Origin of the sequence: Proteus penneri (assembly GCF_003144535.1) — a bacterium.
Taxonomy (GTDB): domain Bacteria; phylum Pseudomonadota; class Gammaproteobacteria; order Enterobacterales; family Enterobacteriaceae; genus Proteus; species Proteus penneri.
In genome coordinates, this window is the sequence record NZ_PHFJ01000005.1 from 57,672 (window position 1) to 258,424 (window position 200,753).

Annotated in this window: 161 protein-coding genes, 1 other RNA gene and 4 pseudogenes (1 of these 166 only partly in view); 79 read left to right on the plus strand and 87 right to left on the minus strand. The window is 38.0% G+C overall.

Annotation, left to right across the window (positions count from 1 at the left end):
• From CUB63_RS08150 to CUB63_RS08185, 9 genes and pseudogenes are all read left to right on the plus strand, one after another.
• On the plus strand, nucleotides 1–488 hold the 3' portion of the coding sequence (locus tag CUB63_RS08150) for a response regulator transcription factor (protein ID WP_072063602.1). It extends 145 nt beyond the left edge of the window; the window shows 488 of its 633 coding nt (coding positions 146–633); its start codon lies beyond the left edge, outside the window; the stop codon is at nucleotides 486–488.
• Between the two features lies 1 nt (nucleotide 489).
• Nucleotides 490–2,046: an MASE1 domain-containing sensor histidine kinase gene (locus tag CUB63_RS08155; protein ID WP_109847847.1), complete on the plus strand. Its 1,557-nt coding sequence runs from the start codon at nucleotides 490–492 to the stop codon at nucleotides 2,044–2,046.
• Between the two features lie 82 nt (nucleotides 2,047–2,128).
• Nucleotides 2,129–3,466: pseudogene (gene uhpC, locus CUB63_RS08160) on the plus strand (MFS transporter family glucose-6-phosphate receptor UhpC).
• A 2-nt stretch (nucleotides 3,467–3,468) separates the two neighbouring features.
• Nucleotides 3,469–4,500, plus strand: a complete 1,032-nt coding sequence (locus CUB63_RS08165) for an ABC transporter substrate-binding protein (protein WP_006534965.1) — start codon at nucleotides 3,469–3,471, stop codon at nucleotides 4,498–4,500.
• A 73-nt stretch (nucleotides 4,501–4,573) separates the two neighbouring features.
• Complete coding sequence (locus tag CUB63_RS08170; protein ID WP_109847848.1) at nucleotides 4,574–6,652, plus strand: ABC transporter permease; 2,079 nt, start codon at nucleotides 4,574–4,576, stop codon at nucleotides 6,650–6,652.
• Nucleotides 6,653–6,667: 15 nt separating this feature from the next.
• The gene (gene fbpC, locus CUB63_RS08175) at nucleotides 6,668–7,708 is read left to right on the plus strand and encodes a ferric ABC transporter ATP-binding protein (RefSeq protein ID WP_109847849.1); all 1,041 of its coding nucleotides are present in this window, start codon (nucleotides 6,668–6,670) and stop codon (nucleotides 7,706–7,708) included.
• Between the two features lie 222 nt (nucleotides 7,709–7,930).
• Nucleotides 7,931–8,263 (plus strand): hypothetical protein, encoded by a 333-nt coding sequence (locus CUB63_RS17720; protein ID WP_232240056.1) that lies wholly within the window; start codon nucleotides 7,931–7,933, stop codon nucleotides 8,261–8,263.
• Nucleotides 8,226–10,013: a TonB-dependent receptor domain-containing protein gene (locus tag CUB63_RS08180; protein WP_232240057.1), complete on the plus strand. Its 1,788-nt coding sequence runs from the start codon at nucleotides 8,226–8,228 to the stop codon at nucleotides 10,011–10,013. Before CUB63_RS17720 ends, CUB63_RS08180 begins: the two co-directional genes overlap by 38 nt.
• Before the next feature lie 10 nt (nucleotides 10,014–10,023).
• Nucleotides 10,024–12,393 carry a TonB-dependent receptor domain-containing protein gene (locus tag CUB63_RS08185; RefSeq protein ID WP_109847907.1) on the plus strand — a complete coding sequence of 790 codons (2,370 nt, stop codon included), beginning with the start codon at nucleotides 10,024–10,026 and terminating at the stop codon, nucleotides 12,391–12,393.
• 240 nt (nucleotides 12,394–12,633) lie between these two features.
• On the opposite strand, the gene CUB63_RS08190 is transcribed toward CUB63_RS08185, so the two are convergent.
• Both CUB63_RS08190 and dsdX read right to left on the minus strand, forming a co-directional pair.
• Entirely contained in the window at nucleotides 12,634–13,962 is a 1,329-nt protein-coding gene (locus CUB63_RS08190) for a D-serine ammonia-lyase (RefSeq protein WP_109847850.1), read from the minus strand.
• Nucleotides 13,963–13,974: 12 nt separating this feature from the next.
• On the minus strand, nucleotides 13,975–15,312 hold the full coding sequence (dsdX, locus tag CUB63_RS08195) for a D-serine transporter DsdX (protein WP_072063609.1): 1,338 nt from the start codon (nucleotides 15,310–15,312) through the stop codon (nucleotides 13,975–13,977).
• Between the two features lie 223 nt (nucleotides 15,313–15,535).
• Here dsdX and dsdC point away from each other — a divergent pair, with 223 nt between their 5' ends.
• Nucleotides 15,536–16,480, plus strand: a complete 945-nt coding sequence (gene dsdC / locus CUB63_RS08200; RefSeq protein WP_006534973.1) for a DNA-binding transcriptional regulator DsdC — start codon at nucleotides 15,536–15,538, stop codon at nucleotides 16,478–16,480.
• A 229-nt stretch (nucleotides 16,481–16,709) separates the two neighbouring features.
• On the opposite strand, the gene gss is transcribed toward dsdC, so the two are convergent.
• Nucleotides 16,710–18,587: a bifunctional glutathionylspermidine amidase/synthase gene (gss, locus tag CUB63_RS08205; protein WP_109847851.1), complete on the minus strand. Its 1,878-nt coding sequence runs from the start codon at nucleotides 18,585–18,587 to the stop codon at nucleotides 16,710–16,712.
• 602 nt (nucleotides 18,588–19,189) lie between these two features.
• Here gss and CUB63_RS08210 point away from each other — a divergent pair.
• The 6 genes from CUB63_RS08210 to efeB all read left to right on the plus strand — a co-directional run bounded on the left by CUB63_RS08210 (nucleotide 19,190) and on the right by efeB (nucleotide 23,762).
• Nucleotides 19,190–19,477 carry a helix-turn-helix domain-containing protein gene (locus CUB63_RS08210; RefSeq protein ID WP_072063612.1) on the plus strand — a complete coding sequence of 96 codons (288 nt, stop codon included), beginning with the start codon at nucleotides 19,190–19,192 and terminating at the stop codon, nucleotides 19,475–19,477.
• A 303-nt stretch (nucleotides 19,478–19,780) separates the two neighbouring features.
• Entirely contained in the window at nucleotides 19,781–20,338 is a 558-nt protein-coding gene (locus CUB63_RS08215) for an iron transporter (RefSeq protein WP_006534977.1), read from the plus strand.
• 69 nt (nucleotides 20,339–20,407) lie between these two features.
• Complete coding sequence (locus CUB63_RS08220; protein WP_072063614.1) at nucleotides 20,408–20,755, plus strand: cupredoxin domain-containing protein; 348 nt, start codon at nucleotides 20,408–20,410, stop codon at nucleotides 20,753–20,755.
• A gap of 2 nt (nucleotides 20,756–20,757) precedes the next feature.
• On the plus strand, nucleotides 20,758–21,594 hold the full coding sequence (locus CUB63_RS08225) for an FTR1 family iron permease (protein ID WP_006534979.1): 837 nt from the start codon (nucleotides 20,758–20,760) through the stop codon (nucleotides 21,592–21,594).
• Nucleotides 21,584–22,507: an EfeM/EfeO family lipoprotein gene (locus CUB63_RS08230; RefSeq protein ID WP_109847852.1), complete on the plus strand. Its 924-nt coding sequence runs from the start codon at nucleotides 21,584–21,586 to the stop codon at nucleotides 22,505–22,507. The genes CUB63_RS08225 and CUB63_RS08230 overlap by 11 nt, the downstream gene beginning before the upstream one ends.
• Nucleotides 22,497–23,762 (plus strand): iron uptake transporter deferrochelatase/peroxidase subunit, encoded by a 1,266-nt coding sequence (gene efeB / locus CUB63_RS08235; RefSeq protein WP_170110788.1) that lies wholly within the window; start codon nucleotides 22,497–22,499, stop codon nucleotides 23,760–23,762. Before CUB63_RS08230 ends, efeB begins: the two co-directional genes overlap by 11 nt.
• A 64-nt stretch (nucleotides 23,763–23,826) precedes the next feature.
• Here the strand turns inward: efeB and CUB63_RS08240 are convergent, their stop codons facing one another.
• Nucleotides 23,827–24,516: an IclR family transcriptional regulator gene (locus CUB63_RS08240; RefSeq protein WP_109399257.1), complete on the minus strand. Its 690-nt coding sequence runs from the start codon at nucleotides 24,514–24,516 to the stop codon at nucleotides 23,827–23,829.
• A gap of 231 nt (nucleotides 24,517–24,747) precedes the next feature.
• On the opposite strand from CUB63_RS08240, the gene CUB63_RS08245 reads away from it, so the two are divergent.
• The 5 genes from CUB63_RS08245 to htpX all read left to right on the plus strand — a co-directional run bounded on the left by CUB63_RS08245 (nucleotide 24,748) and on the right by htpX (nucleotide 30,350).
• Nucleotides 24,748–27,084, plus strand: coding sequence for a molybdopterin-containing oxidoreductase family protein (locus CUB63_RS08245; protein WP_109847854.1), 2,337 nt, complete (start codon nucleotides 24,748–24,750; stop codon nucleotides 27,082–27,084).
• Nucleotides 27,085–27,086: 2 nt separating this feature from the next.
• Nucleotides 27,087–27,638, plus strand: coding sequence for a 4Fe-4S dicluster domain-containing protein (locus CUB63_RS08250; protein WP_109847855.1), 552 nt, complete (start codon nucleotides 27,087–27,089; stop codon nucleotides 27,636–27,638).
• Between the two features lie 2 nt (nucleotides 27,639–27,640).
• Complete coding sequence (locus CUB63_RS08255) at nucleotides 27,641–28,459, plus strand: dimethyl sulfoxide reductase anchor subunit family protein (protein ID WP_109847856.1); 819 nt, start codon at nucleotides 27,641–27,643, stop codon at nucleotides 28,457–28,459.
• 288 nt (nucleotides 28,460–28,747) lie between these two features.
• Nucleotides 28,748–29,308 carry a LemA family protein gene (locus CUB63_RS08260; RefSeq protein WP_072063622.1) on the plus strand — a complete coding sequence of 187 codons (561 nt, stop codon included), beginning with the start codon at nucleotides 28,748–28,750 and terminating at the stop codon, nucleotides 29,306–29,308.
• Between the two features lie 76 nt (nucleotides 29,309–29,384).
• Nucleotides 29,385–30,350, plus strand: coding sequence for a zinc metalloprotease HtpX (gene htpX, locus CUB63_RS08265; RefSeq protein ID WP_006534991.1), 966 nt, complete (start codon nucleotides 29,385–29,387; stop codon nucleotides 30,348–30,350).
• A gap of 100 nt (nucleotides 30,351–30,450) precedes the next feature.
• On the opposite strand, the gene CUB63_RS08270 is transcribed toward htpX, so the two are convergent.
• The 4 genes from CUB63_RS08270 to CUB63_RS08285 all read right to left on the minus strand — a co-directional run bounded on the left by CUB63_RS08270 (nucleotide 30,451) and on the right by CUB63_RS08285 (nucleotide 33,841).
• The gene (locus CUB63_RS08270; protein ID WP_006534992.1) at nucleotides 30,451–30,633 is read right to left on the minus strand and encodes a DUF2526 family protein; all 183 of its coding nucleotides are present in this window, start codon (nucleotides 30,631–30,633) and stop codon (nucleotides 30,451–30,453) included.
• 87 nt (nucleotides 30,634–30,720) lie between these two features.
• A complete protein-coding gene (locus CUB63_RS08275; RefSeq protein WP_109847857.1) occupies nucleotides 30,721–31,953 on the minus strand; it encodes an MFS transporter in 1,233 nt (410 codons plus the stop codon).
• Between the two features lie 185 nt (nucleotides 31,954–32,138).
• A complete protein-coding gene (locus tag CUB63_RS08280) occupies nucleotides 32,139–32,909 on the minus strand; it encodes an ABC transporter permease (protein ID WP_006534994.1) in 771 nt (256 codons plus the stop codon).
• Nucleotides 32,906–33,841 (minus strand): ABC transporter ATP-binding protein, encoded by a 936-nt coding sequence (locus CUB63_RS08285; RefSeq protein WP_072063626.1) that lies wholly within the window; start codon nucleotides 33,839–33,841, stop codon nucleotides 32,906–32,908. The genes CUB63_RS08280 and CUB63_RS08285 overlap by 4 nt, the downstream gene beginning before the upstream one ends.
• A 786-nt stretch (nucleotides 33,842–34,627) precedes the next feature.
• Here CUB63_RS08285 and can point away from each other — a divergent pair.
• Nucleotides 34,628–35,281 (plus strand): carbonate dehydratase, encoded by a 654-nt coding sequence (can, locus tag CUB63_RS08290; RefSeq protein WP_006534997.1) that lies wholly within the window; start codon nucleotides 34,628–34,630, stop codon nucleotides 35,279–35,281.
• A 73-nt stretch (nucleotides 35,282–35,354) separates the two neighbouring features.
• Here can and hpt read toward each other — a convergent pair whose 3' ends face one another.
• The gene (gene hpt / locus CUB63_RS08295; RefSeq protein ID WP_036932823.1) at nucleotides 35,355–35,897 is read right to left on the minus strand and encodes a hypoxanthine phosphoribosyltransferase; all 543 of its coding nucleotides are present in this window, start codon (nucleotides 35,895–35,897) and stop codon (nucleotides 35,355–35,357) included.
• Between the two features lie 159 nt (nucleotides 35,898–36,056).
• A complete protein-coding gene (gene cueO, locus CUB63_RS08300; RefSeq protein WP_109847858.1) occupies nucleotides 36,057–37,637 on the minus strand; it encodes a multicopper oxidase CueO in 1,581 nt (526 codons plus the stop codon).
• A 213-nt stretch (nucleotides 37,638–37,850) separates the two neighbouring features.
• On the opposite strand from cueO, the gene CUB63_RS08305 reads away from it, so the two are divergent.
• Nucleotides 37,851–38,201, plus strand: a complete 351-nt coding sequence (locus CUB63_RS08305; RefSeq protein WP_072063629.1) for a YacC family pilotin-like protein — start codon at nucleotides 37,851–37,853, stop codon at nucleotides 38,199–38,201.
• 115 nt (nucleotides 38,202–38,316) lie between these two features.
• On the opposite strand, the gene CUB63_RS08310 is transcribed toward CUB63_RS08305, so the two are convergent.
• Entirely contained in the window at nucleotides 38,317–39,354 is a 1,038-nt protein-coding gene (locus CUB63_RS08310) for an AbrB family transcriptional regulator (protein WP_109847908.1), read from the minus strand.
• Between the two features lie 113 nt (nucleotides 39,355–39,467).
• On the opposite strand from CUB63_RS08310, the gene CUB63_RS08315 reads away from it, so the two are divergent.
• Entirely contained in the window at nucleotides 39,468–39,878 is a 411-nt protein-coding gene (locus CUB63_RS08315; protein WP_109847859.1) for a GNAT family N-acetyltransferase, read from the plus strand.
• A gap of 7 nt (nucleotides 39,879–39,885) precedes the next feature.
• On the opposite strand, the gene CUB63_RS08320 is transcribed toward CUB63_RS08315, so the two are convergent.
• The 5 genes from CUB63_RS08320 to CUB63_RS08340 all read right to left on the minus strand — a co-directional run bounded on the left by CUB63_RS08320 (nucleotide 39,886) and on the right by CUB63_RS08340 (nucleotide 45,838).
• On the minus strand, nucleotides 39,886–40,254 hold the full coding sequence (locus CUB63_RS08320; RefSeq protein ID WP_109847860.1) for a hypothetical protein: 369 nt from the start codon (nucleotides 40,252–40,254) through the stop codon (nucleotides 39,886–39,888).
• Nucleotides 40,251–42,665 carry a ring-infected erythrocyte surface antigen domain-containing protein gene (locus CUB63_RS08325; RefSeq protein ID WP_109847861.1) on the minus strand — a complete coding sequence of 805 codons (2,415 nt, stop codon included), beginning with the start codon at nucleotides 42,663–42,665 and terminating at the stop codon, nucleotides 40,251–40,253. The genes CUB63_RS08320 and CUB63_RS08325 overlap by 4 nt, the downstream gene beginning before the upstream one ends.
• A 74-nt stretch (nucleotides 42,666–42,739) precedes the next feature.
• The gene (locus tag CUB63_RS08330; RefSeq protein WP_109847862.1) at nucleotides 42,740–44,284 is read right to left on the minus strand and encodes a hypothetical protein; all 1,545 of its coding nucleotides are present in this window, start codon (nucleotides 44,282–44,284) and stop codon (nucleotides 42,740–42,742) included.
• A 224-nt stretch (nucleotides 44,285–44,508) separates the two neighbouring features.
• Nucleotides 44,509–45,141, minus strand: coding sequence for a helix-turn-helix transcriptional regulator (locus CUB63_RS08335; protein WP_006535016.1), 633 nt, complete (start codon nucleotides 45,139–45,141; stop codon nucleotides 44,509–44,511).
• A 64-nt stretch (nucleotides 45,142–45,205) separates the two neighbouring features.
• Complete coding sequence (locus CUB63_RS08340; protein WP_072063633.1) at nucleotides 45,206–45,838, minus strand: TetR/AcrR family transcriptional regulator; 633 nt, start codon at nucleotides 45,836–45,838, stop codon at nucleotides 45,206–45,208.
• 232 nt (nucleotides 45,839–46,070) lie between these two features.
• On the opposite strand from CUB63_RS08340, the gene CUB63_RS08345 reads away from it, so the two are divergent.
• Both CUB63_RS08345 and CUB63_RS08350 read left to right on the plus strand, forming a co-directional pair.
• Nucleotides 46,071–47,282 (plus strand): Tm-1-like ATP-binding domain-containing protein, encoded by a 1,212-nt coding sequence (locus CUB63_RS08345; protein ID WP_109847863.1) that lies wholly within the window; start codon nucleotides 46,071–46,073, stop codon nucleotides 47,280–47,282.
• A gap of 16 nt (nucleotides 47,283–47,298) precedes the next feature.
• The gene (locus tag CUB63_RS08350; RefSeq protein ID WP_109847864.1) at nucleotides 47,299–48,126 is read left to right on the plus strand and encodes a phosphoenolpyruvate hydrolase family protein; all 828 of its coding nucleotides are present in this window, start codon (nucleotides 47,299–47,301) and stop codon (nucleotides 48,124–48,126) included.
• Between the two features lie 86 nt (nucleotides 48,127–48,212).
• Here the strand turns inward: CUB63_RS08350 and CUB63_RS08355 are convergent, their stop codons facing one another.
• Complete coding sequence (locus CUB63_RS08355; protein ID WP_072063636.1) at nucleotides 48,213–49,112, minus strand: diaminopimelate dehydrogenase; 900 nt, start codon at nucleotides 49,110–49,112, stop codon at nucleotides 48,213–48,215.
• 201 nt (nucleotides 49,113–49,313) lie between these two features.
• On the opposite strand from CUB63_RS08355, the pseudogene CUB63_RS08360 reads away from it, so the two are divergent.
• Nucleotides 49,314–50,654: pseudogene (locus CUB63_RS08360) on the plus strand (MATE family efflux transporter).
• Nucleotides 50,655–50,815: 161 nt separating this feature from the next.
• Here CUB63_RS08360 and CUB63_RS08365 read toward each other — a convergent pair.
• The gene (locus tag CUB63_RS08365) at nucleotides 50,816–51,427 is read right to left on the minus strand and encodes a hypothetical protein (RefSeq protein WP_109847865.1); all 612 of its coding nucleotides are present in this window, start codon (nucleotides 51,425–51,427) and stop codon (nucleotides 50,816–50,818) included.
• A 454-nt stretch (nucleotides 51,428–51,881) separates the two neighbouring features.
• On the opposite strand from CUB63_RS08365, the gene pepT reads away from it, so the two are divergent.
• The 3 genes from pepT to CUB63_RS08380 all read left to right on the plus strand — a co-directional run bounded on the left by pepT (nucleotide 51,882) and on the right by CUB63_RS08380 (nucleotide 56,499).
• On the plus strand, nucleotides 51,882–53,135 hold the full coding sequence (pepT, locus tag CUB63_RS08370) for a peptidase T (protein WP_109847866.1): 1,254 nt from the start codon (nucleotides 51,882–51,884) through the stop codon (nucleotides 53,133–53,135).
• Nucleotides 53,132–54,499, plus strand: coding sequence for a C4-dicarboxylate transporter DcuC (dcuC, locus tag CUB63_RS08375; RefSeq protein ID WP_072063640.1), 1,368 nt, complete (start codon nucleotides 53,132–53,134; stop codon nucleotides 54,497–54,499). Before pepT ends, dcuC begins: the two co-directional genes overlap by 4 nt.
• Nucleotides 54,500–55,176: 677 nt before the next feature.
• Nucleotides 55,177–56,499, plus strand: a complete 1,323-nt coding sequence (locus CUB63_RS08380) for an L-cysteine desulfidase family protein (RefSeq protein WP_109847867.1) — start codon at nucleotides 55,177–55,179, stop codon at nucleotides 56,497–56,499.
• A gap of 185 nt (nucleotides 56,500–56,684) precedes the next feature.
• Here the strand turns inward: CUB63_RS08380 and yjiA are convergent, their stop codons facing one another.
• The 11 genes from yjiA to apt form a co-directional block, all read right to left on the minus strand.
• Entirely contained in the window at nucleotides 56,685–57,665 is a 981-nt protein-coding gene (yjiA, locus tag CUB63_RS08385; RefSeq protein WP_109399275.1) for a GTPase, read from the minus strand.
• A 22-nt stretch (nucleotides 57,666–57,687) separates the two neighbouring features.
• Nucleotides 57,688–57,894 (minus strand): YbdD/YjiX family protein, encoded by a 207-nt coding sequence (locus CUB63_RS08390; protein ID WP_004245057.1) that lies wholly within the window; start codon nucleotides 57,892–57,894, stop codon nucleotides 57,688–57,690.
• 60 nt (nucleotides 57,895–57,954) lie between these two features.
• Nucleotides 57,955–60,105 carry a carbon starvation CstA family protein gene (locus CUB63_RS08395; RefSeq protein WP_006535035.1) on the minus strand — a complete coding sequence of 717 codons (2,151 nt, stop codon included), beginning with the start codon at nucleotides 60,103–60,105 and terminating at the stop codon, nucleotides 57,955–57,957.
• A gap of 337 nt (nucleotides 60,106–60,442) precedes the next feature.
• Nucleotides 60,443–62,950: a TonB family protein gene (locus CUB63_RS08400; protein WP_109847868.1), complete on the minus strand. Its 2,508-nt coding sequence runs from the start codon at nucleotides 62,948–62,950 to the stop codon at nucleotides 60,443–60,445.
• Nucleotides 62,951–62,965: 15 nt separating this feature from the next.
• Nucleotides 62,966–64,441, minus strand: a complete 1,476-nt coding sequence (locus CUB63_RS08405) for a hypothetical protein (RefSeq protein ID WP_072063644.1) — start codon at nucleotides 64,439–64,441, stop codon at nucleotides 62,966–62,968.
• Complete coding sequence (locus CUB63_RS08410; protein WP_109847869.1) at nucleotides 64,435–65,190, minus strand: PP2C family serine/threonine-protein phosphatase; 756 nt, start codon at nucleotides 65,188–65,190, stop codon at nucleotides 64,435–64,437. The genes CUB63_RS08405 and CUB63_RS08410 overlap by 7 nt, the downstream gene beginning before the upstream one ends.
• Nucleotides 65,190–65,858 carry a vWA domain-containing protein gene (locus CUB63_RS08415; RefSeq protein ID WP_196543904.1) on the minus strand — a complete coding sequence of 223 codons (669 nt, stop codon included), beginning with the start codon at nucleotides 65,856–65,858 and terminating at the stop codon, nucleotides 65,190–65,192. The genes CUB63_RS08410 and CUB63_RS08415 overlap by 1 nt, the downstream gene beginning before the upstream one ends.
• A 243-nt stretch (nucleotides 65,859–66,101) precedes the next feature.
• Nucleotides 66,102–66,707, minus strand: coding sequence for a recombination mediator RecR (gene recR, locus CUB63_RS08420; RefSeq protein ID WP_109847870.1), 606 nt, complete (start codon nucleotides 66,705–66,707; stop codon nucleotides 66,102–66,104).
• Nucleotides 66,707–67,036, minus strand: a complete 330-nt coding sequence (locus CUB63_RS08425; protein WP_109847871.1) for a YbaB/EbfC family nucleoid-associated protein — start codon at nucleotides 67,034–67,036, stop codon at nucleotides 66,707–66,709. The genes recR and CUB63_RS08425 overlap by 1 nt, the downstream gene beginning before the upstream one ends.
• Nucleotides 67,037–67,090: 54 nt before the next feature.
• On the minus strand, nucleotides 67,091–69,064 hold the full coding sequence (dnaX, locus tag CUB63_RS08430) for a DNA polymerase III subunit gamma/tau (protein ID WP_072063647.1): 1,974 nt from the start codon (nucleotides 69,062–69,064) through the stop codon (nucleotides 67,091–67,093).
• Between the two features lie 254 nt (nucleotides 69,065–69,318).
• Entirely contained in the window at nucleotides 69,319–69,870 is a 552-nt protein-coding gene (apt, locus tag CUB63_RS08435; protein ID WP_072063648.1) for an adenine phosphoribosyltransferase, read from the minus strand.
• 137 nt (nucleotides 69,871–70,007) lie between these two features.
• Here apt and priC point away from each other — a divergent pair, with 137 nt between their 5' ends.
• A complete protein-coding gene (priC, locus tag CUB63_RS08440; RefSeq protein WP_072063649.1) occupies nucleotides 70,008–70,550 on the plus strand; it encodes a primosomal replication protein PriC in 543 nt (180 codons plus the stop codon).
• Nucleotides 70,551–70,561: 11 nt separating this feature from the next.
• Nucleotides 70,562–70,726, plus strand: coding sequence for a pleiotropic regulatory protein RsmS (gene rsmS, locus CUB63_RS08445; RefSeq protein WP_072063650.1), 165 nt, complete (start codon nucleotides 70,562–70,564; stop codon nucleotides 70,724–70,726).
• On the opposite strand, the gene mscK is transcribed toward rsmS, so the two are convergent.
• The 3 genes from mscK to acrR form a co-directional block, all read right to left on the minus strand.
• Nucleotides 70,727–74,149 carry a mechanosensitive channel MscK gene (gene mscK / locus CUB63_RS08450; protein ID WP_229096504.1) on the minus strand — a complete coding sequence of 1,141 codons (3,423 nt, stop codon included), beginning with the start codon at nucleotides 74,147–74,149 and terminating at the stop codon, nucleotides 70,727–70,729.
• Nucleotides 74,150–74,275: 126 nt separating this feature from the next.
• On the minus strand, nucleotides 74,276–74,629 hold the full coding sequence (locus CUB63_RS08455) for a DsrE/DsrF/TusD sulfur relay family protein (protein ID WP_006535056.1): 354 nt from the start codon (nucleotides 74,627–74,629) through the stop codon (nucleotides 74,276–74,278).
• A 28-nt stretch (nucleotides 74,630–74,657) separates the two neighbouring features.
• Entirely contained in the window at nucleotides 74,658–75,302 is a 645-nt protein-coding gene (gene acrR / locus CUB63_RS08460) for a multidrug efflux transporter transcriptional repressor AcrR (protein WP_006535057.1), read from the minus strand.
• A gap of 124 nt (nucleotides 75,303–75,426) precedes the next feature.
• Here acrR and CUB63_RS08465 point away from each other — a divergent pair, with 124 nt between their 5' ends.
• The 4 genes from CUB63_RS08465 to CUB63_RS08480 all read left to right on the plus strand — a co-directional run bounded on the left by CUB63_RS08465 (nucleotide 75,427) and on the right by CUB63_RS08480 (nucleotide 81,031).
• Nucleotides 75,427–76,620 carry an efflux RND transporter periplasmic adaptor subunit gene (locus CUB63_RS08465; RefSeq protein WP_072063654.1) on the plus strand — a complete coding sequence of 398 codons (1,194 nt, stop codon included), beginning with the start codon at nucleotides 75,427–75,429 and terminating at the stop codon, nucleotides 76,618–76,620.
• A 14-nt stretch (nucleotides 76,621–76,634) separates the two neighbouring features.
• Entirely contained in the window at nucleotides 76,635–79,784 is a 3,150-nt protein-coding gene (locus CUB63_RS08470) for an efflux RND transporter permease subunit (RefSeq protein ID WP_109847872.1), read from the plus strand.
• 635 nt (nucleotides 79,785–80,419) lie between these two features.
• Entirely contained in the window at nucleotides 80,420–80,782 is a 363-nt protein-coding gene (tomB, locus tag CUB63_RS08475; protein ID WP_072063656.1) for an Hha toxicity modulator TomB, read from the plus strand.
• A 45-nt stretch (nucleotides 80,783–80,827) separates the two neighbouring features.
• The gene (locus CUB63_RS08480; protein ID WP_006535062.1) at nucleotides 80,828–81,031 is read left to right on the plus strand and encodes an HHA domain-containing protein; all 204 of its coding nucleotides are present in this window, start codon (nucleotides 80,828–80,830) and stop codon (nucleotides 81,029–81,031) included.
• Between the two features lie 407 nt (nucleotides 81,032–81,438).
• Here the strand turns inward: CUB63_RS08480 and ffs are convergent.
• Nucleotides 81,439–81,535: signal recognition particle sRNA small type (gene ffs, locus CUB63_RS08485), an RNA gene on the minus strand.
• A gap of 309 nt (nucleotides 81,536–81,844) precedes the next feature.
• On the opposite strand from ffs, the gene tesB reads away from it, so the two are divergent.
• On the plus strand, nucleotides 81,845–82,720 hold the full coding sequence (gene tesB / locus CUB63_RS08490) for an acyl-CoA thioesterase II (RefSeq protein WP_072063657.1): 876 nt from the start codon (nucleotides 81,845–81,847) through the stop codon (nucleotides 82,718–82,720).
• A 42-nt stretch (nucleotides 82,721–82,762) separates the two neighbouring features.
• On the opposite strand, the gene amtB is transcribed toward tesB, so the two are convergent.
• From amtB to CUB63_RS08515, 5 genes are all read right to left on the minus strand, one after another.
• The gene (gene amtB / locus CUB63_RS08495) at nucleotides 82,763–84,055 is read right to left on the minus strand and encodes an ammonium transporter AmtB (RefSeq protein ID WP_109847873.1); all 1,293 of its coding nucleotides are present in this window, start codon (nucleotides 84,053–84,055) and stop codon (nucleotides 82,763–82,765) included.
• 12 nt (nucleotides 84,056–84,067) lie between these two features.
• On the minus strand, nucleotides 84,068–84,406 hold the full coding sequence (glnK, locus tag CUB63_RS08500; protein ID WP_072063659.1) for a P-II family nitrogen regulator: 339 nt from the start codon (nucleotides 84,404–84,406) through the stop codon (nucleotides 84,068–84,070).
• 243 nt (nucleotides 84,407–84,649) lie between these two features.
• The gene (locus CUB63_RS08505) at nucleotides 84,650–86,437 is read right to left on the minus strand and encodes a SmdB family multidrug efflux ABC transporter permease/ATP-binding protein (protein WP_109847874.1); all 1,788 of its coding nucleotides are present in this window, start codon (nucleotides 86,435–86,437) and stop codon (nucleotides 84,650–84,652) included.
• Entirely contained in the window at nucleotides 86,424–88,169 is a 1,746-nt protein-coding gene (locus CUB63_RS08510; RefSeq protein WP_109847875.1) for a SmdA family multidrug ABC transporter permease/ATP-binding protein, read from the minus strand. The genes CUB63_RS08505 and CUB63_RS08510 overlap by 14 nt, the downstream gene beginning before the upstream one ends.
• 57 nt (nucleotides 88,170–88,226) lie before the next feature.
• Nucleotides 88,227–88,688, minus strand: coding sequence for an Lrp/AsnC family transcriptional regulator (locus tag CUB63_RS08515; RefSeq protein WP_109847876.1), 462 nt, complete (start codon nucleotides 88,686–88,688; stop codon nucleotides 88,227–88,229).
• 158 nt (nucleotides 88,689–88,846) lie between these two features.
• Between CUB63_RS08515 and queC the strand changes: the two genes are divergently transcribed.
• Nucleotides 88,847–89,545, plus strand: coding sequence for a 7-cyano-7-deazaguanine synthase QueC (gene queC / locus CUB63_RS08520; protein WP_072063663.1), 699 nt, complete (start codon nucleotides 88,847–88,849; stop codon nucleotides 89,543–89,545).
• Nucleotides 89,546–89,692: 147 nt separating this feature from the next.
• Here the strand turns inward: queC and CUB63_RS08525 are convergent, their stop codons facing one another.
• The 9 genes from CUB63_RS08525 to bolA form a co-directional block, all read right to left on the minus strand.
• On the minus strand, nucleotides 89,693–90,097 hold the full coding sequence (locus tag CUB63_RS08525; RefSeq protein ID WP_072063664.1) for an acyl-CoA thioesterase: 405 nt from the start codon (nucleotides 90,095–90,097) through the stop codon (nucleotides 89,693–89,695).
• Between the two features lie 246 nt (nucleotides 90,098–90,343).
• Nucleotides 90,344–90,718: a ComEA family DNA-binding protein gene (locus tag CUB63_RS08530; RefSeq protein ID WP_170110790.1), complete on the minus strand. Its 375-nt coding sequence runs from the start codon at nucleotides 90,716–90,718 to the stop codon at nucleotides 90,344–90,346.
• 287 nt (nucleotides 90,719–91,005) lie between these two features.
• Entirely contained in the window at nucleotides 91,006–92,883 is a 1,878-nt protein-coding gene (gene ppiD / locus CUB63_RS08535) for a peptidylprolyl isomerase (RefSeq protein WP_072063665.1), read from the minus strand.
• Nucleotides 92,884–93,356: 473 nt separating this feature from the next.
• A complete protein-coding gene (hupB, locus tag CUB63_RS08540; protein ID WP_036911695.1) occupies nucleotides 93,357–93,632 on the minus strand; it encodes a nucleoid-associated protein HU-beta in 276 nt (91 codons plus the stop codon).
• Nucleotides 93,633–93,846: 214 nt separating this feature from the next.
• Entirely contained in the window at nucleotides 93,847–96,207 is a 2,361-nt protein-coding gene (gene lon, locus CUB63_RS08545; RefSeq protein WP_072063666.1) for an endopeptidase La, read from the minus strand.
• Between the two features lie 260 nt (nucleotides 96,208–96,467).
• The gene (gene clpX, locus CUB63_RS08550) at nucleotides 96,468–97,739 is read right to left on the minus strand and encodes an ATP-dependent protease ATP-binding subunit ClpX (protein ID WP_006535087.1); all 1,272 of its coding nucleotides are present in this window, start codon (nucleotides 97,737–97,739) and stop codon (nucleotides 96,468–96,470) included.
• A 140-nt stretch (nucleotides 97,740–97,879) separates the two neighbouring features.
• Nucleotides 97,880–98,503, minus strand: a complete 624-nt coding sequence (gene clpP / locus CUB63_RS08555; protein ID WP_004245088.1) for an ATP-dependent Clp endopeptidase proteolytic subunit ClpP — start codon at nucleotides 98,501–98,503, stop codon at nucleotides 97,880–97,882.
• Nucleotides 98,504–98,759: 256 nt separating this feature from the next.
• On the minus strand, nucleotides 98,760–100,064 hold the full coding sequence (gene tig / locus CUB63_RS08560; RefSeq protein ID WP_006535088.1) for a trigger factor: 1,305 nt from the start codon (nucleotides 100,062–100,064) through the stop codon (nucleotides 98,760–98,762).
• A gap of 321 nt (nucleotides 100,065–100,385) precedes the next feature.
• On the minus strand, nucleotides 100,386–100,700 hold the full coding sequence (gene bolA / locus CUB63_RS08565; RefSeq protein WP_006535089.1) for a transcriptional regulator BolA: 315 nt from the start codon (nucleotides 100,698–100,700) through the stop codon (nucleotides 100,386–100,388).
• 340 nt (nucleotides 100,701–101,040) lie between these two features.
• On the opposite strand from bolA, the gene CUB63_RS08570 reads away from it, so the two are divergent.
• Nucleotides 101,041–101,619 carry a YajG family lipoprotein gene (locus CUB63_RS08570; RefSeq protein ID WP_006535091.1) on the plus strand — a complete coding sequence of 193 codons (579 nt, stop codon included), beginning with the start codon at nucleotides 101,041–101,043 and terminating at the stop codon, nucleotides 101,617–101,619.
• 55 nt (nucleotides 101,620–101,674) lie between these two features.
• Nucleotides 101,675–103,195 carry a muropeptide MFS transporter AmpG gene (gene ampG, locus CUB63_RS08575; RefSeq protein WP_109847877.1) on the plus strand — a complete coding sequence of 507 codons (1,521 nt, stop codon included), beginning with the start codon at nucleotides 101,675–101,677 and terminating at the stop codon, nucleotides 103,193–103,195.
• Nucleotides 103,196–103,279: 84 nt separating this feature from the next.
• Here ampG and dbpA read toward each other — a convergent pair whose 3' ends face one another.
• Nucleotides 103,280–104,653: an ATP-dependent RNA helicase DbpA gene (dbpA, locus tag CUB63_RS08580; protein ID WP_072063670.1), complete on the minus strand. Its 1,374-nt coding sequence runs from the start codon at nucleotides 104,651–104,653 to the stop codon at nucleotides 103,280–103,282.
• 359 nt (nucleotides 104,654–105,012) lie between these two features.
• Between dbpA and CUB63_RS08585 the strand changes: the two are divergent.
• The 7 genes and pseudogenes from CUB63_RS08585 (at nucleotide 105,013) to CUB63_RS08615 (ending at nucleotide 112,593) form a co-directional block, all read left to right on the plus strand.
• Nucleotides 105,013–105,773, plus strand: a pseudogene (locus tag CUB63_RS08585) (nucleoside-specific channel-forming Tsx family protein).
• Nucleotides 105,774–106,269: 496 nt separating this feature from the next.
• Nucleotides 106,270–107,220, plus strand: coding sequence for a cytochrome o ubiquinol oxidase subunit II (cyoA, locus tag CUB63_RS08590; RefSeq protein WP_006535098.1), 951 nt, complete (start codon nucleotides 106,270–106,272; stop codon nucleotides 107,218–107,220).
• Nucleotides 107,221–107,224: 4 nt separating this feature from the next.
• On the plus strand, nucleotides 107,225–109,207 hold the full coding sequence (gene cyoB / locus CUB63_RS08595) for a cytochrome o ubiquinol oxidase subunit I (protein WP_072063672.1): 1,983 nt from the start codon (nucleotides 107,225–107,227) through the stop codon (nucleotides 109,205–109,207).
• Nucleotides 109,207–109,818 carry a cytochrome o ubiquinol oxidase subunit III gene (locus tag CUB63_RS08600; RefSeq protein ID WP_036932890.1) on the plus strand — a complete coding sequence of 204 codons (612 nt, stop codon included), beginning with the start codon at nucleotides 109,207–109,209 and terminating at the stop codon, nucleotides 109,816–109,818. The genes cyoB and CUB63_RS08600 overlap by 1 nt, the downstream gene beginning before the upstream one ends.
• The gene (locus tag CUB63_RS08605) at nucleotides 109,818–110,150 is read left to right on the plus strand and encodes a cytochrome o ubiquinol oxidase subunit IV (RefSeq protein ID WP_006535101.1); all 333 of its coding nucleotides are present in this window, start codon (nucleotides 109,818–109,820) and stop codon (nucleotides 110,148–110,150) included. The genes CUB63_RS08600 and CUB63_RS08605 overlap by 1 nt, the downstream gene beginning before the upstream one ends.
• An 11-nt stretch (nucleotides 110,151–110,161) precedes the next feature.
• Nucleotides 110,162–111,049: a heme o synthase gene (cyoE, locus tag CUB63_RS08610; RefSeq protein ID WP_072063674.1), complete on the plus strand. Its 888-nt coding sequence runs from the start codon at nucleotides 110,162–110,164 to the stop codon at nucleotides 111,047–111,049.
• A 173-nt stretch (nucleotides 111,050–111,222) separates the two neighbouring features.
• On the plus strand, nucleotides 111,223–112,593 hold the full coding sequence (locus tag CUB63_RS08615) for an MFS transporter (protein ID WP_072063675.1): 1,371 nt from the start codon (nucleotides 111,223–111,225) through the stop codon (nucleotides 112,591–112,593).
• Nucleotides 112,594–112,671: 78 nt separating this feature from the next.
• On the opposite strand, the gene CUB63_RS08620 is transcribed toward CUB63_RS08615, so the two are convergent.
• Nucleotides 112,672–113,163: a YajQ family cyclic di-GMP-binding protein gene (locus CUB63_RS08620; protein ID WP_072063676.1), complete on the minus strand. Its 492-nt coding sequence runs from the start codon at nucleotides 113,161–113,163 to the stop codon at nucleotides 112,672–112,674.
• A 225-nt stretch (nucleotides 113,164–113,388) separates the two neighbouring features.
• Between CUB63_RS08620 and panE the strand changes: the two genes are divergently transcribed.
• Both panE and yajL read left to right on the plus strand, forming a co-directional pair.
• The gene (gene panE, locus CUB63_RS08625; RefSeq protein WP_109847878.1) at nucleotides 113,389–114,309 is read left to right on the plus strand and encodes a 2-dehydropantoate 2-reductase; all 921 of its coding nucleotides are present in this window, start codon (nucleotides 113,389–113,391) and stop codon (nucleotides 114,307–114,309) included.
• Nucleotides 114,278–114,895 (plus strand): protein deglycase YajL, encoded by a 618-nt coding sequence (yajL, locus tag CUB63_RS08630; RefSeq protein WP_109847879.1) that lies wholly within the window; start codon nucleotides 114,278–114,280, stop codon nucleotides 114,893–114,895. The genes panE and yajL overlap by 32 nt, the downstream gene beginning before the upstream one ends.
• 91 nt (nucleotides 114,896–114,986) lie before the next feature.
• On the opposite strand, the gene thiI is transcribed toward yajL, so the two are convergent.
• Nucleotides 114,987–116,438 carry a tRNA uracil 4-sulfurtransferase ThiI gene (gene thiI / locus CUB63_RS08635; protein ID WP_109847880.1) on the minus strand — a complete coding sequence of 484 codons (1,452 nt, stop codon included), beginning with the start codon at nucleotides 116,436–116,438 and terminating at the stop codon, nucleotides 114,987–114,989.
• A gap of 201 nt (nucleotides 116,439–116,639) precedes the next feature.
• Between thiI and xseB the strand changes: the two genes are divergently transcribed.
• From xseB to CUB63_RS08685, 10 genes are all read left to right on the plus strand, one after another.
• Nucleotides 116,640–116,903, plus strand: a complete 264-nt coding sequence (xseB, locus tag CUB63_RS08640; protein ID WP_006535109.1) for an exodeoxyribonuclease VII small subunit — start codon at nucleotides 116,640–116,642, stop codon at nucleotides 116,901–116,903.
• The gene (gene ispA, locus CUB63_RS08645; RefSeq protein ID WP_109847881.1) at nucleotides 116,904–117,827 is read left to right on the plus strand and encodes a (2E,6E)-farnesyl diphosphate synthase; all 924 of its coding nucleotides are present in this window, start codon (nucleotides 116,904–116,906) and stop codon (nucleotides 117,825–117,827) included. It begins immediately after the preceding gene.
• Between the two features lie 66 nt (nucleotides 117,828–117,893).
• Nucleotides 117,894–119,759 carry a 1-deoxy-D-xylulose-5-phosphate synthase gene (gene dxs / locus CUB63_RS08650; RefSeq protein ID WP_006535111.1) on the plus strand — a complete coding sequence of 622 codons (1,866 nt, stop codon included), beginning with the start codon at nucleotides 117,894–117,896 and terminating at the stop codon, nucleotides 119,757–119,759.
• Between the two features lie 346 nt (nucleotides 119,760–120,105).
• Nucleotides 120,106–120,525: a D-ribose pyranase gene (gene rbsD, locus CUB63_RS08655; protein ID WP_006535112.1), complete on the plus strand. Its 420-nt coding sequence runs from the start codon at nucleotides 120,106–120,108 to the stop codon at nucleotides 120,523–120,525.
• A gap of 7 nt (nucleotides 120,526–120,532) precedes the next feature.
• Nucleotides 120,533–122,041 carry a ribose ABC transporter ATP-binding protein RbsA gene (gene rbsA, locus CUB63_RS08660; RefSeq protein ID WP_109847882.1) on the plus strand — a complete coding sequence of 503 codons (1,509 nt, stop codon included), beginning with the start codon at nucleotides 120,533–120,535 and terminating at the stop codon, nucleotides 122,039–122,041.
• A 1-nt stretch (nucleotide 122,042) separates the two neighbouring features.
• Nucleotides 122,043–123,008, plus strand: a complete 966-nt coding sequence (gene rbsC / locus CUB63_RS08665) for a ribose ABC transporter permease (RefSeq protein WP_109847883.1) — start codon at nucleotides 122,043–122,045, stop codon at nucleotides 123,006–123,008.
• A 42-nt stretch (nucleotides 123,009–123,050) separates the two neighbouring features.
• Nucleotides 123,051–123,941 carry a ribose ABC transporter substrate-binding protein RbsB gene (gene rbsB / locus CUB63_RS08670; RefSeq protein WP_072063681.1) on the plus strand — a complete coding sequence of 297 codons (891 nt, stop codon included), beginning with the start codon at nucleotides 123,051–123,053 and terminating at the stop codon, nucleotides 123,939–123,941.
• Between the two features lie 78 nt (nucleotides 123,942–124,019).
• A complete protein-coding gene (gene rbsK, locus CUB63_RS08675; RefSeq protein WP_072063682.1) occupies nucleotides 124,020–124,946 on the plus strand; it encodes a ribokinase in 927 nt (308 codons plus the stop codon).
• A gap of 4 nt (nucleotides 124,947–124,950) precedes the next feature.
• On the plus strand, nucleotides 124,951–125,964 hold the full coding sequence (gene rbsR / locus CUB63_RS08680) for a ribose operon transcriptional repressor RbsR (protein WP_174704102.1): 1,014 nt from the start codon (nucleotides 124,951–124,953) through the stop codon (nucleotides 125,962–125,964).
• A gap of 381 nt (nucleotides 125,965–126,345) precedes the next feature.
• Nucleotides 126,346–126,681: a zinc ribbon domain-containing protein YjdM gene (locus tag CUB63_RS08685; RefSeq protein WP_072063684.1), complete on the plus strand. Its 336-nt coding sequence runs from the start codon at nucleotides 126,346–126,348 to the stop codon at nucleotides 126,679–126,681.
• Between the two features lie 95 nt (nucleotides 126,682–126,776).
• Here the strand turns inward: CUB63_RS08685 and thiL are convergent, their stop codons facing one another.
• The 10 genes from thiL to queA all read right to left on the minus strand — a co-directional run bounded on the left by thiL (nucleotide 126,777) and on the right by queA (nucleotide 136,458).
• On the minus strand, nucleotides 126,777–127,760 hold the full coding sequence (thiL, locus tag CUB63_RS08690) for a thiamine-phosphate kinase (protein WP_006535123.1): 984 nt from the start codon (nucleotides 127,758–127,760) through the stop codon (nucleotides 126,777–126,779).
• Between the two features lie 103 nt (nucleotides 127,761–127,863).
• Nucleotides 127,864–128,277 (minus strand): transcription antitermination factor NusB, encoded by a 414-nt coding sequence (gene nusB, locus CUB63_RS08695; protein WP_006535124.1) that lies wholly within the window; start codon nucleotides 128,275–128,277, stop codon nucleotides 127,864–127,866.
• 28 nt (nucleotides 128,278–128,305) lie between these two features.
• Nucleotides 128,306–128,776 carry a 6,7-dimethyl-8-ribityllumazine synthase gene (gene ribH, locus CUB63_RS08700; RefSeq protein WP_023580887.1) on the minus strand — a complete coding sequence of 157 codons (471 nt, stop codon included), beginning with the start codon at nucleotides 128,774–128,776 and terminating at the stop codon, nucleotides 128,306–128,308.
• A 212-nt stretch (nucleotides 128,777–128,988) separates the two neighbouring features.
• Nucleotides 128,989–130,143, minus strand: coding sequence for a bifunctional diaminohydroxyphosphoribosylaminopyrimidine deaminase/5-amino-6-(5-phosphoribosylamino)uracil reductase RibD (gene ribD, locus CUB63_RS08705; protein WP_006535127.1), 1,155 nt, complete (start codon nucleotides 130,141–130,143; stop codon nucleotides 128,989–128,991).
• 70 nt (nucleotides 130,144–130,213) lie between these two features.
• The gene (gene nrdR / locus CUB63_RS08710) at nucleotides 130,214–130,663 is read right to left on the minus strand and encodes a transcriptional regulator NrdR (protein WP_006535128.1); all 450 of its coding nucleotides are present in this window, start codon (nucleotides 130,661–130,663) and stop codon (nucleotides 130,214–130,216) included.
• 115 nt (nucleotides 130,664–130,778) lie between these two features.
• A complete protein-coding gene (gene secF, locus CUB63_RS08715; protein WP_072063687.1) occupies nucleotides 130,779–131,747 on the minus strand; it encodes a protein translocase subunit SecF in 969 nt (322 codons plus the stop codon).
• 10 nt (nucleotides 131,748–131,757) lie between these two features.
• On the minus strand, nucleotides 131,758–133,605 hold the full coding sequence (gene secD / locus CUB63_RS08720; RefSeq protein WP_109399302.1) for a protein translocase subunit SecD: 1,848 nt from the start codon (nucleotides 133,603–133,605) through the stop codon (nucleotides 131,758–131,760).
• A gap of 32 nt (nucleotides 133,606–133,637) precedes the next feature.
• Nucleotides 133,638–133,973 carry a preprotein translocase subunit YajC gene (gene yajC / locus CUB63_RS08725; protein ID WP_006535133.1) on the minus strand — a complete coding sequence of 112 codons (336 nt, stop codon included), beginning with the start codon at nucleotides 133,971–133,973 and terminating at the stop codon, nucleotides 133,638–133,640.
• An 85-nt stretch (nucleotides 133,974–134,058) separates the two neighbouring features.
• The gene (gene tgt, locus CUB63_RS08730) at nucleotides 134,059–135,201 is read right to left on the minus strand and encodes a tRNA guanosine(34) transglycosylase Tgt (protein WP_036911729.1); all 1,143 of its coding nucleotides are present in this window, start codon (nucleotides 135,199–135,201) and stop codon (nucleotides 134,059–134,061) included.
• A 183-nt stretch (nucleotides 135,202–135,384) separates the two neighbouring features.
• Nucleotides 135,385–136,458 (minus strand): tRNA preQ1(34) S-adenosylmethionine ribosyltransferase-isomerase QueA, encoded by a 1,074-nt coding sequence (queA, locus tag CUB63_RS08735; RefSeq protein WP_109847885.1) that lies wholly within the window; start codon nucleotides 136,456–136,458, stop codon nucleotides 135,385–135,387.
• Nucleotides 136,459–136,565: 107 nt separating this feature from the next.
• Here queA and CUB63_RS08740 point away from each other — a divergent pair, with 107 nt between their 5' ends.
• The 11 genes from CUB63_RS08740 to CUB63_RS08790 all read left to right on the plus strand — a co-directional run bounded on the left by CUB63_RS08740 (nucleotide 136,566) and on the right by CUB63_RS08790 (nucleotide 148,836).
• Nucleotides 136,566–137,153, plus strand: a complete 588-nt coding sequence (locus CUB63_RS08740) for an acyl carrier protein phosphodiesterase (RefSeq protein WP_109847911.1) — start codon at nucleotides 136,566–136,568, stop codon at nucleotides 137,151–137,153.
• 663 nt (nucleotides 137,154–137,816) lie between these two features.
• Nucleotides 137,817–138,419, plus strand: coding sequence for a peroxiredoxin C (locus CUB63_RS08745; RefSeq protein ID WP_006535139.1), 603 nt, complete (start codon nucleotides 137,817–137,819; stop codon nucleotides 138,417–138,419).
• A gap of 309 nt (nucleotides 138,420–138,728) precedes the next feature.
• Nucleotides 138,729–140,489: a gamma-glutamyltransferase gene (ggt, locus tag CUB63_RS08750; protein WP_109847886.1), complete on the plus strand. Its 1,761-nt coding sequence runs from the start codon at nucleotides 138,729–138,731 to the stop codon at nucleotides 140,487–140,489.
• A 613-nt stretch (nucleotides 140,490–141,102) separates the two neighbouring features.
• A complete protein-coding gene (locus tag CUB63_RS08755; protein WP_006535141.1) occupies nucleotides 141,103–141,732 on the plus strand; it encodes a ferredoxin-like protein in 630 nt (209 codons plus the stop codon).
• A gap of 52 nt (nucleotides 141,733–141,784) precedes the next feature.
• Nucleotides 141,785–143,887, plus strand: a complete 2,103-nt coding sequence (locus tag CUB63_RS08760; protein ID WP_109847887.1) for an aldehyde ferredoxin oxidoreductase — start codon at nucleotides 141,785–141,787, stop codon at nucleotides 143,885–143,887.
• Between the two features lie 22 nt (nucleotides 143,888–143,909).
• Nucleotides 143,910–144,548 (plus strand): hypothetical protein, encoded by a 639-nt coding sequence (locus CUB63_RS08765; protein WP_232240059.1) that lies wholly within the window; start codon nucleotides 143,910–143,912, stop codon nucleotides 144,546–144,548.
• A 142-nt stretch (nucleotides 144,549–144,690) separates the two neighbouring features.
• Nucleotides 144,691–145,362: a 4Fe-4S dicluster domain-containing protein gene (locus tag CUB63_RS08770; RefSeq protein WP_072063691.1), complete on the plus strand. Its 672-nt coding sequence runs from the start codon at nucleotides 144,691–144,693 to the stop codon at nucleotides 145,360–145,362.
• Nucleotides 145,359–146,156 (plus strand): thiosulfate reductase cytochrome B subunit, encoded by a 798-nt coding sequence (gene phsC, locus CUB63_RS08775; RefSeq protein ID WP_006535146.1) that lies wholly within the window; start codon nucleotides 145,359–145,361, stop codon nucleotides 146,154–146,156. The genes CUB63_RS08770 and phsC overlap by 4 nt, the downstream gene beginning before the upstream one ends.
• A gap of 25 nt (nucleotides 146,157–146,181) precedes the next feature.
• Nucleotides 146,182–147,150 (plus strand): protein YdhT, encoded by a 969-nt coding sequence (gene ydhT, locus CUB63_RS08780; protein WP_109847888.1) that lies wholly within the window; start codon nucleotides 146,182–146,184, stop codon nucleotides 147,148–147,150.
• Between the two features lie 116 nt (nucleotides 147,151–147,266).
• The gene (locus CUB63_RS08785) at nucleotides 147,267–147,560 is read left to right on the plus strand and encodes a helix-turn-helix domain-containing protein (RefSeq protein ID WP_006535148.1); all 294 of its coding nucleotides are present in this window, start codon (nucleotides 147,267–147,269) and stop codon (nucleotides 147,558–147,560) included.
• Nucleotides 147,550–148,836, plus strand: a complete 1,287-nt coding sequence (locus CUB63_RS08790; RefSeq protein ID WP_109399309.1) for a type II toxin-antitoxin system HipA family toxin — start codon at nucleotides 147,550–147,552, stop codon at nucleotides 148,834–148,836. Before CUB63_RS08785 ends, CUB63_RS08790 begins: the two co-directional genes overlap by 11 nt.
• 55 nt (nucleotides 148,837–148,891) lie before the next feature.
• Here the strand turns inward: CUB63_RS08790 and brnQ are convergent, their stop codons facing one another.
• The 3 genes from brnQ to phoB form a co-directional block, all read right to left on the minus strand.
• Complete coding sequence (gene brnQ / locus CUB63_RS08795) at nucleotides 148,892–150,235, minus strand: branched-chain amino acid transport system II carrier protein (RefSeq protein WP_072063698.1); 1,344 nt, start codon at nucleotides 150,233–150,235, stop codon at nucleotides 148,892–148,894.
• 469 nt (nucleotides 150,236–150,704) lie between these two features.
• On the minus strand, nucleotides 150,705–152,003 hold the full coding sequence (gene phoR, locus CUB63_RS08800; protein ID WP_109847889.1) for a phosphate regulon sensor histidine kinase PhoR: 1,299 nt from the start codon (nucleotides 152,001–152,003) through the stop codon (nucleotides 150,705–150,707).
• Nucleotides 152,004–152,026: 23 nt separating this feature from the next.
• A complete protein-coding gene (phoB, locus tag CUB63_RS08805; RefSeq protein WP_006535154.1) occupies nucleotides 152,027–152,716 on the minus strand; it encodes a phosphate regulon transcriptional regulator PhoB in 690 nt (229 codons plus the stop codon).
• 348 nt (nucleotides 152,717–153,064) lie between these two features.
• Between phoB and sbcD the strand changes: the two genes are divergently transcribed.
• The 3 genes from sbcD to CUB63_RS08825 all read left to right on the plus strand — a co-directional run bounded on the left by sbcD (nucleotide 153,065) and on the right by CUB63_RS08825 (nucleotide 158,753).
• Nucleotides 153,065–154,297, plus strand: coding sequence for an exonuclease subunit SbcD (gene sbcD, locus CUB63_RS08815; protein WP_109847891.1), 1,233 nt, complete (start codon nucleotides 153,065–153,067; stop codon nucleotides 154,295–154,297).
• On the plus strand, nucleotides 154,294–157,995 hold the full coding sequence (locus tag CUB63_RS08820; RefSeq protein ID WP_109847892.1) for an AAA family ATPase: 3,702 nt from the start codon (nucleotides 154,294–154,296) through the stop codon (nucleotides 157,993–157,995). Before sbcD ends, CUB63_RS08820 begins: the two co-directional genes overlap by 4 nt.
• 158 nt (nucleotides 157,996–158,153) lie before the next feature.
• Complete coding sequence (locus tag CUB63_RS08825; protein ID WP_006535161.1) at nucleotides 158,154–158,753, plus strand: nitroreductase family protein; 600 nt, start codon at nucleotides 158,154–158,156, stop codon at nucleotides 158,751–158,753.
• A 148-nt stretch (nucleotides 158,754–158,901) separates the two neighbouring features.
• Here CUB63_RS08825 and CUB63_RS08830 read toward each other — a convergent pair whose 3' ends face one another.
• The 6 genes from CUB63_RS08830 to CUB63_RS08855 all read right to left on the minus strand — a co-directional run bounded on the left by CUB63_RS08830 (nucleotide 158,902) and on the right by CUB63_RS08855 (nucleotide 165,492).
• The gene (locus CUB63_RS08830; protein WP_006535162.1) at nucleotides 158,902–159,228 is read right to left on the minus strand and encodes a type II toxin-antitoxin system RelE/ParE family toxin; all 327 of its coding nucleotides are present in this window, start codon (nucleotides 159,226–159,228) and stop codon (nucleotides 158,902–158,904) included.
• Nucleotides 159,203–159,433, minus strand: coding sequence for a ParD-like family protein (locus CUB63_RS08835; RefSeq protein WP_004245167.1), 231 nt, complete (start codon nucleotides 159,431–159,433; stop codon nucleotides 159,203–159,205). Before CUB63_RS08835 ends, CUB63_RS08830 begins: the two co-directional genes overlap by 26 nt.
• Nucleotides 159,434–159,761: 328 nt before the next feature.
• On the minus strand, nucleotides 159,762–161,384 hold the full coding sequence (locus CUB63_RS08840) for a bifunctional metallophosphatase/5'-nucleotidase (protein WP_006535163.1): 1,623 nt from the start codon (nucleotides 161,382–161,384) through the stop codon (nucleotides 159,762–159,764).
• Nucleotides 161,385–161,403: 19 nt separating this feature from the next.
• Nucleotides 161,404–162,180 carry a ribonuclease T2 family protein gene (locus CUB63_RS08845; RefSeq protein ID WP_109847893.1) on the minus strand — a complete coding sequence of 259 codons (777 nt, stop codon included), beginning with the start codon at nucleotides 162,178–162,180 and terminating at the stop codon, nucleotides 161,404–161,406.
• An 85-nt stretch (nucleotides 162,181–162,265) separates the two neighbouring features.
• Complete coding sequence (locus CUB63_RS08850) at nucleotides 162,266–164,221, minus strand: bifunctional 2',3'-cyclic-nucleotide 2'-phosphodiesterase/3'-nucleotidase (protein ID WP_072063705.1); 1,956 nt, start codon at nucleotides 164,219–164,221, stop codon at nucleotides 162,266–162,268.
• An 86-nt stretch (nucleotides 164,222–164,307) separates the two neighbouring features.
• Entirely contained in the window at nucleotides 164,308–165,492 is a 1,185-nt protein-coding gene (locus CUB63_RS08855; protein ID WP_232240060.1) for a porin, read from the minus strand.
• Nucleotides 165,493–166,819: 1,327 nt separating this feature from the next.
• On the opposite strand from CUB63_RS08855, the gene rdgC reads away from it, so the two are divergent.
• Entirely contained in the window at nucleotides 166,820–167,728 is a 909-nt protein-coding gene (gene rdgC / locus CUB63_RS08860) for a recombination-associated protein RdgC (RefSeq protein ID WP_006535171.1), read from the plus strand.
• A gap of 72 nt (nucleotides 167,729–167,800) precedes the next feature.
• On the opposite strand, the gene yedF is transcribed toward rdgC, so the two are convergent.
• The 14 genes and pseudogenes from yedF to exbB all read right to left on the minus strand — a co-directional run bounded on the left by yedF (nucleotide 167,801) and on the right by exbB (nucleotide 182,438).
• The gene (gene yedF, locus CUB63_RS08865) at nucleotides 167,801–168,043 is read right to left on the minus strand and encodes a sulfurtransferase-like selenium metabolism protein YedF (RefSeq protein WP_006535172.1); all 243 of its coding nucleotides are present in this window, start codon (nucleotides 168,041–168,043) and stop codon (nucleotides 167,801–167,803) included.
• Nucleotides 168,040–169,266 (minus strand): annotated as a pseudogene (gene yedE / locus CUB63_RS08870) (selenium metabolism membrane protein YedE/FdhT). The gene yedF and the pseudogene yedE overlap by 4 nt, the downstream one beginning before the upstream one ends.
• A 208-nt stretch (nucleotides 169,267–169,474) precedes the next feature.
• Nucleotides 169,475–170,494 (minus strand): hydrogenase expression/formation protein HypE, encoded by a 1,020-nt coding sequence (hypE, locus tag CUB63_RS08875; RefSeq protein WP_109847895.1) that lies wholly within the window; start codon nucleotides 170,492–170,494, stop codon nucleotides 169,475–169,477.
• A complete protein-coding gene (gene hypD / locus CUB63_RS08880; RefSeq protein WP_072063709.1) occupies nucleotides 170,491–171,627 on the minus strand; it encodes a hydrogenase formation protein HypD in 1,137 nt (378 codons plus the stop codon). Before hypD ends, hypE begins: the two co-directional genes overlap by 4 nt.
• Nucleotides 171,614–171,880 carry a hydrogenase maturation factor HybG gene (gene hybG / locus CUB63_RS08885; protein ID WP_006535180.1) on the minus strand — a complete coding sequence of 89 codons (267 nt, stop codon included), beginning with the start codon at nucleotides 171,878–171,880 and terminating at the stop codon, nucleotides 171,614–171,616. The genes hypD and hybG overlap by 14 nt, the downstream gene beginning before the upstream one ends.
• Nucleotides 171,871–173,058 (minus strand): hydrogenase nickel incorporation protein HypB, encoded by a 1,188-nt coding sequence (hypB, locus tag CUB63_RS08890; protein WP_109847896.1) that lies wholly within the window; start codon nucleotides 173,056–173,058, stop codon nucleotides 171,871–171,873. Before hypB ends, hybG begins: the two co-directional genes overlap by 10 nt.
• A 62-nt stretch (nucleotides 173,059–173,120) precedes the next feature.
• On the minus strand, nucleotides 173,121–173,615 hold the full coding sequence (hybE, locus tag CUB63_RS08895) for a hydrogenase-2 assembly chaperone (protein ID WP_006535183.1): 495 nt from the start codon (nucleotides 173,613–173,615) through the stop codon (nucleotides 173,121–173,123).
• Nucleotides 173,612–174,100: a HyaD/HybD family hydrogenase maturation endopeptidase gene (locus CUB63_RS08900; protein WP_006535184.1), complete on the minus strand. Its 489-nt coding sequence runs from the start codon at nucleotides 174,098–174,100 to the stop codon at nucleotides 173,612–173,614. Before CUB63_RS08900 ends, hybE begins: the two co-directional genes overlap by 4 nt.
• The gene (hybC, locus tag CUB63_RS08905) at nucleotides 174,100–175,803 is read right to left on the minus strand and encodes a hydrogenase 2 large subunit (protein WP_109847897.1); all 1,704 of its coding nucleotides are present in this window, start codon (nucleotides 175,801–175,803) and stop codon (nucleotides 174,100–174,102) included. The genes CUB63_RS08900 and hybC overlap by 1 nt, the downstream gene beginning before the upstream one ends.
• Complete coding sequence (gene hybB, locus CUB63_RS08910) at nucleotides 175,800–176,981, minus strand: Ni/Fe-hydrogenase cytochrome b subunit (RefSeq protein ID WP_006535186.1); 1,182 nt, start codon at nucleotides 176,979–176,981, stop codon at nucleotides 175,800–175,802. Before hybB ends, hybC begins: the two co-directional genes overlap by 4 nt.
• Nucleotides 176,968–177,981 (minus strand): hydrogenase 2 operon protein HybA, encoded by a 1,014-nt coding sequence (gene hybA, locus CUB63_RS08915; RefSeq protein WP_006535187.1) that lies wholly within the window; start codon nucleotides 177,979–177,981, stop codon nucleotides 176,968–176,970. The genes hybB and hybA overlap by 14 nt, the downstream gene beginning before the upstream one ends.
• Nucleotides 177,978–179,102, minus strand: a complete 1,125-nt coding sequence (gene hybO, locus CUB63_RS08920; protein WP_072063712.1) for a hydrogenase 2 small subunit — start codon at nucleotides 179,100–179,102, stop codon at nucleotides 177,978–177,980. Before hybO ends, hybA begins: the two co-directional genes overlap by 4 nt.
• A gap of 1,890 nt (nucleotides 179,103–180,992) precedes the next feature.
• A complete protein-coding gene (exbD, locus tag CUB63_RS08925) occupies nucleotides 180,993–181,421 on the minus strand; it encodes a TonB system transport protein ExbD (RefSeq protein WP_006535192.1) in 429 nt (142 codons plus the stop codon).
• A 6-nt stretch (nucleotides 181,422–181,427) separates the two neighbouring features.
• On the minus strand, nucleotides 181,428–182,438 hold the full coding sequence (exbB, locus tag CUB63_RS08930) for a tonB-system energizer ExbB (RefSeq protein ID WP_109399319.1): 1,011 nt from the start codon (nucleotides 182,436–182,438) through the stop codon (nucleotides 181,428–181,430).
• A gap of 328 nt (nucleotides 182,439–182,766) precedes the next feature.
• Between exbB and metC the strand changes: the two genes are divergently transcribed.
• Both metC and CUB63_RS08940 read left to right on the plus strand, forming a co-directional pair.
• On the plus strand, nucleotides 182,767–183,957 hold the full coding sequence (gene metC, locus CUB63_RS08935) for a cystathionine beta-lyase (RefSeq protein ID WP_109847898.1): 1,191 nt from the start codon (nucleotides 182,767–182,769) through the stop codon (nucleotides 183,955–183,957).
• A gap of 124 nt (nucleotides 183,958–184,081) precedes the next feature.
• Nucleotides 184,082–184,750: a DedA family protein gene (locus tag CUB63_RS08940; protein ID WP_006535197.1), complete on the plus strand. Its 669-nt coding sequence runs from the start codon at nucleotides 184,082–184,084 to the stop codon at nucleotides 184,748–184,750.
• Nucleotides 184,751–184,990: 240 nt separating this feature from the next.
• On the opposite strand, the gene CUB63_RS08945 is transcribed toward CUB63_RS08940, so the two are convergent.
• A complete protein-coding gene (locus CUB63_RS08945; protein ID WP_006535198.1) occupies nucleotides 184,991–185,161 on the minus strand; it encodes a hypothetical protein in 171 nt (56 codons plus the stop codon).
• Nucleotides 185,162–185,347: 186 nt separating this feature from the next.
• On the opposite strand from CUB63_RS08945, the gene CUB63_RS08950 reads away from it, so the two are divergent.
• The 3 genes from CUB63_RS08950 (at nucleotide 185,348) to CUB63_RS08960 (ending at nucleotide 194,651) form a co-directional block, all read left to right on the plus strand.
• Nucleotides 185,348–186,505 carry an iron-containing alcohol dehydrogenase gene (locus CUB63_RS08950; protein WP_109847899.1) on the plus strand — a complete coding sequence of 386 codons (1,158 nt, stop codon included), beginning with the start codon at nucleotides 185,348–185,350 and terminating at the stop codon, nucleotides 186,503–186,505.
• A gap of 27 nt (nucleotides 186,506–186,532) precedes the next feature.
• Nucleotides 186,533–187,363 carry a 2,5-didehydrogluconate reductase DkgA gene (gene dkgA, locus CUB63_RS08955; protein WP_109847900.1) on the plus strand — a complete coding sequence of 277 codons (831 nt, stop codon included), beginning with the start codon at nucleotides 186,533–186,535 and terminating at the stop codon, nucleotides 187,361–187,363.
• A gap of 208 nt (nucleotides 187,364–187,571) precedes the next feature.
• Nucleotides 187,572–194,651: an Ig-like domain-containing protein gene (locus CUB63_RS08960; protein WP_109847901.1), complete on the plus strand. Its 7,080-nt coding sequence runs from the start codon at nucleotides 187,572–187,574 to the stop codon at nucleotides 194,649–194,651.
• 127 nt (nucleotides 194,652–194,778) lie between these two features.
• Here the strand turns inward: CUB63_RS08960 and carB are convergent, their stop codons facing one another.
• The 3 genes from carB to dapB form a co-directional block, all read right to left on the minus strand.
• The gene (gene carB, locus CUB63_RS08965) at nucleotides 194,779–198,006 is read right to left on the minus strand and encodes a carbamoyl-phosphate synthase large subunit (RefSeq protein WP_109847902.1); all 3,228 of its coding nucleotides are present in this window, start codon (nucleotides 198,004–198,006) and stop codon (nucleotides 194,779–194,781) included.
• Between the two features lie 17 nt (nucleotides 198,007–198,023).
• Nucleotides 198,024–199,187, minus strand: coding sequence for a glutamine-hydrolyzing carbamoyl-phosphate synthase small subunit (gene carA, locus CUB63_RS08970; RefSeq protein WP_109847903.1), 1,164 nt, complete (start codon nucleotides 199,185–199,187; stop codon nucleotides 198,024–198,026).
• A 435-nt stretch (nucleotides 199,188–199,622) separates the two neighbouring features.
• Complete coding sequence (gene dapB, locus CUB63_RS08975; RefSeq protein ID WP_109847904.1) at nucleotides 199,623–200,444, minus strand: 4-hydroxy-tetrahydrodipicolinate reductase; 822 nt, start codon at nucleotides 200,442–200,444, stop codon at nucleotides 199,623–199,625.
• Nucleotides 200,445–200,753: the final 309 nt, after the last annotated feature.

Consider the following 200,753-nt stretch of genomic DNA (forward strand, 5'->3'; position numbering starts at 1 on the left):
ATGTTGCCGTTATGGATCTCTCTATGCCCGGTGAAAGCGGTCTACAACTCCAAAACCGCTTAAAACAAAAGCGCCCTGATTTTCGAACTATTATTTTAAGTATCTATGACACCCCTGCTTTTGTTCAAAGTGCACTAGACTCTGGCGCACGAGGTTATTTAACCAAACGTTGTGGCCCTGAAGAGTTAGTACAAGCCGTGCGCGCGGTACATCAAGGTGGCTGTTATCTTTGTTCTGATGCGATGAAAGCATTGCGACATACCCCTGAAAAAGAAGATGCATTACATTCTTTAACTCCTCGTGAAAGAGAAATTTTTAATCTTTTAATTCAAGGTGTTAATGTCAAAACAATTGCAGTACAACTTAATCTTAGCCATAAAACCGTACACGTTCATCGAGCCAATGTACTCGGTAAATTAGGCTGTGAAACAACCATCGATTTAGTTCATTTCGCCCTAAAAAATCAGTTGATCACAGGATCGTTGTAACATGAAAAGGGGACTGCGTTTTCTTCTTCAATCCCTCTTTTTATTACTCACCTATTCTTTACTTTGGCTATCACTTTGGGTGATTGGTTTCTATTTAAGTAAAAATGGGCAACAAGCTGCCCTTTTCTTACCTCAAGGTCTGCGATTAGCCCTAATCATTTTACTTTGGCGTCGCTTTTGGCTACCGATGTTATTTGCAGAATGGGGGCTTTATTACTGGCTAACGCAAGAGCAGTTAATTACCCATGCTATTATTTATCTTTCTCCATTATTAAGCCTAATTATCGCCTTAGAAGTGCAACGTATTTGGTGGCGGTATCCTCTCTACTGGCAACGCTTAACCCTATTAATTGGCGCTGTTGGCTTTAATAGCCTGCTACAAGCCTTTATTCTTGGCTTTTTTATTAATACCACCAGCGGAATTTTTCTGACCTCAGTCACAGGTGGCATATTACTCGCGCCTTTTGTTTTTTTACTTTATGAATATCTTCGTGAATTACAAAGTCGAGCGTTAATCTCTGTTGGAACACCTGATCCGCCATTAAGAACTTCCTTGCTAATGTGGGGATTTCTATTTTGTCTTATCGGATTAAGCGCTCAGGTTTTCTTAACCCCCGAAATAGAGCGCTTATTAGTTATTCTCGTTTTTATTCCTAATGTCTTTATGGCCTACCGTTATGGCTGGCAAGGTGGTGTATTATCGGCATTACTCGGAAGCTTAATTATTACCTTTGCCCGCCAAGTAAACGGCGCATTTAATGACTTGCGTGAATTAGAAATGTTCTTAACCACACAAGCTATTATTGGTATTGGTTTAGGAATAGCGATAAGTCGTCAACAGCAATTAGCCCATAATTTACGTCATTATCGACTACGCCTAGAGCAAGAACTTCAAGCCAGACGTGAATTAATGGAGCAATTGGTTCATACCGAAGAAGATGTGAAAAAAGCCATTGCTCGCGAATTACATGATGAAATTGGACAAAATATTACCGCAATCCAAATTCAATCGATGCTAATTAAAAGAACCGCAGATAACGACAAAACACGCCAAACCGGAGAGCAAATTGAACGGCTCGCGCTACAAATTCATCAATCTACACGTCAACTGCTACGACAATTGCGCCCACCTGTTTTAGACGAAATGTCGCTTGAAAAAGCCCTTCATCATTTAATCAATGAATTTGCCTTCAATGACAATGGCATCACCTGTAATTTTAATTATTCATTAGATAAAGAGCCTGAAAACGAAACCATAATTTTTACCCTCTATCGTTTAGTACAAGAGTTATTAAATAATATTAGTAAACATGCCAACGCAACCTATATTGAAGTTTCGTTAACCCAAAACAAAAACCGTCTACGGCTGATCATTAGCGATAATGGTATTGGTATGCTCCCCACATCATTATCAACACAACAAAGTGGCGGTTTTGGATTACGAGGCATTGAAGAACGCATTCGCGCTTTAGGCGGAGAATGGGAAGTGATAAATCATCACGGCACGAAAATAATTGTTAACTTACCCACAAATTCAAAAGAAAACAGTGAAAACTAAGAATAAGTCTTAGTCATCTACAACCTTATCTCATTCTTTTTCTCGACATTTTTTTTACATTTGCAACATCAAAGAGGATGTTATGTCAGGTAAAAATTCGGCATCAATAAATAAGACCTATAACTTTTGGCGCAAAAACTTAATGCTGTCGATGATTATCGGTTATGCCACTTTCTATCTCACACGTAAAAGCGTCAACTTTGTGATGCCCGTTATGCAAATTGAATTGAGTTTAGATAAAGGAGATATCGGTTGGATAGCCAGCCTTTTTTATCTCACTTACGGTTTATCTAAATTTATTTCCGGTATTTTCCATGATAAATGGGGATATCGCTGGTTTATGGGTGTGGGATTAGTGATGACTGGCGTTATGAATATTATTTTTGCCTATTGTCTCTCTTTTCCAGCACTGCTTTTGGTCTGGGCACTAAATGGTTTCTTTCAAGGCTTTGGCTGGCCTCCTTGTGCAAGGTTGTTAACACACTGGTATTCACGCAATGAACGCGGTTTCTGGTGGGGATTATGGAATATCTCAATCAACCTTGGCGGGATGAGTCTTCCCATTTTAACTGCGTGGCTAGCGACGCATTATAGTTGGCAAGTCGCACTGCTTATTCCCGGTATTATCGGCATCATCATCGGGCTGTAGTTGTGTGTACGATTAAAAGGAACTCCCGCAGAAGAAGGGCTTCCTACTGTGGGTGTGTGGCGGCGAGATGTTTTTGAATTACGTCAAGAGCAAGCCTCTCCCCCTAAACCTATGCTAACTATTTTGAAAGAGAGCATTTTATTTAACCGAATGATTTGGTTACTAGGTTTTTCCTATATTTTGGTTTATCTCATACGTATGGCAATTAACGATTGGGGAAATATCTGGTTATCAGAAACACATGGCGCCAACTTATTGAGTGCTAACGCCATTCTCTCTTTATTTGAAGTGGGTGGCTTACTCGGGGCGTTATGTTCAGGCTGGGGCTCGGATTTATTATTCCGTGGCCAACGAGCACCAATGATATTGCTGTTTTCACTCGGGCTTTTTACCGCAGTAGCAGCGCTTTGGTTAATTCCAATTCATCATTATGCGTTACTCGCAGCCTGTTTTTTTAGTATCGGTTTTTTCGTGTTCGGACCACAGATGTTAATCGGGCTTGCTGCAACAGAATATTGTCATAAAAACGCAGCAGGCACGGTAACTGGCTACTTGGGATTGTATGCCTACTTAGGGGCAGCAATGGCAGGTTGGCCATTAAGTCAGGTCATGGCGCATTATGGTTGGACTGGGATGTTTGCATTATTAACCAGTGCTGCGGCCTTAATGGGACTCTTACTAATGCCATTGTTGATTGCTGATGTTAGCAAACAAGAGCATTTAGTTGGCCCACTTTCATTTTCCGATGACGACACATTTAAAAGGTTCTGAACATGAAATTGAAAACCCTCTCTACACTTGTTGCTGCTGGTCTGGCTCTGTCTGCTGTTAGCTTATCAACAAATGCGGCTGGTCGCTTAGTGGTTTACTGTAGTGCGACAAATGCAATGTGTGAAGCTGAAACAAAAGCCTTTGCCGAAAAGTATGATGTTAAAACCACCTTCGTTCGTAATGGTTCAGGAAGTACTTTAGCCAAAATCGAAGCTGAAAAACGCAATCCACAAGCTGATGTTTGGTATGGTGGTACAATGGATCCCCACTCACAAGCAGGTGAAATGGATCTACTAGAACCTTATGTTTCTCCTAATCTCGATCAAATCATGCCACAATTCCGTGATCCCGCTAAACGTAAAGGTAACTACTCTTCTGCGGTCTATGTCGGTATCTTAGGCTTCGGCGTCAATAAAGATCGCTTAAAAGAAAAAGGAATTGCTATTCCAACTTGTTGGAAAGATTTAATCAAACCTGAATATAAAGGTGAAATTCAAATCGCCGATCCACAAAGTTCAGGAACCGCTTATACCGCACTGGCAACCTTCGACCAGTTATGGGGTACTGAACAAGCCTTTGATTATCTGAAGAAAATCAATACTAATATCTCTCAATACACCAAATCAGGTATTGCCCCAGCGCGAAACGCCGCTCGTGGTGAAGCAGCCATTGGTATTGGTTTCTTACATGATTACTCATTAGAAGTTGAAAATGGTGCACCGCTTGAATTGATTTCACCTTGTGAAGGTACAGGCTATGAAATCGGTGGTGTCAGTATCATTAAAAATGCCCGTAATATGGATAACGCAAAATTATTCGTAGATTGGACACTCTCAAAAGAAGCGCAAGAAATTAGCTGGAAAGAAGGTAAATCTTACCAAATCCTAACAAATACCTCAGCAGAGTCTTCACCAATGGCACTGAAATTATCTGACTTAAAACTCATTAACTACGACATGGATAAATATGGCGATAGTGATGTGCGTAAAGAGTTGATTAATAAGTGGGTAACCGAAGTAAAAATGGGTAAATAGATCATCAACAGAGCGAGATAATCTCTCGCTCTCTTTTCACATAATAATAAATACATTTACTTTCGGGGGATTTATGTCTCACACACTCGCTTTACCTGAAAAAAAGAGGCGGGATCCCATATTTTTATGGATCCTAATTGCATGGATGGCATTTGCTTTATTGCCATCATGGAGCCTTGATTACGGTCTTTTAGATTCAACAGCAGATGAATTACTCACCTCTTACGGTTGGAGTAGCGTCAATATCAGTTGGCTCTGGTTTTTATTACCAAGTTTACTGCTCTTTCGTTCATTTAACGAACCTAAGCGTGAAAATCGTTCTCGCCACTATTTTGATGCAAGTTTTGCCTTACTTTGTGCGGTTATTACGATAGTTAGTGCAACGCTTGAAGGACGAGGTTTAGGTTACTCTGCGATCATCCTCTTTATTGCTCTGGGAATGATCATGAAAACCGCCTTAACACGCTTGGAATGGCTTGGTGGTGATAGCTTTGTTATTGGCTCTTTGATAGCCGTTGTTGCACTGATTGGTGCCTTTATTATCTTTCCTAGCATCGCTATTTTTATTCCGATGTTTAAAGATAGTGCTGGCAATTTTGCCCCTTTTGAGTTTATCGCTATTTTAAGTCAAGCTCATATTGTGCAAGTGATGCTCAATTCTATTGCGCTTTCTATTGCAGTAGGGATAGGTTGTACTTTCTTTGGTTTAATTCTAGCAATTTATACCTCTCGTATTGCGGTGCGCTCAGCCATTATTGGTCGCGTATTTTCTATCTTACCCATTGTAACACCTCCTTTTGTTGTTGGTTTAGGCGTCACACTTATGATGGGGCGCTCTGGTTATGTGACAGAGTTTCTTGCCACTTATGCAGGGCTTGAAAATACCAACTGGTTATATGGCTTTACTGGAATTTGGTTAGCGCAAGTGCTCGCCTTTACGCCTATGTCATTTATGATTTTAGACGGTGCCATTAAAACCATTCACCCTTCATTAGAAGAAGCGTCTTACACCTTAAGAGCTAACCGTTATCAAACTTTCTTTAACGTCTTTATGCCGTTACTTAAGCCGGCGTTAGCCAATGCGTTTTTAATTGTGATTGTGCAATCTCTTGCTGACTTTAGTAACCCATTGGTTTTAGGGGGCAACTTTGACGTTATCGCCACACAAATTTACTTCTATATCACCGGCTCTCAACTGGATTATCAATCTGCCAGTACATTAGGGGCGTCACTGTTAGTTTTCTCACTATTAGTGTTCTGTGTGCAGTATATGTGGATTGGTAAACGCTCTTACGTCACCGTATCAGGGAAATCCTATCGTGGTGATGTTCAACCTTTGCCATCGTCGCTAATTGCATTTGTGACAACAGTTTTAGCTATTTGGGTTGTCTTTAATATCTTGCTCTATGGCAGTATTTTCTATGGTAGCTTCACCGTTAACTGGGGAGTTGATTACACCTTAACGCTGGATAACTTTATCAAGTTATTTGGTCAAGGAATGAGTGATGGTGCATGGCCGTCGTTATTAGATACCTTGTTATATGCAGGTATTGCAGCACCGATTACCGCTATTCTCGGACTATTAATTGCCTATATCGTCGTGCGCCAAGACTTTAAAGGTAAGAAAAGTATTGAGTTCACAACAATGCTCTGTTTTGCTGTCCCGGGAACTGTTGCCGGTGTCTCTTATATTCTTGCGTTTAACGACTCACCGTTCCATTTAACGGGAACAGCGGCAATTGTCATTATCTCAATGACGATGCGTAACGTGCCTGTGGGAATACGTGCGGGTATTGCGGGATTAGGGCAAATTGATAAATCGCTTGATGAAGCTTCTCTAAGCTTAAGAGCAAATTCAATGAGAACGATTTTCTATGTGCTATTACCGTTATTACGCCCTGCTATTTTATCTGCGCTGATTTATAGCTTTGTGCGTGCGATTACCACAGTCAGCGCCATCGTCTTCCTTGTTACGCCTGATACACGTGTTGCAACTGCTTATATTTTAAACCGTGTTGAAGATGGAGAATACGGTGTCGCAATTGCCTATGGCTCGATTTTAATCGTCGTCATGTTGGCAATTATTTTCTTATTTGACTATTTGATTGGCGAAGCCCGTGTTTCACGCTCTAAAGCCAAAAATGCACAGTAATACGGAGTATAAATCATGACACAACGACATTTCGTTGAACTGAAAAATGTCATTAAGCGTTTTGGCACTAACACGGTTATTGAAGATCTCAGTTTATCTATTCCACAAGGCAAAATGGTTTCATTATTAGGCCCTTCAGGTTGCGGTAAAACAACCGTTTTACGTTTAGTTGCTGGGTTAGAAAAACCAACAGAAGGTAAGATCTTTATTGATGGTGAAGATGTCACTGAACGCTCAATTCAACAACGTGATATCTGTATGGTGTTTCAGTCTTATGCCCTTTTCCCTCATATGTCATTAGGGGAAAACATTGGCTATGGCTTAAAAATGCTTGGGCGTCCTAAAGCAGAAATTAAACAACGTGTTTCTGAAGCTTTAGCGCTGGTGGACTTAGCGGGCTTTGAAGATCGTTTTGTTGACCAAATATCAGGGGGACAACAGCAACGGGTTGCCTTAGCACGCGCCTTAATTTTAAAACCTAAAGTACTGCTTTTTGATGAGCCACTCAGTAACCTTGATGCTAATTTACGTCGTAGCATGAGAGAAAAAATTCGTGAATTACAACAACAGTTTAATATCACTTCTCTTTACGTAACCCATGACCAAAGTGAAGCATTTGCGGTTTCTGATATGGTATTGGTGATGAATAAAGGCAAGATAATGCAATTAGGTTCACCGCAAACGCTTTATCGCCAACCAGCTTCTGAATTTATGGCCAGCTTTATGGGAGATGCAAACTTATTCCCAGCCACATTAGGCCCTGATTATGTTGATATTTTCCAATATCGTCTACCAAAGCCAGATACATTTAACACCACTAAAACAGACGTTAGAGTTGGAGTTAGACCAGAAGCTATCACCTTATCTCAACAAGGCGATGCCTGTCAGCAATGCAAAATCGTCCATGTCGCTTATATGGGTCCTCAGTATGAGGTAACCGTGGAATGGCAAAATCAGACTTTGCTATTACAAGTCAATGCCACACAGCTTCAACCAAATGTCGGTGATAGCTATTATCTGCAAATTCATCCTTATGGCATGTTTATTTTAGAATAAATAGTTTTACCCTATTTTCTCATTTATCTTCAAGGCGTCGTTATGACGCCTTTTTCACACCCTCATTTTTCATCTTCTCAATTTATTTTTTATTAAATTACATACAGTTATAGGTTTTTTATTATTTTTAAAAAATCATTACTTGCTAATGATAATTATACTTACTTACAATACTTTTTAAAACGTTACATTATAACATTACTTAAAAGGAGGGTGAACGGTATGAAGAAATCCATTTTTAGTTATACAACGCTTTTTATTTCAATAAGTTACTCTTTGTTTGCAAATGCAAGCTCTGCAATAAAATCAAAAGAAAATCAGACTAATGAGGTATTAAAAGTCTATTCAACACCTTTACATACGCCACAAGAAAAAATGGCAATACCTGTTGCAGTTTTGACACAAGAAGAGCTACGCGCTAATCGTAGTGCCTCAATTGCTGAAACATTGACATCTCTACCCGGTTTTCATGCCAGTTTTTTTTGGTGGCGGTTCGGTACATCCGGTTATTCGGGGAATGTCTGGAAATCGAGTCAAGGTATTACACAGTGGTAGTGATCTTATGGATGTCTCGTCGATTGGTGCAGATCATGCAATCACCAGTGAACCCTTTTTAAGCCAGCGTATTGAAGTATTAAAAGGCCCTGCAACATTACTTTATGGAGGGGGGACAATAGGTGGTGCAATTAACATTATTGATAGCAAGATTCCTATGTCAGTGCCTAAAAAAGGCTACGAAGGCGAATTACAGTATCAATACGATTCCGTTTCTAAGAGAAATACAGGATCAATCGGATTAACATTAGGAGAAGATAATTTAGCTCTGCACCTTGAAGGGACTAAACGTTATCAAAGCGATTACAAACAGCCAGCACCTTTGCATCAAGGAGAACCTAGCCGTTTAGCCGGATCTTATCAAGATAACCAATCGGCAAATATCGGTGCATCTTGGATCTTAGATGATGGCTATATTGGAATTGGCTATGGTGAACAACATCGCCGATATGGATTACCCGGGCATACGCATTTTCATGATCATGAAGAGGAATACCATCATCATACCCCAATTCGCCCTCCGTTAATCGGCCATCATCATCATAATCACAATCATGAATACCCTGATGAACAACATCAACATGGTATTCCTTATATTGTTATGGATAGCAAACGATGGGATCTTCGTGGTGAAAAAAACAATCCATTTACTGGTATTGAATCAATACGTTTCAGTGCGGCCAGAACCGATTATCATCATGATGAAAAAGAAGGAAATGAAGTCAGTACCTCATTTAAAAACAAAGGCGATGAATTAAGACTGACATTTACACATCAACCTATTTGGGGTTGGCATGGTGTTATTGGCGGGCAATTTAATCAGCGTGATTTTAGTGCTCAAGGAGAAGAAGCTTATGTACCGTCAACAAAAACAAAAAATCACTCACTCTTTTTATTAGAAGAATACCAATTAGGTGATTTTCGCTATGAATTAGGATTTCGCCAAGAGTGGCAATCACTGTTAAATAGAGAAACTCAAAAAAATAATAAGCAGAGTGCATCTTCTATTTCTGCTGGATTAGCATGGAATTTTACACAAGACTATTTTTTAAATTTATCACTCTCACACACGAAAAGATTACCTGTTGCAGAAGAGCTTTACGCGAATGGTGTTCATGCTGCAAGTCGAACTATTGAAAAAGGCGATCCTAATTTAACCGCAGAGGCTGCAAATAATATTGATATTGGAATAACTAAAGTAACAGGTGATATTCAATTCAATATAAGTGCCTATTATAACCGTATTAATAATTATATTTACGGTCAGTTTACGGGGACTGAATTAAATAATGGCTATCGTTCATTACAATATGTTCAAAATGATGCACAGTTTAAAGGTATAGAAGGAAATATTGATTATTACTATAACCAAGATAGCTTAATTGGTATTTCTGGTGATTATGTTAGAGCAAATTTACTACACAATAAGGGAAATATACCAAGAATACCGGCTTATCGTTTAAGTACTTATATTAAACATAGTTTTACAGAAAACGTAATTGGACAAATCCGCATTGATCATTTTGGAAAACAGAATAAAACAGCAGACTATGAAACATCCACAGAGGCTTATAACACAGTTAGTTTAGGTAGTGAATATATTGGTTATTTAGATAACACAGATTATACCTTATACGCCAAGATTAATAATATCTTTGATGCAAAAGGGAAAGACAGCACCTCTTATATTAAAGATGAAATGTATTTACCTGGTCGTAATATTATCTTAGGCGCTACTCTTACATTCTAATATGAATATCATGAAAAAAAGTAAACTCTCTATTATTTTACTTATACTTTTGTCGTCTCCTTTATATGGAAAAGAGAATAATCAAGATAAAAGCCAAGAAAAAGAAACATCAAACGATGTTATTACTGTTAAAGCAACATCAATAAAAAACAAAGAGACATTCTCCTCTTTATTACTCAATAATCGAGAAGAGATAAAAGGAAAACAACTTGAACAAATAAAAACAAATACGATTGGTAATACCGTTGCAAAAGTTGCTGGTGTACAAACCGAAGGCTTTGGCCCTAATGCTGCAAGACCTGTTATTCGAAGTTTATCAGGAAATCGTGTAGGCATTTTAGTCAATAATCTACCAATTAATGATGTTTCATTTATTAGTGGAAATATGCCGATCCCCATTGATATGAATAGAATTAATGAAATATCGATTAGCAAAAACTCTGAAGCGCTCTTTTATGGTGGTAGTACAAGCGGTGGCGCTATTCATTTGTGGGATGACCGAATAATGACACAGCTACCTGAAAAAGCGATTTCAGGTGCCGTGACTTTTAATGGAAGTACCAATAACGGTAATGGAGGTTCTGCAAATATTAAGTTCAGCGATGAAGAAAACTGGATTTTTAATATTTCAGGTGCCACTAAACGCGTCTCTCGATATAAAATTCCAACACGCTCTAAAGTGGGGGCTTGTTATAGCTATCAACAACTAAAAGACCATTTTGCATTACGTGATCAATGCCAAGTGGATATGAAAGTGTTTACTAGCCGTAATCCTGAAGCTTATCCTTACATTAGTGAGTTTTGGAAAAAATATCAGGTTGAATATGAGCTAAGTGAAGATGAAAAATATACCTTTAAAGATAAAGACTATTTTTTAGGTATTGGCTATGTTGATAACGAACCCAATTCACAATATAAACCGGGTAGTCCCACATCGATTGAACATGTGACTCCACCTAAACATTATGTTGAAAATAATAATAAAGAGATCCCAAATAGCTTTTTAAAAAGCCAAAGTGGCAATGCATCTCTTTCTTATATTAGAGATGAAGGCTATATAGGTTTATCTGTTACTGATTTTCAGACTTCTTACGGTGTACCGGGTTATGCTTATCTCACCACAAAAACAAGTCGAGAAATGTATAAGCCTGTTTCGGTTTCAAATCATAATCGGCGAATAGATATACAAGGAAAACATTATCACTTAACACCTTTTTTAAGAGACAGCGCTTTTTATTACTCTTATTCTGAATCGAAAGATGAAGAATTAGTGGGACAAATTGCATCATCCGTATTTGAGACCAAAAATCACCAATTAGCATTAGAAACGGCACATGCTCCACTCTTTAATCGGTTAAACGGTGCTATTGGCGTTAACGGTAATTATCGTGATCTGAAAACGTCTGGTTATGATGCTTATTTACCCAGTGTATTAACCAAAGAGTACGGAATATATTGGGTTGAATCGCTAAATTTATCTCCTTTTGAGCTCACTGCTGGATATCGTAAAGGTTACACTCAACATAATCTCAATATTCCAGCGAATTATAATCGTGGTAGAGGGCAAGGTTCTAATTTACAAAGCCGTCATTTTGATACAAGTGCAAATACACTCACCCTATCTTTTACACCAATTGATGAATGGACATTAAAACTACAACAAAATATTTCTTATCGAGCACCAGAAATTAATGAACTTTATACACATGGCCCTCATTATGCTTATTTAATTGAAGAACAAGGAAACAGTAAATTTAATACCGAAAAAAGCAAAAGTATTGAATTATCATCTGTTATTGAGATTGGCAATTTCTCTAATAAGATTAATTTGTATAAAACAGACTACAGTGATTTTAAATTTAGGCGATTAACGGGGATCAGTCGTGGTGGTGTTACCGTTATGGAGTGGGATGAAACTGATCTCGAAACAAAAGGATTAGAATACGAATTTAAGTATTTATATGAAATGCCTCACGATCATAATCTTACATTTACACTATTCGGGGATTTTGTCGAAAATAAAAGTAAAAGAAAGTTATTTATTGCAGGTAATTATTTACCAAACTTACCTAATGAAAAACATGGTATTGGCATTAATTATCAGCATGGCGAATTAACAGCATTTAGTCGCGCAACTTACTATAAAAAACAGAAAGAGAGTGGTGGATTAATGTATGGTGGAGATATTACCTTTCCTTCCTATACTTTAGTCGATGCCGGTATTGGTAAAAAATATCATCTTGATAAGTTAGATGTCTCCGTTGATTTTATGATTAATAATCTCACTAATACTGAAGCAAGGCCTGCATCTTCTCAATTAAAATATTTAGCCCCATTACCGGGTCGAAACTATGGGGTAAATGTTAAAATTGATTTTTAATATATTATGATTTAGCAAGATATAAAGTAACGAGGCACCCAATGGGTGCCTCTTTTTTATAATAATACTACGACATTTTCCCCTGGTGTGACATCCTGGTGTGAATGTTTGATGTAACACTTGGTGTAACACATTGCTACGCTATTATTGTTTTAGATAACAATTCAAAATACTGGCACGACTCCCTTTATTTTTTAATTTAATAAGCGATCAAAAAAACTAACCCCCCCGCTCTACACTCTATTTTCCTTGAGCGAGATATTTTTGCATTTCATCCTCAGGAACCATACCACCACCCGTCGCCCATACTAAATGTGTGGCATTTTGCATTTTTTGGCTATCTAGTGATAAACCTTGCAGATAATCTTTAGCTTGAGTGACATGTACAGCTCCCACCATTCCTGCTAAAGCCGAAGGTTCTAACTTAATTTCTTCTTCTTTATTTAATAAACTAAGTAAGTCATAAAGCTCTTGATTATCAATAGTGTAATAACCATCAATTAAGCGCTCCATTGCTCGACCAACAAAGCCTGATGCGCGGCCAACAGCCAGACCATCAGCGGCAGTGACGTTATCGATACCAATCTCTTGTACAGAGATACCTTCATGTAATTGGGTATAAACGCCCAATAACATACAAGGTGAATGTGTTGGCTCAGCAAATAAACAGTGCACTGCATCACCAAATGCCAGTTTTAACCCAAAAGCAACACCACCAGGACCACCACCAACACCACAAGGTAAATAAACAAACAGAGGATGTTCACTATCAACACGAACACCTTGTTCTTCAAATTGGCGTTTTAAACGTAATCCCGCTACCGCATAACCCAAAAACAATGTTTTTGAGTTTTCATCATCAATAAAGAAACAGTTAGGATCTTTCTCAGCTTCTTTACGACCTTCTTCTACCGCAATGCTGTAATCTTGTTTATATTCAACAACATTAACGCCATGAGAACGTAATTTATCTTTCTTCCACTGACGTGCATCGGCAGACATATGCACACTTACACTAAAGCCTAATTTCGCACTCATGATCCCAATAGACATACCTAAGTTGCCTGTTGAGCCTACCGCGATACTGTATTGGCTAAAGAATTTACGGAATTCATCAGAGAATAATTTTTCATAATTATCATCTGTACTCAGTAATCCCGCGTTGATTGCCAATTTCTCAGCGTGCGTTAATACTTCATAAATCCCACCACGCGCTTTAATTGAACCTGAAATAGGTAGATGGCTATCCTTTTTCAAACGCAATTGACCGCTAATGGATGTGTTATAGCGCTTTTCAAGAGCAACTTTCATCTTAGGAATATCAATCACTTCAGATTCGATAATCCCTTGAGTCACCGCCGTTTCTGGAAATGCTTTAGCTAAATAAGGTGCAAAACGTTGTAACCGTGCTTGTGCGTCAATTACATCATCTTGCGTTAAACCAACATATGGAAGTCCCTGGTCAGTGGTGGTCACGTTTGGGTTAAACCAAACCACTTCTTTTAAGTCCACTAAGTCACGCACTAGTGGAAAATGACTGATTAATTTATTTATATCTATATGGTTCATAGTCGTTCTCTTTTATATGACAAAAGAAAGCATAAATGTACCGCCTAATGCGACAAAGGAGGCAATAAAGGTCGCGACACTGTAAAAACGAAAAGTTTCACTTAAAGTTGCATTACAATACTGTTTCACTAACCAAAACAGTGAGTCTGTGACGATGGTACAACCAATAGCACCTGAACCAATTGCTAATGTAATAATTTCAGGGCTAATGTCTGGGTATAAAGGCATTAATGGCGCAACAATTGCAGTAGCCCCCATCATTGCAACCGTTGCAGAACCTACTGCAGCATGAAGGATAATGGCAACTAACCAAGCCAATAAAATAGGATGCATATCTAAATTAGAAAGAATTAACGCTAAAGATTCACTTAAACCACTTCCTTTTAAAATGCCATTAAAAGCGCCACCCGCACCAATAATTAATAAAATGTTGGCAATAGAGCTAAAGCTATCTTCTGTTTTCTTCAATAAAGTATTCATGCCCATATTACGGCGAATACCTAATACATAATAAGCAACAAAGGCAGCAATAAACATCGCAGTAATTGGATTACCAATAAACTGTAATGCGGTATAAACCGATGTGCCTTTAGTCATATTTAATTCTGCAGCTGTTTTTATCAGCATCAGAAAAATTGGCAATAATACTGTAAAGAGAGTGGCACCGAGCGAAGGCAAATCTTTTTCTTCACGAATTTCCATGTCAGAAAATTCTTCAGGTACAGTTTTAAATGGTAAGCGCTCGCCTAACATTTTTAAGAATAAAGGCCCTCCCACTAAAGATGCGACTAAACCAACAGCAAGACCCGCAACAATAACAGTTCCCATATCTGCCCCTAATTCATTAGTCACGAATAGTGCAGCAGGGTGAGGAGGAACAATACAGTGAACAGCCATTAATGCTGTACATAATGGAATAGCTAATTTTAATAATGAAGTATTTGTTTTTTTCGCAATTGAGAAAGCAAGAGGAATAAGTAATACCACACCCACTTCAACAAAGAGTGTAATACCACAAATAAGACCAACTAATACCATAATAACGTCTGGAGATAGCCAACGACATTTTTGTAATGTAATACCGATGCGTTCTGCTGCACCTGATATTTCCATCATCTTACCAAGAATGGTTCCTAAACCGATAATTGCTGCTAAAAATCCTAACGTACCGCCAATGCCGTTTTCAATCGCATTTACCATTTCTAAAGGATTCATCTTCATTGCCGTACCCACGAAGAAGCTTGCCAATAGTAAGGCTAAAAACGGATGAAACTTAAATTTTATTATAGTAAAAACAATGAGCAAAATACTAATTATAAGGGTACCCAGCACCCATAACGTTGAGTCCATACATCCATCCCAAATATTTTATTTATTGTTATTCATATTGAATATTAATCATTAAGCACTTACAAATGATGAAAAATCACACTAAGATGAACTCAATTAATTCAAATAAGTGATATAAAGCACAAATAATTACATTTTGATAAGTAGTAGCATGATATTTTATCTTAACATTAGCTTGATTATTAACTTACGTTACTATTAATAACAAAACGAGAATAAAAGAATGTTTGAATCTTCTAGCGTGATTTTAAGAAATAAACGATTATCCAGTTATCAATTAGCAAGACTTCACACTTTTGAAGCAACAGGTCGCCACCTTTCATTCGCTTTAGCGGCAGAAGAACTGTCATTAACTCCCAGCGCCATTAGCCACCGTATTAATACATTAGAAGAAGAGCTGGGCATTAAGCTGTTTAACCGCTTTCATCGCCGAATAGAGTTAACAGAAGAAGGTGAACGAATTTATTGGGCACTTAAAAAAACGCTAGAAGATATTAACCAAGAAATTTTAGATATTCATAACCAAGAAGTTTCAGGCGTTCTCACTGTTTATTCTCGACCTTCTATTGCCCAATGTTGGTTAGTTCCTCGTATTTCAGATTTTACTGAGCGTTATCCATCTATTGAATTAAATCTGTTTACAGGAAATGATGATATTAACTTTCGAGGTTATGGTATTGATCTCGCAATCTATTTTGATGATAAGCAACTGCAAAACCTTTATTGTGAAGATTTAATCTCAGAATCTATTATTCCTGTATGTAGTCCTAAATATGCGAAAAAACATGAGCTTATTGGCAATATTCATCATCTTTCTAATTGTACTTTGCTACATGATAGGCAAGCTTGGAGCAATAACTCTGATTTCGATGAATGGCGAGCTTGGGGTGAATATATGGGGATTTCACTTTTTCCTAATCGTAGCAATATCTGTTTTGACCGCTCTGATCTTGCTGTTATTGCTGCGGTTAACCACTCAGGAGTGGCAATGGGAAGAAAGCGTTTAGTGCAAAAACAACTGGCTAATAAAGAATTAATTATCCCTTTTGATAATAGTGAGCTTTTTTGTGCTCAGCGTTATTACCTTGTCACTCGAAATGAAAAGAATAATGCTAAAGTACAGCTTTTCATTCAGTGGCTAAAAAAACAAATCAAGGAAAATATGTAATTTTTTAAGGAAAATCCGATGAAAGAAATGATATTCACAACACAACAACTTATTGCAATTTCCGTATAAATCCACTCATCAAATTCAAACGTTGAAAGCGATGCTAATAACTCACTAACTGTTTGAATTTTTGTGTCATTTTATTTCCCACCAAGAGTACTAGTTATTCTTAAAATAAACCCGCCAATTAGGCGGGCTTATTATTTCTTAATTCTAAACGTCTATGATCTTATTTAGCTAAAAAGTGTTTATCTTCAATCACAATTAAAGGTTCAATATCACTCTCTTTTTTAATCACTAGCGTTGGATCTGAACGTAAACAACAACCGCCATAATGCCCACCCACTGTGAAAGTACAAACTTGGATATAACGATTTGCTACTTTTGGTAAACACCATAATTCTTGGTAAATATTTTCTTGGTGATCAAATTGACCATAAGTTTCATCTAACACATTCTCTTTATGATCGACTAAACCAATGTTACTACCACAACGCCCCGCTATCGGTTTAATAGCATAACCACTTTGTTCAAGACGAGGGGTTACAGTGAAATCAGTGTCTAACAAATAAGGGTTATCAGGGAACAATTGCCATAAGATAGGTAAAATTGCTTTATTACTTGGAATAAGTGTCCAAAGAGGTTCAAAAACGGTAATTTCAGGACGTAAAAGTACATCAACCAAGCGAACTTCACCTTCAGGATGTCCTGTACGAATAGGGATCAGCGCTTGTTGCTCACTCTCTTCTCTTAGTTGCTCTAACGCAGTTTCCCAAGCCCATGTTTTCCATACACATTCAACAATGCGCTTATCTGCATCAATCAATTGACCACGGCTATTCCAATGAAGCTCATCCAATCCACGTAGAATTTTACTGTGATAACCTGCTTGGGTCAGTGATTGTTGCATAAAGAGAGCGTGATAATCTTCTTCACTATCATCATCTTGAAGAATATGCACAAAAGGTTTTGCATCACAGTGTTTCCAAGCATCCGCTAATGCATCAAGTAAGCGTTCTCCAGGGTTAAAGCCCTCTTTAATTCCACCTTTCTGCGCCCATTTCTCAATGATTAAGCCCGCTTCGGTATGACAAGAGGCTGAGTCGGCATTATATTCATAAACTTTGACTCCTCGCTCATCCATACAAAAATCTAATCGTCCCGTGATCATTTGATGGCGCCTGTTTTGCCATGACAAACGAATACGAGGCCACAGCACTTCAGGGATATCGAATAAACGCAGCAACTTATCGTCTTTCAACACTTTTTCAGTTGCATGCAAATACATCAAATGCATTTCATTACTTGCGCGAATAAGCTCCTGTTCTGCACTTTCTGAAATGGTGAAATATTCATAGCTATTTTGATTGATAATATGACCGTGCTGAGCTAGAACATAGGCTTTTTCCAGAGGTGAGCTTTCATCTAGCCACTTCCCATCGAATTGGCCTTTATTATCAAGCTTTGCAGCATGAATATTTAACAGCTCAGGCATGATTTTAGGTTGAGGAAGGCTATAAACATTAGGCTCTGTTTGGATCATCCAACCTAAAAGAGTTGTATTATCAAAGGTATCTTGAATAAAGTAGCCATTATCCGTCACTTTAAGAGGTAATTCCCTAGTCCACTGTTGCCCCATAGGTAATTTAGTGTGGATAACATTTTGTTCCGCAATACGAACTTTATCTTCAAGCACTTCAGTAATAACAGCAACATGCCCTGTTACTTTAAACTCACCACCTTCGTGCCAAATTAGCAAAGCGCCCACAGCTGGAGGTTGTTTGCTACCATTTTCAAAGGCTTGTAATGGTAATATATCATCGTCTATGGTTTTACGTAAAAAACGCAATGAGAAGATCTCATAAGCCATTCCCACATCAGTAAATACAGCACCGTAATGCAGATAAAGAAAACGACGAGCAAACTCAACACACTGCCACTTGTGCCCCATATATTCATTACCAATATAACTACGGAATGAATCATTAGCAGCATAGTCTTCTTTATCAATACTGCTGTAATCTGAAGAGTAAATCGCGACACCACCGGGCGCATAACCTAGTAATGTTCCAAATGGTTCATGACGAATGACATCTTTTACATTCATAATCTCGACCTTGACGATAAATAAATAATTACCCTGCAACACTTATAATCTTGCCTAAGTATTATAGTTAACAATCTTAACGCCGTAGCCTATTAGATGTGAATGTAATTTTATAAAAGTCAATAAAGTGAAGAGAGTCGTTTAAATTTAACACGAGTTTAAGAAAAGAAATCTTACTGATATAAAAAAAAACTCAAAAATAACCCATTATAAAAATACATAAAAGGTATTTTCGAGTATAAACACAGTCAAAGAGGGTTTTGTCTTTTTTGTTATAGCCTCATTATTTACTCTTTATTAATCATAAATGCGAGCACAAATAATAAATAAAATGGTGTTTAGGCAATATATAGCACTGTTTATCAAAATTTTCTCGATTATCCTGCTAGAAAAAGGAAGGATATCAAAATAGTTTAATAAAAATTAATATCATCTTATAGCCTGACGGGTATAAATAATTCATCCCATTAACCGATAACACTATAGAATGGATTTTACTCATTAAAGCCGGAGTGCTTGTTTACTTTGAAGATCCATCCCAGAAACTTGATATTCGAATTATTGAATATTATTGGTGGTTGATAGGAAGAATGAGGTCACTAATGTCAAAGATTTATCCCATTTCTCAAATTATTGGGCATAAAATTCGTAAGCAACGCCAGCAACTTCGCTTATCAGCAAAGGTTGTCGCTGAACGAGTTGGTATTAGCCAACAACAATTTTCACGTTATGAGAATGGGCTATGTAAAATTGATGTTGATATGCTCTTTCATATTGCACAAGAGCTAAAAGTCACGCCTGCATTTTTCCTACCGCCAAATGAAGAGCAAGTTTCTGCTGTGGCACTGACACAGTCCAAACAGTTTTGGAGTGCTCAAAGTCAAATTTAATATTCTTAGTATGGAAATCTTCTGTCTTATCATTTCATTAAGGTAAATAGGATTTCCATATATCATTCTTAATTGAATGATTTTATGGGATATTATCATCTGAAGCGATTAATTCCATTTATATATTTCCTTCAAAACAACAAATTTTTTTCTTTTATAAAAGAAAATGTTATCACTATTTTTACTCACTTTCCGACCAACTTAAGCGATATTTTTCGTATAAATTATCTCCCATTTCTAATACAAATCATGCTAACCTTAACAAGAATAATAACAATTATCATTCAATAATAGAGGTTAAACATGAAATATCGCTATGCACTCTCTCTCACTGCTTTCTCATTTCTTTCTGCGTCCGCTTTAGCTGTTGAATATCCAGTTGGTCATCCTATTATTAAAAATGGTATGGAAATTCAAGGAGTTTATCTCCAACCTATCACCATGGATGTTGAAGAAGGCCATCATGCGATGAATCACTTGGCTGCTGATAAGGCAGATATCCATTTAGAAGCCGATATTCATGCCACAGAAGATAATCCGAATGGATTTGCTGAAGGCGATTGGATCCCGTACCTCACCATTGAATACACCGTAACAAAATCCGATGCACCTGCGAAAAAACAGCAAGGTACATTTATGGCGATGGTTGCCAACGATGGTCCTCACTATGGTGAAAACCTGAAGCTGGATGGAAATGGTCAATATAATGTGACCTATAAGATTTACCCACCTTCATACAACAAAGATATCGTTTTTGGTCGCCATATCGATAAAGAAACGGGTGTTGCACCTTGGTTTGAACCCTTTGAAGTGTCATGGGATTTCACCTATAGCGGTACTGGCCGTAAAGGTAGTTACTAATTAGCTTGATAACGGATAAATCCAACCATTTGGATTTATCCTTTTTCTCTTTTTTTAAGTGAAACGCTGATGATCAAAATTCTCTCTAGATACACATTATTGCTACTGTTAATGGTGACATCCTCTGTTTTGGCAGCAGAGAAATACACCGTTGAATTAGAAATGAAAGATGGTGAACTTATTCCTCAAGTGCTCGAAGTACCCGCTAAAACCCCCATTAGAATAAAAATTCGTAATACAGGCACCAGCCCTGTTGAATTTGAAAGTACACAGTTGCGTAAAGAAAAAGTATTAGCACCGGGCGCAAATTCTGTCGTTGTCATCGCACCGCTAAAACCGGGTCGTTACACCTTCTTTGATGATTTTCACCTTTCTCATCCTCAAGGTGAAATTGTTGCAACTGAAAAGGCAGAGTAAATATGGGACAAGTTCTGTTTGTTGTTTGGCGAGAAAGTTTTGAGGCGCTATTAGTAGTAGGCATTATTTATGCGTGGATAAAACGCTCACCTGCACCACAACAAGGTATGAAATATTTATGGGGTGGCGTGGTATTTGGGTTATTTCTTGCCATTATTCTAGCGCTAAGTATATATGGCGTATTTAGCTCACTTGAAGATATATGGCAATCTCTATTTATGATCGCAATGGAGATCATCGCTTGTGTACTTATTGTACAGATGGTTTATTGGATGAATGGGCAAGGAAAATCATTAAAAGCAAATATAGAAAATGAACTCACCCAAAAAACACAGCAACAAAGTGCATGGGGTATTTTACTGATTATTGCTATTGCAATTGCCAGAGAAGGCAGTGAAGTTGTTGTCTTCCTCTCTAGCCATATTATGGCTCTCAATGCACAAACAGCACTGCCTTTCTTTATCGAAGTCTTTATTGGTTTACTTGTCGCAGCATTCACTCTATGGCTATTTTTACTGACATCAAAAGTTATTTCATGGCGCTATTTCTTTACCGTAACAGGATTTTTACTGCTATTCCTTGCCGTTTCTTTGCTATTAAAAGCCGTAGAAGAAATTGTAAATTTACTCATTGAAATAGATTTCGAATTACCTGATTTCTTTATTTACCCACTTTGGGATATTAGCCATATTCTGGATGATTCCAGTGTCTTTGGTAATTTTTTGGTCTCGTTTTTTGCTTATCGCTCTCAACCCATTGGTTTAAGCGTGGTGACATTTATTGTGTTTTGGGTGGTTGTTGCACTGTTATTTAAGCGAGGTGCTCGCCATGCTAAATAATGCAAAATCGAAAAGTAAAAATATCATAGCTTCTCTATTTATCTTGTTATTTTCTTTTCCCGTTTATGCCGAGAAAATTATTCAAGGTATTATTCAAGATAGCGAGACTATCGTTATTGCCAAAGGGGATATTCCTACCCCTGAAAAATTTAAAACTGATATTTTAAAGTACCGAGAAAAGGCCGTTGAGCAATTAACGCTAGTTGAAAAATCACTCGATAAATTAATCGAATATAGTGAAAAAAATCAGCTTATGAATGCTCAAAATGCTTATCAACAAGCACATTATCACTATGAAGTTATTCGCCCAATTATTGCGCTTTTTGGATCAAGCGAACGTTTATTAAATAACCGAGCTGATTTCTTTCTTGAAAGAGAAAACTCACCTCGTTTTTCAGGGTTTCATTTAGTTGAATATCAACTCTTTAAATTAAAAGATACGCAAAAAGCGACAGAGTCCGCAAAAGTACTATTAAGAGGTATTAGTGATCTAAAAAAACGTTTAGCTATTGAAGATATCCCCATTCCCAAATTAGTCCAATCGGCGGGTGATTGCTTAGAATTGATTTTAATTGACAAACTTGCGGGTATTGAAAATCAATATTCAAACAGCGATCTGGGTGATGCTTATGCCAATTTATCTGGATCACGCTTAATCGTAGCGATCTTATCTAATCATATTCCCCCTACTGAATATCAACGGCTTATCAAACAATATGACGATATTGGTGCTCTGCTTTTAAAATATCAGCGTGATGAAGGTTTATTCCAACCTTTAAGTGCCGTTCCTGAAACAGAAAAAAGCTGGCTTTTCTCTCAAGTAACACAATTAGCAGAGCAAGTGGCAAACTTACGTGCCACCCTCGATATTGATGTTTACTATCACTATAAAGAAGCAAGTGATGAAAAATAAAACTCTCTTTAAACCATTATTAAAAAGTCCTGTGAACCTCGATAAACGTACAACGTTAAAGTGGTTAGGTGGGAGCTTATTACTCGCCAGTATAGGGGTTAATGCACAACAAAAACAATGTGCTTCATCGGTGCCCCGTTATCAACGTACGATTGCTTATTTAGGTAAACACCAAGCAGGAGTTATTACTCCAGAACAAAAACACGCCTCATTTATTGCTCTTAATCTAACAGTCACTACTGTTGATGAAGTGAAAAATATATTCGCAACTCTGACACAACGAATTGCGTTTTTAACACAATCTCGTGAACTAGAGCAGAGAGCAAACCCACATCTTCCTCCTGCTGAATCAGGTATTTTAGGAACACAATTATACCCCGATGAATTAACCGTCACTGTCGCGTTAGGTGATAGTTTTTTTGATAATCGTTTTGGTTTCCAGCCTAAAAAACCCAAACGCTTAGAGCCTATGAAACCCTTTCCTAATGACCGATTAGATCCAAAATGGTGTGGTGGCGATGTTCTACTCCAGTTTTGTGCTAATAGCCAAGAAAGCGTCATTTATGCGTTAAGAGATATTTTAAAATATCTTTCTGGTCAAGTTTATGCGATATGGAAAATTGATGGTTTTCTTCCTGCTCGCGATATTGATAATCACCAAACACCGATTAACCTTTTTGGTTTTAAAGATGGTTCAGGCAACGCGCCTTCATCTGATAATAGCCTGATGAACGCGCTAGTCTGGATCACGGAAGAACAAAAAGAGCCACAATGGTGTTTAGGCGGAAGCTATCAAGCAGTGCGTCTTATTCGGTTTGCATTGGAATTTTGGGATAGAACACCGCTTGAAGATCAAGAGAATAACTTTGGTCGTCATCGATCAACGGGTGCCCCAATAGGTATGAAGCAAGAGATGGACGATCCACAGTTTGAAAAAGATCCCCATGGCGACCGAGTGCTGTTTGATTCTCATATGCGAAGAGCCGAACCAAGAAATCCAGAGCGTTACAGTGCAAAACTACGCCGACGCAGTTACAGCTATTCATTAGGTTTAACACCTTCAGGCCAACTAGATATGGGACTTATTTTTATCTCATTTCAAAATAACCTTAAAAAAGGCTTTATTGATACCCAAAAACGCTTAGACGGTGAACCATTAGAGCGCTATATCAAACCTTTCGGTGGTGGTTATTACTTCGTATTACCCGGTATATCTCAAGAAGGTGACATTCTAGCAAAAGGACTATTCGATTAATCAACACTCGATTTTAGGCACTTGGCATTGAATGCCAAAGTGCCTAAATAAGTTTTTTAGCAAATTAACGGCAGAAATGCGCCATTTTTGCTTTTAATGCATCACCTAACTCCATTTGCCTTTCAGGTTCAATAAATCCCATCGTCAATGCAGCCGCCACCATTTCCCCTTTTTTATTCAGTACAGGACATGAAATAGATTGTGCGCCAGGAATGCCTTCTGCTGGCTCATGACGAATAGCAAAACCTTGTTGGCGAATAGCATTTCGCTGCTTTTGTGATAACTCTGCTTCAATCAGTAAATCACTAAAGGTGGCAAAAACAGCCCCCGCGGCACTGACTTTATGAGGAACCGGCGTATCTGGTAAAAAATCGATATCCACATGTTTAAAACTGCGATTATATCGTGTTAAAAAAAGCTGGTTACCTTGTGCAATCACCAATCCTGTGGACATATTATGTTCATCTCTAAACTCACATAATAATTGATTAATTTCATCTATAATGGATTGCGGTTTTGGTGTCGCCTGAGCTAATAAAAGAATTTTACTCCCCAAGCAATACTGACTTCCGCCACTCTCTTGATACAACATTTCTGAGCGACAAAGTGAGACTAAATACTTATGTAAGCGACTTTTTGAAAGCGAACAGGCTTTTGCAATATCTGACGATCGGGCAATACCTCCATTCGAAGCAATAAATTCAAGAATGGTAATAGCGATATCAACCGAGTTAACTCCTTGAGAATTCTGCATTTATTTTTCCCACACCTATCCGTTGTTTACTTTGTTTTATGACGATATCCCATTATTCTTTTTTTGTCATTTTTACTAGTTTATTTCACTAAAACCTCATTTTTAATATGACTTTTTAGCCATTTTCTGTCGATTATTTTCTTTGTCTATTTTTAGATGATCTACCTCAATGTTAACTATATATGAATTGAGTTTATATATAGTTAACTTTTCTTGTGCGTGAGAATGTCTATGTCTAAAAATCAAAAGTGGGAATTAAATAGAAGAACGTTGTTAAAAGGAATGGGTGCCATTGGCGTAGCAGCCTTTTCTCCTAACGCGTTCAGTCTAGTTAATGAAAATAAACCCATATTTAACCAAAAACCACGGATAAAATTATCCGAATATAAAACCTTTCGTTCAACCTGTGCGATGGAATGTTTGCACTGTAACCTAACAGCTTTTACACATAAGGGGCAACTTATCAAAGTTGAAGCCACTGAAGGCTTTAATGTGAAATGCTGTTTACGAGGTATGAGTCGAACTAAGTGGGTATACCATAAAGATCGTTTAACCACACCTTTATTGCGTGTGGGTGAAAAAGGAAAAGCGGAGTTCAAACCTATTAGTTGGGATGAAGCGTTAGATCTCATTGAAAAGAATATTAGAGAAACCATTGATAAGTTTGGTAATGAGGGATTATTTATTTCCACTCATGCGGGCAATATGGACTCAATTAAAAATGATATGGGTAAAGCCTTTTTCGATTACTTAGGCGGTTCAACAAAACAAGCTGGCTCTCTTTGTTGCTCTGCGGTAACCGCGGCAATGATCCCAATGGTGGGTCTACGTTATGCAGATACTCGCGATACAGTAAAGGATAGTCGCTATATTCTTTGCTGGGGAAATAACCCCGCAGTTACTATGCAAGCGTATTTTAAAAACTACAACCAAGCTCGCAGAAATGGCGCCAGAATGGTGGTTATTGATCCTCGCTTTAATGAAACTGCAGCTAAAGCCGATGAGTGGATCCCTATCGTTCCCGGAACTGATACGGCACTTGCGTTAGGCATGATCAAAATTATCATTGAAGAAAATCTCACTGATAAGCCTTTTTTGCGTGCGCATACTGGTGCCGTTTACCTTGTTAACCCACAACAAAAACTATTACGTCAATCTGATGATGATAAAGATAGTTATCTCGTTTTTGATACGTTAAGCCAGCAGCTTGTTCACCATGAGACACCCAACATTGTTCCTGCGTTAACTCATGATGAACTACCCGCTAATGCTGATTATGTGACTGTCTTTGAGCAAATTTACCAACAAGCACAACCTTGGACTGTCGAAAAAACCAGCCAAGAAACGGATATCCCAAAAGAAACTATTATCCGTTTAGCGCATGATTATGCCACCACCAAACCGGCGATGATTGTACAAAATATGTCAGGCGCTCAACGCACTGAATTTGGTGCTTATGTTGCTGCTAGCCAATTTTATCTTGCATTATTAACTGGCAATATCGGTAAAAAAGGCGCTGGAATTTGTGATGCGGGTGGCGCTCGTCAAATGGCAAAATTTAGCCCGATTATTCCACCAGCACCTAATGCAAAACCCATCAAACCTATCCCCGTTGCAAAAGTGGGTGATTGGATTGTCAATGAAAGACCACACCCAATTAACTTTTGGTGGATCATGACAATGGGCGTGATGACACAACTTCCTAATACGAATATGGTGCGTAATGCACTGAAAAAAGTGCCTTTCGTCGTTGTCGCTGATAACTTGATGTCATCCACGGCACTTTATGCCGACCTTGTTCTTCCTGTTACCACTATTTTTGAAGATACCAGTTTAATGGCAGGGGTTCGTAGTCAATATGTACAATTAATGGAAAAAGCGGTTGAACCGCCAGGAGAAGCAAAACCTGATTATTGGATCTTTGCTCGTCTTGCTGAACGTTTTGGTTTTGGTGACGTGTTTAACCAACCAATTGAACACTATATTGATGCTTGTCTTAAAGGCTCCGGCATTACGCGTGACATGTTAGAAAAGGACCCAGTACGTCCAGTTGAAGGCGACTGGATCCCCTTTAAAGATGGTATTTTCCGTACTTCAACAAAAAAAGCACACTTCTTTATTGAAGAGTGGCAGGATAAAAACTTCTCTCCTGTTGTCACCTATTATCCCGTAAAAGAATCGACAAAAGGCTCTCCTGAACTTGCTAAAAAATACCCATTAATGGCAGTGCAACGCAAACTCGCTCGTAGTGTTCACTCTAGCCATGGTATGAATGAGTGGATCTTAGAAGTACAGCGTAATCAACCTAATATCCTTATCCATCCTAATGATGCCTTAGCCAGAGGAATTAAAGACGGTGAATGGGCTATTGCATTTAATGATCGAGGAGAGCACCGTGCGATTGCCGTTGTGACCACACATATTAAGCAAGGAGTCGTTTCATTAGATAATGGATGGTGGGAACAACAAGGCGGAAGCAGTAGTCATGTTACCAATGATCACGTTGAACCTTTAGGTAACGGTCATTGCTGTAATAGCACCTTAGTTAACGTAAGACGGGAGGCATGATCATGGCGAAGAAACAGTATGGTTTTCTAATAAATACCAAAGATTGCTATGGTTGCCGCACCTGCTCGATGGCCTGTAAATCCGAAAACGCCACGCCTCCAGGTGTATTGTGGCGCCGAGTTCGTGAATTCAACGAAGACCAACCTAATGCACAAGCTTTTATTACCATGTCTTGTAACCATTGTGACGATCCACAGTGTCTAAAAGTTTGCCCTGCTGACACTTATACTAAGCGTGAAGACGGCATTGTTGTGCAAGATCATGACAAATGTATCGGTTGTCAAATGTGCATCATGGCATGCCCTTATAACGCTCCGGTTTACGATCCAGTAGAAGGAAAAACCAGTAAATGCAATATGTGTGCGGATAGACTTGATGAAGGCCTAAAACCCCGTTGTGTTGAATCTTGCCCTACTGGCGCTATTGAGTTTGGTGAAATTGAAGATCTCCGTAAAAAACACACGACAAATTGGGCTTTATTAGAAAAACGCTATGGGGTTCCTGATCACACCATCAGTCATCCTAATATTGTCATTATTGGTATGGAGGATTAATCATGCATGATTATCAACTGCCGTTAGTCCTGTTTACAGTGATGAGTCAATGGGGCATTGGTGCGGTATTAGCACTTTCACTGTATCAATGGCAAAACCAAACTCAAAACGCTGCAATGTTAAGTACCAAAGCATTACGAACAACCATTGCACTCATTTGGCTGATCGAAGTTGTGGGTTCATCAATGTCGATGGGACACTTAGGTGATCCGCTCGGTGCTTATCGTTCTGTATTAGGTATTGCGCATTCTTGGTTAAGTCGCGAAGCGATTGCCTTTGTAATGCTAAATGGTTTAATTTCATTATGGGCGCTAGCCAGTTGGGTACAACCTCATGCTATTCGCCGTAATAGTCTGTTTGGGTTGTTTTGTGGCGTTATAGGTTTACCTGTTATTTTAATTACAGCACAAATCTATTACCAAATGCAGGCTCATCCTCTTTGGCATACACCAGCAACACAAATTAGCTTTATTGGCACAGCGTTATTGCTTGGTTTTGGCTCGATGATCCCTTGGTTACGTTTACAAGGTAAAATCATTAGTAATTCATTAAAAGTAGGAACTTTAGTTGGTGCATTCTTAGTTCTCGTTGGTTTGGTTATGAGAACACAAGTGCCCGGAGCAGATGTTGCAAGCCTATTATTATGGTGGCAAGTGATTGCGAGTCTGATTATTGGTATCTGCATTGTTACATTGTCTCACAACACGTCATTTACCAGAACTTCGCTCTCTATCATCTCTATTTTGATCCTCTTTAGTGGCGAGATCACAGGAAGAATGTTGTTCTATGGCAATGTAATGGCGCAAGCACCTTGGTTCTAAATATTTTACCTCTGAGTTAAATAGTCTCGTTAACACAATTATTTAACTCAGATTCATCCCTTATGTTTCACTTGGTATTTTTTATTTACCCTAGCATTACCTTTAATTTTGCCCCGAATTTATTCGGGGTATTTTTTATCTTACCCAATATTATTGATTTTACTTTATCAGCACTCTTTTTATTTTTGATGAAATAATCATCTAGCTATCTTTATCAATAATAGGCAAAATTAACATTAATGATTGAGCACAATTCCCTGTTTACGACTAGATAAGAGAGCGCTTCGCATGACTGGATTAATTATTACCATCGCGTTATTGGGTCTTATTTTTTATTATTACAACCGTATTATCTCTATGCGAGAAGCGGTTATCTCAAGCGAAACCGAAATTTCAGTGCAATTAGATCGTCGAGGCAAAGTATTTGATAGTTTATTAGCCACCGTTAAAAAATACCTTAGCCATGAGTCTGAAGTATTTACTAAAATCACTGAATTAAGAACACAAGCTCAAAGCGCAAATACTAAAGAAGCCAAAGCGGCGGAAGATGAATTATCAAAAATTGTCTCAAGTGGCGCCATTAATGTTGCAGTTGAAAATTACCCTGAATTAAAATCCGACACTATTATGGCAAATTTACAAGAAGAGATTGTTTCAACAGAGAATAAACTCTCTTTTGCAAAACGCGGTTATAACCGTACTTTAGAACAATATCGCGCTTTTATTGCTTCTATTCCTGCGGTGTTTATTGTCAAGATTTTCCCAAGCTTAGTTATTGATAAAGAGTACTGGCGCCTTGATGAAGGAACCATTAAAACGGAAGAAGCGCGCCGCATTAATTTTGATTAATTTTATAGTAATAAAAGGTATTTATTACTTCTAGTTTGATAAGAACAGCACTTAACCGTGCTGTTTGGAGTCACCAATGGATTTCAGAAATGTTCTACGAAAAAATGCTATTCGAACTCGTTTTGTTATAGCAACATATTTACTCTTAATGCTGATGATTGGTTTGCTGGTGGATACAGCTATTGGCGCCAATCCTTATTTAGATATTACTGATAATATGTTGGCATTTCTGACGTTTCAATCTCTTCCCATTGCGACATTAATTATTCTCGCTATCTCGGTTTTATTGCTTATCTTTATTCATTTTAAGGGGCATAAAATTATGCTAACAGGAATGAATGCAAGATTAATTAGCCCAGATGAAACATTAAATGCACAAGAACACCAACTCCTTAATATTGTTGAAGAGCTTAGCTTAAGTGCAACTCTTGGCTACATTCCTAAACTCTATCTTCTTGATACACCAGAAGCGAATGCCTTTGCCGCCGGTTGGTCTGAGAAAAATGCCTTTATTGGTGTAACAACAGGCTTATTAAATCGTCTTAATCGCCAAGAAGTACAAGCGGTATTAGCCCATGAAACAGGGCATATTATTCATGGTGATTCACGACTGACGTTATATGTTGGCATATTAGCTAACGTTATTTTGACGGTAACAAATATCTTTGGTAGTCGCTTATATATTGCCTCTGGTAACCGTGGTGGTAAAAGTAATGATGCTGCAAGCAAAGCGCGATTAATTTTAATTGTATTAAACTTGGTTTTGCCAATCATTACACAGGTGCTCTATTTCTATTTATCCCGTACTCGCGAATATATGGCAGATGCTACCGCGGTTGATTTAACCCAAGATAACCAAGCGATGATCAACGCATTAAAAAAAATTTCAGCACAGCATGATGCTGAAAATTTTGAAGATGGTTCAACGGGACGTGCTTATCGTAAAGCGGCCTTTATTTTTAATAAAGGAGACTCATTTTTCTCAACACATCCATCCATTGAAAATAGAATTGCGGTACTTGAAGGTAAAAAGACTTTTTGATCCGCATGATACAATGCAGTAAAAAGAAAAAAGCGTTTACACCGTTTTAATAAACTGGTAAAAACGCTTTTTTAATTCTTATTTCTTAACAAGAATCCGATTAATGATGTTTTTCACCGTGATGGAAAATAGCTGTGCGTAAACGCTCTTGTTGCTCATAACGTAGTGGAAATTCAATCGTTTTATCTTTACCTAATTCCACTAAAAGTTCATTCATGGTTTCAATACTGGTTGTCGCAATAGCATCATCCACCTGTTTAACCACTTCATCATAATGAGACATCTTTTATCCCCTTTCTTCATAAAATTCTTAATCGCTATCATATTACAAGTAAGGGGATTTCTGTATTTTTAGTCACATAAAGTGTGATTAAATTGAGTTAAGCGGCTTATTCTTTGTCTCTTTACCCAATAACATCACCGCTAATATTCCAATAACAATTGAAAAACTGAAAATAAGGAATATAGAGCTTATTTCAAATTGATATTGGACTAAGTATCCGACCATTAAAGGCCCTAATATTCCACCAATACGTCCTACCGCTGTTGCTGTTCCGGCACCAGTTGTTCGAATTCCATCGGGGTATTGTTCTGGCGTATAAGCATATAAAGCCCCCCAAGCCCCCAAATTAAAGAATGACAGCAACATGCCAAAAATAAGTAGCGTTGTTGTGGTATCCGCTATACTAAAATAATATGCGCTAATGGCAGTTCCCGCTAAATAAGTAACTAACACAAATTTTCGCCCATAACGCTCAATTAACCAAGCTGCCGTAAAATAACCAGGCAACTGCGCTAATGTCATAATAAGCACATATTGAAAGCTCTTAATTAAACTAAAGCCTTTTAACATGGCAACACTTGGTAACCACAAGAAAATACCGTAATAAGAGAAAACCACACAGAACCATAAGATCCACAACATTAACGTTGAGCGACGATATTGCGGCGACCAAATTAATGCCATTGATTGACGAATCGATAAACGTGTTTTTCTCTGTAAGATATGCGATGAGGTAGGTTCAGGTAATTTTGAACGTAAATAGAGAGCATATACCGCAGGTAAGGCGCTTAATAGCATAGCCATACGCCAACCATAATCGGGAATAATAAAATAAGCAATCAAAGCCGCGATTAGCCAACCGACAGCCCAAAAACTCTCTAATAAAACGACAATGCGCCCTCGTTCATGGGTTTCTACACTTTCACTAACAAGTGTGGAAGCAACAGGTAATTCCCCACCTAATCCCATGCCAATAAAAAAACGTAAAACAAGCACTACCATCAAAGAGCTGGCTAATGCTGTTAATCCACATCCCAAGCTAAACAGCAACAAAGTAAAGATAAAGACAGGTTTTCGCCCTTTTCTATCCGCCATAATGCCAAATACAAACGCACCAACAGCCATTCCAATTGAATTTATACTACCAATCCAACCCAATTGTGATGCCGTTAATCCCCAATCTTCTTTTAATGCCGTGAGTAAGAATGCGAGTAATCCCACATCCATTGCATCAAAAGTCCATCCCATGCCTGCAATACATAAAAGCTTATTACGAGAGATTGCCTCAGGTTTTTTACCTATTTGGCTTGCCGTTGTCATTACATATCCTTTTTATCCCCTATCAAAGTGTTTAGTATACTAAACAAGAAAAATCATTTTGTTAATACCTCGGCGAAAATTTAAAGAAAAATTAACATTTATGCTGAAAAAACAGTTAAAAAAAACCGGTATCTCTAATTAAGATACCGATTTAAACTTTTATCACTTTCTCTTTAGTTTTTTGATTAGCTTCTTAAACCGCGACCTTTTTCAATTAAATACCATGCAATAACGTAAAACACAGCAATGAAAAGGCATAGAACACTAATAGTTACCGTTAAAGAGACATCCGTGATACCCAGAAAACCGTAACGGAAGCCGCTGATCATGTACACAATAGGGTTTAATTTAGACACACCTTGCCAAAATTCAGGTAAGAGTGACAGTGAATAAAACACGCCACCTAAATAGGTTAATGGCGTTAAAACAAAGGTTGGGATAATACTGATATCATCAAAGGTTTTCGCAAAAATCGCATTTAATAATCCGGCGAGAGAAAACACAATTGAGGTCATCAGTAATGTCACCACGACCATTGTCCAAGAATGTATTTCCAGAGGCACAAAAAATAGTGAAACTAAAGTCACTAAAATACCAACGCAAATACCACGAGCGATACCACCGCCAACAAACCCGGCAATAACAACATGTGTTGGAACAGGTGAGACTAATAATTCTTCTATACTACGTTGAAATTTAGCACCAAAAAAAGAAGAGGAAACATTAGCATATGAGTTTGTTATTACTGCCATCATAATCAGGCCAGGAACAATAAACTGCATATAATCGACACCGCCCATATCGCCAATTCGTTTACCAATCAGGTTACCGAAAATAACGAAATAGAGAGACATAGTTATCACTGGTGGAATTAATGTTTGTACCCAAATACGACCAAATCGGGTAACTTCTTTAATCCAAATTGTTTTGAGGGCTACCCAATACAGCTGAATCATTCCCCCTCTCCTTCTACTGTATGTTCTTCATTAACTAAGTGAACAAATAATTCTTCAAGTCGGTTGGCTTTATTTCTCATACTTAACACCTGAATACCTTGTGCATTAAGTTGAGCAAACACACCATTTAGTCCTTGCTCTCTTTTAACATCAACTTCTAATGTTGATGTATCAACCAAGCGATATTGATAATTTTGTAATTCAGGTAGTGGGCTTTTGGGTGCTAAATCTAAAATAAAGGTTTCAGACTCCAATTTACTTAATAGCCCTTTCATACTGGTATTTTCAACCAGTTCACCACGTTGAATAATACCAATATTCCGACACAGCATTTCGGCTTCTTCCAAATAGTGTGTGGTTAGAATAATGGTAGTACCTTCAGCATTTAATTGTTTTAAAAACGTCCACATTGAGCGACGTAATTCAATATCAACACCTGCTGTTGGTTCATCAAGAATAAGTAATTTCGGTTGATGCATTAATGCACGAGCAATCATTAAACGGCGTTTCATTCCCCCAGATAAAAAACGCGCTCTATCGTCACGTTTTTCCCATAAATCTAATTGGGTTAAATAAATTTCGGCACGTTCTAATGCTAACTTACGAGGAACTCCATAATAACCAGCTTGATTGAGTACAATTTGCAATACGGTTTCAAAAGGGTTGAAATTGAATTCTTGTGGCACTAATCCTAATTGACGTTTTGCATTAACCATATCGGTATCGGTGTCATAACCAAATACTTTGACTTTACCGCTACTCTTATTAACTAAAGAGCTGATAATACCAATCGTGGTCGATTTGCCAGCGCCATTAGGGCCTAATAAAGCATAAAAATCGCCAGCCTCAACGGTGAGATTAATTCCTTTTAGCGCTTTTACGCCATTGTGATAAGTTTTCGTTAACTCCGTTAACTCCAATGCATACGTCATAAGTGGGAATTACCTTTTATCAACTGCATTATTCAGCATTGACTGAGCTGAAATCAGAAAATAAGCTTAGTTCAAAGAACAGAATGGAATAAGGTATTCTAGAGAATATTCCGTGGCAAATAAACCGTTTTAGGACTTATGACACAAACGAATAAATAAATATTTTTTAACTATTACAGGAATAAAAAATAAAAGATAAAGAGAAAGTAAATTAGCCATCAAGCTGTAAGATCCTTTTATTTCTTACCAATATTCTGATGCTTTAATCATTTTATCCCTTAGTGCAATCATTTAGCCTAATTGATACCAATAAAATTATTGCCTTAGTTTCTCAAGTTTACTGATGAATATCATCTAACCATTTATCACCTCCAATCAATAATGTCTTTTATTTTTTATCATTCTCGCTTTCAGTGTAAAAATAAAACCAACAATCATAATCATTACTTTTATTTATATAATATTTATAATCGTCCATTTTTGAATAATACAACATTAGATTTAACAAATAGTTATCTTTTTACATATTTGATTTACATCAAAGAATGTATTGATAAATTCATTAAACAAATGCTATAAAAAGTTCTATCTTATTTGAAAGCGAAAAATTACAAGCAATTATCTGTCACTTGGCTTTAAAAAGCCTTCTGATAAATTCAAAAGTAATGGTATAAAAATACCCTTTCTTAATGGATCTCTCGCATCCAACATTAACACAAGAGCTATTTCGTGTTGGCGTACTGTCAGCGCAAATGGTGGGAAACCGAATTTACAGGCAGTCACATCATGATGAGAAAGATTGAAGAGCTGTTAGCCAATAACAAGCAATGGTCAGAATCTGTTACTGAAGAAAATCCTCAGTTTTTTAAAGATCTCTGCAAAGGCCAAAAACCTCACTTTTTATGGATTGGTTGCTCCGACAGCCGCGTTCCAGCAGAAAAATTAATCAACGCGGCACCGGGGGACTTATTTGTTCACCGTAATGTGGCGAACTTAGTTATCCACACTGACTTAAATTGTCTTTCTGTGATCCAGTATGCTGTTGATGTATTACAAGTTGAACACATTATTGTCTGTGGTCACTATGGTTGTGGTGGTATTGAAGCAGCTATTGAAGGCACCGAATTAGGACTTATCAATAACTGGTTACTGCATATCCGCGATATCTGGTACAAACACAGTTCAATGTTAGGTGAACTTGCACCACAAGATAGATTAAACCGACTTTGTGAACTAAACGTTATCGAGCAAGTGTACAATCTCGGCCACTCAACGATTATGCAAGCAGCGTGGAAACGTGGACAAAAAGTGATGATCCACGGTTGGGTTTACGGTTTAAATAATGGTGAGTTACACGTTCTTGATGTTACTTCAGATAGTCGTGAAAAACTTGAACTTTCTTATCGTCAAGCGATGGCTAAATTGAGTCATCCACGTTAATAACGCACCTGCTGTTAAAGAACAAAAACCCGCTTAAATAGCGGGTTTTTGGCTTCTATTATAACTAGATATATTACTCATCTAATAACGTTACATGCCCAATATAAGGCAGGTGACGATAACGCTGTGCGTAATCGATGCCGTAACCAATAACAAATTTATCTTCGATGGAATAACCAATCCACTCAACAGGAACATCAACTTCACGGCGAGAGGGTTTATCCAATAAAGTACAGATAGAAATAGAAGCTGGCTCACGTAAGCTTAAAATCTCTTTAACACGATTTAAGGTATTACCTGAGTCAATGATATCTTCAACAATCAGAACATCTTTACCACGGATATCTTCATCGAGATCTTTAATGATTTTAACGTCACGTGTTGACGTCATACCATTACCGTAACTTGATACAGTCATAAAATCGACTTCATGGTTCACGTCAATTTCACGACATAAATCTGCCATAAAAATAAAAGAACCTTTTAACAAGCCGATTAAGACAAGATCATGTTGACCTTGGCGTGGGCGGTAATGTTCTGTGATTTCACGACCTAGCTCAGCAATACGCTGTTTGATCTCTTCTTCAGAGATCATGACATCAACAATATGTTTCATGATTAATTTCGATTGGGTTAACGGGGAAAGCAAACGATTGTACCAGAACTTCCCTCATCATGCGATGATCTGATTTAATGAAAATAAAGGCACAAAATATTAATCCCGTGCCCTTTATCAATTTATCTTACTGATATTGATGGTTTTTATAGTGATTGATTATTTACTAACGGTAAAACCCGCCATCATTCCAGTATCTTCATGTTCTAATAAATGACAGTGTGCCATAAATGGGTGCGCTTTTGTCGCTAAATGGTCAAATTTCACAAGAATTTCGCTAAATTGTCCTTCAACTTTCACGATATCCTTCCAACCTTGGCGATGTTTCTCTGGTGTTCGACCGTTTTCAGATAGAATACGGAACTGTGTACCATGTACATGGAATGGATGCAACATCATATCGCCACGACCGGATACAACCCATTTTTCATAAACACCTTGCTTCACATCAAATGCAGGTTCTGTCATTGAGAATGGAATACCATTGATACTATTAGCATTATAGATATCTAAATCACCATTTCCATGACCGCAATTCATCCCACCGCCCATCATGCCATTACCGTTACCTTGGCGCATATGACTCATCCCATGATGAATACCCGCTAATGCTTTATCACCATAACGTTCTGTTAATAGCATCATACCTTGCATATCTAAACGCATATCCATACGTAAATGTAATGTCCGCGTTGAAATATTACTGAGTGTTGGTAATGCCGGAATTAATGCTAATTGATCAGGTAAAGTACCTTGTGCTTTTTCTGCTGACGGTAATAAACGCAACACAGGGAGTACATTATCAAATGGTGCTAACACCATACCCATTTGACGTACAGGTAAAGTGACAATATCAAAATCACGCCCATCAGACGTATCGACTAAAACTTCAAAGCGCTCCCCCATTAAAATAGGGAGTTCTGTTACTTTTACGGGTTCTGTTAATAATCCACCATCACTGGCAATCACATACATGGGTCTGCCATCACTTGTGGCAAGGTTTAAACTCCGCGCATTACAACCATTTAAGAAGCGTAATCTGATCCAGCCTTTTGGCACAATATGTTGTGGTTGAATAGCACCGTTGGTTAACATCATGTCACCAAACCAACCAATTGCGGCACTCATTACATCAAGTTGATAATCAATTTGTCCTTCACTGTCTAAACGTTTATCTTGCAAAATAACGGGTAAGTCATCAACGCCCCAGCGATTAGGCAATTTACGGTTTGCTGTTTCATCATCTTCAATAATCACTAGTCCGCCTAATCCCATTGCGACTTGTTGACCAGTAACACCATGGGTGTGAGGATGGAACCAGCACGTTGATTCAGCTTGATTTGGTGTAAAAGTAACAGTACGCGATTTTCCTGGTTCAATCATGGCTTGTGGACCGCCGTCTTCTTCACCACTAATTTCAAGTCCATGCCAGTGAACAGTTGTTGTTTCTGGTAATTGGTTATTGATATTAATGGTGACAGGTTGGCCCCGTTTCAGCTTTAGTGCAGGACCTAATAAACTGCCGTTATAACCCCATGTGGTTGTGCTTGCCGTAGGAATAAATTGAGAAACACCTTGTTGAATATTAAGAACAATCTTTTGTTGAGCGTCTGGGATAATTTGAGGTGGAATCGCCAATGAAGGCGTGTTACTTTGGGCGAACGCAAAACGACTCCAGCTCGGTAATAATGTGGCAGCACTTAATGTGGCGCCTAATTTTAAAAAATCTCGACGTTGCATAATGTATTCCTTTGAATAAAAATGAGTTATTTTTTTATCTATTGAAATAAAATGTATTAAGAATATTTGTAAACTATTACCAATGCTAAAGTTTCCCCTTACTGGAAGGTCAATTTAAAACCCAACAAAACATCAGGTCTTTGCAAAACTTTTAACTTTATTAAATCAAATAACAAAACTTGCGAAATCATCACACTGAGGAACGCACACCTAATGAAAAAAATGTTCGCCTTGTTCTGCACACTAGCGCTTTCTTTTACTATGCTCTTTTCTTCGAGTGCAAAAGCGTTAACCTACACGCAAGCAGAAGACTTGGCAGATTTAACCGCCATCTACTTTTTCCTAAATAAAGATTGTGGTTATGAGCAGATATCAAAACCAAAAATTGAAAGAGCGTTAATGGTCTTTTCTCGCTCACAACAATGGGATGTCAGTAATTACTCGACGTTGCCAATGAGTCAATTGAATGAAGATAGTTACAATGATTTAAAAGGCATTAAAGTGACACACAGTAAAAAATGCCAGCTATTAGCCAATAAATCGCTAAGTTTATTAAATTATTAATACTTGTGTTAACTCACAATTGGATAAATAAAGCGGGATAACCTCTTTAAATACCGTCGAGATATAAAATGACTGATAGAGAGGTTATCAAAAGATTTTTTTACCTTTCTTTATGCTAATTATTTTTCTTCTGTCTATATTCGTTCCAATACAAAGCAACTGATGGAATACTTTGAATAATCAGCATTCGAAAAATATGATTCGACATAACAAAAGCCGCATCCACATTCATGGTTATCGCCGCAAATGTCATCGCTTCCATACTTCCCGGCGCCCAAGCTAATACTAATGTAGCCCAAGGGACTCCTGTCAAATAAGCGGCTCCATACGCCACAATCACAGTTAAAATCACATTAATAATAACGACTTGCACAGAGGAAAAAGCATTTCTAATTAATGATGAAAGCGGGAAAACAACAAAGTGAGCACCAATATTCATACCAATTAACACCATGCTCAATTCATTAAGTAACATGGGAAAAGCAATAGATTCGCTAACAAATGATTGAACCAATATTGCACTACCTAATGAAGTCAACATAAAGGGCGCCGGAAATCGGATTTTCTGCAATAAAAGCCCTGAACCTAACCCTAAAATAACAATCAATAATAACCACAACAATGAAATAACGGTCATTTCAGGTATAGAAAATTCTGGCATATTAGCTTTATCAGCCCCCACAATAAAACCCGCCAGAATAATCAATACCATTAAACGAATGGTATGAGAAATAACAATTTTTTGCGGTGGTGTTTTCGTATGATCAGTTAATGCTAAAATAGCAGCCATAGCTCCTGGCACAGCACCTAACATTGATTCTTCTTTTGTCCAGCCAATATGGCGATGGAACCAAAAATAGCTCACAAAAAATTGAATGGCTAAGCAAACAACAAGAGCGAGTAATAGAATAATTAAATTATCAGCACTACCTAAATGAACTTGGTTAAACATTAAACCAACCGAAGTGCCTAAAGTGAGTTGAATAAACGTTAATGTATGTTTAGGAACCGCAAGCTCCCATTTAAAGCGATAAGCAATAATAACAACAAGGATCGGTCCAAACATCAGAGCCATAGGTAAACCAGAAAGGGTTAGTACACCACCAATTAATGCACAAAATAAAATACCTGGTAAAGTTTTTAAAAACGACATGTTGTGATATCCAGCTTTTTTAATTATTGTTTCCATCCTAGCACTTGTATAAATATTTAATAACCAAATAGTGATAATGTAATTATTATTTTTCTTAATATTAAGAGCCAAATATGTCGTTAAAGATCATCACAAACCCAACATCGAATGAGAACAATGAGATTTATGAAGGATTGCTAACCCACAATCTTCACTATATTCAGATGGAACAATACACACCACTTGCCGTTTTTAAGGAAGAGAGCGGTAAAAAAATAGGTGGGATCACAGGAGATATTTTAAGAAATTGGCTACGCATTCGTTATTTGTGGGTAGATAAAGCCTATCGTGGAAAAGATATAGGAACAGAATTACTGCAAGCAATGGAACTTGCCGCAAAAGAGAAAGGCGCCAAATATGCAGAAGTGGATACCTTTAGCTTTCAAGCCCTGCCTTTTTATCAAAAGCAGGGGTTTGAAATATTTGGCATGCTAGAAAACTACCCAATTAGTGATAAAAAATATCACTTAAGGAAAGATTTATAATTATTTTTTATTTTTTCTTACTATTACTTTTTTTCTTACTCTTATTTTTTTCATTACTCTTATTTTTTAGATCTCTATTAATCTCAATTACTATGCTATTTATTGCCATCTTAAAATTATCGGATGTTTTTTTATCTACTAGTTTTTCACTTTTCGTTATTTTAGCATTAATAAACTCATTTATATTTTTTCCAACTTCACTATTTATATAGTCTTTAATTAAAAAATTATTACATTTTATTTCTTTACTTTTTAAATTTAACCCAGAATAGAAAACCTTACTATTAGAATAGTTAAATTTAATTTTTGCATTATTATTTTCACTTTTATTAAACTCAAAAATTATAAAGGGACTTTCTATTTTAAAATGTTTCATATTTTTATAATCATCAAAGTAGATGTCATCCAGATTACTTTCAAAAATAATATTAGATTGCCCCCCCCTTCATTATCGATATTAACTTCATTTGAGTTTTCACCTATATTTAAATTTATTGAGGATTCACCAATTGAAGCTATTTTATCTTTTGATTTGTTTTCATTGAATTTTAAATCCTTAGCGTTCTCTATTTTACTTTCTATTATCGATATTTTTCTTTCATTGTCTAATGACTCTTTATTCTTTTTATTTATTTTTTTAACCCTTTCAATTTCACTTTTCAAAAAGTCAAAATCATACTTTTTGCCAATATTATTTCCCATAAAATCATTTACAATTTTATCTAATACTTTATTTTTTATAAGATTATTTCTCGTACTTCTTGATTTTCTATTTTCCTCCATTTTCTCTCTTACTTTAGTTACAAATTCAAAGCCTGAACTAATACTATAACTATAGGTGTCTTTTTTATCTAACACTTCTCTATTAATTTCTTTATTTATTTTTTCCATCAATGATGAAACTGAATCATCTATTTTAGAATAACTTTCGTCAAAAATTATTGACATTGGTTCTTCTGGAACAGATTCATTAATCTTTTCTTTCATCGGTTCTAATTGATTTAACTCAGAGATATTATTTTTTAAAACATTCTTACTTTTCGATGTGTTATCTAATTTAATTAGATCATCATCTAAAAGCAATTCCTCCATCTTTGAAATGGAAATTTCAAATTCATTCATTAGCTCTTTTATATTATTTTTTATTGGCAATTCATAGTTTTCATCAATTTCATTTTTTTTATTTATATTTTCTTTTAATTTAGTTAAAAGATCTTTTATTTTATGATAAGAATCACTTTCATCAGCTTCTGCATTACCTCTCTCTTTTAACTGGTTTATAGAAGCTAAAATATTATGCATAGAGATCATTATTTTTTGTGCTTCATTTGCATGAATATCAAAATCCGTGTTTACTTTCTTATCATCACCAGATAAAATCTCCTTAATATCCTCCTCTATCAAATTAATTTCATTGTGTTTTTTCACTATTTCATCCATAGATGAAATAATATTTGAAATTTTATTTTCCGAATCATTGGAATATTCACTTAATATATTAATAATATCTTCTTCATTAGATTTACTTTCTAACTTATCAATTATTAACTTTGATTCCTTTTCTGCATTTACTTTTATTTCTCTAATTAGTTTATCTGCTTCTTCCTCTGCCTTTTTTTTGATTCTATTTTCCTCTTCTACTTCTTTGTCTATTTTTTTTTCTACTCCCTTGTCTATTTCTTTTTCTACTCCCTCGTCTATTTCTACTTCCTCGTCTATTTTTACTCCCTCGTCTATTTCCTTTTCTAATTCTTCGTCCATTTTTAAAAAAAAATCATAATTCAATAATGTATTCAAATCTTCATTTTCACTTTCCCCAGCTACATCATTAATTATATATGTATCTATTTGCTTACCTGTATCTACTATCGTATTTGTTTTTATCGTATTATGGTTATCACTAATATATTTCCCTATCCATTCTTGCATTAAGTCATTAAAGTAATATTCACTACCCATATTTTTATTAAGTGCTATCATCATAATAGCTGATAATTTATTTTCCACTTCATTTTTTATATTATTATCAAACTTATCAAACAATTGAACTTCTTCAATACTTATAAGTAAAAAATTCATTGATTTTATAAAATTATCTCTTTCTTTTTCCGTTGAAAAGTTACTCATAAAGTCATACTTTTTATTTAAATGAATATTTTCAAATTTAAATTTTAAAAATATTAATTTAAAAATATTTTTTATACTTTCATCATCTATTGAGCTTATTCTAAGCTTCATAATTTCATTTAAACACTCTACAATTAATTTATTGTTAGAGTCTTCATTCTTTATATCATCTAGTCCTGAGAAAAAATCTTTAGCTCTTTTTACTTCAGTTAAATAATCACATAAACTGTAAAAATCAAACTTATCATTTGCATGAGAAATTATTTTATTTATAGCATTTAAATTTTTATATTTTATTCCATTCTTATCTTTTATTAAATTATATATTTCAGTGTTTTCTTTATCTATTTCATTATTTTCAATTTTAATCTCCTCTTTAATTTTATTATCTATTTCATTAAAAATATTATTATATTTATTTATATCAACGACACCAGACAGTTTATTATTTTTTATATCCTTTATAAGAAAGAAAATCTCTAATTTATGGAATAGAGAAATTACCCCATGAATAAATCTCTTAGCAAAAGAAGGTGCAACAGGGGTATTCTTTATCTTGCTTATATTTTTTGTAAAAATATAACATTCCTTTTTTGGAAAGGAATGTTGTTTATTTAAAAATAAAATATTTGGTTCAAATATATTTTGTTTAATAATCATAGATTATTCGCCTATATAAGTTATATACAAATTAATTATTAATCATGAAAATAAAAAATGATTTAATAAAAAAATCATATATGTTCAAAATAATTTGAAAAGTATTTTCTAAGTACTTCATCTTTCGATTTATCTAAATCATCAATACTTAACCCTAGTCGACTAAAAACTCCTTTTAGTTTGTTTTCTACTACTGTGTTTTGTGTATTAATAGTACCATTACCCCCTTCTTTCACTACACCTTGATTATAGTAATCAGTTGTTACATTTTTTTTATTTTCAAAAGTTTCATAGCTAATTAATAAAACAATAGCATCTTGCGCCCATTTATAATTAATGTTATTACTTGAATTTTTAAATAATCGATAAAAAAGATTATTTCCATTATCATTTTTCTTTATGTTTTCATAAAAACTATTATTGAGAGAATTTATTATTTTCTCCGTTGGCTCCCACATGTTTTTATAAATATCTTTACTTACCATTCTTATTAAGTTGTCTATCTTAGAAAGAGACTCTTCTTCACCAATAAACTTTTCATTTTTTGATAAGTAGTTAAATAACGCTTTTGTTATATTTAAAGACAATTCTTTTTTAGCATCGTTTAAATTACCATCGAAATTTTGATTCATTGCTAATTTATTTTTTTCATTAAAAATAGAATCGAAAATATTATCAACCCCCTCCCCAAGTTTTACATCCTTATCATGAAACTTAACTTTTTCTTTTATTAAATTTTTCAAATCATCAATTGTATTAGAAGAAAACAATTCATCTATATTTGAAATAACAATAAAATTTAATTTACTCACTATATTATCAGGCAAATCATAATAGTTTTCTTGGAATTTATTCTTAGCTAAATCAGCTTTTAATTCATTTTTTATCAATTTAATATCATTAATAAGCTTACACTCCAAAGCCTTTTCTAAAGTTTGATATTTAATCATAACATCTATTTTCTTATGGTTATTTATTTTTTTAGTTATGATCTGATTAACATTATCAGTAAATGTTTTATTTAGATTATTTAATTTATTAGAAAAATCACTAAAAACATCTTTACCATTTAATGCATTATCAAATTTAAATTCACTTAATGCTTTATTTACATCTTTATTTTTAAAATTTATTTTTACAGGTAACAATGATCTATTTATAAATTTAAATGGGGAAATAAAGGAGATTAATAAGTTTTTAAAACTTCTTGTCTTCTCTGTTTTAAAATAAATTTTTTGATTTGTATTTAGCGCTTCTTTTCCTGAGTTAGTAATCCAATTAGGGAGTTTATTTTCTTCTTCAATGGGTTGATCTTCTTTATTATCATTAGCTAATTCTTGCAATTCTTTAGCTAAATCATCAACTTTACTCAAGTTACTCTCTTTAGATACTAATTGGCTCTCCCGAGTCTTATTTAATAAATTGGTACATGCATCTATATATTCAAAAATAGGCAATAAAGGTATATGTTGACCTTTATTATTATAACTATAATTAATTGCTAAATTTGTATTTTTAATAGATTTTAAACTTTTTAAATTATTCCATTTATTATTGAGTTTAGTCTTTACATTACTGATATTAGCATTAAACTCACTTGTTATTTTAGAAATGTCCATTTTTTAATGCCTCATTTAAGAATAATTACAGATAGTCTATTCCGCTTATTTTTTTAAGTTTATAAAAAATCGCACAATAATAATAAACCAATCACATTCAATAAAAAAAGCATATATAATTTACAATTAAGCATAGAAGTAAAAAAAAGATATCAATAAGTGATATCTTTTTTTAGTTTACTAATTTATATTCCGCTGGAATTTAAAAATAATTTATTTCTTAATCATTCTTTTAAATCGTTATACACCGTAGCTCTTGAAACACCGAGGTATTGTGCGGTAATTTCCATTGCTTTACGCAGTGAAAGATAACCTTCATCCTGTAAACAGAGTAACAACTCGCGCCTTTGATGCGGTTTTAGCGCTCTTGGTGTGACTGAATAAGTCGCAGAAAACTCATCAATACGTTTTTTCAGCGAATCTTCCGTCACTGAACTAAAGGTTTCAATAATGTCATTACCTTCTTCAAGGGTTGCAAATTGGTTAAGCACCATTTGTAATCCTTTGATCATTGAAATATCAATATTCAAGCATAACGCTGCAACATAATTGCCTTGTTTGTCTTTAATACCAATAGAGGTACTTTTTGCGGTTCTACCGTCAGGAAATTGATTCGGGTAATTTGCCACAATCTGAGGAAAGTCCGACGATTCAATACGCGCCATTCCCAATTCTGTTGCTCTATCCCCTACTTTTCGACCTGATAGATTATTTTCAATGACCATAATGGTATTTTCACTATCAGTTAGATCATGAAGTACAACTTCACAAAAAGGCGATAATGTTTTACCAATGCCTTGTGCAATAAATTGTAGTTGTTCTACCAGCCACTCTTGGTCTTCTGTTTTGTGTGACATAACGATCCCTGCAATAGCTAAAACGTAAATGATTTATACAATTTTAACTGATTTATTCAAATAATTAATCGTTATCTGCGGGATAATCAGATTTTGCCTGATTTAGAATAGCTTTTGCCATCCATTGAGTCATATCAATGACCTGTTGATCATCCATTTTCCAGATATCTTTCATTACCAAAAAGACTTCAGACCCGTAAATTAAAGAGAACGATTTAATCACCTTATCCCACATTTCTTGAGGATAGTGTGATTTTAATGGTTCAATAACTTTGAGTAAAATCTCTTTACGATGACCGCGAATAAATCGTTTTTCTGCATATTCACTTGATTGTCTCTCTTTTGCCCATTGTTGTAATGAGACTTGCAATGCACCACGCAATGCACCTTCATGTTTAAACATTTGTGGATAGGCAAGATTGAGCAACTCAGTAATGCGTTGTTGCGTATTATCTTCAGGAGTGGGGGTCCATGCAATGATCGGCGCTAAACTTGCATCAACAGTGGCACTAATTAAATCACTTTGTGTGGGAAAATAACGATATGCAGTTGCCCTCGAAACACCTGCATGTGCGGCTAATTCTGACACTGTCGGTAGCATTCCTTGCTCAAAAAGTCCCAACGCCGTTGTCACCAATAATTGATGGGTTCTTTTTCGTGTACCGGACATTGCATCCGTTTCATCACTGTAACTCATAGAAGATCCTTCGTTATTTCTACACTTTTATGTGCCAAGCTTATCTTAAGCTAAATATTCACAATATTTGACGTTTACTTTAGGTGATTAATCACATCTTATCGACCTCTAATGTACAAAAAACAAAAATAATGAGACAAGAGTCTCAAAACGGTGCTATGATAAATGAAACTCGAGTCTCATTATGATTATAATCTATTCGTCGATAATCATAAAAGGTATGGGAAGGCTTATGAAACAGTATGCTGGTTCTATTTATATTGCCACAACGCTTGATACTAAAAGTGCTGAGATTTTTTATGTCAGTGATTTAATTAAAAAAGCAGGCCTTCCTGTTAAAACCGTTGACTTGACAACCAAACCCACGGCATTAGCAAGAGAAGCTGATGTCACCGCCCTAGAAGTTGCACGCTTTCACCCAAATGGCCCAGAAGCGGTATTTTGTGGCGATAGAGGGAAAGCAATAGAAGCGATGTCAATCGCATTTGAACACTATTTAACCCACTGTGATGATGTCTTAGCCATTCTTGGACTAGGCGGCTCAGGGGGAACGGCACTGATTACACCAGCAATGCAATCTCTGCCAATTGGCGTACCTAAATTGATGGTATCAACGATGGCGTCTGGCGATATTTCAGGCTATATCGGTGCAAGTGATATCTCAATGATGTACTCCGTCACAGATGTATCCGGCTTAAATCGCATTTCTCGTAAAGTTTTAAGAAATGCAGCGAACCAAATCGCCGGCGCTGTTTATTTTTACCAAGAAGAACAAGTTGTTGATAAACCGGCTGTTGCATTAACAATGTTTGGTGTAACGACGCCTTGTGTACAACAGCTTACACAAAAACTCGAAAATAATTATGACTGCCTTGTTTTTCACGCAACAGGAAGTGGCGGCAAAGCCATGGAAAAACTGGCAGATGGTCACTTACTTCATAGCGTGCTCGATCTGACAACAACCGAAGTCTGTGATTACTTGTTTGACGGTGTGCTTGCTTGTGATGAAGACCGTTTTGGTGCAATCGCCCGTACCAAAACCCCTTATATAGGTTCTTGCGGTGCATTAGATATGGTGAATTTTGGTCGCCCGTCTAGTGTTCCTGAGAAATATAGAGGGCGTCAATTTTATCACCACAATGCGCAAGTCACCTTAATGCGTACAACACCAGAGGAAAACCGTCAATTAGGTATTTGGATCGCTGAAAAAATGAATCAGTGTGAAGGACCTTTGCGGTTTGTATTACCACAGGGCGGTTTTTCAGCTCTGGATATTAAAGGGGGTCCTTTTTGGGATCCAAAAGCAAACCAAGCGTTTTTTGATGCATTTATAACAACATTTAAAGAGACAGAGACTCGTCAATTAGTCATCAGTCCTTATCACATAAACTCTGCTGAATTTACTCAGCAAATTTATGATTTACACCAGGAACTTATTTGTTAACCACGGAGAAAGAAGAATGACTCATTCACGTGAAACATTACTAAAAAAATTCAATGAAATGATTGCACGCCACGAACCAATTATTGGCGGTGGTGCAGGTACAGGGCTCTCAGCTAAGTGTGAAGAAGCCGGTGGTATTGACCTTATCGTTATTTATAACTCTGGTCGTTATCGTATGGCTGGCCGTGGTTCTTTAGCGGGTTTATTAGCTTATGGTAACGCTAATGAGATCGTTATGGATATGGCAAAAGAAGTATTACCTGTTGTTAAACATACACCTGTACTTGCTGGCGTTAATGGTACAGATCCTTTCTGTAACTTTGATAAATTCTTAGATGAAGTTAAAGCAACAGGCTTTGCTGGCGTACAGAATTTCCCAACTGTTGGCTTAATTGATGGCAATTTCCGCGCAAATCTAGAAGAAACAGGTATGGGTTATGGGCTTGAAGTAGATATGATCCGCCAAGCTCACGAAAAAGATCTACTAACCACACCTTATGTGTTTAGTCGTGAAGATGCCATTGCAATGACTGAGGCGGGTGCTGATATTATTGTGCCACATATGGGATTAACTACGGGTGGTAATATTGGTGCTGAAACAGCATTAACATTAGCGGACTGTATTCCTTTAATTAATGACTGGGCCAAAGCGGCAAAAGCTGTACGTTCTGATGTCATTGTGCTTTGTCATGGTGGCCCAATTGCAACGCCAGAAGATGCACAATATATCTTAGATAATTGCCCTGATTGTCACGGCTTCTATGGTGCAAGTTCAATGGAACGTTTACCAACAGAAGTGGCATTAACCGCAACGACCAAAGAATTTAAAAATATTAAACGCTAATTCAAAATCATCAAGTTTGCCTAAGCGTTAACCTATATTGCCCACATTATGTGGGCAATATTTTATGCAGAAAGTACTAATGAAAATTAGACCAATTTTGCAATCAATGTATTTAAATCACCCGCTAAGAAATCAACAGGTGGGATCTCAATAACCGTATATGCACCCGCACGTTGCTTCATACTAGCTCTTGCTGCTGAGACCATAAATTGAGATGTCAATGCAGGATTGTTAATACGCATTGAATATTCAAATAATTGATTATGCGTTTTACCTGAAACACCTTTATGAGTCATATGAACACCATGTCCAACATCTTTTAAGCTATCAACACAATCGACTTGCTTCACATGGGTTTCATCAGAAGAGAAATAGCTATCTGCTTTAATCGCTTGCTCTACTTGATTAAAATTCGCTCCAGCTTCTAATTCCACGTAAACCATACGACGATGAACCCCCGTCCCTAATGGAATAGTCATTGAAAGCGCATCTTTTACACCATCAATCGTTTTAGCCGCAACACTGTGCCCCATGCTCATACCGGGTCCAAAGTTAGTATAAGTGATCCCTTTTGGTGCCATGGCTAACATTAATGTACGAATAATAGAATCAGAACCCGGATCCCAGCCGGCTGAAATAACCGCTACACGATCGTGTTTTTTAGCTACTTCATCTAATTCTGTTTTTAATGACACAATTTCACTGTGGACGTCAAAACTATCTACTGTATTAATGCCGAAGCTTAAAATAGATTTAGCTAATTCTTTAATTGCACGAGTCGGTGAACATAAGAGAGCAACATCAACATTACCTAATGTTTTAATATCGTTAGTCACGGTAATATTTTGCAGTTCTTCTGGAATATTATTGATATCACGACGAACAACACCCATTAATTCAAAATCTTGAGCAGCTTGAACCGCTTCTAATGCAAATCGACCAATATTGCCATAGCCAACAATGGCCACTTTTATTTTAGTATTCATTAATTCCCCTGACTTTAACGTTAATCATCACTTAATGATAATAGTGATTAGTTATCAATGAATAAACCATATAAATATCTTTTTTGCCAGATAAACATTATTTGCACTATTACCTTATAAATAAACCTTGTAGAATCTCTTATCTTCCTACGCGTTTTATTAATAATATCGATTTCACTCTGTTTTTTAAGAAGGTTTTCAATGCATCAGTCTGATGTAGCGGATCGCTCACTTTTTTCCCTTAGTTGGCCAATATTTATAGATATCTTTCTACATTTAGCCACACTATTAATTAATACTTACATGGTAAGCCACGTTTCCACCGCTTACTTAGCCGCCATGGGCGTTGGTAACCAAGTTTTTGATCTTTTTATCACCATTTTTAGCTTTATTAGTGTGGGATGTAGCGTCGTTATTGCCCAATACTTAGGCGCAGGTAAAAAAGAAAAAGCCAGCCAAGCAATTCATATTTCTATCGCTTTTAACGCGTTACTTGGCATTAGTAGTGCTTTAATCATTCTTTTCTTTGGCTACAATATTCTACATATTATGAATACGCCTGAGCATTTAGTGCAAGATGGCTACAACTACCTACATATTATTGGTATTTGCCTTATTCCTGAGGCTATTTCAATTATTCTTGCCGCTTGTCTGAGAGTTTATGGCAAGTCTAAAGCTGCCATGTATGTCACATTGATCGCCAATATTATTACTGTTATTGGTAATATGATTGTGCTTTATGGCTTTTTTGGCTTACCACAATACGGATTAGTCGGCGTTGCTTGGTCAACCGTTGTCGGCCGTATTATTGCTGTTATCTTACTGTGTGGATTACTATTCTACGGTTTGCGTATTAAATTCGAAGCCAAACAACTCGTCGTGTGGTCTAAAAATATGTTAGGGAAAATCCTACATATCGGTTTACCCGCAGCGGGAGAAAACTTGGTTTGGATTTTACATTATATGACTGCATCAGCCTTTATTGGATTAATGGGCGAAGTCCCTCTTGCAGCACAGACTCTCTATTTCCAACTGTCATTATTTTTAATGCTTTTTGGTATTGCGATTAGTATTGGTAATGAAATATTAGTGGGTCACTTAGTTGGTGCTAAACGCTTTGATGATGCTTTTACTAGAGGCTGGAAAAGCTTAAAAACGGGTGTGATATTTACCATCGGAGTCGTGATTGTTTATTGGTTTATGCGTGATCCTATTTTGTATTCCATTACAGAAGATCAACGCATTATTGACCAATTAATTCCACTATTTATTTTGTCTGTCTTCTTAGAGCCAGGGCGTACTTTTAATATCGTTATGGTAAATGCCTTACGTGCCGCAGGCGATGCTAAATTCCCGCTGATGACAGCAATTTGCTTTATGTGGGGTATTGCGATCCCTGTCGGTTATTTCCTTGGTATTAAGATGGAAATGGGATTAATTGGTATCTGGATTGGTTTCCTTTGTGATGAATGACTACGTGGATTAACTAACGCATGGCGTTGGCGCTCTCGTAAATGGCAAGCTAAACGTTTGGATATTTAATCTTAAAAAGCCTGATAAATCATTATCAGGCTTTAACAAAAGAATTCTACTTAAAACCTTCTTTATCATATTTAGCTAAAACCAAATTAATTATCGTATGTGAAATATCATTAATTATTTTTTTAGAAAAACTGACACTTTTTAATAAAAATTATTACATATTAATTTTTATAAAGAACATCTTCAACAGCATTATTGATATTATCTTGTAAAAAATATTTATAATTATCAACATTTCCAAAATTAGATTTTATTTCACTATCTGAATTTAATATGCTATCGACTATCGTTTCTAAAAAATCACTTTTAATTTTAGTTAAAGATGTCGCATCACCAGAAAATATAATCCATTTAGAATGAAAATATAATTTATTTTTAAACTCTGTAATTTTTTCTTTCTCTAATGTAGGTATTTCCTCTAAATAAGAGATAATATCATTAATTATGCTCTCTTTTATTTCATCACTTTTCACTTCCCTTTTTACTTTAGCTAAAAGTTTATCAAAGCTCTCATCGAGATCTTTTTTATTTACTTTTTCATTATAATCTAATTTTGTAGTATTAATTTCACTTTGGTTGTTTTTAATATTAGAAATACTGTCTTTTAGCCTTAAAAAATTATTTTTTATGCTAGAGTTTGGTTTTATAAATTCAATGATTGAATTATAACAACTTAATATTATACCATTTATAATATTTTTAATTTCACTTCTTTTATTTTCAATGTTTTTTATTGCTGAAAATGTGTCTCTAACGACATTATTTATATACATACATCCCCCCAATTGTTTTAGAAGAATTAAACTGTACATCATAATCAATGTCTATCAATAAGTGATGCTTTTTTTAATCATTATTTACGGAAGTTTTTCATAAAAAAACTCAATAAAATATAATCATCAAAGAGGCCAACATATTAAAATAAATAATGATTAACTTTATATATTTAATATGAAATGTGTTTTTCCATGATAAAGATCACAGAAAAACAGCCCTATAAGTTAAATGAAAAAACCTTACCTACAAAAAACACTATATTTTTTAATAAAGAAAAAACCAAAAATTAAATAATCATCAACATTAAATTTTTATTGTAAAAATAATACTTTTTCTATAATTCCATATTGTTTTTTTTATGGTAAAAGTAGGTGTTGCCCTTTCCAATAAATGAGACAACTAAGCTTTAATAGAGAGAATACAAAAAATCAAACACAATGGAGTCTTGTTATGAATCTCGTTGAACGGTTTATTTCTTATACAAAAGTTAACACCACCACTAATAGGGAAAATGGCGCTGCTGGCATTATGCCTTCGTCAGAAGGTCAGCGAGTGCTTGCACTACAATTGGTTGAAGAGTTAAAAGCGTTAGGTGTTGAAGATATTAAAATTCGAGATACCGCCATTGTTACCGCAACACTTCCTTCAAACCTTGATTATGAAGTTCCAACCGTTGCCTTTTTTGGTCATCTAGACACGAGTGCTGAACAAACTAATGATACTAAAGCACAAATTCTACCTTATAAAGGTGGCGATCTTTGCTTAAATAAAGAACTTGAGATCTTTTTACGTCAGAGTGAATTCCCTGAATTAGAAAACTATATTGGTGACGATATTATCGTAACCGATGGTACTAGCTTATTAGGTGCTGACGATAAAGCCGCTATCGCTTCTATTATGGATATGTTGCAATACTTTAAACAGCACCCCGAAATTAAACACGGAACAGTTAAAATTGGTTTTGTTCCTGATGAAGAACAAGGTTTACGTGGTGCAAAAGTCTTTGATACTAAAGAATTTGGTGCTGATTTTGCCTATACCTTAGATTGCTGTGGTATTGGTGAATTAGTGTATGAAAACTGGAATGCAGGTGATGTTGAAATCACCTTTACTGGCGCATCTGCTCACCCAATGTCAGCAAAAGGTAAATTAAAAAATTCACTGTTAATGGCGCACAAGTTTGTTGCAATGTTACCGGGTGGTGAAGCGCCTGAATATACCGAAGGCCGTGAAGGTTATTATTGGGTTAAACAGTTAGCCGGTAATAGTGCGCGTACCGTATTAAAAATGGATGTACGTGATTTTACCGAAGCAGGTTATGCGCATCGCATGGCATTTTTAAAACAACTTTCAAATTATTGCGAAGGTTTATGGGGAGAAGGCTCCGTTACTTGTAAACTCGCTGACCGTTATGCCAATGTGTTTAATAGCCTACAAGGTGATAATCGCTACCCTATCGATATCGCTGTAGCGGCTTATGAAGCGAATGGTATTACTCCTCGCCCAATTCCAATGCGTGGTGGTTATGATGGCGCAGCCCTTTCTCAAAATGGCTTACCTTGCCCGAATATATTTACAGGTGCGCATAACTTCCACTCTATTTATGAATATCTGCCAGTTAAATCGCTTTATGCTGCCAGTGATGTCTTAAAATCTGTTGTGAAAATTACTGCTGAACGCTTTGCACCTGGAGTTAAAGCATGATCCAAATTCTTGCGGTCTTAATTGTCGTTGTTATTGTCGCTAGAATGATCTTGAAAGGATATAAAGCCGAGCCTGTTTTATTCGTTGCTGGTTTAGCCTTAATGGCACTAACCATGGTGTTTGGTTGGGGAGATATTCTTCCTAAAAATGTCAAAACAACGGGTATTGGCTGGCTAGATCCTTTTGAAGTCATGCGTGATCTCTTTAGTAGTCGTGCTGCTGATCTGGGTTTAATGATCATGGCATTAATGGGATTTGCGCATTATATGGATCATATTGGCGCCAATGAGGCCGTTGTACGTGTTGCAACTCGCCCATTGAAAAATATGCGTTCACCTTACGTGTTGCTATTCTTCTCTTTTTTACTCGCGAGTATTTTGCAACTTGCTATTCCTTCAGCAACAGGGTTGGCCGTTCTATTAATGGGTACGATGTTCCCAATTATGATAGGACTTGGTTTATCTCCAGCATCTGCTGCGGGTGTGATTGCAACTTCATTAGGCGTTGCTTACACCCCAACGGCAATTGATGCTATTCGTGGTGCAAAGGCAGTTGACTTAGGCGTTGTTGAATATGTGCTTTATTACCAAGGACCTGCGGCGATTGCTACCGTATTCGCGGTTGGTATTACACATATCTTCTGGCAGCGCCATTGTGACCGCAAAGCCGGATTTGTACCTCAATTAGGCAAACTGTCTGAAGAAGTAAAGAGTGATAAAAATGTACCCGGCTTTTATGCCTTACTGCCAATGTTACCTATCATTATGGCAGTAAGTTCATCGAGCCTATTTGTTGAAGGTATTCACCTTGATGTCGTCACAATTGTATTGATTTCAATGGCGATTTGTATGCTGATTGAAACATTACGTTTACGTGATTTTAAGTCAGTATGTGCGGGCTTCCAGCATTTCTTAAAAGGGATGGGTTCTGCATTTAGTAATGTTGTTGGATTATTAGTCGCAGCAGGTGTTTTTGCCCATGGTATTAAAGTCAGTGGTGCAATAGACAGCCTGATCGTTATGGCAGAATCTGTTGGCCTACCACCATTTGCAATGGCATTGGTCTTCGCTATCGTAACATTAGCTGCCGCGATTATTATGGGTTCAGGTAATGCTCCTTTCCTTGCATTCGTTGAACTGATCCCACAAATTGCCCATAGCATGGGTGTAAACCCCATTGCGATGATCTTACCAATGCAACAAGCGTCACATATGGGCCGAGGTATGTCTCCAGTGGCAGGTGTTATTATTGCTGTATCTAGTGGCGCAAAATTACAACCGTTTGATGTTGTAAAAAGGACGGCAATACCGCTTATGGTAGGTTTTGTATTCCACAGTGCTATTATTGCTATCTTCTATTATTGATAAATATACCTGAAGCAATATTGGTTGCTTCAGGTTATTTTCAAATAATAAACATATTAAAAATAGGAAGAGATATTTTATTGTTATTTTTATAAATAAAAAATTAGTTATATTTTATTAAAAATATATTTAACACTCACTTTTAAAATAGAAATAAAACAAATAAGTCAATGAAAATATTAACAAAATAATAAGGTATTATTCTTATACACCAGAAAATAAAACGCCTATTATTTATTTCGTTAAAATGATGACATGATATTAAACCCACTCACTCATTGCCATTTATTTTAACTATTTTGAGTTAGCCCACATTAAGTATGATAATTATACTAGCAATAGAATTGTGTATTCATTCTATTGCCTTTTTATTTTACTTCACCGTTAATGTCTTAAATTATCTTATTCACCTGCATTTTCATCCCCTCTTATTTATATCTTTGGATACAAACGCATCATCTCTTTTGCTGATAAATTACATTAATAAGTCAAAATGATTGCCATTACTTTATATGGAAAAAAATACCAATATAAAAGCCTTAAAGGGTAATATTTTCTAAAATTTTTTATAGTGATAGTAAATTCAGAAAAAACTTTCTCCAATAAATTCAGTATGATGTTGATATTAAAAATAGAATATCTCTTTGAATTCTTACACTGTTTATTGGATGCATGCCATGAAAGAACAATTATCTGCTCGTTGGAAAATATTAATAGCGGCAGTTAAACAACAAGTAAAACCCGCTTTAGGTTGTACAGAACCTATTTCGCTTGCATTAGCAGCTGCAACAGCTGCAAGTTACTTACAACATGCTATTACCCGCATTAGTGCAGAAGTCTCTCCTAATTTAATGAAAAATGGTATGGGCGTAACCGTACCAGGCACGGGTATGGTGGGATTATCTATTGCCGCAAGCTTAGGTGCTGTAGGTGGTGATTGTAAAGCAGGTCTTGAAGTATTAAAGAATGCAACACCAGAACACATTGAGCAAAGTAAAGCACTATTAGCTGCTGGCATTGTAAATGTTTCGATTAAAAAAGCGTGCAAAGAAGTTCTATATAGCGAAGTGACTGTTGAAGATGGCGAAAACAGTGCAACAGTCATTATTGCGGGCAATCACACCAATATCGTTAAAATCATTCATAATGGTAAAGTTGTTCTTGATAACACTTGTGATGGTGCAGAACAATCAGCATCGCCTTGCGAAATAAAAGAAACGTTAACCCAAACCAATACTCAAGAAATTTACCAGTTTGTGACCCAAATACCTGTAGAAGAAATTTCTTTTATTCTTGAGTCAGCGCACTTAAATGATGCATTATCAAAAGAAGGTTTGAACAATACTTATGGTTTACATATTGGGCAAACTTTGCAACGCCAACAACAGCGTGGTTTATTAGCAAAAGATTTATTATCAGAAATCATGATCCGTACATCTGCTGCATCTGATGCACGTATGGGGGGGGCTGTTTTACCCGCAATGAGTAACTCTGGCTCTGGTAACCAAGGGATTGCCGCAACGATGCCGGTTGTCGTAGTTGCTGAATATTTACAAGTTGGCGAAGAAAAAATGGCAAGAGCATTAATGCTTTCTCATTTACTGGCTATCTATATTCACCATAAATTCCCTGCTCTATCTGCATTATGCGCGGCAACAACAGCATCAATGGGCGCGGCTGGGGCAATTGCATGGCTAATGGATGAACGCTATGAATCCATGGCTATGGCAATTAGTAGCATGATTGGTGATATCAGCGGTGTGATCTGTGATGGCGCTTCTAATAGCTGTGCGATGAAAGTCTCAACCGGAGCAAGCGCAGCTTATAAAGCTGTGTTAATGGCGCTAGACAACACCTATGTGACAGGTAATGATGGTATTGTCGCTCATGATGTTGATTCTACAATTGAAAATCTATGTGCACTAGCAAGCCGTGCAATGCAACATACTGATGTTCAAATTATTGAGATCATGGAATATAAAGCCGTTGCTAATGGCTAATTTGAGCATTTAAAAAAACACCCCATAATGTTGGTTATTATGGGGTGAAACATAAGATCCTAGGAACAGGATCCTCCTCAAGTCAGGAGCTTATCAATATTCGTTACTGCTATTTACGACTATACTACGGTTACTTCTACTACTTACTTCGTACTACTCTCTAACACTCACTACAGGGTATTGGGTTAATGTGCATTTTCTTGCGTACTTGGCATTAATGCATCAAAACTAGCTCTTATCTCATCTTCTGGTAATTGAATACCAATAAAGACCAATGTGCTTTGACGAGTTTCATCTTCATGCCACGGTCTATCCCAATCCGCACTATAAAGGCGTTGTACACCTTGGAATAACAAGCGATTAGGTTGATCTTTAATATTTAATATCCCTTTATAACGTAAAAGATTATCAGCAAAGCTTAATAATAATTTTTCCATTACGTCTGAAACTTCTTGTAACTCAACGGGATAGTCAAAAGTTAACACAATCGAATTGATATCATCTTGCTTTTCTGCCTGATAACGAAACAGGGGCTGTTTTACATCAAGATTATCGTTCAACATAAAACCCTTTACGTTAAACAGGAGTCCTAAATCAACTTGTCCATGAATAACGGTATGTACAGGTGCTCTGGCATTAATACGTCTTAATCGTGCCATTAATTCAGGAGAGGCTGGAGTGATATCTGTTTTTGTTAACAGAATCCGGTCAGCATAACCAATTTGTGATTGTGCAATCGTAAATTGATCCAGTTGTTGCTGAGCATGAACATTATCAACAAGTGTGATAATGCCATCTAATAAGTAGCGCTGGCAGATGATCTCATGAGAAAAGAAAGTTTGGCTAATAGGACCAGGATCAGCCATGCCAGTACATTCAATAACTAATCTATCAAACTCAATTTCACCGCGATCTAGACTGTCACATAAGTCTAATAGCGTGTTTTCTAATTCATTCGATTTACTACAACAAATACAACCATTGGTCAGTGTTTTAATTTGAGTGGCTCTATCACCAATGATTTCATCATCGATAGGTACTTCACCAAATTCATTTTCAATAACGGCAATTTTATATCCATGCTCTTCATTAAGCATATGGCGTAAAAGTGTTGTTTTACCTGAACCTAAAAAACCGGTCAGTATTGTCACTGCAATAGGTTCCATCATTTATCTCCTTTACGGATCATTAGCAACAGCGAAAACCGCCTTTACCATCACCACCGCCATAACGGGCTTCCTGACGTTCACGGAAAAACTCGTTATAGGTCATAACAGGCTTATCTGGATGGTTATCTTTCATATGCTGCACATAATTATCGTAATCAGGAATACCTATTAGCATACGTGCTGCTTGTCCTAGATATTTACCAGCTTGCCCTAAATTACCAAACATAAGTTTCTCCTAAGCCCCGCACTGGTAAGCCAGCGCGGGGGTTTAACCTATTTACCTAAATTAGTGACCTGAGGACACTTTTACATCTTTTGGCATAGGAACATACGGTGTTTCTTGTGCTGTTTCTTCTGGATTTTTACGCGCTTTCATTGCGGTACGGAAACCGTAGAAAATGATGCTGTAAACAACTAACAAGAATAGAATACTTAAACCAGCATTGGTGTAGTTATTAATTACAATATGATTCATATTGTTAATTTCAACCGCAGTTAAGTCCGCACCACCCGCTAAGATCTTAGCTTTGTATTCATTTGCTAAGTAGAAGAAACCTTCCATCTGTGGATCATCGCTGAAGAGTTTCAGACCTAATGCCCATGTTGTACAAATTAATAACCATACTGCCGGAACAACTGTCACCCAAATATATTTAGTACGTTTCATCTTAATTAAGATAACAGTACCTAATACCAGAGCAACCGCCGCTAACATTTGGTTTGAAATACCAAACAGTGGCCACAAGCTCTTAACGCCGCCTAATGGGTCAACAACACCTTGGTATAACAGATATCCCCATAAGCCGACACAACCCGCTGTACCAATCACACCCGGAATGAACGAGTTTGTTTTCTTCAAGTAAGGAATAAAGTTACCTAATAAGTCTTGAAGCATGAAGCGACCAGAACGTGTACCTGCGTCTAATGCGGTTAAAATAAAGAGCGCTTCAAACAAGATCCCAAAGTGATACCAGAAGCCCATATCTGCAGCAGGAATGATTTTATGGAACACCATCGCGATACCAACCGCTAAGGTAGGCGCACCACCAGCACGGTTTAATACGGAAGGTTCACCAATATCTTTCGCTGTTTGTAAGATTTCTTCTGGAGAGATAACAAAGCCCCATGAACTGACTGTTGCAGCTGCATGTACGGTAACTTCTTTTAACTGCCCCATGATAACAGCTGTATTTTCACCACCTAATTCATGTAGATTCGGCATTGTAATGCCTAAACCTGATGGTGGGGTATTCATTGCAAAATACAGGCCTGGTTCAATGATAGATGCAGCGACTAGCGCCATGATCGCAACGAATGATTCCATTAACATTGCACCATAACCAATAAAACGCGCATCCATTTCATTTGCGATAAGCTTAGGTGTTGTACCTGAAGCAATCAGGGCGTGGAAACCAGAAACGGCACCACAAGCGATAGTGATAAATAAGAATGGGAATAAAGCCCCTTTCCATAATGGTCCAGTACCATCGATGTATTGAGTAACTGCTGGCATTTTCAGTTCAGGGTTTAAAATCACAATACCTACAGCTAAACCAACGATAACACCAATTTTCAGGAAAGTTGCTAAATAGTCACGTGGTGCAAGAATTAACCATACTGGTAATAATGCAGATACGAAAGCATAACCAATAAGACCAAAAGTAATTGTTGTATCTTTAAAGGTTAACGCTGGGCCCCAGAATGGGTCGTGAGCAATAACACCACCAAACCAAATCGCTGCGATCAGTAAGACAATACCAATAACAGATACTTCACCGACACGACCTGGACGGATATAACGCATGTAGATACCCATAAACAGGGCAATAGGTACTGTTGAACAAACAGTAAATACACCCCATGGGCTTTCTGCTAATGCCTTAACAACGATAAGTGCAAGCACAGCAAGAATGATGATCATGATAAGGAAACAGCCGAATAAAGCGATAGTACCCGGAACTGGACCCATCTCTTTCTTTATCATCTCACCAAGTGAGTTACCATTACGGCGTGTTGAAATAAACAACACCATAAAGTCTTGTACTGCACCAGCAAGCACAACCCCAGCTAATAGCCAAAGTGTACCCGGTAAGTACCCCATTTGAGCAGCAAGAACGGGTCCAACTAAAGGACCTGCACCCGCGATAGCAGCAAAGTGGTGACCAAATAAAACATAACGGTTAGTTGGAACGTAGTTCAAACCGTCATTGTTAACAACAGAAGGTGTAGCTCGAGTTGGATCTAACTTCATCACTTTTTGAGCGATGTAAAGACTATAGTAACGATAAGCAACTAAGTAGACAGCAACAGAAGCAACAACTATCCATAGTGCACTGACGTGTTCACCACGGCGAAGTGCAACCACTGAAAGACAAAAAGCACCGATAATCCCGAGGATCACCCAAGGTACGTGCTTTAAAAATGCATTTTTGTTCATGAGACACCTTTTTTTCAGGCAAGACCGAACAGCCAAAGAGTAATGCGGGACAGCAGAAAATTATTTGAGCGAATCTAAAAGATAACTACCCGCAGCGACATAATAAGAATTCTTACATTGGAATGGTGTGATTAAATCTCTTAGCGGTTGTATAAAGAATTAAGCGGTCTGTTTTCTGAGTTAAGTGGTTCTACTATTTTTAAATGGTGATTTTTTTGTGATCAAGATAACAAATTTATGACTTTCAATAAGTTAGAAAATCACTAAAAAGAAGAAAACCCCCTTTTCACCAACAAAAAAGGAGGTTTTTTATAACAATTATTTAATTAAATGGTAATTATTGGCTAAATTGAACTGATATCAAAAGCACACTACCTTTTCGAGCTGGTGAACCATTAAAACGCCATTGATATGCAGCATCAATAACAGCATTATCTATGCTCATGTCACCACTGCCAGATTTCAATAAAACCACGGTAGGAACACCTTGAGGATCAACATCAAGTTGCAAGATCATATCCCCTGTTTTAGGTGCTGTACTAGGAGCCTTCACTTTCGGTAATACCTGATCACCGCCATTGATATTGGCTGATGAGAAATCAATACTAAATGTTCGATTTGATTGCTCAATTTTATCGGTATTCAATGGTAAGCGAACAACTTTGCTATTCGGATCTGATGCGGGTATTGCACGTTGAGCTAATTGAACCTGAGTTAAATCAACACTGAGATAATCATCTTCAGGCTTAATTTCGATATCTTCAGGTAAATAACGCATATCCATTCTTGCGCGCAAGGTCTGATAACGCTCTAAACGCACGCCTTCAAGTGTATCCATCACCATACGCATTTCTAACAGTTGCATAAGAGAACCAATACTTTCTGTTGACTTCTGCTGTGAGGCTTTAGCAAATGCACCCGCTGCAATTTCAGGATCTTCATCGAGCCATGTTATTCCCCAACCTAACCAGACATCTTCACGATCAGGATCTAATGCAATAGCCTGTTCAAAATGTGTACGTGCATTAAGTAATAAGGTTTGCCAATATCTTTTTTCTTGAGGATAAATATTAGGCGATCTTGCTAAATTATTTGTTCCTATGTTGTAATATTGCAATTCAAAACGCGCCACTGTTCTCACAATATCGGCATTATCTTGATGAAGAGCGAGCTTTTCATTTAAAAAGCGAATACTGTTATCCCAATTTTCATGATTATTCTCGCTATTAGGCAATGCCTGCAACTCTTTTAAGATTGCTTGTAGCGCAGCTCGCTTTTCTTGCTGCTTTTGCGATAGTCTAGGGTAATAAGAAGCATAAGGATCATAGCTAGAGCGAGTTAGTTCTCTTTCATCGTCTAATTCTGGCGCTTGTTTTTTCAATTCTGAATAAATATTTTCGCTAAGTGTTATCCCTTTTGCCTCTTGTCTTGCGTAAGCTTTAACCAGTTTGATCAATGTTGATTGCAACTTAGCAGCATACTCTTTCCAACCAAGGCGAGTGCTTTCAAAACGCACTGTTACACGTTGGCGATATCCGTCTTTATTTGGCATAAAACGCCAATGACGAGCTACGCTCACGGCTTGATCATCAAAAGCATCAACACCACTACTGTTTTGCACCCAAAGCCCTGAAATGCGCCCTTGAGGATCGACATCAATGGATAAAATAACCTCTGCACGAGGGATATATCTTCTAATTGTCGGATAACGGATCTCAGTTAAGTTTTTTACTTCATTAGGTGATTCAACTATCACTTCTCCGGGATACTGTTTTTCCATCATTGATTGCATTTCAAGATAAGTGGTTAAATCACTATTTATTGCGTTACTCACTGGTAATCGTTGATTTGCCAACGTTGTGACATCTTCAGGAGGAGAGCTATTTTGTCGATAATAACGATCTTCAATAACACGCGCTTGTAATATCTGATAAATCTGACGCTGATTTTCAGTAAGCTCTGAAATTGCTTTTTTCAATAATTGTTGTGCTGAAACATCATGACGAGCTTGTTTAGCCTGTGTCAGTGTATCCGCTACCATTAACGCTAACATCGCTTTTTCAACTTGAGCATCGGGAGAACGATGAGCAATATAAGTCAGTGCTAAAACTTGCCATGCTTCAGGTGATAAGGGTGCAACAGCAATAACATTAATACCTGATTGCGTTAATTGAGCATCATGACTACTTGAAAGGGAAGCTAACGCCTGAGCAACCATAATCTCAGGTTGATTTAATAGCCAGTCGCCATAAAAATTGAGTATTTTTAAAGCGTCCGTACGTTCTGGTGTGCCTTTTGCATGAACTAAATAAGCGTCTTTCGCTTTTGTCGCAGCAACCACATCATCACTAAAATAATCTAATCCTGGTAAAGCTATTCGTGTTTTTTCAATCGCGCTAAGCGATGCCAATGCTTTAGCTTGATTAGACCGAATAACTTTACGAATATCATCTTCACTATTAACAACAAAATAATGATAATTTTGCCATTCTGACTGCTCAATATTTTGTAAAACAAAACGACGACGATCTTCTAATTCATTCTTTGGGATCACCGAAAATGACACACCCAGCGCCATTAAAAGCACGAGTCCCCCACCGAATAAATAGTAAATATTTTTAGCTCTCCACGATTGCAATAACATTACAATCGTCATAATAAGAGAACCTAGCCATAATCCCAGTAAGAAATTACGTTCATCAAAGCGAACCGATGAGGGGAGAATTTGACTATTAAAACCATCAATTAAGCTAAAAGTAGAAACCAAGAAGGCTGGCAACCAAAAAGGGAACAGTAATGTTATAACGCCAATAATAATCAGGATCAGCTTTATTCTTTTTTTCATGTTATTTCCCCTAAACTATGGCTTTCTTTTCAAAATATGCATTGAAGGGAAAACAAAAATAACTAACAAAATAATGGCTGAAACCATTAAAAACATCACACTCAACATCGTTATGAGTATTTGTTCAATATAATCCGCTTTGATTAAATCAGCGACCCAACTAGAGCCTAAACTACCGCTAACTCCTTGTGGAATAAAGTTCATCAGTAATAAACCCAAAACTACTGGGACTGTCATAGCAATAGCGGTATGTAAAATAACCTTAGGTACTTTGCTTATAGCTTGTTTTATAGCAATAAAAATTGCAGGAGGTTGCATCGGTTTAGACGGAGCTGTACGTATTGTCGCTTGTCTAGCAATAGTATTTTGTACTCTTGTTTGGCGTACCTGTTCTTGTTGCGTTTGATTTTGTTTTTGAGTTGTTGCAACTTGCTGTAACTGAGCTTGCCTTGCACATGCTGCACAGGCTTTACCCGCAAAATGCTGGTGGTTTTTATCTTTCTGGCAAACCAACATTTGCTGTTTTTCAGGTTGTGCGTATTCATACAGTGCCGTAGCCCATGTTTTAGCACTGGGTCTTAATGAAGGGGCTCCTGAAAATGCTTTATCAAAGAGTGTTCTTAATGTATCAGGTAATTGTTTATGCCCACTCGCTACACTGGGTGAAATTAAATTATGTGCTTTTATGCCATAACCATAAAAGCGCCCAGCAATACGTCTTGGAATATCCGTAGGTACAGTGTCATTTTTAGGGCGACCACTAAAAGGGTGGATACCAAAATTAAGCAACTGAAAAATAATTACAGCTAAAGCAAATCGATCTTGCCACTCTTCTTCTGCTTCTGGAATAGTTTGCTTGGCTTGAAATTCTGGCGCTAAATATTCAACGGTAAATTGCCCTGCAGGATAACGTGTATTTTCTCCTTGTATACTAAATCCATCACAATCGAGAAGAGACATATACAAGCTTGATTTATAAAACCGCAAATTCAACGGTTTCATATCAATAATACGATGCCCTTGCTGATGTAAAGCGTCAATCAATGAGCAAAGGTTATATGCGAGACTGACTTTCGCGCCCATCCCAGTAGGTAAACCATGAGCTTTGGCTTGGCGTTCTTGAAGAATGTATTCCAACTCAATCGTATTTTTGACATCAAGTTCCGGCATCACAAAGCCAACAAATTGCTTTTGGCTATTATATAAACGTGCTTGAGGCCATGCGAGTTGGATAATAGGCGTACCGTTAACAGAAACTGGCTTTAATGCAGGTTCTAACTTCTGCATTGCCGTGATTTTTTTCAGATAATAGGCTTTATCAATTTTGTCATGATAAACTTTTGAGACTTGGGAAGGGACATTATTAATATGGCTAACGCTACCTGCACCACCGCTTTTTATCAAATCACCTATTTGATAAATCTTACCGTTTTCATCTTGTAATTGCCTAGATACTGATTGAGCTATCCCTTTCTTTCTTGCTTTTACCACAACTCTTCATCCCTGATGCAAATAACTAAGGTTTTATCATCGCCTGTGATTGAATGTGTTCGAGGATCAGCTAAAGTTCCTGCTAATGCCTCACTTCCGCTATCTTCTGATACTGTTTTTAAATAACGGATCACAGGAGTGATAAACGGTTCATAAAGTGCATCACACGCTTTATTCATGGCAAAAGGCTGTACACCATCAGACATCAAAATAACTTGTTTTACTGGTTTATTTAGAGGAATTACGCGTAAATGCGCATCCCAATTTTCTGACGTCACAAACCAAGTTTGATTTGCATATTCCCCATTTTCAGGCTGTGATACATAACTTGTACCATCGCAGTATTCCACTACAGCAATGCCATCACCTAAATGGAATAAATAACCACCATCATCACCAACCCAACATGCAACCAGTGTTGATGCATATTCATTAAGCGCACACTGTTTTATTTCTGCATATTCAGCCAATTGCTGTCGAATATCTTCAATAAGCTGTTTAGCCCCTTGTGTTATCTGTTTTTCGGTTAACAAATCAAAGTTTGGCCACTCTGTAATGCGTAGCGTAAATAACCGAGCGACAAGCTGAGCGCCTTGTTCACTATAACGAGAGGAGCCTGCGCCATCACAAACAGCGGCGATAAGATATTCACCTTTACGGCGAATAAAATAAGCATCTTGACAGGGAATTTGACGTTCTTGATGGGCAATTCCTGTCACCGATGCCCCATATGCTAACCAATCGTTCATCAAACAGGTACACTCGCCCAAGAATCCGTAGAAGGTAATTGTGCCGTGCCACCCGGTGTTGATTGAGACACCACTTGCATGCTGGCGCTTAGCCACAAGAACAACTCTTTAAATTGTAACCCTTTAAGCATTTTCACCCCATTAACACCATTACGGCTAAAACTGCCCATTACCTCTGCTGATGCACCATCAACCATGATAGGAAATACTGCTGTTTTTTGGCTTTCTTCTGCTTGACGACAAAGCTGTGCAGCCTGTTCCCATTGATCGGTTGGTACACCATCAGACATTAAGAATAGCCAAGGACGAGTATAAGCAACACCGGCTTGTTTAAAACGCTGTTTTTCCGCTTCTATTTCTTCAAGTGCCAGCGTGATAGCTTGCCCCATCGGCGTTGTGCCATTTGCCTCTAAAACAGGCGCAGTAAAATCCATAGCATCTTTCCAATCACCATGAATAGTGCATTGGTCATATCCGCCATACTCAATCACTAAAATACGCACACGCTTTGCAGCAATAACGTCATTTTTTAGTTCTTGTTCAAGTAACTTAAGACCTTCATTTAGTTGTTGGATAGGCTGCCCATACATACTACCAGAGCTATCTAGCACTAAGATAAGAGGGGTTCTTTGTTCACTATTATCAACCAAGGCTACGTCAGGGATCATAAGATGCTCCATCATTCAGTTATTATTTTTCATGATAATGGTTAATGTAACATAAAGACGCAAAATTCATCAGAAAGAAAAAAGCAATAAAGTGAAGATAAAAGATATTTCTTAAAAAAAACCGTCTTACAGCTTAATGGACTAATTTTTAGTTAAAACGGCACTTTTTTTCGAAGTTTAAGATAAAAAAAGCACCTCATACATTAAGTAAAGAGGTGCTTTTTTAATAAACTATTTATGATGTTAATAGTGGATTTTTTGGCGTCCAGCAATAGAGTGTGAAAGCGTTGTACCGTCGACCATTTCAAGCTCACCTCCCACAGGAACCCCATGGGCAATTCGGCTGGCAGCAATATCATACTGAGCACAAATTTCAGCAATGTAATTGGCTGTTGCTTCACCTTCAACAGTCGGATTTGTCGCCAAGATCACTTCTGAAATAGTTTCTTGGCTTAAGCGCTCTTCCAGTCTATCTAAACCAATATCCATAGGCCCAATACCATCTAAAGGAGATAAATGCCCTATTAAAACAAAGTATCGACCCGCAAACTGCCCTGTCTGCTCGATAGCATGAATATCCGCAGGACTTTCGACAACACAAATTTGCCCATTTTGCTGACGGCGAACATTGGCACAGATGGTACAACGCTCTTCTTCAGTAAAAGTTCGGCAATCACAGCAATGACCAATTTCAGACATTGCGCGAGTGAGAGCTTGTGCAAGTCGCATACCACCGCTTCTATCGCGTTGAAGTAGTTGGAAAGCCATTCGTTGCGCTGATTTAGGCCCGACACCGGGTAAACAACGCAACGCTTCCATTAATGATTCAAGAAGTGGGCTGGTTTGCATTAGAATGGCATCTTAAAGCCTGGTGGCAATTGCATACCGTTAGAAACAGAAGCCATTTTTTCTTTTTGTGTTTCATCAATACGACGTGTAGCATCATTAAAGGCAGCAGCAATCAAATCTTCTAGCATCTCTTTGTCATCTTCTAGCAGGCTAGGATCGATTTCAACACGACGGCAATTATGAGCACCATTGATAGTGATCTTAACTAAGCCAGCGCCAGATTCACCTGTCACTTCTAAGTTTGCGATCTCTTCTTGCATTTGTTGCATTTTTTCTTGCATTTGTTGGGCTTGCTTCATCAGATTACCCAAACCACCTTTTCCGAACATAATTGTCTCTCTTTGTAAAAGCCACACAGTATGAAGTCATACAACATGTTGCGATTAAACAGGTCGGATACTCTCTTCATCCAATTCAGCATCAAAATATTGCTGTAATGTTTGAATCGTTTTATCCGTAATAATCGATTGACGCGATAACGCCAATTTTTCATCATAAATGGCTTGTCGCCACTCCAACGGCGTTTTTACCGCTGGATTATCATCTTCTATAATTGTGAGTGAAATTGCTTTTCCATGCAATTCACTTAACGCATTAGTCAGAGTACGTAACGCATTTGCTGAATTTAAATGTTTCTGTTTAGTTCGTAAATGCAAAATAACGTTTTCTTCGCTTACTGTCTCTTTATATGCATTTAAGGCCAGTTGTTGCACTAATTTAGGTAGTGGCATTTTGTCAATTTCAGCCGCCCAAGCATCTCTTTCTTGCGACTCTTTAGCAATTTTCGCTGCTAATTCAGGTGTTTTTTCATATTCGAGAACCTCTTTGATCTCTTTGGGTGAAGAAACAACCTGTTCCGTTGACATGATTTCAGGGTTTTGCGGACGCCACTGATACTCTTCTTTTTTCTTTTTTTCAGGCGCATTAGTCTGACGCTTCACAACTTGCTGGCGTTTTTCACTCACGGCTGCTAGCCGCTCTAATGCACTAGCAGCCGGCTTAGCCCGATTAGGCGTCGCCGGTTCAGACTTTTTTGGCGGGGTTTGTTGTTCCGTCCCCTTGATTGCCTGCCTTGCTCTTAAAAGTTGCGCTGCTGGGCTGTTACCTAATGACGCACTCTTTTCTATAGGCGAAGAAGATTGGTGAGCCATTTGGGGCGAGTGAGTCTGTACAGTTTGCGGAGCATAATGTTCAGACATTCTATTCGTAGGTAATGATGCTGAAGGTAGAGTTTGTGCTAATGGCGCTGAAGGTATTTCATCAATCACTGTTTTAGGATGAAAAGCAAGCGCACGTAGCAGAGTCATTTCGACCCCCATGCGTCTATCTGGTGCATAAGCCAGTTCTTTTCGCCCGACTAATAAAGTTTGATAATAGAGTTGTAAATCTTGTGGAGAAACAGATTTAGCCAATAAACGTAGACGCTCTTGAGTAAATTGCTCTTGAGGATTTTCTTCACTAGGTAATAACTGCAACATGGCAATTTGATGTAATAATGAGAGGGTTTCCACTAGGAAATTTTCCCAGTCAGTCCCTCTTGAAGCGACTTCATTCACCAGCGACATGACCTGTTGACCATCCGCTTTTACCAACGCTTCAATCAATGCTAAAGGTTGAGCGTCATCAATAGTGCCAAGCATTTGGCTAACCACTTCCGTACTGACGACACCTTCGCCACTTGCAATAGCTTGGTCTGTTAAACTTAATGCATCTCGCATACTGCCATCAGCAGCACGTGCAATAAGTTGACGTGCTCTTACATCATTTTCAATATGTTCTGCTAAAAGCACTTTTTCGAGTTGTGTTGCTATTTGGTCAATATCTAATGCTCGCAGATGAAATTGCAAGCAACGCGATAAAATCGTGACAGGTAATTTTTGTGGATCTGTTGTTGCTAATAAGAATTTAACGTGCTCAGGCGGCTCTTCTAATGTTTTTAGTAACGCATTAAAGCTGTGACGAGAAAGCATGTGAACTTCGTCAATCAAGTAGACCTTAAAACGGCCACGAGCTGGCGCATATTGCACATTATCCAGCAGTTCACGGGTATCTTCTACCTTGGTTCGAGATGCAGCATCGATTTCAATTAAATCAACGAAACGCCCTTGTTCTATTTCAAGGCAATTTGCGCATTGACCACAAGGTTTACTCGTAATACCTGTTTCACAATTAAGCCCTTTGGCAAATAATCGGGCAATAGTGGTTTTTCCGACACCTCGAGTGCCAGAAAAAAGGTAGGCGTGATGAAGTCGCTGATGATCAAGACCATTAGCTAAAGCCGTCAACACATGACGTTGGCCGACAACATCGTTAAAAGTTTGTGGGCGCCACTTACGGGCAAGTACCTGATAGCTCATTGATTCCGCTAAATTTGAACAAGATTTATCTCTATGCTAACACAGGGGCGACCTATTGAGCGAGATCTGTAAGAAACAAATGAGATATTAATGAAAGAACCAGATGAAATAAAAGATAAAGTAAGAGGTAACAATTGTGCGGGCAATATACATTTATAAAAATAGAAAAACTTATAAACGATATATAAGCACCCGCACTCTTACTTGTGTTTACGATAAGAACTTCATTAGCCCTTTTCTAAACAGTGAAGAAATTAATGTCCTGGAAAATCAACCAGCGTAAAGCTGTGAATACCTTGTTTTTCTAAGCGTTGGATACCGCCTAAATCAGGTAAGCAGATAATGAATGCAGCTTCTGTCACAGTCCCGCCTAAACGGCGAATAAGACGAGCAGTTGCTTCAATGGTGCCACCGGTTGCCAGTAAATCATCAACCATTAATACTTTGTCTTGATCCGTAATGCTATCTTTGTGGATCTCTAAAGTATCTGTGCCATATTCCAAATCATAAGTTTCACTGAGCGTTTCGCGAGGCAATTTACCTTTTTTACGAACAGGAACAAAACCAACACCGAGGCGTAAAGCAACCGGAGCACCAAATAAGAAACCGCGAGCTTCGGTACCCACGACTTTAGTGATACCCTGACCTTGATAGTGTTCTACCAATAAATCAATGGTTGTCTGATATGCAGCAGGATTATCTAATAATGTAGTGATATCACGGAATAATATCCCTTCTTTTGGATAATCAGGAATGGTTTCAATACTGTCTTTAATAAATTGCAGTTGTTGCGCGTTAGCAGTCATAATCAGTGCCATAATAAAAAACGAAACGATAGAATCTATGCAATATGCCGTTAAAATGCAACAGAAAGCCAGTTAACAACTCTTTTTTGTTGCTTAAAGTCAATTCATGTTTTTATCAAAACAGGGACAAGAACCAGATGACTAAACCCGATCCTTTAAGCTTGTTTAAAAAACAGATAGACAATCTAGCCGAAACAATGGCGCCTATTGCAAACAAAAAAATTGCAGCACCTTGCTTCGACACAGCACTGTTCCACCGCCGAAGTGATTCTCTTGACGGTTATATGCAACAGATCCGCGATAATTTTACCCAGTTAATCGCTTGTGTTGAAGCACAACGAAGCCAGCAGGTTAAATTTCTGGCTACACAAATCCTACAACAAATAGAAGCATTAACTCGTGAATTATCGACACAAACACTAAGAAAGCAAGAGAACCAGCTTACTCAACGAAAAAAAAGTGTCGATTTATACCAAAAACTTGCCCAACATCAGGATTATGAACGTCGATTACAGGCCATGATCCAAGATAGAGAACTTTCATTAATGCAAGCACAGAGCTTTATGAAGCAACAAGAGTTACAAAAAGAGATTGCTGCTCTTGAAAATCGCCTTGCGCGCTGCAAAAACGCCTTGTTTTCTATCGAAAAAAACATTGAGAAACAAGAAGATAAATTTTAAAGGAAGTGATTATGAGTTTAAACGAAGCGCCAGAGTCTGTTCAATTGGCTGTCGATCTTATCTATTTACTTGAAAGCCACCATATTGATCCTAAAACAGCATTAGAAGCCCTCGAGATTGTGCGCCAAGATTATGAAAAAAAATTAGCGACACAATCTACTCATTCATCCCTTTAATTAAGCGAAAGGCGTATTAGCATCAGGTGTTGAGCCATCAAGAGGACGTTTTATCTCTTGTACTTCATCACCTTGTTTATTATGCAAATAGACATCAAGTTGGTTAAACGCAATATTGATATTATTTTCATTACATAGCTTATCAATAGCGCGGTTAACTTCATCTATTGCAATACTTCTATCACCTAATGTTCTGACATAAAAACGCAATTCATGATTCAGGGTACTTGCCCCAAATTCAGTAAATAGCACCACGGGTTCTGGTTCAGTCATCACTCTGATATTATCTTTAGCGGCCTTCATTAAGATCGCTTTGACCTTCTCGAGATCAGAGCCATATGCCACCCCCACCTGAATAATAATGCGTGTGACAGTATCAGATAATGTCCAGTTAATAAGCCGTTCGGTTACAAACGCTTTATTTGGAATAATCACTTCTTTGCGATCAAAGTCAGTCACTGTCGTTGCTCTAATTCGAATTCGGCTAACCGTACCAGAATAAGTACCAATAGTAACCGTATCACCAATTCTGACAGGTCTTTCGAACAAAATAATTAAGCCAGACACAAAGTTTGCAAAGATCTCTTGTAAACCAAACCCTAACCCTACCGTTAAAGCCGCCGCTAACCATTGTAATTTCTCCCATGCCACACCTAATATTCCCAGAGAGACAATGGTTCCAATAGCAATAATAACGTAGGTTAAAATAGTCGTAATAGCGTAAGAAGCGCCTTGTTGCAGTTTGATACGCGATAAAATTAATACCTCTAATAAACCCGGTAAATTTCGCGTCATAAACCAAGAGATTGCCATGATAGAAACAGACAATAAGAGATCGGCAACAGTCACGGCCTTAACCACATTACCGAGTTCTGTCGGTAATGTGTAATTCCAGAGCGTTATTCCATCTAAATAGGTAAAAACAGTAATAAAATCAGACCAAATTCCATAGAAACTAGAAGCAAAGATGATAAATAAGATCATCGTTGTCAGTCTTAATGATTGCTGATTGATTAGATCCATATCCATTGGCGGCTCTTGAATCGGTTCAAGGCTGTTATCTTCACCTTCTTTTTTCTCTTTTAACATAGCTTGCCTACGTTCAAGCGCTCGACGATATGCAAGCCTTCTCGCCGCAACAGTTAATCCGCGCAAACTGGCGTGATAAGCAATAAACCACAACATAAGCAGATATAAGCTATCAATCCAGCGATTGGCTAAACGCAACGCCGTATAGTAATAACCAAAAATGACTAATCCCATTAAAATTAAAGGCGAAAATGTTAATAGGGTGATCACAACCGTTCTAACAACATGATTCCCCTTTTCTTGCCACATTTCGCGGCAAAACGGCAATGCACATAAACTAATGCAAAACAGTGAAATAATCGCAACCAACTGCCCAATCACATCGCCCACCAGCAATAATGGATTATTAATGCCATAAGCAGAAAGTAAAATAATCGGCAACATAGGAAAAGAAAGCCGTAATAAACGTTTACGGTTTTGTTGGACTCGCTCTACAGGAATTTTAAAATGTTTTACTGCAACACCATTGTCAGACATTAAGCGATAAGACCATTCGAACATCAGCCAAAATACCGCAAATTGCCAAGCGAAGGACCAGATAAACTCTTGTTGTACATTAAAGCTATTTATTAGCCAATATCCTATCGCTAAAACAAAACAAGACAGAGGTAAAGTTTTAAGAAAAACAATTCCCAGAGCAAGCGGTGTATGTAACTGAGAATCTTTATTGAGTTTATTTATATCCCCGTTCAGTTTTTCAAACTGAATATCAAGTTTTTTACGTTGCCAAATCAGTATTGAACCGAACAAAATTAACCCAATAAGAACAGGAAGTGATTTCTTAGCCCCGATCAGCAGATTTTCATTTGACCAATTGAGTTTAACACCTTGAAACTCAGCAACAGCCTGCGAGGGGAATGCTGAAAACCAATTAAGATTAATAGGCTTATTGCTGCTTACCCAGAAAATTTGCTGAGCCAATGTGTTTTCGAGTGAACTGACCACACTACGCAATTGTTGTTGATCCATTTGTAGGTTAATCGAACCTGAAATTTGATTACCCAATTGGTTATTGAGCTTATCAAGTAATTCACGTCTAGCATCAACAAGTAATTCTAATGCACTACGTAACTCTTTTTGTGCATTAGGATCGGAAGCTTCAGGATGAGCAACTTGATATTCATGCATCAACTGATCAATATAAACACTGGGCTGTATTATTTGATCGCGTTGTTTGTTTATTTCAAACTGCTCTAAGCGTAAGTCCGCAATTTTATCGGGCAGGTTATTAATAAAAATACCATCCGGTAAATCAACTTGCTCTTCAAATAAGATACGAGAAAGCAATAAGCTTCCTTTGAGAACATCAATTTGTTCTTTTAAATTTCGTTCAGATTGAATAGCTCTGTCTAAACGATTTTTGACCATTAAACTATGGCGATTTAACTCATTATTATTTTGCGTTGTAACAATCAACTTATCACTAAGATGTTTATTGATTTCTGTTTGTGCTAAATAAAAAGGATTGCTATTAATTTCTTGATTTTCAAGTCCTGTACTTTGCGCTTCTTTCGCCGTTTCTTCTGAACTATCTAAACGCTTATCACTAATCTCTTCTTGAATGAGTTGAGCATGTTCTTGGGAAAGGTCGATGTAAGCAGAACTATAATCACGTTGGAGTTGTAATAGGCTTTGTAGCTGCACATTAAATTGTAAGGTGCGTTTTTGATAATTATTCTGTTGTTGAAGATAATATTGTTCTAATTGCAATAATTGTACTGCTGAAGGTCGCATTTGTGCTTTATCTGCACTACTTTTATTCAATGATATTCTTATTTGTTGCAGTCTTTCTGAGTTGTTAAATAAAACGGATTGTGCTCTTTCTGGTTGTGTTTGTAACACAATAAGTTCATTGCTGTAATTGGCTAAATCGTCTTGCGCTTTTTGTAATGATTGTAAGACAGTCTCTAATTGTGATTCTAATGTTGCTAAAGGTAATGCTTCTAGTGACTTTTGATAGTCGCCTACTTCTTTATTAGCGACTTTCTGTTTTAACTGATTAAGTTGATATTGTGCATTACGCAGCTTTTCAGGTAATTGCTCTACGGTTTTATCATAGCTTGCTAATTTTTTTTCTAGCTGTTGAATATTATCAAGTAATAAAAGTGATTGTTCTAAGTCAGCAATCGTTAATTTATCTTCTGCACTTAACTCGCTACGTTTGTTTAATAAATTAAGCTGGTTTTGAATACTTTCTTGAGTGGGTAAATTACTGGGTACTGCAGCTAAAACTGAGTTAATGGAGAAACTCAAAAAAACAAACATAATAATCGTGGCGAAAATAGTCGTCATTATTCGATTATCGAACTGAGAAAAAAAAGTTTGAGTACGCATAGTTAAGCAACTTGTTCAATTAATATTGAAAAACTGTTTATTATTATAATCCAATTGCTTTAAATTGGCATTGTAAACAGCACAAGTTGCTTGGTCTGTTTCTCGCCCGAGAAAACGAAATGATGATCAGAAAGTCAGGATTTTATCAGCATCTAGTGTCCACTGAGCTAAATCCACTAACGTGCCTAATTCTGCACCATCAACAAGCGGTAGCTCACTGATACCACGAGTGTCTGTACAGGTTTTGCATAGTTTAACAGGCACATTTTGTGCTGTTAAAATTTCCAGCATTTGCTGTAAGTTATAACCTTCTTTAGGTTGTTGACGCGCTAAAGCCCCAGTCACTGCGTCTGACATTAAAAAAATATTTAATTCAGTTTCTGGATGCTGTTCTTTCAATGTTATTGATAAACGCAGTGCGTTAAATAATGATTCATTGCCATAAGCCGCACCATTAGCAATAACTAATATCTTACTCATAAACCTCTTCCTCAAGTCTAATAATAAATTAAGATGACGCTGATATTCTCATATTGGCGCTGTGCTTTATCATATCAATAAAGCTATCAACCAAATATTGACTTTCATCTTTGATAGAGAAACTTTCTGGTGAAAATAACCAATTTTCGGCAAGACCCGTCATCATGGCTCTTAACATAATGGCAGCTCTTCTTAAATTAAGATTGGCAGGAAGCTGTTTTTTCTCAACACAACGAAATAAAGATTGTTCTATTCTAGAATAATCCGCTGCACACAATTCTCTGCGAATTTCAACAATTGGCGTCATTTCACCGACAAATTCGCATTTATGGAAATATATTTCTAAAAGTGAATTATGTTTAGGATCTTCGACAATGGATGTCAATATGTAAATAAGCAATTCTCTTAATACAAATAGTGGATCATCTGGATATTTTGTTTGATACTCTAATTCTAAAGATTCTATTTTTAAGTCGGTGAGTTTGCACGCTTCAGTAAATAAATCCACTTTATTTTTAAAGTGCCAATATATTGCGCCTCGGGTAACACCTGCCGCGGATGCAATATCTGAAAGTGATGTGGCAGAAACGCCTTGCACAGTAAACAACCTAAGTGCAGCATCAATAATCTGCTGTTTTGTTTCTTGTGCCTGCCGTTTAGTTTTTCGTGCCATTAATCCTCGATTTTGACTGAAGTTAATTTACATACATTCATGTATGTTTGTACTATACATCGCAATCAATCATCAACTTAATTATTTTTATCCCGGGAAACAACGTTTGAATAGAGGTTTTCTTATGCGAAAAAACAGAGGGGTTTTGCCTCTGGCTCTGTTAGTGCTATCAGGCAGCTTGGTTCTTGCTGGATGTGACGACAAAGCTAAACAGTCTGCTGGAGGTCCACCTCCTGCACCGGCTGTCGGTGTTGTGACTTTAGGAGCAGAAGCTCTGACAATCACTACTGATTTACCAGGTCGTACATCAGCTTTCCGTATTGCTGAAGTTCGCCCTCAAGTTGGCGGCATTATTTTAAAGCGCAATTATACTGAAGGTAGCTATGTAGAAGCGGGTACATCTTTGTATCAAATCGATCCAGCTATTTTTGAAGCAACTTTAAATAGTGCGAAAGCTGAATTAGCGAAAGCGAAAGCAAATGCTGAAATAGCGCGTCTCACTGTGGAACGTTATAAGCCTCTGCTAGGTACAAACTACGTCAGTAAACAAGATTTTGATACTGCAACATCTCAATATGCACAAGCTGTAGCTGCTGTTAAAGCAGGCGAAGCCGCGGTAACAACTGCAAAGATTAATCTTGAATACACAAAAGTAACAGCACCTATTTCAGGTCGTTCAGGTAAATCTACTGTGACTGAAGGCGCACTTGTCGCTCCAGGTCAGCAAGTGGCACTGACAACTGTTCAGCAAATCGATCCGATTTACGTCAATGTGACGCAGTCGAGTGAAGATTACCTGAAACTTAAAAATGAAATTGAAAGTGGCGTTATTCGTCAAGAGCAAGGCAAACCTGTTGTTCATTTAACATTGACTAATGGGCAAGCTTACGCACAGAAAGGTCATTTAGAATTTTCTGATGTGACTGTTGATGAAACAACAGGCTCAATTACGATGCGTGCTATCGTACCTAACCCAAATGGGGAATTATTACCAGGTATGTTTGTTCGCACTAAATTAGAAAATGGTATTCGTCAAAATGCAATTTTGATCCCACAGCAAGCTGTGATCCGTACTGCTCGTGGTGAAGCGACAACAATGGTTGTTAATAAAGACAATGTTGTTGAAGTTCGTACCATCGATGTGTCACAAGCTGTTGGTAATAAATGGCTCGTTAATAGTGGTGTTCAGGCTGGTGAACGCGTTATCGTTTCTGGATTGCAAAAAGCAAAACCCAAAATGACAGTAACGCCTCAAGAAGAGAATTTAGATGCGAAGCCATCACCTGAACAAACTGAGCCAGCTAAGAATCCTCAATAAGGAGTCGGTGATCCATGCCTAAGTTTTTTATAGATAGACCGATATTTGCGTGGGTAATTGCGATAATTACCATGCTCGCAGGTCTTCTGGCACTCATCAAACTGCCTGTAGCCCAGTATCCAACGATTGCACCGCCAGCGATTTCTATCTCTGCGGTTTATCCTGGTGCTGACGCCACCACTGTGCAAAATACAGTTACCCAAGTTATCGAACAGAATATGAATGGTATCGATAACATGGTGTATATGTCTGCGACCAGTGACTCAGCGGGTATGATGAATATCACTCTGACCTTTGAAGCAGGTACTGATCCTGATATCGCGCAAGTACAGGTGCAAAATAAATTGCAACTTGCTATGCCGCTATTACCTCAGGAAGTGCAACAGCAAGGGATTAGTGTTGATAAATCATCAAGTTCATTCTTGATGGTTGCAGGTTTTATCTCTGCTGACGGTTCAATGTCACAAGATGATATCGCAGACTATGTGGGTGCAACGATTAAAGACCCATTAAGCCGTGTAACCGGTGTGGGTGAAACCCAGTTATTTGGTACTCAATACGCGATGCGTATTTGGTTAGATCCCGATAAACTGGTGAAATACAACATGACCACACTTGATGTTATCGGTGCGATTAGAGCACAGAATAACCAAGTGGCAGCAGGTCAATTAGGGGGCACACCTCCTGTTCCTGGTCAGCGTTTAAACGTATCTATTATTGCTCAAACTCGACTCAATACCGCAGAGCAATTTGGCGATATCCTGATGAAGGTTAATACCGACGGTTCTCAGGTTAAGCTAAAAGATCTCGGTATAGTTGAAATGGGAGCAGAAAACTACAGTACTATTGCTCGCTTTAATGGCTTACCTGCTTCTGGTATCGGTATTAAATTAGCAACAGGTGCTAACGCATTAGATACCGCAACCGCGGTACGTGCTGCATTAGCTGAAATGGAGCCATTCTTCCCTGCGGGATTAGAGGTCGTTTATCCTTATGATACAACGCCATTCGTTAAGATCTCTATTTTCGAAGTGGTAAAAACGCTTATTGAAGCAATCATGCTGGTATTCGTAGTGATGTATCTGTTCTTACAGAACTTCCGTGCTACGTTAATTCCAACAATTGCAGTACCAGTTGTATTATTAGGTACCTTTGCCGTACTCTCGGCATTCGGTTATTCGATAAATACCTTGACGATGTTTGCGATGGTGCTTGCCATCGGGCTTCTGGTGGATGACGCCATCGTTGTGGTAGAAAACGTCGAACGTGTTATGCAAGAAGAAGGTTTATCGCCTAAAGAAGCAACACGTAAATCTATGGGACAAATCCAAAGTGCGCTGGTCGGTATCGCCCTTGTGCTTTCTGCGGTATTTATTCCAATGGCATTCTTTGGTGGTTCAACAGGTGCGATTTATCGCCAGTTCTCTATCACCATCGTATCAGCAATGATCCTGTCTGTTTTCGTTGCATTGATTTTAACACCTGCACTTTGTGCAACAATGTTAAAACCAATACCAAAAGGCAGCCATGGTGTGCAAACGGGCTTCTTTGGTTGGTTTAACCGTACCTTTGAAAAAAGCAGCCATCACTATACTGATAGTGTATCCCGTACACTTCGTGGTACTGGTCGTTACTTATTAATTTACGTTTTATTAGTCGCAGGTATGGCGTTAATGTTTATTCGCTTACCCGCATCGTTCTTACCAGAAGAAGACCAAGGGGTATTACTGACAATGGTTCAGTTACCTGCGGGTTCAACACAAGAACAGACTCAGGACGTATTAGAAAGAGTAAACGACTACTTCAATACTGATGAAAAAGAGCTCGTTAAATCTGTCTTTACCGTAAGTGGCTTCGGCTTCGGTGGTCAAGGACAAAATATGGGTCTGGTCTTCGTTGTATTGAATGATTGGGATGAACGTAAAGCGGATGAAGACAAAGTTCCGGCGATTGTAGGACGTGCCAACATGGCACTATCCCAAATTAAGGAGGCCTTTGTTTATTCATTTAATATTCCAGCGATTGTTGAGTTAGGCTCTGCGGGTGGTTTCGAATTCGAGTTAATAGATAAAGCTAACCTTGGTCACGAAAAACTCATGGAAGCGAGAAATCAATTACTCGGAATGGCAGCGCAACAACCTCAAATGTTAATGGGCGTGCGTCCTAACGGTCAGGAAGATACTTCACAGTATCGCCTCTATATCGACCTAGAGAAAGCACAAGCTCAAGGTGTTGCAATTAGTGATATCTATTCAACATTAGGTACGATGTTTGGTGGTAGCTATGTAAACGACTTTATCGACCGTGGTCGTGTTAAGAAAGTTTACGTTCAAGCTGAATCACAATTCCGTATGTTGCCACAAGATATTGGTAATCTTTATGTTCGTAACAATGTCGGTCAGATGGTTCCATTCTCATCGTTCATTGATACAAGTAAAGATCCTTGGTTATACGGCTCTCCTCGTTTAGAGCGTTATAACGGTTTACCAGCAGTTCAAATTCAAGGTAGTGCAACACCAGGTCAAAGTAGTGGTGATGCAATGCTTATGATGGAAGATCTTGCAAGTAAACTACCAAGCGGTATCGGTTATGAGTGGACAGGAATGTCATATCAAGAACGTTTATCTGGTAACCAAGCGCCTGCGCTGTATACCATTTCCTTGATAGTTGTATTCCTTTGTCTTGCTGCTCTTTATGAAAGCTGGTCAGTACCATTCTCTGTCATGTTAGTCGTTCCACTAGGTGTTATTGGTGCTCTTGCATTAACATCACTAAGAGGCCTGGAAAACGACGTTTACTTTAAGGTTGGGCTCTTAACAACCATTGGGTTATCGGCGAAAAACGCAATCTTGATTGTTGAATTCGCCAAAGACTTGATGGAGAAAGAAGGTAAAGGACTCATAGAAGCAACGTTAGACTCTGTTAGAATGCGTCTACGTCCAATTCTAATGACTTCACTGGCCTTTATGTTAGGGGTTATTCCTCTGGTATTAAGTAACGGCGCAGGTTCTGGTGCTCAAAACTCAGTAGGTACAGGTGTATTCGGTGGTATGATTGCCGCGACTTCCCTTGCTATCTACTTCGTTCCTATCTTCTTCGTCGTGATCCGTAGACGGTTTGCGAAGAAAAATGAAGATTTAGAACATCCAAATCATTCACACTAATTTAAGTGATAATGCCAAAAAGGTCGCGAAAGCGGCCTTTTTATTTAGCTATTGATGTATTGTTTAAAATGAAAAATTGTTTCATTATATTATTTCTAGGTAATATCTCTTTAATCAATAAATTCATTTTATTTTTTTTCTTATATGTGACTTTTTGTCAAAATGAGGTAGTTCTGTTATTTATAAATAACAACGATATTTATACCTCATTTACACGCTTAAGCATTTGAAAATATAATAAAAACCAATATAATCATTATGTTAAGAGAATGTTCTTCAATTGGGATTTCTTAATTTTTACGAAAATAGACAAAATTATGTTGTTCAGATAGTGACTTATGTAATAATAGTGCTATATTAAGCAAAGAAATACTTATTGTATAAGTTTTAAACTCATTCGTGTATAATTCCGTATACAATTTAGTATTGTCTTTCGATATGCTATTACTTTGTTAGAAATAATAAATATAATTATTAAACCCTTTTAGCATACGAGTAAATATAAACACCTATTTTCAAGTTTATGTTTTTATTAATCCATTAATGAATTATGTGATGTATCTCATTAATAAGCTCAACTTTAAGTATTTATCTTTATTAATGAATATTTTCTATTAATTCAATTGCGATATGTTATGGACGAATATTCACCAGAAAAAGTAGATTTAGCCGAATTGTCGTTTTTGTGCGAAGAGTTATTACAGCAAGCTTTAGACTCATTAGATAAAGGCAGCACGGTTTGGCACAACGATCTGAGTAGCACAAAAAGCGTTGACCTTAATATCCTAATTGAACACATTATGGACTTTAGTTGGAAATTTAAGATTAAGTACCCAGATAAACATGTAATTAATACGCTTATAGAAGAGTATCTTGAAGAGACTTATCGTTTATTTGGTAATACATCAATTTCTTACTCAGATATCAATAATTGGAAAGAGTTAAACCAGTCACTTCTAACTCTTATTGCCAAAAACCCAAAAAATTATATTAAGTAATTTTAATTATCTTTAGTTTTATTTTAATTATAGAGAAAAGACAACATGACTAAGACAGACTATCTAATGCGTTTAAGAAAATGTACTTCAATCGAAACATTAGAACGTGTAATTGAAAAAAACAAATATGAACTCTCTGATGATGAACTGGAACTGTTTTATTCAGCAGCAGACCACCGTTTAGCAGAACTCACAATGAACAAGCTATATGATAAAATCCCAGCATCTGTTTGGAAATTTGTAAGATAATCTAGTTCTATTTAATTACCTTAGTTTTATTTTTGCTATTTTTATTTTTTATAGTAGTAGGGTTATTAGTTCTTAATTTAGATATCGTTTTATTCACGTTTTCTTATCAGTAGAATAATTACACACCATCATGCCGTTAACTTATTACGGCATGACTGCATTTCTTTACCCAAATATTCCTCTCATTTATAAACACTACCGTAAATTTTCTCATAATAAATTAATGCATTGAGCGTACTGTTTTCTATTCAATAATATTAACTCTCAAATTCAAAGAAAACAGAACTCAAAAAAACACATATAGAGAGTAAAATTATAAGGAAAAATAAATCTAAGAAGATAATAGTGATAAGAGATTCGAAATGATGAGAGATTAAAAATCATGAAGGGCTAAAAATTGGGTGGGGCCTTGCCAGCGACATCCCGGCACACGCGACACCTGCCATGGCTGCTTCCTTCCGGACCTGACCGAGTTAACAAGTTAGCGTTGCGGGAGAACCAACAAGACCCCATAGATTGTCTTATTGCTAAGACGTCACGCATTATGTTTTAAACTGATCCAAATAGCAAGGAAAGCGAGACTAAGTGATTACTAATTACCCAAATCCGTACTCGCTGATTATTCAATTGACTCTAAGGCTCTTTTACCTGCCATAAATTTATCAAAGCGCACTCAAACAATAATCTCATCAACTCTGTTCATTTATCATTAGATTGCTACAAGATAAAAAGGGAGATTATTTTTTTATATTCCTAGGATTGTATATAATCAACTTTATAAAAAATCACCAGATCTAATGATACAGGTACACTATGAGTCAAGCATTGAAAGATCTCATCAATTTGATGGCACTTGAAAAAATAGAAGAAGGCCTATTTAGAGGCCAAAGCGAGGATTTGGGATTACCGCAAGTTTTCGGTGGGCAAGTTGTAGGACAAGCACTATATGCTGCAAAACAGACAATAGCTGATAACCGCTATATCAACTCATTTCATAGCTACTTTTTACGTCCTGGTGATAGCCATAAGCCTATTGTTTATGATGTGGAATTTATTCGTGATGGTGGATCATTTAGTACTCGTAGGGTCAGTGCTATTCAGCACGGTAAACCTATTTTTTATATGACCGTTTCTTTTCAAGAATTTGAAGAAGGCTTTGAACATCAAGATACAATGCCTGATGTTCCTTTTCCAAATGAGCTTATCTCACAAGATGAGATTTTAAAGAACTTAGCACCCAAATTACCCGAGCCGATTAAATCTTTAGCACTTCGAGAAACACCGTTTGAAGCGCGCCCTGTGCAATACTTTAGCCCGTTTGGCTACGCTAAAGCGCCTGCTGAACGTTATGTTTGGTATCGTAGTCGAGGTGAAATACCAACCGATCCTTTCTTGCATCAATATTTACTTGGTTATGTTTCTGATTTTGACTTTTTACCAACTGCTCTCCAACCTTATGGATTAGGTTTTATGGATACAAGTCTGCAGGTCGCTACGATTGACCATTCTATGTGGTTTCATCGCCCATTCCGTGTGGATGATTGGTTACTTTATGTGATTGAAAGTCCTTCCGCATCAGGGGGCAGAGGATTTGTTAGAGGTAAATTCTTTAATACAAAAGGTCAACTCGTTGCATCTTCTGTTCAAGAAGGGGTTATTCGTCAAAAACGAGCTAAACATTCAAAATAATACCTTGGCATATTCCCCCCTCAATTGAGGGGGAATAGACAATTATTGTTGATAAGCTCTTTCACCATGAGTCGTTAAATCTAACCCATCATGCTCTTCCTCTTCTGAAACTCGCAAGCCCACCAGCTTATCTGCGATTTTAAAACCTATATAAGCGACAACACCAGACCAAATCACTGTGATCACAACGCTCATTAATTGAATTAAAACTTGTTTACTGAGTGTCATACCATCGCTATATCCCACTCCCCCTAAAAATGAAGCCGTAAATACCCCTGTTAATAAACAACCAGCAATACCACAAGTACCATGAATACCAAAAACATCACAAACATCATCTGCCTTTAACCAGCGTTTTAAAACAACGACGCCCCAAAGCCCAATGATCCCACCCATTACACCGATAAATAAAGCACCCATCACTCCGACCGTGCCAGATGCAGGTGTAATCGCAACTAATCCTGCAATACAACCAGAACAACTACCTAACATAGAAGGTTTGCCTCTGGTGAGCCATTCTGATGCAGTCCAAGAAAGCACGGCTCCTGCCGTTGCAATTACTGTATTTAGAAATGCTAAAGCTGCGATTGCATTTGCACTGCCAGCAGAGCCTGCATTAAAACCAAACCAACCGATATAGAGCACCGCTGTACCAGTAAAGACCATTGGTAAATTATGAGGTTTAAGCGCTGTATGCTGACTATCACGCCGTTTGCCAAGTAAGTAAGCACCAACAAGTGCCGCAATCGCTGCATTAATATGGACAACGGTTCCCCCAGCAAAATCTAATGCCCCATCATCGATTAACCAACCACCTTCTCCCCATACCATATGTGCAATAGGAATATAAGAAAGTGTGAACCAAATAATCGTAAAAATGAGCAGTGCAGAAAAGCGAACGCGCTCTCCTAGTGCCCCAACAATTAATGCAACAGTGATAACAGCAAAAGATCCTTGAAAAGCAATATGTACATACTGATTAATTGAGCCAGAGAGTGAATCTAGTGATACGTTATTCAAAAAAGTAAGTGACCACCCACCCCAAATTTTATTACCTGCGGTAAATGCCAAACTATAGCCAAATGTAACCCAAAGAATAACAACGATACTGAAGATCATCATCACTTGAGTGATCAAAGAAAGTACATTTTTTCCTCTCAATAACCCGCCATAAAACAGAGCAATACCGGGCATCGTCATAAAAAAGACTAAAGCGGTACATATCAACATAAAACTATTATCAGCTTTATCAACCCCCCCTGTTTCAGTTGCAAATGCAGATGAAGAAAAGTATGTAAGCACTAACATTAATAGTAAAGAAAGTAAGCGTCTCATCGAATATCTCCTTTAAAGTGCTTCATCACCAGACTCACCAGTACGAATACGGACTGCCTGCAATAATTCAAAAACAAAAATTTTTCCATCTCCTACCTTTCCTGTATCAGTCGCTTGCATAATCACTTGCATAACTGACTCAAGTTGCTCATCACAAATAGCGAGTTCTATTTTTACTTTGGGGAGAAAATTAACTTCATACTCAGCCCCTCTATACAACTCCGCATGTCCTTTTTGTCGCCCATATCCCTTTACTTCACTGATTGTCATTCCCTTTATACCTAACTCAGAGAGCAACTCTCGCACTTCTTCTAATTTAAATGGTTTAATAATGGCAATGATATATTTCATATAAACCTCGTCGATATTTGAAAGAACAAACCCTAAATAGAAAAGCAAAAGACATGCCATTATTTAATTGATTGATATTTAAGAAAAAATAAACTTCTCGAATAATAAAAATGAAAAAGCTCACCGAAATGGTGCAAAAATACGATAGCTATTTTGATAAAAGCAAGATAAATGGGAAATCAAAAAGGGCACATACATTAAGATGATGTGCCCTCTAAAATTATATTTTTTTATTTAAGGTTATTATTCTACTTCAAGAGGAGTTTGTTCTTGTAAAGATTCTCTGACCTGCTGTAATTGATACATATTATAGTATCGGCCTTTTTGCGAGAGTAACTTAGCATGATCGCCCTGCTCGACAATTGCACCACGATGAAGTACTACAATTTCATTGGCTTCAATAATAGTGGAAAGTCGATGAGCAATAACAATCAATGTTGTTTTTTCCCTAACTACTTTTAACGCTTTCTGTATGGCTTGTTCTGTTCCTGAATCAATATTTGCTGTTGCCTCGTCCAGAATAAGAATACGAGGAGGTATTAATAATACACGCGCCAATGCAAGTAACTGTTTTTGACCAGCAGATAAGCGACTACCTTGTTCACCAAGTTTTGTTTGCAGCCCTTCTGGTAACGCTTTAACCCATTGATCGAGTTGAACTGTTTCTAATACCTGCCATAAATGTGACTCATCACAATCACGCCCTAACGTAATGTTGTCATGCAGTGAACCCGATAATAAAACGGGATCTTGCTGTACCATTGCAATACCACTACGCAATGCAGCGTGAGAATACGCTTCTAATGGTTGCTTATCTAAAGAAATACTCCCTTTTTGCCAAGGATAATTACCCATTAATAAACTGGCTAAAGTACTTTTACCACTTCCTGTGTGCCCAACGAATGCGACAAAATGACGAGCAGGAATAGTTAAATTGATATCTTTTAATACCCATTGCTCATTACGATACGCAAACCAAAGAGAGCTAATCTCGATATTACCTTGAGTAATAGAATGTGTTGATGAACCGTAATGCTGTAAAGGTGCATCCATCAGTTCAAAAACACGCTCACCAGAGACAACCGCCTGTTGTAGAATCGATTGCTGTGATGTCAATGTGATCAAGGGTTCATTTAATCGACCTAAATAACTAATGAATGCATAAATCACCCCAACTCCAATAACCGCACTACCTTGATAACCAAAGAGCATCAATAAGCCACACAGAACTAACGCAGAGAGCATGCTTAATAAAGGGCGTAATAACAGACCATCAAGTTTTAACGCTTTCATACGCGCTTGGTAATGCTGCCAGCTGTCATCTGACATTCTTTCACCAAATCGAGCTTGTTGCCTAAATTGTTGAATAACTGACATTCCATTGATAACTTCGTGGAAACCATCATTTATATTGGCAAGAAAATGACGTACATTGCGTACAATCGGCGTGCTCAGTCGCTGATAAAGCATCATCACACCAATAACTGCAGGGAAGATAGTCATCGCTACCAATGCCATTTGCCACTCTAATAAGAACATGGCAATTAACATAACAACCACTAACGCAATCGCTCGAAATAATGTCGGTAAGACATTAACAAACAAATCTTTAATTGTTTCGGTATCATTCGTTACACGAGAGATTAACTGCCCCACGGGCTGATTATCAAAAGCACTTAATGGCTGTTTTAGTGCCGCACTCATTACATCAGTACGTAATTGTTGTACCACCCCAACAGCAGCATGATTAAACACAATGGCTTGATAATAGTGAAGTGTGGCAGCAATTACTTGCAAAAGAATAAAAGCCAATGCTAGGCCTAATGATGACATTAATTCCACATTATTCGTGGCAACTTTTGCATCAATAAAATAACCTACAATTAATGGGCCACCCACTTCTGCAATAGCGGCTACCCACAACATAATGACACCCCATGTCATGGATTTACGATAAGCTTTACCATAAGTCAAAAGACGCTTTAATGCAGGCAATAGCGCTTTAACGGATTTATTTTTATTCATCGTCATCCAGCGCGGCCTCTAATTGCTGATAATGGTACATATCTTGATACCAACCTGGTATTGAAATTAACTGCTGATGTGTACCCTGCTCTATAATCTCACCTTGTTTTAAAACTAAAATATTCGTAGCACCAACCAATGCAGATAAACGATGAGCACTGATAATCAACGTTCTATCTTTTCGCCATTGCGACAAATTTTGTAAAATTTGATATTCAGTTTGTCCATCAACGGCAGATAATGCGTCATCTAATAACAAAATTTCCGCATCTAAGAGTAGCGCTCGCGCAATAGAAATACGCTGTTTTTGTCCACCGGATAACATCACACCTTTTTCGCCTACCTGTGTTTGATACCCTTCAGGTAAACGCAGAATATCGTCATGAATATTGGCCAGTTTAGCGACTGCTTCAATTTCGTCTTTAGTTGCATTAGGGCGCCCTAATGCAATATTTCCTGCGATAGTATCTGAAAATAGGAAGGGGGTTTGATTAACAACAGCCAGTCGTGCTCGCCATTCATCAAGCTTCAATTGATAAATGGGTATAGATTGAAAACAAATTTCACCTTCAGTTACATCGTAAAGTCGTTGAATAACGGTGAGTAGTGTACTTTTTCCACTTCCAGTCATTCCGCAAATTCCCAACATATCACCGGGAGATAAGGTGAAATGAATATTCTTAAGCACATCCGTTGTTTGTTCAGGATACTGAAAGCGGTCGATATCAACAGACAATATCCCTCGACCTTGTTTTGGTGATAAATCACCATCAATCATATCGAGTTTTTCATTCAATAAGCTATTGATTCGGCTATAGGCTGCACTGCCACGCTCAACAATATTGAACATCCATGCTAAAGCCAGCATTGGCCAAATCATTTGACCTAAATACATAACAAAACTGGTTAATTCACCTAATGTCATTTTGTCATTGAGTACCAAATAACTCCCACCAGCAACCGCGAGTAAATTAGCAAACCCAATAGCCATAAAAATAGTAGGATCAAAGAGCGCATCAATTCTTGCAACACGCATATTTTGGCGCCCAGTTTCTTTTGCCACATCATCAAAACGGGATGCATGCTGTTGCTCTAGTCCGAATGATTTGATCATACGAATACTACTCAAACTTTCCTGTGCTTGATTATTAAGTGAAGAGAAAAGTGCTTGTGCGGTTTTAAAGCGACTATGTAGCTTATCACCATAACGTTTAATCAAAATCGCCATGAGTGGCATCGGTAATAATGAAATCAGTGTCAGTTCCCAACTTAACTGGATACTCATCATGACGAGTACCGCAAGCCCCATAACCATAGAATCCACTAAGGTTAGTACACCTTCACCAGCTGCGAAAACCACTTTATCAACATCATTAGTGGTCCGTGCAATTAAATCGCCTGTACGATAGCGATGATAAAATGAGGAAGATTGTTGATTAAGTTGTTGATAAATTTGCATCCGCAGTTTTATTGCTAATTGATAAGATGCACCAAATAACCAAAGACGCCAAAAATAACGTAAAAGATAAACTGCGAGGGCAATTAATACCATCACACCAATCCAATTCATCACTTGGCTAAACGTCAGACTATGGTTATCAACACCATCTACAATGATCCCAACAATCTTTGGCGGGATCACCTGTAATACTGCGATAACCATCAATAAGAAAATAGCACCGACATAACGACGCCATTCACTGAGAAAATACCAACTGAGCTGTGAAAATAGAGCCACGCCTTAAATCCTAAGGTTATACAAAAAAATAAAAGTGCCAGTTGGTAAAGATGAACCTTATTCAGGTATCGGCATTGCCGTTGTGTATTTAATTTTTTCCATTGCGAAGTTAGAAGTCACATCAATAAGACCCGGTACGCCATTTACCATACGCTTATAAAATAGGTCGTAACTTTTCATGTCGACTACTTCAACATGCATTAGATAATCACACTCACCCGCCATTCGATAGAATGTCAGTACTTCTGGCATTTGCTTAACAAATGAAACAAACTGTTCGTACCATTCGCTATTATGCTGCTGTGCTCTAATCATAACAATAACTGTTAGACCTAGCCCGATTTTTTCACTATCAAGCAGAGCAACGCGCTTACGAATATACCCTTCATCCTCTAGTCTTTTCAATCGTTTCCAGCAAGGCGTTGAAGTTAGGTTAACAGCCTCAGACAAAGTATTCAGTGAGAGGCTTGAATCTTCCTGTAACAGCGCTAATAGTTTACGGTCAATCTTATCTAACATAGATACTCCTTCAAAATATGCCCCTACAAAAAATAATGATAATCTGCCCCTTACTATAAGAGTAATCATCTAATGATAAATCGGTAATAAATTGCCATAATATCTGTACTTTTATGCGTACTAATCCTTATAAAATTTCAATATTCAGGAGTATTCTGATGAAAAAAACGGTCGTTGTCTTTAGTGGTGGGCAAGATTCGACAACCTGCCTTATTCAAGCATTGGAAAAGTACGATGAAGTACATTGCATTACGTTTAATTATGGGCAACGCCATAAAGAAGAAATTGAGGTAGCACAAAAAGTAAGTCAATTACTGGGGGCAACTGCGCATAAAGTTTTAGATGTAAGTTTACTCAATGAACTCGCTATTAGTAGCTTAACTCGCGACAATATTCCTGTTCCTGATTTCAAAGAAAGTGAAGAAAGTGATATTCCTAGTACCTTTGTACCGGGTAGAAATATTCTATTCCTTACTTTAGCAGCAATTTATGCTTATCAAATTGGCGCTGAGAGTGTCATCACTGGCGTTTGTGAGACAGATTTCTCGGGTTACCCTGATTGTCGCGATGAATTTGTAAAAGCACTGAATCATGCTGTCAACTTAGGTATTGCACGTGATATTAAATTTATCACACCATTAATGTGGCTAGATAAAGCCGAAACGTGGGCGCTTGCTGATTACTATAAAAAGTTAGATTTCGTTCGTCATAAAACGTTAACTTGTTATAACGGTATTCAAGGTGATGGCTGTGGTGAATGTGCGGCTTGTCATTTAAGGCAACGCGGATTAAACACTTACTTGGCTGATAAAACACTCATTATGCAAACAATGAAACAGAAAGTAGGTCTTAAATAATTATCATAATTACCTTACTTATTATCACTGCTATCTGCCATTCTATTCACTTATGCAGTGATAATTCATCAAACATTATCACTGCATTAAATCATCTTAGATTAGCCTAGGCATATTTAGTGATAAATTTTTAATACTCTCTATGTATTAGGATGATTGACGTACATATTCAAGCTTCTCTCTTAACTGTTCTGTTAATGTCAGCGCTTTTTTTGTATTGATATCAACAAGAACAAAAGTAATTAATGCATCAGAAATAAGTGCACCATCTTTTTTTCTGACAATCTTTTGAGAAAGCACACCACTTTTAACCCCCACTTCAGCAATATCACAATCAATGAGTAACTCATCACCTAAACTTGCAGGTAAGCGGTAATTAATATTGATATTAGCAACCACTAATGCCAAGCCATTGCGCTTAAACCAATCAAAATCTAAATGTTGCTCAATCCAATCCCATCGAGCTTGCTCTAAAAATTCAAGGTAACGTGCATTATTCACATGTTCAAAAACATCTAAATGAAAACCATAAACTTTAATTAATGTACTCATATCAATTTATTACCTCTTGATTATTCTAATAAAGTTCTTATAGATTTTTTTGCAATACCATAAATATAGCCAAAAAAATAAATTTAGTAATTTCTGATATAGGTTTATTTCATTTTCTTTTAACAAAGAAAACACTAAGAAAACGTGTTTCTCTTATCAAAAAAATCAAAGAGAAACACGGAGTTTTTAATCAATATTCACGTTTCTGCTATCACTTATACTCAATATCGTATAAGAATGAATACGTTAATTAATAACAATAAAATCACGATTTTGATCAACTAACTTCATACCAATTCCAAAGACTTTTTCAAGTTCATCAATAGTGGTAAAGCGCCCTAGCTGTTCGCGATAATCAATAATGGCTTGCGCTTTTGCTTTTCCGATCCCTTTTAATCCCATTAATTCATCTACTGTTGCCGTATTTAAATTAACTTTACCTACTGTACTGGCTTTATTTTCCTTAGCATCACGCTCAACAGATGAGTGAGTTTCAATAGAAACCATTGGGGCTGAGGCGGGTGTTTCTTCTGCATAAGAGAGAGGAGAAAGCCCTAATCCTAAAGCTAGGCAGATAGAAGCCATAAAACCTGACAATACTTTTTTATCCATCTTCATAATCATAATTTCCTTTTATTCAATAATTTTAAATTTAATCACAAACAAAGAGTTCTGAATGCAGAAAAATAATGACAACATATTGATAAACAAGCAATTATATAAAAATAAAACTACGAGAGAGTAGGAAAAATAAAAATGTAAAAAAGAAGCATTACAAAAAGTTGTCTAGCTTGCTCTCAAATATGATTTTTTTGAGAGACGGAGTTATTGGTTTAAGTTACCAAAGTGAATCGGCATAAAAAAACCCAGCTTTAAGCTGGGTTTTCAATGTAATAACTCAAATTCAATTATTGATAATCTTTATCAAAAATTTCAATTTTAGCGTTATCTTTTAAGTCACGTAACATGAGTTGTAACGCTTCTTCGCCCATCTGAGCACGATAGAGATTAGTCATAAACTCAAGTTGTTCAGATGTTGGTTTACCATCTGTTACGCTATCTAATTGAATAAGGACAACTTTAGTACCAGGTACATTAGTCATACCATACTCTTTTTTACCTTCAGCAGGTTTTGGCATAGAGAAAATAGCAGTTTGTACGACATCTGTTGCAGATGAGTGAACGATGCTTTCTTCACTACCAAACGAAACATTAGCAGCTTTCAGTGCTTCTTCGCCTTTACCTTCTTTCAATGCAGCTAAAAGTTTTTGGGCTTCCGCATTCATGGCTTGTGATGCTTTTTGCTGTTTAACCAGCATAACGACCTGATCACGCACTTTGTCTAATGGTTGGCTTGCTGAAGGCTTATAACCTTCTACACGCACGATAAATGCACTGTCATTACCTAACGTCACCATGTCTGAATTCATGCCAGTTGGGCCATTTTCATCCACCAATGAACCCCCAAAAATTAACTGGGTGAGTTTTTCATTATTTAATGGTGCAGGAACGTTATTTTCATCAAACCAATCAGTATTAACCACCGTCACGTTGCCCGCTTTAGCGGCGGGAGCTAATGTGTCGTTGTCATTAGATGCAGCTTGGCTCACCTTTTGTTGTAATGCGAAGAAATCATCAATCGCTTTGTTTTCACGCATTTTTGCCAATAAATCTGTTTTCACGTCATCAAATGGTTTTACAACAGAGGGTTTGACATCATCAAGACGGAAAATTGCGTAGCCATTACTGATTTTAACAGGTTCAGAGATTTGGCCTTTTTCTGTCAAACTTGCATTAGCCAGCTCGGGTAACTCTTGCCCGATAGTTATCCAACCTAAAGAACCATTTTGTTTTTTAGAGAAACTATCAATAGATTTTTCTTTCACTAACGAAACAAAATCAGCGCCTTTTTTCAGCTCGTCTTCTGCTTCTTTAGCCGAAGCTTCATCAGCTAATACTAAGATGCTGTACTGTTTCTGCCCTGCCGTAGTGAACTCATCAATATTACTATCGTAATAAGCTTTCGCTTCTTCATCAGTAATGTTGATATTATTAAAATCTTTTTGAGCATTTAATTGGATATAGCTAATTTTAAATTGCTCTGGCGCGATGAACATTTGGTTATTTTGCTCATAGAACGCTTTCACTTCTTCATCAGATGCCGTTTCTTTTTCGAGGAATGGCTGAATGTCTAATGATGCTAAGCGTACATTACGGCTTTGTAGCATTAATCCAGCAAATTCTTTAACTTCGCTATCTAAGGCAAAATCAGTGCCTTGGATAGAAAATTTTAATTGCTGGTTAATTAGGTTTTGACGAATGCCTTCTGCGAAGGCATCCGCATCAATATTATTGCCTTTCAATAAATCGACATATTTTTTATTGTCAAATTTGCCGTTAGTTTGAAAGTAAGGAAGTGCAAAAATAGCATCTCTAATTTGCTGATCACCGGCTGAGATACCCAGCTTTTGTGCAAATTGATCAAGTAATGCTTGGTTGATCAATAAATCAAGCGCTTGTTGGCGAATGAGTTTCTGGCCTTCTTCTGAGGAAGCAAGAGCAGCAAAATTTTCACCCATATCTTGTTGTAATTGAGCTCGACGTTGTTGATAAGCTTGCTCTAATTGAGAACGGCTAATTTTATACCCGTTAACTTCAGCTGCATCATTGACGCCTGAACTAAAGAGATATCCGCCCACACCAGTTAGGACGAAGGAGAGGATGATCACAGCTAATAATATTTTTATAAATGGATTATTAGCAGTGGAACGAATGTTGTCCATCATAACGAGACGAGGCTCCGTTTGGTGAAATAAAAATTATTTTTATGGGTGTTACACGACTATTTTGAGCACAGCAAAAAGATAATATGCTCATGCTGGCTAAATATCAAAATGTCGCGACACACGACAATCATTAAAAACAGCCAGTCCCATATTAATGCACAGTCTTAACACGCACTTTCTATAACTAAGAAAAAACTAAACAGCATTATTTGATTCATTGATTACGATAGCAGTTAACTCATCACTAAATCATTCATTGTTGTCTATTTTAGTTATAGAACAACGGAGCATTCTATCAAATGACCACTTCAGTTTCACGTTTTATCGCCAGAGAATACAAGGTTTAATCGTGATTTATAATCAAAAAAGAAAAGCGCATCTCAAAAAGATGCGCTTCATTTTTTAATTGAGTTGTTTTCTGTTTACCCATAACGTTAAGTTAATAACTCTTTGGCAGAAAGTTCATTCAACTATTATTGATTAACTGCGTCTTTTAAGCCTTTACCCGCACGGAATGCAGGAACTTTTGCAGCTTCAATTTGAATTTCTTTACCAGTTTGTGGGTTACGGCCCGTACGAGCTGCACGATCACGTACAGTAAAAGTACCGAAACCTACTAATGCTACATCATCACCTTTTTGTAAAGATTCAGTGATAGAAGCAACCAGAGCATCTACAACACGACCTGCTGCCGCTTTTGAGATATCTGCATTTGCAGCAATTTTGTCGATCAGTTGAGTTTTATTCACGCTTTCATCCCCATAATTTTATGCGTTATTTTTCACCATTAATGGCAAATTTTGCAAACGTCGTTATATCAAGCCTTTTTAGATATAGCAAGACCGATAAAACAGCATTTTTAATTAAAATCGCCATTAAATTAGCGACACAAAAAAAGGCTGGCAAGCTTTTATTACTTATCCAGCCTTTTTTTTAGCTATAATTTATGACTAATATCACTCTTTAGTGTGATTTATCAGTAACAACTTCCATGCCAAACGGTGAGTTTTGCAGGGCTAGCGTTAAAACTTCCTCTATTGTTTTCACCGGGTGAATATCCAGATCAGCAACAATATTTTCAGGAATTTCTTCTAAATCACGTTTATTTTCATCAGGGATAAGAACTGTCTTAATTCCACCGCGATGTGCAGCAAGTAACTTTTCTTTTAGTCCGCCAATTGGCAATACTTGTCCGCGTAACGTAATTTCGCCCGTCATTGCAACATCAGAACGTACAGGATTACCTGTTAGGCTTGATACCAACGCAGTACACATTGCGATACCGGCACTTGGACCATCTTTTGGTGTTGCCCCTTCAGGAACGTGTACGTGCATATCACGTTTTTCATAGAAATCGCTATTAATACCCAGTTTATCAGCACGAGCACGAACGACAGTCATTGCCGCTTGAATAGACTCTTGCATCACTTCACCTAAAGAGCCAGTGAATGTTAGCTTGCCTTTACCCGGTACACTTGCAGTTTCAATAGTCAGTAGATCACCACCCACTTCTGTCCATGCAAGTCCTGTTACCATACCTACTCGATTTTCTGTATCAGCACGACCGTAGTCAACTTTACGAACACCTAAGTAGTCTTTGAGATTATCTTCGTTAATCTCAATATGTTTGATTGTGCTATCCATTAGCAGCTGTTTTACTGCTTTACGGCATAATTTAGAAATTTCACGCTCTAAACTACGTACACCCGCTTCACGCGTGTAATAACGAATAATGCCCATAATCGCGCTGTCATGAATTGTCAGCTCGCTTGGTTTTAACGCATTACGCTCAATCTGTTTTGGTAACAAATGTTGCTTAGCAATATTCAGTTTTTCGTCTTCGGTATAACCTGATAAACGAATAACTTCCATACGATCCAACAACGGTGCGGGTATATTCATGGAGTTAGAGGTTGCCACGAACATAACATCAGACAGATCGTAATCAACTTCCAGGTAATGGTCATTAAATGCGATGTTCTGTTCTGGATCTAACACTTCTAACAGAGCAGAAGCTGGATCACCTCGCATGTCGGATGACATTTTATCAATTTCATCTAATAGGAAAAGTGGGTTTTTGACGCCAACTTTCGCCATTTTCTGAATTAATTTACCTGGCATAGAACCGATGTAAGTACGACGGTGACCACGGATTTCAGCTTCATCACGTACACCACCTAACGCCATACGAACATATTTACGGCCTGTTGCTTTAGCAATAGATTGACCCAGTGAAGTTTTACCTACTCCCGGAGGCCCTACCAAGCACAAGATTGGCCCTTTAATTTTGCTAACTCGAGACTGAACTGCGAGGTATTCAAGGATACGCTCTTTAACACGTTCTAAACCGTAATGGTCAGTATCAAGAACTTCTTGCGCTTTCACTAAGTCTTTTTTAACTTTGCTACGACTATTCCAAGGAACTTGAACCATCCAATCAATATAGCTACGTACAACTGTGGCTTCTGCTGACATTGGCGACATCATTTTTAATTTCTGAAGTTCCGCTTCTGTCTTCTCTTTTGCCTCTTTTGGCATTTTAGCCGCATCGATTTTACGCTTCAGCGATTCCATTTCATCAGGTGCATCATCCATCTCACCTAATTCTTTTTGAATCGCTTTCATTTGTTCATTGAGATAATACTCACGCTGACTCTTTTCCATCTGCTTTTTAACGCGGTTACGAATGCGTTTTTCAACTTGTAGCAGATCAATTTCTGATTCCATCATCGCCATTAAATATTCAAGGCGTTCTGTCACATCAGACATTTCAAGCACAGCTTGCTTATCTTTTAATTTCAGCGGCATATGTGAAGCAATGGTGTCTGCTAATTTCGCTGATTCTTCGATAGCATGTAATGAGGTTAATACCTCTGGCGGAATTTTTTTATTCAGCTTGATATAACCTTCAAACTGATTAATCGTTGTACGATTTAAGACTTCTTGTTCGCGCTCATCAACGGCTGGCGTTTCAAGGTATTCTGCTTTCGCCTGAAAGTATTCACCATTGTCAGATAGCGTCGTAATTTTGGCACGACGAATACCTTCAACAAGTACTTTTACTGTTCCATCAGGTAGTTTTAGCATCTGTAAAACAGACGCAACTGTACCAACAGAAAAAAGATCATTCACACCTGGTTCGTCAGTAGATGCATCTTTCTGCGCAACCAGCATAATTTGTTTGTTGTCGTTCATCGCGGCTTCTAAGCAATGAATAGATTTTTCACGACCAACGAACAACGGGATCACCATATGCGGATATACAACGACATCACGTAATGGCAATACAGGTATTTCAATACGTTCTGGACGCTCAGGATTCATAGAGCTCTCTCTTCGTTTTTAGCTTAACGCTTTTACAGGTAATTTTATTCGCATGTCACCAAATAAAATTAATTCCACGGATTGTCAAAATATATAAGGGCACTTTTCTGACATTCAATAGCATTACGCATTAAAAAAACAAAATGAGGGAAAATTCCCTCATTTTTATTGCGTTGGCACGCTTTATCTTGAATTTCTCTCTTACTTTTGAGAGAAAACGAGATAATGTCAGACAAAGGACACTGCCAAATTACGATGCATTATTCACCTGAAGCCTGATTTTCTGGCTGACTATAAATAACCAGCGGCTCAGATTTTCCATTAATAACGCCTTCATCAATGACCACTTTTTCTGCATTTTCAAATGAAGGAAGGTCATACATCGTATCAAGTAATGCAGCTTCAACAATCGAACGTAAACCACGAGCACCCGTTTTACGTACCATGGCTTTTTTCGCTATTGCAGTCAGCGCTTCCTTACGGAATTCTAAATCCACACCTTCTAATTTAAATAATGCCTGATATTGCTTAGTCAATGCATTCTTAGGTTCTTGTAAGATCTGGATTAACGCTTCTTCGTTTAATTCGCCTAGCGTTGCAACAACAGGTAAACGACCAATAAATTCAGGGATAAGACCAAATTTAATCAGATCTTCTGGCTCAACTTGGGCTAATAATTCACCTTCACTGGCTTTCTCTTTTTGGCTTTTAACTTCTGCGCCAAAACCGATACCTGAGTGTGTATTTAAACGCTGTGCAACAACTTTATCGAGTCCTGCAAATGCACCACCACAAATAAAGAGGATTTTAGAAGTATCAACTTGTAAAAATTCTTGTTGTGGGTGCTTACGTCCGCCTTGAGGAGGAACAGAAGCGACAGTGCCTTCAACTAATTTTAATAATGCTTGCTGTACACCTTCACCAGACACATCACGGGTGATTGATGGGTTTTCAGATTTACGGGTGATCTTGTCAATTTCATCAATATACACAATACCACGTTGTGCTTTTTGCACATCGTAATCGCATTTTTGTAGCAGTTTTTGAATGATGTTTTCAACATCTTCACCCACATAGCCCGCTTCTGTCAGCGTTGTGGCATCTGCCATAGTAAAAGGAACATCAAGGTAGCGTGCTAATGTTTCTGCTAGTAACGTTTTACCGCTACCAGTAGGACCAATCAGCAAAATATTACTTTTTCCTAGCTCAACACCATTGGCTTTATCGCCATTACGCAGACGTTTATAGTGATTATAAACGGCAACAGCCAAAACTTTTTTAGCCAATTCCTGACCGATAACATAGTCATCAAGGTGCTTACGGATTTCATGCGGCGTTGGCAATTCACTGCGTTCATGATGAGGTGCCAGTTCTTTTATTTCTTCACGAATGATATCAACACATAGATCGACACATTCATCACAGATATAAACCGACGGACCAGCGATCAATTTTTTTACTTCATGCTGGCTTTTACCGCAGAAAGAGCAATACAGAAGCTTCCCAGAGCTATCTTTGCGCTTATCTGTCATCAGTCAACCTCACTTAGTTATTCTTCTTATTATTTATAAGAAGAAAGTCTTTTTTACATAAATATTGATAGCCGTTTCCTTTGCATTATTGACTAACAAAGAAAACGTATTAATTCAGTTGCTATTACAACGTATAATAATTAGCTACGTTGAGTATAGACTTTATCCACTAATCCATATTCTAACGCTTCGTTAGCGGATAAGAAACGATCACGCTCAGTGTCTCTTTCTATTTCTTCAATAGATTTACCTGTATGTTGAGCCATTAGCTCATTCATACGGGATTTTACTTTCAAAATTTCTTGAGCATGAATTTGAATATCTGTTGCTTGCCCCTGGTAACCACCTAATGGTTGGTGGATCATCACACGGGAGTTAGGTAAGCAAATACGTTTACCTTTCGCACCAGCAGATAATAAGAAAGCGCCCATTGAACACGCTTGCCCCATACAAATGGTACTAACATCTGCTTTGATATACTGCATGGTGTCATAAATAGACATACCCGCAGTAATTACACCACCTGGTGAGTTGATATACAGGTTGATGTCTTTCTCTGGATTTTCTGCTTCTAAAAATAGCATTTGAGCAACGATAAGATTAGCCATGTGATCTTCAACTTGGCCAGTCAGGAAAATAATACGTTCTTTCAATAAACGTGAGTAAATGTCGTAAGAACGCTCTCCTCGCGAAGTTTGCTCTATAACCATCGGCACCAGAGCCATATTAGGTGCGAATTGTTCCTGTGTGTCGTTAAATGACATGTCTGTCTCCTATTGCATTCTTATTGGTGCCAATGACAACAATTTTACTTGAGATAATTGATCGTGACCATTTCTAATGATCTAATCTCTCACAAGACATTCAAGGCGCCTCGCGAGGAGTAATAAAGAGAATATAGAATTATCTGGAGATAATCGCTCAGATTTCAAGGCTAATTTTGATAAATATATACAAACTGAAAAAAACCCGTGGTAAAAACCACGGGTTTTTGCTTAAAACCGATATCGCGGTTAAGAATTAACCCATTTGAACTTCGTTCATTAGTTCAGTGAAGTTAGTTTCTTTTTCAGTTACTTTAGCATTTGCTAAGATTTTTTCTACCGCTTGCTCTTCTAACGCAAGATTACGAATGTTGTTCATCAATTGTTCGTTCTTATTATAGAACTCAACAACTTCTGATGGATCTTCGTAAGCTGAAGCCATTTCATCGATCAGTGCATTCACACGATCGTCTTCTGCTTTCAGTTCATTACTATTGATCACTTCACCTAACAGTAATCCAACGATTACACGACGTTTAGCTTGTTCTTCGAACAGTTCACGTGGTAATTGTAGAGCTTGTTTCTCATCGCCACCAAAACGTTGAGCAGCTTGACGTTGCAGAACTTCAATTTCGCTGTTTACAGCAGCTGCAGGTACGTCAACTTCGTTTGCTTTAACTAAGCCATCAATAACTTGTGTTTTAACACGAGTACGGATTGCATTTTTCAGTTCACGTTCCATATTTTTACGTACTTCAGCACGTAAACCATCAACAGAACCATCTGCAATACCAAAACGCTTGATGAACTCTTCAGTTAATTCTGGCAGTTCACGCTCTTCAACTTTTTTCAGGTTGATAGCGAATTGTGCTTTTTTACCTTTCAGGTTTTCAGCGTGGTAATCTTCTGGGAAAGTCACATCAATTGTGAATTCTTCTCCAGCTTTATGACCGATAACGCCTTCTTCGAAACCTGGGATCATACGACCTTGACCCATTGCCAGTACGAAATCTTCAGCTTTTCCGCCTTCAAATTCTTCACCGTCAATAGAACCGTTGAAATCAACAGTTACGCGATCTTCTGCTGCGACTACGCCGTCTTTGTCTTTCCACTCTGCTTGTTGCTTACGCAGTGTTTCTAACATGTTATCAACGTCTTCGTCTTTAACAGTAACAACGGGTTTTACAACTTCAATGCTTTCCAGATCTTTCAGTTCGATTTCTGGGAAAACTTCGAATTCTACAGAGTAAACAAAGTCTTCACCTTCTTTGTATTGCTCTGGTTTGTATTCAGGTGCGCCAACTGGGTTTACTTTGTTTTCGATGATAGCGTTAATGAAATTACGCGACATTAAATCACCAAGAACATCATTCAGTACAGACATACCATAACGCTGTTTAACCATAGACATTGGAACGTGACCTTTACGGAAACCATCAATGCGAACAGTTTTAGCAGCTTTTTTCAGTTCACTGTCTACAGCAGTTTGGATATCAGCGGCTGGTACGGTGATTGTGACACGACGCCCTAGGCCTTGAGTCGTTTCAACAGAAACTTGCATCTTGTTACCTCAAAATAAGTTTTAGTGCTCGGTCTACTTTAAAGGAAACTAACATGATATTGACATGTTTAGGTTTATTTTCCTTTCAGAACCGGGGCCGCCACATTTAAAAAAACGAGGATCCCTGATATCAGAAGCATCCCGAAACCTTACTGAAAATTAGACGCGACATTATAACGATCTAGAGGGGTTGAGTCGAGAAAGAGCCGTTTTATTCCTCAATTTTTTCATAAAATCGAGCAACTCCACCCTTTTTTCCTCTATAAAGAACAAAAAATACGCATCTTAGGATCTATTTACTCACGATTAACGATAAGGTTGTTAATCTTCTTGGCTTCCGCCACGACACCCAGGAGAGCGTAATGCTTTATCCTGCTGTTCATTCCATTCACTCAAAGTAAAAGTGTGTAATGCTAATGCATGAACACCATTTTCCATTTCATGAGCTAATGTTTGGTACACATCACGATGGCGTGTAACACTACGTTTCTCATTAAAATCATCACTAACGATAATGACTTTAAAGTGACTTTCAGAGCCTTCGGGCACATTATGGCGATGGCTTTCGTTTATTACTTGTAAAAAATGCGGTGAAAAGCGCGAAATCAGCTTATTCTCAATATCATCACGGATCATCTCTGCCCCTAATACTCTAGCCTTTATACCATGGTGAACAAAAAATAAGTCAACCAGCCTATATTGATTTAGTCTTTATCAATACAAAATGATGAGCTTATTCTTTTTAATTTTGCTGATGATAATCGCTTATTTTTCATCTTGAGTAAAACCATTGACCAAATATTGGCAAATACATGAGTAAAAATGAGAGTAATTTGAAATAAAATCAATTGATAAAATCAGATAATTTCGTTCTTTAAGGGGATATTAGCAACCTATTAGCAGTGGTATGATAGGCTAAAGTTTGAAGCCTATTCTACTTATTAACACAACAGACTTATTTAACCGAGATTACCTCATGATTAAAAATTTACTCTGTGCTGTTTTTGCATTAACACTACTTTCAGGTTGTGCAACTCCAAGTAACAAATTATCCATTGAGCCAGTGATGTCAGTTCCTGCGGCCGACCCTACAATGCGCCCTATTTCACTGAATATTTCAAGCCAAGACAAACGCGCATCAAAAAACCTAGCGGAAATCAACCGTAACGGTAAATTAGAAGCCCTTGTTCCAACTCGTGACATTGCATTTTTAATGCAAGAAGTTCTGCAAAAGCAAATGACAGCTCGTGGTTTTATGATAGGTTCTCCTGCTTCTGCTGATGTAATTATTGTTATCAATAAACTCAATGCAGATGTTGGCGAAGGTAGTATTCGTCATAATATCAGTGCAAAAGCGGATATTTCAGTTATCGTTACCCTACCAAATGGCAGCTCTAATACCAAAACATTCCGTACTAGCTACAATGTCCAAGGCCCATTTGGCGCAACTAATGAGAAAATTGCCGCCGCGATTAATAATGTCTTAAGTGAGCTCGTTAGCGATATGGCAAAAGACGCTTCAGTCAGTCAATTTATCAAATCTAACGCCCGTTAATTTATTAGAATAAACGACCTGTTATCTTAAACAGGTCGTCGAAAGGAATTCTTGCATGGTTCAGCCTGCCTTCAAACAAACCACTTGGTACAAATCATTTATTTTACTGTTACTTGGCTTTACTTCTGGATTACCACTTGCATTAACCGCGGGTACATTACAAGCATGGATGACAGTAGAAAACATTGATTTAAAAACCATTGGTTTCTTCTCATTGGTGGGACAAGCCTATGTTTTTAAATTCCTCTGGTCACCCTTTATGGATCGCTATACCCCCTCTTTTCTTGGTCGACGCCGAGGATGGATGTTACTCACTCAAATAGGGTTAGTACTTGGTATTGCAGGAATGGGATTTTTAAATCCTAATGATCATTTATGGTGGCTAGCCTCTCTAGCTGTCATTGTTGCTTTTTGTTCTGCTTCACAAGATATTGTTTTTGACGCCTATAAAACAGATATATTAAAAGCAGATGAGCGTGGTACAGGTGCTGCAGTTTCTGTCCTAGGTTATCGCATAGCCATGCTTGTTTCTGGAGGAATGGCACTTTGGTTAGCTGATAAGTATATTGGTTGGCAAAATATGTACTGGTTAATGGCTGCCTTAATGGGAATTGGTATTATTGCCACACTACTTGCCCAAGAGCCAGAAACCACCGTAAAACCACCGCGTACACTCTATGAAGCCGTTATTGAACCTTTATATGAATTCTTTTCTCGTAATAATGCTTGGCTAATTTTACTGCTTATTGTGCTGTATAAAATGGGAGATGCTTTTGCCTTAAGTTTAAGTACCACTTTTCTTATTCGCGGTGCGGGGTTCGATGCAGGTGAAGTAGGATTAGTGAATAAAACACTTGGGCTTGCAGCCACTATTATTGGGGCATTGCTAGGTGGTTTATTAATGCGCCGTTGGAGTTTATTTAAAGCACTGATGATTTTTGGTATTTTGCAAGGTGGCTCAAATATCGGGTATTGGTATTTAGCTATTTCTGAACAAAGTATTTATAGCATGGGTGCGGTAGTTGCTTTTGAAAATATCTGTGGAGGAATGGGAACAGCCGCATTCGTCGCCCTCTTAATGACACTTTGTCATCTCTCCTTTTCAGCAACACAATTTGCGTTGCTCTCGGCTCTCTCTGCAATTGGTCGTGTTTATGTTGGCCCGGTTGCAGGCTGGTATGTTGAAAGTCATGGTTGGGAAGCATTTTATCTTTTTTCTATCGTTGCTTCTGTACCTGGCCTTATTTTGCTGTTGGTTTCGAAAAACACACTTATTTATACGCAAAAAACGGGGGAATTCCTTAGAAGAACCTTGTTTATTAAACAGTACCGTTTTGCTATTTATGGCTTGATGCTAACGACTCTTTTCTTTATTTGTAGTTTAATTCTTGTTGTTACAAATTCACTACCAACATTAGAAATATTCCAATCTGTCGATTTTATTCAAAAAATAGATACTGATAGATTAAGTTCTTGGGCTTCAACACTCTTTTTATATGGTGTTATTATTGGTGCGATAAGCCTTATCTTTGGCACAATCCTAGATTATTTAGCCCTTAAGAAAACAACACATTAGTTTTATTACTTTCTCAAGATATGAACTATAAAAAAGGACAGGTTAAACTGTCCTTTTTGTATTCTTATGTTCTGAGTAAAAAATTTATCTAAATAATCTTACTTTTACTGATTTACCTTTGATTTTACCTTGTTGCAGCTGTTTCCAGACTTGTTTTGCAATAGATTGTTTTACAGCAACATAAGCATGTGTTGGGTTAATCATAATTTTACCAATATCGGTACCATTGAACCCCATATCACCCGTTAATGCCCCTAAAATATCACCAGGGCGCATTTTGGCCTTTTTACCACCATCAATACATAATGTTGCCATCGTTGCTTCAAGTGGCGTAATTTGTAGGCCTGTAGGAATAGGCAACCAATTTATCTTCATATGAAGCATTTCTTCTAAAGCATTGGCACGTTGAATTTCTTCTGGTGCGCAAAAACTGATTGCTAATCCACTCTCACCCGCTCTGGCTGTACGCCCAATACGGTGAACGTGTACTTCAGGATCCCATGATAATTCGTAATTGATCACCATTTCTAACGCTTTAATGTCAAGCCCGCGAGCTGCAACATCTGTTGCGACTAATACACGACAACTCCCATTAGCAAAGCGAATAAGCGTTTGATCACGCTCTCTTTGTTCCATATCGCCATGTAAAGCAAGCACACTTTGATTGCTTTCTGTCAGTGTTTCATACACATCTTGGCAATCTCGCTTTGTGTTACAAAACACGACGCAAGAAGCTGGTTGCTCACGACTTAACAGTTTTTGCAGCAATCCTATTTTTCCATGACGAGATATTTCATAAAACTGCTGTTCAACAGCCGGAAGTTCATCAACAGAATTGATTTCAATAGTGATTGGGTTTTGCTGGATCTTACGACTAATTGTTGCGATCTCATTTGGCCAAGTTGCAGAAAAAAGCAATGTTTGGCGTGCCGTTGGCATACGAGAAATAATATCGTTGATATCATCAAAAAATCCCATATCCAACATTCTGTCTGCTTCATCCAACACCAATGTTTTCACATCATCTAAAGTGACAGTCTCTTTCTTTAGGTGATCAAGCAATCTGCCCGGTGTTGCAACAATAATATGTGCAGCATGTATTAATGAATCACGCTGGATACTAAATGGAACTCCGCCACACAGCGTTAATACTTTGATATTTGGAAGATAACGAGCAAGACGACGTAATTCATTTGCAACTTGATCAGCAAGTTCTCGCGTTGGACATAAAATAAGTGATTGAGTATTAAACTGTTTTGCATCAATGTGTTGCAAAAGCCCCAAACCAAAAGCAGCCGTTTTACCGCTACCTGTTTTTGCCTGAGCGCGAACGTCCTTTCCTTCAAGAATAGCGGGCAAAGCAGCTTCTTGAACCGGAGTCATAGTGAGATAACCCAATTCATTAAGGTTAGCGAGTTGTTCAGCAGGAAGTGCGTTAAGTTCAGCAAATGAGGTCACAATGAAAATTCCAAGTAAGATAAAAACGAATATTGGCTAATGATACTATCCCTTGATTCCTGTGTCGTGAGGTATTTTTACGCGATTGTTACCACATATTTTTCTTTCTTCTTCCGCTTTCTTTTTTTGCCCAAAAACAGTGATTAAGCGCTTAATCCATTCAAAGCATCTCAAATAATAAAAATAAACTAAACAATACTAAAATTCTCATTTTTAATTATCAATTTAATATTCTAGAAATAGATCTTATTTTCAACATCATAATCTGCAAATTACAATTTTATAGGTTATAGTTTCAAAAAATATAAAAATATAAATTCACCGCAAAATTATTTCATTAAAATAAATTGAGATTATTCATGATAAAAAAAACATTTTTATTAACCATCGCAAGTACACTTTCTTTATCTGCTCAAGCTAGCTATTTAGGTGGCTTCGCTAATACCAGCATCAATTATCTTGATTGGACTACTCATACAACACACAAAACAGGGCAATCTTCTCATAAAGATGATTTTGCCTATCTAGAACTTGAAGGTGGTGCCAACTTTTCATGGGGTGAATTTTACGGTTTTTTTGATCTAGAAAATCCCTTTAATCCTCGAAAAACAGAACCAGGTGATAATCAACGTTATACTGTTAAAGCAACAAGTCGCATTTACTTAGGTGAAAGTGATGTTAATTTATACGGACATATTTACGGTACATGGTCACTTCCCGGTAAAGAAAACAACGGCAACTTCCATGAAGTTAATACACTTTACGGCTTAGGCTATAACACACAAATAGATAATTTATGGTTTAAACCATTTATTGCGCTTCATTATGTCGATCAAACTTACTATTCAGGAAATAATGGCTACGTTGTTGGCTGGGTTGCTGGATATGATTTTTCGATTAGCGCTCAAAAATTTAGCATTAGCAATTGGCATGAAATGGAATTTAACCGTCATGAGCGTTATGGCAATGGGGGAAAGATGGATTTAATGGCGCTTTAGCTTTTTGGTGGCATCCAACGACCTCTATTACTACGGGTATTCAATATCGTTATGCTTATAAAAAGTTAGGCGAAGATTTTTTGCAAGACGGCATTGTATATAGCCTGAAATATAATTTTTGATCGCTAATTGTTAATTTTTATTACAGCGAAAGCATTTTTATTCGCTGTAACCTCTTTTTACCACTTAATGAAAAGTTTTCTCATTGGATATAAATATTCATCAAATTACTAATTAACCATATTAAAAATTACACAAACATCAAATATGGATATTAAACATTAATATAAAAAGGATTTCACCTATCAACTCTCCTCCGACCTCTAATCTGTTACTTTTTTAATCACAATACGTTTTCTTACACTTTTTATTGCATTTTTATTTGTAAAAATATGTATTTATTTTAAAAACATGGTACTTTATGAAATTATAGTTAATACGCAATAATTAAATTAACATTTATTTAATATTTTGATTACTTGTGATCACATTAACACAAAAGACCAACCAACCACTTACTTACCATTACAATTGTTTACACTGTCGCAACCTTACCGTAAAATGTCCTTACTGATACTGATGAAACAACAATAGAACCTTTGTCATTTGGGTCGTTGGATGAGACTTATGAAATACATAAAAAGTATTGGGACACTCTCGCTATTAGCAGCAGCTCTTCTCTTAAGTGGCTGTGATATGGCGTTAATGAATCCCAAAGGCGCTATCGGCGCTGAGCAAAAAACATTAATCCTCATTGCGCTTGGTTTAATGTTAATTGTTGTGATACCGGTAATACTGATGGTGATTGTTTTCGCTTTTCGCTACCGTGAATCCAATACTAAAGCCACCTATCGCCCAAACTGGGCTCACTCAAATAAAATTGAACTCGTCGTTTGGACTGTGCCAATTATCATCATTGTGATTTTGGCGAGCATTACATGGAAAACAACCCATGAGCTTGATCCTTACAAACCTTTAGAGTCCACAGAAAAACCTGTCACCATTGAAGTTGTTTCAATGGATTGGAAATGGTTATTTATCTATCCAGAACAAGGTATTGCAACAGTTAATGAACTGGCTTTCCCTACTAATGTTCCTGTTAATTTCAAAATCACTTCTGACTCTGTCATGAACTCATTCTTCATCCCTCGCTTAGGTGGACAAATCTATGCGATGGCAGGAATGCAAACTAAGTTGCACTTAATTGCGAATGAACCTGGTGAATATCAAGGTATGTCTGCAAGTTATAGTGGACACGGTTTCTCTGATATGAAATTTACAGCGATTGCGACACCTGATCGTGCCGGTTTCGATGCGTGGGTTGAAAAAGTCAAACAATCGCCAGATACGTTAAATACGACCGCTGCATTTAATGAACTTGCTAAACCAAGCCAGAAAAATCCAGTGACCTACTATTCAAGCGTGAAGCCAATGTTATTCCAAGAAACTATTTCTAAATTTGGTCATACAGGTCATGGCGCTCACACAGGTGGCAATCAGACAGCACATGCTGATGCAACAATGAATATGAACATGAGCCATGCGGCGCATGCAGGAGCAGAGGAATAAAGGCATGTTCGGAAAATTAACTCTTGATGCAATCCCTCTACATGAACCAATTATCGTAGTTACTTTACTCGGTATTGTTCTTGGTGGACTTGCTATTGTTGGCGCACTAACTTATTTTCGTAAATGGAAATGGTTGTGGACCGAATGGTTAACCAGCGTTGACCATAAAAAAATTGGTATTATGTATATCCTCGTTGCAATGGTCATGATGTTCCGTGGCTTTGCCGATGCAATTATGATGAGAAGCCAACAAGCTCTCGCCTCTGCCGGCGAAGCTGGTTTCTTACCACCTCATCACTATGATCAGATTTTTACCGCACACGGCGTTATCATGATTTTCTTCATGGCGACCCCTTTCGTTGTAGGTCTGATGAATCTTGTTGTACCTTTACAAATTGGTGCCCGTGATGTGGCCTTCCCTTTCCTTAACTCACTGAGCTTCTGGTTCTTTGTCGTTGGTGTAGTACTCATCAACATTTCTTTAGGTATTGGTGAATTCGCACAAACAGGTTGGTTAGCTTATCCACCACTTTCTGGTTTGGAGTATAACCCAGGAGTCGGGGTAGATTATTGGATATGGAGCTTACAGATATCCGGTATTGGTACGCTTCTAACTGGGGTTAACTTCTTCGCGACTATTCTGCGTATGCGTGCGCCGGGTATGAGTATGATGAAAATGCCAGTATTCTCTTGGGCTGCTTTATGTACTAACGTCCTGATTATTGCTGCATTCCCAATTTTAACAGTTACTATTACGCTATTAACTTTAGACCGCTATCTTGGAACGCACTTCTTTACCAATGATATGGGCGGTAACATGATGATGTACATCAACCTTGTATGGGCTTGGGGTCATCCAGAAGTTTATATCCTTGTTCTGCCTGTATTTGGTGTGTTTTCTGAAGTTACAGCAACATTCTCTAAAAAACGGTTATTCGGTTATACCTCTTTAGTTGGTGCGACTGTCGTTATTACCGTATTGTCATTTATCGTTTGGTTACACCACTTCTTTACTATGGGTTCGGGGGCTAACGTAAACGCCTTCTTCGGTATCGCCACGATGATCATCGCTATACCAACAGGAGTTAAAATCTTTAACTGGCTGTTTACGATGTATCAAGGTCGTATCGAATATAAAAGCCCAATGTTGTGGACTATCGGTTTCCTTATCACCTTCTCTGTTGGGGGGATGACTGGGGTTCTGTTAGCCGTTCCGGGTGCAAACTTTGTTTTACATAACAGCCTATTCTTAATTGCCCACTTCCATAACGTTATTATCGGTGGTGTGGTATTTGGCTGTTTCGCAGGGATGACTTACTGGTTCCCTAAAGCATTCGGTTTCACACTGAATGAGAAATGGGGTATCCGTGCATTCTGGTTCTGGTTTATCGGCTTCTTTATGGCCTTTATGCCACTGTACATTCTTGGCTTTATGGGTATGACTCGTCGTATCAGCCAAAATATCAACCCTGAATTCCATCCAATGTTAATGGTTGCTGCGGGTGGCGCTGCATTGATTGCTATCGGTATCGCTTGTCAAGTTATCCAGATCTACGTAAGTATCCGTGACCGTGATCAAAACCGTGACTTAACGGGCGATCCATGGGGCGGACGTACGCTGGAATGGTCAATTTCCTCACCAGCTCCTTTCTATAACTTTGCCGTTGAACCTAATGTTCAAACTCGTGATGAGTGGTGGGATCAGAAAGAAAAAGGCACAGCCTATCAGCGTCCAACCAAATACGAACCGATCCATATGCCTAAAAATACTGGCGCAGGTGTGATTATTTCAGCATTCAGCTTAGTCCTTGGTTTTGCCATGATCTGGCATATCTGGTGGTTAGCTATTGTTGGTTTCGCTGGCATGATTGTCACTTGGATCGTGAAAAGCTTTGATACAGATGTGGATTACTATGTCCAAGTACCTGAAATTGAAGCTATCGAGAATAAGCATTATGAAGAACTGAAAAAAGCAGGTGTGAAATAATGTCTACTCAAACTGTAAATAACACAAACGCCCATGAACATCATGGGCACCACGATGCAGGAGCGACAAAAGTTTTCGGCTTCTGGATCTATCTAATGAGCGACCTTATCCTGTTTGCCAGCTTATTCGCCACTTATGCGGTGCTTGTTAACGGGATTGCAGATGGTCCTTCAGGTAAAGAAATTTTTAGCTTACCGTTTGTTTTAGTTGAAACCTTCTTACTGCTATTTAGTAGTATCACTTTTGGTTTCGCTATGCTGAGCATGAATAAAGGTAGCGTTAGCCAAGTTAATCTGTGGTTATTTGTTACTTTCTTATTCGGCTTAGGTTTCGTCATCATGGAAGTTTACGAATTCCATGAGCTAATCGCAGAAGGTTATGGCCCAGATCGCAGTGCATTCTTATCTGCATTCTTCGCATTAGTTTCAACGCACGGTCTTCACGTCACTGCGGGTTTAATTTGGATTGTAATTATGATGATCCAAGTATCACGCCGTGGTTTAACTGAAGTTAACCGTACTCGTTTAAGCTGTTTAAGTCTGTTCTGGCACTTCCTTGACGTTGTCTGGATCTGTGTGTTCACCGTAGTTTATCTGATGGGAGCGATGTAATGAGTCATCCAAATACTTCTCCTTCAGGCGCAAGCCACGGCAGTATGAAGTCTTACCTAATCGGCTTTATTCTGTCTGTTATCCTCACCGTTATTCCATTTTGGATGGTGATGGAAGGAACAGCGACACCAGCAACAATTCTCTGGACTGTTGTCGGTATGGCAGTTGTGCAGATTGTGGTTCACTTAGTCTGCTTCTTGCATATGAATACGTCATCAGAAGAGCGCTGGAACGTCGTCGCATTCCTGTTCACACTGCTTATTATCGGCATTGTTGTCGTAGGCTCGTTGTGGATTATGTACAACCTGAACATCAATATGATGATGGATTAAGAGTTGTCGCTATGATTAAGCAATACCTACAAGTCACCAAACCAGGAATTATTTTCGGAAACTTAATTTCTGTAATAGGTGGTTTCCTTCTCGCCTCTAAAGGTGAGATTGACTACCCCCTATTTGTCGCGACTCTACTTGGGGTGTCTCTGGTCGTTGCTTCTGGTTGTGTTTTTAACAACTATATTGACCGTGATATTGACCGTATCATGGAAAGAACGAAGAACCGCCCATTAGTTAAAGGATTAATTGACCCTCGAATTAGCCTGATTTATGCCTCAGTATTAGGTATTGCAGGTGTTGTGCTGCTCTATGTAGCAGCCAACCCGCTTGCAATGTTTATCGCTGTATTTGGTTTTATTATTTATGTTGGGGTTTATAGCCTCTATATGAAGCGTAAATCTGTTTATGGCACACTGATTGGAAGTTTATCTGGCTCTGCTCCCCCTGTTATCGGTTATTGTGCCGTTAGCGGTGAGTTTGATGCAGGCGCGGCAATCCTATTACTTATCTTTAGTTTATGGCAGATGCCTCACTCTTATGCCATTGCTATTTTCCGTTTTAAAGACTACCAAGCAGCTAATATTCCGGTATTACCCGTTATTAAAGGGATCTCAGTCGCTAAACGCCATATCATTCTTTATATTCTGGCATTTATGATTGCAACCTTAATGCTGACATTAGTTGGATATGCGGGCTATAAATATCTAATAGTTGCTTCTGCCGTCAGTATTTGGTGGTTGGGCATGGCTTTATCCGGTTATAAAGCAACCAATGATAAAGTGTGGGCACGAAAATTATTTATTTTCTCTATTGTGGCAATCACTTCATTAAGTGTAATGATGTCGGTTGATCCAACAAGCTCAACAACAGAAACTGTTTTTGCTTATTTAAGATAATGTATTTACTAAAGTAACCGAAAGACCAGTCAGCCTTCTGACTGGTCTTTTTTTATCCTGTTTCGCGACTAAAGAAGATATCAGTACAGTTTTGACTTTTTTACATCCCATTTATTGATTAACCTCGTTATAAAATGTCATTACAATGGGGTATCAGTAATACGAGGTAATCCATGAATGATAATAAAATGACCCCATTAGAGCGCAAAGCTACATGGGGACTAGGCACTGTCTTTTCTCTTCGCATGCTTGGCATGTTTATGGTACTCCCAGTTTTAACCACCTATGGGCTTCAGCTACAACACGCAACAGAATCTCTCATTGGATTAGCCATCGGTATTTATGGATTAACACAGGCTATATTCCAAATTCCTTTTGGTATTTTCTCTGATAAATTTGGTCGAAAACCTATGATTGTTTTTGGCTTAATTATTTTTATTGTCGGGAGCCTTATTGCAGCTCTTAGCGACAATATTTACGGCATTATTATTGGTAGGGCACTACAAGGTGCTGGCGCTATATCAGCCGCAGTTATGGCTTTACTCTCCGATCTAACTCGAGAACAAAATAGAACAAAAGCAATGGCCTTTATTGGTATTAGCTTTGGGATAACCTTTGCTTTAGCCTTAGTTTTAGGCCCTATTTTAACGCATATTTTTGGCTTACATGGCCTGTTTTGGGGAATTGCTCTACTCGCCTTGGGTGGCATTGTTATTACGCTTTTTACTGTGCCGAATAGCGAACACCCTATTCTTAATCGAGAATCTGGTTTTGTCCGTGGCAGTGTAAAAAAAGTCTTATTTGATGCACAGCTTCTTAAGTTGAATACGGGTATTTTTTCACTACATACTTTATTAATGGCTGCATTTGTTGCACTTCCTCTAGTTATGAGTAGCGCTGGTTTAGCAAAAGAGAAGCATTGGATTGTTTATCTAGTCACCATGCTAATTGCCTTTATTACTGTACTCCCTTTTATTATCTATGCAGAAAAAAAACGTAAAATGAAACAGGTTTTCTTATTCTGTATCTTTTTACTAATTATCGCTCAAGTTATTTTAATAAGCTCTGGCTCTAGTTTATGGCTAATTATTGCTGGCATTCAGGTCTTTTTTATTGGCTTTAATATTATGGAAGCACTACTACCTTCATTAATCAGTAAAGAAGCACCTGCTGGCTATAAAGGTACAGCAATGGGAATTTATTCCACCAGCCAATTTTTAGGTGTGGCATTAGGCGGTATTTTAGGGGGATGGCTTTATCAGCATTATGATGCACAAATCGTATTTCTGGGCTGTTTAGTGATCGGCATTATTTGGTTTTTGATTAGCTTAACATTACGCCAACCCGCTTATGTCAGTAGCTTACGCGTTGAATTACCTAAAAACCTATCTTCAAGCCAACAACAGAGACTACAACAATTATTTAATCAACAACCGGGGGTTAATGAAGTTGTGATTATGGCTGATGAACAAAGTGCTTATATCAAGGTTGATACTAAACAGACACCGAGAGCAACATTAGAGTCGCTAATCTCTTTGGTTTAAAGGTCTATAAATTGACGGGATAAAATAAAAATGCGCTGGTTTAACAGCGCATTTTTATATGACTCAATAGATAAACAATTAGTCACGGAAGTTATTAAATTGGAATGGCTGCCCTAACTCACCTTCTCTGACTAATTTCATTACGGCTTGTAAATCATCACGTGATTTACCTGTAACGCGGACTTGCTCACCTTGAATTTGAGCCTGAACTTTTAATTTACTGTCTTTGATCAACTTAACAATTTTTTTTGCTAAGGCTGTATCAATACCTTGTTTCAACGTGGCTTCTACGCTGTACATTTTTCCACTGTGAGTCATCTCTTCAGGGATATTTAATACCGCACCATCAATCCCTCTTTTTGCCATTTTCTCACGCAGAATATCTAATAATTGTTGAACCTGAAATTCAGATACACTGGTCGTTTTCACTGACTCTGCTTTTTCGTTTAATTCAAAGCTTGCTTCAACGTTACGAAAATCCCAGCGAGTAGTCAGTTCACGTTGCGCGTTTTCTACTGCATTACGCACTTCATGTAAGTCAACTTCAGATACGATATCAAAAGATGGCATTCTTTCTTCCTCAATAAATAAATACAACCCGAATAATAGCTTCTTTTAGAGTTGCAAAAAAGCATTGCACATTCAATAACAAATTTATCCCTTTTATTTCCTCTTATAGTAAAGCGCAAACATACATTAAACAGGAAAGTGTAATCAATGTTATAATTTTAACTTAATAGTCTAATAAGCGTCAGTAGCCATCTTGCGCTATTACGATTTGCAAAAAGAGGCACAATGAAAATTACCGTTTTAGGATGTGGTTCGATTGGTAAACTTTGGGTTGCCGCTTTAACACTTCAGTCTCATGAAGTACAAGGTTGGCTAAGAGTGCCACAGCCTTTTTTAGACGTAAGTGTTGATAACATTAATGGTGAGCCTTTTTATCAGCGTATTACTGCAAATCAACTTGAATGGTTAAAGCAGAGCGAATTATTAATTGTTTGCTTAAAATCTTGGCAAGTATCAGATGCTGTTAATGCACTATTACCTTATCTTTCTGCACAATGTCCGATTTTACTCATTCATAATGGTATGGGTACTGCCGATGAATTAACAGCAACACAACACCCCATTATCAGACCTATATTACAAGGCATTATTACTCATGGTGCTTATCAACAAGGGCAAGATGTTATTCATACAGCAACAGGAATAACACATATAGGTCCATTAAATCATGCGGCTCAACAATATAGCTATTTAGCAGAAACCTTGCATCATGCATTGCCTGATGTCGCTTGGCATAATGATATCCATACCATTAGTTGGCTAAAACTTGCAGTTAATTGTGTTATCAATCCTCTTACCGTTTATTATCAATGCCGTAATGGTGATTTATTGCGTTATCCTGAGCATATTCAAAAAGTATGCGACGAAGTTTATCAAGTGATGGAACGTGAGGGAGTCGTACCAACGTCTCAAGCTCACCTTCATGGCTATATTATTGATACCATAGAACAAACTGCAAATAATTATTCTTCTATGTATCAAGATGTGAAATATCAACGCCATACAGAGATTGACTATATTACGGGTTATTTATTACGTCGAGCTTCAGAACAAGGGCTTGTATTGCCAGAAAATAACCGCCTTTTTCAATTTATTAAACAACAGGAAGGCAATTATGACCATATCAGCACTCATCTGCCTAGCTAATGGAAGCGAAGAAACCGAAGTCGTCACTACCGTAGATTTGCTGGTAAGGGCTGGGATTAATGTCGTACTTGCAAGTGCAGAAAATGATGTTGATGATCTTATTATCACTTGTTCTCGTGGTATTAAACTTGTCGCCGATGCGCCTCTAGTTCGTGTTGTTGATCATCACTATGACGTTATTATTCTCCCCGGTGGATTACAAGGTACTGAAACATTGAGAGATAGCCCTTTAGTGGTCGAAAAAGTACGTCGTATGCACAGTGAAAATAAACTTGTCGCAGCCATCTGTGCAGCACCGGCAATGATCCTTGAGTCTCATAATATTTTTCCCATCGGCAACATGACAGGTTTTCCTGCATTAAAAGATAAAATATCACCGAAAAAATGGGTTGATTATCGAGTCTATTTTGATGAAAGAGTCAATTTAATTACTAGCCAAGCACCCGCAACATCTATCGATTTTGCACTAAAAATTATCGAACGCTTAAAAGGTAAAGAAGCTGCTGCTGATGTCGCCAAACAACTCGTATTACCACCCGGTATTTATAATTACCAAGATGAATTTACTGGGTTCGGGAATAGATAGATAATAAAAGCCACTATATTGAACTGTTCTAACATATTAGACTGCTCAATATAGTGGCTTTTTTTATTCCTGATAACTAAAGATTATCGCACTACTTTTTACGATACACTTTTACGTTTTCAAAACCTTGCTCACGTAAATAAAGCGCTTGTAAACGGCTCATCATACCGCGATCACAATACAGTAAATAGGTTTTAGTTTTATCTAAATCACCAAACTGAGTGCTTAATTTATAGAAAGGTAATTCTTTAACATCAATGCCATCCATTTTTAATGGTGATGTTTCTTGTTCTTCAGGGGAGCGAATATCAAGAATAACGTCATTTGCACCGAACTCAGAGACCATTTCAACTTCTGTCACTTGTTGTACAGTTTCTTCGGCTATACGGCGAATATCCATATTCTTGGCATTTTCAACAACGTTATCAAGAATAGAAAAATCAAATTTCTCTTCTTCCGCTTCGATCTTCGCTTTGACGGCTTTCACTGTTGGGCTTTTTGAAATTACCCCACAAAATTCTGGCATTGTGCGAGCAAAATCTTCTGTGCCAATTTGGCGAGCAATATTGATAATGCTCTCTTTATCATGCGTGATAAGAGGACGTAAAATTAACGTATCTGTCGCATTATCAATTAAACGCAAATTAGTTAAGGTCTGGCTAGAAACTTGGCCTAATGCTTCGCCAGTCACAATTGCTTGAACACCATAACGCTCTGCCACTCTTGATGCTGCACGTACCATCATACGTTTTAATACAACACCCATTTGACCATCATCGACTTTTTCTAAGATTTCTGCGACAACAGGTTCAAAATCAACAGCAACGAAATGCACTTTATGTGAACGGCCAAAACGGTTCCATAAATAATGCGCAACTTGTTTAACGCCAATTTCGTGTGCAGAACCGCCTAAGTTAAAGAAACAATAGTGAACTCGGCTACCACGACGCATTAACATATAGCTTGATACACCTGAGTCATAGCCACCAGAGATCAGTGATAAGACATCTTCTTGCGTACCAATTGGAAAACCACCAATACCTTCATAGCGCGCATTGACTAAAATAAGTTTATCATCTTCAATTTCTAAATTAATGGTGACATCTGGACGCGTTAATTTCACTTTTGCACTTTCAACATGTTGGTTAAAACCACCACCAACATAACGCTCAACTTCATTTGAAGTAAAACTGTGCTTACCACGACGTTTGGCACGAACACAAAATGTTTTGTTTTCAACTAAATGCTTAAATGCCGCAAAAGTTTGCTCAAAAATATTATGTAAGTCGGTATAAGGATGTTCTTCGACTTGTAAAATGTGATGAATACCAGGAATGCGTGTTAATGCATCACATACTGCTTCACTTTTACTTTCGTCTTTACTCACAACCACAATGTTATCCCAATTACGGACAACTGTGATTTCATCGCCGATTGAATTTAATACATTACGGATATTGCTAGTGAGAATTTTGATAAAACGTATACGAACTGATTGGCTTTTGATCGTAATTTCGGGGAATAATTTAATAATAAACTTCATAGTCAATGGTCATAGGTTATTAAGTAGAAACATAAACTACAGTGATGTAAATTGACTGGAGTTTATAAAAGTCACAAAGTATATCACCAATATTTAGGGCTCACCCGCAAAAATCATCGACTGAATAAGAAATTTTCATCTTACTTGTAGTAAGATGATGACTATTATTCAGCGCTAACATGCTTTATTATCAAAAATATTATGGCTAAGAAAACGACTCCAATTAACGAAGACATCTCACAAGCACCAAGTTTCGAAGCATCCATGCAAGAACTTGAGCAAATCGTAAACCGTTTAGAATCCGGTGAACTCCCTTTAGAAGAAGCGCTTAATGAGTTTGAACATGGCGTTCGTCTAGCCCGTGTTGGACAAAAAACATTACAAGACGCTGAACAGCGTGTTCGTATTCTTCTAAAAGAAGACGATAATGCAACTCCTGATGATTTTATCCAAGAGGCAGAATAATTGAGTAACGCAACTTCAAGTACGGATGCGTTCCGTCATAAATTAGATTCCGCCCACCAGCGTGTTGATGATGCATTAAACCAAGCGCTATCAGCTTTACCATTCACTGACATGCCTCTAGGTAAAGCCATGCATTATGGCGCTCTTTTAGGTGGCAAGCGCTTACGCCCTTTTCTTGTTTATGCTGTTGGCGAAATGTTTAAAGTCCCTGCACTAAACCTTGATGCACCCGCTGCCGCAATAGAATGTATTCACGCATATTCCCTTATTCATGACGATTTACCTGCGATGGATGATGATGATTTGCGCCGCGGTAAACCAACATGTCATATTGAATTCGGTGAAGCCAACGCTATTTTAGCAGGTGATGCACTACAAGCTCTGGCTTTTGAGATCTTAGCAAAAAATCCAATGCCTGATGTTGCAATAACTGATCGCGTTGCAATGATTGCTGAATTAGCAACAGCTAGCGGGCTTGCAGGTATGTGTGGTGGTCAAGCTCTTGATCTTGAAGCAGAAGATAAATCGATTGATCTCGCATCTCTTGAAAAAATCCATTTACACAAAACAGGTGCGTTAATTCGTGCGGCTGTTCGTTTAGGCGCCTTTAGTGCAGGCTCTAAAGGCCATGATGTATTACCTGCATTAGATAAATATGCTCATTCCATTGGCCTTGCCTTTCAAGTGCAAGATGACATTTTAGATGTCATTGGCAGTACTGAAGAAACAGGAAAACGTCAAGGTAGCGACCAAGAATCAGGAAAAAGCACCTATCCTGCACTCCTTGGGTTAGAGCAAGCTCAAAAGAAAGCACAGGAATTGTATAACGAAGCACTGGATGCCTTAGCGTTTCTTGAGCAATACGAGTACGATACAACCACGCTTAAACAATTAGCGAGTTTTATCGTCGAACGGAAAAACTAATAACAAATAAAGAGAGCAGCTTACCTGTTCTTTCCCTATTACAAGTGATTAATTAATAGGCATCACATGAGCATTGATATCGAAAAATATCCCACATTGGCGTTGGTTGAAACACCAGAAGATTTGCGCCTATTACCAAAAGAGAGTTTACCTAAACTCTGTGATGAGCTAAGGCTATTTCTTCTTAACAGTGTCAGCCGCTCAAGTGGTCACTTCGCCTCAGGTTTAGGTGCTATTGAGTTAACAGTTGCTCTTCATTACGTCTATAAAACCCCTTTTGATAACCTTATATGGGATGTGGGTCATCAGGCATATCCTCATAAAATCTTAACAGGTCGCCGTGACCGCATTGATACAATTCGCCAAAAAAATGGATTACATCCTTTCCCTTGGCGTGAAGAGAGCGAATACGACAAACTTTGTGTCGGTCACTCTTCAACCTCTATCAGTGCAGGTTTAGGTATGGCTGTTGCCGCTGAACAAGAAAAACTGAATAGAAAAACAGTTTGTGTCATTGGTGATGGTGCAATTACTGCGGGTATGGCTTTTGAAGCAATGAACCACGCAGGTGATATTGAACCAGATATGCTCGTTGTTCTTAATGATAACGAGATGTCGATTTCAGAAAACGTTGGTGCGTTGAATAATCACCTTGCACAATTGTTGTCTGGCAAACTGTATACTACCTTGCGTGAAGGCGGAAAAAAGGTTTTCTCTGGCCTTCCACCAATTAAAGAATTACTGAAAAAGACAGAAGAACATATCAAAGGCATGGTCGTTCCTGGCACCATGTTTGAAGAATTAGGATTTAACTATATCGGCCCAGTTGATGGTCATGATGTTATTGCGCTAGTACAAACACTCGCAAATATGCGTGATCTAAAAGGCCCTCAGCTTCTGCATATTATGACTAAAAAAGGTCGAGGATATGCACCTGCTGAACGTGATCCTATTAGCTGGCACGCTGTACCTAAATTTGATCCACAAGCAGGTACATTACCTAAAAGCCCTAATGCACGACCTACATTTTCCAAAATTTTTGGTGACTGGTTATGTGAAGAAGCCTTAACCGATCCAAAACTGATGGCAATTACCCCAGCTATGCGTGAAGGCTCTGGTATGGTGCGCTTCTCAAAAGAATACCCATCACAATATTTTGATGTTGCGATCGCAGAACAACATGCCGTTACCTTTGCGGCTGGTTTAGCTATTGGTGGTTATAAGCCGATTGTCGCTATCTACTCAACATTCTTACAACGCGCTTACGACCAAGTTATCCATGATATTGCCATTCAAAAACTGCCTGTTTTATTTGCTATTGATCGTGGCGGTATTGTGGGAGCAGATGGCCAAACTCACCAAGGTGCTTTTGATCTCTCATTCTTACGCTGTCTTCCTAATATGGTCATTATGGCGCCAAGTGATGAAAATGAGTGTCGCCAAATGCTTCATACTGGTTATCACTATCAGGATGGCCCTGTTGCTGTACGCTATCCAAGAGGCTCTGGTGTTGGTGCGCAATTGCAACCACTTAGTCCACTACCTATGGGTAAAGGTATTATTCGTCGCCAAGGCAAAGGTATTGCGATCCTAAACTTTGGTACATTACTACCAGAAGCATTAGAAGTCGCTGAAAAACTTGATGCAACTGTGGCGGATATGCGTTTTATCAAGCCTCTTGATAAATCACTTATCCTTTCTCTGGCAGAACAGCATGACATGTTGGTAACACTAGAAGAGAATGCCATTATGGGTGGGGCTGGCAGTGGTGTTAATGAGTTACTCATGCAAGAGCGTTGCTTAGTACCTGTCTTAAACTTAGGTATACCTGATCTGTTTGTGCCACAAGGTGGACAAGAAGAGATCAGAGCTGACTTAGGATTAGATGCAGAAGGTATTGAGAAATCAATTAACGCTTATCAAGCTAAATAATTCTATTATCATTTAAATCGCTCCGACTTTCCTGAGTTGGAGCGATTATTAAAAAGACTCGCCACTTCTTATCTTACTTTATTTAAAAAATTATCCTTGCTTGCATTCTATATTTCATTCTTTTCAAGCTTTGTTGAATGTCACATTTTTATGAAATTCACTGAAAACAACCACTTCATCTCTTGAATCAATTCAGCGTTAATTTATTCAATCAGTTAGATTTTTCTTTCTTTTTGTTTACCAACGAAACGTTTCGATCATGCTCACAATATGAATAAATCAAACTTGTTTTCCCACTTTTCTTTTCTACTATATAGACAGCGAAACGTTTCGCTGAGGAGAAAACATGAAAAAAGGTATATTACTTAATAGTCCCATTTCGAGTGTCATTTCACGTTTAGGACACACTGACAAAATCACTATTGCAGATGCCGGATTACCTATTCCCTCCTCTGTTGAACGTATTGATCTTGCTCTCACTCAAGGGATCCCTGACTTTATGTCCGTGTTGCAAACAATCACTCATGAGATGCAAGTTGAAGCCATCATGCTGGCGGAAGAAATTAAAACCATCAATCCCTCTCTTTTTAATGAAATCATCTCTTATCTCCATTTATTAGAACAAGAGCAAAAGAAGCCTATTCAAATAATCTATGTTTCACATGAAGCATTTAAAAAGCAACTCACTGAAAATAAAGCTGTTATTAGAACCGGTGAATGTACCCCTTATGCCAATATTGTGCTGTTTTCTGGTGTGACTTTCTGAGGACAATATGAAACCTTTACTTGAACTTAAAGATATTGATAAGTCATTTCCCGGTGTAAAAGCACTATCTGGCGCGACGTTACGAATTTATCCTGGTCGAGTGATGGCTTTAGTCGGTGAAAATGGTGCTGGCAAATCAACACTGATGAAAGTGCTTACTGGCATTTATAAAAAAGATGCTGGTGAAATCATTTATCAAGGTGAAAGTTGTACTTTCAATGGTCCTAAATCTTCTCAAGAAGCAGGGATCGGCATTATTCACCAAGAGCTTAACCTTATACCTGAATTAACTATCGCAGAAAATATTTTCTTAGGTCGTGAGTTTACTCGTGCTTTTGGTGCTATCGATTGGAAGAAAATGTATGCAGAGGCTGATAAGTTATTAGCTCGATTAAACCTAGCTTACAGTAGCCACCGTTTAGTGTCTGAATTATCGATTGGTGATCAGCAAATGGTTGAAATCGCCAAGGTACTTAGTTTTGGTTCCAAAGTGATTATTATGGATGAACCAACAGATGCATTAACTGACACAGAAACTGAATCTCTGTTTAGTGTTATTCGTGAACTAAGAGATCAAGGTTGTGGCATTGTTTATATATCACATCGCTTAAAAGAGATCTTTGAGATCTGCGATGATGTGACAGTCCTGCGAGATGGTCAGTTTATTGGTGAAAAACCTGTTGCCTCATTAAAAGAAGATACTCTGATTGAAATGATGGTTGGTCGTAAGTTAGAAGACCAATACCCTCGAATTAATATCCCTCAAGGAAAAACTAAACTTAACGTCATTAACCTCAGTGGCGAAGATGTTCACGATGTCAGTTTCTCATTACATGAAAGCGAAATTCTTGGCATTTCAGGTTTAATGGGAGCGGGTCGTACTGAATTAATGAAAATTATCTACGGTGCATTACCTAAAACTAATGGCACCGTTGAGTTAGATGGTAAACCCTGCCAAATAAAAAAACCAGTTGAAGGATTGGAACAAGGCATTGTTTACATCTCTGAAGATAGAAAGCGTGATGGTTTAGTACTTGGCATGTCAGTAAAAGAAAATATGTCTCTGACGGCACTTCGCTATTTTAGCCGTGGCATGGGTGTGCTTAATCATAAAGAAGAGCAACTTACCGTCGGTGATTTTATTAAATTATTCAATATAAAAACCCCTTCAATGGATCAAACCATAGGTTTTTTATCAGGGGGAAATCAACAGAAAGTGGCTATCGCAAGAGGCCTGATGACTCACCCTAAAGTACTTATTCTTGATGAGCCCACTCGTGGCGTTGATGTGGGCGCTAAAAAAGAAATTTATCAGCTAATTAATAAATTTAAACAAGAAGGATTAAGCATCATCTTAATTTCTTCTGAAATGCCAGAGGTAATGGGAATGAGTGACCGTATTTTGGTTATGCATGAAGGTCGTATTAGCGGTGAGTTTTCCGCTCACAATGTCACACAAGAAATGCTAATGGCAGCGGCTGTTGGTAAACAATATGACGCTAAAGTAGGAGTTTGATATGAGCACGAATTCAATTCCAGCGTCAAAACGTTGGTTCTCAAAAGCTTGGCTATTAGAGCAAAAATCGCTGATTGCATTGCTACTTCTGATTGTTGTGGTTTCCACACTCAGTCCTAACTTCTTTACCTTAAACAATATTTTCAACATCCTCCAACAAACATCAGTTAATGCCATTATGGCGGTTGGCATGACGCTGGTTATTTTAACCTCTGGTATCGACTTATCTGTTGGTTCATTGCTTGCATTAACAGGTGCCGTTGCTGCTTCGATGGTTGGTGCAGATGTTAATGCGCTTGTTGCTGTTGTTGGGGCATTAGCATTAGGCGCAGCCATTGGTGGTGTTACCGGGATTATCGTTGCTAAAGGTAAAGTTCAAGCCTTTATTGCTACGTTAGTCATGATGTTATTACTACGCGGTGTTACTCGTGTCTATACAGACGGCAGCCCAATTAATACCGGATTTAGCGATAATGCTGATCTGTTTAGTTGGTTTGGTATTGGTCGCCCATTTGGTATTCCAACGCCAATTTGGCTCATGATGATTGTCTTTTTGAGTGCATGGTATTTATTACATCACACACGTTTAGGTCGCTATATCTACGCACTAGGGGGTAATGAATCTGCCACTCGCTTATCCGGTATTAGTGTCGATAAAATTAAAATCATCGTTTATTCATTATGTGGTTTATTAGCCGCCCTTGCGAGTGTTATTGAAGTTGCTCGACTTTCATCAGCACAGCCAATGGCCGGTAATGGCTATGAGCTAGATGCGATTGCCGCCGTTGTTCTGGGAGGCACCAGTCTTGCGGTTGGTAAAGGTCGTATTATCGGTACATTAATTGGTGCACTTATTCTAGGATTCTTAAATAATGCACTGAATTTATTAGGAATATCATCAAATTATCAAATGATAGTAAAAGCAGTGGTCATCTTACTTGCTGTTTTAGTAGATAACAAAAAATAACGCTCTATTCTCTTAATCCGAACCCCGACAGGAACTTATATTATGAAACTGAAAAAAATGGCGACACTTCTTTCTGTTGTTGCATTAAGCGCCACAATCAGCGCCAACGCATTTGCCAAAGAATCGATCGCGCTTGTTATCTCAACACTTAACAATCCTTTCTTTGTCACCATGAAAGACAGTGCGCAGAAAGAGGCAAATAGATTAGGCTACGACCTTGTTGTTCTAGATTCTATGGACAACCCAGCTAAAGAGCTTGCTAACGTGCAAGATCTGACAGTGAAAGGGACTCGTTTAATGCTTATTAACCCAACAGATTCAGATGCTGTGGGTAATGCAGTTATTTTAGCTAATAAAGCCAAAATCCCAGTGATCACCTTAGACCGTGTTGCCAACAAAGGTGAGGTCGTCAGCCACGTCGCTTCAGATAACCGCCTTGGTGGTAAAATGGCAGGTGATTATATTGCTGAGAAAGTTGCTAATGATGCCAAAGTTATTCAACTCGAAGGGATCACAGGAACATCTGCATCTCGTGAACGTGGTGAAGGCTTTAAACAAGCCGTTGATGCCCATAAACTGAATGTACTTGCAAGCCAACCCGCTGATTTTGACCGTACAAAAGGTCTTAACGTGATGCAAAATCTGTTAACTGCGTATCCTGCGGTTCAAGCTGTGTTTGCACAAAATGATGAAATGGCATTAGGTGCATTACGTGCGTTACAAACCGCTGGTCGTACCGATGTGTTAGTGGTTGGTTTCGATGGCACAGATGATGGGATCAAAGCAGTAAACCGTGGCATGTTAGGTGCAACCATTGCTCAACGTCCAGATCAAATTGGTATTATCGGCATTCAGACTGCAGATAAAATTCTCAAAGGTGAGAAAGTGGATGCAACAATCCCTGTCGAACTTGAGTTGGTTATTAAACAATAACAACAATAAATGCCACGGAGTGATATTGCTCCGTGGTAGCTTTAATCATTAAAACACGTTTTTACAAGGATAAAGGCTATGACAACACCTCGCCTTGCTGTTCTAGGTAGTATTAATGTTGACCACATTATGAATATTTCACAATTTCCAAAACCAGGTGAAACCATTATTGGTCATCAATACAAAATAGCCTTTGGTGGTAAAGGTGCAAACCAAGCTGTTGCTTGTGGTCGCAGTGGCGCCGATATTACCTTTATTGCTTGTGTCGGTGATGATGCGATTGGCAGTGAGATAATCTCACAACTTAACACAGATAATATTCATATCGATGCAATTAGTATTATTCCGCAAACACCTACAGGTGTTGCGATGATCCTTGTTAATGAGCAAGGTGAAAATGTAATTAGCATTATTGCAGGTGCTAACGGTGCACTAACACCTATACATCTTGAGCAATATCATCATGTTATTGAACACGCTGATGCCTTACTGATGCAATTAGAATCACCGTTAGAGACTGTTTTTGAAGCCGCAAAACTGGCAAAATCACATCAAACTAAAGTCATTTTAAATCCCGCACCAGCACAAGCTTTATCTGATGAATTTCTGAGTTTTATTGATGTTATCACTCCAAATGAGACAGAAGCCGAAATATTAACAGGCGTTTCTGTGCATGATGAAGCGGGTGCGGCAAAAGCTGCCGATATTTTACATCGTAAAGGCATCAAGCAGGTGCTTATCACTTTGGGTAGCCGCGGTGTATGGTTTAGTGAACAAGGAAAAGGCATGATAATTCCTGGATTTCGTGTCGATGCTGTTGATACCATTGCTGCAGGTGATACATTTAACGGTGCATTTGTCACTGCAATATTAGAAGGGAAACCTTCCGTTGAGGCTATCCGTTTTGCTCACGCAGCAGCTGCCATTGCAGTTACACGTCATGGTGCGCAATCTTCTGTTCCTTGGCGTCATGAAATCGAATCATTTTTAGCAGAGCGAGCATAGTACTTTGGCAACAATGAAAGATGTCGCCCGTTTGGCGGGCGTTTCGACATCAACTGTTTCTCACGTAATCAATAACAATCGTTATGTTAGTGAAGGTATTCGTAAAAAGGTTAACGACGCTATCGAAACCTTAAATTACGCGCCTTCTGCTTTAGCACGCAGTTTAAAAATGAACTGTACTCATACTATTGGCATGTTAGTGACAGCCAGTAGTAACCCGTTCTATGCAGAAGTTGTGCGTGGCGTTGAACGCAGTTGTTACGAAAAAGGTTATAGCCTTATTTTGTGTAACACTGAAGGAGATTACGAACGCATGGATAGTAGCCTTGAAACATTGCTACAAAAACGTGTTGATGGCTTATTATTGATGTCAACAGAAGCCAGAGCGCCCTCTCATGAAGTGCTAAATCGTTATCCTCGTTTACCTATGGTTATGATGGATTGGTCCCCCTTTGAATACGGGGGCGATATTATTCAAGATAACTCTCTGCTTGGGGGAGAAATTGCAACCAATTATCTAATTGAAAAAGGCTTTACTGAGATTGCGTGTATTGCAGGCCCTCAAGATAAACTTCCTGCCAAACATCGCTTACAAGGTTATTACAATGCAATGCAAAAAGCAGGATTAGCTATCCGAGAAGAGTTTGTGTTAACAAGCGATTTTGAATTTGCGGGTGGATTTAGCGCAATGCAAAAATTACTCTCACTTTCTGTCTTACCACAAGCTGTTTTTACCTGTAATGACGCGATGGCTGTTGGTGCTTATCAAGCTATTTATCAAAAAGGTTTGCGTGTACCTGATGATATTTCAGTGATGGGTTATGATGATATCGACCTAGCCTCTTATATGATCCCTCCTCTTTCTACGATCCACCAACCCAAAGATGAATTAGGTAAACTCGCTGTCAGCCAATTATTACATCGCATGGAAAATATCGATGCAAAAGACAATGTTCTGGTACTTACACCCAAACTAATAGAACGTGGTTCGGTGAGTAACTTTGTAAAATCACAATAAGAAAAGTAACACTATTATTGATAATGCTCTCTTTTAAGGTGGGGGCATTTATTTTTAGTTGTATTTATAAAATTATTATTTTTATATCAAATAGTTAAGTGAAATTTAAAATCAATTTTATTTGTCTTTATTTTCTATTTAACGCGCTATATCTAATCTACTTTTCCTCTCTCGTTATGTCATAATCGGTGAAGGATGCAAATTTCCATCAAATCCATTATACTATCGCCCTTTCACATTATCAGAAGCAGTACCACTTCGGAGACTGCTTAGAACTTTTCACTCTTAAACGATAATGTGTCCTTTAATTTATGGGGCAAGTGTTATCCTCATTGTGACGATTAATCACTCCCCATTTTGATAAAATTTGAGAGTATTATTATGTCATTACCTTCTTGTCCTAAGTGCAGTTCAGAATACACCTATGAAGATGGTGCAATGTATGTTTGCCCTGAATGCGCACACGAGTGGAACGATGAAGAACCCGTTATTGATAACGATGAGTTAGTGGTTAAAGATGCTAACGGCAATCTATTAGCTGATGGTGATTCAGTAACTGTGATTAAAGATCTCAAAGTCAAAGGTAGCTCAACCATGCTTAAAATTGGTACTAAAGTAAAAGGTATCCGTTTAGTGGAAGGCGACCATAATATTGATTGTAAAATTGATGGCTTTGGACCAATGAAGTTGAAATCTGAATTTGTTAAGAAAAACTAAGAATAACAGATTATTGATACTATCTTTGTTGATATATCTAGATGTTATCGCATTCTGAAAGGCGCTTATAGAGCGCCTTTTAAATTGAGATCGGCTTACTGATCAGACTCACTGAAATGATCAAACCCTTTAAGATTAGGGTAAACATCTTTACCATCTCGTAAATAACGAATACCTTCAGCGATCGGCATAATTTGCCCTATACAATGAAAATCTGCGCCTGTATGTGCTAATGCAATCTCTAACGCGCCACGGTTGATTTCTGGCACCGTAAAACATAATTCATAATCTTCACCACCACTTAATGCCCAAATCTCCGCTTGTTCTTCACTCACTTGCGCTTTCATCGCTGGCGAATAAGGTAATGCATCTAAATTTAAGTGAGCCCCACAACCACTTGCGGTGAGAATATGACCTAAGTCTGAAATTAACCCATCAGAAATATCAATCGCAGATGTCGCTAAATGGCGCAATGCTTGACCTTGTAATAAACGAGGCTGAGGACGCAAATGCCTTGCAACAAAATAATCACTATGCTCTTTTTCTGTTGGTTGTAATCTATTTTGTAATACAGCAAGTCCCGCTGCACTATCGCCTAAAAACCCAGTGACATAGATCCAGTCACCAATTTTAGCGCCGGAACGAAGTAATGCCGTTCCTTGCGGTACAAGTCCTTGTATGGTAATCGTTAAACTTAAAGGACCACGAGTGGTATCACCACCAATTAGCTGGATCGCGTAGTAATCAGCCAAAGCAAAGAAAGAACGACTAAATGCCTCAAGCCATTCACTGTTTGTATCAGGAAGTGTTAACGCTAATGAAGCCCAAGAAGGATCTGCACCAACGGCAGCTAAATCACTAATATTTACAGCAAGTGCTTTATAGGCTAAATCTTCAGGTGAGATAGAAGGAAGGAAGTGAATACCACTCACTAAAGTATCAGTGCTAATAGCGACTTGTTGCTTTTCCGGTACCGTCAATATTGCGCAATCATCCCCAATTCCTGTACTTACATCTTTTCGTTTTACAGGCTGTGAAGTGAAATATTGCTTAATAAGGGAGAATTCACCACAAGGCATTATCTATTTCCTATTGAGCTATGCATACTAGACTAGCTTTATTAAACAAAAGGCCGGAAATACCGGCCTTGAATTATTTACCATAAAGGAAACGTGAAAAACATTATTTTTTACGTACAGTTGGTGCAGCTTTATCAAGCACGCCATTAACAAATTTATGGCTATCGTCAGCACCAAATACCTTAGCCAGTTCAATCGCTTCGTTAATCGCAACTTTGTAAGGAACATCTTCACGGAAGCTTAGTTCAAACATTGCTAAACGTAAAATTGCTTTTTCAACTTGACCTAATTCTTCGAGTTGGCGGGATAAATAAGGTTCCATCGCCTTATCTAAACGTGTTGCATTAATGGCAACACCCACTAAAAGCTCACGAAAATAAGCAATATCTACACCTTGGGTATCCTGCTCGGATAAAAACTCCAATTCCACATCCGCGATGTCATTTCCGGATAATTGCCATGAGTAGATAGCTTGCACAGCACACTCACGAGCACGACGACGAGCAGCAGGTTTCACAAAATTCCCCTTAAGTTAAAACAGATGATTAGCCTTTTATGGCTTTAAGTACATTGATCATTTCAAGTGCTGTCATTGCCGCTTCAGCACCTTTGTTACCCGCTTTAGTTCCAGCGCGTTCGATAGCCTGTTCAATACTTTCCGTTGTTAATACACCAAAAGTCACAGGGATCTCACTTTGCATTGCAACTTGAGATAAACCAGAACTACATTCGCCAGCAACGTATTCAAAATGTGCGGTTCCACCACGGATAACAGTACCTAGTGCGATAACTGCATCGTATTTGTCGCTTTCTGCTAATGCTTTAACAGTTAATGGCAACTCATAAGCGCCTGGAACCCAAACGACGGTAATATTTTCAGAGGAAACTTGTCCAATACGTTCTAATGCATCAACAGCACCTTCTAATAGGCTGTCATTGATAAAGTTATTAAAACGGGCAATTGCAATTGCTACGCGTGCGTTTGGCGCCGCGACAACACCTTTGATTACGTTCATAGGTTACCTTTTTCTCCTATCCGCGGGGCGCGGATTTTATCATATTCTTTCCTTTTCTGCGCTCTGTTTTATTATTACACAGTAAAGGAGCCAAAAACCCTTGATAAATCAAGGCATTTAGTTGGCTGATAACGATGTCGTAACGACAGGAAATAACACACACGGCGCCATTTTACTACAAATAGCGCCGTAGACACACTTATTTGCGTCTATTAATAACGAGGTTTTAAACAAACTCTAATATCAGAGCCAATCTGTTGAAGAGAATCTACTGTAAATTCAGGTGCTTCGGATAATGATGAAAGGGGAGAAAGTGCAAATAAACCTCGTGCATCATCCCCTAAAATTTTAGGTGCGATATAGATAATAAGTTCATCAACAAGTCCGGCTTCTAATAATGCGCCAGCAAAATGCGCCCCACTTTCAACCCATACGGTATTGATATTGCGTTTACCCAATTGCATCATTAATAAAACTAAATCCACACCACTATTTTTGCCATTCGTTGGTAATAAGATCTCTGATACATTGCCTTGCCAGTCACTTGGCTGTAATTTTGTGCGCGCCAGCCAGCATTCGCCTTCAATTTGAGTGATTTTATGATTTTCAGTCACTCTATTTTGGCTATCAGCAACAATGCGAATAGGTTGGCGTAGCGTTTCTTCAGGATAAAGCGCTTTAATTTCATCTGAAAGCTCATCCCAACGTACATTCATAGAAGGGTTGTCAGCAAGCACTGTTGCACTTGTTGTTAAAATAGCACTAGCTTGAGCTCGGAAATTTTGTACATCTCGACGAGATGCTTTAGAGGTTATCCATTGACTTTCACCTGATGCTAACGCCGTTTTACCATCTAAAGATGCACCTAATTTTAACTGAATGTAGGGAAAGCCTGTTCTCATTCGTTTAAAAAAACCAACATTCAGTTTTTCAGCTTCTTGCATTAATATGCCATGTGAGACATCAATGCCCGCTGATAGTAATTTATGCAATCCACGACCTGCAACTTGAGGATTAGGATCTTGCATCGCAGCAACAACGCGTTTTACCCCTGCATTAATCAAAGCATCAGCGCAAGGTGGTGTTTTACCGAAATGGCTACAAGGCTCAAGCGTAACATAAGCTGTTGCCCCTTTTGCTTTATCTCCTGCCATTTTTAACGCGTTGACTTCAGCATGTGGACCACCAGCATGATGATGATAACCTTCACCAACAATCTCCCCTTCTTTTACAATCACACACCCCACATTAGGATTAGGCGATGTTGTAAAACGACCTAATGCTGCGAGCTCAATGGCTCGACGCATATAGTGTTCATCATGCAGGCTTTCATTTTCACTTGAATTGTTGCTGTTGTTATTTATCATAATAATTACATGTAATTTTATTATTTATCGTTATTTTTCAAATCATTAAATAAAGCGCTGAATTAATGTATTAATCCTGTAATTTTGCAATTTCTTCACCAAAATCACGGATATCTTCAAAACTACGATAAACAGAAGCAAAGCGAATATAAGCTACTTTATCGAGTTTCTTTAGCTGTTCCATAACAAAATTGCCAATTTCTTTTGAGGGGATCTCTCTTTCGCCCGTCGCTCTTAGTTGTGATTTGATATGGCTTATCGCAGCTTCAACATCATCTGAACTCACTGGACGCTTTTCTAATGCTTTAAGCATACCTCGACGAAGTTTCTCTTCATCAAAAGGTTCACGTATTTCATCACTTTTCACAACACGAGGCATCACTAACTCTGCTACTTCAAAGGTAGTAAAACGTTCATGACAGACAAGACATTGGCGACGACGGCGCACTTGTGAACCATCACCAACCAGTCTGGAATCAATTACCTTGGTATCTACGGCTCCACAAAATGGGCAATGCATAGTTATTCCTACTTTTGACAATACTCATAAACAGTGTACCTGTTCAGTGAACAAAAAACACCCTGTCAGTATACACTGGCAGGGTGTTTGCGATGTTTTATCAGAAAACGCTCTATTATGGTAAGAGTGTTGTCTGATCGGCACCCTCTTTTTCCACTTTTTGTACAATCAAGTGTTCACGTTTCATTCCCATTTTAAGTGCTAATGCAGAAGCCACATAAATAGAAGAAATAGTACCGATTGAAACACCAATTAACATAACTAAAGAGAAGCCCTGAAGCATTGAACCACCAAAGATATACAGCATTAATACAACCAATAATGTTGTTGCTGATGTCATGATGGTACGGCTTAATGTCTGTGTAAGAGAAACGTTCATAATTTCATATGGTGTTCCTCGACGAATCTTACGGAAATTCTCACGAATACGGTCTGATACAACAATACTATCGTTCAGTGAGTAACCAATAACAGACATCAATGATGCGACAATGGTTAAGTCAACTTCTATGTGGAACAGTGAAAGCACACCAAGTGTGATCACCACGTCATGCGCAAGTGCAATAACCGCACCCAATGCTAAACGCCACTCAAAACGGAATCCAACATAGATAAGAATACAGATAAGTGCGGATAACAACGCCATTGCACCTGTTTGAGCCAATTCACTCCCCACACTTGGCCCAACAAACTCAATACGCTTTACCACCGCATCGTTATCAACTTCAGCATTGATAACATCAATAACTTTCTTACCTAATTCTTGACCAGCCTGTCCTTCAACAGGAGGCATACGCACCATAATATCGCGACTGCTACCAAAGTTTTGTAACAGAGGATCTTTGAAGCCAGCTGTATCTAGGCTATCACGCATTTTATCAAGGTCGGCAGGTTGACTGAGATTGATCTCAATTACTGTGCCACCTGTAAAATCCAGTCCCCAGTTAAATCCTTTCATAGAAATGATAGCGATTGAAGCTATCAAAAGCAGAATCGAAATACTAAAGGCAACGTTGTCCCAACGCATAAAGTCAATGACTTTACGACCATGGTTTAATTGTTCAACAGTATAATCCTGTGCCACAACGTGCTCCTTAAATAGACAGTTTCTTAATGCGTTTACCACCATACAGCAGGTTTACAATCGCACGAGTACCGACGATAGCGGTAAACATGGATGTTGCAACCCCGATTGCAGTTGTGATAGCAAAGCCTTTAATTGAGCCGGTACCGACTGCATAAAGGATCACCGCTGTAATCAATGTGGTTAAGTTCGCATCAATAATACTGGAGAAGGCGCCTTTATAACCTTCATGGATTGCTTGCTGTACTGATCGACCATTACGTAGCTCTTCTTTGATACGTTCGTTTATCAGTACGTTGGCATCGACAGCGACGGCAAGTGTTAAGACGATACCCGCGATACCCGGCATGGTCAGTGTTGCGCCTGGTAATAGTGACATTACCCCAACGATTAACACTAAGTTTGCCATTAATGCCGTACTCGCAATCACACCAAATTTACGATAATAAATTATCATAAAGGCAACAGACGCAATCAGTCCCCATAAACACGCTTCTAAACCTTGGGTAATATTTTGCAGACCCAAAGTTGGACCAATCGTTCTTTCTTCAACGATTTGAATAGGTGCAATCAACGCACCAGCACGTAATAACAGAGACAATTGGCGTGCTTCATTCGCATTTGAAATACCCGTAATACGGAAACTATTTCCTAAACGACTCTGAATATTCGCAACGTTGATAACTTCTTCGCTTTTAACCAATACAGCACGGTCATTCTCATCACGTTTACCGCTGTCTTTATACTCTACGAACAGTGTTGCCATCGGTTTACCGACGTTGTCCTTCGTAAAGTTAGACATGATAGACCCCCCCGCGCTATCAAGTGAAATATTCACTTGAGGTTGACCATATTCATCAGCCTGAGAAGTTGAGTCGGTAATGTGGTCACCCGTTAAAATAACGCGTTTATAAAGAATAGTTGGTCTACCTTCACGGGTATATTTCACTTCGGAGTCGCCCGGAATACGGCCTGTTTCTAAAGCAGAAGGATCAACGCTGGTATTGACTAAACGGAATTCTAATGTTGCTGTCGCACCTAAAATTTCTTTAGCGCGTGCGGTATCTTGGATACCCGGTAATTCAACAACAATTCGGTCAGCGCCTTGGCGTTGAACTAATGGCTCAGCAACCCCTAATTGGTTAACACGATTACGTAAGATAGTAATATTTTGCTGTACTGCATAAGTACGCGCATCACGTAAACGTTCATCAGTAAAAATAGCTCTTAATGAGTTATTAGCACCATCTCTAAAAATGAGATCTTGGTTACGACGAGCCAGATAATCTGAAGCTTTAGAGCGATCATCCGAGTTACGGAAACGAATTTCAACGCCATAGTTATCCGTTTTACGGATAGAAGAATACGGAATGCCTTCATCGCGTAATAATGTACGCAAACTTTCAACATTTTGTTCTTGAAGTTTACCTAACGCAGTTTCCATATCGACTTCCATCAGGAAGTGAACACCACCACGTAAGTCTAGCCCCAGTTTCATCGGCTCACCGCCAATGGCTTCTAACCATTTTGGCGTTGCCGGTGCAAGGTTAAGTGCAACAATGAACTGGTCGCCTAATGCAGGCAACAACACTTCACGAGCACGTAACTGAATATCAGGGTTACCGAAACGAGCTAAAATTGCACCGTTTTCAAGTGCAATAGATTTCGCTTCAATGTTTTCTTTATCTAATAAAGATCGAACTTGATCCAGTGTTTGCTCATTGGCGGCGGTTCCCCGCGCGCCAGTGATTTGAACAGCCGGATCCTCACCATATAGGTTAGGAAGTGCGTAAAGCAGACCGATGAGGATAGCGGCTATCAACATCAGGTACTTCCACAAAGGATAACGGTTTAGCACGGCAGTTCCCTTTTCCCTTTGGGGAAATGTTATTAAATAGCTTTCATTGTGCCTTTAGGTAATACAGCGGCAACAAAGTCACGTTTGATAGTTACTTCAGTTGTTTCATTCAGAGCAACAACGATATAGCCGTTATCTGAAACCTTAACAACACGACCAATTAAACCACCCGTCGTTAAAACTTCATCACCTTTACCAATAGAATCCATCAGTTTACGATGTTCTTTAGTACGTTTTTGCTGTGGACGTAGGATCATAAAATAGAAAATCAGAATAAAGATCACTAACATCGGTAAAATAGACATAAAGCTAGCTTCAGGTGCTGCTTGTCCAGCAGAAGCAACAGCATCAGAAATGAAAAAACTCATTCACTTTTCCTCATTGTTGTCGGTATCGACGATATTCAAGTTATAAGCCCAATATCATACACAGAATTGGGCTTTCTCGTATACATTATTCACACTTAGTCGCACTGCCATTTAGCGGTGGGACAGGTTTTCCAATACGTTCGTAGAATTCGTGTACAAACTCTTCAAAACGCGAATCTTCAATAGACTGGCGAATTTCAGCCATCAAACGCTGATAATAACGCAAGTTGTGGATAGTGTTCAGCCTTGCACCTAAAATTTCGTTACAACGATCAAGGTGATGTAAATAAGCACGGCTATAATTTTTACAGGTATAGCAGTCACAATGTTCATCAAGCGTTGATGTATCAGAGCGATGTTTTGCATTACGAATTTTAATGACACCATCGGTTACAAACAGATGACCATTTCGTGCATTTCGTGTTGGCATAACACAGTCAAACATATCAATACCACGACGAACACCTTCAACTAAATCTTCTGGTTTACCAACCCCCATTAAATAACGCGGTTTATTCGCAGGAATTTGAGGGCAGACATGCTCTAAAATACGGTGCATATCTTCTTTAGGCTCACCGACTGCAAGGCCGCCGACAGCGTAACCGTCAAAACCAATTTCGACTAGCCCTTTTACTGAGATATCACGTAAATCTTCGTAAACGCCGCCTTGAATAATACCGAATAATGAATTTTTGTTATTGAGTTCATCAAAGCGCGCACGACTACGTTTAGCCCAACGTAATGACATCTCCATTGAGTTTTTTGCGTAATCCCAATCTGAAGGATATGGCGTACACTCATCAAAAATCATCACAATGTCAGAACCCAAATCGTATTGGATCTCCATTGATTTTTCTGGGCTTAAGAAAATCTTTTCGCCATTAATTGGGTTACGGAAATGAACACCCTCTTCTTTAATTTTACGCATCGCACCTAAACTAAAGACTTGGAAACCGCCTGAGTCTGTTAAAATAGGGCCTTGCCATTGCATAAAATCATGTAAATCACCATGTAACTTCATGATTTCTTGACCAGGGCGTAACCATAAGTGGAAAGTGTTACCTAAAAGAATTTGCGCGCCTGTTGCTTTCACTTCTTCAGGTGTCATTCCTTTTACTGTGCCGTAAGTACCCACAGGCATAAATGCGGGTGTTTCAACAACACCACGTTCAAAAATAAGGCGACCGCGGCGAGCATTACCGTCGGTTTTGTCTAATTCGTATTTCACTCATCCTCCAAGCATCAGAAAAACAGTCCAATGCGTAATAAAAAACAGCATATTCTAATCATTTGTTAGACAGCTGTATATGTTACTTCAACAAAAAACCGTGCTTAGTCAAAGGGATTAATCCATAAAATTGAAATAACACTTCATAAAATGAAGAAAATCGTTAAAAAGAATAATAAATCTTTATTCTTGTCCGACTTTTTCATTGATAGCTAAAGGATTACGCGTAATAAACATCGCATCACCATAGCTGAAAAAACGATACTCTTGTTCAACAGCTTCTTTATATGCATTCATGGTATTTCTATACCCAGCAAAAGCAGAAACCAGCATGATTAATGTTGATTCTGGTAAATGGAAATTAGTAATCAACGCATCAATAACTTGGTATTGGTAGCCAGGATAAATAAAGATTTGAGTATCATCAAAGAAAGGAGCAATTAACGCATTGTTCGTTGCTTTCGCTGCGCTTTCTAATGAGCGAACAGAGGTTGTTCCCACCGCAATCACTCTATTGCCGCGTGCTTTACACGCTAATACCGCATCAACCACGTCTTGTGGTACTTCTGCGTATTCAGAATGCATTGTGTGTTCTTCGATATTATCAACACGTACAGGTTGGAAAGTTCCTGCACCAACATGCAGTGTGACAAATGCCATCTCAACGCCTTTTTCTTTTAAGGCTTGAAGTAATGGTTCATCAAAGTGCAACCCTGCAGTAGGTGCAGCAACGGCACCTGGGCGCTCGTTATAAACCGTTTGATAAAGCTCTTTATCCGATTCTTCATCAGGACGATCAATATAAGGAGGTAACGGCATATGCCCAATGCTATTCAAAATGGTAAGAACATCTCTTTCATCATCAAAGCGAATTTCAAAAAGTGTATCATGACGTGCAACCATAGTTGCTTGTACACTTTCATCTTCACCTAGTACAAGCGCAGCACCTTCTTTCGGTGATTTAGAAGCTCTAACATGAGCAAGAACACGATGTTCATCAAGCATACGCTCAACCAACACTTCAATTTTGCCCCCTGACGCTTTACGGCCATAAATACGCGCAGGGATCACCCGAGTATTATTAAAAACCAGCAGATCACCAGCATTTATTTTATCTAACACATCGGTAAAAATACCGTGTGATAAAGCACCAGTCTCGCCTTCTAACGAGAGCAAACGACAACTACTGCGTTGAGGTTGTGGATAGTGAGCAATCAAGGCCTCTGGCAATTCAAATGTAAAGTCTGATACACGCATAATTAAACGACTACTTTCATAAAAAACAGGCGGACTAGTCTAGTGCTGCCAGCTTATCAGTGCAACAAAGAAGCCCTTTTTTATTCAAAAAGCGCTATGATGATGTGATGAATTATCTTGCTCACTTACATCTCGCCTTTAGGGCAAAAAGCTCTCTATTAGGTAATATGATGGCAGATTACGTCAAAGGCACGCCTAGCTCTGATTACAGCCAAGCTGTTATTGAGGGCATTCGTATGCATAGACGTATTGATGTACTCACCGATACTCACCCGTTAGTTAAACAAGCACGTCTGTTGTTCCCTGCTGAATATCGTCGAGTCGCCCCTATAACATTAGATGTTTTTTGGGATCATTTTCTTTCTTTAAATTGGTCAACATTCGAACCAGATATCCCCTTAACTAAATTTGTCACCCAAACCCGAAATATTATTGAGCCTGATTTATGGCAAACACCTGAAAAATTCCAAGAGCTCAACGAATATTTGTGGTCACAATCTTGGTTAATTCGTTACGCAGACAAAGCCTATATTGCTCAAACATTGAAAGGAATGGCGAGAAGAAGACCACGATTAAGTGCACTTGAAGGCTCTTATATTGTACTTGAAACACATTACAATGAATTAAGTGAGATTTTTTGGCAGTTTTATCCACAATTGCTAGAAAGAGCACAACATCACCAACTTGATGACTGATACATTTGACTACCACTTTGAGTTTCATCTTTTTGTCATATTGTAGGATTACATTTGATATATCAAAGGGATAGTAAGTCAATTTATCATATTATTCGTAACGATTTGTTAACAAGCATAGTATTCATTTCCAAAGTTGATTAGAATGAATCGTTATACAAGGAGTCATAAATAATCCTACTTTATTGTATTAAGTTGATAACTATAATCTATCAAATAGATTGTTCTGATTAACTTTATCAATAGCGATTGATTATTTATGCTGTATGCATCATTTAAAAACAGGGTACACACTCTAAATAATTCGAAGTATAGCTAGGCGACAAGTGAATGAACGAAGTCAACAACGCTACAACTTGAAGTATGACGAGACTCTTACTCTAAATAATTCGAGGTGTAGCTAGGCGACAAGTGAATGAGTCACTAGGAGCATACAAAAGTATGTGACTAGTGCGAATGAACGAAGTCAACAACGCTACAACTTGAAGTATGACGAGGCTTTTACTCTAAATAATTCGAGGTGTAGCTAGGCGACAAGTGAATGAGTCACTAGGAGCATACAAAAGTATGTGACTAGTGCGAATGAACGAAGTCAACAACGCTACAACTTGAAGTATGACGAGTATAAATACCCTTAACTCTTTCAATCTACAGGAGTACATTATGGTTCTGGTTACTCGCAAAGCCCCTGATTTCACAGCTGCTGCCGTTTTAGGTAATGGCGAAATTGTTAATGATTTCAACCTGCATTCATTTATCAAAGGCAAACCTGCCGTTATTTTCTTCTGGCCAATGGATTTCACTTTCGTTTGCCCTTCAGAACTGATTGCATTCGATCACCGTTTTGAAGAGTTCCAAAAACGTGGTGTTGAAATCATCGGCGTTTCTATGGACTCAGAATTTGTTCATAACGCATGGCGTAAAACCCCAATTGATGATGGTGGTATTGGTGAAGTTAGATACCCAATGGTTGCTGATATCAAACATGACATCATCAAAGCTTACGGCATCGAACACCCAGAAGCGGGCGTTGCACTACGTGGTTCATTCTTAATTGACAAAGAAGGCGTTGTTCGTCACCAAGTGGTTAACGATCTGCCATTAGGTCGTAATATTGATGAAATGATCCGTATGGTTGACGCACTGCAATTCCACGAAGAGCACGGCGATGTTTGCCCAGCACAGTGGGAAAAAGGTCAAGAAGGTATGGGCGCATCTCCAGATGGCGTAGCTAAATACCTGAAAGCAAACTCTGGCAAACTGTAATATTTCAGTAAGCTACTATATTTCTAAAAGCCTGTGAAAACAGGCTTTTTTGTTTATTCAGCACTTATCTACTCTCTACTCATTTCTTATCAACTTTATTTATTACTGCAACTAGTAATACATAAGCTTATTGTTTACCTGCTTAAAGATAGTTTTGTGATCATCACATCAAAAAAAATTCTCCTCATCAATAACCTCTTTCTATACTTATTGTTACGCAATTGTTAACTCGTGTTAATAACAGCGTGTATACACTTATTTTTATTTGTCTTTACGCAAGATAACTCCCTGTTATTAACGGAGATAATGATGATCACTATAAAAAAAACTCACCTGCTGTTACTTACCACACTTTTTTCACCTGCACTCTATGCCGCCTATGAACCCGCGGTTGAAGCACAACAAGGTATGGTTGTCTCTTCTCAACATTTAGCCTCTCAAGTCGGAAATGATATTTTACAAAAAGGAGGGAATGCCATTGATGCTGCCGTTGCTGTGGGTTATGCACAAGCGGTGGTAAATGCTTGTTGTGGCAATATTGGTGGCGGTGGTTTTATGACAATACACCTTGCTGATGGCACAAATACCTTTATCAATTTTAGGGAAACCGCCCCCGCCTATGCTTCTAAAAATATGTATTTAGATAAAGACGGAAATTTAGTTAAAGATGCCAGTCTATACGGTTATCTTGCGTCAGGGGTACCAGGTACAGTAAAAGGATTGAATTCAGCATTAGAGAAATACGGTACGCTATCTCGCCAAGATGTTATGGCACCAGCCATTAAACTTGCAAGAGAAGGTTATATTTTAACGCGAGCTGATACTGATGTGTTAGAAACAACAACAGAACGCTTCAAACAAGATCCCGAATCTGCAAAAATTTTCTTAAAACCAGATGGAACGCCATGGCAGCCGGGTGATCGTCTAATTCAAACTGACTTAGCCAATACACTTGAACTAATTGCAAACCAAGGTGATGATGCATTTTACCAAGGAGAAATCCCTAAAAAAGTTGAAGAAGCGTCAAAACAACATAATGGTCTGTTAACTCAAGAAGATTTTGCTAATTTTACTATCACCGAAACCCAACCTATCACCTGTACTTACCGAGGCTATGAGTTTATTTCTGCGCCACCGCCAAGTTCAGGCGGCGTCACTATCTGCCAAACACTGAATATTTTGGAAGGTTATGATCTTAAATCAATGGGCTTTAATTCAGCTGAATATGTTCATACTCTAACGGAAGCAATGCGTCATGCTTATATGGACAGAAATACGTTCCTTGGTGATCCTCAATTTATTAAAAATCCAACAGAAAAGTTATTAAGTAAAGCCTACGCCACAGAAATACGCCAACAAATTAAACCCAATAAAGCCACGCCATCAGAAAAGGTACAACCCAGTATTGCACCTCATGAAAGTCCTGAAACAACACACTATTCTGTTATAGATAAAGAGGGTAATGCCGTTTCAACCACTTATACGATTAATGGTCGTTTTGGTGCTGTTGTCATCGCACCAGGAACCGGATTTTTCCTTAACAATGAAATGGATGATTTCACCACTAAAGTGGGGGAAAAAAATCTCTATGGTTTAGTACAAGGTGAACGCAATAGTATCGCACCATTAAAACGTCCACTCTCCTCAATGAGCCCAACGATTGTGACTAAAGAAGGTAAACCTTTCCTTATTTTAGGATCTCCAGGAGGTTCTCGTATTATTTCAATAACCTTACAAACTGCGCTAAATATTATTGAGTTTGGTATGCCCCCACAAGAAGCGGTTAATAGCCCTCGCATCCACCATCAATGGCTACCAGATGAGGTTTATTATGAGCAACGAGGATTATCAAAAGACACGTTAGAAAAACTCTCTGCCATGGGATATAAAATGGTAGAACAAACCCCATGGGGAGCTGCTGAATTGATTATGGTCGGACTCCCTGGGGAAGAAGGTGTTCTCTCCGCTTCATCAGGTAACGATTCAGCTGTTTCTGGTGCAGTGCGTGAAGGTTATCTCTATGGTTCAAATGATGTTCGCCGCCCTGCTGGTAAAGCCGTGGGTTACTAACCATAAAATCACATGATACAAATGATAAAAGAAACCTTGTCTTGATTAGATAAGGTTTCTTTTTTTATAAAAATGATCTAGTCATGGTTTTACAATTTATTCATATATTTTTCTATTAATAATAATCAACACCAGATTTTGATTAAATAAATAATTAACATTTAATATCAATTTATTATTTAAATAATAATATTAGATAAAATATAAGAACAAACCACCTTTAATTTAATTTCAATAATAGAATATATATAAATGGTAGTTATTCTCTTTCGTAATTACAGATAAAAACAATAATCATTTAATTAAATAAAATTTAATAACACTCGCTATTTTTATTTCTATGATAGCTGTCACAGTATTAATTTTCTAATAACCACACTATCAAAGAGGATAATGAAAAATACGTAAAAAATGGAGATAACACATTGTAAATACAAATATTTAACATTTCACCACAATGTATTTTTATCATAAAAATAGTTGAAATAAATAATATATCCCTTAACTACATCGTTATTATCTTTTTTATATAACGATAAAGCAAGCGGATAAATAAATAATTTATCATCACAACTTATTTCTTATTAAATTAGTTAAGCGGAGATAAATATTAATGTCTGATACACATCATCGTCCAATCTTAGATATTGGGCTATCAAGACTAGAGTTTCTGCGAATATCCGGTAAAGGGCTGGCAGGGATCACAATCGCACCCGCATTGCTTTCTCTTTTAGGTTGTAAGCAAGAAGAAATAGACAGCGGCATTATTCAGCTAACCACTACACCTAAAGGTGTTTTAGTGACTAATAGAGCACGTTGTACGGGTTGTCACCGTTGTGAAACCGCATGTACAACATGGAATGATGGCAGTGTAGGCTCATTCTTCTCTCGTACAAAAATCCATCGTCATTTTTATTTTGGTGATAAAGGTATTGGCTCCGGTGGTGGGCTTTATGGCGATTTAAACTTTACAACAGACACTTGCCGCCAATGTAAAGATCCCGAATGTATGAAGGTCTGCCCAGTAAAAGCTATCCGTTATCAAGAAGAGTTCGGCTGTATTGTCGTTGATACACGTCGTTGTATTGGTTGTGCCGCCTGTACAACAGCTTGTCCGTGGATGATGGCAACCGTCAACCCACAAACTAAAAAATCCGGCAAATGTAATTTATGTGGTGAGTGTGCATCAGCGTGTCCAACAGGTGCGTTGCAAATCATTGAATGGAAAGAAATTACTGTTTAATAAATCCAGGCAATCACATCACTGAACCACATTTAGATTAGGAAGCAATATTATGATTAACGGCTGGACTGGAAATATTCTAAGAATCAATTTAACTACCGGTGCCATCACTCGTGAAAGCTCAAGTAAATTTAAATCCTTAATTGGTGGTATGGGCTTTGGCTACAAAATTATGTACGACGAAGTGGGCCCTGGGGTTAAACCTTTTGATGAAGAAAACAAAATTGTCTTCGCAGTAGGCCCTCTAACAGGATCAGGGGCACCTTGTAGCTCACGCGTCAATATCACCTCTCTTTCCACCTTTACTCGTGGCAATCTTGTCGTTGATGCCCATATGGGAGGCTTTTTTGCCGCATGGATGAAATTTGCTGGCTATGACGCTCTGATTATTGAAGGTAAATCAGATAAGCCTGCTTGGATCCATATTGACGATGACCAAGTCTCTATTCAAGACGCCTCTTTCTTATGGGGGAAAGGCGTTCGCCAAACGACAGAAGAATTATGTGCTCAAACAAGTCCTGAGGCTTGTGTCGCAGCCATAGGTCCGGCGGGTGAAAATCTCGCACCTTTATCTGGCATCATTAATAGCCGTAACCACAGTGGTGGTGCGGGGATTGGGGCTGTATTAGGCGCTAAAAAATTAAAAGCCATTGTTGTTGAAGGTAGTCGAGGCGTGAATGTTGCAGACCGTAAAGCGTTAAAAGAACTTAACGACTATATGATGACGCAACTCATTGGCTCTAATAACAACCACGTTGTACCAAGTACCCCACAATCATGGGCTGAATATTCACATCCTGGCTCTCGCTGGAATGCACGTAAAGGACTGTATTGGGGCGCTGCTGAAGGTGGCCCAATTGAAACGGGTGAAATCCCTCCTGGTGACATCAATACTGTTGGTTTCAGAACCATGAAATCGACTTTTGACTTAGGACCAGAAGCAGAAGAATACACCGTAAAAATGGGAGGATGCCACTCTTGCCCTATTCGCTGTATGGCGCAACTTAACGTGCCACAAGCGAAAAAATTTGGTGTGCCGCAAACAGGCGGAAACACTTGTGTTGCTAACTTCGTTCATACAACTATCTTCCCTAATGGCCCTAAAGATGTAGAGAAAAAAGGAGATGGTAACGTCGTTGGTAACCTTGTTGGCCTGAATATTTTTGATGATATGGGTTTATGGTGTAACTACGGCCAACTTCATCGTGACTTCACTTATTGTTATACCCATGGTGTCTTTAAACGCGTTCTTTCTGAAGAGGAATATAATGATATTCCTTGGGATAAGCTTGAAGAAGGTGATCCTGAATTTATCAAAGATTTCTATTATCGCTTAGCGCACCGTAAAGGTGAATTTAGTCACCTCGCTGATGGCTCTTACCTCATTGCGCAACGCTGGAACTTAGGTGAAGAGTATTGGGCGAACAAGAAAAATAAACTTTGGTCACCAATGGGTTTCCCTATTCACCACGCCAATGAAGCCTCTGCTCAAGTTGGTTCTATCGTTAACTGTATGTTTAATCGTGATGCGATGACACATACCCATATCAACTATATCGGTAGCGGTTTGCCTCTGAAACTACAAAAAGAGATTGCAGGTGAGCTATTTGGTTCTGGTGATGCTTTTGATGAAACCAAAAACTATACACCAATCAATAAAGCCAAAATTGCTTACACCAAATGGACAATTTTGCGTAGCTGCTTACACGATGCAGTCACCTTATGTAACTGGGTTTGGCCAATGACGGTTTCACCTCATAAGAGCCGTAATTATCGTGGCGACTTAGAAATGGAGGCTAAATTCTTTACCGCTATCACGGGTGAACCAACAACCTCTAAAGATCTGGATTTAGCCTCAGAGCGTATCTTTACGCTACACCGCGCTTATACCGTTAAATTAATGAATACCATGGATATGCGTAATGAGCACGACCAGATCTGTTCATGGGTATTCGATAAAGATCCCGATATTCCTGTCTTTACCGAAGGTACAGACAAAATGGACAGAGAAGACATGCAGCTTTCTCTCACCATGTTCTATGAAGAAATGGGCTGGGATCCGCAGTTAGGTTGCCCAACAAAAGAAACGTTAGTTCGCCTTGGATTACAAGATATTGCAGACGATTTAGCGTCTCGTGGTTTATTACCAAGTTAATCGGTAAAAGAAGGAGATCATGATGATAGAACAAAATGTATCGGCTTCTATACCACAAGATATCGCTGATGATGCAGATATTGCTTCTGAACAACCTGATATCTCACGTCGACGTTGGTTACTGCCATTATCAGAAACAGGTGTTGGACGTAGTGCTAACACCTCAACAGATGTCGTAGAAGAACCTGTTGCAGAGGTAGCAGAATTATCTGCCGAACAACATCTAGCGAATGCAATACGTCAATGTTCAAAAGAGGGTGAACTATTAGCAATTTCAACGCTGTATGATGCGCCCTATTCTCTGACTGAAGAGGATATTGCGCAATTAGAAACCGCGTTAAAGAGTGACGAGTTTATTGATATCGCCCATTTAAGTCTCAATGGCGAGGATTATTTCTACTCTGATGAATTTATGTCAGATAACTTCGCACAACTGCAATTATTAAACCGCCATGCGGATATTTGTACAGCAATTGCAGGTGTGGTTCGTTTTGAATGCGAAACCTATCCTCGACCATTGAAACAAAGCATGTTGATGTCTGAACCCTTTCAGTACACGGCTTCAGAGATCGAAGATGCGCTGACACTGATGAAAACTCACCCTGATTTTCAGGATATTCAGCAAGTTTTAGCATCCAACGATGCCCCCTTATCTCTTTAGCAATACGTTAATGAGTTACGGCAAAGCACGAGGCTTAACTGAATGGATTGAGGTAGAACAACATGAAAATCCTTAATGTTCTACTTTATCAACGAAATTCGATGTGGGTATTACAACATCATCAGACTGAGGAGCAAAAATAATGCGTGTTTCTCGCCGTAAATTTGTAGCAGGTATGGGATCGGTCATTTTTTTCAGTGCGCCACTAGGAAGTGCGCTTGCAGCAACGACAGAAAAAAAACCAATCCGCTATGCCATGATCCACGATGAGACGCTCTGTAATGGCTGTAATATCTGTGCCACTGCATGTCGTCGATTAAATAAAGTACCCAATGGTATGGCACGAATGGATATTGCTCATATTCCATTAAGCCTCAAAGAAGATAATGATAAATACCATTTCTTTAGACACTCTTGCCAACAATGTGAAGACGCTCCTTGTATTCCTGTATGCCCTACAGGTGCATCTTGGCGTGATGAAACCAATGGTATTGTGCGTGTAGATAAAGAGAAATGTATTGGTTGTAGCTATTGTATATCGGCATGCCCATACCAAGTCCGTTATCTTAACCCTGTGACACACGTTGCTGATAAATGTGATTTTTGTCTTGAGTCTCGATTACAAAAAGGGTTTCCACCTATTTGTGTGAGTGCTTGTCCACAAAATGCCTTGTTATTTGGCAGAGAAGACAGTCCTCAAATTCAAGAATGGCTTAAAACACACGATTACTATATTTATCAACTTGATGGTGTGGGGAAACCGCATCTCTATCGCCGTGTAGGGCCTCATATTCAAGAGGAGGGTAAAGTATGAGTGCTGTTAATATCATGCCAAATGCTGAGCAATTCCAAGCCTCACTAAAAGAATATGTCTTAATTTACACACCTGACTATTCACCACTTTGGTTAATCGTTGCAGGCGTGCTTTTAGTTGGGATGTTGCTTGTTCTTGCACTGCATGGCTTCTTACGTTATCGCTTTGCCACACCACATGGTGGATCGCATAAAGAAGAGAAGCTCTATCTTTACTCTAAAGCGGTTCGTTTGTGGCACTGGAGTAATGCTTCTTTATTTATTCTATTGCTTCTAAGTGGTGGGATTAACCATTTTGCCTTACTTTCAGCCCACGATACGGCGTTATTAGTCAGTGTGCATGAAATTTGTGGTTATCTGCTCTTAGTATGCTGGTTATCTTTTGTATTGATCAATCTTGTTGGTGGTAATGGTAAATTTTACCGTATTGATGGTAAAAATTGGTTACAACGCGCTTTAATGCAAATTCGTTTTTATCTCTACGGCATTATCAAAGGCGAAGATCACCCCTTCCCAGCGACACCCAATGTTAAATTTAACCCACTGCAACAAATGGCTTATTTAGGTGTGATGTATGCATTAGTTCCACTACTTTTAATAACCGGTGTTTTACTGCAAAACCCAGCGTTTATTCCTGCTGATGCCGTAACATTTAAAGCTTGGTTATTAATTGCACACCAAATATTAGCGGTATGTAGTGTCTTTTTTATCATTGGTCACCTTTATCTGTGTACAACAGGAAAAACGCCATTCCAAACATTTCGCAGTATGGTTGATGGTTACCATAGACACTAATGAATACATGGATTAAGGAGCTTATATGTCAGTCCCTTCAAAGGAAAATATTAGATTAACAAAAAAAGACTTACGACAACTGCATGTTTCAACGTCGCTTTATCGTTGGTTTTTGCGTTATTTTCCTGATGGAGGCACTTACAGTGCTATCCATAGTGAGTTAATAAAACAGCGCCGTACACAGTGGATAGAAAGCCTTATTCAATATATTTATTTACGTCATTTTAGTGAAACATCCTTTGCCAAACAGGAACAAGAAGTGATGGAAAACATCTTGTTCCTGCTCGGTGATGAACAACAGCAAGGCGTGACATTACAACGCTTGCCATATCACAATACTTTACCAACATCTGAAAATATTCAATTTTCTACCGAATGGCATCAATTGATCTTAAAAAGTCAGCAATTAAGTACTGATCTTGCTTTGTGTGGGAATAATAATATTGTGGCTTTTTCTGGTGATGAAAATAGCATTGCCAACACAGGTTATAGCAATCAATTAATGATTACTGGTTTTGCAGGAAAAATAGCTAATTCAGGAAATCAGTGTCGTATTGGGAGTTTAGGCGGACGCTCCCGCATTTCCAATAGTGGCAATGATGTCAAAATTTATGCCTCAGGTAATGGTGTTCATATTGCAAACAGTGGCATACGCAATTTTATTACTGCCTCTCAAGATAGAGCAAAAATCACTAATACAGGTGATTTAGCACAAATCAATGTGACTGGAAAAAATGCTGTGGCAATTAGTACTGGCGATAACTGTAAAATCACAGTATCTGGCGACGACAGTATTTGCATATCAACAGGTAATCTCCATCAGTTCTGCTTAGGAAAAGGCGGTAGTGCTGTAATTGCATATCACGACGGCAATCGTACTCGCTTTAAAATCTTCTATGAAGGTGAAGATGGTATTGAAGCCGATGTTCGCTATACGTTAGATGAAAACCAACAACCTATGGCAGAAAAACTGTATTCTACAAATAAAAATTAATGAGCAACCTAAGCTAAACTGTTTGCTCTACTCTTAAATCAAATAGATACTATAATGTCCAAAATAGCTATTTTTTGCTATAATTAGACATTATAGTATCTATTTGAGGCTAACAAATGAAACTCTCATTACTTACTGATCTCGATGTTAGTCGAGCCTTTGCCTCTCATTTAAGAAAGTTGCGTGAAAAGGAAAAATGGTCACGTGAACAACTTGCCGAGCGTAGTACAGTTCCTGCTTCAACTATCAAAAAGTTTGAGTTACAAGGTAAAATTTCACTACGCCAGTTACTGTTACTTTGGCAATGCCTTGATGATTTAAATAATCTTTATGCGGTTGTTGATCCTAAGAAAGTGAATAAACCACGTATGCCAAGGACGATTGAAGAGGTATTACAAGATGAGTTTTAAGCCAATTCAAAAGCTAAATGTGACACGGACGTTATCTACAGGTGACTCGGTTTTAATGGGAACATTGGTACAAAACCATAGTGGTGTATTTTTTCAATATGATGCGCATTACTTAACACAATTTGGTAATAGTTCACCTTTTAATCTACAGAATAATACTGATTTACAAATAGCACCTAAAAAACCTCATGGCAATTTGCAAGGGCTTTTCTCGGATAGTTTACCTGATGGATGGGGGCGATTATTGCAAGATAGAATATTCCGCCAACATGGTATACAACCGCATGAAATTACAACGATGGATAGGTTAGCCTTTGTTGGTAATAAAGGTATGGGAGGATTATCTTATTTACCTGTCTCTGACTATCAAATAGATGAACAGTTTGAAGTTGATTTGATTAATTTAGGTTTAGAAGCACAAGCTGTATTTGATGGTCAAACGGAAATTGTTTTATCTAAACTTGCTATTGTTGGTAGCTCTGGTGGCGCTAGACCTAAAGCGTTGCTTTATTTTAAGCAAGGGGATTTTAATAAGTGTAAAACGTATGAAGAAGAAGGTGATGAATCATGGTTGATCAAATTTACGTCTAAGAACTTACCTCTTGGCCACGATGAAGGACTATGTGAAGCAATTTATCTCATCCTAGCAAAAGAGCTAGAGCTCAATCCCCCACAATGGCAACTTATTGATGTTCCTAAAAACAGTGATGGTAAATCTTGGTTAGCGCTAAAACGTTTTGATCATGTCACAAATAGTTCAGGTAAATCAGGACGTTTAATCATGCACAGTGCATGTGGATTATTAGATGCTGATTTTAGGTTACCTTCTTTGGATTACGAAGATTTAATCAAAGTAAACCGCGTACTATGCAAATCAGTTTCAGCCGGACAACTCCAGTTTAGACGAGCTATTTTTAATCTATTCGCTTCTAATCAAGATGATCACAGTAAAAACTGGTCATTTCTACAATATGATGATGGGCACTGGGAGCCAGCACCTTTTTATGATGTGACCTATAATCCCAATCCAAGAAATGAGCATATCACTTCATTTGGCGGGTATGGTAAAAAGCCACCATTAAATACAATAAAGCAACTTGCTGAAATAGCAGGTTTTGAAAGTTGGCAACAAGCACAAGCATATATTCATCATACCGTTGATGTTATTGCTCGATTCTCATCACTTGCCAAAAAATATGATGTATCAAAATTAGTACAAACAGATATAGAAAAAACACTGGCTGACCGTTTAAAAGAGAACCAGCACTTACTTTAATTTCAACAAAAAGGGAAACTTTCGTTTCCCTTTTTGTTGTTCAAATCAACGTACTTTATTGCTTTTTGATGGCTTCAATATGGATCACTTTTTTACTCTGTGAGCCTGCCACTTTATCGTAAATACCACAGACAACAATTGTCACCAATACAGGGATAAGCCACGCTAACCCCTGCTCACTTAATGGCAATTTAGCTGCCCATTCTGGTAATAGATGTTTCAGATAATCAGACGCTTTTATTGCATCAAAAATACCGAAAAATAAGCTAACTGCCATTGCTGGTGCGATAATACGACTTGAATTATTCCACAGACGTAATGTGAAACTCATTAAAATAATCACAATACAAGGTGGATAAATCATAATCAGCACAGGGATAGAAAACGCGATCAGTTTGCTCAATCCTAAATTTGAAACAACAGCTGAGAATATTGCTAAAATCAACACCAATGTACGATAAGAGATAGGCAAATAGCGACTAAAGAACTCTGCGCATGCGCACGTTAAACCAACCGCTGTCACCATACAGGCTAAGAAGATCAAGACAGCTAAGAAGAAGCTACCAAAGTTACCGAAAGTGTACTGAACATAGGCATGTAAAATATCAGCGCCATCTTGGGCACCCGGAATAATGCTGCCACTGCTAGAGCCTAATTTAAATAGACTCAAATAGATCGCAGTTAACAATACACCCGCAATAATTCCCGCCCACATAGTGTAACGCGTCAACAGTGATGAATTATCAATACCTCGAGAGCGAGCCGCATTAACAATCACGATACCAAAAACCATAGCCCCCAATGTATCCATGGTGAGGTAACCGTTAATAAAGCCTTGAGTTAATGCCATATCTCGATAAGCTTCAGTAGCAGGAATAGCACCACCCGCAGGCCAAAATATCGCTGCAACACCTAATACCGCCAATGCCAAAATTTTAATCGGCGCCAAAATATGACCGACGCTATCTAGTAATTTCCCCGGATAAAGCGAAATACCGATAACAATTAAAAAATAGACAATACTATAAATCAGCAATGACATTTCAGTATCACCCACTAAAGGAGCAATACCCACTTTAAAAGAGACAGTCGCAGTACGTGGTGTTGCGAAAAGAGGTCCAACAGCAAGATAAGCAACAATTGCTAATAATAGCCCCATTGATTTACCAATAGGTGTACTTAATGCTTCAATGCCGCCACCAACTTTAGCTAATGCAACGATGGTTAATACAGGTAAACCAACACCAGTAATAAGAAAGCCGATTGCAGCTGTCCAAACAAACTCACCGGATTGTAACCCCACCATAGGAGGAAAAATAATGTTACCAGCACCGACAAAAAGGGCAAAGGTCATAAACCCTAATGCCAGAATATCTCTGGAAGTTAATCTATGTGCCATAAGTTTTGTTAATATGTAGTTACAATAATTGTTAAATAGCGCCAAGATGGCGCAACATAAAATCAACAATATCTATTTAGGCTCATACCATCATTATTCAGGATAATATCCATGTATAATCATTTCATGTAGAGCAATTAAGTACTAAATAGAAAAAATTGCCGATAACTGGTCACAAGTAAAACTTTTATAATGAAAAAAGGCAATAGCCAATCCAAAAACCAGAATAATCATCTAAACTATTTTTCAGCGCTAGTTATAACTGTCATATATTATCGAATATGCATGATATGATTTGTGCATTTTATCACCAACAATATTAAGTGCTGACATCATTTAAAGTTAATATTAATTAATAATATTAAAATTTAACGCTACGATATTAGTTTTTATTGATATTAAAAAAGGAACAAAAAACCTTTATCACTGATTGAATACAAATGATAAAGGTTTTAAAAAAGACGTACTGCTAGTGTGTTTCTTTTGCGCTAAGCAATGTTTGAGGAAGGATAAAAGAGAATGTACTCCCAACACCCACTTTACTTTCAATATTCAATTGAGAGTGATGATGGAGCAACGATTTTTTCACAATGGCCAAACCTAACCCAGTACCACCAGAATGACGAGAGCGAGCTTTATCAACGCGATAAAAACGTTCTGTCAAACGCGTTAAGTGCTCAGCACTGATCCCCGCCCCATTATCTGAAACGCTAAATAACATACCTTGGGGGATTTTCTTCCAATTAACTTTGATTGTTGTTCCTTCTTCAGTGTGATTAATGGCGTTATACACTAAGTTAGAAACCGCACTACGCAGTTGCTCTTCATTACCACGAACAGCCCACTGATCATCAACATCAAAAACAATCTGATGCTGACCTTGGCTTAATGAGTTCGCTTCTTGTTGTAATAACGCCAAAATGGCAGGAATATCAACAATCTTGTTTAAATCAATATGCGGAGCAGATTCGATACGAGAAAGCTGTAAAAGTTGCTGAACAAGCGTATCCATACGTTTAGCTTGCTCTTGCATTGTGACTATCGCCTTATGCTCTGCGGGTTTTGCTACACTATTTTCTTCCATCATTTCAAGATAGCCTTGAATAACGGTTAGTGGTGTTCTTAACTCATGACTGACATTCGCAAAAAAATCACGTCGTGAGTTTTCTAGTTTATTTTTTTCTGTCACATCACGAGCCACCATCAAACGTTGATCTTCGCTATATGGCATCACACGGAACTCAACAATAGAACCACTATTTAATGAAATGGTTAAGGGACGACTAAAATCACCAGCAGTAAAGTAGTGCAAAAAATCAGGATAACGTAATAAGTTAAAAATATTTTGCCCATTATCTTCAGGCCAGCGAAAACCTAATAAATGTTGAGCAAGACTATTACACCAAAAAATATTCCCTTCATTTGTCATCATCACAACAGCATCAGGTAAGCTTTCAGCCCCACTTCTAAAACGTTTAATTAAGTCGCCTAATTCTCTGCGTCGTTTACGATTACGTTGTTGGGTCTGTCGAATACCATAAAAAATAGGCTCCCATCCTCCTCTGCCTTCAGGGGGTAAGACTGAGCGATCGAGCCATAACCATTTAGATAATTTCATCAAATTATAAGCATGCCAAACCAAAGCGCTAAGAAGTGATGCCACCAGCAACCAAGAAAGATGCCCGATAAAAAGCGATAATATAAAGGCAGGCAAACAAAATAGACATAGCCCCCAAACGAGGGCTTTCCATGATAGTCGTTCTAACACCAGACGATTACTCCCATATTGACTTAGAAACGGGCTGAAAAACGATATCCCGTTCCACGTACTGTCTGTATCATTCTGTCATGACCATCTTCTTCAATGGCCTTACGTAAACGACGAATATGCACATCAACAGTACGGTCTTCGACATAAACATTCGTTCCCCAAACGTAGTTTAGCAGTTGTTCTCTACTGTATACACGTTCGGGATGTGTCATAAAAAAGTGCAGGAGTTTAAATTCGGTGGGCCCCATATCAATCGGTTTGTCTTGACTCGTTACTCGATGAGAAACTGGATCAAGCGATAATCCATTGAATTCTATGACATCTTCCGCAGACATCGGGGATAAACGCCGTAAAATTGCCTTCACACGGGCGACAAGCTCTTTAGGTGAAAAGGGTTTGATAACATAATCATCAGCGCCCGTTTCTAAGCCTTGGACTTTATCTTCTTCTTCCCCTTTTGCCGTTAGCATAATAATTGGAATATCGCGGGTGTTACTTTCCCGTTTCATCTGTTTTATTATCTGCAAACCAGATCCTCCGGGGATCATCCAATCTAATAAAACCAGATCAGGGTAAGGATCAATAAGAAAGCTCAATGCAGAATCATAGTCTTCTGCTTCAATCGGTTGAAAACCATTTTGTTCCAAAACAAAACAGATCATCTCTCGAATTGCGGTTTCATCTTCAACAACAAGAATACGCCTTGCCATACTCTATCCTGTGTAATGTATATATATACTCTAAATCATTCGAGTTGCAGGTAGGCGGCAAGCAAAGATATCCCGATGAGCATACTCATGTATATGATTCGGGTAGCTGAGCGTAGCCAACACCCCTGCAACTTGAAGGATGACGAGTATAGAGGGTCAAAATGATTATGATGCACTTTTATGACAGATTTATGACTAACCTTAACATTACTGAAATAGATCCCCATTGTTAAGGTAAATAAACCATTTTTTGGCGAAATATCACTCGAAAAGAAGGCTTATTGTTGAGTTTTCACTAAAAAAGCAAGGTGCGCTATACTCTTCATCAAATAAAAAAGAGGGATAGCAATGCGGATTATTCACACATCAGACTGGCATTTAGGACAATATTTTTTTACTAAAACCCGCGCACAAGAACATCAACAATTTCTCGATTGGTTATTAGTACAAATCAAAGTTCATCAAGTTGATGCTCTAATTGTTGCTGGTGACATATTTGATACAGGCTCCCCACCAAGTTATGCCAGAGAGCTGTATAATCGTTTTGTTGTTGCTATTCGAGATACACAATGTCAGCTTGTTATTCTAGGGGGTAATCACGACTCTGTCGCGACACTCAATGAATCAAAATCACTATTGGCATGTTTAAATACGACAGTTATTGCCAATGTTCATGCTGAAACACCACAAACCCCGATCATTCTTCGTCAAAAAGATAACATGCCAGGCGCATTACTTTGTGCGATCCCTTATCTACGCCCTAGAGATATGATAACGAGCCGAAGTGGGCAATCCGGTGCTGAAAAACAAAACGCGCTAAAAGAAGCGATTGCTGATTATTATCAAGTTCAATATCAAGCAGCTCTCGATTTACGTGAACAATTGAACGCCAAAATCCCTATTATTGCGACAGGTCACCTGACAACCATTGGTGCAAGCGTGAGCGATTCCGTACGAGAAATTTATATTGGTACTTTAGAAGCTTTTTCTGCAACCCTATTCCCTGAATTTGACTATATCGCTCTTGGCCATATTCATCGCCCTCAAGTGGTGAATAAATCAGGGCATATTCGTTACAGTGGCTCTCCAATTCCTTTAAGTTTTGATGAAAGTGGGCAACAAAAAAGTGTCTGTCTTATCGATTTTGAACAAGATAAATTAACTAACCTCACACTATTACCTATTCCTGAGTTTCAATTACTACGCACTATAAGTGGTTCATTAAAAGAGATAGCGATACAACTTGAGGATCTAAAAAAACAATACGATGAATTAGACACCACTATTTGGTTGGATATCGAAGTCTCAACTCAAGATTATCTCAGTGATATACAAGCTCGAATTCAAGAGCTCACTAACGACCCACTTTTTGATGTGGTTTTATTAAGAAGATCGAGAAAACAACGCCAAGTGCTCACTCAAAATGAAAAAGAAACACTGACAGAATTAACCGTTTATGATGTTTTTGAAAGACGTTTAGAACAACATGAGTTTGATTCAGAAGAAACTAAAACGCGATTAACCACATTGTTTAAACAAGCAGTTGAAATGGCAGAACGAGAGGATAACGAAGCAAAATGAAAATCTTAAGTCTGCGCTTTAAAAATATTAATTCCTTAAAAGGTGAATGGAAAATTAACTTTAACCAAGAGCCTTTTGTTAGCAACGGATTATTTGCGATTACAGGCCCTACTGGTGCGGGAAAAACTACCCTGTTAGATGCCATTAGTTTAGCGCTTTATCATAGAACCCCACGATTAGATAAAGTGACACAATCACAAAATGAGTTAATGACACGCCATACTGCAGAATGTTTGGCAGAAGTTGAATTTGAAGTCAAAGGTGTGGCTTATCGTGCATTTTGGGAACAACGCCGTGCTAATTATAAAGAAGATGGCAATCTTCAAGCACCACAAGCCGAACTTGTTAAAATAAATATAGCAGGAGATGAAGACAAAATATTGGCAAGCAAAATAAGCCAAGTAAAAGAGATGATCATCAGTATTACGGGGCTTGATTTTGATCGTTTCACTAAATCAATGTTGCTTTCTCAAGGGCAATTTGCGGCTTTTTTAAATGCAGATGATAAATCTCGCGCAGAGTTACTCGAAGAACTCACTGGTACAGATATTTATCGCCATATATCCCAATCTATATTTAAACATTGGCGTGAAGAAGAACAAGCATTAAAAACACTAAAACAGAAAGCTGAAATGATGGCGTTATTAGATGAAAATGCTCGCCAAGCTTTATTAACTGAACAGACTAATCTTTTTGCCAAAGAGAGCCTCTTACAAAAAGAACAGCAGGAATATCAAGTAGCAAAACAGTGGCAAGAAAAAGAAATTGAACTCAATAAAAATAAAGCGCTAGCGCAAACCGAGGTTAACTTAGCACAAGAAGCATTAGTTGCTGCCAAACCCGATATTCAACGTCTTGAAAATAGCGAACCTGCAGAAAAAATTCGTCCAATTTATGATGAAAAAAATCGCCTATTAAAAGAACAAGCCTATATTGCGTCACAACTCTCAGCACTAAAAGCAGAAAAACAGCTTATTGAACAACAAAGCCAACCAATTAATCAGCATTTAATCGAAGCACGTAACACATTTAAACAACACGATGAGAAGAAACAGCAAATATTACAACTTATTCGTGAAAAAGTGGCACCATTAGATAATCAATTAGCCTTGCTACAACAAGATATTTCAGCAAAAACACAACAAAAAAGTGCACTCGAAAAAACACAATCAGAATATCTGGAAAAAATTCAATCAACAGCACACCAATTAACAACATCACAAAAACAAGCCAGTGAATTAAATAATTATTTAAGCCAACATACGGCTTATGCTCAACTTGCTGAAAATCTACCTTTATGGCAACGCTATTTTGAGCAATATGATGAAGTCACAGAAAAATATCTTATTAGCAAAAAGAGTGAAAAAACAGAGCAAGAAAAAGAACACACTCTCAAACTTGCCTTAGAAAAAGCAACTAAAGCACTAGAGCAACAACAACACAGTCTTAATTTACAGCAACAGCAATTAAAGGCGTTGCAAACACAACTTGAGCAACAAAATAAAGCTGATGCAATTACAGATATCCCTCCTCGTTTACAGCAAATATCACAACAAAGAAATGCCCTTGCTAAACTGATGGGATTACAAGCTCAATTAGAGCGTGCTATAAAAGCTGAACATCAGCAGCAAAAAAGTTATTCAGAAAACCTGCAAAAAATAGCTATGCTCACTGAAAATATCAGTAAAAATAGCATCGTTTTAAAAGAAAAAGAGCAACATCATAAAGATTTAAATGATAATTATCTTTTAATACGAAAATTAGCGGAATATGAAGAAGAGAGACAACGCTTAGTTAAAGACACCCCATGTCCTGTTTGTGGTTCAACTGAACATCCTTATGTTGAAAAATATAAAGAAATTAAACCAGATGAAACAAAAACACGGTTAGATATTTTAACGCAACAAGTTCATGCATTAACAATAGAGTTAGTAGAACAAAAAACACAGTGTGCTAACTATCAAGCTCAAAACGAAAAGTTATGTCACGAACTTAAGCAACTCACACAAGATATTACGTCATTAACACAACAATGGCGTGATGTAGCGCAAACTTATGCATTACCGGATGTCGGCTGCGAAGAAACCGTTCTAACTCAATTAGATTCAGAACTTAAGCAAGAGGATAATTTACTGACGCAAAAACGAGTAAATTACCAAGCATTAGAAACCAAAATTCAGCAAGAATACAAACTATTATCTGATAACAAAGAGCAATTTAATCGACAACAGCAAACTGTTCTTCATCAACAAAATGAATTTGCTCAGCAACAGAAAGAAGTTTCCAATAAACAACAACAAACAGCGCAATATCTTCAGCAACAAACTCAGTTAGCGCAGGATCTTCAATCCCTTGTTAAACAGCAAGGTTATGAATTAAAGGAATTTGAAGATAAAATTCAATGGCTTACTTCACGTAAAGAAGAGAGCCAACAATATCAATCAATCTTAAAAACACATCACGAATTACAACAAACCATCCGCGAATTGCTATCAACGCAGGAAGAGAGAAAACGCTATTTATCTGAAATTCAAAAAGAACTTGATGCTGTTTTAGTCCATTTACAACAATTACACCAGCAACAAGCGCAGCTAAAAGCACAGCGCCAAGCTTTATTCGGGACACAAACCACCGAAGATGCACGTAATGAGTTGGATAAACGGAGTCTATCGTTACAAAAACAAATTGAGCAATATAGTGAAGAAAAAAACCGACTCGAAATCCGTTTAAATCAGCTTATTGGTCAATATCAGGAAAATGAAAAATCGTTACAACGGTTACAAACGTGTTCACAAGACATTATTGAACAATATCAATATGCGTTAAAAAATAGCCCGTTTGCTGACGAAAATGCATTTCTAACCTCTCTGTTATCCGCCGAGGAAAGACACCGTTTACAAGAGCAACAAAAACAACGCCTTGATAAACTGTTGCAAGAAAAAACGCGTTTAGATGCACAAGAAAATGCCTATCAACAACACTTATCACAACAACCAATCTTGATAACACAACAAAATTTTGAACAAATTACCGCTCAGTTATTACTGTTAGAAACACAACTTATTCAATTACAAGAAACGAAGTTTCGTATTCAAGAGCAACTACGAGCTGACGAGGAAAAACGTAAAGAGCAACAAAGCCTACTGACTCATATTGCTAAACAGCAAGCTCAATTTGATGACTGGAGTTATTTAAACGAATTAGTGGGATCTGCATCGGGAGATAAATTTAGCCGTTTTGCCCAAGGCTTAACGCTTGATCATCTCATTTATTTGGCTAACCGTCGTTTAGAAAAGCTTCATGGGCGTTACTTCTTGCAACGCAAAACACCTGCAAGCCTTGAACTACAAATTGCAGACACATGGCAAGCAGATGCTCTACGAGATACACGTACTCTCTCTGGTGGCGAAAGTTTCTTAGTCAGTTTATCACTCGCCTTAGCACTTTCGGATTTGGTCAGTAACAAAACTCAAATCGAATCACTCTTTTTAGATGAAGGCTTTGGCACATTAGATCCTGATACCTTAGATATTGCATTAGATGCGCTTGATAGCCTTAATGCATCCGGCAAAATTATTGGCGTAATTAGTCACGTAGAAGCCATGAAAGAACGTATTCCGGTACAAATTAAAGTGAAGAAAGCCGGAGGGTTAGGTATTAGCCAACTTGCTCCTGAGTTTAGATATGCAGATAAATAGAATATAAATCAATTAGTTAAAAACTAGGTCTAATATTTTGACGTAACTGATTAAATTTTTTATCTATCAATAAGTCACTACTAAGCCCTATAGTGTGTCCATAGATTAGCTCAAGCTAAAACACGCTTTAAGCGCTCAAATTTATCAAGGAGACAACCATGTCTAACGCATTTACTGATTTAATGAAAAAACGTAGAACAATTTATCATTTAGGTAATCAACTTCCAATTAGCGAAGACAGAGTCACTGCGATTATCAAAGAAGCGGTTAAAGAGAGCCCAACAGCATTTAACTCACAAACATCTCGTGTTGTTGTTCTGTTTGGTGAACAACATCAAAAACTGTGGGATATCGTTAAAAATACCCTGAAAAAATTAGTACCCGCAGAAGCATTTAGTGCAACTGAAGCAAAAATTAATAGCTTCGCCGCAGGTGCGGGTTCAATTTTGTATTTTGAAGATACTGATATCGTAAAAGGTCTGCAAGAGCAATTCCCACTGTATGCTGAGAACTTCCCTGTATGGTCAGAGCAAGCAAGTGGTATGGCACAACTTTCTGTTTGGACTGCATTAGCAGCAGAGAACGTAGGTGCTTCATTACAACACTACAATCCAATTATTGATGATGAAGTCCATGCAACTTGGGATCTGCCAAAAACATGGAAATTGAGAGCGCAAATGGTCTTTGGTTCAATTGAACAAGAGGCTGCTGAGAAGAATTATATGGAAGATGATGCACGCTTTAAAATCTTCAAATAAGTGTTAGAACAGACATCTGACAAAAGACCCTAAATAATACCCTCTTTTTACTTTCATTCCTTGCCCACAGCCACTGTGGGCTTTTTTTTACATACCTACAAAACACATGCCCACAAAACAAGAGTGGTGGCCTTATGCCACCACTCTTTTATGCTTTAATTAGTTTCAGATCGGTCTTTCGTTGTTTTTTCTGAACATCATAGAAATTTTCATGGGAACCGATATGCAAGAGATACAGTTCAACTTTGTTGGCGACCCATGAATAACCGAGTAAAACAGTCAACTCATTAAGCCTAAATTTGTGTACTCTGAGATAAGCAAGATCGCCTTTTTTCTGTTCTCCAATCAATGGATTATCAATTATTTGATCAATTTCATCTTCAATAATTTTCACATCTGATTCAGGCAACTTTTTCATTGCCTTTTCAAATCGAGCTGACTGATAAACATCAATCTCTTTTTGTGGTTCGGACATATCGAGAAACCTTTTTGTTTTCGACTTCCGCCTGTGCCAGTAACAATTCTTCGATAAAGCTATATGGCAGATCAGGGTTATCTTCAGCTATACGCCCTATTTTAGCCCAGTGTTCAATTTGTTTAGGAACACTTCTGCTTTTCGCTTCCGCATGAATTTTAGCATCAGACACAAAGTCTTCATCTAATCTTACGGAAATAGCCATTACTTACACTCCAAGCCTCACGGCAGTTATAACTTTAGAACTTGATAACATTAAAACGTTATAAGTTTAGATCTTTATAATGACGACAAAATGCAATCTTTTGTCGCTAAATAATACAATACACCACAAATTATTCCTTGTAAAGGCGTTGACTCTTATGCTTACTCCCCTACATTTGCAAATAAAAAACATAAAAAAAGAGCAAAGTGCGCAATGAATACAAAGGTAGGGATGGACCCTTTGTGTTCAACACTTTGCTCTCTTTATTTATTTACGCACCCCTTACCGAAGTAAAGGGTGCGATTTTCACAAGGCGTATGAAAATACGTTATTTACGTGTGATGTTATTCGCTTTTGGTTGAGCAATTGGAGACTGCTCAGCAAAGTATTTCACGACTGCATCAACATCTGGCACGCTGTAAACTGGATCTTTACCTTCTTTCAGTACAGAGAAGTTACTACCACCTGTTGCTAAGTATTCGTTAGCGACAACACGGTAAGATGCTTTCATATCCACTGGTTTACCGTCAATTTTCATTGATTCAACGATAACACGGTTACCATTAGAGGCTTTGCTATCCCATGTGTACTGGAAGTTACCAGATACGGCTAACACTTGTGGACGTGAACGATCCCACTGTTGTTCTAACAGGCGCTTGATTTGCTCACCGGTTAATGTTTGCGTTAACAGTACGTTAGAGAATGGTTGTACAGTGTAGATTGCGTTATAAGAAACGTCACCACCTGTCATATCAGCACGAATACCACCGCTGTTCATAAACGCGATTTGTGCGCCACCCATATCTTTTGGTTTAGCCGTATATAAATGTGCATCAGCAATGACTTGACCCAGTGCAGATTCACCCGCGTCGTTAGTTTGCTTAGTTAAATTACCTTCTAACTTACCGATAATACGGTTAGCTAATGGAGTAGCGATTTTTTCGTAAGCTTCTAACAGTTTAGTCACTGCTGGATCTTTTTCATATTTGCGGTTATCAACCCAAATATTACGAGCTTCTACATCAACAACATCTTTTGTTGTTTTATCTAATTTCAGGTCAATACGCGTTAACATTGCACCATTAGATTGTGCAGATGTCACTGATTTACCGTTGATAGTACAGTTGTAAGCTTGGTGAGTGTGACCCGTCACAACGAAGTCAATCGCGGGATCTAATTGATCAACAACACCCAGTACTTTACCCGTAATACCATTACATGCGTTGATATTTACTGGGCCACCATCACGACGCTGTGCTGCACCTTCGTGGATCAACACACCAATCGCTTGAACACCCTGTGCTTTTAACTGAGGTACTAATGCGTTGATGGTTTTTGCTTCGTTATGGAAACTTAAACCTTCAGTACCTTTAGGCGTTACGATTGCTGCAGTACCTTCTAGAGTGACACCAATAAAGGCTACAGGGATCCCGTTAAATTCTTTGATAACATATTCAGGAAATAACGTTTTACCTGTTTCATTAACCGTTACGTTTGCTGATAAGTATTGGAAATCAGCGCCTTTAAACTCAGTTGGACCTTGGCAACCCGTTACTGGGTGGCAACCACCGTTTTGTTTACGCAGTAACTCGCCCATGCCTTTATCAAATTCGTGGTTACCCACAGAAGTTGCTTCTAAGCCGGCTAATGATAATGCTTCGATTGAAGGCTCATCATGGAACATTGAAGATAACAGTGGGCTTGCTCCAACCATATCACCCGCCGCAACCACGATGTTGTTCGGGTTATCTTTCTTCATTTCTTTAATTAACGTAGCCATGTGCTCGATGCCACCAGGTTTGTTTGGACCTGGCGCTTTTAGCGCACCGTGGAAGTCGTTCATTGCGATAACACGCACATCAACAACATTAGCTTCGTCGTAGTTCTTTGCACAACCCGCTAATAAGACTGAGCTTACAGCAAGTGCAACGAGTTTATATTTATGATTCATTTAAAATTTATCCCTAAGATCAAAATTCACGTTTCGGACAATCAATTACTTCGAAATCTTTGCTATAACAGATATAGAATTCATCTCGATTAATTTGAATTTCTTTATCCTTCAGTGATGGATTGTGTTCTTTTAAGAATTTAATCAATGCACTGTTTGAAGGACGGCCTTCTGGTAATACTAACGCTTCATACAACTCTTTTTGTTTACCAAAAAATGCATCTGGTGTATCAAATGCACACACACCATGTTTTTCCCATTCACCTTGTAACAGATCGATACCCGGAGAATCACACAGATAAGGTTTGATAGCAGAGTATTCTAAAGGAGGTAAATCGCCTTTACATAAACGAGGATGCTTGCGTATGTCTTTCCAATCACGGCACTCTTCCCATGATTTACCATCACAGGTTTCAGCCCACAGCCCATGAACAATCCAACCAAATTTATTATCAGAGAAGCATTGGATTTCAAATTTATCGTACTCACGTTTTGCCCGATCTTTTTCATTATCGTTATTTAAACGTTTAATGTTATTACTTTTATAATCACAAAAAGCGGGTGAGTAGTTAATCGCTAACTTAAAGTAATCTGTCGATGCTGTGCTGTTTTGACCATAGCGATCATTAGCAGCAATGTAGTCGTAAGGTGCTGTTGGTGCATCAGGTACAATACAAGATACGCCTTCAACTAATTTAGCTTGAGGTTTTAATGGTTCTGTAATTTCAGGTGCTTGCGTTGCACATCCTGCTAGCACTAAAGCAAAAGCCGCAGGTAATAGCTTTATAAAGCGCATAAAATCCCCTTAAAGTGTCATAAATGCCACTCTTTTGGTTCAAAAAGGTAAGAAAAACCTGCCCTGAACGGGCAGGTTTGATAGCTTATTTCTTCTCAGTTAGATCAATTTTATAAATTGCAAAACCGATTTCATCATTTCCCACAAAAGTCATTGGGTATTGAGCGAAATCTTTAATAAATGCAGCGGCTTTTTCACTTGGAGAAGTTTCAAAACGTACATCTAATACTTTATCAGTCTTAATAGGTAAGAATGACCAGTTGTTCGCGGCTTTAGTTACCACTTCACCGTTTTCTTTCGTTTGTTTTGCAATATAAGACGCTAAAATTGCACGGTTTTCATCTGGAGAAGCAAACGCAATATTCGCTTCACCTGTACCAGCAAACTTACCGCCGTATCCACGGTAGTTATTTGTTGCGATCAGGAATGTTGCTTTAGGATCGATTGGTTTGCCTTCGTAAGTGACTTCTTTGATACGATTCGCATCTTTATTAACCACTTGGCAATCAACGTCATATTTAGCTGGTTGAGTTAAGTCAACTTTATAGTTCACACCGCTAATGGTGTCGAAGTTATAAGTACGGAAACCATCCCAGTTGATCAGTTCTTGTGGTTTAGTTGAGTTAGGATCAACTTGGTTCCACATACCCGCTGAACATTCTAACCACTCAACAACATCCGCACCGGTCGCTTTAACAACCACTAATGTGTTTGGATACAGATATAAGTCTGCAGCGTTACGGAATGTTAAGTCACCTTTTTCAACTTCTACGAAGTCTGCTGGTGCATTTTTACGACCACCCGCTTTAAATGGCGCAGCTGCACCTAATACTGGTAAACCGTCTAAATTAGGATCACCTTGAATAAAGTGTTTGGTGTAATCAACTTGTGCATCATTAACGATTTGTACAGTTGGATCGCTTTGTACTAATGCTAAGAAGCTGTACATGTTGGCAGATGCTTTACCAATGTGTTTACCCACGAAATCACGGGTACCTTGGTGTGCTTTTTCAATGATTTGAGCTAATTCAGCATCACGTTCAACTAATGCTTTTTTGTTTGCTTTATCAAAGATAGGACGTGCTTCACCTGTTGCTTCAGTCATCACCCATTTACCGCTGTCGTTATTGATAACCATATCAACGACACCTAAGTGATCACCCCATTGGCCAGGCATAACAGCAGGAACACCGTTTACCGTCCCTTTAGCAACATCAACACCTTTAATGCCTTCAAATTCTTTGCTTGGGAATACGCCATGAGCGTGACCAAACATGATTGCATTGATGCCTTCAACTTCACTTAAATAATAAACAGAGTTTTCAGCCATTGCTTTGTACGGCTCTGACGCAAAACCAGAGTGAGGAATAGCCACAATCAGGTCAGCACCCTCTTTTTTCATTTGAGGGACGAATTTTTTCGCTGTTTCTGTAATATCATTTACAACGACCTTACCATCCAGATTGGCTTTATCCCAGATTAAGATCTGTGGTGGTACGAAGCCGATATAACCAATCTTGATAGTGTGTTCTTTACCATCACGATCTTTTACTGGTGTATCAACAATGATATAAGGTGTGAAATAGTTTTTGCCTGTTTTCGCATCCATCACGTTGGCGTTGATGTAAGGGAATTTAGCACCAGCAATGGCTTTTTTCAGGTAATCTAAACCATAGTTAAATTCATGGTTACCAAAGTTACCGACTGTGTAGCCCATAGTGTTCATCAGCTGGTGAGCTGGATGAGATTCGCCTTTTTCTAAGCCTTTAGCTGCTTGATAGTCAGCCAGCGGGCTACCTTGGATCAAGTCGCCGTTATCAACTAGAATCGCATTGGTTGCTTCAGCTTTTGCTGCTTTAATTAAATTAGCAGTACGAACATAACCAAACTGTTCTGTTGGTTTGTCTTTGAAGTAGTCAAAGTCGATTAAGTTACTGTGAACATCAGACGTCTCCATAATACGAAGATCGACTGTCGCAGCATTCACGTTGAATGCAACAAACATTGCTAATGTTGAAATTTTCAACACATTCTTAACCATTACACACCCCTTATATATTGGTTAACAGGAGAGCGAAATCGCTCTCCTTTGGTTACTTCTGTCAAACGGTAATGCTTTTGTCAGGACTAGAAGTACAGACGCATACCCGTTTCGAAGATATATTGTTTTTTATCTTCATAAGCTGGGTTTTCGCTACGTGCATCATCATATGCCATTTCAGCGAATAAACGTAAATTGTTGTATTTAGATACCGCAAAACGTTTATCTACACCCACAGTATAGGTTTCTTTTTTGTAGTTGAACGTGTTTGCATCACCATCACGCAGGTAGTAACCGGCATACATACCACTTTCGATACGATCCCAATGCCATTTCACACCAACACCGTATAAATCAGCTTTCCAGTCGCCTTTAACAGAGTTCCATCTATAATCTTTTTCTGACGCATTGCTCGCTAAAGTCAAACCTGAGTTTTTCCCACGAGATTGACCATAGTCTAAACCAATAGAGAACTCACGGCCTGGGAAGAAATATTCTGCACCAAATGCCAAGATACTATTTTCTGGTGTTTTACCTTGAACAGTACTTTTACTGCTATGGGTAGCTTCACCTTTAGCCGCAGAATAACCCGCGTCAAATTCTAAACCGAAGGTTGATTTATAAAAACCAACAATGGAGTAAGCACGGGTAATATCACCTGTAGTACGGGTATTATCATCCCCTGTTTTACCCGTTATCGTACCAGCGAGCTTAAAGCCTTCATAACGGTTAGTTTCTACAAAAATCGTTTGTGGTAAACGAGTCATAAAGTTGTTTTTACCAACCCCTTTACCATCAGCATAACCATTACTAAAACCCACCGCGCGACCTAATACATCACTAAAATAAAATACGCCGGTGTTACCGTAGCCATAGCTTGATTTTTTCACCCAGTCGATTGGGATGTAAGTACGACCAAATTGGATTTGTCCATAATCACGATGAGAAAAACCGACGTAGCCTACACGGTTATACATTTCAAAATTAGATTTAGGGTTATCACTATTGGTTTTTTGAGTATCTGAACCCCACTCTAATTTACCAAACACTTTGATATCGTTAGTCAGTTCGTGCGAACCAAAGAAACCGATACGGCTACCATCATCATTCATTTTCATTTCATGATTTTGGCTAGTCACTTGTGTTTTTAAACGGAACTGACCGTTTACATCAAAACGTGTACCTTTATCGTTATACACGTTTACTGCGTTTGCCGATCCAGAAAGAACCAACAACCCAACCAGTGCTGCTAGAGGCTTCAAGCTTTTCATGATTAAAATACCCATCTATTTTCTATAGTTTTATGATTTCCTTTTTAAGGTTAAAAATAATACCGCCGTCTATCATTAACCCTAAATTCAGTTCAAAGAGCCGCCGCCACGGATCTCAAACAAGAAAATCGCTTTTACAACTGATCATTTTTATAACGACTATTATTACTCTACTTATTTTCTTATAGGCTTTCATTTCCTTGACACAGAGATATTCACCAATAAGACACAAAAATAATATCCTCATTATATTTAAATAAGGGCATTGCTTTTATTTCTGTTAGGAAAAGAAATAGGTTGTTGAGTTTTCGTTGGCATGTTACTCAAAAAAAAGCCCTTCTTTCGTGATGCAGCCCACAATTACACCAATGTGCATTTTCATGGTTACATACCCAAGTGACAGGTATCACAATTAAAGGTAAAGATACGTGTTTTTTGAACTTAATCAACTTTTTAAAAATAGTACTTTTGAATTTTTCTTTTATATTTCATTTCTTTATAAGACTCTTTTTTTTGCTAATAAAAAATTTATCTCCTTATTTAATATATTTAAAAGGAAGTATTAATTTTAACCACTAAATAAATAACACTAAAGATTTAAATATTGTTCTTTCTAATTAATAATTTTTTATCTTTATATTTATTTCTTATTTAAATAAAAGCAAAATCACATTTAAATACAATTTAACTAGTGGTAACGCGTAACACTCACTCAAAAAAAGAATAATTAGCTACAAATATTAAAAAGAGAAGCACAAGAACACCATTCAATCACAATATCTAATCAATGCATAAAGGTGACAAAGAAACACTGAAAAACATTACAAATGTTAAACTATAACCCAAGTTAATATAAAAAGACCAATCGTGCTATTTTGACGATATTTAAAAAATAAATGTTCAATTTTGTGATCTAAGTCACCACGTTATTTGTGAAAAATCACTCTTTATATTTTCTTTATTTTGTGACAATTATCACAATAGAACGTCAAGAAGATTTTTGTTTTGTAAATTAATGCAGAGATAAATCTGAAAGTGATTTCATATTGTAAACAAAAAATAGTGTAAAGATAAAATTACGTGATTAATATCACATAAAAAATTATGCTAAAAATTACGTTATTCCATTATTAATACTCTTAGTTAATTTAACTTAAATAAGAATAAAAATCATTATCATTGAGTAATTTTACTGATTATTCGTTTCAGCTTTTCTCTTTTTTATTAAATAACATTATGGATATTTTCTTTTAAGGGATATTACCTTTTAGATACCCTCAACATTCAGTATCATAATGCGGTAAATAATGATTAAGGGGAATGTCAAATGCTGTGGTTTAAAAATATTTTGGTCTATCGCTTAAATAAAGAGATAGCACTGTCAATGGATGAGTTAGAACAACAGCTTGCTTCATTGGCATTCACACCTTGCAGTAGCCAAGATATGACCAGAACAGGTTGGGTTTCACCGATGGGCGATCGTGGTGAAGCGCTTATCCATGTTGCAGGCAAACAAGTCATGATGTGTGCACGGAAAGAAGACAAAATCTTACCTGCGACAGTCATTAAACAAGCACTGCAAGACAAAGTTGAAAAACTTGAAGGTGAACAAGGTCGTAAACTGAAAAAAACAGAGAAAGCCACCTTAAAAGATGAAGTGATACATACCCTACTTCCTCGTGCATTTAGTAAATTCTCACAAACATTTATTTGGCTAGATTTAGAAAAACAACTCGTTATTGTTGATTCAGGCAGTGCAAAACGTGCTGAAGATAACTTAGCCTTGCTACGTAAAACATTAGGTTCATTACCCGTAGTACCACTGAATTTTAATGAATCTGTTGAATTAAAAATGACAGAGTGGGTACGCTCTGGAGAACTTCCAGCCGGTTTTACCTTGATGGATGAAGCGGAGCTAAAAGCAGTGCTAGAAGAAGGCGGTGTTATTCGTTGTAAAAAACAAGAACTAGTTTCTGACGAAATTGCGACACATATTGAAGCAGGAAAATTTGTCACCAAACTTTCTGTCGATTGGGAAGATCGCCTTCAATTTATGCTATGTGATGATGGCTCTATCAAACGTATTAAATTCAGTGAGACTTTACGTGAGCAAAATGATGATATTGATAAAGCCGATTTCGCCCAACGTTTTGATGCTGATTTTGTTTTAATGACGGGTGAATTAAGTGCACTGATTGAACGAGTCATTGAAGTGCTAGGTGGCGAAGCCGAATAATAACCTTTTCTCAAGAAAACAGCCTATCATTCACGATGTATAGGCTGTTTTTTTATCTAATAAAAATATAATTTATTTTTGAATTAAATAACGAATAGTTGGACCATCTTGTTGAATATCTAACACGGTATAACCATAGTTTTTCGCATCAAGTGGAATATTATTGATTGATTGAGGGCAATCACTCACCACTTCTAATATTTCGCCTTTTTTCAGTGATGGCATGGCTTCGAGTGTTGCCACCGCAGGATAAGGACAAGGTTCACCGACCATATCTAGACGATAATCAGGAATAATAGTGTCTTTCTGGCTCATGCAATTTCCTTATTAATCTGCGTTGAAATAGATTGTGCTTGTTGGGCTTTTTTACGGAAAAAGTGTTTTTCCCACCAAAGTAATAATGCAAATGACACACCAAGCATCAGATACGTCACACCTAATCCCCCCACAGGGCCAAAGGTATCAAGTAAATTAATTTTGTCATAATCCGTTGCGATCACTGAGGCAAAATCATCCCAATAATAAGCCAGTAATGTTGAACCGATTACGTTACCTAATCCAACCCACCAAAAGTGAATTTGACCTTCAACGGCACGATACATCCATCCTGTTTCACACCCACCAGCAAGTACAATACCGAAACCAAAGAGTAAGCCACCAATGACAGCATTCGGCCCTGCCCACATAATTTTCGGTGATGCACCTAATTGCACATAACTGAAGATCCCAATGGCACTGACTGCCATACCGATGATAATCGCTTTTGCCATATGGGTTCTGCCTGTTATCCATAAGTCACGGAAAGCAGAAGTAAAACAGATTTACGCACGTTCAATTAAAATACCAAAACCAATACCGCCTAGCATCGCGAAACCTAGTTTTGGTGAATCAAAGAGAATAATTAAAGACCACGCAATCATGGCAAAAAAGATAACCATTCCCAATCTAAAACGACGTTTCGCACGTTGTTTATCTTGAGTAATGGGTGAAGCTTGGCTGACTTTTTGCAGTTTTACTGGAATACGGAACAGAGGCATCAATGATAACTTGGCGCCAAAGTAAGAACCAACTGCCGTTGCAACCGCAAAAAACCAAGCATGTAAAGAGAACTGTGGAATACCCGTAAAGAAAGCGGCAAGGTTACAGCCCATTGCTAGACGAGCACCAAAACCAGCGATGATCCCACCTAGAACTGCTTGAAGAATACGAATTTTATGTTGAGGATGGCGAAGTTTGACATTGTTGGCCCAAAGAGCTGCCATAATACAACCGCCAAACATCCCGATAACCATCACACCATCAATACGCGTTAATGGCGTACCTTCAAGACCAATGATTTTAAAATACCCCCATTCTTCAGGATGAGCACCAAACCATTGCATTACGTGACCGCCCCAACGAGTAAATTCGCCCGTGACAGCCCAAAAAGTGCCGGTTAAACCAAAATAGTAAGTTGATAAGATACCTGCCGCGATCACTGCTGGAAGGGGCTTCCAAAAACGGATCAGGTACTGGGATTTAAATTCTGACCAAGACATGTTTTTTCCTAGAACTTACCTCTACGAGAGACCCTCTCCACGCAGTAGGATTGGCTGCACATGTTACTCCGATAATTTTTTTATCAAAGAGTCAATATTCAGATAAATGAGAGAAATTTGCGTTATAACAAATTTTTTGTAACAGATAGGGGACTTATCCCACTTATAAATCGTCTGATCATTCAATCTATAAGCGGGAAAGAAGTGATTAGCAAATACGAGGTAATGGTTCGTTATAAGGTAAGTCAAGGATCCGGCTAGTCCCGAAAATTCCTGTTAATCGAATATAATTATCCTCGGTAACTTCACCGATAGTACAAGCGTCTTTACCTAAAGTATGTTGATGTAATGCTTCAAGTACTTGGGCTTCAGCTTCTGGGGATACCACTAAAACAATTTTTCCTTCGTTAGCAAAATTCAGTGCTTCAAGCCCTAATAATTCACAAACGCCACGAACAGATTGTTTCATTGGTAATTTATTTTCATGCACATTCATGCCACAACCACTGGCTTGAGCAAACTCATGTAAAATTGCAGTCACTCCGCCTCGTGTTGCATCACGTAATGCGCGAATACCTTTAATTTGACGTAGCGGCGCAATCATTGGCTCAAGAACAGCACAATCACTTTGTAGATCCGCTTCTAATCCTAAGTTTTCACGAAGATTCAGAATTGTTGCCCCGTGATCACCAATCGTACCGCTCACTAAGATCTTATCACCAGCTTTGATATTACTTGCAGCCCAATTAATTGTGGTTGGAATAACCCCAATACCCGCAGTATTAATAAAGATCTTATCTGCAGCACCACGAGGAACCACTTTTGTATCTCCGGTAACAATTTGTATTCCTGCTTGCGTTGCTGCTTTCGCCATCGCCATAACAAGGGTTTCGAGGGTTTCAAATGGAAGCCCTTCTTCAAGAATAAAACCACATGAAAGGTAACGAGGAACCGCACCACCAACAGAAAGATCGTTAGCCGTACCACAAACAGATAATTTACCAATATTTCCACCAGGGAAAATAATGGGATCAATGACATAGCTGTCTGTACTAAATGCAAGACAATCGCCAAGCGTAGTTAACTCATTTAACGCGATCCGTGCTTGATCTTCTTTTTCATTTAATAATGGATTATCGAACGCTTTTAAAAACAGGCCTTCGATCAGTTGTTGCATACCTTGCCCACCATTTCCTTGGGCTAAAGTGATTTCATCAGGTTGTTTCATATATTACCTTCACGGCGATACTGATAATAAGCCGCACATGCACCTTCTGATGATACCATCAAGGCACCCAACGCCGTTTCTGGTGTACAACTTTTACCAAAGAGTGGGCAATCGGAAGGTTTGCATCGTCCTGTTAACACATCGCCACAGCGAGATTGTGGATTATCTGCCACTTTCTGTGGTGCGGGTGTAAAACGTAATTCAGCATCAAACTCAGAATAAGCTGGTGTTAATTGAATACCTGACATTGGGATTTCACCCAATCCACGCCATTCACTGGTTTCTTTTAACATAAACACTTCACTAAGTGCTTTTTGAGCCAACTTATTACCTTCGTTTGGTACAATGCGACTATATTGGTTTTCAATACTTAAAACATAATCTGCATTTTCTGCTTTTGCTTTAAGCTGTTTAATAACCATCAGTATAGCTTGCAATAAGTCTAACGGTTCAAATCCTGTCACCACAAAAGGCTTTTCAAATTCATCACATAGCGGTTGATATGGTGTACAACCAATTACCATACTCACATGTCCCGGTGCAATAAAGCCATCAATGCGAACATCATCTTGCTCTAGTAGACAACGTAAAGTAGGTACGATAGTAATGTGCTGACAAAATAGAGAAAAGTTTTTAAGTCCGCGCAATTTCGCTTGTTGTAGCGTCATGGCAGTACTTGGCATTGTCGTTTCAAAACCTAAACCGAAGAAAACAACTTGTTTATCTGGGTTATCTTGTGCAATTTTGAGTGAATCGAGTGGCGAATAAACAATACGAATATCACAACCACGACGACGCGCATCAAGCATTGAGCCATTACGTCCTGGTACTCGCATTGCATCACCAAAAGTACAAAAAATCACGTCAGGACGGGCTGCGATTTCTAAACATGCATCAATTCGCCCCATCGGTAATACACAGACAGGACAACCCGGTCCATGAACAAATTCAATTTCTTCTGGTAATAAGCGGTCTAGACCAAATTTAAAAATGGCATGAGTATGCCCACCACACACTTCCATAATTTGTAATGGACGTGTAATTGGCTGAGGCCATTGTGAAATAGTTTCACGAATTTGGGTCAGTAAAGCTTTCGCAAGTTCAGGATCACGAAATTCATCAACGTACTGCATCATCAGCCTCTTCGAGGGTCACACCATAAACATGCTGTAATGCATCAAGGGTATCTTGTGCTTCTTGTTCATCAAGAATACTCATGGCAAATCCCACATGAATAAGTACCCATTTGCCTAATAATTCACTAGGTTCGCCTTCACATACCATCGAAATATTAACAGCACGTTTGACGCCACTGACTTCAGCATAAGCGAGTTGGTGGACGTCTTCGCCCACCTCAACTATTTTAGCTGGAACACCTAGGCACATAAACGACTCTCCAACCAAGTTAACCACTCTTCCATGCCTTCACCTGTTGTTGCTGATAACGCAATGATTTCGATATTTGGGTTAACACGGCGAGCTGATTCAATACAGGCTTGAACATCAATATTCAAATGGGGTACTAAATCAATTTTGTTGATAATCATTAAATCAGACGCAGCAAACATATGCGGATATTTCAGTGGCTTATCTTCACCTTCAGTGACAGAAAGAATAGCCACTTTATGCTTTTCCCCCAGATCAAAACTGGCTGGGCACACTAAGTTACCCACGTTTTCAATAAAGAGAACGCTGTTGTCTTGTAAGCCTAATTGGTGTGTCGCATCATGCACCATTTGAGCATCAAGGTGACAACCTTTACCTGTATTCACTTGGATTGCAGGTACACCGGTTTCACGGATACGATCCGCATCATTGGTGGTCTGCTGATCGCCTTCGATCACGGCACAAGGAACACGTTGTGCTAACTGTTTTAACGTTTGTGTTAACAGTGTGGTTTTGCCAGAACCGGGGCTTGAAACGAGGTTTAATGCCAACACATTTTGTTGTTCAAAATGTTCGCGGTTATGAACAGCAATTCGGTTATTTTTATCTAACACGTCCATTTCAATTTTTAGCATACGCTTTTGGCTAATACCGGGAGCATGTGTCCCTGCTTCACCTTGGCCATAATGCATATTCTGATTTTCAATCACTGGGCTAAATTGCTCTTCATGCTCATGATCGTGCTGATGTTCGTGAGAGTGACTATGTGAATGGTCGTGGCTATGTGAATGGTCGTGATCATGATGATGATGATCGTCATGTCCATGATGATGTTCATGGAAAACAGGTGTTTCGTTTAGCTGTGCATCGTTATGAAAATGGAGGTGAACATCACCACTGTTATGATAATAGTGATGATGAACAATGATAGGCTGACCATTGGTCTCGTAGTTATGCTTATGCTTTTGTTCAGACTTATCAATATATTTATGAACAGTATTCGCTGGAGTAGCATTGTGTTCATGATGGTGATCATGCCCATGATGGCCGTGATCATGATGATGACCGTGGTCGTGATGATCATGGTCATGAGAGTGATGATGGTGGTGCTCATGTGAATGAGGTTCTACACCTTCAATTCTGACATTGCCTTCACCACAACCGCAAGTGCTACACATATTCTGACTCCTGTACTATTCAATAAGAAGAATGTGACTCTGTGTCGCGTAAAATGTCTACTCTATGATCTTAACTGACCACGGAAGAGAGAACGACGACTTAAATCAACTTCTGCTACGGATTGTGTCTGAACAGGAAGAGAAAGAGCCATTTTTACACTATTTTCAACCAACTCAACAGCATGTTCCGCTGCTAAATGTCTATCAAGTGGCGACATTAATGAACAAGCAAGGTACTGCATTCCCTCGGCAAGCTCACCCACAACGAATTTTATCTGACCACATGGTAATTCTAACCCAATGCGATCACCTACTTTTCGGTGTGGCCATTCTTGTGAAGGCCCCGGGAAAACGACAAGCTCTAACATCCAAGGAGTAAGAACAGCACCAATCCACTGATTTTCAAATAAAGTAAAGCCTCCCGCTTTTACAGGAATGCCTTCACGATAAAAAGGAAGCCCTTTCATCTCTTTGTCAGCGATTTCACTAAAACGCGCTTCAAGTTGCTCAACAGGCGGTTCATCATATCCTATGATATCCCAGCTTAATTCATTCATGCTGTTACCTCTTTAGGTGTGACAGAAATGCCATATTCACGCAAAATATTCACGACATGTTCTAGTGCTATTTCCATTGATTTCTCACCAATGTCAGACAGCGACATGCTTGGCTCTAATGATGCAGGTTCAATTCCCACTAAAATCAGTTTACGTGGAAATTCATCTGTCATACGCAGTGCCATTAATACATCAGATAAACCTAGCTGATGAGGCGAGATCTTCTGTGTAAAAAGTGCTGGAACATCATCATCATGTAACACAAAAATACTGCCTGGTTCATGATTACTTCTCACCGCATCAGCAACAATCAGGAGATCTCTTGCAGCGATATCTTGCAAGATTTCCATACCTGATGTGCCACCATCAATAACATCGACGTTCTCTGGTAAAGAGAAGCGCTCTTCGAGCGCTTCTACTATACGAACACCAATGCCTTCATCGCTTAGTAATAAATTACCAATGCCTAAGACGAGAGTTCGCATTATAATACCTTCACCTTACTAAGTTCTTTACCTGTTAAATCAACCATATGCACAGCACACGCCATACATGGGTTAAAGGAGTGGATCGTTCTTACCACTTCTAATGGTTTTTTCGGATCAGCAACAGGTGTACCAACAAGAGATAACTCATAAGGACCCGGTTCATCATTAAAGTTACGAGGACCCGCATTCCATGTTGATGGAACAACTGCCTGATAGTTAGTGATTTTACCGTCTTTAAACACGATCCAGTGAGATAACATACCGCGAGAGGCTTCTTCAAAACCAACACCACGATACTCTTTGCCTGGTTCAAACTCTGGTTTAATAAAGGCAGCAGTATCACCACGACCAATATTATCAACCAATGATTGCCATAAGAAGTTTAGAGAATCTTGTAATACGCAAGCATGAACAGTACGTCCAATAATACGACCCCAAGTTGACTCTAACTGCTCATTAACCAGTGTTTCACCGGTTAATTTAGTATAGATTTCATTAACTTCGTTATAGTGTTTAACAGTTCCTTCATGCTTACCTGCTAAACCACATACTAACCATGCTAATGTTCCCACTTCGACAGGTTTACCATAGAATGTTGGTGATTTAACCCATGAGTATTTATTGTTTTCATCCCAACCAGTATATTTAGGACGAGTTAAACCTTCCCATGGTTTTAATGGTTCATCATCTTCATACCATGCGTGTTTACCACTTTCTTCAATACCCTCTTTCAAGTTTTCATCTTTCCAGTTTTTAATTGGACGATACGTTGAGAAATCAACGCCTTCCATATAACCACCAGATAATAAAAACTCGGTATTATTACCGTTGATTGGTAACTCAGGTACAGATAAATAGTAGTTCGCACCTTTACCAATTTTTAGCCACTCTGGGTAATAAGCAGCAAAAATTGCAGTATCGACTTTATAAACTTGTTCAATAAAATCGCCAAGATTATCGATAAAGTGCTTCACATACATTAAACGTTCTAAGTTAAGAACACTTGGTGCATCAAGGTTAATTGGGTTAGCAACACCACCCACAGCCAAGTTTTGAATATGAGGTGTTTTACCACCAAGAACCGCTACAATACGGTTTGCATCACGCTGACATTCAAGTGCTTGCAGATAGTGAGCAACAGCAATCAGGTTAACTTCTGGTGGTAATTTCATGGCTGAGTGACCCCAATAGCCATTGGCGAAAATACCTAACTGACCGCTGTCAACCAGATCTTGAATTTTCTTCTGAACTTTTCTGAATTCTTCAGCAGAGTTCAATTGCCACTTAGAAACACCTTTCAGCATTGCTGACGCTTTTTCAGGATCTGCTTGTAATGCCGAAGTAATATCAACCCAGTCCATCGCAGAAAGCTGATAGAAGTGAACGATATGGTCATGAAGAATATGAGAAGCCAAAATAATATTACGGATATACTGCGCATTGACAGGAATATCCATACCTAAGGCATCTTCAACAGCACGTACTGAGGCAATTGCGTGAACTGTCGTACAAACACCACAAATACGTTGCACGATTATCCATGCATCACGAGGATCGCTTCCTTTTAGGATCTCCTCCATTCCGCGCCACATGGTACCGGAAGACCAAGCCTTAACAACTTTTCCGTTATCAATTTCACAATCGACGCGTAAATGCCCTTCAATACGGGTAATAGGATCAATAGTAATGCGTTGGCTCATGATTTAACCTCAGCCTTTTTTAATTGTATATTTGAATCTGTTTGTGCAGGTAAAACCGGCAATAAACGGATAATAAGAATGTAAGCTGTTACTTCAAATGCAACGAAACCAATAGAAATCAGCAATTCGCTTGCTGTTGGGAAATAGTGGTAACCATTGCCTGGATTGTAAGCAACTAAAGAGTAGTTCATACGCCACATTGCTGCGCCAATTAAGATAAATAAAGCACAAACAAACAGCATTCTTGGACTACGGCGGTTATTATTTAAATGCATCAAAATGAGAGGAATTAATAACAATACACTTTCAGCAATGAATAACCACGAGAACATATCTCCATTTCCGATATAACTCAGTTTGCCGTTCCAAATAATTTCACCCCAGCGACATACCAAGAATGCGATCAGTAACACTTCGATCACTTTTGTTAACTTGGTAAATAGCGGTGTTTCATCATCATTCATGGTACGGCTTGCTTTTAATAAAGAGCCTTCAAAAATAACGATAGTGAAACCAAGGAGGAAAGCCGTTAACAGAGAAAACAACGGTAACATCTCATAAGATTGCCACAATGGATGTACTTTCCAACCCGCTGAAATCATTAATGATCCCATTGAAGATTGGTGCATGGTTGGCAGTAAAGCACCAAGACCAATAATAAAGAACATCGCTTTGTTAAGACGTTTCAACGACACTTTCCAGCCTAAACGTTCTAATAACGCAGGTAAGAATTCTAATGCCATCACCATAATGTAGATGGTCATACAGGTCGCTGTTTCAAACAACACGGAGTTAACGTTAAAGTATTGCGGCATAAAGAAGTGAGGCATGTTCCAATAACGACCGATATCAATAGCAATGGATAAACCACCTAATGAATAGCCGAACAAGCTCGCTAACAATGCAGGGCGCACTAATGGGTGAAATTCCCCTTTATTAAAGACATAAACAGCCCATGCAAGTGCCCAACCACCACATGCAAAGCCTGTTCCTATCAATAAGTCAAAGGCAATCCAGATACCCCAAGGATATCCCCCATTCAGATCAGAGACGTCGCCCAGACCTAATACCAAACGCTTACCAATAAGAATAAAACCGAGCACAGCAAGCGGTAAAAATACTCTTACTGCGAGAGTAAATAACTTACCGCCAAGTGGACGAGGATCATGACTCGACATCGTTATCCTCCTTGTGGTGTTCCTGCTCTTGTTTTTTACTATTACGGTTAACCAGATAGGTGATCCCTGCAAGGGCTGCTATTGGTAATACCATGCCTTTATAAAGCGTATGTTGAATATGCTCAGAACGTGCACCCGTTGATAATGGTGCGACTTCTGGCATTCCTAAATTGTCGAAAGGAACAGCAGAAAGTACCATAACTTGCGTACCGCCACCTTCAAACTCACCATAGATATGATCTTGATATTCAGGAATTTTATGCAGATAAGTATCGCCACCACTAATGGTTTGACGTGGGTAATGATATTCTTCACCCGCTTTTTTCGCTAAACGACGTTTTGCTTCTTCAAGCAATTCTTCTCGTGTACCGAAAATAACCGCACCAGTTGGACACACTTCAACACAGCCTGGTAATAAGCCTTTATCTAAACGCTCAACACCTTTTTGGTTACAAAGCTCACATTTATAGAGCTTACCAAATGGATCATCATAGTCGTATTTTGGAATGTTATAAGGGCATCCCACCATACAGTAACGACAACCTGTACAGATATCCGCGTGATAATGGACAATACCGGTTTTTGGATCTTTGGTTAACGCAGAAACAGGACAAACAGAAACACAGTTTGCATCAACACAATGCATACATTGTTTCTTAATAAAGGCATAACCGTTTTCCAGTTGGTCTTTATTTTCACCAGTACCATCACGCCAAATTTGAATAATGTTATTTGTGTAAGGACTTAATTTGTCATTGTTTGACCAAATCGGATCACCATTAGCGTAAGTATCACCACGCTCCATTGGCTCCGGGTGATTAATTTCCTGACATTTTGTGACACATGCTTGACAGCCTACACACAGTGTAGAGTCATAGAGCATACCGAGAGACCCAGGAATTGGGGGACGGTTCTGCGCCGCAGCATGACTCACAGTGGGTGCCATTCCCGCAAGAAGAACCCCACCTGATGCCAGCTTAAAGAAATGACGCCTATTCACCGTTTATCCTCCTGTGAGGCTCCTGTGGCATTCTTGTCACGGCCTAATTGACGCACAGCCATCACACTGACACCCGCAACTGCACCCACGACAGCACCCAGTAAACCAGCTGCACCATAAGAGACACCGCCACCTTCTTTTGCATTAACATCAGGCACTTGTGCTTTTGGTGTTGGCTGATAAACATTCGCTAATTGGAAAATACCTTTAGTAAAGCCAATCCCTTCTTCGTTACATCCGTAACAAGGGTGACCGATACCCACAGGCCAAATTCCACCACCGACATCACAGAATTCCAATGTTGGGCAGTTACCATAGGTTTCAGGGCCTTTACAGCCTAAATGGTATAAACACCAACCTTGACGATGACCTTCATCACCAAATTCTTTAGCAAAACGACCCGCATCAAAATGAGGGCGACGTTCACAGTTTTCGTGAATTAAACGCTCATAAGCAAAAAGCGGTCTGTTTTTGCTATCTAACTTAGGCAATTTGTTGAAAGTAATAATATGTGCAACAGTTGCTAAGAAGTTATGTGGATTTGGTGGACATCCTGGAATATTAATCACGGTTTTACCCGGTAAAATTGCTTCCAATGATTTAGCCCCTGTTGGGTTACCCCCAGTTGCTGGCACACCACCCCATGCAGAACATGAACCAATTGCAATAATCGCAGCAGCCCCTTCAGCGGCTTCTTTGATATGCTCAAGAATAGGTTTTCCTGCAACCATACAGTAAACACCGCCATCTTTGTCTGGGATTGAACCATCGACAACGAGAACGTACTTACCTTTATATTTCTCCATCGCATTGTGTTTATTTTCTTCAGCTTGATCACCAAAAGCTGAAGAAAGCACTTCATGATATTCAAGTGCGATAACATCAAGTACTAGGTTTTCCAGAGTCGGGTGAGTTGCACGTAATAAAGACTCCGTACACCCTGTACACTCCTGAGCACCAATCCAGATAACGGGTGGGCGTTCAGGTGACACCATTGCTTCTGACATTTCTGCGGCTGCTTTGCCGCTTAATCCCATGGTAGCTGACAACGCAGCACACAATTTCATAAAATCGCGTCGGTTAATACCATGATGGGAAAAAACATTATTCCCCAAGGCCATATATCTCTCCTGATATGATGATTTTTAATTGGAATAATTTTAAAACACCGCCTTTTTAACACTCCGACACAATAATGACTTGATCATTATCAAGCGATAATTCATTAAAAAATAAATTATTCCTTTATGTGAGTAAAAACGTTTCAGCAATATAAAGTTTAATGCCTACTTTTTATATATTTCGTCATTTTAAATTTATTAAAATACTATTTAATAATGATAAGGAGAATAGAAATAATTATCATTACTTCAAAAATACAGGAAAGAATAAAATTTAAACTCTTATTAATTAACAACTTACAAACAAGACAAAAAACAAACAATTTATAAGACAATATATTTAAAATAATACAAAATTAATAATTAATATTTTCCATTTTCTAAAATCATTTATTGAAAACAAGTTTTAATATACTTTTTAATTATAATGACGACTCTTTTTTTCATATTATCAACCTTTATATTACATTATAAATAATGTTAAAAATTGCATTTCATAAACAAGAAATCATTACATTAATATATTTAATTTCAGCCTATTTTAATTACTAATTTATCCAATCTTCATTTGTTATTATTTTTCAATCATTATTACTCTGTTTACTTTTTAGTCAAAAATTGACCTATTTTTCTTATCATTTTTCATATAGTTATATATATATTCGTTTTTGGAATAAGCCAATACCCTAGCGCAAAATCGCTATAAAATTAAATACATATTGATGTACGCCAACATTCAAAGATAAGATCATTAATAATTACTAATTAGTACATAATAGTAATCATTTCTTTAAGTTATTTTATAACATATCTAATTTATAACGAAATTAATGCAAATAAAATTTAATGTTAAATCCCTGTTGTTTTTATGGATAAAAAATACAATTTCTCGATAAATAATCCCTTAATGGGGCCTATTTCTTTTTTTTGTGAGAATAGATAAAAGAAGTGGTCATAAATCTAAAAGATTGAGAAATATTTTGTTAACTGTTTGTGTTTTTAATCAAGCAAGATCTCGTGGCTAATAAGCGGTAAATTGAGAATAGGCATCAAAATGCAAAATGATGCATAACCAACACACACTCAGCAGTCCTCGTCTTAGAAGACTCAGTAACAGCAGATATAACAAGCAAAATAAAAAAGCCATAACACCGAAATGTTATGGCTTCTAAATTTATTAAAATAATAAAATGCTATGTGTAGTTCTCTGCCTTTCATGTTTTATTTTACTCACTGCTTATCAAAGATAAGTAGCGGTTTGAATAAGTAAATAAAATCTACTTACCAGAAATTAGAATGACTGAAAACAACGGTCTACCTGGTGCAATAAAAAAATAAGTATCCAAATGTGGATAACTTAGATAATAAATAAATTAGGCGTTATAACACGTTACAGAATATTTCAATTTGTAACGTGGGTGCATTATATCCAATAAGATTTTTTGCGCAAGTTTTTTTACACTTAAATCAAATTAAAATAAAGACATTATAAATCACAAGGTTATAGATAAATTTAACTTTAAAAAGTCGATATCAACAAATCTAAAAATGAAAAAAAATGAAGAGTTAATGAATATTAATGTTAGAGGAGTTCAAATAATGATATCTACTTAGCATTAATTGATTCAGCCAGCTATCTCACAATAAACTTAATTAACTATTTATTCTGTAACTTAATCTATCCATTATTAATATTATTTAATACTAAAGTTAAATTTTATTCTAACTCAATTTTATTAATAACATCGATAATCATTAAAAATGGTAAAAATATAAATGCTATATCGCCTATACAATAAAAAAGCACTTTATTCATCATTTCACAACGACAAATAAAGTGCTTTTAAAATAGCGTAATAATACTTAGATAAATAACTTATTTGCTAGATGTTAACCACCTGTAGAGACGGTTTCCATTCCCACTAGCCCAACTTTGAGATAACCCGCTTTTCTTAGCGAATCCATTGCAGCCATTAACGTTTCATAATCAACCGTTTTATCCGCTTGGAAAAAGATTGTTGTCTCTTTGTTTGCTTGTGTCATCGTATCTAACACATTAGCCATCGTTTCATGTGTGACCATCTCTTCACCAATGAAAATTTGTTTATCCGACTTAATCGTTAAATAAACAGGCTTTTCAGGGCGCGGTTGGGGTTTAGCACTTGAAGCGGGTAAATTTACTTTTATATCAACAGTAGCTAAAGGTGCCGCCACCATAAAGATAATGAGTAGAACCAACATGACATCAATAAAAGGCGTCACATTGATATCATGTAATTCATTATCATCACCTGAATCATCACCAAGACGCATTGCCATAATTCATTACCTTGCTTTGCTGTTTTCGATATCTAAATCACGGCTGACTAATGTCACCACACCCGTTGCGATATCACCGATTTCACCACGATAACCCGCGATCATACGAGCAAAAATGTTATAAATAATAACCGCAGGAATAGCGGCAATCAGACCAATCGCGGTTGCTAATAACGCTTCTGCAATTCCCGGCGCAACAACAGCAAGATTTGTCGTTTGAGAATGTGCAATACCGATAAAGCTATTCATGATCCCCCAAACCGTACCAAAAAGGCCGATAAAAGGAGAAATTGCACCGATTGTGGCTAAGTAACCATTACCGCGACCTAATTCACGGATAATTGCTGCAACGCGACGTTCCATACGCATTTCAACACGTTCTTTAATGCCTGATGCCACTTTACTTTCTTGAGAGTAAGTACGCTCTAATTCTGCATCATTAAAGAAATCAGCAGTTGCACTCTTATTACCAAATTTTTTGCTAATTGCTAACGCATCGTTGAGTGATTTAGCTTCAACTAACTGAGCCGTCTCATTTCTTAAGCGGCGACGCAGCGAGAGCAGGTAGCTGCCTTTCGCGAAAAATAGTGCCCAAGTAACAATAGAGGCTAACAGCAAGCCAATCATGACACTTTTAACGACTAAATCGGCATTACGATACATGCCCATAACGGACAAATCTTCTGCAAATCCGCCACCTGCAACCATTTCAGGTTGTACTTCTGATGGTGTATTTTCTGTCGCTGAAGGTACATTCTCTGAATTCTCAGCCGTTATTACAGATGTATTTTCACCTTCAGGCTTAGCGGTTTCAGTACTTTCTGCCTTCGCTTCATTACCTGTTGTAGAGGCCGTAGCGGAAGTAGCTGTTGTCTGTGTAGTCGTTATCGGTGTAGAAGCTGTTGAAGAAACGGCAGCAGTAGTTGGCTGTTCAGTTGGTGTGGCAGGAGTCGTATCCGCAAAAGCAGAGCCTGTCAGACCGATTGCCAATAGAATAGAAGCTGTCAAATTACGCATCAGTTGGCCTTTTACTCTCTTTTTTATCTAATTATTTATTCAGCAATGACATTTTTACGTCATTACTTACCCAAAATCGTTTACTTACAATCATCCTGTTTGCCATCAGGAAAGAGAAAACGCTCAAATGATATCAAACATGAAGCATTTTGATAGTAATTATCATTACTATTTGGCGATTTTTTTTCCATCTGTCCATTTTTAAGACAAATTATCGTTCTTTCACGTAACGTGAAATTTTATCAACTACCCAGCAACTCTTTTGTACTTATCCAAAAAATGAATTAACTTGAGGTAACACACCATCACTTAAAAGAAGGTATTAAGGATGACGCTAAAACAACAAGAAACCTCACTCCTCCTTTCTGGTCGAGCTAAAAAATATTCTCAAGGCGCAGTAAATCCAATTATACAACGAACATCATCCGTTATTTTTGATTCCGTTGCGCAAAAACGAGATGCAACAAAAAAACGTGCTGAAGGCGCACTTTTTTATGGTCGTAGAGGCACAACCACACACTTTGCTTTACAAGAAGCACTCACGGAATTAGAACAAGGTGCAGGATGCGCATTATTTCCTTCTGGTGCTGCAGCAATCACACAATCTATACTCGCGTTTATTGAACAAGGTGATCATATTCTTGTCACGGGTTCGGCTTACGATCCCACACAAAACTTTTGTGATCAGATCTTACGTAAATTCTCAGTCACAACGACTTATTTTGATCCTTTAGTCGGCAATGCGATCAGCCAATTACTACGCCCTGAAACAAAAATCGTTTTTCTTGAATCGCCAGGATCAATCACGATGGAAATTCAAGACCTACAAGGAATAGTCAATTCAGTTCGCCAATATAACCCTGAAATCATTATTATGATTGATAACACTTGGGCGTCGGGAATATTACTTAAACCATTAATGCTTGGTGTTGATATTTCTATTCAATCAGCAACAAAATACATTATTGGTCACTCTGATGGCATGTTAGGTTTTGCTGTTGCCAATGAACGTTGCTGGGCACAATTACGCGAAAATGCCTATTTATTAGGACAATGTGTCGATCCTGATACTGCGTATATGACAGCAAGAGGCCTCAGAACATTACCCGTGAGAATGAAACAGCATGAACAAAGTGCATTGGAAGTCGCTCGTTGGCTAAAACAACATCCTTTAGTCGATAGTGTTTATCACCCTGCCTTATCTTCTTGCCTAGGTCATGAATATTTTCAACGTGATTTTTCAGGCAGTAACGGGTTATTTTCTTTTAGTTTAAAGAAAATCCTAACTGCTGAAGAATTTGCTCTTTTCTTAGATAATTTCTCATTATTTAAAATGGCATTTTCATGGGGTGGGTTCGAATCTTTAATTTTGGGTTATCAACCTAATGATATTAAAGCTATGCGCCAGTACGAAACACAACCCGAATTTACAGGCACATTATTCCGTGTTCATATTGGATTAGAAAATGTAGACGATCTGATTGCAGATCTCGAATCCGCATTTTTACGTATTTCTTAATAAAGAATGAATTTTTTATTAAAAAAAATCTATCCCTGTGGCTCCACAGGGATTAAATCAAACTGTTGTCTTTATTTTGCGTTAGAATAGCGAACATAAAGTCTTTTTTAATGCGAGTTCGCTAATGGAAACATTAAAAGAGATAATTCACGCATTAATGCAACATGATTATATGGTGCTGGCTAATCCTAATGTGTTGTGGGTTATCTATATTGTTCTTTTTGTTATTATTATGCTGGAAAATGGGGTTTTACCCGCAGCATTTCTACCCGGAGATACACTGCTTATTCTATGTGGTGCACTTATTGCGAAAGATGTTTTACATTTCTTTCCAACCATCATCGTATTAGGTACAGCTGCCAGTTTTGGGAGTTGGTTAGGCTTTTTACAAGGCCGATGGCTCAGTGACACAAAAGTAGTTAAACGCTGGATGGCACAACTACCTGAGCAATATCACCATAAAGCGAATGATCTTTTCCATCGTCAAGGCTTATATGCTTTATTGATTGGCCGTTTTATTGGTTTTGTTCGAACATTATTACCCACGTTAGCGGGATTATCCGAATTACAACAACGTCGCTTTCAAATATTTAACTGGTTAAGTGGCTTTCTATGGGTAGGTATTATTGTGTCACTAGGTTATGTGTTGAATTTAATTCCCTTTATTCAAAAGCATGAAACATTAGTGATGAATATTTTGATGACATTGCCTGTATTGCTCTTAAGCGCAGGTTTAATTGGCTCTATCGTAATGTATATTCGCCATCGTAAAAATAGCACCAGTAATAAGTAATTCAAAAAAACGCCATTATTTTAAACATCATAATGGCGTTTTTTAATCATCTAGCACTTGCAAAGTTCAGTTGTTCATTATCTTATCTCCTACTTATTAATATATTAGTAAAAATCCGTTTATATTTATCACCATCATTTTTTATCGTAATCTGTTTATCGTTAAAGCTTTATCGCTCTTGATGCGAGAAAAGTAGGAATATAATTATCAACCAAAAAACGTGCATAAGGCGCGAAGTCTTCAACAAAATCTTGCAATAAAAGCAACGGGATTCGGCGTTAAATGGGCTTTCCAGTGACCTTTTTTAGCCGCAATAATATCGTCATCACTAACAGGTTTAGACCACTGATTTTCCATTGCGGCTTGTTTATCCCAGTGTTCTTGGTTTAATGTTAAATAATGACTTTCCATATTACTCCTTATAAATTAACAACAATATGAACCGTTATGGTCATAAGAAAAGCCATTCCATTCTCATTTCCATAGCCTTATAGTTATATTAGCGTCATGTTATTTTATCTAGATACAGTAAAACACTTTTTCCTGATGATTTATCATAACTGTATATTCAGAACAATAAATTAAGGTGGATACAAAATGCAAAACTTTACTTATTACTCACCGACTCGCCTCCATTTTGGTCAAGGCCAAATAGAAAAATTACGTTCTGAAATAGACAAAAATGAGCGTATCTTATTAACTTATGGTGGTGGTAGTATTAAACGCAATGGCGTATTAGACCAAATTTATACTGCACTTCCTGGCCATCAAATTCATGAATTTGGTGGTATTGAGCCGAATCCTTCCTATGAAACACTAATGAAAGCCGTTTCTTACGCCAGATACCACGGGATCACGCATTTATTAGCCGTCGGTGGTGGTTCCGTTATTGATGGTACAAAATTTATTGCAGCCGCTATCCCTTATAAAGGCGAGCCATGGGAAATTGTAACAAGTCGCGGTAAAGTCATTGAGAAAGCGATACCTTTAAGTTGTGTATTAACACTTCCTGCAACAGGTACTGAAACCAACAGTTTCTCTGTTATCAGCAGAAAACAGACAATGGATAAACAAAGCTTTGCCAGTCCTCATATTTACCCTCATTGTGCTATTTTAGATCCAACAACTACTTATTCTTTACCACCAAGACAAACAGCCAACGGTGTTGTTGATGCTTTTATTCATATCTTAGAGCAATATCTCACTTATCCAGTGAATGCTCGTGTACAAGATGAGTATGCCGAAGGCCTTTTACGTATTTTGATTGATCAAGGACCAAAAGCGCTGTCATCACCTACAGACTATGATATCCGTGCTAATATAATGTGGACGGCATCACAAGCGCTAAATGGTATTCTTGGTGTGGGGGTTCCTCAAGATTGGGCAACACATGCATTAGGTCACGAACTCACGGCTTTACACGGACTCGATCATGCGCAAACCCTCGCTATTGTTTTACCTGCATTATTAAATGAAAAACGCCAAGCTAAATACGGCAAATTAATTCAATATGCACAAAAAGTTTGGGGCATAAACCAAGGTTCTGACGCTTTTAAAACTGAAACTGCGATTAATGAAACTCGAAAATTCTTTGAATTAATGGGACTTAGAACTCGACTGGCTGATTTCAAAATCGGTGAAGAAGATATTCCCGCATTAGTGCGAAAATTGGAAGAGCATGGACAAGTTGCACTCGGTGAGCATCAAGATATCACATTAGAAGTCAGTCAACGTATTTATACAGCGGCACTCTAAGTACTTTATGCAACTCTGGAGGTAAAAATGGATAAACCTAAACTGATCAAATTATCTGATGGAAATACCATCCCACAACTTGGTCTTGGTGTGTGGAAAGCAGATAATCATCAAGTTGTTAAAGCTATTCATCACGCACTTGATACAGGCTATCGTCTTTTTGATACAGCAGCGATTTATCACAATGAGGAAGGTGTAGGTAAAGCGTTAAAACAGATCACCGTTCCTCGTGATGAACTTTTTATCACAACAAAATTATGGAATAACGATCAGTCTCATGCCCGTGGTGCTTTATTAGAAAGTCTCCAGCGTTTGCAACTTGATTATATTGATCTCTATTTAATGCATTGGCCGGCTCCTTCACGAGAACTTTATGTCGAAGCTTGGAAGCAAATGATTGTTCTGCAAAAAGAAGGATTAGTAAAAAGCATTGGTGTCTGTAATTTTAAAGAAGAACATCTGGAACGCATCATTACAGAAACCGGTGTCACTCCTGTTATTAATCAGATTGAAATTCATCCATTAATGCAACAAGCACCATTAAGAGCTTGGAATACTACTCATAATATTGTGACTGAATCTTGGAGCCCATTAGCACAAGGTGGTGAAGGTGTCTTTGATCAGCCTATTATTCAAAAACTGGCTGAAAAATACCATAAAACCCCAGCGCAAATTGTTTTACGCTGGCATTTAGACAGTGGACTTGTGGTTATTCCAAAATCAGTTACACCTTCTCGTATTGAAGAAAACTTCCATATTTTTGATTTTAAATTAGAAAAAGAAGAAGTAGCTGAAATTACCGTTCTTGAACAGAAAAAACGTTTAGGTCCTGATCCTGATCTCTTTGTCGATATCTAATTTTTGTTCCTTAATTAAAAAGCCAATAGAATAGATTTTCTATTGGCTTTTCTATAAAAAAATATTCAGCCTTCTTTTTACTTCCATTTTATTTTTTGACCTCAATTTTTTACATATACCTAAATTAATTAATTCACGTTCACTTTCTGATATCTAAAACATCTATAAATAAGAGAATCTCATCATTATTTATTTTGGTGAGTTTAAAATGACAAAATTTAAAAGTGGACTAACCCCTCAGCTTTCTTCTATCACAAAGAAAGTTGCTTGGTTTAATATCTTTATTCAACTGGCTTTTCCTATCTCTGCAACGCTGCCAGCAAATGTGTTTGCTAATGGAAATAACCAAGAAAAACAAGCTATTAATTTATTAAAAAAACAGGAAACCTATCAAGTTAAAGCAGGTGATACACCAGAATCTATCGCCAAGCAATTTAATATAAAACTATTTAAACTTATTGAGGCTAATCCTGATTATGTCTCTTTAGTCGGCAAATTAAAAATAAAGGCAGGTATAACACTTAATATACCCAACGAATCTTTATTGACAAAAAAATGGTTAAATAATAACAATCAAGATATTCCTATCCCTTCGACTAACGAGCAAGAACTAGCTCAAATTATTGTCGATAATTCATCTTTATTAAATAAAGATACCGATGCGACGCAATATGCAATAAGCCGAATTTCAAGTAAAGCCAATCAACAAATAGAACAATGGTTAAATCAATTTGGTCATGCTCAAGTCTCACTTTCAACAGATAAAAAATTCACCTTGGAAGGAAGCTCTGCTGATCTTCTTATTCCACTCTATGATAGCGAGAAGAACTTAGTTTTCTCTCAAACCAGTTATCATCGTAAAGATTCTCGTAGCCAATTAAACCAAGGCATTGGTTATCGACATTTTACTGATAAATTTATGGTTGGTCTTAATGCTTTTTATGACTACGATTTAAGTCGATATCACAGCCGTTTCGGTGTGGGTGCTGAAGTATGGCGAGACTATTTTAAATTAAGTGTAAATCATTACCACCGTCTATCTAACTGGCGTACTTCTGACGATGTTATGGATTATAACGAGCGTCCAGCTAATGGTTGGGATATTCGTACAGAAGGCTACCTGCCTGCTTATCCACAACTAGGTGCAAAACTTATTTTTGAACAATATTACGGTAAAGAAGTCGGGTTATTTGGCAAAGATAATCGCCAAGAAAACCCCCACGCTTATACAGCTGGACTTACTTATACACCAGTGCCTTTAATTACCTTCGGTGCTGAACGTCGTTTTGGTTTAAACGATAATAGTGATAATAAATTTGATATAAATATCCAATATCGACTTGGGGAATCACTCTCTTCACAACTTAATCCAGATAATGTTAGAGCAACACGTTTAATGTCTGGGAATCGCTATGATTTTGTAAATAGAAACAACGACATTGTTCTTGAATATAAAAAGAAAACCTTAGTATTCCTCTCTATTGCACCGACAATTAATGGTTACGCAAAAGAAGAAAAAGATTTAGGTGTGCAAGTGCACTCTAAATATCCCGTTAAACAAATTGAATGGTCTGCGAGCCGCTTAATTGCCAATGGAGGTAAGATTAATCATAATAACAATCTTAGTTACTCAATCATTCTTCCTCGTCATATCGCTGGTTCAGCAGAAACAAATAGCTACACAATAAGCGCTGTTGCTATTGATGAACAAGGTAATCGTTCTGATCCAGTACAGAGTCAAGTCACGGTTGATCAATCTGCGATTAATACACAAAATAGCCAATTTACACCAAAAACAACGCAACTACCTGCCGACAATCATTCTGCACAAAATCTGATCTTATCAATCCTCGATAACGATAAACTTCCCATTGATATCAATCTAAAAGAACTTTCATTAAATATTCAGTCTGATAATCCAGCTGGCAATAGCCAAGTTTCACATTTCAGTAGAATTGATGCAGGGAAATATCAAGTTACAATCACCGCAGGAAGTACGCCTGAAACAGTGACATTAACGCCCAAATTTAGAGATAACACCTTTAATCAGGCACAAGTGACTTTTATTGCTGATCCACATTCTGCCATTATTGCTAAAGGTGGATTAACCGTGATTAAAAACCACGCACCTGCTGATGGTAAAAGCCAAAATAAAATTCAAGCTATTGTAACTGATATTAATGCCAATAGAATTCCTAACTATCCAGTCTCTTTTACTGCGGATAATGGCGCAACAATTATTAGGCAAGCAAATACTGATGCTGAAGGTAAAATCATTGCTCCAATCACCAATACACATATTGGTAAAAGCATAATTAATGCGAGTGTTAAAAACATTACCTATTCAACTAATGTTGATTTCATTGCCGATATTAATTCAGCAAAAATAAACACTTTCACTATTAACCCAAATAGTTCATTTGCCAATGGAACCGATGAAAAGTTAATTGCTTTCAATATCATAGATAAAAATAACAACCCTGTTCCCAATGCCAAAATTCAATTATCTGCTGATAATCAAGCTCAGCTTAAAAAAACTGAGTTACTGACGGACAGTCAAGGTAATGCATCAACAACTATGACCAGTCAAATAGCAGGCACAGTCACTGTAATAGCACGGGTTAATAAAATAGACACGAAAAAGACAACGCAATTTATTGCCGATCAATCCAACGGTAGAATTATTTCAGTGACACCATCGGCAGCCCCCTATATTGCAGATGGCAAAACAGCAGTAACATTTACCGCCGTTGTTGAAGATAAAAATCACAACATCTTACCGAATGCGAAAATAATTTGGTCTACTAATCGGGACCAACAGATTGTTCCTATTAATGAAGTTTCAACAACAGATAACCAAGGTGTTGCTCAAACGACAGTAACCAGTACTCAAGCCTTTGATGTTATTGTCACAGCCCGTATTGGTAATGAATCACTTGATGCATTACCGATTACTTTTATTGCGAATAACAAACAAGGTTTAATCACTTTAACCACGAATAAAACTGAATTAATTGCAGACAATAAAGAACAAGCAATACTCACCGCCGTGGTGAAAGATAAATTTGGTAATACATTACCAAACGTCACTGTTGAATGGCAATCTAGTGCCTCTACCACACTCGATAAACAAAAGAGTGTGACCGATAATCAAGGCCAAACAACCAATAAAATTCAAACCAAAAAAGCAGGTGCAACAGAGATTATTGCCACGCTTTCAAATAAAGAAAAAGCACAATTGACACTCACCGCTATTGCCGACCCGAATAGTGCCAATATTGTCTTAACAGCTGTAAATAACAAAACAGAAGCGATCGCAGATAATCACGATACAATTACCTTAATGGCACATGTTACGGATGCTGAAAATAATCCATTAATAAAACAATCCGTATTCTGGTCTTCAACCCATAATGTGTTGAGTGAGAATATGGTAAAAACTGATGACAATGGGAATGTACAAATTGTAATAAAAGGAACTGAAGCACAACCGACAACTGTTACAGCAACTCTGGAAAATAGCCAAAGCGCTACAACAAATCTTCGTTTTATTGCCGGTCAAGTTAATACATCACAAAGTACATTTTTGATTGAACCTCAATCTATTATTGCCAATGGCCAATCACTTGCTACCGGCACAATAAACTTAAAAGATAAATTTGGTAATCCAGTTCCGAAACAAAATAAATTTATTACTCTCTCTGGTGACAACAACACAATAAAATTTAGTGCACTCAAAGAAATCAATACTGGCATTTATCAGACAACCATCAGCGGTAAACAAGAAGGTATTAGTCTTATTCGTGCCCAATATACGAATGCAAGTAATACCTTTAATTTAACGCAACCTCTTGGTTTTATCGCTGATAAGCAAAATGCCATAATTAATGAGGTTAATGTTATCGCGCCTTTTGATGTCACCGCAAATGGGAAAGATAAAGTTGTTATCCGTGCAAAAATTGTTGATAAACAAGGTAATTCAAATATGGAAGGCGTTGCTGTGGGTTGGTTAACTTCTCTAGGCAAACTTTCATTACCTATCAGTAAAACCGATAAAAATGGGATTGCAGAAATTACCTTAAGTAGTACGCAAGCAGGTATTGCGCAAGTTACAGCGATGCTTGATAGCCAACAATCTCTCGATGCAGACCATCTGATTAACTTTAATACTGATGTGATTTCTGCTGATAAATCTCAATTATCGCTTATCCCTAACACGATTATTTCTGAAACGGGGCATTCTCAAATCACGTTAACGTTAAAAGATAAATACGATAATTTATTAACAGGGCTAGAGAACAACATCAGCGTTAACTACAGTACTGATTTAACCGCAACCACAACAGCATTTAATGAAATCTCAACTGGGGTTTATCAAGCTCAAGTTAGTGCATTAAAAGCAGGTCAAACAACGATCAGTGCTAAAGTTAATTCGGTCACACTCACACAAACAGCGCAATTAACTGTTATGCCTAACAACCAGACAGCCAAAGTTGACAAATTTGTGATAAGTAATACACAACCTAATGCAGGCGATACTATCATTTACCACGCTTATATCAGTGATAAAAATAATAATCCTGTTAACAGTGGCGTTAGTGTGACATGGACAACGGATAAAGATAGTTTACTTGCTAAACCACTGACATTTACAGACAGCAAAGGTATTGCTGACGTTAAATTAACACGTAATCCTGCGGGTATTGCTAAAGTTAACGCCGTATTAATTTCAGGTAGTTATTCTGCCCCTGATGTCAATTTTGTGGCAGATGATGTTGATGAAAACAGTTCAGAAATCAACTTAATACCGGCAACAATCATCGCCAATGGCACAGATAAAGCATTACTCACTTTAACAATTAAAGATAAAGGCGGTAATATTCTGCCAGATCAGCAAGTTGAAGGGATCGCTAATAACCCAACGATTCAGTTTAGCCCAGCCAAACAAGTCTCTCCGGGTCATTATGAAATTGAAGCAACGGGGACTAAATCAGGTACGGCACAATTAAGTGTTAAAGTTAACGGTGTTGATTTCAAAAAACAAAAAACCTTACAACTTCATGCCGATGCAACAACCTGGCAAATCAAATCTGTCAATGTCGATAGAACAAGTATGATTGCTGGAGATAAAGGGGTTAATTATCAAGCAACTATAGTGGATGCTAATGACAATATATTGCCTAACGTTATTGTGTCATGGAAGTTACAAGGTTTAGCTGATGACTATGACTTTAGTACCTATACAGATACAAATGGTATCGCAAGAACAAAAGTCACCAGCACGGTTGCGGGTATATTGAAAATGAGTGCTTATCTTGATTTAAATAATCATAAGCAAATTCAGGATGTAACCGTAAATCCAACTAACATCGATGTCAATAAATCAACCTTTACGAGTAGCCGTCAATCAATAGGTGGAGATGATAAAGATAGCGCCCTACTCGCTGTAAATTTAATAGATAAATACGATAATACGATTGATGGTAAAACAGTTTCGATAAAAACAGTCAGTGGTAAGCCTAATTTTAGTGATAACCCACTAAATTCATTAGGAAATGGTAAATATCAAACCAATCTTACTTCAAATGTTAAAACAGATATTATCTTAACTGCTGAAGCGGAAGGATTAACCATTGCAAAACCATTAACCATAAAAGTCACTATCCCGAAACCTAATATTATTTTTGACAAACAAATCCAGCAAGAAACCTACGCTTCTGCACCAATCAGCGCATTAGGTTATACAGGATTGCCTAATAATATTGACGTGATGTGGTCTAGCTCTGATCCGGCTATTGCCTCTATTAATACGGCTACCGGTAGCATTTCAATGAAAAAAGCAGGTACTGCTATTATCACACTACAAACATCAGGTAATAATCAATATCAACCTGCTCAAAGTAGTTATCCTTTGGTGATTGAGAAAGCGGATGTCGGACTAGTCGCCAAAGAATCTCAATTAAACTCAATTTGGAATGATAATATTCCGCAACAAGTGGTGCTTTTATATACCAATAAAGATGCCACAAACAACCCACCACCTAAGCAATTTGTCAATTACAAACAAGCTATAATAGCAGTCGATGAACAAGGAAAAATTACACCAATAAAACCAGGCGATACAAGCATTACCGTATTATCTCAAGCAACAGAACAATTTAAGTCATCAAGTACAGTCATTGATTACACGCAAGATAAAGGCACAATAAATTATTATTTTAAAAATTCAGATGAAACATTAATTGTTGATGCATTGTCAAATGGCGTATTGACCGCTCAGGCACCGACTCCTCCACTGCCTACTGGTATTAATGCCATTTGGAGTAGTAGTAATCCAAGTGTTGTAGAAGTCACTCCGGAAGGTGCGATCACCCACTTAAGTGTAGGAAGAGCCACACTCACATTATCAATTAAAGATGATGCTTATTATCATGATAACCATAATAGTTATAATATTATGGTAAAACCTGCACCTTATATTACGATTGATTCAGTAAAATTTAAGTCTGCCGGTAGAGAGACGATTGCCTCAAATGCTAACAATTTATCTTGGCAACCTGTTTACATCTCAGATAATAGCTTTACTGTTAATTGGAGCTCAATAGAAACACCTCACGCTATTAATTTTGAACTGTATGATGATAAGAATAATTTGCTCCAACGAGAGGAAAGACAAAATTATAGCCCTAAAAACAATATAACTGATCCTGTTATTATCTCTCCAACTGAACCTTACATAAATAAGCCACAAAATTTGAAATTAAAAGTGATCACGTTTGATTTAAATGATAAACCTTATCCTAAAGAATATAACATTGCGGTTAAATCAATTTCTGCACAAACGGCTGAAAATTTAATTTCAATTAGTCTTAATTCTCAATTTTTATATACAGATAGTGGTAGTTCAGCACCATCTTGCCAAGATGCGATGGCAACAAGCACCGTACATTTTACAGTAATACCGAGAATAGAATTTAAGGGTGATACTAAAAATTTACTTTATCCAATCAAGTTAACTGCGAGAATAGATAATATAACGTTAAATCCATCGAACCTATCACAAGGAGTAATTAATCAAAATATAGTTTATCCAAATGATTTTGCCTTGAGTAAGACATCGGAGAATACTCATGAATTTAAGACAACATCATCACAATATGCTATTGATAAAGAATGTAGGATTAAAGACTCAGGTCATGGTGTATTTAAACTAACCATAGATGTATATGGAAATAAACAAGAAATCACAAAGAACTTCAACTGGAATGGCTTTAATGGCACCTATTGATAAACAAATAAATTAAATTTAAAACCACATTATTTAAAAATAATGTGGTTTTTTTAAATAGTAATAGAAAAAATCCCGAATACGAGTTTCCTTATATTCGGGATTATTATAACAACAATAAATAAACTTAAGCTTTATTTATATTTTTATGCATCTCTTGGACTGATATCACATCCGCTGTAGGATCTGCCGTTAATGACAGTGTTGTCGCAAATCCACCATTTAATGTCGTGTCATAATGGACTTTATATCTTAATGCACTACGACGAATAATCTTTGAATCTTCAATGGCTTGACGACCAGAAGTGGTATTCACAATATAGTCATATTCACCATTTTTAATTCTATCTTCAATATGCGGTCGCCCTTCATGCACTTTATTGACTAAACGTGGATTTATTCCTGCTTCACCTAATACAATAGCTGTACCATGTGTAGCATCTAATTCAAATCCACTTTTTAGTAATTTCGTCGCCAAATCAACAACACGCTTTTTATCACCCTCTCGCACAGAAAGAAGTGCTCTACCTTTTTTCTTCATGGTAGAGTTGCTACCCAACATCGCTTTAGCAAAAGCTTGTGCAAAGGTTGTTCCAACGCCCATCACTTCACCTGTTGAACGCATTTCTGGCCCTAAAATCGGATCAACGCCTGCAAACTTATTGAAAGGTAAAACGACTTCTTTTACTGAGTAATAAGGGGGAATAACTTCTTTTGTTACACCCTGCTCTTCAAGGCTTTGGCCAATCATGACACGCGCAGCAACTTTGGCTAATGGCACACCCGTAGCTTTTGACACAAAAGGCACAGTTCGAGCAGCTCGAGGATTGACTTCAATGAGATAAACATCATCACCTTTCACCGCAAATTGTGCATTCATTAACCCTTTTACACCTAACTCAAAAGCAAGTTCACGAACCTGTTTACGCATCACATCTTGAATTTCTTTACTTAGGGTATAAGCAGGCAATGAGCAAGCTGAGTCACCGGAGTGAACACCTGCTTGTTCGATATGCTCCATAATACCGCCAATCACGACTTGTTTGCCGTCACAAATCGCATCAATATCGACTTCAATCGCATCATCAAGAAAACGGTCTAATAAGACAGGGGTATCGTTTGACACACTGACAGCGGTTTGGAAATAGCGACGTAAATCAACTTCGTCATAAACAATTTCCATTGCGCGCCCACCAAGGACATAAGAAGGGCGAACCACCAGCGGGTAACCAATCAATTGTGCTTTTTCTACCGCCTCTTCTAACGCTGTTACAGTAGCATTTTCAGGCTGTTTTAAGCCTAATTTATCAACGGCTTTTTGGAAGCGTTCACGATCTTCGGCTTTATCAATAGCATCTGGTGTTGTACCAATGACTGGCACACCTTCAGCTTCTAGCGCTCTTGCTAATTTCAGTGGGGTTTGCCCACCATATTGCACGATGACCCCTTTCGGCTTTTCGATACGTACAATTTCAAGCACATCTTCTAATGTGACAGGTTCAAAATAGAGTCTGTCAGAAGTGTCATAATCTGTTGAAACCGTTTCAGGGTTACAGTTCACCATGATGGTTTCGTAACCGTCCTCACGTAACGCAAGCGCCGCATGTACACAGCAATAATCAAATTCAATTCCTTGACCTATGCGGTTTGGCCCCCCACCTAAGATCATGACTTTAGGTTTGTTTTGATGGGGATTAGCCTCACACTCTTCTTCATAAGTCGAGTACATATAAGCTGTATCTGTCGCAAATTCTGCCGCACACGTATCAACACGTTTATAGACTGGATGTAGCTGATACTGTTCTCGTAATTGGCGAATAACGTGCTCTTTTACGTTAAGTATTTTTGCTAAACGCGCATCAGCGAAGCCTTTACGTTTTAGCTGACGTAAGAAATCAGCACTCAACCCTTTGATGCCTATTTCACCAACTTTTTCTTCAAGACGAACAATTTCTTCAATTTGAACTAAGAACCAACGATCAATATTAGTAAGGTTAAACACACCATCAACAGACAGCCCTGCTCGGAAAGCATCTGCGATATACCAAATTCGGTCAGAACCTGCATCTTTTAGCTCTCGACGAATTTTGGTTAATGCTTCAGGGTCGTCTAAATCAACTTTAGGATCAAAACCCGTTGCCCCAACTTCAAGGCCTCGTAACGCTTTTTGCATAGATTCTTGTAGCGTTCTACCGATTGCCATCACTTCACCAACAGATTTCATTTGCGTAGTTAATCTGTCATTGGTTCCTGCAAATTTTTCAAAATTAAAGCGAGGGATTTTTGTCACAACATAATCAATAGAAGGCTCGAAAGAAGCAGGAGTTCTTCCTCCTGTGATGTCATTCATCAGCTCATCAAGGGTATAACCTACTGCTAATTTTGCGGCAACTTTAGCAATTGGAAAACCTGTTGCTTTGGATGCCAAGGCAGAAGAGCGTGACACTCGAGGATTCATTTCAATAACAATCAAACGCCCTGTTTTAGGATCAACAGCAAACTGAACATTAGAGCCACCCGTTTCAACACCTATCTCACGTAATACTGCCATCGAGGCGTTACGCATAATTTGATATTCTTTGTCGGTAAGTGTTTGTGCTGGCGCGACAGTAATGGAATCCCCCGTATGAATTCCCATTGCATCGAAGTTTTCGATAGAGCAGACGATAATGCAGTTGTCGTTTTTATCACGCACGACTTCCATTTCGTACTCTTTCCAACCAATCAGTGATTCATCAATTAATAGTTCATTGGTTGGTGATAAATCTAAACCACGAATACAGATTTCTTCAAATTCTTCACGATTATAGGCAATACCGCCACCCGTTCCGCCCATCGTGAATGAAGGGCGAATAATACAAGGAAAACCAACTTGTTCAGCGACAGCAAAAGCTTCATCAAGATTATGTGCAATACCTGAACGAGCAGTATCTAAGCCGATTTTTTTCATCGCTTTATCAAAGCGTTGCCTATCTTCTGCTTTATCAATCGCATCAGCTGTTGCCCCAATCATGGTGACACCAAACTCAGCTAAAACACCTTGGCGCTCCAATTCTAAAGCGCAGTTCAGTGCTGTCTGCCCACCCATTGTCGGTAATACCGCATCAGGGCGCTCTTTTTCGATAATTTTTCTCACAACTTGCCAGTGAATAGGCTCAATGTACGTTGCATCGGCCATTTCAGGATCGGTCATAATGGTTGCAGGATTTGAATTTACCAAAACAACTCGATATCCCTCTTCACGTAGAGCTTTACATGCTTGAGCGCCTGAATAATCAAATTCACACGCTTGTCCGATTACAATCGGCCCTGCACCTAAAATCAGGATTGTTTTGATATCTGTTCTTTTAGCCATTTTCTTTCGCTCCTGATTTATTTTGTTGTTACTGATTGCAGGTTTTGACGATATTGCGCGATTAGCTCGATAAAGTGATCAAAAAGAGGTGCGGCATCATGTGGCCCAGGGCTGGCTTCTGGATGGCCTTGGAAACTAAATGCTGGTTTATCTGTACGATGAATGCCTTGTAAAGAACCATCAAACAGAGATTTATGTGTCACACGTAAATTGGCGGGAAGAGATGTTTCATCAACAGCAAACCCATGATTTTGCGCTGTGATCATCACCGTATTTTTATCTAAATCTTTAACCGGATGGTTACCACCATGATGACCAAATTTCATTTTGATGGTTTTTGCACCGCTCGCTAATGCTAATAGCTGATGCCCTAAACAAATACCAAATACCGGGATATCAGTGGTTAAAAAGGTTTGAATGGCGTTAATGGCATACTCACAGGGCTCTGGATCCCCGGGGCCATTTGAAAGAAAAATACCATCAGGTGAAAGCGCTAAAACATCTTGCGCTGGCGTTTGTGCAGGCACAACAGTCACTCGACATCCACGATCAACTAACATGCGTAAAATATTACGTTTCACACCGAAATCATATGCCACAATATGCAATGGCAATTCAGCCGCCAATTTAGCCTCTGGTAATTCATTTTCTAACGTCCAACTGCCTTGAGTCCACTGATAAGGTTGTTTAACGGTTACTGTTTTGGCTAAATCCATGCCTTTTAAACCCGGGAATGATTTAGCCTTTTCGAGCGCAACATGGCTATCAAGGCGATCCCCGGCGATAATACAGCCATTTTGTGCGCCTTTTTCTCTCAATAAGCGCGTTAACTTACGTGTATCAATATCTGCAATTGCAACAATATTATGGCGTTTAAGATAATCAGATAATGTTTCTTGAGCACGATAATTGCTCATCACTAATGGCAAATCACGAATAATTAAGCCTTGAGCATGAATAGTTTCTAATTCTTCGTCTGAATGATTAACGCCGGTGTTGCCAATGTGGGGATAGGTGAGAGTAACAATTTGTTGGGAGTAAGACGGGTCGGTTAGTATCTCTTGATAACCAGTCATTGAAGTGTTAAAAACGACTTCACCGATGGCGGCGCCTTCTGCGCCAATCGACTTGCCGTGGAATTCGGTCCCATCTTCTAGAACCAGTATAGCTGATTTAATCAAAACGCCCTCCAGAGAATAATAAATCACATTTCATGCATATTAATTCAGATTTAAGACTCTAAATCAATGCCAAAAACATAAAATTGGGCAAATTTTTGGCAAATTGGGCGCATTCTAAAGATCGAATGGGCAGATGTCTAGAAAAAACACCTTTTTAATTAAAAAAATATCAATCATTAGCAATTTAATTAACCAAGTGACAATTAACACAACAAATCTTACAGATTTAACCGTTTGCTTACCAAGATAATTTAAAAATGAAATTTTAAAAGAAAATACGGCGTGATATGTTCTATTTTTAGAAAAAAAACAGAAAAAATAAGAGATAAATAACACAAATAAGAACAAACAGAATAAAAACAAAAAATCAAATAAAAAAAACCCACAATTAAACAAATGATTATGAGTTTTCATATAGTTAAAAATAATAAAAAATCACAATTCTTCTAAAGAAAGCACATCTTTCATATTATATAGACCTGATTTTTTACAACTTAACCAAATAGCTGCCCTTACCGCACCATTTGCAAATGTCATTCGGCTAGAAGCCTTATGGCTTATCTCGACTCTTTCACCAATATCGGCAAAAATCGCAGTATGTTCACCCACAATATCCCCCGCACGAATAGTAGCAAAACCAATACTTTGAGGGTCACGCTCTCCCGTATGTCCTACTCGCTCATAAACGGCACACTCTTTAAGATCACGACCCAGTGCCTCTGCAATAGATCCCCCCATTGCTAATGCAGTACCTGATGGGGCATCAACCTTATGGCGATGGTGCGCTTCTACAATTTCAATATCACTGTAAGAACCCATCACTTTAGCGGTTTTTTCAAGTAATTTAAGTACCAGATTGACACCAACACTAAAGTTAGCAGCAAATACAATTGGGATAATTTTAGCCGCATTTTCAATCGCTTTTTTGCCTTCATCATCAAAGCCAGTCGTACCGATAATCATGCCTTTTTGTTGTTCTACACAAAATTCAATATGAGAAAGCGTTCCTTCGGGGCGTGTAAAATCAATTAATACATCAAATGCATTAGCTTGTGCTAATAAGTTATCAGTTACCGTGACACCGATATGACCAATGCCAGCCAATTCACCCGCATCTGAGCCAATTAATGAAGAATTTGTACGTTCAAAAGCAGCACCTAGCACAGTTCCTTCTTGTTGAGAAATTGCCTGAATTAATTGGCGCCCCATACGACCACCCGCACCAACAACAGCAAGACGAAGTTCTTTCGCAGACATAACTAAATTTCTCCTAAACAATACTTATGATCTCTATTTATTGTTTACAGATTAGCGAGGTCATCCACTTGATGCCAGCATTTAACGTTCAAGATAAGAAAAACACACAAAACCCTAGTGATTATCAGTAAAAGAGATGAATAGCATGATTATTCATTTAACTTAACTTTTAGCATAAAAAAAGCAGAGTTATTGAACTGCACCCCAAAAGTTGGACACCAACTTTGGGGTGTTTTTCTATGGCTAAATATTCTCTTGATTTTAAACTAAATGTGATTAATTTTTATCTCAAAGGCAATAGTCGTCTAT

What these genes read in the sequence shown, in the direction of transcription:
- CUB63_RS08155 (WP_109847847.1), top strand. Translation starts at nt 490, where the DNA reads ATGAAAAGGGGACTGCGTTTTCTTCTTCAATCCCTCTTTTTATTACTC.
- CUB63_RS08165 (WP_006534965.1), top strand. Translation starts at nt 3,469, where the DNA reads ATGAAATTGAAAACCCTCTCTACACTTGTTGCTGCTGGTCTGGCTCTG.
- CUB63_RS08170 (WP_109847848.1), top strand. Translation starts at nt 4,574, where the DNA reads ATGTCTCACACACTCGCTTTACCTGAAAAAAAGAGGCGGGATCCCATA.
- fbpC (WP_109847849.1), top strand. Translation starts at nt 6,668, where the DNA reads ATGACACAACGACATTTCGTTGAACTGAAAAATGTCATTAAGCGTTTT.
- CUB63_RS17720 (WP_232240056.1), top strand. Translation starts at nt 7,931, where the DNA reads ATGAAGAAATCCATTTTTAGTTATACAACGCTTTTTATTTCAATAAGT.
- CUB63_RS08180 (WP_232240057.1), top strand. Translation starts at nt 8,226, where the DNA reads ATGTCTGGAAATCGAGTCAAGGTATTACACAGTGGTAGTGATCTTATG.
- CUB63_RS08185 (WP_109847907.1), top strand. Translation starts at nt 10,024, where the DNA reads ATGAAAAAAAGTAAACTCTCTATTATTTTACTTATACTTTTGTCGTCT.
- CUB63_RS08190 (WP_109847850.1), bottom strand. Translation starts at nt 13,962, where the DNA reads ATGAACCATATAGATATAAATAAATTAATCAGTCATTTTCCACTAGTG.
- dsdX (WP_072063609.1), bottom strand. Translation starts at nt 15,312, where the DNA reads ATGGACTCAACGTTATGGGTGCTGGGTACCCTTATAATTAGTATTTTG.
- dsdC (WP_006534973.1), top strand. Translation starts at nt 15,536, where the DNA reads ATGTTTGAATCTTCTAGCGTGATTTTAAGAAATAAACGATTATCCAGT.
- gss (WP_109847851.1), bottom strand. Translation starts at nt 18,587, where the DNA reads ATGAATGTAAAAGATGTCATTCGTCATGAACCATTTGGAACATTACTA.
- CUB63_RS08210 (WP_072063612.1), top strand. Translation starts at nt 19,190, where the DNA reads ATGTCAAAGATTTATCCCATTTCTCAAATTATTGGGCATAAAATTCGT.
- CUB63_RS08215 (WP_006534977.1), top strand. Translation starts at nt 19,781, where the DNA reads ATGAAATATCGCTATGCACTCTCTCTCACTGCTTTCTCATTTCTTTCT.
- CUB63_RS08220 (WP_072063614.1), top strand. Translation starts at nt 20,408, where the DNA reads ATGATCAAAATTCTCTCTAGATACACATTATTGCTACTGTTAATGGTG.
- CUB63_RS08225 (WP_006534979.1), top strand. Translation starts at nt 20,758, where the DNA reads ATGGGACAAGTTCTGTTTGTTGTTTGGCGAGAAAGTTTTGAGGCGCTA.
- CUB63_RS08230 (WP_109847852.1), top strand. Translation starts at nt 21,584, where the DNA reads ATGCTAAATAATGCAAAATCGAAAAGTAAAAATATCATAGCTTCTCTA.
- efeB (WP_170110788.1), top strand. Translation starts at nt 22,497, where the DNA reads ATGAAAAATAAAACTCTCTTTAAACCATTATTAAAAAGTCCTGTGAAC.
- CUB63_RS08240 (WP_109399257.1), bottom strand. Translation starts at nt 24,516, where the DNA reads ATGCAGAATTCTCAAGGAGTTAACTCGGTTGATATCGCTATTACCATT.
- CUB63_RS08245 (WP_109847854.1), top strand. Translation starts at nt 24,748, where the DNA reads ATGTCTAAAAATCAAAAGTGGGAATTAAATAGAAGAACGTTGTTAAAA.
- CUB63_RS08250 (WP_109847855.1), top strand. Translation starts at nt 27,087, where the DNA reads ATGGCGAAGAAACAGTATGGTTTTCTAATAAATACCAAAGATTGCTAT.
- CUB63_RS08255 (WP_109847856.1), top strand. Translation starts at nt 27,641, where the DNA reads ATGCATGATTATCAACTGCCGTTAGTCCTGTTTACAGTGATGAGTCAA.
- CUB63_RS08260 (WP_072063622.1), top strand. Translation starts at nt 28,748, where the DNA reads ATGACTGGATTAATTATTACCATCGCGTTATTGGGTCTTATTTTTTAT.
- htpX (WP_006534991.1), top strand. Translation starts at nt 29,385, where the DNA reads ATGGATTTCAGAAATGTTCTACGAAAAAATGCTATTCGAACTCGTTTT.
- CUB63_RS08270 (WP_006534992.1), bottom strand. Translation starts at nt 30,633, where the DNA reads ATGTCTCATTATGATGAAGTGGTTAAACAGGTGGATGATGCTATTGCG.
- CUB63_RS08275 (WP_109847857.1), bottom strand. Translation starts at nt 31,953, where the DNA reads ATGACAACGGCAAGCCAAATAGGTAAAAAACCTGAGGCAATCTCTCGT.
- CUB63_RS08280 (WP_006534994.1), bottom strand. Translation starts at nt 32,909, where the DNA reads ATGATTCAGCTGTATTGGGTAGCCCTCAAAACAATTTGGATTAAAGAA.
- CUB63_RS08285 (WP_072063626.1), bottom strand. Translation starts at nt 33,841, where the DNA reads ATGACGTATGCATTGGAGTTAACGGAGTTAACGAAAACTTATCACAAT.
- can (WP_006534997.1), top strand. Translation starts at nt 34,628, where the DNA reads ATGATGAGAAAGATTGAAGAGCTGTTAGCCAATAACAAGCAATGGTCA.
- hpt (WP_036932823.1), bottom strand. Translation starts at nt 35,897, where the DNA reads ATGAAACATATTGTTGATGTCATGATCTCTGAAGAAGAGATCAAACAG.
- cueO (WP_109847858.1), bottom strand. Translation starts at nt 37,637, where the DNA reads ATGCAACGTCGAGATTTTTTAAAATTAGGCGCCACATTAAGTGCTGCC.
- CUB63_RS08305 (WP_072063629.1), top strand. Translation starts at nt 37,851, where the DNA reads ATGAAAAAAATGTTCGCCTTGTTCTGCACACTAGCGCTTTCTTTTACT.
- CUB63_RS08310 (WP_109847908.1), bottom strand. Translation starts at nt 39,354, where the DNA reads ATGTCGTTTTTAAAAACTTTACCAGGTATTTTATTTTGTGCATTAATT.
- CUB63_RS08315 (WP_109847859.1), top strand. Translation starts at nt 39,468, where the DNA reads ATGTCGTTAAAGATCATCACAAACCCAACATCGAATGAGAACAATGAG.
- CUB63_RS08320 (WP_109847860.1), bottom strand. Translation starts at nt 40,254, where the DNA reads ATGAAACATTTTAAAATAGAAAGTCCCTTTATAATTTTTGAGTTTAAT.
- CUB63_RS08325 (WP_109847861.1), bottom strand. Translation starts at nt 42,665, where the DNA reads ATGATTATTAAACAAAATATATTTGAACCAAATATTTTATTTTTAAAT.
- CUB63_RS08330 (WP_109847862.1), bottom strand. Translation starts at nt 44,284, where the DNA reads ATGGACATTTCTAAAATAACAAGTGAGTTTAATGCTAATATCAGTAAT.
- CUB63_RS08335 (WP_006535016.1), bottom strand. Translation starts at nt 45,141, where the DNA reads ATGTCACACAAAACAGAAGACCAAGAGTGGCTGGTAGAACAACTACAA.
- CUB63_RS08340 (WP_072063633.1), bottom strand. Translation starts at nt 45,838, where the DNA reads ATGAGTTACAGTGATGAAACGGATGCAATGTCCGGTACACGAAAAAGA.
- CUB63_RS08345 (WP_109847863.1), top strand. Translation starts at nt 46,071, where the DNA reads ATGAAACAGTATGCTGGTTCTATTTATATTGCCACAACGCTTGATACT.
- CUB63_RS08350 (WP_109847864.1), top strand. Translation starts at nt 47,299, where the DNA reads ATGACTCATTCACGTGAAACATTACTAAAAAAATTCAATGAAATGATT.
- CUB63_RS08355 (WP_072063636.1), bottom strand. Translation starts at nt 49,112, where the DNA reads ATGAATACTAAAATAAAAGTGGCCATTGTTGGCTATGGCAATATTGGT.
- CUB63_RS08365 (WP_109847865.1), bottom strand. Translation starts at nt 51,427, where the DNA reads ATGTATATAAATAATGTCGTTAGAGACACATTTTCAGCAATAAAAAAC.
- pepT (WP_109847866.1), top strand. Translation starts at nt 51,882, where the DNA reads ATGAATCTCGTTGAACGGTTTATTTCTTATACAAAAGTTAACACCACC.
- dcuC (WP_072063640.1), top strand. Translation starts at nt 53,132, where the DNA reads ATGATCCAAATTCTTGCGGTCTTAATTGTCGTTGTTATTGTCGCTAGA.
- CUB63_RS08380 (WP_109847867.1), top strand. Translation starts at nt 55,177, where the DNA reads ATGAAAGAACAATTATCTGCTCGTTGGAAAATATTAATAGCGGCAGTT.
- yjiA (WP_109399275.1), bottom strand. Translation starts at nt 57,665, where the DNA reads ATGGAACCTATTGCAGTGACAATACTGACCGGTTTTTTAGGTTCAGGT.
- CUB63_RS08390 (WP_004245057.1), bottom strand. Translation starts at nt 57,894, where the DNA reads ATGTTTGGTAATTTAGGGCAAGCTGGTAAATATCTAGGACAAGCAGCA.
- CUB63_RS08395 (WP_006535035.1), bottom strand. Translation starts at nt 60,105, where the DNA reads ATGAACAAAAATGCATTTTTAAAGCACGTACCTTGGGTGATCCTCGGG.
- CUB63_RS08400 (WP_109847868.1), bottom strand. Translation starts at nt 62,950, where the DNA reads ATGAAAAAAAGAATAAAGCTGATCCTGATTATTATTGGCGTTATAACA.
- CUB63_RS08410 (WP_109847869.1), bottom strand. Translation starts at nt 65,190, where the DNA reads ATGAACGATTGGTTAGCATATGGGGCATCGGTGACAGGAATTGCCCAT.
- CUB63_RS08415 (WP_196543904.1), bottom strand. Translation starts at nt 65,858, where the DNA reads ATGATCCCTGACGTAGCCTTGGTTGATAATAGTGAACAAAGAACCCCT.
- recR (WP_109847870.1), bottom strand. Translation starts at nt 66,707, where the DNA reads ATGCAAACCAGCCCACTTCTTGAATCATTAATGGAAGCGTTGCGTTGT.
- CUB63_RS08425 (WP_109847871.1), bottom strand. Translation starts at nt 67,036, where the DNA reads ATGTTCGGAAAAGGTGGTTTGGGTAATCTGATGAAGCAAGCCCAACAA.
- dnaX (WP_072063647.1), bottom strand. Translation starts at nt 69,064, where the DNA reads ATGAGCTATCAGGTACTTGCCCGTAAGTGGCGCCCACAAACTTTTAAC.
- apt (WP_072063648.1), bottom strand. Translation starts at nt 69,870, where the DNA reads ATGACTGCTAACGCGCAACAACTGCAATTTATTAAAGACAGTATTGAA.
- priC (WP_072063649.1), top strand. Translation starts at nt 70,008, where the DNA reads ATGACTAAACCCGATCCTTTAAGCTTGTTTAAAAAACAGATAGACAAT.
- rsmS (WP_072063650.1), top strand. Translation starts at nt 70,562, where the DNA reads ATGAGTTTAAACGAAGCGCCAGAGTCTGTTCAATTGGCTGTCGATCTT.
- mscK (WP_229096504.1), bottom strand. Translation starts at nt 74,149, where the DNA reads ATGCGTACTCAAACTTTTTTTTCTCAGTTCGATAATCGAATAATGACG.
- CUB63_RS08455 (WP_006535056.1), bottom strand. Translation starts at nt 74,629, where the DNA reads ATGAGTAAGATATTAGTTATTGCTAATGGTGCGGCTTATGGCAATGAA.
- acrR (WP_006535057.1), bottom strand. Translation starts at nt 75,302, where the DNA reads ATGGCACGAAAAACTAAACGGCAGGCACAAGAAACAAAACAGCAGATT.
- CUB63_RS08465 (WP_072063654.1), top strand. Translation starts at nt 75,427, where the DNA reads ATGCGAAAAAACAGAGGGGTTTTGCCTCTGGCTCTGTTAGTGCTATCA.
- CUB63_RS08470 (WP_109847872.1), top strand. Translation starts at nt 76,635, where the DNA reads ATGCCTAAGTTTTTTATAGATAGACCGATATTTGCGTGGGTAATTGCG.
- tomB (WP_072063656.1), top strand. Translation starts at nt 80,420, where the DNA reads ATGGACGAATATTCACCAGAAAAAGTAGATTTAGCCGAATTGTCGTTT.
- CUB63_RS08480 (WP_006535062.1), top strand. Translation starts at nt 80,828, where the DNA reads ATGACTAAGACAGACTATCTAATGCGTTTAAGAAAATGTACTTCAATC.
- tesB (WP_072063657.1), top strand. Translation starts at nt 81,845, where the DNA reads ATGAGTCAAGCATTGAAAGATCTCATCAATTTGATGGCACTTGAAAAA.
- amtB (WP_109847873.1), bottom strand. Translation starts at nt 84,055, where the DNA reads ATGAGACGCTTACTTTCTTTACTATTAATGTTAGTGCTTACATACTTT.
- glnK (WP_072063659.1), bottom strand. Translation starts at nt 84,406, where the DNA reads ATGAAATATATCATTGCCATTATTAAACCATTTAAATTAGAAGAAGTG.
- CUB63_RS08505 (WP_109847874.1), bottom strand. Translation starts at nt 86,437, where the DNA reads ATGACGATGAATAAAAATAAATCCGTTAAAGCGCTATTGCCTGCATTA.
- CUB63_RS08515 (WP_109847876.1), bottom strand. Translation starts at nt 88,688, where the DNA reads ATGTTAGATAAGATTGACCGTAAACTATTAGCGCTGTTACAGGAAGAT.
- queC (WP_072063663.1), top strand. Translation starts at nt 88,847, where the DNA reads ATGAAAAAAACGGTCGTTGTCTTTAGTGGTGGGCAAGATTCGACAACC.
- CUB63_RS08525 (WP_072063664.1), bottom strand. Translation starts at nt 90,097, where the DNA reads ATGAGTACATTAATTAAAGTTTATGGTTTTCATTTAGATGTTTTTGAA.
- ppiD (WP_072063665.1), bottom strand. Translation starts at nt 92,883, where the DNA reads ATGATGGACAACATTCGTTCCACTGCTAATAATCCATTTATAAAAATA.
- lon (WP_072063666.1), bottom strand. Translation starts at nt 96,207, where the DNA reads ATGAATCCTGAGCGTCCAGAACGTATTGAAATACCTGTATTGCCATTA.
- clpX (WP_006535087.1), bottom strand. Translation starts at nt 97,739, where the DNA reads ATGACAGATAAGCGCAAAGATAGCTCTGGGAAGCTTCTGTATTGCTCT.
- clpP (WP_004245088.1), bottom strand. Translation starts at nt 98,503, where the DNA reads ATGTCATTTAACGACACACAGGAACAATTCGCACCTAATATGGCTCTG.
- tig (WP_006535088.1), bottom strand. Translation starts at nt 100,064, where the DNA reads ATGCAAGTTTCTGTTGAAACGACTCAAGGCCTAGGGCGTCGTGTCACA.
- bolA (WP_006535089.1), bottom strand. Translation starts at nt 100,700, where the DNA reads ATGATCCGTGATGATATTGAGAATAAGCTGATTTCGCGCTTTTCACCG.
- CUB63_RS08570 (WP_006535091.1), top strand. Translation starts at nt 101,041, where the DNA reads ATGATTAAAAATTTACTCTGTGCTGTTTTTGCATTAACACTACTTTCA.
- ampG (WP_109847877.1), top strand. Translation starts at nt 101,675, where the DNA reads ATGGTTCAGCCTGCCTTCAAACAAACCACTTGGTACAAATCATTTATT.
- cyoA (WP_006535098.1), top strand. Translation starts at nt 106,270, where the DNA reads ATGAGACTTATGAAATACATAAAAAGTATTGGGACACTCTCGCTATTA.
- cyoB (WP_072063672.1), top strand. Translation starts at nt 107,225, where the DNA reads ATGTTCGGAAAATTAACTCTTGATGCAATCCCTCTACATGAACCAATT.
- CUB63_RS08600 (WP_036932890.1), top strand. Translation starts at nt 109,207, where the DNA reads ATGTCTACTCAAACTGTAAATAACACAAACGCCCATGAACATCATGGG.
- CUB63_RS08605 (WP_006535101.1), top strand. Translation starts at nt 109,818, where the DNA reads ATGAGTCATCCAAATACTTCTCCTTCAGGCGCAAGCCACGGCAGTATG.
- cyoE (WP_072063674.1), top strand. Translation starts at nt 110,162, where the DNA reads ATGATTAAGCAATACCTACAAGTCACCAAACCAGGAATTATTTTCGGA.
- CUB63_RS08615 (WP_072063675.1), top strand. Translation starts at nt 111,223, where the DNA reads ATGAATGATAATAAAATGACCCCATTAGAGCGCAAAGCTACATGGGGA.
- CUB63_RS08620 (WP_072063676.1), bottom strand. Translation starts at nt 113,163, where the DNA reads ATGCCATCTTTTGATATCGTATCTGAAGTTGACTTACATGAAGTGCGT.
- panE (WP_109847878.1), top strand. Translation starts at nt 113,389, where the DNA reads ATGAAAATTACCGTTTTAGGATGTGGTTCGATTGGTAAACTTTGGGTT.
- yajL (WP_109847879.1), top strand. Translation starts at nt 114,278, where the DNA reads ATGACCATATCAGCACTCATCTGCCTAGCTAATGGAAGCGAAGAAACC.
- thiI (WP_109847880.1), bottom strand. Translation starts at nt 116,438, where the DNA reads ATGAAGTTTATTATTAAATTATTCCCCGAAATTACGATCAAAAGCCAA.
- xseB (WP_006535109.1), top strand. Translation starts at nt 116,640, where the DNA reads ATGGCTAAGAAAACGACTCCAATTAACGAAGACATCTCACAAGCACCA.
- dxs (WP_006535111.1), top strand. Translation starts at nt 117,894, where the DNA reads ATGAGCATTGATATCGAAAAATATCCCACATTGGCGTTGGTTGAAACA.
- rbsD (WP_006535112.1), top strand. Translation starts at nt 120,106, where the DNA reads ATGAAAAAAGGTATATTACTTAATAGTCCCATTTCGAGTGTCATTTCA.
- rbsA (WP_109847882.1), top strand. Translation starts at nt 120,533, where the DNA reads ATGAAACCTTTACTTGAACTTAAAGATATTGATAAGTCATTTCCCGGT.
- rbsC (WP_109847883.1), top strand. Translation starts at nt 122,043, where the DNA reads ATGAGCACGAATTCAATTCCAGCGTCAAAACGTTGGTTCTCAAAAGCT.
- rbsB (WP_072063681.1), top strand. Translation starts at nt 123,051, where the DNA reads ATGAAACTGAAAAAAATGGCGACACTTCTTTCTGTTGTTGCATTAAGC.
- rbsK (WP_072063682.1), top strand. Translation starts at nt 124,020, where the DNA reads ATGACAACACCTCGCCTTGCTGTTCTAGGTAGTATTAATGTTGACCAC.
- CUB63_RS08685 (WP_072063684.1), top strand. Translation starts at nt 126,346, where the DNA reads ATGTCATTACCTTCTTGTCCTAAGTGCAGTTCAGAATACACCTATGAA.
- thiL (WP_006535123.1), bottom strand. Translation starts at nt 127,760, where the DNA reads ATGCCTTGTGGTGAATTCTCCCTTATTAAGCAATATTTCACTTCACAG.
- ribH (WP_023580887.1), bottom strand. Translation starts at nt 128,776, where the DNA reads ATGAACGTAATCAAAGGTGTTGTCGCGGCGCCAAACGCACGCGTAGCA.
- ribD (WP_006535127.1), bottom strand. Translation starts at nt 130,143, where the DNA reads ATGATAAATAACAACAGCAACAATTCAAGTGAAAATGAAAGCCTGCAT.
- nrdR (WP_006535128.1), bottom strand. Translation starts at nt 130,663, where the DNA reads ATGCATTGCCCATTTTGTGGAGCCGTAGATACCAAGGTAATTGATTCC.
- yajC (WP_006535133.1), bottom strand. Translation starts at nt 133,973, where the DNA reads ATGAGTTTTTTCATTTCTGATGCTGTTGCTTCTGCTGGACAAGCAGCA.
- queA (WP_109847885.1), bottom strand. Translation starts at nt 136,458, where the DNA reads ATGCGTGTATCAGACTTTACATTTGAATTGCCAGAGGCCTTGATTGCT.
- CUB63_RS08740 (WP_109847911.1), top strand. Translation starts at nt 136,566, where the DNA reads ATGAATTATCTTGCTCACTTACATCTCGCCTTTAGGGCAAAAAGCTCT.
- CUB63_RS08745 (WP_006535139.1), top strand. Translation starts at nt 137,817, where the DNA reads ATGGTTCTGGTTACTCGCAAAGCCCCTGATTTCACAGCTGCTGCCGTT.
- ggt (WP_109847886.1), top strand. Translation starts at nt 138,729, where the DNA reads ATGATCACTATAAAAAAAACTCACCTGCTGTTACTTACCACACTTTTT.
- CUB63_RS08755 (WP_006535141.1), top strand. Translation starts at nt 141,103, where the DNA reads ATGTCTGATACACATCATCGTCCAATCTTAGATATTGGGCTATCAAGA.
- CUB63_RS08760 (WP_109847887.1), top strand. Translation starts at nt 141,785, where the DNA reads ATGATTAACGGCTGGACTGGAAATATTCTAAGAATCAATTTAACTACC.
- CUB63_RS08765 (WP_232240059.1), top strand. Translation starts at nt 143,910, where the DNA reads ATGATAGAACAAAATGTATCGGCTTCTATACCACAAGATATCGCTGAT.
- CUB63_RS08770 (WP_072063691.1), top strand. Translation starts at nt 144,691, where the DNA reads ATGCGTGTTTCTCGCCGTAAATTTGTAGCAGGTATGGGATCGGTCATT.
- phsC (WP_006535146.1), top strand. Translation starts at nt 145,359, where the DNA reads ATGAGTGCTGTTAATATCATGCCAAATGCTGAGCAATTCCAAGCCTCA.
- ydhT (WP_109847888.1), top strand. Translation starts at nt 146,182, where the DNA reads ATGTCAGTCCCTTCAAAGGAAAATATTAGATTAACAAAAAAAGACTTA.
- CUB63_RS08785 (WP_006535148.1), top strand. Translation starts at nt 147,267, where the DNA reads ATGAAACTCTCATTACTTACTGATCTCGATGTTAGTCGAGCCTTTGCC.
- CUB63_RS08790 (WP_109399309.1), top strand. Translation starts at nt 147,550, where the DNA reads ATGAGTTTTAAGCCAATTCAAAAGCTAAATGTGACACGGACGTTATCT.
- brnQ (WP_072063698.1), bottom strand. Translation starts at nt 150,235, where the DNA reads ATGGCACATAGATTAACTTCCAGAGATATTCTGGCATTAGGGTTTATG.
- phoB (WP_006535154.1), bottom strand. Translation starts at nt 152,716, where the DNA reads ATGGCAAGGCGTATTCTTGTTGTTGAAGATGAAACCGCAATTCGAGAG.
- sbcD (WP_109847891.1), top strand. Translation starts at nt 153,065, where the DNA reads ATGCGGATTATTCACACATCAGACTGGCATTTAGGACAATATTTTTTT.
- CUB63_RS08820 (WP_109847892.1), top strand. Translation starts at nt 154,294, where the DNA reads ATGAAAATCTTAAGTCTGCGCTTTAAAAATATTAATTCCTTAAAAGGT.
- CUB63_RS08825 (WP_006535161.1), top strand. Translation starts at nt 158,154, where the DNA reads ATGTCTAACGCATTTACTGATTTAATGAAAAAACGTAGAACAATTTAT.
- CUB63_RS08830 (WP_006535162.1), bottom strand. Translation starts at nt 159,228, where the DNA reads ATGTCCGAACCACAAAAAGAGATTGATGTTTATCAGTCAGCTCGATTT.
- CUB63_RS08835 (WP_004245167.1), bottom strand. Translation starts at nt 159,433, where the DNA reads ATGGCTATTTCCGTAAGATTAGATGAAGACTTTGTGTCTGATGCTAAA.
- CUB63_RS08840 (WP_006535163.1), bottom strand. Translation starts at nt 161,384, where the DNA reads ATGAATCATAAATATAAACTCGTTGCACTTGCTGTAAGCTCAGTCTTA.
- CUB63_RS08845 (WP_109847893.1), bottom strand. Translation starts at nt 162,180, where the DNA reads ATGCGCTTTATAAAGCTATTACCTGCGGCTTTTGCTTTAGTGCTAGCA.
- CUB63_RS08850 (WP_072063705.1), bottom strand. Translation starts at nt 164,221, where the DNA reads ATGGTTAAGAATGTGTTGAAAATTTCAACATTAGCAATGTTTGTTGCA.
- CUB63_RS08855 (WP_232240060.1), bottom strand. Translation starts at nt 165,492, where the DNA reads ATGAAAAGCTTGAAGCCTCTAGCAGCACTGGTTGGGTTGTTGGTTCTT.
- rdgC (WP_006535171.1), top strand. Translation starts at nt 166,820, where the DNA reads ATGCTGTGGTTTAAAAATATTTTGGTCTATCGCTTAAATAAAGAGATA.
- yedF (WP_006535172.1), bottom strand. Translation starts at nt 168,043, where the DNA reads ATGAGCCAGAAAGACACTATTATTCCTGATTATCGTCTAGATATGGTC.
- hypE (WP_109847895.1), bottom strand. Translation starts at nt 170,494, where the DNA reads ATGAAACAACCTGATGAAATCACTTTAGCCCAAGGAAATGGTGGGCAA.
- hypD (WP_072063709.1), bottom strand. Translation starts at nt 171,627, where the DNA reads ATGCAGTACGTTGATGAATTTCGTGATCCTGAACTTGCGAAAGCTTTA.
- hybG (WP_006535180.1), bottom strand. Translation starts at nt 171,880, where the DNA reads ATGTGCCTAGGTGTTCCAGCTAAAATAGTTGAGGTGGGCGAAGACGTC.
- hypB (WP_109847896.1), bottom strand. Translation starts at nt 173,058, where the DNA reads ATGTGTAGCACTTGCGGTTGTGGTGAAGGCAATGTCAGAATTGAAGGT.
- hybE (WP_006535183.1), bottom strand. Translation starts at nt 173,615, where the DNA reads ATGAATGAATTAAGCTGGGATATCATAGGATATGATGAACCGCCTGTT.
- CUB63_RS08900 (WP_006535184.1), bottom strand. Translation starts at nt 174,100, where the DNA reads ATGCGAACTCTCGTCTTAGGCATTGGTAATTTATTACTAAGCGATGAA.
- hybC (WP_109847897.1), bottom strand. Translation starts at nt 175,803, where the DNA reads ATGAGCCAACGCATTACTATTGATCCTATTACCCGTATTGAAGGGCAT.
- hybB (WP_006535186.1), bottom strand. Translation starts at nt 176,981, where the DNA reads ATGTCGAGTCATGATCCTCGTCCACTTGGCGGTAAGTTATTTACTCTC.
- hybO (WP_072063712.1), bottom strand. Translation starts at nt 179,102, where the DNA reads ATGGCCTTGGGGAATAATGTTTTTTCCCATCATGGTATTAACCGACGC.
- exbD (WP_006535192.1), bottom strand. Translation starts at nt 181,421, where the DNA reads ATGGCAATGCGTCTTGGTGATGATTCAGGTGATGATAATGAATTACAT.
- exbB (WP_109399319.1), bottom strand. Translation starts at nt 182,438, where the DNA reads ATGCGTAATTTGACAGCTTCTATTCTATTGGCAATCGGTCTGACAGGC.
- metC (WP_109847898.1), top strand. Translation starts at nt 182,767, where the DNA reads ATGACGCTAAAACAACAAGAAACCTCACTCCTCCTTTCTGGTCGAGCT.
- CUB63_RS08940 (WP_006535197.1), top strand. Translation starts at nt 184,082, where the DNA reads ATGGAAACATTAAAAGAGATAATTCACGCATTAATGCAACATGATTAT.
- CUB63_RS08945 (WP_006535198.1), bottom strand. Translation starts at nt 185,161, where the DNA reads ATGGAAAGTCATTATTTAACATTAAACCAAGAACACTGGGATAAACAA.
- CUB63_RS08950 (WP_109847899.1), top strand. Translation starts at nt 185,348, where the DNA reads ATGCAAAACTTTACTTATTACTCACCGACTCGCCTCCATTTTGGTCAA.
- dkgA (WP_109847900.1), top strand. Translation starts at nt 186,533, where the DNA reads ATGGATAAACCTAAACTGATCAAATTATCTGATGGAAATACCATCCCA.
- CUB63_RS08960 (WP_109847901.1), top strand. Translation starts at nt 187,572, where the DNA reads ATGACAAAATTTAAAAGTGGACTAACCCCTCAGCTTTCTTCTATCACA.
- carB (WP_109847902.1), bottom strand. Translation starts at nt 198,006, where the DNA reads ATGGCTAAAAGAACAGATATCAAAACAATCCTGATTTTAGGTGCAGGG.
- dapB (WP_109847904.1), bottom strand. Translation starts at nt 200,444, where the DNA reads ATGTCTGCGAAAGAACTTCGTCTTGCTGTTGTTGGTGCGGGTGGTCGT.